Genomic DNA, 167,885 nt, shown 5'->3' on the forward strand with positions numbered 1-167,885 from the left:
AGCATGTCCAGGGCGGCTGGCAGCGGCACTACAACGCCGACCGGCTGCAGGTCACCGCATCCACCTTCAAGATTCCGGTGCTGCTGGCCTACGCCACCGCCGCGGTCGCGAATCCGGCGTTGCCGGCCACGGTGGTCACCCGCGACGATTGGGCGCGCTACTCGGTGCTGCGCGATGGCGGCGCGCTCGCGGCCGCCTATACCCGGCTCGGGTCCCCGGCAACGGTGACCCTGGACCAGATGGTGCGGGCGATGATCCGCGAGAGCGACAACGCGACGCCGGACTGGTTGCTGCAGAACCTCGGCCGCCCGGCGATGCAGGCAGCGGTCGACAGCTACATCCGCGGCCTGCACGATGTGCCCGACAGCATCAACACGATCTTCGTGACGATGGACGGCAACCCGGAGGATCCGAATACCGGAGCGCGGGTGCTCGCGCAGTACCCGTCGGGATATGCCGATCCGGCCTATCGCAATGAAGTACGCGAGCTTTTCGAGACCCGCATGCAGGATCCGGTCTTCGTCCAGATGGTCCGCGACTTCACCTGCCTGGCCTTGCCGTGGGCAACCGCGCCGGCGCCATGCACGCCGGGCTGGACCAACACCACCGCGATGTGGCGGCAGTTGCTCGGGCGCCATTTCACTCGCTCCAATACGCGCACCTACCTGCGACTGATGGGTGACATCCTCGCCGGCAGCCTGCCTCCGGCGGTGGAGGCGATCGCGCGTCCGCACCTGGAGTGGCGCCTGGCGGAGCCGGGATTCACGGCCTTCTCGCGCTATGGCGGCAAAGGCGGCAGCTTCGCGCCGCAGGACCTGTGCACCTGGACCAGCTATATCCAGGACGCCAGCACCGGCGACCAGGTAATCGTGGCCACGATGATCCGCGACAGCCTGCATCCCTGCGGCTTCGGCATCGAGCCGGCGAGGTTCGCCGAGGCGATCACCCTCGATGCGACCTTCCGCGCCCGCGTTCGCGACGAGCCGGCGCTGGATGATCTTCGCCGCGAGGGCTTCGAGGGCCTTTGAGCCGGGGTCTTCCGCGCGGTGGACGTCCACGCCGACTGGCTGACCTTGCAGCGCAGCCTACACGAGGTCGCGGCGGGATCGATGCGCGCCTGCGCAAGGACGGATGCTGCGCTCTCCCGGCGCGCCCTCTGATCGACAGCGCCGCACCATTGGCGGAAACTCTTGCCACCCCGCCGGAGGCCGATCGCATGGCGTGTCGCACCGTGGTCGCAGGCCTGGTCTTCCTCACCTGCCTTGTGGCATGGCCAGCGGTCGCCGAGGATCCTGAAGAGAGCATCCGCGCCACGGTGCGCAATTTCTACGCGGCCTACAGCGGGCGCGACCACGCGCGCCTGCGCACCCTGGTCACAGACGACTACCGCCTGCTCGAGAGCGGCGAACTGCTCGACATCGAGGGCGACATCGCCGGCATGCCGGCCGAGGCACTGCACCCGACGCGCACGGACAGTTTCGATTTCCGCCAGGTGCAGGTGGACGGCGGCAGCGCGCATGCCGTGTATTTCCTGGCGTCGGAGCTGTACGACGACCAGCGCGGCGCGCGCAGCCGGCGCTGGCTGGAGAGCGTGGTGCTGCGCCAGGTCGATGGCCACTGGCGGGTCGCCCTGCTGCACTCGACGCCGATTCCGCCTGCTGCGGCCAGCATCGCTGCGGCGGTCGAAACGCCGTCAGCGACGGACTGGCCGATGTGGGCCTACGGCATCACGACGCTGCCGCAGCCGGGCGACACCGCGGTGCCGCAGCGCGCGCCCGGGCCCTGGGTCAACCCTGACTTGCCGATCGAGGAGCAGACCCGGCTGCGCCAGGTGAAAGGCAGCACGCAGTGGTACTCGCTGGCCCAGTTGTATGACCAGCAGCACGCGCCCGACTGGTTCCCGGAGCAGCACGGACCGGTGCCCGCCGCGATCTCGCGCGGGCCGGCGAGCCTGGGCGACCAGACCCGCGCCTGCGGCGGCTGCCACCGGATCAACGGCGGCGGGCGTCCCGAGAACGCGCCGGTCTACGGCCTGCCGGTGACCTATTTCCTGCGGCAGATGGACGACTTCCGCGCCGGCCGGCGCCACTCCGCCGACCCGCGCAAGCCGAACCTGCCGACCATGATCGCGATGGCCAGGGCGCTCAGCGAGGACGAGGCGCGGGCGGTCGCCGAGTTCTGGTCGCGCCAGGACGGCGGCCCGCCGATCCAGGTCATCGAGACCGATCGCGTGCCGCCGACCCGGTTGCGCAGCAACAACCTGTACGTGCGCACCGCGCTGGAACCGCTTGAGCCGCTGGGCGAGCGCATCCTCGAGGTGCCCGAGCACCTCGACGGCGAACTGTTCCTCGACGATCCGCGTGCCGGTCACATCGCCTACGTGCCGCCCGGCAGCCTCGCGCGCGGCCGCGCGCTGGCCGAGACCGGCCGCGATGCCGACGGCGCAACCCCGGTGACGCTGCCGTGCACCAGTTGCCACGGCGCCGACCTGCTCGGCGCCGGCGAGGCGCCGCCGATCGCGGGGCGGTCGCCGAGCTACGCCGTCCGCCAGTTGCACGGCTTCAAGACCGGCGCCCGTGACGGCAGCATGGCCTTGCTGATGCAGCCGGTGGTCGCCCGGCTCGATGCCGGCCAGATGCTGGCGATCTCCGCCTACCTGGCCTCGCTCCCGCGCGGGCCGCGCCAGGATCCGGACTGACGCTGGCGCACCGGCGTCATCGCGCGCGGGCCGGACCCTACGATCACGAACTCATTGGCAATCGCTGTAGCCGGCCGTGGCCCAGCGCAGCCGCTCGATCTCGCGGCTCTGCGAGATGCCGTCCAGGGTGTAGCGGAACACGCCGCGCTCGCCGTCGAGAAACTCGATGCGCGCCTCGCCGACGGTGGGCACCGGGAAGCTGGTGGCTGGCCCCGCGATGCCGGAGAACGCGGTGCCGGAGACCGGGCGGGTCAGCGGCCCGGCGAAGCTGCCATCGGCCGGGCGCGTCAGGGCGCCGAGCACCCACATCGGCGCGCCGTCGGCGGCGTAGGTGTACCAGCTGAGCACCAGCGTGGCGTCCTGTTCGGTGAGTTGCACGCCCCAGCCGGGCTGGCGCGGGTTCCACCAGATGTCGCTGCGGTTGGCGCCGTCCGCGCGGCTGCCGTCGCGCGCGCGGCAGGCGGGCAGGCGGCCGAAGCGGGTGCGTTCGATGCGGCGGCTCTGCACCACGCCGCCGAGGGTGGTCGACAGGTCGAGGCCGCCATCGCTGCGCGCACGCACGGCGATGCGCCCGACCTCGCTAGTCCCGAGCCCGGCCTCGCCGAGGATCGCGTCGAAGCGCACGCCGCGGCTGGCATACAGCGGCCCGCTGTAGCTGCCGTCGGTCTGCGGCTCCAGCAGCCCGCCGACATACCAGGCCGGCCGGCCCTGCGCATCGTAGGTGTACCAGACCGGGAACAGGCGCCCGTCCTGCTGCGCCAGCGAGATACCCCAGCCGGGTTCGTCCGGCTTCCACCAGAGGCCGGTCAGGTTCGGCGCCAGCTGCGCCTCGAAGAAGTGCACGATGCGATGGGCGTGATCGCTGTAGTACTCGTGGGCTGCATGCGCGATCTCCAGCTCGGCCACCAGGTAGCCCTGCACGCTGCGCAGGCTGGCCGGGACCAGCGCGTCGATCGCATCGCCGCGCGGGTCGCGGATCACGTAGCCGGCGGCATCCAGGAACCCCGTGCTGCGCAGCGACTCGGTGAGCGCGCGCGACTGGTCGACGGACACGCCGTCGACCCGCGCGAAGCGCTCCGGGTACACCGGCGAGGGCTCGACGATGTTCAGCTCCTGCGGCACGCCGCGCGCGGCGAAGCCGGCGGCACTGGCGGCGGCGCGGTCGAGGTAGCCCGGCGCCAGCGTGGGGTCGTTGCGGCCGAGCGTCCAGATGGTCGGCACGCTGGCCTGCGCCAGCACCGCCTCGTTGCCGTCCGCGATCATCAGCGACTGTCCGCGCATCCCGAGCAGCGCGCTCGCGCGGCTGCAGAAGCCGCCGCCGTTCGAGGTGCCCTCGCAGTACACCGGGGTGTCGGCGGCGATCGCGCCAGCCGCGCGCAGCTGCGCGAGGAGCGCCTGGACATTGACGATGTCTGGATTGGACAGCGAGAACTGCGGGTTCCACTGGCGCGCCACGCGATCGCTGCTGTCCAGCCCGACCACGCCGAAGCCGCGCTGGTACAGCAGGCGCGTCGCCACCTGCGCCTCCGGTTTGGAGAAGGGCAGGTCGCCGCTGCCGCCGCTGCCGTGGAAGGACAGCACCAGGCCGCGCGGCGCTGGCGGCAGCAGCGCGCGCCAGCGGGCGCCGTTCGCGGTCCCCTCCACCAGCGCGGGCAGCGCCGGCACGGGCGTGAATTCGGCGGCCAGGCTGGCGCCGCGCGCGGGCATCGTCAACGGCGCGTGCCAGGCGCGCGGATCGCGCAGCAGGGCCGTGTCGCCATGCCAGCGGACGAACATGCGCGCACTGCCGGGCGCCTCGGCGAAGGCATCGCGCGCGCTGCCGGGCGCGAGCAGGCCGCCACCGTAGCCGCCGGCGACCAGCAGCCTGGGCGGATCGACCGGGGCCGCCGCGTACAGCCGCCCGAGTTCGCCGAGGATGCCCTGCAGCGGGAAATAGACGTCCTCGAACTGGTCGAAGGTCAGGAACACCGCGGCGTACTGCGCACTGCGGTCGACCGCCGGATAGAAGCCGAAGGCGCCGGGGCTGGACAGGAAGCTCGCGCGGCCGGCGGCGTCGACGCGCTCGCGCCACTGGCCGATGCCGTAGCCGCGCGCGCTCGGCAGCGGCGTGCTGATCACCGGCGCGCCGCGGGTCTGGTCCTCCGCCATCTGGTCGATCATTCCGGCCGACAGCCACACCCTGCCATCGACCACACCGCGCTCCAGCACCGCCTGGACGAAGCGCCCATAGTCGGCGAGCGTCGAGCGCGCGCCGCCGGCGATCCGCGGATTGCAGGTCTCCACGTAGCCGGGCTGGGTGCTGGAAAAGGCGTAGTCGGTGGCGACCATCCCGAGCGGCGTGGCCACCTCCTCGCGGAACAGATCGTCCCAGCGGCGGCCGCTGGCGATCTCGGCCAGGCGTCCGGCGACTTGCATCGAGTTGCCGCCATAGGCGAAGCCGGTGCCAGGCGGGTACCGCAGGGGCTGCGCCAGGATCTCGTCGACGCAGGCCTGCAGCGCCGCCTGCGCATCGACCAGGCAGCTCGCCTCGAAGGCGGGAAGCCCGCTGGTGTGCGAGAACAACTGGCGCAGGGTGATCGCCCGCTTGTCCGCCGGCGCGCTGGGCAGCCAGCGTGCGATCGGATCGTCCCAGTGCATCACCCCGCGTTCGACCAGCCGCGCGAGCACCGCGCCGGAGAGCCATTTGCTGGCCGACGCGATCGGCACCCGGCGCTCCAGCGTGTAGCCGCCAAAGGCCTGCTGGTACTCGACCCGCCCGTGGCGGATCACCAGCAGCGAGGCGCCCGGGAGTGCCTGTTCGGTCACCACTGCCTGCATCCGCCGGGTCACTTCGGTGTAGTCGACAGCCTGCGCGGGGCAGGCACCCGCGGCAAGCAGCAATGCCACCCAGCAGCCAAACATCCAGCGCATGCATTTTTCTCGAGGCCGAATCCCTGCTGCAACGCGGCCACGCCGGAGCGGTTGACGGTCGCGCCGAGGGTCAGGGTCAAGCGGGTTGGCGCGACACTGCGAGGGTGGTTGTAAAATCTAGAAAATCAGTCACTTGCAACGTGTCACCCAGTTGCGAGCCTCTTCGTGCCCTCGTGCCCTCGTTGCGGCGCAGCGCCTAGCGCGTCTCGCGCAACTGCTGGTTGCGTCCGAACGCGCAGACCGGCGTGCCATCAGCCTGCTGGACACGGGTAATCGTGCATTTCGGCGGCGAGTTCGTGCGCGGATGGCGCGAGGTCCAGCTCGACGGCAGCGCAGGGCGTCGCCGCGGGTGCCGGTGGGCGGGATTCGAGGTACGTTCGCAACCACTCGAGCAACATGACGGACTCCAGGGCAAGGGCCAGCGCCGCGGGTTGCGGCGGGCAACTCACAGTTCCAGCAGCAGGCGCTCGCCGCTGGCAGGTACCGCGCAGCAGATCAGCGCGCTGGATGGGTCGGTGTCGGCGACCGGCGGGGCGGCATACGCCACCTTGCCTTCCAGCAGCGGCGTGCGGCAGCTGCCGCAACTGCCGACGCGGCAACCGAAGGCGGGGGTCAGGCCGCGCGCCTCGGCCAGATCCAGCAGGCTGCCGTCGCCCGGCGACCAGCGCGCTTCCTTCGCGGAGCGCGCGAAGATCACCTGCACCGTCGCGGTCGCGGCGGGCGTCGGCGAGGCTGCCGGCGCGCCGGCATCCGGCCGGCGCTGCAGCGTCGACGGCCCGAAAGCCTCGGCGTGGATGCGGGCATCGGCGACATTCAGCGCGCGCAGCCCGTCGTACAGCGACTGCATGAACGCCGCCGGGCCGCACAAATGGAAATCGTAGTCGTCGAAGCCGAGCAGATTCTTCAGCAGCGTGACATCGACATGGCCGCGATGGTCGTAGTCGACGCCGAGTGCCGCATGCGCCTCGGGCTGGCTCAGCACGCGCACGAGCGCCAGCGTGCGGCCGGCGACCGCCGCGAGTTCGGCCAGTTCGAGGTCGAAGGGCCGCTCCGCCAGTGAGCGCGCGCCGTGGACGAACACGGTAGGGCGCATGCCGCGGGTGCGCCGCCCCTCGAAGATCAGGTGCCTCAGCATCGCGAGCATGGGCGTTACGCCGACACCGGCCGACAACAGCACCGCCGGGCGGCGGAGGCTGGCGTCGATGGTGAAGCGACCGGCCGGCGCGCGCGCCTCGATCCGATCGCCGACCTTGACCTCATCGTGCAGCCAGCGCGACGCCGCGCCCGCGCGTTTCACGCTGATGCGCAACCCGGCATCCGACGGCGCCGACGAGATCGTGTAGGTGCGCAGCAGCGTCGCCTTGCCGGTGTGCAGGCGGATCGGCAGATGCTGGCCGGCCTGGAACGAAGGCACGCCGACGCCGTCAGCCGGCTCCAGGTGGAAGCTCTTGACGGTTCGGCTCTCGCTGACGATGCGGCTGACGCGAAATGGCCGCCAGCTCTGGCGCAAGGCCTCGGCGCGCTGGCGCGCGTGGGCATCGTCCCAGGAACCGGTCATCAGCGAATTGGGCGAAAACTCGCCGAAACGCCAGCGCAGGGCCAACGCGTTCGGCCGTCGCACCAGGTGCTCGACATGCACGCGCCAGAGCCGTTCAGCACCCTGGAATGCCGCCACCTCCGGGCCGTCGAACACCAGCTCCGTGCGGCCGCTCAAGTGCAGCAAATCGCCGCTGGCGAAGTCGATGAACAGCAGGCCGGCGCGCGGATTGCTCAGCAGGTTGCCGAGTGTGTTGAAGTGCAGATTGCCAGCGAAATCCGGGATGGTCAGCGTGTTGCCGTCGATACGCACGAAGCCAACTTTGCCGCCGCGATGGGAAACGTCGATCTGGCGCTGCGCCGGATCGCCGCCGACGTCGACATAACTGGCGACAAAGAAGGTATCGGCCGCCGCGATCGCTGCCACCGCCTCGGCGTCCAGCCCGCTCAGGCGCTCGGCCGTCGCGGCATGCGGCATCCCGGGTGGACGCGCGAACTCGAATCCGCGCGTCTGGATGTACTGCGGGCAGTTGCCGAAAGCGTGGCCGACGCGCACGGCGAAGCCGTCGTCGGCCAGCGTGGCCACCGTACCGTTCAGGCGGTTGCGGCGGCGCGTGTGCAACTCGATGCCGAGCAGGCCGATCGCGGCGCCGGCGCGCAAGCCCGCCAGCGCCGGGTCATTGGCATCTCGCCTGGCGCCAATCGACAGCGTCTGCGGATCGGGCGAGTGCATGAAGCCGGGCGTGCCGATGACCGTCGCCCACGGCCGGCCGGCGTCATCGACGGCGCCGGCCAGCAGGAACGGCAACTGCGGGTAGAAGGCGCGATGCTGATCCGGCATGAAACTGCGGATCACCTTGCGCCCGAACACCTCCATGCGCTCGGCGACACCGACCCGCTGCTGGATGGCGCGCTCGCCGTCGTGCCAGGGAGATTCGCTGCGCATGATCACGTCCAGGGGCCGCGCTCAGGCGGCGAGGCCAACCGGGGTGGGCACCATCGGCACGAAGCCCGGCAGCGCCTCGATCCGCGCCAGCCAGGCGCGTACTTGCGGGTAGCCGGAGAGGTCGACATTGCCTTCCGGCGCGTGGGCGATGTAGCTGTAGGCGGCGACATCGGCGATCGTCGGCTGCGCGTCGGTCAGGAAGGCGCTGCGCGCGAGACCGGCGTCCATCAGCTTGAGCAAGGCATGCGCGCGTCCGATCACCTCGTCGGCGTTGTACTTGGCGCCGAACACCGTGATCAATCGCGCCGCGGCCGGACCGAAGGCGATCTGGCCGGCGGCCACGCTCAGCCAACGCTGCACCGCGGCGGCGCCGGCGGCATCGCGCGGCAGCCAGGAGGCATCGGCATAGCGCGTCGCCAGGTACACCAGGATGGCGTTGGAGTCGGCCACCAGCGTGCCGCCGTCGTCGATCACCGGCACCTGGCCGAAACCGTTGAGCTTGAGGAACTCGGGCTGCTTGTGCGCGCCCTTCATCAGGTCGACGTCGATCAGCTCGGTGGGCAGTCCGAGCAAGGACAGCAGCAGCTGCACCCGGTGCGAATGCCCGGACACGGGTGGCGATAGAGCTTGATCGATCGGGCAGGTTGCTGGTTCATCGGTGTCTCCGGTGTGCGTTGGGGTGGAGACAGTGTGCGAGCCGACACCGGCGTCGAGAATCCTCGATGGAGGCAATCCATTCTTGCGCAAGAAGAAACGATCGGGATGGCAAAGGCACCTGGGCGCGTCGCCGGCAACGCCTGGGCTACCCGAGTGGGCTGAGCAGCGCCGGCTCGCCGCGCAGGCGGGTCACCGCAAAATCGATGAAGCTGCGCACCCGGGCCGAGGCCTTGCGGCCCTCGCGATAGACCAGGTGCACGGGCAGCGCTGCCGGCTGGAACTCATCCAGCACGCTGACCAGGGAGCCGTCCGCCAGCTGCGCGGCAACCTGGTAGGACATCGCCCGGGTCAGGCCCCAACCGCCGCGCACCGCCTCGATCGCGGCTTCATTGCTCGACACCGTCAGGCGCGACTGCAGGCGGACGGCCAGCGCCGCGGCGCCGTCCACGAAGCGCCATTCCGGCGTGGGCGAGTCGGCGCTCGACAGCACGATGCGATGCGCCGCGAGCTGGTCCGGGTGGCGTGGCGTGCCGCGTTCGGCGAGGTAGCCGGGCGTCGCGCAGACCACCCGGCGGATGCTTCCTATCGGCACCGCCACCAGCGCGCTGTCGCTGGGTTCGCCCATCAGGACGGCGATGTCGATCGCCTCCTCGTGCAAATTCGGCGTGCGGTCCGCGAACAGCGCGCGCACCGTCACCAGCGGGTTCAGTTCAAGGTAGTCGAGGACGACCGGGTTGAGCACGCACTGGCCGAACAGCACCGGACTGGCCAGCGTGAGCAGTCCGCGCGGACGCATCTGCGCACCGGACGCCATCTCGTCGGCGCCGTCGAGATCGGCCAGGATGCGCCGGCAGTCCTCCAGGAACTGGCCGCCGGCATCGGTCAGGCGCACGCTGCGCGTGGTGCGCACCAGCAGGCGCGCGCCGATGCGCGCCTCCAGCGCCGCGACCGCGCGTGTCGCCGCGGCTGCCGAGATGCCCAATCGCCGCGCCGCCGCGGCGAATGCCTGGGTCTCGGCGACCGCCACGAACACACACATCTGCTGGTGTCGATCCATGCAGGCGGATTCAGTTGATGGCAGGGTCTGCGCGCAGCTGCGCGATGCAGAAGTCGACGAAGGAGCGCACCTTGGCCGAGGCCTTGCGGCCCTGCTGGTAGAGCACGTGGATCGGCAACGGCGGCGGCTCGAACCCCGGCAACACGATCTGCAGCGTGCCGGCGGCCAGCTGCGGCGCGATCTGGTAGGACAGGACGCGGGTCAGGCCGAAGCCGCGCTCGGCCGCGACGATGGCGGCACGGTTGGAATTCACCGACAGGGTCGGCGCGATGCGCACGGCGAGGGTGTCGCCGCCGGTGGCAAAGCGCCATTCGTTCGTCTGCGTGACGTTGGCGGCCTGCACGATGCGAAAGCGCTCCAGCTCCGCCGGGTGCTGCGGGATGCCCTCGCGCGCCAGCAGCGCCGGCGCCGCGCAGACCACTCGCCGCACGTGGCCGGCACTGAGGGCGATCAGCGCGGAATCCGGCAACTCGCCGATGCGGATGGCGACGTCGATACCTTCGTCGGCCATGCCGACCACACGGTCGACGAACAAGGCGCGCAGGCGCACCTCCGGGTAGCGGTCGAGATAGCGTGTTGCCAGCGGCGTGACGAACATCTGGCCGAACAGGGCCGGCGCGGTGATCGACAGCAGCCCGCGCGGGGTGGCGTGCGCACCGGCCGCCGCTTCCTCGGCCTCGGCGAGTTCGGCCAGGATGCGCCGGCAGTCGGCGAGGTAGCGCTGGCCGGACTCGGTCAGGCGCACGCTGCGCGTGGTGCGCAGCAACAGCGGGGTGCCGACACGCTGCTCCAGCGACGCCACTGCGCGCGTGACCTTGGGTGGCGACAGCGAGAGGCGCCGCGCCGCGGCCGCAAAGCCGGATTCCTCGGCGACAGCCACGAAGACGGCCATTTCCTCGAAGCGGTCGATGGCAAGGCTCCTCTCACCGATCCTGATTCACACCCATGAAATACAAGGCGTTTGTCCGCGAAGGACGCAAAGGACGCAAAGGACGCAAAGTGGAGCCAAATCCACTGCCGGATATGCGGGGCATGGGGATGCTGCGCAACCCACGACGCTCTTCTTTGCGTCCTTTGCGTCCTTTGCGGACAAAAATGCACGCAAGGGTACGCGACGGTTCGATGCACGAACGAGCGTACCGCCAATGGCGACCAGGACTCTCACAGCCCAAGCGCGCTCAGCGACGGGTGATCGTCGGGACGGCGACCCTGCGGCCAGTGGAACTTGCGCTCGCTGTCGCTGATCGGCAGGTCGTTGATGCTGGCCATGCGCAGGCGCATCAATCCGTGCTCGTCGAACTCCCAGTTTTCGTTGCCGTAACTGCGCTGCCACCGGCCCGCCGCATCGTGCGATTCATAGGCGAAGCGCACGGCGATACGGTTGCCGCCGAAGGTCCACAGCTCCTTGATCAGACGGTATTCGCGCTCCTGCTGCCATTTGCGCGCCAGGAAGGCCTCGATCTCGGCGCGACCCTGCAGGAACTCGCTGCGGTTCCGCCAACGGCTGTCCTCGGTGTAGGCCAGCGCCACCCGCGCCGGGTCGCGGGAGTTCCACGCATCCTCGGCCAGGCGTACTTTCTGCGTCGCCGTTTCCAGTGTGAACGGCGGCAATGGGGGACGGCTCATCGCATGCACTCCAGGTCATCGAAGGTGCGGCGTCGGCGCGGCAGCGGGCCGCGCCGACATTCCATCATGCGCCGCGATCAGGCCGCCAGGCGCGCCTGCACCACCGGGAAATCGATCTCGGTCCGGGCCACCTCGTTGATGTAGTTGGTCCAGGTGTTCAGCGCAACGTGCTGCACGATCTCGACGATCTGTTCCTCGCTGTAGCCGGCCGACTTCACCGCGAGCACATCCTCGGCGCTGACCTTGCCGCGCTGCTGGGTGACCTTGGCGGCAAAGCGGACGGCGGCGTCGGCTTTCGGGTCATTGGAGGTGCCGGCGCGGTTGGCGGCGATCTCGGCATCGTCCAGCCGGGCCAGGTTCTTGCCCAGGTAGGTGTGCGCCGACAGGCAGTAGTTGCAGCCGTTGATCTCGGCCACCGCCAGCGCGATCCGCTCGCGCGTCGGCGCCGGCAGCGCGCCCTTGGCCAGCGCACCCGACATTCCGAGGTAGCCCTCCAGCGCCGCCGGGCTGTTGGCGACCAGGCGGAACAGGTTGGGAACGACACCAATCTGCTTCTTCACCGCTTCGAGCAGCGGCTGCGATGCGGTCGGGGCGGACTCGATACCGGCGGGGATGGCGATACGCGACATGATCTTTCTCCTGATGGACTTCGTGGGTGGGCATTGCCCGGTGGAGAAAGGCTATCTCTGGTACTCAGTGAGCACTATCCGCTGAATCTGATAATCACTCTTGCGGCAGATGAAACAATTGACCGGCGGTTGCTCAGACACGAGGCGGCTGCCGCGTCGAATCCAGGGCGTAGTTCGACGGTCACTTCCGATCGCGGGCGGGTCGACCGGATCGATCCGGCGGCGGGGCATAGCTCGCTGGTTCGGCGAGATAGCGCCTGGCAAACGCCCGCGCCGCGGTCGACGAGATGTGGTCGTCGTCCCAGTAGAGCGCATACCCGTCGCGCATGACCGGGCAGCGCTCGTCGTCGCAGAAAAAGCTGGTGGAGTCGACGGCGATCGCACGCAGGCCATCAATCTCGGGTCGATAGTGCATTGGCAGCCAGCACACTCCCTACAGTCTTTTTGATCCGGGACCTGCGAACCTTGCGGCGCAGGATGAGCCCCCTACCCCGCCACCGACGCCAGCCACGCCCGCAGCGCCGCTGGCTTCACCGGCTTGTGCAGCACCGGCAGTTGCGCCGCGGCGGCGGCCTTGAGGAACTCCTCGCGACGATCCGCGCTGACCATGCACAGGGCCGCCGGCGCGATGCCGCGCGCGCGCCAGTCGGCGATCAGCGCCAGCCCGCTCTCGCCGGCGTCGAGTTGGTGATCCACCAGCGCGACGTCGAATCTCTGCGCCTGCAGCAGTGCCAGCGCCGCGGCGCCGTCGCCCGCGATCTCGACCGCATGGCCCCAGCGCTGCAGCAAGCCGCTGGTGGCGGCGAGCACTTCGGGCTCGTTGTCGACCACCAGCACGCGCAGGCCGACGCTGGCGCCGGGCGTCGCGCCCTCCGCGCTCGGCTCGCCGCTGGCGCGGACGGCCGATGCGCGCGCGGCGGTGACGTAGAACAAGGTGCCGCGGTCCGGCTGCGAGCGCAGGTCCAGGGTGGCGCCCATCAGCTTGGCCAGGCGCAGGCAACCGGCCAGCCCCAGGCCCAGGCCGCGCTCGCCCCAGGGCGAGGCCCCCGGGCCGCGCTCGAAGTCGCGGAAGATCCGCGAGCGCACCTCGGCAGCGATGCCGGGTCCGCTGTCCCAGACCTCGATGCGCACCTCGGTGCCGCGCCGCCGCGCGCCGACCAGCACACCGCCACTGCGGGTGTAGCGCAGTGCATTCGAGACCAGGTTCTGCACGATCCGGCGCAGCAGCTTGCGGTCGCTCTGCACCCACAAACGGGTCGGCACCACCGCGAACTTGAGCCCACGCCCGCGCGCGATCGGCGCGAATTGCTGCTCGACCGACGCGAACAGCTCGCCCAAGCCCATCGGCTGCATCTCGGCCTTGAGCACGCCGGCGTCCAGGCGCGCCAAATCGATCAGGCCATCGAGCATCTCCTCGGCCGCCGACAGCGAGGAATCGACGCGTTCGACCAGGGTGCCGGCGGGTGCCGGCATCTGCGGCTCCTGGCGCAGGCTGGACAGGAACAGGCGCGCTGCGGACAGCGGCTGCAGCAAGTCGTGGCTGGCGCTCGCGATGAAGCGGGTGCGCGTTTCCTGCGCTGCCTGCGCCAGCGCGCGCGCTTCCTCCTGCGCCTTGAGCGACTGCTTGAGCTCGAAGGTGCGCTGGTCGACGCGGTCTTCCAGGGTCTCGTTCGCCTCGCGCAGGGCTTCCTCGGCGCGCTTGAACTCGGTGATGTCGTTGAAGCTCATGACGAAACCACCGCCAGGCAGGGGCTCGCCGCGCATTTCGATGACGTGCCCGTCGGCGCGTTCGCGCACATAGCGGTGCGAGCTGCCGGCGCGCATGTAGCCGATGCGCCGCGCCACCTGCTGATCGACATCGCCGGGCCCGAGCTGGCCGCGCTCGGCATTGTGGCGGATCAGGTCCGCCACCGGTCGCCCGACGTAGAGCATCCCGTCCGGATACTCGAACAGCTCGGCGTAGCGCCGGTTCCAGGCCACCAGGCGCATCTCGCCATCGACCACGCTGATGCCCTGGCTCATGTGCTCGAAGGTGGTCTGCAGCAGCTCGCGGTTGAAGCGCAGCGCCTGGCTGGTCTCGTCCAGCACCGACACCACCTCGCCCAGCTCCAGCCCGCTGCCGCGCAGCGCGCTGGTCAGCATCAGGCGCGCGGAGCCCGGCCCCACGGCGCCGCCGAGCAGGCGCTCGGTGAACTGCAGCAGGCGCCGGTCGGCCTGCGCCTCGGGCGCCGGCGCGCGCTGCTGCCGCGCGAAGAACTCGGCGTAAGCAGCATTCGCCGGCTCGCGTCCGAGGATGCGCTGCGCCAGCTCGATCAGCTCGCGCTGCTGCACATGCGGCACCAGCTCCGCCGCGGCGCTGGCGTGCAGCGCGTAGGGATCGAGGTAGGCCGCCGCCTGCAGGCGCTCGCCCAGATGCGGCCGGTGGCGCCAGGACATGCCGACCAGCAGCACGCAGTTGACCAGCAGCGACCACAGCGTGCCATGCGTCAGCGGGTCGGGACCGGCGGCGCCGAGCAGCGCATGCGGTGCCAACGCGGCAATGCCAAAGGGCCCTGCGCTGACAAACTCGCCGGCGAACCAGCCGGCCGCCGCCAGTTGCGGCAGCAGCAGGGTGTACAGCCAGACGCCGAAGCCGCCGGCCAGGCCCCAGGCGACGCCCGGCAGGCTGGCGTTGCGCCAGTACAGCGAGGCCAGCAGCGCGGGCGCGAACTGCGCCACGGCGCTGAAGGCGAGCAGGCCGTAGCTGGCCAGGGTCTCGCTGCCGCCGCCGGCGCGGTAGAAGGTGAAGGCGAGCAGCGCCAGCAGGCCGATCGCGAAACGGCGACAGCCGAGCACCCAGGACGACAGATCGTCGCGCTCCGGCAGCCCGAGCCGGCGGATGCGCATCAGCAGCGGCATCAGCAGGTCATTGCTGATCATGGTCGACAGCGCGACGCTGACCACGATGACCATCGCCGTGCCCGCCGACAGGCCACCCACGAAGGCCAGCAGGGCGATCGCCGGGTGCCCGTTCTCCAGCGGCAGGCGCAGCAGCAGATGGTCGGGATTGCCGCCGGCGACCAGGGTGTCGGCGAGCCAGGCCACCGGCAGCACGCAGGCCGAGATCAGCACCATGTAGCCGATGAACACCCGGCGTGCGAGCTTGAGGTCGGCCGGATCGGTGCATTCGACCACCGCCACCTGGAACTGGCGCGGCAGGCAGACGATGGCGCAGGCGGCCAGCAGCGTCTGGGTCAGGAAGCCGAGGGTGCCGAACTGCTGCGGCGACCAGCGCGGATCGGCGGCGGCGCGGCCCACCGCGGCGTGCCAGGCGTCATCGCCGAGCACCAGCGCCAGCGCCGCGACCGCCAGCAGCGCCGCCAGCTTGACCACCGATTCCAGCGCGACGGCCACCAGCAGGCCGCGTCGTTGTGCCGTTGCGCTGGCTTCGCGGGTGCCGAACAGCATCGCGAACAACGCCATCATCACCGCCACGTACAGCGCGGTGTCCTCGACCAGCCGCGGGCCGTGGTTGCCCACTGGCGGGGAGAGCACGTCGATGCTGGCACTGATCGCCTTGAACTGCAGCGCGATGTAGGGCACCGCGGCGAACAGCGCGATCACCGTCACCAGCGCCGCCAGCGGCCGCGAACGGCCGAAGCGCGCCGCGATCAGGTGCGAGAGCGAACCCACGTTCTGCTGCCGCGCCACCAGCACCAGCCGCTCCAGCAGTCCCGGCAGGAACAGGAAGACCAGGATCGGCCCGAGGTAGATCGGCAGGAAACCCCAGCCGCTGGCCTTGGCCGTGCCGACCGCGCCGAACACCGTCCAGGTGGTGCAATAAACCCCAAGCGCCAGGCTGTAGACCCAGGCCCGCAGCGGCGGCTGGCCCACCAGGCCCACCCGCCGGTCGCCCCAGGCCGCCACCGAGAACAACGCGGCGAGGTAGCCGATGGCAACCAGGAACAGCAACCAGGCGGGGATCATGGGTACGAGGGCACGAGGGCACGAGGGCACGAGGGCACGTGCAATACCCGCCAGTGCAAACCCTTCTCGGGCTGGGATGTCGTACGTTCGGCGGTTCGTCTTCGAGCGAGCGCGGTGCCGGCTTTGGCGTGCCCTCGTGCCCTCGTGCCCTCGCGCCCTCCCGAGCCGCCGACGCGAGGATTCAAGGGTGACATCACCTCAGCCGCCGATACGCTTCACCGCGGCGCATCCGGCTGGTTCTCCGGCAGCGCATCGCCGAACTCGCGCATGGTCAGACAGCGTGCGTTGATGCGGTCGATCGTCGGATAGCGCGAGATGTCCAGGCCGAAGCGGCGGGCGTTGTAGACCTGGGGCACCAGGCAGCAGTCGGCCATGGTCGGTTCGTCGCCTTCGCAGAACTCGCCGGTAGACGGGTTGCCGCCCAGCAGTTCCTCGAGCGCGTCGAACCCGATCCCGATCCAGTGGCGCACCCAGTCTTCCTTCTGCGCCTGGCTGGCGGCGAACTTTTCGCCGAGGTAGCCGAGCACGCGAGTGTTGTTGAGCGGGTGGATGTCGCAGGCGACGGCCTGCGCGATCGAGCGCACCCGCGCACGCTCGCGCGCGGTCGGCGGCAGCAGCGCGACCCCGGCGCCGTGGTAGACCTCGGCGAGGTACTCGATGATGCTCATCGACTGGCGGACCACGCGCTCGCCGTCCACCAGCACCGGCACCAGCTCCTGCGGATTGAGCTTGTGGAAGTCGCTGGCATGCTGCTGGCCGCCGCCCTCCACCAGATTGACTGCAAGGTAGTCGTAGCGCAGGCCTTTCAGGTTCAACGCGATGCGCACCCGGAAAGCCGCGCTCGAACGCCAGTAGCTGTAGAGCCTGATCAGGTCACTCACGACGTGCTCCCCCGACGGGTCAGTGGAGGCAAGCATAATCCAGCGCGCGCCGGAGGGCTGATGTTGGTTGTGGGTTGTGGGTTCTGGGTTGTGGGCAGCGAAGAGCGCGGACCGCTGCGTCGTGGGAGTGTGCCGTCCTGCGGACTGCTTGCGGGCCTGTTAGCTGGCGGCGCTCTGCACCCTGCCGGCAGCCGGCCTGCTGCCCACAACCCAGAACCCACAACTCGCAACCAGCCCGAGGAACCCATCCACTACAACCGCCCCCGCAACCACCCCGGACCCCGCCCATGCTCGCCCTGATCTCCGTCGCCGCCGCGCGCCCGCTGGATGAAGACCTGCCACCCCTGACCGCGGCGCTCAGCGCGCGCGGGATCGAACACGAGATCGTCGACTGGGACGACCCGGCGGTCGACTGGCGGCGTTTCGACACGGCGATCCTGCGCTCGACGTGGGACTACATCGACCGCTACGCCGAATTCAGCGCCTGGATCGAGCGCATTGCGCCACTGACGCGGCTGCTGAACCCGCCCGAGGTGGTGCGCTGGAACACGCACAAGGGCTACCTCGTTGAACTGGCAGCACGCGGAATCCCGATTGTGCCGACCACCCTGGTGCGCCCCGGCGATGCCTTGCCGGACATCGGACCTGGCGAATGGGTGGTCAAGCCGGCGATCGGAGCCGGCTCGCGCGATGCGCGACGCTTCCGCGACCAGCCGCAGGCGGCGCGCGAGCACCTCGTTCAGATGCTGGCGCGCGGTCGCGATGTGCTGCTGCAACCATACCTGGCGCGCGTGGACCAGGCGGGCGAGACCGCGCTGTTGTACTTCGGCGGGCGCTACTCGCACGCCATCCGCAAGGGTCCGTTGCTGGCCGCCAATGCCAGCGCCACCGACAAGCTGTTCGCCCCGGAGAAGATCGTCGCCCGCGAACCCGGCGCCGACGAGCGCGCGCTGGCGGACCGGATCCTCGCCGCGGTGCCCTTCAGCGGCCCGCTGCTGTACGCCCGCGTCGACCTGCTTCGCGCCGAGGACGGCAGCCCGGTGCTGCTGGAGCTCGAACTGACTGAGCCCTCGCTGTTCTTCGATCACGCGGAGGGCAGTGCCGGGCGGTTCGTGGATGCGTTGGTGGGGTGAAAAGCGGGGCACGGGGCACGGCTTCAGCCCCGCGGCTTCGGCAGCCAGATGCTCACCGCGAGCCCGCCGTCCGGACGATTGGCCAGGCGGATGCGTCCGCCGTGCGCCTCGGCGATCTCGCGCGCGAGGGCCAGGCCCAGGCCGGTGCCGGCGCGCTTGGTCGAGTAGAAGGGCAGCAGCGCCTGTTCCAGCACGGTCTCGCTCATGCCGCTGCCGCGGTCGCGCACCTGCAGCAAGAACATCGGCCCGGCGTCCTGCACCGCAATCTCCACCTGCTCCGGGGCCGAGCCGGCCTCGACCGCGTTCTTCACCAGGTTGATCAGCACCTGCTCGATCTGGGCGCGGTCCACGTGCACCATCTGCTCGGGCAACGGGCGCGCGATGCGCACCGGCTGCGCCTGGGCGACGCTGTCCAGCAAGGCCTCCCAGGGCACCGGCATCAGGCGCGGGTTCGGCAGCTTGGCGAAGCGCGCGTAGCCGCCAATGAAGCCTTCAAGGTGCCGCGCCCGCTCGTCGATGGTGGCGAAGATCTTCAGCAGCTTGTCCTTGTCGCCGCGCTCGGCATAGACCTTGCCGGTGTGCGCCATCGAGGCGATCGGACCCAGCGCGTTGTTGAGCTCGTGGCTGATCACGCGGATGACCTTCTTCCAGGTCGCCACTTCCTGGCGCGCCAGCTCGCGGGTCAGCCGCCGCAGCATGGTCAGGTGGTGGCGTCGGCCATGCAGTTCGAAGGTCCGGCGGGTCAGGTGGAACACATCTTCGTCGCCCTCGACGGCGAGCGTCACCAATCCGTCCTGGCCGGTTCGCAGCGGCTCGGCCAGCGCTTCGGGCAGGCGCGCGGCCAGTTCGTCGAAGGCATAACCCTCCAGCTTGCCCGGGACTCCGAACAACTCGCGTGCGGCGAGGTTGCCGTAGACCACCCGCTCGCGCGGATCGGTCAGCACCAGCGCGGTGGGTGTGTTCTGCACCACGGTGTCGAGCAGCAACTCGCGCTGCACCAGGCGCTGGCGCTCATTGCGCAACTGCCCGCCCAGCGCGTTCAGCGCGCGCGTCAGCTCCAGCAGGTCGGGATCGCCTGGCTCGCGGATCGAGGTGGCGAAGTCGGAGTCGGACCAGGCCGACACCAGCATCGACATGGCGCGCAGGTGCTGTGCCGTTGGCGCCCGTTCGCGGCGGATCGCCACCAACGCCGCACCCAGGCCAAGGGCCAGCGCCAGCGCCAGCACCTGCGGCCACTCCAGCGAACGCGTCGCCCAGGCCACCAGCAGCGCGAACAGCGTCGCCCATGCCGCCCAGCCGGGGAAGCGGCGCAATCGGGCAAGGGGACGGGTGGCTTCGGTCATGTGGGAATCGTAGCGGGTGCGGGGAACGGTTGTGGGTTCTGGGTTGTGGGTTGTGGGCAGCGAAGCCCGCACACCGAGGGCCTGTGGGAGCCGACTCCGTCGGCGATCTTCTCCACCGGCCGCGGGTAAATCATCGCGGCTGAAGCCGCCCCACCGGCCTTCGGCGCGCGGGGGCCCTTGCTGCCACAACCCACAACCCAGAACCCACAACCGGCCGCAAAGACCCTACTCCCGCCGCACATCCACGCCGTACTTCTCCATCCGCCGGTACAGCGCCTGGCGCGACAGGCCGAGGCTGTGGGCGGCTTCGGCGACGACGCCGCCGGCGCGGGCCAGGGCGGCTTCGATCTCGTCGCGGCTGGGTTCGCGCAAGGTGGCGTCGGCAGCGGTCGTGCCGGCCGGGGCGGGCGGCAGGCCGAGGTCGTCGACCTGGACCACGCCATCGCGGCACAGCAGGCTGGCGCGGGTGATCGCGTTCTTCAGTTCGCGCACATTGCCCGGCCAGGCATGCGCCTCCAGTGCGCGCCGGGCCGCATCGGAGAGCCGCGCCTGCCCGGCGAGGAAGTGCTCCGCCAGCGGCACGATGTCCTCGCGGCGTTCGGCCAGCGGCGGCAGGCGCACTTCGATGACGTTGAGTCGGTAGTACAGGTCCTCGCGAAAATCGCCGCGGCGAATCATCGCGGCGAGGTCCGCATTCGTGGCGGAGAGCACGCGCACCTTGACCTCGCGCGTGCGATTGCTGCCTAGTCGCTCGAAACGCCCGGTCTCGAGCACGCGCAGCAGCTTCATCTGCCCGGCGGGCGAGAGGTTGCCGATCTCGTCGAGGAACAGGGTGCCGCCGTCGGCGGCTTCGAAGCGGCCCTCGCGCGCCTTGCCGGCGCCGGTGTAGGCGCCCGCCTCGGCGCCGAACAGTTCGGCCTCCAGCAGGTCGGCCGGCAGCGCGCCGCAGTTGACCGCGACGAAGGGGCCGTCCTTGACCCGCGAATTGGCGTGGATGATCTCGGCGATGCGCTCCTTGCCGGCGCCGTTCGGACCGGTGATCAGTACCGGCACATCCGCCCTGGCCACCTGGCAGGCGAGGCGCAGCACGCGTTCCATCGCCGGCGCGGCGTAGACGATTCCGCGCAGATCGTACTCGCGCGCCAGCGAGCGCCGGCCTTCGGACTCGCGCACCACCAGCTTGCGCGCCTGGCGGTTGCTCTCGGCCAACTCCAGCAGGTTGCGCACGGTGGTCAGCAGGCGCTGGTCGTCCCAAGGTTTGGACAGGTAGTCCGCGGCACCCGCCTTGACCAGGTCCACCGCCTGCTCCAAATGGGTCCACGCGGTCAGCAGGATCACCGGCAGATCAGGATGGCGCTCGCGGATCTGCCGGAACAGCGCCACGCCCTCCTCGCCGCTGGTGGTGTCGGCGGAGAAGTTCATGTCCTGGATGACCAGGTCGATCGCCTCATGCGCCAGCAGGTCCAGCCCCGCACGCGGACTCTGCGCCGTGCTGACCGTGTGCCCGTCCAGGCCCAGCAGCAGCTCCAGCGCGGTGCCGATGGCGGGGTTGTCGTCGATGATCAGGATTGCCGACATGGTTCTTCGCTTGCTTGGGGAGTAGTGGTGGGCAATCAGGTGATGGCAACCGGCAACTAGCGATTAGGGCGCTCGGTTGCAGTCCCGTCGCCGGCATCCAGTTTCCGGTCGAGCGTCTTTCTCAAAGCTTGCAGCATTCGTCCCAACTGATCGGCAGCTGCCAGTGTGGATTCGACCTCCGTTTTGGTCAGACGCAGGCGAGCCGTGAGCAACAGCTGGGTCTCGAGCTCCGCCAATGAACCCAACGCCATCGCGATGAATCGCGCGAACTCCCGCGTTGACAGCCTTGCCCGTCCTTCAGCGATGCATGATGGAATCGAAACCGCAGAGCGTCGCATCTGTTGCGCCAATCCGAAGCGTTCCGACTCCGGTAGCTGGCGGGCGATGTCGTAAACCGCCTCTGCCAAATCCATCCCTCTCTTCCAAACCTCGAGATCGCGGTAGCTCATCGAAGCGGCAACTGGCAGCTGACGGGTGGCGAGTAAGTATCCCCCGCGGTTTCTCCTCATCGTGTGCTTGGCGGCTCACGACGGGAGTCTCCGCGATGGACTCCAGCAAACGTCAAACTTCTACTGCCACCCCGGCAGAGCCGGGGGAACTCCCCTGCTGCTTAGCGCGCACTTCGGCTTCCGTCGGCAAGTTCCGATCCGGGCAGACGTGCACCCTTCCTCGATAGCTTGTACATGCGCCCTAATCGCCAGTTACCAATCTCTATTTGCCCGCGCGCAGCTACGCTGAGCGCGTAGCTATCGCCGGCGCGATGCGCGACGCGCGCAGCGCGGGGCCGAGCACGGCGAGCTGGCCGAGGATCAGTACCAGCGCGCCACCGATCGGCAGCCAGGACAGCGGCAGCTGGTCGAAGCCGAGGTTCTTTACCAGCCAGCCGTTGACGCCGATGGCGAGCGCCGAGCCGATCGCGATGCCGATCAGCGCGATCAGCGCGTTCTCGGTCTGGAAGTAGCGCAGGATGTCCTTGCGCCGGGCGCCGAGCGCGCGGCGGGTGCCGATCTGCTTGGTCCGTTGGGTGACCCAGAAGCTGGCCTGGCCAACGATGCCGAAGGCGGTCACAGCCAGCAACGAGATGCCGATCACCGCCAGCAGCACGGCCATCGCCAGATCGCTCTGGAAGGCGCTGCTGCGGATCTCCTCGAAGGCGCGGATGTTGCTGACGATGCGGTTGGGATTGACCTTGAACAGGGTTTCCTCGACCACCTTCATCACGCGGTCGCGCTCGCCGGGCTCGGTACGCACGATGAAGCCACCGAGGCCGACGGAGGCATGCGGCACGAACACCACGCGGTCCGGGTTGCGTGAGCGCGGCCACGGCGTGGCGATGTGCTCGGTGACGCCGATCACGCGCTGCGACAGCTCGCCCTGGTTGCCGGTGATGTTGATCATCTTGCCGATCGCGCTTTCGCCGGGGAACAGGCGCTCGGCAAGGCCCTTGTTGATCAGCACCACCGGCGGGTTGGGCTGGTCGCCCTGCTTGAACGGGGTGATCTCGCCGGGCGTGAAGTAGCGACCCTCGATGACCTTGGCGCCCAGCGAATCCAGCAGGCGCTCGTCGGCGAAATACAACGCCGCGGCGCGTTCCGGGCCTTCGATGCGTTCGCCCGGCGTGAGCGTCACCGCGGTCTGCCAGCCGTTGCGCACCAGCGGGAAGCTGAAGCCGGGGCTTGCGGCCAACACGCCCGGGATCGCGAGGATGGCCTTGATGTCCTCCTCGTTGGCGATCACCGGATCACGCGTGTTGCCGATGTTCTGGTTGCCGAGCACGAAGACGTTGGGCTCGTCGACACCACTGGCGATGGCCATCATGCGGATGCGCTCGGTGACGATGAAGAGCACATTGGCAAGGATCGCCAGGGTCAGCGCGATCTGCGCGGCGATCAACACCGCGGCCACCGGATTGCGTTTCATCGAGGAGAGGATGGGGCGGATTTCCATTTTGGGACTCCGGGGAAGCGAGAGCGGGGCAAGGGGCAGGGGTCGGGCATCAGGGCAGGGACGGACGTCGAGGTGGCTCGGGAGGGATGCAACCGCGCCATCTCCAGCCCGCGACAGCATTCGTCCGAGCCGCAGGGCAGGTCCCCTGCCCCTTGACCCTTGCCCCGCTTTGATGGACATCGCACATGGCTCACTGGGTCTTGAGCTGCGACGCCGGCTCAATCCGGCAGGCGCGCCAGGCGGGATAGGCGCCGGCGGCGACTGCGCCGGCCACCGCGGTGACGAGGAGCATCCCGAACAGGCCGACGTCGAGTCGCGCGACGTCGTCGAAATTGGGCATCAGGCTGCGCACCAGGGCCAGGCCGCCGAGCGTCAGGAGCAGGCCGCAGACCGCGCCGAGCGCTCCAATCAGGCCGGATTCGGTGAGGTGCTGGGCGAAGATCGCGCCGCGCCTGGCGCCGAGCGCACGGCGCAGGCCGATCTCGCCGCTCTTGCGCAGGAACTTGCTGAGCAGCAGGCCGGCAGCATTCAGCAGGCACACGATCAGGAAAGCCACGCCGACACCGACGAAGATGCGGGTATCGTCCGGAACTACGTTGTTGACCGCCAGCCAGCCCATCACCGGCGTGATCCGGTGGTTGTCCGGGCGGCCGAAACGACCGGCCTTGCGCTGCTCGGCGACATAGGCGTCAAGGTAGGCCTGGTAGGCGGACACAGCGGCGGCATCCGGCAGTTCCACCCAGTACTGGGTCATGATGCACTCGGAGTCCATCAGGCCCCGGTAGCCGGGCGCCGACGGCGGCTGCCAGCAATTGATGTTGCCGTTGATGTCCATTTCCCTGGCGGTGGCCACGGTGAATGGCAGGAACACGTCTTCCGGATCGTCGAGCGTGTTGTTGGTGGTGTCGTAGAAGCGCGGGCGCAGCTCCCAGGTGTCGAGCACGCCGGTGATGGTGAAGTCCTCGTCGTCGAAGCGGATGCGCTGGCCGACCACATCGGTCTTCTTGAACACGCGCTCGGCGAGTTCGCGGGTGATCACCGCGACGCGCGCCTCGCGCTGTTCGTCTTCCTTCGACCAGCCGCCGCCGTGCAGGAAGGGCGCGTCGAACATCGCGAACAGGTCGCCGCCGGTGACGCGCACCGAGGCGTTGCGCGGGCGCACCTGCGGATCTGCCGGCACCACGACCACGGAGGACTGGTACATCCCGGCCTGGCGCAGGCCCTTGGCATCGGCCATCAGCCGGCGCGTGTCGCCGTGCGTCAGCTGGTCCGGCGGCAGCCCGCGTTCGCGGTCGTAAGGCGACTGCGGATCCCAGTTGTCCAGTTGCACCGCGTAGAGCACATCGCTCTTGTGCGGAATCGGGTTGTTCGACAGCCGGTAGAGCACGGTGAACGAGGTCATCGCCGTGGCCAGGCCGAGCGCGATCGCCAGCACCATCAGCGTCGACAGCACCGGCGTGCGCTTGAGCGCCAGCAGGGCGAGTTTGAGGTAGTAGGTGAACATGGTGAGTCCTTGGAGATCCGGATCGGTTGAAGCGGGTCAAGGGGAAGGGGGCAGGGGAATCGACACCGGGGCACCTGCAATCGGTTCGGCATCGACCGGATTGCGTTGGGCTGAGGACATCCGAAGATCTCGGTCCCTCGCCCCCTGCCCCGCTCTTCACGCCACTGCGCGCACCCGTTCCACCCCGCGCACCGGCGCGAAATCGTGCTCGGCGAGGTCGACCACCTGGCCGTCGACGATGTGCACGTGGCGGCGTGCGCGGCGGGCGAGTTCGAGGTCGTGGGTGACCATCACGATGGTGGTGCCCTGGCCGTTGATCTCCTCCAGCAGCTCCAGCACGCCGCGCGCCATCACGGTGTCGAGGTTGCCGGTGGGCTCGTCGGCCAGCAGCAGCTTGGGCTCGCCGGCGAGCGCGCGGGCGATCGCGACGCGCTGCTGCTGGCCGCCGGACAGCTCGTTCGGGTAGTGGTGCAGGCGCGAGCCCAGGCCCACGCGCGTCAGCGCCTGCTCGATGCGCCGTTTGCGCTCTGCCTTGGGGAAGCCGCGGTAGCGCAGCGGCACGTCGACGTTGTCGTACAGGTCGAGGTCTGCGATCAGGTTGAAGCTCTGGAAGATGAAGCCGATCTTCTCGTTGCGCAGCTTCGAGCGCGCATCGTCGTCCAGCTTCTTGACGTCGATGCCGTCGAGTTCATAGACGCCGTCGGTGTGCTCTTCGAGCAACCCGGCGATGTTGAGGAAAGTGGTCTTGCCCGAGCCCGACGGTCCGGTCACGGCGACGAACTCGCCGGCCTTGACGTCCAGCGTCAGGTCGCGCAGCGCATGGGTTTCCACCAGCGCGGTGCGGAAGACTTTGCGGAGATTCTGCATGTGCAGCATGGTCGGGCTTCCTTCGGGGGTTCTGGGCTTCGTCTACTTTGTGAGTGGTCCGCGCGGCTGCGCCGCGCTCAGTGGTGAGTGGTGAGTCGCAGACGCCGCAACCTGGACGCTCGCTGCTTCTGCCACTCACTACTCACCATTCACCACTCACTGCTCTTCACCGCGTCAACAACACCTCCTCCACGCCGCGCAGATCGTCGATGCCGGCCACGATGACCTGCTGGCCGGGCGCGAGGCCGTCGACGACTTCGAAGGCGGAGACCGAACTGGCGCCGAGGCGGATCGGGTGGCGGCGGGCGACATCGCCGTCGATCACCCAGGCGGAGCTGGCATCGCGCTCGAAGGCGGGACCACGCTCGACCAGCATCACGTCGGGCTTTTCTTCCAGCAGCACGCGCACCTGTACGCGCTGGTTCTGGCGCAGCGCGGCGACGTTCGCATCGGTCAGGCGGATGCGCGTCAGCACCTGGGCGTTCTGCACCTCGGGCGAAACCAGGCGCACCTCCCCGCGCAGCTTCTCGCTGCCGACGGTGACTTCGGCGCTCTGGCCCGGCAGCAACGATTCGGCATAGACCTCGGCCACCGCGGCCTCGACCTCCAGCTCGGTCAGGTCGACCACCATCATCAGCGCCTGGTTGGCGGCGACATTGGCACGGTCGGTGACCAGCCAGTTGCCGACCACGCCGTCGAAGGGCGCGCGCACTTCCAGCGCGGCGACCTGGCGCTGCAATTCGGTCACCAGCACCTGCTGGCTGGCCAGCTGCTCGTCGAAGCTCTTCAATTCCAGCGCCAGCGCGTCGCGTTCCAGCGCCAGGTCGGCCTCGGCAGTGGCCAACGTGATGCGCGCGCTCTCGACCGAGTCCTGGGCGCGCTTGAAGTCGACCTCCGGCAGCGCGCCCAGCTTGAACGCGCGTTCGGTGCGCTCCAGTTCGCGCCGCGCGGCCATCTCGGCAATGCGCGCGGTGTCGATCGCGCGGCGCTTCTCCAGCAGCGTGCGGCGGTTGGTGATCTCCTGGCGCGAACGCTCGGCTGCGACACGCGCCAGCGCGGACTGCTCGCGTTTCAGCTCGCTCTCCAGTTCGGGGCTGTCGACGGTTGCCAGCAGTTCGTCCTTCTGCACCATCGCGCCCGGCTCGATCGCGAACTTCACGATGCCGGCCGCGGAGGTGTACAGCGAGGGCGAGCGCGCCGCGACCACCCGGCCCTGCGACGACACATCGCGCACCAGCGTGCCGCGCTTGACCTCGGTGATGCGCACCCGCTCACGCGGCAGCGTGCGCTCGGCGGTGATCGACGGGCCGACCAGCCACACCGCGCCCACCAGCAGCGCCAGCACCGCCCCGCCGACCAGCCAGGTCTTGCGCGACACGACGGCACGGGCTTCCAGCGGACGGTCGGTGGCAGAGGTATCGCGGATCATGGGGCTCGCACGCGGCGGTGGGTTGCTGATCCGGATGCATGTCGCGTGCCAGATTGCAAGCTATTGTTTTAAATGGATTTAGTGCACGGACAGTCCGGCGCGGACGGCGGGCGGACGGCGTCCGGACGCTTGAGAGCAGTGTTGGTGTGGGTTCTGTCCGGGTAGGGATCGACTCTTGCGGCGCTTCGGCTGCAACCAACACCAGCAACCAACACCAACACCCATCGCCGTTGCCGATGAGTCCGCGCTGCCGTAGCGTCTGATGCACCGTCGACACTGCGGAGCCCAAGCCATGCACTGCCCGAAATGCCAGGCCGAGATGGAGAAGGTCGCCACCGCGCACGGGGTGGTCGACCGCTGCACCCAGTGCCTGGGCCTGTGGTTCGACCTGCTCGAAGACCAGGACCTCAAGGCGGATGCCGAGATCATCGACATCGGAAGCGCGGCCAAGGGCGCACAGCAGAACAGCATCGACCGCATCCGCTGCCCGGTGTGCCCCAACACCACCCTGATCCGCATGGTCGATCCGCAGCAGCCGCACATCTGGTTCGAGAGCTGCCCGGTCTGCTACGGCCGCTATTTCGACGCCGGCGAGTTCCGCGACCTCGCGCATGACGGGTTGCTCGATCTGTTCCGGCGCTGGCGGGCGGTGGAGCGACGGTAGCTGCGCCGCCATGGCCCAGGCCGGTTGTGGGTTCTGGGTTGTGGGTTGTGGGCGGCAAGAGCCGGTGTGCCGATAGCCCAGTGCGAGCGGCTTCAGCCGCGCTCATTCCCTGGCGGCCGCCCGAGAGATCGCCGACAGGGTCGGCTCCCACGCTCCCCCGGCATGCCAGCTTCGCTGCCCACAACGCACAACCCACAACCCGCCCACAACCTCGCCTCACCCGGCCCCGCGCACCCCCAGGTAACTCGCATCGTGGAAGGTTGCCACCCAGCGCGGGCGGTAGGCGACGAACATGGTCAGCAGGGCGCCGGTGGCGAAGCCTTCGGGGAACATCAGGGCGGGCACGGTGAGCAGGAAGTTCTCGCCCAGGGTGTCCAGCGCATAGGTGCCGAGCATCAGCAGGGTCGCGAGCTTGGCCAGCTGGACCAGGGCGATCGCCAGCGCGCCGGCGAAGAAGCCGTTGAACAGCAGGTAGACAAACAGGTGCAGCGGCATCCGCTTCTGCGCGAAGTCGAGCAGCGCGGTGGTCAGCAGTACCGGGATGACCCCGGTGTAGACGAAATCCAGCACCGGGTGGAGCCAGAAGTGACCCCAGCCCAGCGCCACCGTTGCTACCGCAGCCGCCTGCTGCAGCAGCGCGAAGCGCCAACCAAACATCAGCGCCGCCGCGCTGGCGCCGAACAGGTGCAGGTCCAGCCCGGGTTGCAGTTCGATCCGTGCCAGCCGCGCCGCCACGGCCACCGCGAGCATCACCGCGTAGACCGATTGCGCTTCGAAGTCCCGCAGCCGCGACCATTGGATGCCGCGCAGGGCTGCGGCCAGCGCCAGCAACGCCAGGGCGCCCGCTGACAGCACCAACGGCGACGGCACTTCGATTGGCGTCAGCGTCACACTCACCCCTGCGTTCCAGCCGCAATCCGGCGGGTGGGCAGTCTGCGCGATGCGCCCCGGGGAATCGCTGACGGAGCGCAAACCTCGGCTGCGCTTCGACCAATGGTGAATGGCGGGTGAAAGTCGCGCGGCCGCACCATGCCTGCGCCGCACAAGCGGGCGGTGTGCGTCGCACTTGACTGGCGTCATGGGCGGCGCCGCCGGCGAGGCGAATGCTCGTCGGCAACACCCGCACATTCCAATCCGGGAGGGGATTCACCATGACCACGCAACAAGCGAAGCGGCGCCCGCTGGCCCGCATCATCGCGCTGACCCTGGCGCTGTCTGCGCCACTGATGGCCAGCGCGCAGACGCCCAAGGAAACCGAGCTCGAAGGCCGCATCGCCCAGCTCGAGGCGCAACTCGCGGAGCTGAAGGCGCTGGTCGTCGCGCAGCATGCGCAGCACACCGCGGCCGCGCCTGCACCGGCGCCTGCCGCGACACCTGCCCCGCCGGGCGCTCCGCCGCCACCGCCGCCGATCCAGCAGACCACGATCACGCCGGGCGCGGTGGCCGGCACCAAGTTCACCGTTGGCGGCTTCGTCCGCACCGACATGCTGTACAGCAACACCGACAGCGGCGAGATCGCCGATGGCGCCACCGGACGCGACCTTTACCTGCCCGGCCAGATCCCGGTCGGCGGCAGCGACGAAGGCACGGACTTCGACAGCCACATCAAGTTCTCGCGCCTGTGGTTCGGCATCGACAATGTGTCGGACGCCGGCGACAAGGTCACCGCGCGCGTGGAGATCGATTTCTTCGGCGGCGCGCTGGGCAACGAGGTATCCACCAACACCTACGGCACCACCATCCGCCACGCCTTCGTCGGCTGGAACCAGTGGCTGGCCGGCCAGACCTGGTCCAATTTCATGGATCCGGCCGCGTTGACCGAAGCGGTCGACTTCATCGGCCCGCTCGATGGAACGGTGTTCGTGCGCCAGCCGCAGATCCGCTACACCAGCGGCCCGTGGTCCTTCTCGCTGGAAAATCCCGAGACCACGATCACGCCCTTCCGCGGCGGCACGCGTATCACCACGGATGACAACAACCTCCCGGATGTCACCGCACGCTACACCCACAAGGCTGCCTGGGGTCATTTGTCCGGCGCCCTGATGGTGCGCCAGCTGGCGTACGAGACCACCGGTGCCAACGCCATTGACGACTCCAGTTTCGCCCTCGCGGGAACGTTCTCGGGACGCTACAACTTCGATGCCAACAACGACCTCCGCTTTGCGATCAACGCCGGCAGTGGCATCGGCCGCTACGTGGCGCTGGGTGTTGCGAGCGACGCGGTCCTGGATGCCGACGGCGATATCGACGGACTCGACGGCGTGGCCGGCTTCGTTGGCTTCCACCACAACTTCAGCCCGAAGCTGCGCGGCAACCTGTACTACGCCGCGGCCAACTACGACAACGACACCGCGCTGACCGGCACCGGCGTGACCAAGGGCCACTACTCGGTGGCCGCCAACCTGTTCTACTCGCCGCTGCCCAAGCTCGATCTCGGCGCCGAGTTGCGCTATGCAGAGCGCGAAATGGAGAGTGGCGTCGACGGGTCGCTGACGCGGCTGCACTTCCTCGCAAAGTACTCGTTCTGAACGAATCTGGCGGGCTGTTGCGACGGGCTGGCCTCCGGGCCAGCCCGTTTCCGTTTCTTGGGCGGGGATCGTCCGCGTGCGCTGATCGCCGGCGGGTCCGCGCGGATGACGTCGCGTTCGCCCAACCTTGAGGTAAATTGCACGCTCGGGGAGGGGACGTGGATATGCTGCATGCAAAGCTCACCGCCATCCGTGCGGTGACCGCCGGGATCCTGGCGCTGCTGTGCGTCGGCACGGCGCGCGCGGCCGACGGCCGCTGGAGCAGCGCCGGGCCCTACGGTGGGCGCGTCGACAGCGCGGTGCTCGGAACCGGCGAGCCGGGCGTGGTGTACGCCAGCGCGCATCGCAGCGTGTACCGCTCGGTCGACGCCGGCGTCAGCTGGCGGGTGGCATCGGCCGGTCTGTCGACCATTACCCCCGGTGAGACGGTGCTCGCCGCGCACCCATCGCGCACCGGAACGCTGGTCCTGGCCGGCGCCCGCGGCGTCTTCCTGACCGAGGATGGCGCACGCACCTGGATCCGCCGGGACACCGGACTTCCGGTCAACGGCGGCGGCTTCCGCACCGTCGATGTCGCCTTCGCGCCGGGAGACCCCGACCGCATCTATCTCGCGAGCGAGGACGACGGCCTGTTCCGCTCCACCAACGGCGGCGCGAGTTGGGCCGCGGTGGCGACCAGCAGCCTGCCAACCGATCTCGACCGGATTGCGGTCGACCCGGCCAACCCCTTGCGGGTGCTGGCCTGGGCCCTCAACCGCAACGAGGGCGATTTCCCCGCCAGCCTCTACCTCAGTGTCGATGGGGGCAGCAGCTTCACCGGCGTCAACGGACCGTGGAACGGCGGCGGGCCGATCCGCGAGCCGCTCAGCCTGCTTGCCTTCGCCGGCAACACCCCGGGCACGGTCTTTCTGTCCGGACCCTTCGGCAACTTCCGCTCGGTCAACGGCGGTGCCAGCTTTGGCGCGTTGCCCAGCCTGCCGCTCGGCGCCAGCCAGCGCCTGCAGAGCCTGGCGATCGACCCCGCCGTGGCCGGGCGCGTGCTGTTCGGCACCTCCGATGGCGTGCTCCTCTCGGTCGACAACGGCGCGAACTTCGTCCCACGCAATACGGGCCTCACCGTCGCCAATGGGGATCCGGCGTCGATCGGGCCGATCCTCATCGATCCGGCCAACGCCAACCGCTGGCTGGCTTTCTCTCTGGCCGGCGAGGTGTTCGTCAGCTTGAATGCCGGGCTCGGCTGGAATGCCGCCAGCGCCGGGTTGCGCGGTACTGCGATCCAGACCGTCGCGGTCCATCCCGCGCGCCCGCAGCGGGTGTTCGCGGGGCTGCGCAATCTGCGCAGCGAGGCGACCTCGCCCGCCTTGTACCAGTCGGACGACACCGCCCAGAGCTGGCTGCGTTTCAACTCCGCGCTGGTGCTGGACACGGTCAATGCGATCGCTTTCGATCCCGGCACCGTGAGCGTGCCGGGAACCACCCGGATCTACGCCGGCGGCGCTGATTTCGCGCCCACCGGGCAGCTGCCGACCGCTTACCGCGGCGGGGTGCACCGCAGCCTGGATGGTGGCCTCACCTGGCAGGCTGCCGACAACCTGGTACCGCTGCCTACCGGTGGCCCCGCCGCCACCGGCGAGGTCAGCGCGCTGCTGGTGGACCCCACCAGCGTCTCGCTCGGCAATGCGCAGGTGCTGTACTTCGCCGCGCGCGGCCTGGTGCGCTGCATCGGCGGCGTGCCGAATGTGGAGGTCGCGCGGATCTGGCGCAGCAATGACGCCTCCGCTACATGGGTGCCGCGCGACGGTTTGCCCAACGGCGTGTGCACGCCGCGCACCCAGTGGGGCGCTCCCACCTCGCTCGCCTTCGATCCGGCCAGTGCAAGCACGCTGTACCTGGGCCTGCGGGTGCAGGGCTATTGCCCCGACTGCGGCGATCCGGTGCCCACCGTCGCCAGTGGCGTCTACCGCAGCAACAACAGCGGCCTGAGCTGGACCGCGGTGACCAACGGCCTGCCTCGGATGAGTGGCAGTGGCAGCGTGCTCGACGTGGTCGCGCTGGTGTCGGTGCCGGGCCAGCCCGGTACCCTTTACGCCGCACTCAACGATCCGACAGTGGAAGACGATGCCGGGCGGGTCTACAAGACCAGCGACGGCGGCGCCAACTGGAGCCCGTCGGACGACGGCATCGTCGGGTTGGACGTGCGCACGCTGCGGGTGGACCCAACCGCACCCAACCGGGTCTACGCCGGAGTGGCTGGTTTCGAACTCACGCCCGGCGGCGTATTCCTCAGCGAGGACGGCGGCGCGAGCTGGGATTCGATCAGCATCGACTTGCCGGTGGACTCGGCGCAGAGCCTGGCGCTGTCGCTGCCCGGTTCCGGCCCGCCCACCCTGCACGCCGGCACCGACGAAGGCGTGTGGAGCATCACGCGGGTGCCCGACGGCGATGTCGACGGCCCACCGGATGCAATCGAGAACCTGGCCCCGAATGCCGGCGACGGCAACTTCGATGGCCAGCCGGACCGGCTGCAGGCCGGGGTCGCGAGCTTCGAGATTCCGGCGGAGCTGTTGCCTCTGGCGGAGCGCGGCGGCAGTCGCGAGGGAACCGTCAGCAATACCGATTTGCGCGCGCCGGCCGGCGGCTGCTCCCAGGTCTACGACACGGCCGCCATCGACCCGCTGGCGCTGCCGGACGATCCAGGCTTTGCGGCCGAGGCGGGCGTCGTGCGCTTCGAGTTCATCGGCTGCACCTCGATCAGTGTGCAACTCCGCTTCCATGACGAGATGTTCGGGGCCGATTGGCGCTTGCGCCGCTACGGTCCGCTGAATGCCGGCAATGTGCTGACGCTGGCGTGGATGAACCAGGCCGCCACGCGCAATGGCAACATTTGGAGCTTCACGCTCACGGACAACAGCCCGGGCGATCTGCGCCGGGAGCCCGGACGGATCCTGTTCGTCGGCGCGCCGGTGCGCGCGCTGCCGCTGTTCGTCAACGGCTTCGAATGAGCCGCGACGAGGAACCGGCGACCAGCCAATTCGGTGCCACCATCGTCGCGCCGAACTCGCTGCCCTCGCGCGTGGGTTCGTCGCGCCCGGCGCCGGATCCGCTGGCCGCGGGGCCGGCAGCCTGGATCGGGCGCGAAATCGACGACTACCGCATCTTGCGCGTGCTCGGCGCTGGCGGCATGGGCGTGGTCTTCCTCGCGCAGCAACGCCACCCCAAGCGGCTGGTGGCGATCAAGACCCTGCATGCCGGGTTGCACCAGGCCGAGCTGCTGGCGCGCTTCCAGCAGGAAGCCGAGATCCTCGGGCGCCTCAAGCATCCGGGTATCGCACAGATCCATGCCAGCGGGCGCACCGATGCCTCGCTCGGCGGCGTGCCCTACATCGTCATGGAGTTCGTCGAGGGCGTGCCGCTGCTGGAGCACAGCGGCACCCTGCCGATGCGCCAGTGCCTGGAATTGCTGATGCGCATCTGCGAGGCGGTGGAACACGCGCACATCCGCGGCGTGATCCACCGCGACCTCAAGCCGGGCAACATCCTGGTGCAGCCGGACGGCCAGCCCAAGGTGCTCGATTTCGGCGTCGCGCGGCTGACCGGCGAGGACCGGGGGCCATCCGAGCTGACCAGCGCCGGCATGGTGATCGGCACCATCGCCTTCATGAGCCCGGAGCAGGCGCAGGGCGAGCCGGGCGCGGTGGACATCCGCTCGGATGTCTATGCGCTCGGCATGATCGGCTACCGCATGCTCACCGGCGACATGCCCTACGAGGTCACCGGGCACAACCTGGCGCGCGCCCTGCAGCAGATCTGCGACACCGCGCCCACGCCCCTGTCACAGCATGACCGGCGCTATCGCGGTGACTTGGAGACCATCTTCCAGAAGGTGCTGGCGAAGGACAAGGAGGCGCGTTACCAGAACGCCGCCGAGTTCGCCGAGGACCTGCGCCGCTACCTCGCGGACGAGGCGATCCTCGCCCGCCGCCCCAGTGTGTTCAGCGACATCCGCCGCTTCGCCCGGCGCAACAAGATCCTGGTCGGGGCGGCGCTGGCGGTGCTGGCCTCGCTGGTCGTGGCGGTCGCGGTCAGCACGCGCTTTGCCATCGAGGAGCAGGCGCAGCGTATCGAGGCCGATGCGATGGTCGACTACATGCGGCGCATGTTCTCCGGCGCCAACCCGGTGTTCGCGCGGGGCGAGGATGTCAGCGTGCGCGCGCTGATCGAGCAGGCGGAACCGCAGTTGCAGCGCGACCTCGCGAACGCACCCGCAGCGCGCGGACGGATCCGTGCGACGCTGGCGGAGACTTTCAAGGCATTGGGCGAACTGGACCGGGCGCTGGTCTACTACAACGCGGCACGCGCCGATTTCGCAGCCGCCGGATCCGAGGGGCTTGAGCCGGAACTGGTCGCCGTCGGTGCCGCCCGTGTGCTGCTGGAGACCGGGCGCGTTCGCGAAGCGAGGCAGCAGCTGGAACCGTTGCTCGCAGCGACGGGTGACGATGCATCTCCGGGGCGACTGATGGCGCGGCTGCATCTCGCCGTGGCGCTGGCCACAATGGGCGAGAACGAAGCCGCAAGCATCGAGTTTGCGCGTGGTTTCGAACTGCTCGGGCGCGTCGGTGCGATGTCGTGCAAGCCATGCCTGCCTCAATGGGCTGCGCGCGAGGAGGTATGGGCGAGGGCGCGGCAATCGGTCCTGCAGGTTGACGTCGGCGAGCCCGACGCAGCGCTCGCCAGCACAGAGCGCGCGGTGGCGATTGCCAAGGAGGCACTTGGCGAGAGCGATCCGTACACCATGGTCGCGGTGGTTCACGCGTCGATGGCGCTGCAAGCCAGTGGACGTCACAAGGAGGCAATCGCCCTGCTGCAGGAGGCGCTCTCGATCCGCCAGAAGCTGCTGGGCGATCGCCACTGGCAGACCATCCTGACCGCCGGCAACCTGGCCCAGGCCCTGGCCAACGACGGGCAGTCCGTCGAGGCCGAGCAAACGTATCGACACTGGCTGGGCATCGCCGAGAGCGCGCTCGACGCCCAGAATCCGGAGCTGGCGACGATCAAGGCCAACCTCGGCAACCTGCTGTTCAACGTGGGACGTGTCGACGAAGCGGTCTCGCTGCTCGCGGATGCTTACGCTCGCCGCGTCAGCCGCCTCGGCCTCGCGCATCCATTTACCCTGACCACTGCACGCAACCTCGCGGTGATGTACGCCGCCCAGGCCAAGACCGATCCGGCGAAAGTCGACGATGCGGAACGCCTGATGCGTGCGGCGCTGGACGGCACCATCGCGCGCTTCGGTGACGATCACCGGCAGACCATCGACGTGCGCTCGGAGTACGCCTCGGTGCTGCGCGACCGTGCGCGCTATGTCGAGGCGGACCGCGAGTTCGCGCAGGCCTGGGCGCTGGCCGAGCGCCTGCTCCCGCCGGGCGACAGCGACCGCTTGCGCGTGCTGTTCCAGTACTCCGGATCGCTGCAGCGACAGCAGCGGTACGCCGATGCCGAGGTGCTGAGCACGCGGCTGATGGCGGAAGTCGGCCAGGCCAGTGATCCCAACGCCCAGCACGCGCGGATGGCGCCGCTGCGCCACGCGCGCTCACTGATCGGCCTGAAGCGCTTCGATGAGGCCGAGCGCCTGCTCCTCGAGTTCGACGCCGGCCTGGGCGATGCCGCGGACGAGACCCTGCGGCGGCAGACGCGCTCCACGCTGGCGGAGCTCTACACCGCTGCCGGGCGCGAGGTGGAGGCGGCGAAATACCGGTAGCTTGGGCGGAGCAGGAGCGGGCACGCGGCACGGGCAGACCACGGGCCAGCGCGCTGACCGCGGCGTTTGTTGACACAAGTTGTTGACTGGGCGCTTGGGCGCGTGAGCTCCTCGTGCCCCTGGGCCTCGTGCCCTCGTGCCCTCGTGCCCTCGGGGCCCGTGCCCGCGCACCCCGCCGCTGCCTATACTGGCCGCTCGCCTGGTCACGGGGAGACCGGGTTCACACCCTGACAGTGCATCCGCATGAAAAAGACCCAGCTCTACCTCCTGGCACTGATCGTGTCCGCCATCGGCCTGTCCTGGGCCTGGTACAAGTGGCAGGTGCTGCAGTTCCCGCTGAGCCCGCGCGAGGAGGTCGAGGTCTGGTCGATCGAGGCGCGCCTGGAGTTCCAGGGCAATGGCGGGCCGAACAAGGTGCGCCTGCAGCTGCCTTCGCGCGGTCCGGGCGCGGTGCCGGGCTTCGCGGTGATCGAGGAACGCCTGATCTCGCGCGGCTACAGCGAGCAGGTGACCAAGAGCAAGGAAGGCCGCCAGGTGGAGTGGGTGGTGCGCCGCGCCTCCGGCCGTCAGGTGCTGTACTACCGCGCCAACATCGTGCGCGACACCGCGCCGCCGGTGGAAACCGGCGAGCCCAAGGTGCTCACGCCGCCGGAACTGAGCGAAGCGCAGACCGCGGCGATCGAGACCATCTTCGAGGACGTCAAGGAACGCTCGGCCGATATCGTCACCTTCACCCGCGAGTTCATCCGCGAGTTCATCGCCGACGAGCCGCGCGACGAGGCCCGCGTACTGCTGGATGGCCTGGACACCGCAGAGGACCGCGCACAGTTCATCGCCCGTGCGCTGGCCATCCGCAGCATCCCGGCGCGCGTGCTGCACGGCATGTCGCTGGGTGAACCCAAGTCCTTCCAGCAGCTCTCGCCCTTCCTGCAGGTGCACAACGGCCAGGGCTGGGTGGTGATGGACCTGGCGACCGCGGAGGAAGGCCTGCCGGAGAATTTCTTCCTGTGGACGCGCAGCCCGCGCGATCTGCTGGTGGTGGAGAGCGACAAGCGCCCGAAGGTGGAGTTCGCGGTGCAGCGCAACCTCGCCGACGCGGTGGCCATCGCCACCCGCCGCACCGAGGTGCGCAGCGAGAACCTGGTCAAGTACTCGCTGCTCGGCCTGCCGGTGGAGATGCAGGGCGTCTACAAGATCCTGCTGACGGTGCCGATCGGCGCCTTCGTCATGCTGCTGCTGCGCAATGTGATCGGCTTCAAGACCTTCGGCACCTTCATGCCGGTGCTGATCGCGCTGGCCTTCCGCGAGACCAAGATCTTGTCCGGCGTGATCCTGTTCTCGCTGGTGGTGAGCCTCGGCCTGCTCGCGCGCTTCTACCTCGAACGCTTGCGACTGTTGCTGGTGCCACGCCTGACCAGCGTGCTGATCCTGGTGATCCTGCTGATGAGCATGGTCAGCGTGCTCGCGCACCAGCTCGACATTCCGGTCGGCCTGTCGATTGCGCTGTTCCCGATGGTGATCATGACCATGACCATCGAGCGCATGTCGATCGCCTGGGACGAGCGCGGGCCCGGCACCGCGATCAAGGAAGGCGTCGGCACCCTGATCGTCGCCTCGCTGGCCTATCTGGTGATGACCTGGGCGCCGCTGGAGCACCTGGTGTTCGTGTTCCCGGAGCTGCTGCTGGTGCTGCTCGGCTGCACCCTGCTGCTTGGCCGTTACTCCGGTTACCGCCTGCTCGAACTGTTCCGCTTCCGCGCGCTGGCGCGTGAACGCCAGGCGGCCATCGACCAGGGCAAGGTGGTGCCGCCGGGCGGCACCGGTGGGACGCCAGCGCCATGATCAATCCCTTCACCATCGCGAAAAGGCTGCGCGAGATCGGCCTGGCCGGGATCAACCAGCGCAACGCCGATTACGTGCTGCGCTGGAACCCGCGCAAGTTCTACCCGCGGGTGGACGACAAGGTGCTGACCAAGCAGCTGGCGATTGCCGCCGGGCTGCCGGTGCCGGAACTGTACGCGGTGGTCCGCGAGGAGCACGAGATCGAGGAGCTCCACGCCAAGATCAAGGACCGCGAGGCCTTCGTCGCCAAGCCGGCGCACGGCTCCGGCGGCGACGGCATCCTGGTCATCACCGGCCGCCGCGGCGCGAAGTACCGCCGCAGCAACGGCCAGCTGATGGACCAGGAGGACTTCGAGCACCATTTGTCGAACACCCTGTCCGGCCTGTTCAGCCTGGGTGGCCAGCCGGACGCGGTGCTGATCGAGTACTGCGTGCAGTTCGACCCGATCTTCGACCACGTCAGTTACAAGGGCGTGCCGGACGTGCGCGTGATCGTGTTCCGCGGCTACCCGGTGATGGCGATGATCCGCCTGCCGACGCGATTGTCGGACGGCAAGGCCAATCTGCACCAGGGCGCCATCGGCGTCGGCATCGACATCCCCACCGGCCTGACCCGCCGCGGCGTCTGGGGCAACGAGCCGGTTAAGGAGCACCCGGACACCGAGCACTCGATCATCGGCCTGCAGATCCCGCGCTGGGAGGAATTGCTGCACATCGCCGCGCGCGCCTCCGAGATGAGCGGCCTGGGCTATGTCGGTGTCGACCTGGTGCTCGACAAGAACCTCGGCCCGCTGATCCTGGAACCCAACGCCCGCCCCGGTCTTGCCATCCAGATCGCCAATGGCAACGGGTTGGTGCATCGCCTGAAGAAGATCGAGGCGATCGAATCCCCGGACCCGGACCCGGCCGCGCGCGTGGCCTGGTCGCGGCGCGAGTTCCCGACGCTGTAGAGACGCGCGCAGACGACGGGCCGCAGTCGGCCGAGAGCCCCGTCGTCAGGCGGCGAGTGGCGTGCGCTGCTGCGCTCGGCCGCGGCGACGGGCCTGGCGCCGGCTTGCGCTGCGGCGGGGGACGCGACGATGCGCGGCGAGTTCGCGCAGCAGTCCGGGTACAAACGGCGCCAGGGCGATCAATGGCAGCAGCCCGCACCAGAATCCCGGGTGCGCCAGGAGCCCAAGCGCCTCACTCCCGGAGGCCGGCAGCGCGGCCGCCAGGGGCGACAGTCCGAGCCAGATCCAAAGGGCACGGCGCAGGCGAGTGGGCAGAGCTTCGAAGCTTGCGTGCAGGTTCATGGTGGATCCTCGCGTCGGGTAGGTGGCGAGAGATTCAGGGGCCTCCGTCTCAGGGATTGAGACAGCCGGCGGATGCAGCCGGCTGGCGCGGTTGCTGGTCCCGGTCGCGGGCAAACAAGGGGTGTCCCATCGCGGTGACCCGGACACCCAGGCTCATCGATGTCCGCTGCCAGCGCGTCGCTCACTCGGCTGCCCTGCCCACATGGATCCCGGCGCAATCCATTGCGATCCTGGGCGTGTCCTTTCCAATTCGACGTGCTAGCGTCCCCGACGTCCTTGGGGAGTAGCCGACCTGCGCTGCAGGGGCATGCGTCAACACACTTGGCCAACCGGCCGTGGCGCATGCGATCCCGATCTGGCAAGACCATCGACCATGCCGCTCCGGTTGGGCCGGGGCGTGGCGTGGTCAGGTGTCCGCCGGCCCCGGAGTGATTCATGGAAGCTTTCCTCGTCTCGACCGGCGTTGTCGCCCTAGCGGAGATCGGCGACAAGACTCAGTTGCTGGCCTTCGTGCTCGCCGCGCGCTTCCGCAAGCCGTGGCCGATCGTGCTCGGCATCCTTGTTGCCACGCTGGCCAATCACGCGGGCGCCGGCGCCCTCGGCAGCTTCATCACCACGGTCATGAGCCCGATGGCGCTGCGCTGGATCCTCGGCCTGTCCTTCATCGGGATGGCGCTTTGGATCCTGATACCCGACAAGCTGGACGCGGACGACGCTCCGAAGACCCGTGGCGGCGTATTCCTGACGACGCTGACCGCCTTCTTCCTGGCCGAAATGGGCGACAAGACGCAGATCGCCACCATTGCCCTCGCCGCCCAGTACCAAGCGCTCACGGCGGTGGTGCTGGGCACTACGCTGGGCATGATGATCGCCAATGTCCCGGCGGTGCTGTTCGGCGAGCGCGCTGCGCGCACGCTGCCGGCGAAACTGGTGCACGGAATTGCGGCTGCGCTGTTCGCGGTAATCGGAATGGCGACCCTGCTCGGGGCCGCCGGAGCACTTGGCTTGTGAGGCGATGCCGTGCATTCAACGGGCGATCACATCCGGCTGCGCGGGGCGGCGGTTAGACTCGCGCACCCCTACACGCGCAGGCTGCCCCGTTGTCGCGATCATCCGCCCCCACGCTGTACGCCCGAATGCGCGAACGCCATCTGCTACCCGTCCTGACCGGCTGGTTCGGCCTGTGCTGGGCGCTGGTGGAGTTCGCCGGGTTCCTTGCCGGGCGTTATGGAGCACCCGAGCGGCTGATCGACCTGCTGTTCGTCGCGATGTGGGCCTTCCTGCCGCTGGTGGCCCTGCTGACCTGGTGGATCGGCGCGCCGGGGGCCACGCACTGGACTCGCCGCCGGATCGGCCTGGCCGTGCTGTTGTTCGCGATCGCCGGCCTGGTCGTGTTGAAGACAGATCTGCGCGTGCCGGCCACGCCACCGCAGGCGGCCGCCGCGCCGGCGCCCGCGCCGGCACCGAAAGCCGCGGCGCAGCCGGCAACGCCGTGGGTGATCGTGTTTCCGTTCAGTGCCGGCGCGGCGTTGGCCGAATCGGACCACTGGCTGCCGGCCGCGCTGCCGGCACTCGCGGAATATGACCTGGCCTACGACCCGCGCCTGCGCGCCGTGTCCGCTCTCGGCTCACTGGGGCGGCAGTTGCAGAGCCAGCTGACCCTGCGCGGTGCGCGCGACATCGAGTCTGCGCCGCTGGCCGCGCGCCTGCAGGCGGCGCGCGCGCTCGGCTTCCAGGGGATCGTGGTCGGCAGCGTCGACGGCGCGCCGGGCAGCTACCGGGTGGTCGCCGAGGTCCACCGCCTCGGATCGCTGGACCCGCCCGGTCGCGTGGAGAAGCAGGCGGCCGATCCCTGGGAGGCGGTCGACCAGGTGGCGGCCGGTGTCCGTACCCTGCTTGCGGTGGCGGGCGACAGCCGTGCCGCGCCGGACCCGCCGCTCAAGAGCGTCACCACCGAGTCCGCCGACGCGCTGCGCGACTACGCTGCCGCCACGCGCGCACTGGGCATGGACGGCGATGCGGCGCGCGCACTCGGCCTGCTCGAAGGTGTGCTGGCGCTCGATCCGGGATTCGTGCTCGCCGACAGCCTGCTTCAGTCGGCGCGCTCGATGCTCGGCGAGGCCACTGCCGCGCGCGCCGGGATGGAGGCGCTGGAGCCGCGCCTCGGTGTGCTGCCGGACCGGATGCGCTACGCCACCCAGGTCTGGCTGGCGCGCGCGCGCGGGCAGGCGAGCCAGGTCCGCCAGGTGTATGAAATCTGGGCGCGCCAATGGCCGGCCGATCGGGACCCACGGCTGGCGTTGGCGCGGCTCGACCTGCAGGACGATCCGGGCAACGAAGCGGCCTGGCGCGCGCTGCGCGAAGCCACCGTCGACGGGGGATCGGCCGCCGAACTCGCAGCACTGGCGCGCTCCTGGTTGCAGATGGACGAGCTGGACGAGGCGGCAGAACTGGTCGCGCTGGCGCGCGAGCGCGACCCGGGTGACGCGACTGCATTGCTGATCGCGGCAGACATCGAGAACGCCTATGGCAGGCTGGACGCAGCCCTGGCGCTGATCGACGAAGTCGCCCTGCGCCGGCCGGACCTGCAATCGGGGCCGGCCTACCGCGCGCAGCACGCGCTGCGCCTGGGCGATTGGCGCGGGAGCCTGCAACAGTTCGCAGCATTGCGGCGTGCGGCGGGCCAGGACCCGATGCGCCTGACGGGGATCCTCCGCCTGGAAATGCTGGTGCTGGAGCGATTGGGTCGCCTCAAGGCCGTGCGTGCCGTCGCCGACGAACTGGTTGCGATCGAGCGGGCGCGGCAGTCGCCGACCATGTTCTTCCAGAACGTGGTGGCGGCGCAGGTCGGACTGCGCGCGCTCTCCGATGGCGCCTCCGCGGCGCGCGCCTGGGCGCTCGCGGAGCTGAAGACCAACCATCCGCAGGAGGCCGACTACGCAGCCGCGCGCATCGACCTGGGGATTGCGCTCGCGCTGGGCGATTTCGACGGCCTGGCCGCCGCGATCGAGCGCTCCGAGCAGGTCTGGCGCGCCAGCGGAGCCCTGATGCCGACCAATGCCTTCGAACTGATGCGCGCTGTCGCGGTCGCCGGGCAACGCGGCGACGCCGAATCGCTGGCCGCCCTGGAAGCGGCGTTCCGCAACGAGCGCAAGCGGGTGGCGGCGGCCGGCAGCGGCCAGAGCCTGCTCGACCTGCAACTGCAGGTGATCGACCAGGCGCTGGCGAACCGCGACGCGGCGACCGCGCAGCGCTGGCTGGAGCCGCTGCTGCGCTCGCGCCCGGGCAGCCCGGAAGTACGCTGGCGCAACGCGCGCCTGGCCGATCTGCGCGGAGACCAGGACACCCTTCAGCGCGAACTGCCGCCACTGCTGGAGGCCTGGGCGGAGGCCGACCCGGGCTTCGAAGCGGCGAGCCAGGCGCGCGAACTGGCGGCGCGCCATGCTATCGGCGAGGGCTGAGCCGCATTCCATCGCCGGAGTCCGTCGCGGATAGCCCAGAGGTCGGATTTACGGCGGCCGCCGCAAATGCTGACATCGGCGTCCCGGGGCCAGCGTGGCCTCGATCGGAGCCGATGGCGGATCCATGCCGATACAAGCGGACCTGCGGCAGGCGATCTATGCGCTGTCCGACTCGCTCGACCTGGTCGGCGTGGACGACGTGGCCCACGGCAAGCGTGTCGGCGTCATGGCGGCCGAGTGCGCACGCGGGATCGGCTGGCCGGATGCCGAGGTGCAATTCGCCTTCGACCTCGGGCTGCTGCACGACATCGGGGTGTCGTCCACGGCGATGCACCAGCACCTGGTCCGCGAGTTCGACTGGGCGGGTTCGCAGGGCCATGCAGAAGCCGGGCATGCCTTGCTGTGCGATTTCGCCCCGCTCGCGCGGATGGCGCTGCCGATCCGGTATCACCACGTGCGCTGGGATGCGATGCAAGCGCACGCGGTGCCGCCGGAGATTGCAACCCTGGCCAATCTGGTGTTCCTGGCCGACCGCGTCGACGCCGTCGCCGGGCAGTACCACGGCGCAGGCCGCGCTTTGCGCCATCGCGCGCTCATCCAGCAGGAGATCGCTGCGCGCGCCGGCAGCTATTTCGACCCGCGCTGGGTCGAAGTGTTCCTTTCCGTCTCCGCGCATGAAGCTTTCTGGCTGCAGCTCGAATCGCGCGGGCTGCACGGCTACCTCCGGGCGATGCAGTCGATCGCCGAGCCCTACCAGGCGAGCAACGGCGAGTTCCGCGCGCTGGCCGAGATCTTCGCCCGCATCGTCGATGCCAAGAGCCCGTTTACGGTGACACATTCGCGCGGTGTCGCCCGGGTAGCGCGGCGGCTGGCCGAGCATCTCGGGCTGCCGGCCGGGCGCTGCGATGAGCTCGAGATCGCCGGCCTGCTGCATGACCTCGGCAAGCTGCGCGTGCCGGACGGGATCCTCGACAAGGCCGGGCGACTGGACGACGAGGAGCGTACGGTGATGCGCAGCCACAGCTTCGAAAGCTGGCAGATCCTGCGCCAGATCCGTGGCTTCGAGGACATTGCCGCCTGGGCCGCGCATCACCACGAGGCGCCGGGGGGCGCCGGCTATCCCTTCGGCGTGGACGCCGCCACGCTGCCGCTGGAAGCACGCATCCTGCGTGTGGCCGACATCTTCCAGGCGATGGTGCAGGACCGGCCCTATCGCCCGGGTCTGAGTCCGCAGGCGGTCGCCGAGTTCATGGCCAGGCAGCGCGACGATGGGCAAGTCGACGCCTCGGTGGTGGCGCAATTGTTGCTGCGGCTGCCGGAGCTATACCCTATCGCGCGGCTTGAGGATTGATTCCAGGCAAGCCCGGTCATCGATGCGTCCGCACACCGGCGGTCTCGCGCACGGGATTCCTCGACCCGCGCGCGGCGACCAGGCGAGCGAGCGACCGAGCTTCGAGCGCGAGATCAGCGCGAAGTGCTGCAGATAGCCGCCGGATCTGCCGCGGCGGCGTCCGCCTGCGCCTGCGCGGCATCCAGCGCGCCCGCGGCCAGCGCCGCGCGCCGCTCGGCGAGCGCGGCATTCGCCGGCTGCAGCGCGATCACCGCGTCGAGGTAGGCGAGCCGCCCCGCATCGTCCGCCGGCAGCGGCACGCGCCCGCCGCGGTAGCCGGCGCTGAGCTGGTTGCCCTGGATCTCGAGCCAGCCCGCAGCGCCGCCATAGGCCCGGCTCATGCCGGTGTCGATCTGGATCACGCGCGCATCCAGCCGCGGCCAGACCACGCTCTCGCTGACCGTGTGGCCGATCACGATGTGGCGCGCGCCGTGGCGCTCGAGGATCGCGTCGACCGTGGCGCGCGGCGCCGCTGGCGCCACCCCGGCCAGGCCGCGATACCACAGCGGCCCGGCGCTGTCGGTCAGGATCCCGAGCTCGCCATCGTCGCCCTCGCGCAGCTGCGCGTGCGCCATCGCCGTCAGCGATTCCAGGCTGTTGCCGCAATAGGCGTGGCTGATGCCGCCATGCACGAAGATTGCGTCATTGAGCTGGATCGAGACCTCGGCGTCCATGACCCAGCGGAACATCGGGCCGCGAGAATCGAAGCGCGGATCCCAGGCCATCCGGTGCTCGATCCAGCCGAGCGGATGGGCGGCATCCCACTGCGTGCGGAAATCCGCCGGCAGCGCCGCGAAGCGCTGCGGATCACGTTGCTTCAGATCGTCCATCGCAGCGGCGTAGTGGCGCTCGCGGCGCTCGGCCGAACGCTGGTCGGCCCAGGCGCTGAACTCGCCCGCCACCGCGTAGCGCAAATCGCCGTAGACATTCATCGCCTCATGGTTGCCCATCAGGTTGTGCACCCGCCCGCCGCGCTTTTGCGCCTGCTTCGCCAGCGCGGCCATGTGCTCGATGATCCGCCGCGTGTCCGGCCCGCGGTCCGGGATGTCGCCGGTCTGCACCAGGTGCGTCGTCCCCGCCTGCCAGCGCCCGCGCGCGTCGACGAGGCCGGCGGCCTGCAGCACGCCGATGTAGGCGTCGTAGTCGCCATGGATGTCGCCGATGGCCACGATGCGCTCGACGTCCTCCCAGCGATACGCATCGACCTGGCGCGGCGCGGCGGGGAGCGTACCGGGGAACAGCAGCAGGAGCACGAGCAGGCGCATGACGGATCCGGGCTGGACTGGCGGCAGTGTGGGCGAGGCGGGTGGCTGGCGCAATTGCGTCAGCCGGCGCCAGTCAGCGCGGCCCGGTACCTCTCCTGGAACCAATGGATCCCCTGCTCGCGCAGCGGATGCACGCGGCCGACGGTGTATGAGCCGCTGGCGAAGGCGCGCTGCACGCGCTCGCAGATGTCGATGTCTTCCTGCTGGGTGATTTCGGCGAGGTCCTGGTCCTGGGCGATGCGGCCGGCCTGCGCGTCCGCCAGGCCCGGGGCATAGAAGTAGTCGAAGTCGATGCGACAGCGGTCCGGCCCAAGCGGCACCACGCGGTTGGTCTGCAGCCGGCCAGGCAGGATGTTGAGCATGGTGTTCGGCCACAGCAGGTAGTACAGGCCCTCGCCGCTGCCGTAGAAGCTGGCGGCGTCGTCCAGCGGGCTGGCTTGCAGGGTGTGCCAGGGCATGCATTCGGTGGTGTAGGCGCGGTAGTCGAGCAGCGCGTTCAGCGCCGGATGCACGTGCGGGACGTGGTAGCCCTCCGCGTAGTTGTCGACATAGCCCTTCCAGTTGCACTGGGCGATGTACTCGACGTGCCGCTGGTGCGCGTAGTCGCCCATGCCGCGGCCGGCGAGGCGCGCGTCGATGCCGGCGACCAGCCCGGCGAAGTCCGGGGTGGCCGGGTCGAGCGCGATGAACACCAGGCCCTGCCATTCGGCCACGCGCGCTGCCGGCAGGCGGACGTTGGCGCGGTCCAGCCCTGCGATCGCATCCAGCTCCGGCCCTGCGCGCAGGCAGCCAGCCTGGTCGTAGGTCCAGCCGTGATAGCGGCAGCGCAGCTGTTTCATGCCGTTGCCGCTGGCGATGGCGAGCGGGCCGCCGCGATGGCGGCAGACGTTGTGCAGCGCGCGCAGCACGCCATCATCGCCGCGCAGCAGCAGCAAGGGCGTGTCGGCCACTGCGCAGACCACATGGTCGCCGGGTTGCGCGAGTTGCGCGCGGTGCGCGACCAGTTGCCAGCTGCGGGCGAAGATCGCGCTGCGTTCGCGCTGCAGCAGCGCCGGATCGGTGTAGGCGCAGGCGGGCAGGCCGTGGGCTTGATCGATCGGCTGCGAGGCGAGCCAGTCGGCGGGGGCGGTGGTCATGGGACGGGTCTCCGGGTCTGCGCCGCAGTATCGCCTTGCGGGTGTGCTTGTTCGCGCATCGAACAGTGGCCGTCGCAAGAATGCGGTCTGTATTTCCGGACGCAAAGGACGCAAAGGGACGCCAAGTACGCAAAGGAGGTCAAACGCGACGGCCTGCCGAGATATCTCTGGCAGCTGCCGTCTTTGCGTCATTTGCGCCCCTTTGCGTCCTCGATCACAGGGCCGGAAATCCGCACGGTCGGGAAGCAATGATCGCAGGCGGAGCCCGCGCCCACAGGCGGCGCCGCGTATGCTCGGCGGACTCTGACAGGTCGAGGGAAGCCGATGTCCGCCGAAACGAACCGCGCGCTGGTCACCCGCTTCTATGAGGCTTTCGCCCGGCGCGATGGCGCGGCGATGGCGGCCTGCTACCACCCCGAGGCACGCTTCTCGGATCCGGCCTTCCCGGATTTGCGCGGCGCGCAGATCGGCGCGATGTGGACCATGCTGTGCCAGCGCGCGCAGGATTTCTCGCTGACCTTCCGCGACGTGCAGGCGGACGCAGAGCGCGGATCCGCGCACTGGGAGGCGAAATACCTCTTCAGCAAGACCGGGCGCCAGGTGCACAACATCATCGACGCCGAGTTCGCTTTCCGGGACGGCCTGATCGTGAGCCACGACGATCGCTTCGACTTCTGGCGTTGGAGCCGCCAGGCGCTCGGACCGGCCGGTCTGCTGCTCGGCTGGAGCGGCTTCCTGCGCGCCAAGGTGCAGGCGGAAGCAGCCAAGGGCCTGGCGATCTTCCAGAAGAAGGGTGGCTGAATCATGACGATGGCGGTGCTGTCGCTGCTGGCCGGCGTCGTGCTGGCTGGCCTGGGTGGCGAGTTGTTCCTGCGCGGCGTGCTCGGCTTCGCCCGCGTCCTGCGTATCCCGGCCGCGATTGCCGCAGCGACCCTCGGTGCCTTCGCCACGTCCAGCCCGGAAGTGTTCGTCTCGACCATCGCCGCGGCGCGGGGTGAACCCGCCATCGGCCTTGGCGATGCCACCGGCAGCAACGTCGTCAACATCGCGCTGATCCTGGCGGTGGCGCTGTTGATCAGGCCACTGGCGACGAAGCGCGCGACGATCGGACTCGACTACGCGGTCGCCATCGGCGGCAGCGGACTGATCGCATTGATGGCGCTGGACGGCGTGCTCTCGCGCCTGGACGGGACCGTGCTGATCGCCGCCTTCTGCGCATGGATGGGCCTGCACATCCGCTCCGCCGCGCGCCAGCGCAGCGAGCCCGAGCCGCTGGCTGCCGGCGAACGGACCTCGCTGATCGCGCTGCAGAGTGTCGTCGGCATGGGGTTGCTGATCGCGGCCGGCACGCTGGTCGTCGGCGGTGCAAAGACCATTGCGGAGGCTTTCGGGGTGCCGGCCTTCCTGATCGGCGCGACGCTGGTCGCGCTCGGCACCTCGATGCCGGAGTTTGCCACCGTGCTGGTGGCCGTTCTGCGCGGCCACGACGAGGTCGGCGTCGGCACCCTGCTCGGCAGCAATGTGTTCAACGCGCTGTTCATCGTCGGGCTCGCCGCGGTGATCACGCCGATCCCGGTTTCCGGCGCCGCGCTGTGGATCGCCCTTGGCGCCGGCGCACTCGCAGCGGCCTGCACCTGGCCGGGCCGCACGGAACTGCTGGGCCGCCTGCGCGGCGCGCTGCTGATCGCACTCTACGGTGTGGCAATGTCGCTGCTGGCGGTGTTTGCCGGTTGAAGCCGTGAGCGGGATCCGCGCCAGTCATCCGCCGCGGGGCCCGGGGCTGCGGCGGTGGATCGAAGCTCTCAGCGCCGCACCTTGAGCAGGTTGCACAACAACGTCCCCTGCGCCTTGGCGTCGTCCAGGGCCACGTGCGTGTGTGGCAGGGGATCGAACCATTCGGGGGGCATGGTGCGTTTGCTGATGTGGCGGTAGGGCTGCTGCAGCAGGGCCATGGCGTAGCTCTTGATGTCGAGCGCGGAGTGGCTGAAGGGCGTGCGGCCGCAGAAGCGCCAGAGGTACCAGGTGATGAACATGAAATCGTAGGCGACCGGGTAGCCGGCGAACACCGGCTTGCCGGGCAGCGATTCGACCCATGCAAGGTAACGCGCCATCGCCTGCGCGGGCGGTTCGGGGTCGACGCGGCAGGCGGCCCAGGCCTCAGCTTGGGTGGCCCACCAGGCCATGGTGTCGGGGTGGCCGCTGGCGCCTTCGAGGGTTTGCAGGTTGGCGCTGAAGGTGCCGATGAGCTGCTTGTCCGCGGTGTAGGCGGCGCTGGCGAAGCTCAGCATCGAATGCGGGCCGGGAATCGGGCCGTCGGCTTCGATGTCGGTGGAGAGGTAGATCTCGGGTTTGGGCATGGGCCGACAGGATGGGCGCGTCCGGATGGCGCGCGGCTGGAAGGTGAAACGTCACCTGATTCGTACCAATCCTCATCGCCGATGGACCGGCGATGCGAAAAGCGTTCGGACAAGGTCCGAACCCACAGATGCCGCGAGCTTGCTGTGCGTGGGTTTGGACCTTGTCCAAACGCTGTTGCTCTTGGGGCGCTCCCGCGATGAGGATTGGTACGAATCAGGAAACGTCAAAGGGGAAAGTCAAACGTGAAACGTAAAACGTCAACCGAAGCGCGCTCCGATTGACGTTTTGCGTTTCACGTTTGACTCCTCCCGCCGTCCCGGGCCGGTTCCGCCGCACGCCGCACCATTGACGTTTTACGTTTCACTTTTCACTCCTCCCGCCGTCCCGGTTCGGTTCCGCCCCGCGCCGCCCCATTGACGTTTCCCGTTTCACCTTTGACTCGGCTAGCCGCGTTCACCCAGCAGTGACTCAAGCTCCCGCAAGTCCGCCGGCACCGCCGCCTCCACCCGCTGCGCCGGCTGCTCCAGCACGCGCGGGAGCTCGATCGCGGCGGCGTGCAGGGCCAGGCGCTGCAGCGGGAGGCCGTCGTAGGGTGGCTTGAAGGTGGCCAGGCCGTAGTAGCCGTCGCGCAGGATCGGGCAGCCGATCGCGCGCAGGTGGACGCGGATCTGGTGCTGGCGGCCGGTGCGCGGGTGGCAGCGCACGCGGGCGATGGCTGCGCTGGCGTGCGGCCAGGTGTGCTCTACGGCGTAATCGGTGCGCGCGGAGATCGCGCCGGGCTCGCCGGGTTGGGCTGGGCGCATCTTGCCCTTGCGCGCGGCGTGCATCGGCACGCCGATCTGGCCGCTGGCCGGGTCCGGCACACCGGCGGTCCAGGCGAGGTAGGTCTTGGCCACCTGGCCGCGCTGGAAGGCCAGGTTGAGCGCGCGATGAGCCTCGGCGTCGCGCGCATAGATCATCACGCCGCTGGTCTCGCGGTCGATCCGGTGGACCACCCATAGCGGCACGCCGAGTTGCTGCTGCAGCCGGTGGCGCAGCGATTCCTCGGGCGCCTCGTCGCGCGCCGGGATCGCGGCGATGCCGGGCGGCTTGTCGACCGCGATCCAGCGCGGGTTGTCGGCCAGCAGCGTCAGCGGCTCACTCGACATCGGCGAACTCCGCCAGCCAGTCGCGTGGGCGGAGGTAGTCGTACAGGCGCGCCTCGGCGCTGCCGGGCTCGGGGGCGTAGCCATATTCGAAGCGCACCTCGGGCGGCAGCGACATCAGGATCGACTCGGTGCGCCCGCCGCTCTGCAGCCCGAACAGGGTGCCGCGGTCCCACACCAGGTTGACCTCGACGTAGCGGCCGCGGCGGTAGCGCTGGAAATCGCGCTCGCGATCCCCGTACGGCGTGTCCATGCGGCGGCGCACGATCGGCAGGTAGGCATCGAGGAAGCCCTGGCCGACCGCCTGCATCACCTCGAAGCTGCGCTCGAAGCCGAGCGCGCTGAAGTCGTCGTAGAACAGCCCGCCGACGCCGCGCGTCTCGCCGCGATGCTTGAGGTAGAAGTACTCGTCGCACCACTGCTTCCAGCGCGGGTACAGCTCCGCGCCGAAGGGCTCGCAGACGCCTTTGGCCACGCGGTGCCAGTGGGCGATGTCGGCGTCGAAGGGATAGTAGGGCGTGAGGTCGAAGCCACCACCGAACCACCACGCCGGGTTCTCGCCGGTGGTGGTGAACAGGCGCACGTTGAGGTGGGTGGTGGGCACGTAGGGGTTGCGCGGGTGGAAAACCAGCGACACGCCCATCGCGCGGAAGCCCTGGCCGGCCAGTTCCGGGCGGTGCGCGGTGGCGCTGGCCGGCATCCGGGCGCCGACCACGTCGGAAAAGCCGATGCCGGCCTGTTCGAACACCTCACCGCGTTTCAGTACACGGGTGCGCCCGCCGCCGCCCTCGGCGCGCTGCCAGGCGTCTTCGGCGAAGCGCGCCTGCGGCTCGAAGGCCTCGATCTCGCGGCAGATGCGGTCCTGCAGGCCAAGCAGGAAGGAGCGGACGGTGTCGACGTTCATCAGGTCTGGAATGGTTGCGCAGGGGCCGACCGGAGCGGGCGGCGGGCTGCGTATGATAGGCGGCTCGCAGCGCACGGCTGTGCGCGCCTCAAACCCGATTCCGACGTATCGCATGAGCGACACCCGACACCCCGACGCGCGCTGGCTGGTCGACCTGGCCGAAGAACCCGCAGACGACGCCTTCGCCGCCTGGAGCCTGGGCCTGCGCGGCGCCGGCAGCGCCAGTTTCGAGCTGCCGATGCCCGCGCTGCATGTGCTGAGCGAAACCTGGCGCAGCCACGGGCGCTTGCGTGGCGGGCAGCTCGGTGCGGCGCGTTTTGCCGGCGACGACGATCTGATGATCGGCGAGCTGGTGCTGTCCGAGCGCGATTTCGGCGGCATCGGCACCACCACGCACGAGGCCTACCGCCGACTGCTCGATTACGTGCCGGGTTCGGGTTACCCGTATGTGCTGCGCATCTGGAGCTACTTCTCGCGGATCAACGAAGGCGAGGGCGACAACGAGCGCTACCGCCAGTTCTGCGTGGGGCGCCAGCTGGCGCTGGAGCGCGCCTGGTTCGAGGCCGACCCCGCCGCCACCGTGATCGGCCTGCCGGACCGCTCGACCAAGCTGCGCGTGCTCTGGCTGGCCTCGAAGACGCCGGGGCGCATGCTCGACAATCCGCGCCAGATGACGCCGCGCAACTACCCGCCCGAATACGGCCCTGAGCCGCCGCGCTTCTCGCGCGCCGCGCTGTGGCAGGGCGCGCGCGGCGGCGTGATGCTGATCTCCGGCACCGCCAGCGTGGTCGGGCACAGTTCGCGCCATCCAGGGCGGCTGGACAACCAGCTGGCGGAGACCAAGCGCAACCTGGAGAGCCTGCTCAAGGTCGCCAACGAGGCCACCGGACGCGAGAGCCAGTACGGCCGCGGCACCGTGCTGCGCGCCTATGTGCGCTCGGAAGAGCATTTCCTGCCCACCGAACAGTTCCTGCGCGAGCAGTTCCCCGGCGCCGCCTTCGCGGTGCTGCAGGGCGATGTCTGCCGCCAGGAACTCTTGTGCGAGATCGAAGGTGTCCATCATTTCTGAGCGCGATCCGGGCTACCCGGACGACACCCGCATGCGCGCGGTGTTCAACACCATCGAGGCGCTGATCGAGCGCCGTTACGGCATTCCGGTGCGCATCCGCGACGTCCCCGATCCCTTCACCGGGGACCTGGACGGCGCCGAGATCCACATCGACCACGATCTGGACGCCGAAGAGGCGCTGTTCATCCTGGTCCATCTGTTCGGCCACACGGTGCAGTGGAACCTGTCCGAACGCGGACGCACGCTCGGCGTGCAGCAGCCGGACCCGAACCTGTCCGCCGAGCGCATGGCCGAGCTGTACCACTACGAGCGCGAGGCGGCCGAACTCAGCCTGACCCTGTTCCACGACGCCGGCGTGCACGACCTCGACCAGTGGCTGGCCGACTTCTTCCACTGCGACTGGGAATACCTGGTGCACTTCTACAAGACCGCCGAGAAGCGCCCGTTCAAGGGCTTCTGGCGCGTCGGCACCGAGTTGCTGCGACCGCGACCGATCCCCGAGTTCACGCCCAGCGCATGGCGGGCGCGGTGGGATGGGGTGGTGGTCTAGCGGCGAGCCTTGGTGACGGCCGGTTGTGAGTTCTGGGTTGTGGGTTGTGGGCAGCAAGAGCCGCCAGATTGCGGGCTTTTGGCTTTTGCCGCCCACAACCCAGAACCCAGAACCCGTGTATCAGCCCTCAGCGCCTTCCACGCCCGAGGACGTCGACGCCCAATCCAGCGCGGCCATGAACACCGCGATGCCCACTGAAATCATCAAGCGCATGTCCCGTCTCCTTCGTCGCTGCCGCGGGGCCCCGGTCTGCTGCCGGGTCAATCGTATGACAACGGAGTGTGCGGGCAGTTCGCTGACTGCCGGATGACGAAAATTTAACAGATTCGGGAAAATTTCGGGCGGGGGTTGGTGACATATCGTTGGTGGGAGTTCTCGTCGCTCCGGGTCGGCGCGCTCACTTGCGCATCGAACCGGGGGCGCGTAGCCCGGGGTACGCGCGCAGCGCGTTCCCCGGGTGCTTGCGACAAGTACCCGCTGAGCCGCTGCGCGGCACAACGGGCTACGCACGTCACGCCGACAGAGTCGGCTCCCACAGGCTCCGGTGTGCGCGCCTTGCCGCCCACAACCCACAACCCACAACCCACACCCACACCCACAACCCACAACCCACAACCCTCTCTACTGTGCCGCGGCCTGCCCGAGCAGCTGCCGCACCAGGGTGGCGATCTCCTCCTTGCTGCCGGTGATCATCAGCTGCTGGTCGCGGTTGAGGCCGGTGCCGATGGCGACGGCGTAGTCGGTGCCGACGTTGTGGCCTTCGTCATCGAGGCGGGCGAAGGACTCGATCTTGCCGATGTAAATCACGTGCGAAGCATCGAGGAAGCCGCCACCGGGCAGTCGTATCCAGCGTTGCATCGGCGTCCCCCTCGTTCGCTCGCGGTACGCCGAGTCTACGCGCTCAGGCGCGGCGCAGCAGCGAGGCGGCAAGCGCCTCCAGCGCTTCGGGCTTGAGCAGTTCCACTTCGCGCCTTTCGATGGCGATCAGGCCGTCGTCGGTCATCCGGCGGATCACCCGACTGACGGTTTCCGGCGCCAGCGAGAGGTAGTTGGCGATGTCGGTGCGCTGCATCGGCAGGATGAAGCGGCGCGCGGAGTAGCCGCGGCTGGACAGGCGCTCCGACCAGTTGATCAGGAACGCCGCCAGTCGCTCTTCGGCGCTGTAGTCGCCCTTGCCCAGGGTCGCCGTGCCGATGTCCTTGGAGATCAGGCGGAACAGGGTTTCCTGGATCGACGGAATGCGCGTGGCCAGCGTGGCCATCGCCGGGAACGAGAAGCGGCACAGCATCACGGTGTCTACCGCCACCGCGTGGCAGGGATAGCGCGAGGGGTATATCGCGTTCAGGCCGACCAGTTCGCCCGGCGTGTAGAAGCCGAGTACCTGCTCGCGGCCCTTGTCGTCGAGCACATAGGTCTTCACCAGCCCGGCGCGCACCGAGAAGATCGCGCTGAAGGCGTCGCCGGTGCGGAAGATCTCGTCGCCTGCGTGATACGGGCCCACGTGTTCGATCAGGCAATGCAGGTCCGCGAGCGCGCGCTTGTCGTAGCCATCCGGCAGGCACAGCTTGCCGAACACGCAGGTGGTGCAGAAGTGCGCGGCGTCGCCGTCGTCGATCGGGGCCTGCGGCCACAGGTTCTGCGCCGTTTCCAACACCATGCCGCTCCGGGCGGGAAGTGGCGCTAGTCTGCCCGCGCTTGCCGGTTCGGGCTAGGGGGCAGGCGCTGCATTCACCCGCGCGCTGGCAGAATCGGGCCCTTCTGCTCTGGTTCGCCGCCCATGCTTCGACTGTTTGTCGCCACCCTGATGCTGCTGGCCACTGCAACCCTGCCGGCCGCCGCCTACGACCTCGAATGGCGTCTGGCTTTCGATGCGAAGACCAAGTCCGCGCAGGGCTCGCTGACCCTGGGCAAGGGCGCCGGCGAAGTGAAGTCGATCGACTTCAGCTTCCCCGCGGCCTATTCGGACATCAGCGCCGACGGCCAGTTGCAGCGCAAGGGCGCACGCGCCGTGTGGACGCCGCATGCCAAGGGCGGCACGATCCGGTGGCGCGTGCGCATCGATGAGCAGCGCGCCAACGGCGCCTACCGCAGCTATTTCCCCGGCGACTGGGCGATCTTCCGCGGCGACCGCGTGTTCCCGTCGGCCAAGGTGCGCGCCGCCAAGGGCGCACAGTCGCGGGCACGGCTGGTGCTGGACGTGCCCAAGTCCTGGCACCAGGACACGCCGTACTTCGTCGAAGCGGATGGCAGCTACCGGGTGGATGATCCCGACCGCCGTTTCGACCGCCCGGTCGGCTGGATGCTGGTGGGCGACATCGGCACCCGGCGCGAGGTCATTGCCGGCACCGAGGTGGCCCTGGGCGCGCCGAAGGACGAGGGCATGCGCCGGATGGACATGCTCGCCTTCCTCAACTACACCCTGCCGGCGATGAAGGATGCCTTCGGCACCCTGCCGCCGAAGATCTTCATCGTCTCCGCGCCCGATCCGATGTGGCGCGGCGGGCTCTCGGCACCGCGCTCGCTGTACCTGCACCTCGATCGCCCGATGGTCTCGGAAAACGCGACCAGCACGCTGCTGCACGAACTGACCCATGTGACCACGCGCATCCGCGGCCAGGGCGATGACGACGACTGGCTGGCCGAGGGCCTGGCCGAGTTCTACGCGGTGGAACTGCTCTACCGCAGCGGCGGCATGACCGATGCGCGCCACGACAAGACCCTGGCGTGGTTGGCGGACTGGGGCAAGCGGGTGAAATCGCTGCGCAAGGACCGCTCCAGCGCCGAAACCACCGCGCGCGCGGCGCTGCTGTTGCTGGAAGTGGACCGCGAGATCCGCAAGGCCACTGGCGGGCGCCAGAGCCTGGACGACGTGACCCGTCGGCTGATGCGCGAGCGCAAGGTCAGCACCGACGAGTTCATCGCCGCCGCGGAGAAGGTCGCCGGGCGCAAGCTCAAGTCGCTCGACACCCCGCTGCTGCGATGAGCCATTCGGACGCGCGCATCGCACTCGCCTGCCTCGACCTCGATGCCTGCAGCGAGGACGACACTCCGGCTACCGCCGCCACCCTGGCGCGCCGTGCGCACACGCCGCACGGCACGCCGGCGGCCATCGTGGTCCATCCCGAATTGCTGCTGGCCACGCGCATGAGCCTGATGCGCGAGGGCATCGCGCAGGTGCGCACGGCGGCGCTGGTCAATGTCCCTGAAGGCGAGGATCCGGCGCGCGCGGAATCGGAGGCGCGGCGGGCGCTTGCGGTCGGCGCGGACGAGATCGAACTCAGCTTCCCGCACCGCGCCTTCGCGCGGGGCGGCGATGCGGCGCGCGAGTTGCTGGCCGCGGTGAAGGCGCGCTGCGGCACACGCACGCTGAAAGTGATGCTGCGCGGTGACGCGCTGGCGGACGACGCCACGCTGCGCGCCGCAGCCGACGCGGCCATCGCCGCGGGCGCCGACTACCTGCACGCCGCCGGGATGCCGACCAGCGCGCGGCTGCGCGTGCTGGTCGAAGCGATCGCGGCAGCCGGGCGGCCGCTGGGGCTCAAGGTCTCCGGGGTGCAGACCCCGGCCCAGGCGAGCGCGGTGATCGCCCTGGCCAGCGGACTCTACGGCCGCGAACGCGTGGTGCCGGCGCGGCTGCGCATTGGCGGTGACCGCCTGCTCGACGCGCTGCTGCCGCTGCTCGCGGCGGAACCGCCGGATGCGGACTGAACGCGCGACCGCCTGCCTGCTCGGCGGCGCGCTGGGCGATTCGCTCGGCCTGCCCTTCGAGGGCGTGTCGCCGCGGCGCATTGCGCGCTGGCTGCGGCGCCGGCCCTTTGGGCAGAGCTTCGTCGCCGGTCGCGGCATGCTCAGCGACGACACCGACCACGCGGTGTTCACCGCGCAGGCGCTGCTGCGCGCGCAGGGCGACGTGGCGCGCTTCCGCCGCGTGCTGGCCTGGCGCATGCGCCTGTGGCTGCTGACCCTGCCCGCTGGCATTGGCCTGGCGACCCTGCGCAGCCTGGTCCTGCTGTGGTGCGGCGTGCCGCCCACGCGCAGCGGCGTGTGGTCGGCCGGCAACGGCCCGCTGATGCGCGCACCGCTGATCGGATGCATGTATGCCAGCGATGCCGGGCGTCGGCGCGCTTTCGTCGATGCCTCCACGCGCATGACCCACCGCGACCCGCAGGTGCTGACCGCCGCGCGCGCGCTGGCGGACGTGGCTGCAGCAATCACCCGCGGCGAGTTCGCGCGGGCGCCGGGCTGGCCGGCCTTGCAGGCGCTGCTGCGCGCCGCCGGCGACGAGCCCGAGTGGAAGGCGATGCTGCTGCGCCTGGGCGACTGCTTCACCTCGCGCGATCCGTGCACGGCAGCGCGCGTGGCCTTCGGCGGCCCGGGCGGCATCAGCGGCTATGCGCTGCACACCCTGCCGTTCGCGCTGGCCGCCTGGCATACCCACTGCGGCGACAGCGTCGCCACGCTGGAGGCGGTCGTCCGCGCCGGTGGCGACACCGACACCGTGGGCGCGGTGGCCGGCTCGCTGGCGGCATTGTCCGCGACCGACCTGGGCGCGAGCGTTGGCCTGGTCGATGGCATCGCCGACTGGCCGCACAGCCCCGCCTACCTGCGCCAGCTCGGCGCTGCGCTGGACGGCGCGCCGGTGCGCGTGTCCACCGGCTTCCGCGCCGGCCTGTGGCTGCGCAGCCCGCTGTTCATGGCCCTGGTGCTGGCGCAGGGGCTGAGGCGGCTGGCGCCGCCGTATTGAAGTGTTGAAGCGGGGCCGGGGCCTGCTGCATAGAAGCGGGGCAGGGGGAGAGGGGCTATTGAAGCGGGGAAAGGGGCAGGGGGCAAGGGACCGGGTTCGCCGCGCTGCCGGGGCCTGAGGCGTCGGCTGGACAGGGGCACCCGGATGCGATGAGACCCGTCAATGCGGAAAGATGGGCCCCCTGCCCCCTTCCCCCTGCCCCGCTTCTCGTCCTTGGCCCACCCTGTCCAGCCGGCGCCTCAGGCCCCGGCAGCGCGGCAAGGCTGGTCCCCTGCCCCTTTACCCTTTCCCCGCTTCTTGCTTCCGCTCCCCCTGCCGATGGTCACACCCACGCGGGTGACGATCGTCACTAATGCCGGTCAGCGGAAACACGCAGTCTGCACTGGCGATGCACGGCCGGGTGACCACGGCTGTGCGAGCATCCGCAGCAACCGACACGCCCGAACACGAGCCATGAGCCAGCCCGACCTCCTTGGACAACTGCGCATCGACCGCGACGCGCGCCCGCAGGCGCCGCCGCCGCGCGGGGGCGTGCCCTGGTGGCTGTTCGTCGGCGCGCTGCTGCTGGTCGGCGGCGGCGTCTGGTGGCTGAGCGGGCGCGGGCCGGCATCGCTCAAGGTGCAGACTGCGGTGGCGCAAGCCGCGGCCAGCGTGCCGACGTCTGCCTCGGTGCTGGACGCTTCCGGCTACGTGGTCGCGCGGCGCCAGGCCACGGTGTCGGCCAAGGTCACCGGCAAGGTGCGCGAGGTGCTGATCGAGGAGGGCATGCGCGTCGAGGAAGGCCAGGTGCTGGCCACGCTCGACGACACCCAGCAGGCGGCGCAGCTGGCGCTGTCGCAGGCGCAGCTGGCCAGCGCGCGTTCGGCCCTGGCCGAGACCGAGGCCACCCTGCGCCAGGCGCAGGCGGACCTGAAGCGCCAGCAGGAGATCGTTGCGCGCAAGCTCGGCACCGCGGCGCAGCTGGACGCCGCGCGCGCCGCGGCCGAATCGCTCGCCGCGCGCCTGGCCAGCCAGCGGCGCCAGGTCACGGTGGCCGAGGAAGCGCTGCAACTGTCGCAAGTGGATCTGGACGACACCACCATCCGCGCGCCTTTCGCCGGCGTGATCATCGCCAAGGCGGCGCAGCCGGGCGAGATGATCTCGCCGATCAGCGCCGGCGGCGGCTTCACCCGCACCGGCATCGGCACCATCGTCGACATGGATTCGCTGGAGGTGGAGGTCGACGTCAACGAATCCTTCATCGGCCGCGTGCAGAGCCAGATGCCGGTCGAGGCGATGCTGAACGCCTATCCCGACTGGAAGATCCCCGGCGAGGTGATCGCCGTGATTCCGGCGGCCGATCGGGCCAAGGCCACCGTGCGCGTGCGCGTGGCGCTGGCCCTGAAGGACCCGCGCATTGTCCCCGAGATGGGCGTGCGCGTACGTTTCCTCGAAGCGCGCAGCACCGAGCCCGCGCCGAAGAAGGCGGATCTCGCCGGCGTGCTGGTGCCGAAGACGGCGGTCGTCGAGCGCGACGGCAAGGCTTACGTCTTCGTGGTCGAGGAAGGCCGCGCCAGCCGCCGCGAAGTCACCGCCGGGGTTACTATCGCCGAATCCCGCAACCTGACCGGCGGCGTCGCGGCCGGCCAGACCGTGGTCGTATCGCCGCCGCCGGAATTGGCGGATGGGGCAGAAGTGAGTGGTGAGTAGGAAGTAGTGAGTGGCCAAAGCCGCACGCCGCCACCCACCCCTCCTGCTACTCACTATTCACCGTACTTGTGAGTAGGAAGTAGGAAGTAGTGAGTGGCCAAAGCCGGCACGCTGCCACCCACCGCTCCTGCTACTCACTACTCACCACTCACTACTCACAAGATTCACCAGGACCACCCCATGACCCAAGCCCTCGTCCAGATCAACAACGTCGTCAAGCACTACACCCGCGGCAAGCAGGTGGTCGAGGTGCTGCACGGGATCACGCTCGACATCCCGAAGGGGGATTTCGTCGCGCTGATGGGGCCGTCCGGTTCCGGCAAGACCACCCTGCTGAACCTGATCGGTGGCCTCGACCAGCCGACACGCGGGGAGATCATCGTCGACGGCCAGCGGATCGACCGCATGTCCTCCACCGAGCTGTCGCGCTGGCGCGCGCGGCATGTGGGCTTCGTGTTCCAGTTCTACAACCTGCTGCCGGTGCTGACCGCCGAGCGCAACGTGGAGCTGCCGCTGCTGCTGACCAGCATGGGCGGCGCCGAGCGGCTCAAGCGCGCCAACCTGGCGCTGGAGATCGTGGGCCTCAAGGACCGCGCGCGGCACAAGCCCAAGGAGCTCTCGGGCGGCCAGGAGCAGCGCGTGGCGATCGCCCGCGCGCTGGTGTCCGATCCCACCCTGCTGGTCTGCGACGAGCCGACCGGCGACCTCGACCGCAAGACCGCCGACGAGATCCTGACCCTGCTGCAGCGGCTCAACCGCGAGCACGGCAAGACCATCGTCATGGTCACCCACGATCCCAAGGCCGCCGAGTACGCCGCGCGCACCGTGCACCTCGACAAGGGCACGCTGCTCGCCGACACGCTGGCAGCGGCCTGAGGAGGCCCGTCATGGGATATTTCCGTTTCGTCTGGGCAAGCCTGTGGCGCAAGAAGACGCGCGCGCTGCTGACGCTCCTGTCGCTGGTCTGCGCCTTCCTGCTGTTCGGGCTGCTGCAGTCGCTCAGCGTGTTCTTCACCGCCGGCGCGGATTTCGTCGGCGCCTCGCGGCTGATCGTGCAATCGCGCGTGTCCTTCACCGATTCCCTGCCGATCCGCCTGCTGCCCGAGATCGAGGCAGTACCCGGAGTGAAGATCGTCAGCCATGACCAGTGGTTCGGCGGCTACGTGGGTGAGAACGACCAGGTCTTCACCTTTGCCTCCGACCCCGCCCGGCTGCGCGCGGCGTATCCGGAGTGGGTGATGCCGGACGAACAATGGCGCGCCTTCGAGCAGACCCGCACCGGCGCGATCGTCGGTCGCGTGGTCGTCGACCAGCGCGGCTGGAAGGTGGGCGACAAGCTGCCGCTGAAGTCGAACATCTTCCCGCAGCAGGACGGGTCGATGGACTGGCAGTTCGACATCGTCGGCATCTACGACGGCAAGGACGCTTCCTGGCAGTCGCAGACGATGGGCATCTACATCAATCACGCCTATTTCGCCGAGGCCAACCAGTTCGGCCGGCTCGCTGGCGTCTATGCCGTGGTGCTGGACGATCCGGACAAGGCGAATGAGGTGGCGCAGGCGATCGACGCGCGTTTCGCCAATTCGCCCAACGAGACCAAGACCCAGTCGGAGAAGGACTTCAACAAGGGCTTCTTCAAGCAGATCGGCGACATCGGCCTGATCGTCAGCCTGATCCTGCTGGCGGTGTTCTTCACCATCCTGATCCTGACCGGCAACACCATGGCCCAGGCCGTGCGCGAGCGCATCCCGGAACTGGCGGTGCTCAAGACCCTGGGCTTCAGCGACGGCAAGGTCACCGCGCTGGTGCTTGCCGAGGCCCTGCTGCTGTGCGCCATCGGCGGCTTCGGCGGGATGCTGCTGGCCGAGTTCGCCATGGGCGGCCTGGCCAAGGCGGCGCCGATGTTCTTCGGTGCGATGCGCGCCGACCCGCGCGTGTGGGTCCAGGCTGTCATCGCCATGCTGGTGCTGGCGCTCGCCGTCGGCCTGCCGCCGGCGCTGCACGCCGGCCGTCTGCGCATCGTCGACGCGCTGGCGGGAAGGTAATGAACTGGGAGAGGCGCAAGCCCCAACACCCGGAGTCCCGGACGAAGAGTGCTGATCCCCTGCCCCGTGCCCGCTGCCCCGTGCCCCGCTTCTGAGATTCCGCCATGTTCAAGCAGATCCTCGAAATCGTCCTGATGAACCTGCGCACCATCCCGCAGCGCCTCGGTGCCTCGCTGGTGATCGTGATCGGCATCGCCGGCGTGGTCGGCGTGTTCACCGCCCTGTTCGCGATGGCTGGTGGCATCGATTCCACCCTCAAGTCCAGCGGCGATCCGCGCAATGCCCTGGTGTTGCGCGGCGGCTCGCAGGCGGAGCTGAACAGTTCGATGGACCGCGACACCATCGACATCGTCCGCCAGGGCCCGGGCATCCGCAAAGACGCCGAAGGCAAGCCGCTGGTGTCCGGCGAGCTGATCGTGATCGCGGAGCTGCCGAAGAAGGGCGAGACGCTCGGCGCCAACATCACCCTGCGCGGCATCGAGCCGGCCGGGTTCGCGTTGCGGCCCAACCTGAAGATCGTCGAAGGCCGGCAGTTCACGCCGGGCCTGCAGGAAGTGGTCGTGGGCAAGGGCGCCGCTGCGCAGTTCGAGGGCCTGGCGGTGGGCGGCAAGATCCGCCTGCGCGGCGCCGACTGGGATGTCGTCGGCATGTTCGCCAGCGGCGATTCCTTCGACAGCGAGATCTTCACCGACAGCGCCACGGCGCAGACGGCCTGGGGTCGCCCCAACTACTACTCGGTGGCGCTGGTCGGCCTCGACAGCGCGGACGGGGTCAAGCCGCTGCATGAAGCGCTGGATGCGGACCCGCGCGTGAACCTGGAGGCCAAGAGCCAGGTGGCCTACTTCACCGAGCAGACCGCCTCGACCACCCAGGGTGTGCGCGTGCTTGGCAGCGCGGTGGCCGTGATCATGTGCCTGGGCGCGATCTTTGCGGCGCTCAACACGATGTATGCCTCGGTCTCGACGCGCACCCGCGAGATCGCCACCCTGCGCGCGATCGGCTTTGGTCCGCTGCCGGTGGTCGCATCGGTGCTGGTCGAATCCATGCTGCTGGCGCTGGCCGGCGGCGTGATCGGCGCATTCCTCGCCTATGTGCTGTTCAACGGCATGACCGTCTCGACCCTCGGCGGGAGCACCTTTACCCAGCTCGTGTTCGATTTCAAGGTCAGCCCGGCGCTGGTCGCCACCGGATTGCAACTGGCGCTCGCCATCGGCTTCATCGGCGGCCTGCTCCCCGCGCTGCGCGCCGCGCGCATGCCGGTGACGGTGGCGCTGCGCGAAGCATGAAAGCTGGTGTTGGTATTGGTTGTTGGTGTTGGAAGGAGCGGTGCGACGCGACGTGCGGGCTATTCGCTCTGACCAACACCAACGAATAACACCGGTGTTGGTATTGGTTGTAGGTGTTGGAAGGAGCGAAAAGCGGCGACGTGCGGGCCTTTCGCTTTGACCAACACCAACACCAACAACCAACACCCGCTCTATCGAGGTACGAACTTCAGCGACACCCCGTTCATGCAGTAGCGCAACCCGGTCGGCTTGGGGCCGTCGGGGAAGACGTGGCCCAGGTGGCCGCCGCAGCGGCGGCAATGGACCTCGGTGCGCACCATGAACCAGCCGCGGTCCTCGCGCGTGCCCACCGCGTTCGGCAGCGGCGCGTAAAAGCTCGGCCAGCCGGTGCCGGACTCGTACTTGGTCTGCATGTCGAACAGCGGCAGGTCGCAGCCGGCGCAATGGAACACGCCGGGGCGCTTCTCATCGTTCAGCGGGCTGGAGCCCGCGCGCTCGGTGGCTTCCTCGCGCAGCACCGCATAGGCCTGCGGCGACAGCCGCGCGCGCCACTCGGCCTCGGTCAGTTCGAACTCGAATTTCTCGCCTGTCTCGGCAGGCGCCCCGCGGCTCCACAAGGCCATCCCGATTCCTCCCGCGCCGAGCCCCAGGGCCGACGCCAGCAACGTCCTGCGTTTCATCGATCGTCCATCCCGTTCATCCCGCGCTCCCATTGAAGCGCGTTGTGTGTCACGGAGATGTGGACCGGTAAACCGGCGCGCGGCTTTCAGCCGGCGTGGCGGGCGTTCATTCGAGAATCCGGGTGGTTACCGCTCGCGCGCCAGGAGCATCCCTGGCGCGGGTCGGGCAGCCTCAGGCGCGCTTGAGTGCCGGTGCCTTGGCCTTGCGCGTGGTGGTCTTCGCCGCGCTCGATTTCTTCGCCGCCGGCTTCTTCGCGCTGGCCTTCTTGGCCGAGGCCTTCTTCTTCGGCGCGGGTTTGTCGCCCGCGGCGGGCTCGGCCTTGGCCTTCACCGTGCGCGTCTTCTTCGGTGCCTCGGGCTTGCCGCCCTTGCGCCCGAAGCGGCCCTTGCCGGCGGCCTTGGCCGGTGCGGCGGCGAGGATCGCCACGCAATCGGCCTCGCTCAGGTCCTCGGGGGCGACATCCTTCGGAATCTTGCCGTTCTTGCTGCCGTCGGTGATGTACGGGCCGAACTTGCCGCGCAGGATCTGGATCGCGCCATCCTGGAAGCTGGCGATGACCCGGTTGGCCAGCGCCTCGCGCTTGGCGCGCACCAACTCCACCGCGGCGTCGAGGTCGATCTCGTAGGGATCGGTGCCGGCCGGGATCGAGGCATAGGTGCTGCCCGCCTTGACGAAGGGGCCAAAACGGCCGATGCCGACGCTGATCTCTTCGCCTTCGGCGTTCTTGCCGAGCTGGCGCGGCAATTCGAACAGCTTCAGCGCCTCGGGCAAGGTGATGCTGTCCATCTTCTGCCCGGCGCGCAGCGAGGCGAAGCGCGGCTTGTCCTCGTCGTCCTTGGTGCCGATCTGCACGAAGGGCCCGAAGCGCCCCAGGCGCACCGAGATCTCCTTGCCGGTTTTCGGATCCAGGCCGAGCACGCGGCCCTGGGTCACCTCGGCGCGCGTGACCGAGCTGTCCTTTTCCTCGACCTGGGCCTTGAACGGCACCCAGAACTCGCGCAGCACCGGCACCCAGTCCTTCTCGCCGCGCGCGACCGCGTCCAGCTCGTCTTCCAGGCGCGCGGTGAACTCGTAATCCACATACTGGTTGAAGTGCCCGGCGAGGAACTTGGCGACCACCCGGCCGACATCGGTCGGCTGGAAGCGGCGCTGCTCAAGGGTCACGTACTCGCGCGCGAGCAGCACCTGGATGATGCTGGCGTAGGTGGACGGACGGCCGATGCCGTACTCCTCCAGCGCCTTGACCAGGCTGGCTTCGGAGAAGCGCGGCGGCGGCTCGGTGAAATGCTGCTCGGCGCGCAGTTCGTTGAGATCGACGAGCTGCCCGACTTCCATCGGCGGCAGCTTGGCGCCGGCCTCATCGTCCTCGTTCTTCTGGTCGCGGCCTTCCTCGTAGACCGCGAGGAAGCCCGGATCGACCACCGTGGTGCCGCTGGCGCGCAGGATGTCGCCCTTGCCGGCTTCCAGGTCCACGCTCACGGTGTTCAGCAGCGCCGGCTTCATCTGGCAGGCCAGGGTGCGTTTCCAGATCAGCTCGTACAGCTTGAGCTGGTCCGGCGTCAGGTACTTGGCGATCGAGGCCGGCGTGCGCAGCGCGCTGGTCGGGCGGATCGCCTCGTGCGCTTCCTGCGCGTTCTTGCTCTTGGTCTTGTAGAACTGCGGGCCGGGCGGCAGCTTGTCGGCGCCGAATTCGCGCTCGATCGCGTGGCGCAGCTCGGCCAGCGCGTCGTTCGACAGGTGCACGGAATCCGTACGCATGTAGGTGATCAGGCCGATCTGGCCGCCTTCGCCCACGTCCACGCCTTCGTACAGGCCCTGCGCGATGCGCATGGTGCGCTGGGTGCCGAAGCCGAGCTTGCGCGCGGCCTCCTGCTGCAGCGTGGAGGTGATGAACGGTGGCGCCGCGCGGCGCTGGCGGTCCTTGCGCTGGATGTCGGCGACCTTGAGTGCGCCCTTCGGCTTGTGCGCCTTCGCACCGGCCAGCACCCGCTCGCGCGCGGCGGTGGCTTTGGCTTCGTCGTTGAGGTCGAACTGGTCGACCTTCTTGCCGCCGAGCTGCGAGAGCTTGGCGGTGAACGCTTGGCCGGCAAAGCAGTCGGCCTCGATGGTCCAGTACTCGCGCGGGATGAAGCGTTCGATCTCTTCCTCGCGCTCGACGATCATGCGCAGCGCAGGGCTCTGCACGCGGCCCGCGGACAGCCCGCGCTGGACCTTCTTCCACAGCAGCGGCGAGAGGTTGAAGCCAACCAGGTAATCCAGCGCGCGGCGCGCCTGCTGTGCGTTGATCAGGTCCAGCGACAGCTCACGCGGATGCGCGATCGCTTCCTTGATCGCTTTCGGTGTGATCTCGGCGAAGGTGACGCGGTGGATGTCCTTGTTCGCGAGCAGTTTCTTCTCGCGCAGGATCTCGTAGACGTGCCAGCTGATCGCCTCGCCCTCGCGGTCCAAGTCGGTCGCCAGGTAGATGGAATCGGCTGCGCGCGCCGCCTTGGCGATCGCGTCGACATGCTTCTCGTTGCGGTCGATGACCTCATAGGCCATGTGGAAATCGTGCTCGGTGTCGACCGAGCCATCCTTGCTCGGCAGATCGCGCACGTGGCCATAGGAGGCCATCACCTGGAAGTCCTTGCCGAGGACCTTGTTGATGGTCTTGACCTTCGCCGGCGACTCGACGATGAGGAGATTCTTGGCCATGAACGCGGGATAGGGCCCGGAAAAAGGGCCGGGATGTTAACCGTATTCAGGTGAGGATGTCGCTCGTGCGATGTGCGCGGACGGTTGTCTTCGCGCCAGCGTGCCGACGGTTGTGGGTTGTGGGTTGTGAGTTGTGGGCAGCAAAGCCGGGCTTCCGCGGGCGGTCAGCGGTCTCGCGCCGCCGCTGCCCACAACCCAGAACCCACAACCCACAACCCGAGCCATTACCCGGGCTTCTTCCCCGCCGCCCGCTCCCTCAGGATCTTCTGCTTCAGCGCTTCGAGTTCCTCGCGGCTCATGCTCTTGCGGATCTCGGGGTCGCCGGTGGGGCTGACGCCGCTGGGGCATTCGACCGGCTGGTTGTTGCTCGGGGTGCCGAACTTCCACAGCTTCATGCCGGATTCCAGGCGGAAGGTGGTGGTGCCGCAGTAGCACTTCGGGCCGTAGTTGTGGCAGACCTTGCCGTCCTGGAACAGGGTGCCGCTCTCGACCTTGAAATTCGCGTCGTGGGTGGTGGTGGTGCCGTCGCTCCACTTGACGTCCACGCTGCCGGATTCGTTGCTGGTGGTGCTGCCCTGGCGCACCGCGCTGGTGGCTTCGACGCCCCAGATACGCAGATCCGGACTGGCCAGGCTGATGTTCTCGACGGTCAATGCCGGTCCGGCGGACGATTCGCCACCGCAACCGGCCAGCGCCAGAAGCGCCATCAGCGAAACTGTGAGCTGTTTCATGGTTTCCCCCCAAGGAATGTGCTGTTTGCACGATTCCTTCACGGAGAGGCTGGCGCTCCGGGGACATCGTTTGCTCTCACCGGTGCGGCCGGCTGGCGCCAGGTCCACAGCAGCCAGGCGGCGCTCGCCGCCGCGACTGCCGCCAGCACCGCCGCGGCCCAGGCGGGCAGCGCCAGCTCGCCAAACCACTGCCCGGCGAACGCGAGCGCCGTCGTCAGCGTCAGCCGCGCCAGTTCCAGCCAGAGCCCGAAGCGCCGGTACGCCGGGCGCCCATCGATCAGCAGGCCGAGCGCCACCGACGCTGCCGACAGGTACAGCGCATAGCCCAGCTCCGGCCAGAAGGGCACGCGGTAGGCGACGAAAATCAGATGGATCAGCGGCGGCACCAGCAGCGCGCTCTGCACCAGTGCATAGGCCGACAGGCCGGCGGGTGTGTCGCTGGCGTAATGCGTGTGGCGGGCGAGGTCGAAGGCCGGCTTGGGGTCGATCGCCGCCAGCCCGGCCGGGCGCCAGCCGGGCGGGCGCAGCCAGATCGTCAGTTTGTCCGCCCAGCGCGGCGCGCGCCAGGCGTCGCGCAGCAACTGCCACGACGTGTCCAGGTTGACCCACAGCGGATTCCAGCTGCGCACCGGCGCGCGCGTGCCGTAGCGCACCGGGTCGTCTGCGCGCTCGTCCTCGAAGGTGCCGAACATCCGGTCCCAGCACATCAGGATGCCGCCGTAGTTCTTGTCGAGGTAGCGGTCGTTGACCCCGTGGTGCACGCGGTGGTTGGAGGGTGAGCCGAACCAGCGGTCGAACCAGCCGAGCGAGCCGATGCGCTCGGTGTGGATCCAGAACTGGTACAGCAGGTTCAGCAATGCAGCCACCGCGAACACCGCCGGGGGAATGCCGATCACTGCCAGCGGCAGCGAGAACATCCAGGTCCACAGGTGCATCGACGCCGACGGCACGCGCAGCGCGGTGGCCAGGTTGAAGCGGTCGCTGGAGTGGTGCACCACGTGCGAGGCCCACAAGAGGTTCCACTCGTGGCCCATGCGGTGCTGCCAGTAATAGGTGAAGTCGTACAGCAGCAGGCCGATGATCCAGGTCCAGGGACTGGCCAGCGACCATTCGGCCAGCGCGAGATGGCTGTAGGCGAGGGTGTAGATGCCGGTGCGCAACACGATCATGACGGTGCCGAGCGCACTCATCATGATCGACACGCCGAGGCTGGTCACGGTGTCGTTGCGCTCGTAGTCCTGGCGGCCCTGCGCGCGCGAAATGGCGTAGTCGAGGTAGACCGCGAGATAGAACAGCGGCAGCACGCCGGCTGCGATCAGGGCATTCGGGGGAATCGAGCGCATGCCGCCGATGATGCGCCTGCGCCGCGCGGGCGGCCGCCAGGCCATCGCCGCGATGCAAACTTTGCCGATCCTCGCGCCTTCCCGGCTTCGACAATGTACACGCGTGTGACGTGCTAATGTGCGCGGTTGCCCCTGACCGACCAATGCCCGCATGTCGATCCTGCCCCGCCTGACCTGCTTGCTCGCCCCGTTGTGGGGGGCGGTGCATGCGCATGCGGAAAGGGTCGACTTCCAGGCCAGCCCGAATGCCAGCACACCCTCGCTGGCGGTGGATCCGGCACGCGGACTGATCATCACCTGGCAATCGCGCCAGGGCAGCGAGTCCAGCCTGCACTATGCCCTGCTGTCTGCGGAAGGGCGCGAGCTGCGCCGCGGCGTGATCGCCAGCGGCAGCGACTGGTTCGTCAATTGGGCGGACTTTCCCAGCCTGACCGTGCTGGACAACAACGACTGGGTCACCTACTGGCTGCAGAAGTCCGCGCCGGACGCCTACGCTTACGATTTGCGCGTGCTGCGCTCCAGCAACGGCGGCGGCCGTTGGGGCGAGGCGCTCACCCCGCACGATGACGGCACGCCCACCGAGCACGGCTTCGCTTCGATGCTGCCGCTGGGCGATTCGCGCGTGCAGTTGCTGTGGCTGGATGGCCGCCACAGCGGCGGCGCCGCGGAAGGGCACGCCGAAGGCCACGCGGACGAAGGCCCGATGACCCTGCGCGGCGCCACCCTCGACTGGCGCGGCCGCATCCTCGATCCCGTCGAAATCGACGCGCGCACCTGCAGCTGCTGCCAGACCGATGTCGCGCGCATCGGCGATCGCGCGCTGCTGGTCTATCGCGACCGCAGCGAGGACGAGATCCGCGACATCTACCTGGTCGAGCGCGCCGGCGATGGCAGCTGGTCCTCCCCGGAACCGGTGCATGCGGACAACTGGAAGATCGCTGCCTGCCCGGTCAACGGGCCGGCAATTGCCGCCAATGGGGATCGCGCGCTCGTCGTGTGGCCCACCCAGGTCGACGACGCCCTGGCCCTGCGCTACCGCGTGCGCATTGGCGACGGCTGGTCGCCGATGCAGACCCTGGAGCAGGCGCCGCAGACCCTCGGGCGGGTGGACGTCGCGCCCGACGTCGATGGCGGCTTCGCGATCAGTTGGATCGGCGCCGGCAGCAAGCGCGTCGCCGCCCTCAAGCTCGCCCGCCTGGATGCCGACGGCAAGCTGCTCACCACCCGGGATGTCGCCGTCCTGGAACCCGGCCGCAGCACCGGCAATCCGCGCCTGGCCTGGTACCGCGATGCCCACTACCTCACTTGGACCGAGTCCGCCGGATCCGGCAACACCCGCATCGCGCTGGAGCGCATCGCGCGCTGAGGCGTGGCCTGCAAGCGCCGAGCGCTCCGCGCGGTGCGTTGTGGTCGGGCGCAGCGGCTCGCGGGTGCTGCCGCAATGCCGGGGAACGCGCTGCGCGCGTGCCACCGCGCTACGCGCTGCTTGCCCGTTGCCTCCATCTGAACGCTTCCGCCCACGCGGCGACGGAACCGTGTGAGTGCGCCCGTTGAAGGGGTCGAGGCAAGCGGGCCTCGCACTTCGAAAGGAACGGACATGAGCAACAGGACGCGTTGGATGGCGGGCGCCGCGGTGCTGGCGCTGGCGATGGGTGTGGCGCACGCAGGCAGCGGGCACGGTGGCCATGGCGGTCACTGGGGCGGACAGCAGGGCGGGATGCAGATGCTCAAGCAGGCCGATGCCAATGGCGATGGCCAGACCACGCTGGCGGAAGCGCAGGCCAAGGTGCTCGAGCGCGCGACGGCGATCGATGTCAACAAGGACGGCGCGATCACGCCGGCCGAGTTGCAGGCGCATCGCGAGCAGATGCGCGCCGAGCGCCGCGCGGCCCGGCTGGCGGCGATGGATGCCGACAAGAATGGCGCGGTGTCGGTGGAGGAGTTCGCCGCGGTGCATTCGGAGCGCCTGGCGCGCTTCGATCGCAACGGCGATGGCATTCTCGATGCCGATGACCATCCGCGTGGCTACCGTCACGGCGACGAGCGCCAGCGGAACTGAGTCGAACGCCCATGGACGGGCATCCAGCGCCCCTGCGGTCCCTGGCGCCCGCTGGGGCGCACCTACAGAAGCCTGCCGTGACCGACGCCGACCCCGACCTGCCCCTGATCGAGCGCATCGCCCGTGGCGATACGCGCGGCTGCGGCCTGCTGCTGGACCGGCACCTCACGCGGCTGCATGCCCTGGCGACGCGCATGCTCGGCAACCCAGCGGATGCCGACGAGGTCTGCCAGGACACCTTCGTGCGCGCCTGGCAGCAGGCGCCGCGAATCGCTGCCGCTGGACGCGGTGGCGGAAGCGGTCGATGAGGACACGCCCGAACGCATGCGCGGGCGCGCCGATCGCGCCGCGCAGGTGCATGCGGCGTTGCAGGCGCTGCCAGAGCGCCAGCGCGAGGCGGTCTTGCTGTGCCATTACCAGGGCATGGGCAATATAGAGGCGGCGCAGGTGATGGGATTGTCGGTCGAGGCGCTGGAATCGCTGCTGGGACGCGGACGCCGCGCGCTGCGACTCGCGCTCGGCCAGGGGGAATCCACCGGAGTGGGAACATGCAGGAACTGAGCCTGGAACGGCTGGAAACGCTGCTCGACTGCCATGGGGGCGATCTGCGCCGCTGGCCGGCGGACGAGCGCATCGCGGCGGAGCGTCTGCTGGCCCAATCGGCCGCCGCGCGCGCGCTCAAATCGCAGGCCGAGGCGCTGGACGCCGCGCTCGACGACTACGCTGTCGCGCCGCCGGATCCGCAGCTGCGCGTACGGCTGCTCGCGGCCCATGCGCAGCGTGCCGAGCGCAGCGCTTGGCTGCGCCAGTTGTGGCGCGACCTCGGCGGCTGGCGCCTGGCCGGGCCCGCGTTCGCGGCCAGCCTGGCGCTCGGCGCCATCGTGCCGGCGCTGCTGGACCAGGGCGGCAGCGATCTGCCGGACGAGGACCTGATCGCCGCGATGCAACTGATCGATGAACTACCGGAGCTCGGCCCATGAGCGCACTGCCCCGCGCCTATCGTTACCTGCTGTTGCTGTCGCTGGCGCTGAACCTGGGGCTCGGCGCCGCGCTGGTGGCCAGTCATTGGCACCACCACCCGGACCAGCCGTCGACGGCCGAGCGCCGTTGGGCGCGCATCCCCGACCCGCGGATGTTCGCGCGCACGCTGGACGAGGCCGACCGCAAGGTGCTGATGGAGGTCCTGGAAGCCCACCGGCCCGCGCTCGGCGCGCACTTCCGCCCGCTCGGCCTGGCGCGCCGGCAGCTCGCCGAAGCCCTGCGCGCCGAGCCCTTCGACCCCGCCGCCATGCAGCATGCCTTCGAAGGCATGCGCGGCGCCGAAGCCGGCACCGCCCAGGCGATGCACGCTTTCATGCTCGACCTGGCCACCAAGGTCAGCCCCGCAGGCCGCCAGCGCATCGCCGACCACCTCGAACGCCGCGGCCACCGCCGGCACGAGGACCATCGCGAGGACTGACAGTCGGTTCAACGCAGAGACTCGGAGGACGCAAAGGGACGCGGAGAAAGCTTCTCCTCTGCGATTCTCCGCGTCTTTGCGTCTCAATGGGAATCGGAATCCTTGACGTGGATTCGTCAAGCCACTCAAGCATCAAAGACGCAGAGGAACGCAGAGAAGAGCTTTCTCCTGCTTTTCTCCGCGCTCTCCGCGTTTAACGGGGCCAGTCACTCAGCGATCGCGGTACTTGCCCTCGTACTTGTCGCGCAAACGGGTGTGCTTGCTCGACAGGTCCACGGGCTTGCCATCCAGCCAGGCGGCGACGATTTCGCTGCGCACGTCGAGCGGGTCGCCGTCGCTGACCAGGAAGCTGGCGGTCTTGCCGGCTTCCAGCGAGCCAAGCCGGTCGGCGACGCCGAGCATCTCGGCCGGGGTCAGGGTGATTGCGCGCAGGCCCTGGTCCCAGGGCAGGCCATAGGCCACCGCCGCGGCCGCGGCGTAGGGCAGGTTGCGCTCCAGGGTTGCGGCGAAGCCGCTCGCGTCGGAGGCGATCGCCAACGGGATGCCGGCCGTTGCGAGCTTGCCGGCATTCGCGTAGGCCGCGTCGACGCTCTCGTGGCGCCGCAGCGGCAACTCGAACGGGGTGTGCAGAATCACCGGCACAGCGCGCGCCTTGAGTTGGTCGGCGACGCGCCAGGCATCCTGGCCACCGACCAGGGTGAACTTGAGGCCGCGGCGCTGGGTGAAATCGAGCGCCTCGCGGATCTGCTGCAGGTCGATGGCGTGGATGAACAGCGGGGTCTCGCCGGCCAGCACCGGGCGCATCGCTTCCCAGCGCGCGTCGGTGCCGCCGGTGGTGCCCGCGGCGGCGGCCTTGGCGTAGGCCGCGGCGTCATCGAAGGCCTGCTCGATCAGTTCGCGCGAACGGGCGGCGCCCTTGATCGCCTCCTCGCGCATCGGCGCCGGCAGGAAGGGCGGCAGTCGCGTCGACGGCCACATCAGGTGCACGCCCACCGGCGCGGCGACGGTCATCTCCTCCCAGGTCCAGCCATGCATGCGGATCAGCGCCGACTGGCCCGAGATCACGCCGCCCTGGCCGGCTTGCGGCACCACGTGGGCATAGAGCACACCGTTGGCACGCGCCACCGGCAGCAAGTCGCTGTCCGGGTTCACCGCCACCTGGGCGCGCGCGTTCGGGTTGATCGCGCCGGTCTCGGCCACGTCCACCGACCCGCGCACGGTCTCGATCTCGGTCAGGCCCATCACCGTGTTCGCGGCGATGAACGCGGGCACCACCCAGCGCCCCGACAGATCCACCCGCTCCGCACCGGCCGCCTGCGCCGACAGGTCCGCACCCACCGCGACGATGCGCTCGCCGTCAATCAGCAACTGCCCGTTGTCGATCGGCGCCGACGACACCGGGTGGATCTTCGCGCCGGTGAACAGGGTTGCGGCGGGAGCGGTGGTGGCGAGGGCGAGGAGCGCCGAGGTTGCCAGGAGCCCTGGGAGGGCACGAGGGCACGAGGGCACGAGGGCACGTAAAAGCGAAAAGGCAGGAGCAGTGAGGGAGGTGACAGATAGCCTTCGGGACACGTTCTTGCGAGGACCCGCCTCCACGTGCCCTCGTGCCCTCGTGCCCTCGTGCCCTCCAGCCCCACCACCCGCCAGCCAGCGATTGCTCACGCTCATGACTCAGTGCTCCCCCTGGCAGTAATGCACGGCTTCGCCGTTGTGGTACGCACCGCGCAGCGCCGCGAGGCGCGAGTCGAGCACGTGGTAACGGGTGGGATCGATCAGCATCCGCGGCTTGCGTCCGGGGCCGCCGGGCCCGCCGGGACCGCCTCCTTTGGGTGCCTCGGCCAGCGCAGCCTGGATCAGTTCGCTTCGCGCCTGCGCGACGCGCTGCTGTTCGGCCTGGTCGGTGGCCTGGTCGAAGTACTCGCGGCCGTCGATCCACACTTTCTGCGCTCGCGCATAGGAGGACAGCGGGTGGTGGCTCCACAGCACCAGGTCGGCGTCCTTGCCTGCCTCGATGCTGCCGACGCGGCTGTCGATGCGCAGTTGGCGCGCCGGGTTCAGGGTTACCATCGCCAGCGCCTCGGTGTCGCTGAGCTTGCCGTAGCGGCCCGCCTTGCCGGCCTCGGTGTTGAGGCGGCGGCCGAGATCGTTGCTGTCGGAGTTCAGCGACGTCACCACGCCCTGGCGATGCATGATCGCCGCGTTGTACGGAATCGCGTCGACCGTTTCCATCTTGAAACCCCACCAGTCGGCGAAGGTGGAGGCACCGGCGCCGACCTCGGCCAGCGCGTCCGCCACCTTGTAACCTTCCAGCACATGCTGGAAGGCCGCGACCTGGAAGCCGAGCGCCGCGGACAGCCGCGCGAACATCAGGATCTCGTCCTGGCGGTAGGAATGGATGTGCACGAAGCGCTGCTTTGCCAGGATCTCGGCCAGCGCCTCCAGGCGCAGGTCGCGCCGCTGCGGCGCACCGGACTTGGACTCCCGCGCCTGCGCGTAGGCGCGCGCCTGCACGAAGGCGTCGTTCAGCAACTGCTCGACGCCCATGCGCGTCTGCGGGTAGCGCGGCACCGCCACCGGGCCCCAGTTGGACTGCTTGACGTTCTCGCCGAGCGCGAATTTGATCGTCGGCGTGGCGCCCTCGAACTTCAGCGCCTCGGCCCCGGCGCCCCAGCGATGCTTGATCAAGGCCGACTGGCCGCCGATCGGGTTGGCCGATCCGTGCAGCAAATGCGAGGTCGTCGTGCCGCCAGCCAGTTCGCGATAGATGTTGATGTCGGTGGGATCGATCACGTCGCCGATGCGCACCTCGGAGGTGATCGCGTGGCTGGGCTCGTTGACGTTGCCGCTGATCGCGATGTGCGAATGCGCGTCGATCAGGCCGGGCGTCAGGTGCTTGCCGCGCCCGTCCACCTCGACCGCGCCGGACGGTGCCCTGAGGTCGGTACCGACCGCGCGGATCCTGCCGCCCTCGATCAGCACATCGGCATCGGTCAGCGGCTCGGCCCCGCCGGTCATCCACACCGTCGCGTCGCGCACCACCACGGTCGTGGCCGGTGGCAGGCCGCTGCGACCGAACTCGCCCGCCGGGTAGCGCGCGGTCAGGGCAGGCGGCGCGGACGCGCTCGCGGCTTCGGCCGGCTTGTCGCCGTCCTTGGCCGGTTCGGCGGGCACGTCGCCCGCGCGCGTGGCGCTCCAGTTGCGCACCTGGCCGTTGTCGCCCAGCCAGCGACCGCTGAGCGCCGTGCCGACCAGCGCCGCTTCCAGGGTGGCCTTGGATTTTTCCTTGCCGCCGAGCATCTCGCCCGGCAGCGTCAGCAGCAGCCGGCCGTCGACCAGCTTGCCGCTGCCCTCGTGCTTGTCCGCCTTGACCTTGAGCGCGTCGGCCTTGCCCTCGATGGTCCACTCGGCCGGGCCGCCCGCGCCCATCCAGGCGAGGGTCCAGCGGCCGGCGATCTCGGGCGCGTCCAGGGCGACGATCTCATCGCGCGCGCCGTCGACCCAGACCTCATAGATACGCGCATCGTCGGCGCTGAGCAGGCCGCCGTCGGCGATCAGCAGGTTGGCCAGGTGGCCGCGTTCCAGCGTGCCCAGGCGCGTGTCGCCGAGCATCCCGGCCGGCGCGGTGGTCAGCGCCGCCAGTGCATCCGCCTCGCTGAGGCCGTTCTTCACCGCCTTGCGCAATGCCGGCCAGAAGGCGCTCTCCGGCTGCTCCAGGCCGCTCAGGGTGAACGCGAACTCGCGCCCACTGGCGGCCACGCGCGCCGGGTTCTGCGGCGCAAAGCGCCAGTGCTCGAGTTCCGCCAGGCTGAGTTCCAGCGCGGCTTCTGGATCCTCCACCGTCGGCGTCTTCGGGAAGTTCAGCGGCAGGATCAGGTCGACGCCCTGCGGGATCTGGTCGAGCACGCGGTACTCGGTGCCGGTGCCGAGCACCGCCGCGCGGGTCAGCTCAAACTCGCTGGCGATGCGCGCGGCGCGCACCACGTCCAGTTCGTCGTCCGCATCGAACACCAGCATCTGCTGGCCGGCCAGCACCGGCTCCAGCGCATCCAGCGCGGCATTCGCCTCGGCGCGCTCGCCGCCGTGCCGGTCCTGCCAGGCAGCCAGATCGCGGTGCCAGCGCGCGTCGTACAGCGCCTGGCGGATCAGTGCGATCGCACCCATCTTCGAGCCGGGATAGACCCCGCCGAAACTGAAGTCCGCCTCGAAGGCGGCGTGCTGCGCCACCCGCGGCGCCAGCAGGTTCTGCTGCGGCGTGGGACCGTCGCGCAGGCTGAGCAGCGCGCTCTGCCCGCGCAGTACGCCGGTGCCGGGCGCTGCAGTGCTGGCCGCAAAACCGATCCGGCGCAGGGTCTTCGCCTTCTCCGCATCCAGCGCCAGCGCAGTGCTGACATCGCGTTCGGGGCAGATGCGGTCGTTCCAGTGCTGCGCTGACGGCGCGCTCGGTGCGCTCTCCGGGCCGCCGCGCATGCCGGCGAACGGTCCGCGCCTTGGGCCGGCGTTGCCCGGCGCCGGCGGCGTGCGACAGCGCGCGCTGGCGTCATAGCCGTAGCTGCCGTGCACGTCGATGAAGGCGGGGAACACGGTCTTGCCCTGGGCATCGATGACCACCGCGCCGGGCGCCTCATGGCGGCCGCTGCGCACATCGGCGACCAGGCCGTCGCGGATCTCGATGCTGCCGTTGTCGATCACCTTGCCCGGTGCGACGACGATGCGCGCGCCGACGATGCTGGCGTGGCGCGGCGTGTGCTCGGCCAGGCCCTGCTGCGGCGTGGTCGAGATCTGCGCATGGGCGTTGCCGGCTAGCGCGGCGACGATCGCCCAGGCGAGCGCGTGGGTGGCTTTCATGTGGACTCCCCGGTCAGGCATGCGCCGCGCTGGCCAGGCTGGCGCGCGCGGTCGGCCGATGCTTATCGTTGACCCGCGAAGGCGGCGTCAACCCATCGAAAGTAACGCTTGCCACTCGGCCGGCGTGTTGGCGCCGCGCAACCGCGCGCGCACGCTGGCGTCGGCCTTGAGCGAGTGCACCCGCAGCCGGTCCTGCAAGCCTTTAGTGCGCGGTGCCCGGCGTCCCCGCTGACCGCGTGACGCATCCAGTGGCGCGTGTCGTCGCTGACGCTGAGCGCCATCGGCAGCGGCTCCTCGCCGTAGCGGCAGATCCCGCGCGCGATCTCCATGCCCGTCTCCAGGCCTACCAGCAGTGCCCGCAGCATGGATGCATCGAGCAGCGGCTGGTCGATCGCCACCACCAGCCAGCGCGCCTCGCCCGCGTGGGCGACCACACTCGCCAGACCACCCAAGGGCCCACGGTCCGGGAACTGGTCCGGCACGCAGGCGTAGCCCGGATAGTCGCCGCTGACCAGCACCCGCGAGCAGCCCGCATCGCGGAGCATCGCCGTAGCGTGCTCCAGCAGCGTCCGGCCGCGCCAGAGCAGCCGCGCCTTGTCCACACCCATGCGCTGCGAGCGACCGCCCGCCAGCACCACACCCAGGCAACTGCCGTTGGCGTCCATGGGGCATTGTGGGCGCGTTGGGGTGCGCGGCGCCAGCGGTCCGTGAAGCAGTCAGGTGTGAAACGTGAAACGTCAACTTTCCCCGCGGCGCGTTGACGTTTCACGTTTTACGTTTGACGCGCCAGGCGTCAGGGCAGAATCACCGCACCCACCACCCATGGCACCCCATGATCTCCCTGATCCAACGCGTCGCCCATGCCCATGTCGAAGTCGATGGACAAACCGTCGGCGCCATCGGGCGCGGGATTCTGGCACTGGTGGCGGTGGAGAAGGGCGATGGCGCAGCACAGGCGGACCGCCTGCTGGAGCGGATCCTCGGCTACCGCATCTTCGAGGACGCCGAGGGCAGGATGAACCGTTCGCTCGCCGACATCGACGGCGATCTGCTGCTGGTCTCGCAGTTCACGCTCGCCGCCGATACCCAGAAGGGCACCCGCGCCAGCTTCACCCCGGCCGCGTCGCCGGAGGAAGGGCGGCGCTGGTTCGACTACCTGGTCGACCAGGCCCGCGCCCGACGGGCGGTGGTTGCAACCGGTCAGTTCGGCGCCCACATGCAGGTACATCTGGTGAACGACGGGCCGGTCACGTTCTGGTTGCAGGTCAGGCCGGAGAAGCTGTGAGTGGTGAGTTGCTGTGGCGAGGAAGCTCTCTCGCGTCCTGCTTCCGCCTCCCGGTTGCGACACAGCCATCCATGCCCTCAATACATGGGCTGATTGCCTTCCGGCGGCGCAGGACACTCACCGCTTCTCCGCCCAAGCAAGCCCCGTTCCACCACGCGTGCTGAACGCTTGCAAGGCACGCGGAAACTTGCTAGGCGCTCCGGCGGTCTTCCGTTATACTGCCGGGTTCCTCTTCCAACCCTGTCCGGGCTCAGCGCATGGAAAATCCCGATCAGCTCACTCCGCCGCAGGACCAGCAGTCTGAACTCAAGCTGCTGATCGTCAAAGGCAAGGAGCAGGGCTTCCTGACCTACGCCGAGGTCAATGACATCCTGCCCGATGACATCGTCGATCCCGAACAGATCGAAGACATCATCAACATGATCAACGACATGGGTATCGAGGTGCACGAAGTTGCGCCGGATACCGAGAGCGTGATCGTGCCCGAGACGCCGGCCCCGGCGCCGGAAGAGGACACCACCGAGGAAGCGGTCGCCGCACTCTCCGCGCTGGATGGCGATGTCGGCCGCACCACCGATCCGGTGCGCATGTACATGCGCGAGATGGGCACCGTCGAGCTGCTGACCCGCGAAGGCGAGATCGCCATCGCCAAGCGCATCGAGGAAGGCCTGGTGCAGGTGCAGCAGGCGCTCGCCAGCTTCCCGTGGTCGGTGCAGATCCTGCTCGATGATTACGACGTGCACCTGGAGGGCGGCAAGCGCCTGGCCGAAATCGTCATCGGCTTCGCCGACATCGAGCAGGCCAACCTCGACGAGATCGCCGAGGAAGTGCTCGACGAGGACGCCGAGGTCGAGGAAGACGAAGTCGCCACCACTGGCGAGGTCGCCGAGGACGAGGAGGCGACCACGCCCGACACCGGCCCGGATCCGGAGGAAGTGGCGCGGCGCATGAACCTGCTGCGCGAGCTGTACGCCCGTTTCGCCCAGGCGCACGTCAAGTACGGCCCGCATCACCAGGCCACCCTCGCGGTGCGCGAGGAGATGAGTGCCGAGTTCCTCAAGCTCAAGCTGCCGCCGGCGATCATCGAAAGCTTCACCCGCAAGCTGCGCGAAGTGGTCGCCAGCATCCGCCAGCACGAGCGCGCCATCCGCGACCTCTGCGTGCACCGCGCGAAGATGCCGCAGGCGCAGTTCGTGCGCAGCTTCATCGGCAACGAGACCAACCTCGGCTGGATCGACGACCAGCTGCAGCAGAAGCAGAAGTGGACCAACGGCCTGAAGACCGTGCGCGACCAGGTGATCGCCGAGCAGGAGCGCCGCGTGGCGCTGGAAAGCTCGCTGAACCTGTCCTCGGGCGAGATCAAGGAAATCAACCGCGCGGTCGCCATCGGCGAGGCCAAGGCGCGCAAGGCGAAGAAGGAAATGGTCGAGGCCAACCTGCGCCTCGTGATCTCGATCGCCAAGAAGTACACCAACCGCGGCCTGCAGTTCCTCGACCTGATCCAGGAAGGCAACATCGGCCTGATGAAGGCGGTCGACAAGTTCGAGTACCGCCGCGGCTACAAGTTCTCGACCTACGCCACCTGGTGGATCCGCCAGGCGATCACGCGTTCGATCGCCGACCAGGCGCGCACCATCCGCATCCCGGTGCACATGATCGAGACCATCAACAAGCTCAACCGCATCAGCCGCCAGATGCTGCAGGAAATGGGTCGCGAGCCGACGCCGGAAGAGCTGGCGGTCAAGATGGACATGCCGGAGGACAAGATCCGCAAGGTCCTGAAGATCGCCAAGGAACCGATCTCGATGGAAACGCCGATCGGCGACGACGAGGATTCCCACCTCGGCGACTTCATCGAGGACATCAGCATCGTCTCGCCGGTGGAGGAAGCGACCAACCTCGGTCTGTCGGAGACGGTCAAGGACGTGCTGTCCGGCCTGACCCCGCGCGAGGCCAAGGTGCTGCGCATGCGCTTCGGCATCGACCTCAACACCGACCACACGCTGGAAGAGGTCGGCAAGCAGTTCGACGTCACCCGCGAGCGCATCCGCCAGATCGAAGCCAAGGCGCTGCGCAAGCTGCGTCACCCGAGCCGCTCCGAGAAGCTGCGCAGCTTCCTCGATCTGGACTAGGCAGCCCCAGGCTCCCCGGGCGGGGAGCCCGGGCAATCGTCGCGCTTCCACCCGCTTGCGCGGGTCGCGCCTGCGCGACACGCCGCTGGTGGGCAATCCGTTGGACTGGACCTGGCTGCCAGCCGGCGTGCATCCGTCGATGAAGCTCGCGGTGGCCGCACTGCTGAGCGCGGCGCCGATGCCGATGCGGTACACCGCGATGTTTCGACCGTGCAGCGGATGCACCAACGGAAAGCGCCGCCAGGGTGGCCGAGCAGGACTGCAGATCGACCGCTGATCCGCAAGCGGGCCGGGACGTTGCCGCCGAGCATGGACATGGTCCGATGCCAGCCGCGCGTTCGCGTGGCTGACTTTCCGTATCCCGCGCACCGACCAGCCGCTCGACGCGGCCAGCGTAGACTCTGCCGATGAGCAAACCCACGTACTCCCCCTGGCGCCTGTGCGTGGCGCCGATGATGGAGTGGACCGACCGCCACTGCCGCTATTTCCACCGGCTGCTGGCGCCGGATGCGCGGCTGTACACCGAGATGGTGGTAGCGCAGGCGGCGATCCATGGCGACCGCCCGCGGCTGCTGGGCTTCGATCCGGCGGAACATCCGGTGGCGCTGCAGCTTGGCGGCTCGGACCCGGCCCTGCTGGCGCAGGCGGCGCGGATCGGGGTGGACTGCGGCTACGACGAGATCAACTTGAATTGCGGCTGCCCCTCGGACCGAGTGCAGTCCGGGCGCTTCGGTGCCTGCCTGATGCTGGAGCCCGCGCTGGTGGGCGACTGCGTGGCGGCGATGCGCACGGTGGTGCCAGCGAGCGTGCCGGTGACGGTGAAGTGCCGGCTCGGGGTTGACGAGCACGAGAGCGAGGCCTTCTTTCGGCGCTTCGTCGACACCGTGGCGCAGGCCGGCTGCACGGTGTTCATCGTGCACGCGCGCAAGGCCTGGCTCAGCGGGCTGTCGCCGCGCGAGAACCGCGAGATCCCGCCACTCGACTACGCCCGCGTGCGGCGGCTCAAGGCCGATCGCCCGGAGCTGACGGTGGTGCTGAACGGCGGCCTGCGCGAACACCAGGAGATCGAGTCCGCGGTGGCCACGCTGGACGGCGTGATGCTCGGCCGCGCGGCCTACCACGAGCCTTATCTGCTGGCCTTCTGGCAGCGCTTGCTGTTCGGCGGCCCGGATCCGCTGCCCTCGCGTGCGCAGGTGCTGGAGCGCATGCGCGGCTACATCGGCGCGCACCTGGCGGCTGGCGGGGAGCTGCGCCACATCGCGCGGCACTTGCTGGGCCTGTACCAGGGGGCTCCGGGCGCGCGGGCGTTCCGGCGCACGCTGTCGGAGGCACGTCCGGGGGCGACGCTGGCGGTGCTCGATGCGGCGCTCGCGTGCGTGGAGCGGCGCGCGGCCTGAGGGCTTTCCTTCATGCGCGACAACGGGCAAGCTGGCCGGATGGCTGCCGACGAATCCGAATCGCAACCGCAGGTAACGCTGGCCGAGTTCCTGCGCGAGGCCTGCCGCGAGGAACTCGCGCGCGCGCTGTTGTTGCTGACCGACCCCGAAGGCGACCGCGACAAGGCGGTGCACGAGTCGCGCAAGTCGGTGCGCCGGGTGCGCGCCTGGTTGCGCCTGGGCGACCGCCACCGGCGCAAGGCGCTGCAACCGGTGGACGCGCAGTTGCGCGCGCTGCGGCGCACCATCGGCCCGCTGCGCGATGGCTATTCGCGCATCGAGGCGCTGGACCGGTTGCGCAAGCGCAAGGATGTGGCGCCGCTGCGCACGCCGCTGGCGGCCGCGCGGCAGAAGCTGGCCGACGCGCTGGAGCGACGCTGGGAGCTGCGGCCGCGCCATGGGCGCGCCTGGAAGGGCCTGCTGTCGGGACTGGCGAAACTGCTCGACGGCATAGGTGAATGGCCGCTGCAAGGACTGACCGAGGCCGAGGCACGCCGCGCGCTGCGGCGCGCGCACCGGCGCGCCTGCGCGGGACGGCGGGCATGTACCGGCACCAGCGGCGCGGTGCGCCGGCATGCCTGGCGTGGCCGCGTGCGCATCCTGCTGCTGCAGACCCAGTTGCTGCAGCAGCGCGCGCTGGTGCCGGAGAACCCGCCTCTGAAGCGCCTGGCGCAGAGCCTGGGCAATGAGAACGACCTGGCGCTGGTCTCGCGCGTGCTGGGTGGCCTGGGCTTGCCCGCGCGCGTCTGCATGGGCCTGCGCGCGATGGTGCAGCAGCAGCGGCGCGAACTGGCCAAGCGCAACGATGCGCGCGCGGCGCTGCTGCTGAAGGCGAAGCTGGCGCCGAGGCTGCGTTGAGCGAGCTGGCGTAGCCCGGATTGCCGCGCAGCGGTTCTCCGGGTGCTTGCGTCTTGTACCCGGAGTACGCGCGATGCGCGTACTCCGGGCTGCGCGGTGCACGCCGCAACGACAGGCGAGCGCCGGGCCCGCGCCCGTGACGACTCGCCTTCAGACGATCATCCTCGCGCTTTGCGTCTTTGCGTCTTTGCGGACAAGATTGGTTTCGCCCAGTCAGCCCGAAGCGGCCGCGTCGCGCGGCATACTTGCCCACCCCGTGCTGCGCCTGCGTCCACCATGCGTGCCCTGATTGCCTCCCTGGTCTTTGCCGTGTCCCCCGCCCACGCCGCCGCCGATCCGCATTCCTACGCCAACGCCGATGCAGTGCGGGTGCGCCACGCGCACATCGACCTCGACGTCTCCTTCGCGCGCCGCGAGCTGGCTGGTTTCGTCGAACTGACCCTGGAGCGGCGCAAACCCGAGGTGCGCGAGCTGGTGCTCGATACGCGCGACCTGGCGATCGAATCGGTGCTTGCGGTGGACGCCGCGCAGCACTGGGCCAGGGCGCGTTTCCACTTCGGAGCGCCCGACCCGCTGCTCGGCCGCGCGCTGCACATCGCGCTGCCGGACGGCGCGACGCGCGTGCGGGTGCAGTACCGCACCTCGCCCGAGGCCAGCGGACTGCAGTGGCTGGCGCCGGAACTCACCGCCGGCAAGCGCCATCCCTTCCTGTTCAGCCAGTCGCAGGCGATCCACGCACGCTCCTGGGTGCCGATCCAGGACACGCCGATGGTGCGCTTCGCCTACAGCGCGCGGATCACCACCCCCAAGGGCCTGCTGGCGCGGATGAGCGCCGACAACAATCCGCTGGACGCCGCCGACGGCGATTACCGCTTCGTCATGCAGCAGCCGATTTCCAGCTACCTGCTCGCGATCGCGGTCGGCGAGCTGAAATTCGCGCCGCTCGGCGAGCGCAGCGGCGTCTACGCCGAACCGTCGATGCTGGACGCGGCGGCCAGCGAGTTCGCCGACACTGAGCGCATGATCGAGATCACCGAGTCGCTCTACGGCCCCTACCGCTGGGGTCGCTACGATTTGCTGGTGCTGCCGCCGTCCTTCCCCTACGGCGGCATGGAGAACCCGCGCCTGACCTTCCTCACGCCGACCGTGATCGCCGGCGACCGCAGCCTGGTCTCGCTGATCGCGCACGAACTGGCGCATTCCTGGTCCGGCAACCTGGTCACCAACAGCACCTGGAATCACTTCTGGCTCAACGAGGGATTCACCACCTACGTCGAGAACCGCATCGTCGAGGCAGTGTTCGGCGCCGAACGCGCGGCGATGGAGCGCCAACTCGCCGAGCGCGACATGGACGAGGAGATGAAGGCGCTGCCGCCCGAATTGCAGCGGCTGCGGCTCAACCTGGCCGGCCTCGACCCGGACGAGGGCACCACCGAAATCGCCTACACCAAGGGCATGGGCTTCCTGCGCTTCCTCGAGGCGCGCTTTGGCCGCGAGGTGTTCGATCCCTTCGTGCGCAAATGGTTCGATGAGCACGCCTTCGGCAGCGTCGACACCGACACCTTCCTGGTGTTCCTCCGGCGCGAGCTGCTGGAGCGCCACCCGGGCAAGGTCAGCGGCGAGGAGATCGCCGAGTTCATCGAGCAGCCAGGCTATCCGGCCTTCGGTCCGCGCACGGCGTCAGAGAGCGCCTGGCTGCGGTCGATGCGCTGCGCGGCGAATGGCAGGCAGGCAAGCGCGCGCTGGCCGACATCGATGGTCAGGCCTGGAGCACCCAGGAACGGATCCGCTGGATCGAGGGCCTGCCGGCGGATCTGTCGCAAGCGCAGATGGCCGAACTGGACCAGCGCTTCAAGTTCAGCGGCAGCGGCAACAGCGAAGTCGCCTTCGCCTGGTACATGCAGGCCATCGCGCATGACTACCAGCCCGCGTTCGCGCCGATGCGCGGTTTCCTCGAACGCATCGGCCGGCGCAAGTTCGTGGTCCCGCTTTACACCGAGCTGATGCAGCGCCACGCGGCCTTCGCGCGCGAGGCCTATGCCGCCGCGCGCCCCGGCTACCACCCGATCACCCGCGTCAGCGTCGATGCCGTGGTGCAATGAACATGATCCCCCATCACCCCGAGATCCCGCATCACGACCGCCTGACCCTCGCCCTGGACGTAGCCAGCGTGGCCGAGGCGCGCGAGTGGATCGAGCGCCTGGGCAGCGCGGTCTCGCACTACAAGATCGGCCTGGAGCTGCTCGCCAGCGGCGGTTACTTCGAGTTGCTGGCAGAGCTCAAGGCTGCCGACAAGCGGGTGTTCGCCGACCTGAAGCTGCACGACATCCCGGCCACGGTCTCGGCCGCGGTCGCAGGCATGTCACGCCACCGCCCGGACCTGCTGACCGTGCACGCCTACCCGGCGGCCATCGCCGCCGCCGCATCGCGCGCCGGCCATGTGAAGCTGCTGGCCGTGACCGTCCTCACCAGCATCAGCGCTGACGAGCTGGAGGCCAGCGGCGTGGGCCTGTCGCTGGAACGCACCGTGCTGACGCGGGCGCAGGCTTCGGTGGCCGCGGGCGCCGCGGGGCTGGTGTGCTCAGGCCTCGAAGCCGCGCGCCTGCGCGCCGAATTGGGACCCGGACCGCTGATCGTCTGTCCCGGCATCCGCGCCAGCGCAGGTGGCGACGACCAGCAGCGCACGGTCGATGTGGCCACCGCCTTCGCCAATGGCGCCGACTACATCGTGGTCGGCCGGCCGATCCGCCAGGCGGCGGATCCGCGCGCCGCGGCGCTGGCCATCCAGCAGACCATCGTGAGCTGTTTCCGGCGCTGAGGTGAGTCAGTTACGCGACAATGTTCAACTGTTGACTTAGGAATGTCGGCTAACTTACTATTCCTACACGGAATTGCGGTGACGATTACCAGCCAGCGCAGGAAGCGCTCAAAACTAAAAGGCCGGAGAGGCCATTGTGCCAAGGCGGAGCGTACCCCCTCCGCCTTTTTCTTTGCCTGAAATCCGCACCCCGCGAACCCGCATGGCTCGGGCTTGATCAGTTCACAGGTGGGCCGCAAACCAGGCTGGCTGCGCGAATTCCGCCTTCTCCAGCCCCGCCAGCACGCGCCGCAGCGCGGCGAGATCGAGCCCGGGCGCAAGGCCGCGCAACAGTTCGAGGGTGTAGTCGCGCGGCACGCGGTTGGCGGGCAGCAGGGCGTAAGTGGTGCAGGCGGCGATGCGCTCGTCGAGCGGGATCGCGCGTACGCTGTCGGGCAGCTTGCGGGTGGCGAGGTCGGCGACGATGCCGACGCCGATGCCCTGCTCGACATAAGTGCGGATCAGCTCCGCATCGCTCGCGGTCACCGCGTACTCGGGCTTGAGACCGAGTTCGTCGAAGGCCGCTGCCAGCGATGAGCCCGGGCGCACGGTGGACGGGTAGACCAGCAGCGGGTGCGCAGCCAGATCCGCCAGCCTGAGCAGCTTGCGTTCGGCGAGCGCATGGCCCTTCGGCACCAGCGCGACCCGCTTCCAGCGGAACAAGGGCACCGCGAGGCCGGCCTCGGGCGGCAGTCCGGCGCTGGAGGACAGGGCGACATCCACGTCGCCGCCGCCCAGGGCCTCGACGATCCGCCCCGGATCGGTGGTTTCGATCGCCAGGTGCACCCGCGGATAGCGCTGGCGCAGCGCACCGAGCGCATCCGGCAGCACGAAGCGCGCCAACGTGTGGGTGCACACCAGCCGCAACTCGCCCTCGGTCTCCGCGCGGGTGTTCGCGGCGAAGGCGCGGATGCTCTTGGCCTGGTCCACGATCAGCCGCGCGCGCTGCGCCACCTCGCTACCGAGCTCGGTCAGCCCGGTGAGCCGCTTGCCATTGCGCAGGAAGACCGGGAAGCCCAGCTCATCCTCGAGCGCCTTCAACTGCTTCGACAGCCCCGGCTGCGTCGCATGCACCCGCTCCGCCGCTACGGTCAGGTTGAGACCGCTGTCGACGATGGCGATCAGGTGGCGCAGCTGGATCAGGGTCATGGGAGCGGGTTCTGGGTTGTGGGTTGTGGGTTCTGGGAAAGGCCGCCCGCCGCCCGCGCAGATACAGACGTCTAGACGTCCGAAGTATGCGGGTAACCCGCAGAGCGGGCAAGCCGACCTGTGGGAGCTTTGGTCGCCCCTGGTGGCGAGCTTGCTCGCGCTTCGAACCATGGGAGTTGCAAGATTCTTGACTGTACCTGGGGACGCAAAGGACACAAAGGAGATCAACAGCCATGACTTGCGTTCAGGTCTCTGGCAACGGCTGTTCTTGCTTCCTTTGCGTCCCGAATCACAGGGTCGTCCTTCCGCACAGGCGGCAAGGCAAACAGGCTCCCGGCGTTCGAGCTCCTGCTGCCCACAACCCAGAACCCAGAACCCAGAACCGGCCAGGAGCCCAGCGTGGCAGACAGCCGCGAAACCCACGCCAACATGCCCCCCAGGCATAACCACACGCCGCGCGCTCATTTCAACGGACGTCCATACGGCCATACGCTGGACTCGTCGCATTCCCGCAAGAGCCATCGATGGACCTGTACCCGCTGTTTGCCGACCTCAAGGGCCGCGCCGTGCTGGTGATCGGCGGCGGCGCGGTGGCCGAGCGCAAGATCGCGATGCTGCTGCGCGCCGGGGCGCGCATCGAGGTGGTGGCGACGCGCCTGTCGGAGGGCCTGCAGGCACTCAAGCGGCAGGGACAGCTGGCGCATCGCGCGCTGGTGTTCACCCCGGCGCAACTGGACCACGCCTGGCTGGCAGTGGCGGCCACCGACGACCGCGCGCTCAATCAGCGCGTGGCGGCGGCAGCCGCGGCACGCCGGGTGTGGGTGAATGTGGTCGACGACGTGGCGCTGTCCTCATTCCAGGTGCCGGCGATCGTCGACCGCTCGCCGCTGGTGATCGCGGTGTCCTCGGGTGGCTCGGCGCCGATGCTGGCGCGACGGGTGCGCGAGCGCATCGAGCGCCTGCTGGCGCCGTCGCTGGGGACGCTCGCCGGGCTGCTCGACCGCTGGCGCGCGCGCATCCGCGCGGCGCGCCCGCAGGTGGATGCGCGGCGCGACTGGTACGACGCGCTGCTGGAGGGCCGGGTGCCTGCATTGGTAGGTGCCGGCCAGATCGAGGAAGCGGAGCGCGAGATTGGCAGCGCGTTGGCAGCAGAGGCGACGGCGCGCACCGGACGCGTGATCCTGGTCGGCGCCGGGCCCGGCGCCGCGGGCCTGCTGACGCTCGACGCGCTGCGCGCGCTGCAGCAGGCGGACCTGATCCTGTACGACGCCCTGGTCAGCGACGAGGTGCTGGAACTGGCGCGCCGCGACGCCGAGAAGATCAGCGTCGGCAAGCGCCGCGTCGGCCCGAGCACCGCACAGGCGGAGATCCATCGCCTGCTGATCGAGCACGCGCGCGCCGGCAAGGTGGTGGTGCGGCTGAAGGGCGGCGATCCCTTCGTGTTCGGCCGTGGCGGCGAGGAGTTGGAGGCGCTGCGCGAAGCCGGGATCGAGTACAGCGTGGTGCCCGGCGTGACCGCGGCGCTGGCCTGCGCGGCCTACGCCGGCATTCCGCTGACCCATCGCGAGCATGCGCAATCGCTGCGCCTGGTCACGGCGCACTGCGCAGACTCGATCGACACCCTCGACTGGCGCGCGCTGGCGGCCGAGCGGCAGACGCTGGCGGTGTACATGGGCAGCCATCGCCTGGACCTGCTGCGCGAGCGCCTGATCGCGCACGGACGCGCCGCGGATACGCCGGTGGCGATCATCGAGAACGGCTCGCGCCCGCAGCAGCGCGTGCTGGTCGGCACCCTCGACGAATTGCCCGCGCTGGCCAGCGCGCACGGCGTGCAATCGCCGGCACTGCTGGTGATCGGCGAAGTCGCGGCCCTCGCCACGCGACTGCACTGGTTCGGCGCCGCGCCGCTGACGGCCGGGCCGGTCGAACTGGCGCGGGCGGCGTGAGGCACGGCCCGGGGTCGCCGATTGCCCCGTGTGACAAAGAAGCGGGGAAGGGGGCGGGGGGCAGGGGATCCGCCCCACGTCAATCTCTGAAATTTCGGCGTATGTCGTCACCTGAGTAAAGGCCAAGGCGCTCGACATCGCGTCACCGCACGCCCGTGCGACGTACTCGGTCCCTTGACCCCCGCCCCTTGCCCCGCCCTTATCGCCACTGAATCTCGCGGCACGCACTCCGCTGACCACGATCAACCACCCCGCCACGCCCAGCGCATAGACTGCGCCGCATGGATACCCGTTTCGATGCTGACCTGATCCGCCGCTACGACCGCCCGGGGCCGCGCTATACCTCGTACCCGACGGCGCCGCAGTTCCACGCCGGCTTCGGCGCGGACGACTACGCCGGCGAGGCGCGCCGCAGCAATGCTTCTCGGCGGCCGCTGTCGCTGTACCTGCACGTGCCCTACTGCCGCTCGTCCTGCTACTACTGCGGCTGCAACCGGATCATCACGCGCAACCGCGAGCGTGGACGCGCCTATCTCGACCGGCTGCTGGTCGAGATCCGGCTGCAGGCGGAGCTGTTCGACGCCGCGCGCCCGGTCAACCAGCTGCACTTCGGCGGCGGCACGCCGACTTACTACACGCCGGACGAACTCGGCGAGATCTTCGCCGCGCTCCACGCGGGCTTCGGCATGCACCGCGGCGACGGCCGCGACTACGGCATCGAGATCGACCCGCGCACCGCCGACCCGGCCGCGCTGCGCGCACTGGTGGACCTCGGCATCAACCGCATCAGCCTGGGCGTGCAGGACTTCGACGAGAAAGTGCAGCAGGCGGTCAACCGCATCCAGTCAGTCGAGGAGACCGAGCGGCTGGTGGTCGAGGCGCGCGAGGTGGGCATCCGTTCGGTCAATTTCGACCTGATCTACGGCCTGCCGCACCAGAACGTCGACAGCTTCGCGCGCACTCTGGACACCGTCGTCGCGCTGCGGCCGGACCGCATCGCCGCCTATTCCTATGCCCACCTGCCGGAGCTGTTCAAGTCGCAGGCGGTGATGGACCCGGCCACGCTGCCGAGCGCCGACACCAAGATGGCGCTGCTGGAGCTGACCATCGCGCGGCTGACCGCGGCCGGCTATGTGCACATCGGCATGGACCATTTCGCCTTGCCGGACGATGAACTCGCGCGGGCGCAGGTGGACGGCAGCCTGCAGCGCAATTTCCAGGGCTACACCACCCACGGCGGCTGCGACCTGGTCGGCTTCGGCATGAGCGCCATCGGCCAGGTGGGCGACTGCTATGTGCAGAACGAGAAGCACGAGATTCCGTGGATCGGCGCCATCGACGCTGGCCGCCTGCCGGTTCAGCGCGGACTGATGACCGATGCCGACGACCGCCTGCGGCGCGAGGTGATCGGCCAGATCATGTGCTTCGGAAAGATCGACTACGGCCAGTTCTGCGCGCGCCACGGGATCGATTTCCGCGACTACTTCGCCGCCTCGCTGGCGCGCCTGGCCCAGCCGGCGCAGGACGGCCTGGTCGAACTGCGCGGCGACGGCCTGAAGATCACTGCAGCGGGTGCGATGCTGCTGCGCATCGTCGCGATGGCCTTCGACGCCTACGTCAGCGGCGACAAGCAGGCGCAGGCGGCCAAGGCGCGCTTTTCCCGGGTGGTGTGATGCACGGCCGAGCGCCGTGGGAGCCGACTCCGTCGGCGATCTTTCAGGCACGGCGGCCTTTTGGCGCCAGGCGGGTGCCGGCGCGCATGGGAGATCGCGGACAGAGTCCGCTCCCTGAGCGGAGCGGGTCGCCAACCGCCCCTGACCGACAACCGGGCGCCCGCTGAAACCCGCGCTCCAGCGTGCTAACGTGCGCGCAAACCTTGCCGGAGCCCGCGAATGAAACTCGCTTCCACCTTACTGCTCGCCGCGCTGCTTTCCACCAGTGCCTGCACCTGGGTCAAGCTCGAGCAGGGCGCCGGCGCGGTGCGGGTTGCCGCAGCCGACGAATCGATGGCGCGCTGCACCTTCAAGGGCGATATCACCACCACCGTGACCAACCGCCTTGCGGGGGTAGAACGCAACTCGATCAAGGTCGCCGACGAGCTGGAAACCCTGGCGCGCAACGAGGCGGTGGGTCTCGGCGCCAACACGATCCAGGCCAAGGGCCCGCCGGTCGCCGGCGAGCAGAGTTTCAGCGCGCATTCCTGCCCGTGAGTTGAGCCGCCATGAGCCATGTCGCGCGCACGCCAGCCTGGATCGGGCTGGCGTGGTGTGCGGCGCTCGCCTGGAGCGGGCTGCTGCCTGCGGCCACCGAGTACACGGTGGCGGACGGCCTCAGCCAGAACTCGGCACTGGCGCTGGCGCGCGATGACGACGGCTATCTGTGGATCGGGACCGAAGACGGACTGAACCGCTTCGACGGCTACGAGTTCCGCGTCTATCGTCCGTCCGATCGCGACCCGGGTGCCACCGCCTCCGCCTACATCCGCGACATCGCCGTCGGCGGCCGCTACCTGTACCTGGCCACGAATGGCGGCGGACTGTCGATCTTCGACCGCGTCAGTGCGCGCTTCCGTGCGGTTGGCGTGGCGGACGGCCTTCCGGCGGAGCACTACAATGCGGTCGACCTGCCGCAGCCGGGCACGCTGTACCTGGCTTCGCGCAGCGGATTGCACCGGGTTGACTGGCAGGGCGACCCGCTGACCGCGAGCTTCACGGTCAGGCCGATCGCGGTCGGCGCCGACCCACCGCGCCGCGACATCTGGGAGCTGCGCCGCGGCCCCAGCGGGCTGTGGGTGGGCAGTGGCGACGGCGCGTTCCGTGTCGACGCGGATGACCGCGTGCAGGCGCTCGACATCTCCGGCGCCGAGCGCCCGTTCAACATCGATTCGCTGCTCGAGGTGCCAGCCGGAACGCTGTGGATCGGCACCTGGAACCACGGCCTGTATCGCGTCGAACTTGCGAGCGGAAGAACGCGCCGCTTCCTGCCCGGCAACCCCGATTCGCCCGGGCTGCGCACGCGGCGCATCCTGAAGCTCGCTGCCGGCCCGGGTGGCAGTGTCTACATTGGCAGCGACCGTGGCCTGGCCTGGTTCGATCCGGTCTGCGACTGCGTCAAGGCGCTCGACCACCGGCGCTCGGCGCGGGTTGCCGGGCGCGGTTTCCTGGTGGAGGCGCTGGATGTGGACGAGCGTGGCGGCGTTTTCGCCGGACACTGGGGCGAGGGCCTGGTGCGCTTCACCCCATCCGACCTGGTGTTCCACGTCGAACGCCACCGCGACGAGGGCGCCGCAGGACTGGCGCAGGGCCGCGTGCGTGCCCTGCTGGAGGACAGCCGTGGGGACCTGTGGGTCGGCAGCTACGGCGGCGGCGTGCAGCGCGTGGCGGCAGCCGACCGGCGCGACGGGATTGCGTGGCCCTTCCAGGCGCTACCCATCGACGGCGCCCCGGAGGGCGCGCGCCTGGTGTGGAGCCTGCTGCAGGATCGTGCCGGGCGCGTGTGGGCAGCCACCGAAGAAGGCCTGTACTGGACCGACCCTGAGCGTCCGCAATGGCGCCGAGAACCGGCGTTGCCAGCCTCCCTGCGCGCCGGCAGCACGCGCGTGATGCTCGAAGACGTCGACGGACGCCTGTGGGTGGGATCGTCGTCCGGGCTGTGGCGCTTCGACGCCTTCGGTGAACCGCGGCGGCCGGTACCGCTGGCGCGCGCGGGCGCCGAGGAGCCCTGGTTCGCACAGCAGGACCGCAGCATCTATGCCTTGCACCGCGACAGCGAGCAGCGCATCTGGGTGGGCACGTCGGGTGGCCTGCACATCCTCGACGCCGACGGGACACCGCTGGCGCGCTACCGCGTCGCCGATGGACTGCCTGGCGCCATCGTCTGGGATATCCACCGGCACGCCGACGGCACGCTGTACATCGGCAGCAATGGCGGCCTCGCCCGGATCGTCCAGGCGAGCGATGTAGCCGCACTGCGCTTCGAGCCGATCGGCCGCCTGGCCAGCCTGCCCAGTGGGATGATCTATGCGATTGCCAGCGATCGTCAGGGCCAACTCTGGCTCACCAGCAACCGTGGCCTGATCCGCTTCGACCCTGCCAGCCTGCGCCACCGCGTCTGGCGCCGCCGCGACGGCATCGCCTCCGACGAGTTCGCCAGCGGCGCGGTGGCTGCCGGGAGCCAGGGCTGGCTGTATTTCGGTGGCATCGACGGCCTGACCGCGGTGCAGCCCGAGCGCCTGCGCGATCTGCCCGAACCGCCGCGTCCCAGCCTGGCGCGGGCGACCATCGGGGATGCCGAGCTGCCTCCGGCCGCCGGGCCTACACAGCTGCCGCAGCTGGATCTGCAGCATGGGCACGCCCCGTTGATCGTCGATTTCACCGGTCTGGTCTACGACTCTCCTGGTGCTGTTCGCTTCCGCTACCGCCTCGACCCGACTGCTACTTTCCATGAGCTCGGCACGCGCCGCTCGCTGATCCTGGACCGCCTGCCGTACGGGGAGCACGGTCTGGAGTTACGCGTGGACAACGAAGACCGGAGTGCCACGCGCGAGTTGCTGCAAATCCGCGTTGCACCGCCGTACTGGGGCACCTGGACCTTCCGGTTGGCGGCCGGCACGGCCCTGGTGCTGCTGCTGACCGCCGCCTACCTGCTGCGCACCCGTCAATTGCTCCGCCAGCAACGCAAGCTGGAGGCTGAAGTCGGCGCACGCACGCGCGAACTGCGCAACCAGAAGGAGGCACTGCAAGCCACCGCCGAGGCGCTCGCCACGGCGAATGCGAAGCTGCGGACGCTGTCCACCATCGACCCGCTGACCGGATTGCCGAACCGGCGCGAGCTGATCGAGCGCATCGCCCGTTGGCTGGCAGAGCCGCAACCGCTGGCGCTCTCGGTGATCGACCTGGACCAGTTCAAGCGCATCAATGACGAGCATGGGCACCTTGCGGGAGATGCCGTGCTGCGCGATTTCGGCGCGCTCGCGACGAGTCTGGCGCAACGCCGCGAGGTCATCGGACGCTGGGGCGGCGAAGAATTCCTTGCACTGCTGCCGGGCGCCGATGGCAGCAGCGCGCAGGCCTGGGCCGACGAGCTGCTCGCGCGCGTGCGCAGCCGCCGCGTCGCCACCGGCACTGGTAGCATTGGCTACCGCATCAGCCTGGGCGTGGCCCTGGCAACGGCAGGCGATGACATGGACGCCCTGGTGGCGCGGGCCGATCGCGCGCTTTACCAGGCCAAGGAGGCAGGCAGGGATCGCGCGGTGGTGGGATGAGGTCCGTTGCTGACACCTCCCTGCCCTCCCCGGCCTCGCGGACGGCGCCATCGCAAGCCCCGCGCCCCTTGCCCGCATGGCCTTCACGGCCTGCCGTCAGGCCTGCAGCACATCCAGCGGCAAGGGGCTCTTGCCGTGCTTGCCGACGAACTGCCGGTAGTAGTCGTACAGCCGCGCCAAATCCGCTTCCTTGTCGCCGCCCGGATGGAACAGCGGACCGACCACGAAGCGCTTGCCGGGGAAGTCGATCGACACCAGCAGAATCGGCACCCCGGCCTCGCTGGCGATATGCCAGAAGCCGGTGCGCCATTTGCGCACTTTCTTGCGCGTGCCCTCGGGCGCCAGGAACAGCCACAGCGGCTCCCGTGTGGTCTTCAGCATCTCGGCCATCTGGCCGACCGCGCCGCGCGGATTGCTGCGGTCGGTGGGAATGCCGCCAAGGCCGCGCATCAAGCCAGCCAGGCCGTGCTTGAACAGCGAATCCTTGCCCATCCAGGTGGCGCGCACGCCCATCGCGTAGGCGGCGGAAATGCCGATGATCCCGTCCCAGTTGGAGCTGTGCGGCGCGGCGATCGCCACCAGCCGCGGCACATCCGGAAACTCGCCGACCACGCGCCAGCGGCTGCAGCGAATCACCAGGCTGCCGATCCAGCGCACCAGCCGCTGGCCGCGGATGCGCGGGGTCTGGGGCGGGATCGTGAGCAGCTTCTCCTGCAGGCCGAAGCTCATTCGTCGAAGCCCCGCTTGCTGCGCAACTGCTTGACTCCGGCGCGCGCCTTCTTGGCGTCCACCCGGCGGTGCTGCGAGGCGCGCGTGGGCTTGGTCGCGATGCGCTTCTTCTGCTCGATGGTGTGGCTGCGCAGCAGGTGCGCCAGGCGCTCGCGCGCATCCGCGCGGTTGCGCTCGAGGGTGCGGAAGCGCTGCGCCTGCAGCACCAGCACGCCCTCGTTGGTCAGCCGGCGGTCGCGCGCGGCGAGCACCTTGGCCTTCAGCCAGTCGGGCAGCGTGGGCGAGTTCTGCACGTCGAAGCGCAGCTCCACGGCGGTGGAGACCTTGTTGACGTTCTGCCCGCCGGGGCCGGAGGAGCGCACGAAGCGTTCGACCAATTCGGTCTCGGGCAGCGGCAAGCCGGGCAGGATCTCGAGGTTGGCGGTCTCGGCGTTCAATCGCGGAAATTCTCGAACTGCAGCGGGATGTCGAGCTCGGACGCGCGTAACAGCGCGATCGCGGTCTGCAAATCGTCGCGCTTCTTGCCGGTCACGCGCAGCTTCTCGCCGTTGATCTGCGCCTCCACCTTCAGCTTGGCGTCCTTGATCCGCTTGATGATGTCCTTGGCGATCTTCTGCTCGATGCCCTGCTTCAGCGTGACTTTCTGCCGCGCCGCCGCGAGGTTGACCTCGGGGTCGGCAATGTCCATGCAGCGGATGTCGATGCCGCGCGCCACCAGCCGGGGCTTGAGGATCTCCAGCATCTGCTTGAGCTGGAAATCGCCCTGCGCCTTCAGGGTGACCACGAACTCATCCAGTTCGAAGGTGCAGCCGGTGCCGCGGAAATCGAAGCGGTTGGAGAGCTCGCGATTGGCCTGGTCGATGGCATTGCGGACTTCGTGCTTGTCCAGTTCGGAAACGATGTCGAAGGAAGGCATGGGCGGGCCGGGTGTTGGATCGCCGGGATTCTAAGCGCTCGATCGGTAAAGGAATGGAATTCAGGCCGCGGCCTGGACTCGCTGCGGCGCCGTCAGGATCCCGATACCCACCAGCACCACCGCGGTGCCGGCCACCTGCAGCGCGCTGATGCGTTCATCCAGCAGCCAGTGGCCGAGGAACAGCAGCGACACCGGCCCGAGCATCGACAGCTGCGAGGCGCGGCCGGCGCCGATGCGGACTATCGCGAACATGGTCAGGAACACCGGCGCCACGGTGCACATCAGCGCATTCGCCAGCGACAGCCAGAGCACCGGCGCCGGCTGCAGCAGGGTGCGTGGCGGGTGCACCAGCAGGTAGTGAATCAAGGTGCAGGCAGTCGACACCAGCATCACATAGGACACCAGGCGCAGGCTGCCGATGCGTGCGACGATCTCGCCCGACTTGACGAGGTAGATCGCATAGGCCAGCGTCGCGCCGAACACCAGCGCGCTGCCGAGGAGCACGTTGCCGCCGTCGAAATGCAGGTGCTCGACGAACACCAGCACGATGCCGGCATAGCTGATGCCGAGCGCCCAGCGCTGCCGCCGCGGCACCGGCCGGCGGTACAGCAGCACGCCGAGCAGCAGCACCAGGGTTGGCGTCAGGAACAGGATCAGCCGCTCCAGCGCCGCGGCGATGTGCATGAGACCCCAGAAATCGAGGTAGCTCGACACGTAGTAGCCAACCAGGCCCAAGAGCCCGATCTGGCGCCAGTCGGCCGCCGTCAGCGCGTCCCCGCGCGCCCGTGCGCGGCGGGTCTCGATCGCCGCGACCAGCGCGAACACCGGCAGCGCCAGGCCCATGCGCAGCGTCATCAGGGTGATCGGGTCGATGTCGTAGCGGTACAGGAACTTGGCCAGGATTGCCTTGGCTGAGAACAGGATCGTCGCCGACATGGCGAGCGCGTATCCGGTCAGCTCGGTGCGACGGGTGGGGTTCAAGGCCGGTTCCTGGTCGTTCCGGGCCCGCGAGCATGGCGTCGCGGTGGTGGTGGAGTTGCTCGGCAGGAGCGCAGCCTGCTCTTGGGTCCGCAAAGGACGCAAAGGAAGGCAGATTCAGGGTCACCTCTGACCGCGCGCCACGGCTCTTCTTGGCGTCCTTTGCGTCCTTTGCGGACAAAAATGAGACCCGCCCCTAGACTCGCGCCCCCGACTCACCGCCGCCTCGCCCCCGATGCTCAACCCGCAACAACAGGAAGCCGTGCGTTACCTGGATGGGCCGCTGCTGGTGCTGGCCGGCGCGGGCTCGGGCAAGACCAGCGTGATCACGCAGAAGATCGCGCACCTGATCAAGTCGGGCCTCTACGCCACGCACGAGATCGCCGCGATCACCTTCACCAACAAGGCCGCGCGCGAGATGCGCGAGCGCGTCGCCAAACTGCTCGGCGAGGGTGGGGCGGAAGGGCTGACGGTATCGACCTTTCACGCGATGGGCATGCGTTTTCTTGAGATCGAGCACGCCAAGGTCGGGCTGCGGCGCGGGTTCTCGATCCTCGGCGAGGACGATTCGCGCGCGCTGATCAAGGACCTGGCGCCGAAGGGCGCCGGCAACGAACTGCTCGACCGCTGGCGCAGCCTGATCGGTCGCGCCAAGAACCAGGGGCTCAATCCCGAACAGGCGCTGGCACGCTCGCAGACCCCGCGCGAGCGCGAAGCGGCCGAGCTCTACGCCAGTTACGCGCAGCGGCTGACCGCGTTCAATGCAGTGGATTTCGATGACCTGATCGCGCTGCCGGTGCGCGTGCTTGAGAGCTTCGACGAAGTGCGCGAGAAGTGGCAGCGCAAGCTGCGCTACCTGCTGGTGGACGAATACCAGGACACCAACGATGCGCAGTACCGGCTGCTGCGGCTGCTGTCCGGCGAGCGCGGGCTGTTCACCGCGGTGGGCGACGACGACCAGTCGATCTACGCCTGGCGCGGCGCCAACCCGGACAACCTGATCGAGCTCGGGCGCGACTACCCGAAACTCAAGGTGGTCAAGCTCGAGCAGAACTACCGCTGCGCCCAGCGCATCCTGCGCGCCGCCAATGCGGTGATCGGGCAGAACCCGCACCTGCATCCCAAGCAACTGTGGAGCGCGCTGCCGGAGGGCGACCCGATCCGCATCGTCGCGCGCGGATCGGATACCGACGAGGCCGAGTTCGTGGCGATGGAGATCGTGCACAAGCGGCTGGTCGACAAGCTCAACCCGCGCGATTTCGCGGTGCTGTTCCGCGGCAACCACCAGGCGCGCGCGCTGGAACTGGCGCTGCGCGCGCTGAAGGTGCCGTATCACCTGTCCGGCGCCACGTCCTTTTTCGACCGGCAGGAAATCAAGGACGTGATGGCCTACCTGCGCCTGCTGGCCAATCCCGAGGACGATGCTGCCTTCGTGCGCGCGGTCGGCACGCCGCGGCGCGATGTGGGTGCCGCCACCCTGGAGAAGCTCGCCGAGGCCGCGCGCAGCCGCGGACTTCCGCTGGCGAAGGCGGCCGCCTCGCACGCGCTGCTGGCCACCTTGAGCCCGCGCGCGGCGCGCGCGCTGTCGGCCTTTTCCGAGCAGCTCGACGGCTGGCGCCGCGCCGGCAACAGCCTGAAACCGCGTGCGCTGATCGAGCAGCTGATCCGCGAATCCGGCCTGGTGCAGCACTGGCGCGAGGACAACAAGAACCCGCAGGTGGCCGAGCGCCGGCAGCAGATGGTGCAGGCCTTCCTCGACTGGATCGGCGAGCGCCGCGAGACCTCGGTCAGCCAGCTGCTGACCCAGTTGATGCTCGAAAGCCAGGACGACGAACCCGGCGACCGCGTGCGCCTGATGACCCTGCACAGCGCCAAGGGCCTGGAGTTCCGCCACGTCTACCTGGTCGGCGTGGAAGACGGCATCCTGCCGCACGTGTCCTCGCTGGACGAAGGCCGCGAGGACGAGGAGCGCCGGCTGTTCTACGTCGGCATGACCCGCGCCAAGGAAACCCTGACGCTCTCCTACTGCCGCGTGCGCAGCCGCTACGGCCGCGAGGAAACCCCCGAGCCCAGCCGCTTCCTCAAGGAAATGCCCGCCAGCGAAGTGCGCTGGGTCGGCAAGGACGAGAAGACCGTGAAGACCGCGGAGGAGAAGGCGGCAGCGGCCAGGCCGCACCTGGATGCGTTGAAGGCACTGCTGGGTGCGTGAGAAGAGGGTTGTGGGTTCTGGGTTGTGGGTTGTGGGCGGCAACGGCTCGTGCGCCGAGGCTTTGCGCTTTTGATCCTGCTGCCCACAACCCACAACCCACAACCCACAACCCGCCCCTTACATCCCCTTCCTCGGCGGCACCACGCTGTTCCCCAGCAGCAACCCGGCCACCAGCGCGGCGACCAGGGTGACCACGCTGAAGGCGGTGTCGAGGCCGAGGAAGACGTCCTTCTCGAACACGAAGGTCAGGCTCTTGAAGCCCACCGAGCCCGGCACCAGCAGGATCAGGCCGGGCAGGCGGAAGGTGGCGCCGGGGCGGTTGGCCCAGCGGGCGTAGATGTTGCTGAGCACGGTGACGACGAAGGCGGCGGTGAACAGGCCGAGTTCCGCACCCATTGCGGCGATCGCGGTTTGCGACGAGAGGTAGCTGACGATCGCTGCCAGGTAGACCACCCACCAGTCGCGGATGCGCGCTCGGAACAGCAGGGCGAAGGCCGCGGCGGCGACCAGCAGCGAGGCCGGTTGCAGCCAGGCCGGGAGCGGCTGGCTGAGGTGCGGCAGCGGATCCCAGCCCAGCGCACCCGCCAGCCGGCTGCCGACCAGCGCGCCGAAGGCGAGCTTGAGCAGCACCGCCACCGCGCCGGCGAAGCGCGCGGTGCCGGAGACCAGGTGGTTGGTCGCGACTTCAGCCGCCGCGGTGGTCAGGGTCAGCCCGGGCAGCAGCACGATCAGCCCGGCGGTCAGCACCAGCGGCGAGATCGGCGTCAGCGCATGCGCGATCCAGGCCGTCAGCAGCGCCACGAGGAAGGCCGCGAGGGCGTCGAAAGTGGCCGCCAGCCGCGGGTGCGGTGCGGTGAGCATCGCCAGCACGCCCAGCATCAGGCCCATCGCGCTGGCGCTGGCGATATCGGCCCAGCCACCCTTCAGCAGGCCGGCCACGCCGGCGGAGGCGAGCACGAAGCCGAGCACGATCTCCAGCCACTGGCGGACCGGCGCGTCCGGGCGTCCCGCATGCTCCAGCAGCTGCATGCCCTGCGCGGCGCTGAACTCACCCCGGATCACGCGGCTGGCAATGTCGTCGAAGCGCCATAGCCGCCGCAGGTGGATGTCCCCGGGTTCCAGGCGCACCACGCGGGTGATGGTCTGCTGGTCGTTGCGGGCACCCAGCGGGCGAATCGTCGCGATGATCGCCGTCGGGCTCGACCAGATGTGAGTATCCAGGTCGAGCTTGCGGCTGACGGCGTTGATCACGTCTTCCAGGCGCGGCGCGGTCGAGCCGCCCTGGTGCAGGCGGCGCGCCAGTTCGATGACGAAATCGCATTGGGCGCAGTAGTCGGCCATGCGCGGATGATGCGTGAGGGCGGCGCGACGCGCGCGCCCTCGCCCGGTGGCACTCTCAGACAGGATTCAGTGTGCAAGCAGGACTCGGCGAGCTGTTTTCGATCGGTGCGGCGGCCAGTTGGGGCGCTGGCGTGGTCCTGTACAAGCAACTCGGCGCGCGCATGCCGCCGGTGGCGCTGAATCTGTACAAGAACATCATCGTCACCGCCGCGATGATCCCCACGGTGCTGCTGGTCCACGGCCCGGCGCTGCCGCAGCTCACGAGCTGGCAGGTGGTGCTGACGCTGCTCTCGGGTGTGCTCGGCATCAGCCTGGCCGACACCCTGTACTTCAAGGCGCTGAACACCCTGGGCGCCGGGCGCACCGGGGTGCTCGGCAATTTGTTCAGCCCGACCGTGATCCTGCTGTCCTTCCTGTTCCTCGGCGAGAGCCTGAGCCTGCTCCAGTTCAGCGGCTTCGGGCTGGTCATGATCGGCGTGTTGCTGGTCAACCAGCGACGCAGCGACGAGCCACTCGCGCCGGCGCAACTGCGGCGCGGCGTGGCGACCGGCATCCTCGCGGTGGTGCTCAACGCCAGCTGCATCGTGATGATCAAACCGGTGCTGGAGGTGGCGCCCTTCTTCTGGGTGGCGCTGCTGCGGATCGGCGCCGCACTGCTGCCGATCATCGGCAGTGGTGGCGGCGCCTGCGCATCACCGCGCCCCGCCCCTGCGCAGCCTGCCATGGACCCTGCTGATCGTCGCCGCGCTGCTCGGGCAGTACGTGTCGATGCTGCTGTGGCTGGCCGGCTACAAGTACACCAGCGCCTCGATCGCCTCGATCCTCAACGAGACCGCGTCGATCTTCATCCTGCTGTTCGCCTGGATCTGGCTCAAGGAGCCGCTGTCGCGGCGCAAGCTCGCCGGCGTGGCGTGCACCTTTGGCGGCGTGGGGGTGATGCTGCTTTGAAGCGGGGGAGAAGGGGGTACGAGAGGGGTTTTAGGGGGGGCCGAAAGGGAGGCGGGCGGCAGGCCGCAGGCCTCGTCGCCAGCCTGTGGGCGCGGGCTCTCGCCGACAAGTGCCAATGGCAGGAACCGCGTGCGGCCCGCTTTCCCTCCTTCACCCACCCTTCACGCTTCTCAACCACTCACTGCTTCTCCACCAGCAACATCTGCTCCTGCACGCCGGTCACGCGCACCGTGGTGCCGACCGCCATGTCTTCGCCGACGGCGGTCCACAGGGCGTCGCCGACCTTGACCTTGCCGCGGCCGTTGACGATGGCCTGGTCGAGAGTGAAGCTGCGGCCGACGAGTTGTTGCGCGCGCTTGTTGAGCAGCGGTTCGTCGCGGCTCGCCGCCGGATGCCGCCGGCGCCAGGCGCGGAAGCCGAGCAGGGCGCCAAGCGAGAGCACGGCGAAGGCGACGATCTGCACCTGCCATGGCAGCACCGGCACGATCCACACGGCGGCGCCGACCACCAGCGCGGCGATGCCGAACCACAGCAGGAAAGCGCCCGGCGCGAACACTTCCAGCAGCAGCAGGATCAGGCCGGCGATGATCCACTCGGTCGGCGAAATCGTCTGGTACCAGGGCAACATCAGGATTGACCTCCCTGCTGCTTGACCGCGACCGCCTTGGCGATCTCGGCGATGCCGGCGATCGAGCCGATCACGCTGGAGGCTTCCAACGGCATCAGCAGGGTTTTCTGGTTCGGGCTGGTGGCGAGCGCCTGCAGCGCCTTGATGTACTTGTCGGCGATGAAGTAGTTGATCGCCTGCACGTCGCCCTTGGCGATCGCTTGGGACACCATCATCGTCGCCTTGGCTTCGGCCTCGGCCAGGCGCTCGCGCGCCTCGGCGTCGCGGAAGGCGGCTTCGCGGCGGCCCTCGGCTTCCAGCACCGCACCCTGCTTTTCGCCCTCGGCGCGCAGGATCTCGCTGGCGCGGCTGCCCTCGGCTTCCAGGATCGACGCGCGCTTCTCGCGCTCGGCCTTCATCTGGCGCGCCATCGCGTCGACCAGGTCACGCGGCGGCTGGATGTCCTTGAGCTCGATGCGGTTGACCTTGACGCCCCAGGGGTGGGTGGCCTCGTCGACCACCCGCAGCAGCTTGGCGTTGATCTCGTCGCGCTTGGACAGCGATTCGTCGAGGTCCATCGAGCCGATCGCGGTGCGGATGTTGGTCATCACCAGCGCGATGGTCGCCTGCTCCAGGTTGGACACCTCGTAGGCGCTCTTGGCCGCGTCCAGCACCTGGTAGAACACCACGCCGTCGACCTTGACCACGGCGTTGTCCTTGGTGATCACGTCCTGCGAGGGCACGTCGAGCACCTGTTCCATCATGTTGACCTTGCGGCCGACCGAGTCGATCAGCGGCACCAGCAGGCCAATGCCCGGCTCCATCGTGTGGGTGTACTTGCCAAAGCGCTCCACCGTCCATGCGAAGCCCTGCGGCACGAAGCGGATCGAGCGGAAGATGACCACGGCGACAAAGCCGAGGAACACCAGGATCAGGATGTTTTCCATCGCGCGGCTCCGTTTGCGGTAGCCGGCAGTCTAGCGCGGGGCGGCGGAAAAGCGGGCACGGGGCGCGGGGCGCGGAAAGACCTTGGGCCAGATTCTTGTTTGTGCGCTGACTGCGGAGTTCGTTTGAACGCGTTGGTGACGCGGGAGCCCCGCCATGCGGGCTGTGCCCTTTACCACGTCCGCTTCACCGCCACACTCTAGCCAAACTGCTCAGTTTGGCTTCACAATCGGAACGCCCCGATTCATCACAGACACAGGAGATCCACCATGCGCAATCGCGTGTTGACGGCAGCCCTGCTGGCGGCCCTATCGGCCCCGGCCTTCGCACAGGATGCAGAGGAAGAGGAATCGGGCCCGTTCTCGTTCAACATCGGCGTGGTCAGCGACTACGCTTTCCGCGGCGTGTCGCAGACCAATGAGGGTCCGGCCTTCCAGGGCGGCATCGATTACGCGCACGACAGCGGCTTCTATGCCGGCGTGTGGGCGTCCAACGTCGATTTCGTCGATGGCGACGGCGCCAATGCCGAGATCGATTTCATTGTCGGCTGGTCGACGGAATTCACCGACACGATCGCCTTCGACGTATCCCTGCTGCGCTACGCCTATCACGACCAGAGCGCCTACGAATACAACGAGCTGATCTTCAACCTCGGCGTCGGCGACTACCTCGGCTTCCAGCTGGCGTATTCGAACGATGTGTTCAATTCCGACGAGACCGGCATTTACTACCAGGTCAACGGCTCCTACCCGCTGCCATGGTGGGAACTCACGCTGGGCGGCTCGCTCGGACACTACGACCTCGACGACGCGCTGGGCGATTCCTACCAGGATTACAGCATCGGCCTGTCCAAGCCCTTCGGCCCGATGACGGTGGGGCTGCAGTGGGTGCATGCCACCGACGACATCGACTGGGGCGACAACGGCGGCTCGCGCACGCTGCTGACGGCGGTGTGGGAGTTCTGATCCGCGCCTGAGCACCGGTACCGACGACGGGGGCTGCGGCCCCCGTTTTCGTTGCTGCCCGCGGGTTTCCGGATGCTGCGCTGAGGCTAATTTCACCGCCGTCGAGCGATACTGCGCGAATGGATACAGACCACCGGGTATCGCGGGCGCAGGTGCAACTGGCCGGCAGCGGCAAGTCCTTTGCTGTCGAGCCAGGCGAGACCGTACTCGCGGCCGCGCGCCGCGCCGGACTCGGCTTGCCCTACAGCTGCCTGTCCGGCAGTTGCGGCAGTTGCAAGGGTCAGGTCCTGAGCGGTGGCGTCGAGTATCCTTACAATCCGCCGAACGCGCTCAGCGAGCGTGAGCGTGATGCTGGCCAGGCGCTGCTGTGCCAGGCCGTGCCGACCAGCGACCTGACCGTCGCCATCCGCGAGGTGGAGGCGGTGGCCGGCATACCGATCCGCCAGCTGGCGGTCAAGGTGGCGGCCAAACACCGATTGTGCGACGACGTGATGGAGCTGAAGTTGCTGCCGCCGCGTCGCGAGCCGCTGAACTATTTGCCGGGCCAGTACCTCGACATTCTGCTGCCCGAAGGCAAGCGCCGCGCGTTCTCTATCGCCAACGCGCCCCAGCATGGCGAGACCCTGGACCTGCACGTACGCCGCGTGGCCGGCGGCGGCTTCACCCAGTACGTGTTCGACGAACTGCGCCTCGGTCAGGTGCTGCGCATCGAGGCGCCGCTTGGCACATTCGTCCCGCGCGAAGGCGGCGACCGCCCGATCGTGCTGATGGCCGGTGGCACCGGTTTCGCGCCGATCAAGGCGATCGTCGAACACCTGCTGGACCGCCATACTCACCGTGCGCTGCACGTCTACTGGGGCGCGCGGCACGTCAGCGACCTGTACCTGGACAACCTGTGCCGCCAGTGGCAGGCGCAGCACGCCAACCTGCGCTACACCCCGGTGCTGAGCGAGGCCAGCGAACTGGAGCGGAACTTGTACCGCTCGGGCCCGGTCCACGAGGCGGTATTGAAGGATTTCACGGATCTGTCCCGATTCGACGTCTACATGAGCGGGCCGCCGCCGATGATCGAAGCCGGCCGGCGCGCTTTCGTTGCAGCGGGCTTGCCGGAGGACCGGTTGTACTACGATTCCTTCGACTACGCCCCCGACGTGCTCGCCGCGCTGATCCGCGCGCGCAGCATGGCGCCGGGGTGAGACGGTGTTCGCGGGCGCGCCGGCGAGAACCCGGTTGTCGGTTGCTGGTTGTTGGTTGTTGGCAGCAAGAGCCGGTGTGCCGCGAGACAGTCGAAGCGGCTTCAGCCGCGATCTCTTCCGCAGCCGCCGGAGAGATCGCCGACGGAGTCGATTCCTGCAGGACTGCGGTGTGCGCTTCGCTGCCAACAACCGACCACCAACAACCGACAACCAACGACCAACCAACCTAGACCACTCCCAAGACCGGAGCCCGCATGCGCCTCATCCCCATCGCCCTGATCCTCCTCGCCTTCACGGCACCCGCGCATGCGCTGCGTTGCGGTAACCAACTGGTGATGGAGGGCATGACGCGCCATGAGGTACGCGAGCGTTGCGGCAATCCGGACGATACCTCCCGGCGCTTCGAGACGGTCTATCGCCAGACGGAGCAGCACGAGGCGGTGGCGATCGAAATCGAGATCGAGGAGTGGTTTTATGACTTCGGCTCGAACCGCCTGGACCGGCGGGTGATCTTCGTCAACGGCCGCGTGCACGAGATCGAGGTCGCCCAGTAGGAAGCGCTTCCATGCGCGCGGTTCCCTGTGTGAATCGCTGGGCGCGTGCCGGGACAAGGCCTGGCAACCGCGCTGATATTCGCAGAAGCGAAGGGCATCCGCACACTGGCCTTTGGTCGGAGGACGTGATGGCGCTGCAACGGTTAAATGGCACTTCGAAGGACCTGGGGGGATTCGAGGTTGCGCGCCTGCTGCCGCAACTGCGCCAGCGCGCCGTCGGCAGTTTCATATTCCTCGACCACATGGGGCCGGCGGATTTTGCGCCCGGCGCCGGCATCGACGTGCGCCCGCATCCGCACATCGGGCTGGCGACGGTGACTTTCCTGTTCGCGGGCGCGCTGCTGCATCGCGACAGCCTGGGCTCGGTGCAGGAGATCCGCCCGGGCGACGTCAACTGGATGACCGCCGGGCGCGGCATCGTCCATTCCGAACGCACCCCGCCCGCACTGCGCGAAAGCGGTTCGCCCTTGCATGGCCTGCAGGCCTGGGTGGCCCTGCCGCGCGGACACGAGGAAACCGCGCCCGATTTCACGCATTACCCGGCGGCGCGGATGCCGCGCATCGAGCGCGCCGGCGTCCACCTGCAACTGATTGCCGGTGAGGCCTTCGGCGAGCGCTCACCAGTGCGCACGCTGAGCGATCTGCATTACCTCGCCGGCAAGTTCGCACCCGACGGCCGCCTGGACCTGCCGGCCAGCCGCCAGCAGCGCGCGGTCCATGTGGTCGACGGCGAGATCGAAATCGGCAACGCCGTAGCGCCGGGCGGCACGCTTGTGGTGCTGGACGAGAGCCCCGTCACTCTCCGCGGGCGCCAGGACGCGCGCATCGCGATCCTCGGCGGCGCGCCGCTCGATGGCGAGCGTCACCTCTGGTGGAACTTCGTCTCCAGCCGCGCCGAGCGCATCGAGCAGGCCAAGGCGGACTGGCGCGAGGGGCGGTTTGCCGCGGTGCCCGGGGAAAGTGAGTTCATTCCACTGCCGGGTTGAGCGTCACCTTGCTCGCCAGGGCCCGGGCAATCGACGACGTGGCCAGCGAAGACGAAGCGGAAGCCCCGCGCCTGCCGCTCAGGCGGATCAATTCGCCTGCCGCGCCGGCGGGACCAGTGGCGGAAACACCGCGCCGGCAGGCACTTCCGGGTCCAGCGGCACGCCGGCGAGTTCGACCCAGGCGTGCGCCATGAACGGCGCCTCGCGACGAATGACCCCGATCTTGAGCTGAGCGTCCAGGCCGCGGCGGCGCAGCAGCAGCCAGAGCACCAGTGCCTGGCGCAGGCAAGTGGTGCGCCAGGGGCTGCGCGCGCCGACCGCGCGGGCGATGTGCGCCGCGCGCTGGGCGAATTCGAAATCGCCCGGATCGGCGACATTCGGCGCAGATGCAGGCACGAAGCGCGCCAGCCAGCCCCAGGTGCGCTGGAATCCGAGCAGGCGCAGCGAAAGATCGATCAGCGGCAGCAGCAGCGCGAGGCGCCCGGCAAGCGCGCGCTCGCCGGGCGGCAGTCCGGACCAGCCACGGTACAGCGACTTGCGGCTGGCCAGGGTCACGCGCTCAGCCGTTCAGCGCCGCCAGCACTTCGTCGGCGTGTCCTTCCGGCTTGACCTTCGGCCACACGCGCTCGATTTTCCCGTCAGCACCGACAATGAAGGTGGCGCGCAGCACGCCCATGTAGGTGCGGCCGTACATGCTCTTCTCCGCCCATACGCCATAGGCCTGCAGCAGCTGCTTCTCCGGATCGACCAGCAGCGGGAAGTTGAGGTCGTACTTCTTGACGAACTTCGCGTGCGCCTTGGCATCGTCCGGGCTGACCCCGAACACCGGCACGCCGAGCTTGCTGAAGTCCGGCAGCCGGTCGCGGAAGGAGCAGGCCTCCTTGGTGCAGCCGGAGGTATCGTCCTTCGGGTAGAAGTAGATCACGTAGCGCTGGCCGGCCAGCGCGGCACTGCTGATGCTGCCGGCGCTGTCGGATTCGAGGGTGAAGGCGGGGGCGGTGTCGCCGACCTTGAGCATGGCGCGGTCCTCGTGGCTGGAGATGCGCGAAGCCTACCCGCGTTGGCGCGGGTGTTGGTATGGGTTGTTGCTGTTGGAAGCTACCAGCTACCCGCCGCACCCCGGGTTCCACCAACACCCACACCATCAACCAACACTCGCTCCTACCCTTCCACCACCGCCTTCATGCGCTCCAGCGCCTCACCCCAGGCGCGGCGGTAGCCGTCGGCTTCGGCGCGGGTCTGCAGGCGGTCGATGGTCACCATCACGGTGGTCTTGGCGCCGGCCGGGGCGAACTTGATCTCGACCGGGGTGGCCAGGGTCAGGTCGGGGTCTTCCCAGGTCAGGCGGATGGTCTTCCCCGGGTTGGCCTTCTTCACCGTGGCGCGGTTGCCGTCGGCGCAGGTCCACTTCCCGCCGTCGGCGAGATCCAGCGCATTGCCGGGCCCGAACCAGCGGTCCAGCGCCGCGGCGCTGGCAAAGGCCGCGTAACAGGCATTCGCATCGGCCTTGACCGTCTTGGTGGCGCAGATGGTGTAGCCGCGCGGCTTGCCATCCTTCTCCAGCTGGTTGCGCGCGATCTCGTACTCGCAGTTGATCGTCGCCGACCACCAGGGATCGACCTTCATCTCGGCGAACAGCCACTGGCCGATCTCGCGCCGGCCCAGGGCCACACCGCCCTTGGCATCGATCGCCGCGAACCATTCAGACAGCGACTTGCCGGTGGCTGCCTTGCAACTGTCTTCGCCGACCGCGTGGTCGGATTTGCGCTCGACTTTCATGGTTTGGGTCCTCGAGAAGCGGGGGGTTGGAAAGGCGGGGGTGGAGGAGCGGGGAAGGGGGCAGGGGGACGGGACTGGGGCGGGGAGGGAGCGTGTCGCTTTCTCGCCCCGCGGCTCGATCTTCGCTGGATGTCGCGGCCCTCGCCCCCTGCCCCCTGCCCCGCTTCTCCTGGCTCAAGGCCAGAGCGCGAGGATCAGCCCGATCAGGGTGAACTGCAGCGTGTGATAGCCACCGTTGATCAGGAACAGCTTCAGGCTCTTGCGTTCGAACAGGTAGTTGATGCCGAAGCTGGATGCCACCCAGCACAAGCCCGCGGACGAACCGGCACCGAGCCCGAGCGCCAGCGGCGGACGCGGGCCGAGGAACAGCGCGAAGACGAAAGCGGCGACCAGGCACAGCACCAGCGCCAGGCCGAAGATCAGGCCCATGTTGGCGTTCTTCAACTGCTCGTCGGTGACCCCCGATTCGCGCTGCCACGCCTTGGCGAAGAGCAATGGTGAGTACCACAGGCCACCGAGGACGAAGCTGGCGACGGCGGCGGCGATCACGGCAAGGAAGTTCACTTCAGGCATGGCGAGTCTCCGGTGCTGGGGTGGGTGCAGTGTCGTTCAGATGGGCGGGTGGCGTCTTGGAAAAAAGTAACTTCCCGGGCCGGGCACGAGGGCACGGGGGCACGAAGGCACGCGAAAAGCGCTCCCTCGCGCCGAACCGACTCTTGGTGCCCTCGTGCCCGGCGTGCGAGCTTCGCCAACAACCAACAACCAACAACCCCCAAACCCGCTTCAAAGCACCACCACGCTGCCCGTGTCAGGCCGGCCGCGGCGCAGGAACTCACCCGGCGCGTAGCCGCTGAAGGCGCGGAAATCGCGCACCAGGTGGGACTGGTCGTAGTAGCCACAGTGTGCGGCCAGCTCCGTCCACGGCACCTCGTCGGCGGCGCCGAGCAGCGTCAGCGCGGACTTGAAGCGATGCACTCGCGCGAGTGCCTTCGGGCCGAACCCGACCTGGCGCTGGAACAGGCTGGAGAGGTGCTTGCGGGTATAGCCGGTCTGGCGCGCGAGTTCGTCCACACCCACCTGGCCGCCGCTGCGCGCGATGCGCTCGACTGCCCAGCGCACCGCTGGATGCACCGCGCCGCGGGGGCGCAGGCGCGCGCGCAGCCAGTCCTCCACCAGGCCGAAGCGCCCGGCGATGTCCGTCTGGTCGAGCAGCCGCTGGCGCAGCGCGAGTGCGCCGTCGCCCAGGGCATCGGCCAGGCCGATGATGCGGTCGGCCAGTCCGGACAGGTCCTCGCCCAGCCAGGGGTAGCTGCCGCAGGCGCCAAAGGCCACGCCGAGCAGGGCGTTGCCGTGCGGCGCCTCGGTGTCGATCGGACCCTGGTGCAGCCCGGAATACCAGATGTCGCGGAAGGGCACCCGGCGTTCCGGCGGGCCGGGCTCGATGCGGTACTGCGGCGGACCCAGGTTGATCAGCAACTGGCTCTGGCCCGACGGCAGGATACGGTCGCGCGCGTAGGCAACGCTGCCCTCGCCGAACCACATCGATTCGACGATCCCGGCCAGGTCCGGCGCCGGCCGGCACAGCGCCACCGTCCAGCGCCCGAGCGGCGAATCGTGCCGATGCACCTGCACGCGTGCTGCGATCGCCATCCGCGGCCTCCCCGGGTTGCGGGCGTCAAGTCTGACGCGGGGTGCGTGGCGGGGCAAATGGAGGAGAAGCGGGGGAGGTGAAGCGGGGCAGGGGGCAAGGGGCCAGCGGGGCGGCGACAGCGAACTGTTCGGCATCTTGTGGGCGACGGAAGAGCGGGGGCAGCTTGCCGTGGCGTCGTAGATCGACAGGATGCGGGACGGCGCGAGTTCGCCGCGAGGCAGGTCCCCTGCCCCTGCCCCGCTTCACCTCACCGACCCCCGCTTCACCTACCCCCGCTTCTCCGTCCCCGCTTCTCCGCCCCCAAGCCCCTATGCTCCGCGCTATCCGCAGCGCCCGGCCCGCACCATGACCACGCTCTACCTGATCGACGGTTCCAGTTTCCTGTTCCGTGCCTATCACGCGCTGCCGCCGTTGACGAATGCCGCCGGCGAGCCTACCGGCGCGCTGTTCGGGGTGGTCAACATGCTGCGCAAGGTGCTGAAGGAGGACAAACCGGAGCACCTCGCCTTCGTCTTCGATGCCTCGGGCCCGACCTTCCGCGAGGAGCTGTACCCGGACTACAAGGCCAACCGCCCGGCGATGCCCGAGGACCTGCGGCTGCAGATCGAGCCGCTGCTGAAGATCGTCGAAGCGATCGGTGTGCCGATCCTGCGCGAACCCGGCATCGAGGCCGATGACGTGATCGGCACGCTCGCCACCCAGGGGCACGCGGCGGGCATGCGCGTGGTCATCTCGACCAGCGACAAGGACCTGACCCAGCTGGTGCGCCCGGGCATCGAATGGCTCAACACGATGACCGGCGAGCGGCTCGATGCGGCGGGCGTGGAGATCAAGTTCGGGGTGCGCCCGGAGCGCATCATCGATTACCTCGCGCTGATGGGCGATGCGGTCGACAACGTGCCCGGGGTCGACAAATGCGGGCCGAAGACCGCGGCCAAGTGGCTGGCGCAGTACGGCACGCTGGAGAATGTGATCGCGCACGCCGGCGAGATCGGCGGCAAGATCGGCGAGAACCTGCGCGCGGCGCTGCCGCGGCTGCCGCTGAATCGCGAGCTGGTGACGGTCAAGACCGATTGCGAGTTGCCGGTCGGTCCGGCCCAGCTGGCGCTCGAAGCCCCGGACACCGATGCACTGCGCGGGCTGTATGCCCGCTACGGCTTCAAGCAGGCGCTGGCCGAGATCGGCGGCGGCGCGGCCGACATCGCCGCGGCGATGCCGGCGCCGGCCGAGCCCGTCGAACTGCCCGCGCCGCCGGCCGAAAAGCACTATGAGCTGGTGACGACGCGCGAGCGCCTGGCGCACTGGATGGGCGTGCTGGAGGCCGCGGCGGCCTTCGCCTTCGACACCGAGACCACCAGCCTGGACGCCCAGCGCGCCGAGCTGGTCGGCCTGTCCTTCGCAGTCGAGCCCGGCCAGGCCGCCTATGTGCCGGTGGGTCACGATTACCCCGGCACGCCTGCACAACTGCCGCTGGCCGAAGTGCTCGCGGCGCTCAAGCCGCTGCTCGAGGACCCGCTGCGCGCGAAGATCGCCCAGCACGGCAAGTACGACCTCAACGTGCTCGCGCGTTATGGCATCGCGATGGCCGGCCTGCGCTGGGACACGATGCTCGAATCGTATGTCTACAACTCCAACGCCAGCCTGCACAACATGGACGCGCTGGCGAAGAAGTACCTCGGCGTCGCCACCGTCCACTACGAGGATGTCGCCGGCAAGGGCGCGCGGCAGATCAGCTTCTCGCAGGTGGCGCTGGACGATGCCTGCAACTACGCCGCCGAGGACGCCGACATCACCCTGCGCCTGCACCGGACGCTGTGGCCGCGCCTTTCCGCGCAGCCCGGGGCCGCGCAGCGTGTTCGAGGACATCGAGATGCCGCTGGTGCCGGTGCTGGCGCGCATCGAGCGCACCGGCGTGCTGATCGACGGTGCGCGCCTGCGCGCGCAGAGCGGCGAGCTGGGCCACGCCATGCTGCGGCTGCAGCAGGAGGTGCACGCGCTCGCCGGGCATCCTTTCAGCCTGGATTCGCCCAAGCAGCTCGCCCAGGTGCTGTTCGAGGAGCGCGGCCTGCCGGTCAAGCAGCGCACGCCGGGCGGCCAGCCGTCCACCAACGAGGACGCGCTGGAGGAACTGGCCGAGGCCGACGAGCTGCCGCGCAAGATCCTCGAGTACCGCTCGCTGGCCAAGCTCAAGGGCACGTACACCGACAAGCTGCCGGAGCTGATCAACCCGCGCACCGGGCGCGTGCACACCAGCTTCCACCAGGCGGTGGCCGCCACCGGACGGCTGTCGTCCTCCGATCCGAACCTGCAGAACATCCCGATCCGCACCCCCGAGGGCCGGCGCATCCGCACCGCCTTCGTCGCGCCGCCGGGCTGGATGATCCTGGCCGCCGACTACTCGCAGATCGAGCTGCGCATCATGGCCCATCTGTCCGAGGACCAGGGCCTGATGCGCGCCTTCCGCCAGGGCGCGGACATCCACCGCGCGACCGCTGCCGAGGTCTTCGGCAAGGCCCCGGACGAGGTCACCAGCAACGAGCGGCGCGCCGCCAAGGCGATCAACTTCGGCCTGATCTACGGCATGAGCGCCTTTGGCCTGGGCAAGCAGCTCGGCATCGGCCGCGGCCAGGCGCAGGACTATGTGGACCTGTACTTCTCGCGCTATCCCGGCGTGCGCCAGTACATGGAATCCACCCGCCACCAGGCGCGCGAGCAGGGCTATGTCGAGACCGTGTTCGGCCGCCGCCTGTACCTGCCGGAGATCCGCAGCAAGAGCTTCGCCGCGCGCTCCGGCGCCGAGCGCGCCGCGATCAACGCGCCGATGCAGGGCACCGCCGCGGACGTCATCAAGCGCGCGATGATCGAACTGGACCGCTGGCTCGCCCCGCACACCGACGAGATCCGCATGCTGCTCCAGGTGCACGACGAACTGGTGTTCGAGATCCGCGAAGACCGCATCGCCCACTACCGCGACGGTATCGCCCAGCGCATGTCCGCCGCCGCCGAACTCGCCGTGCCGCTGGTGGTGGACGTGGGGATCGGGGCGAACTGGGATGAGGCGCATTGAAGCGGTGGCTGTCAGCGAGGCATTTCGCCGACAGCCGCGGAGTGAAAGCAGTGAAGCGGAAACGTCCTGGGCGGCTCTGATTGACGTTTCACGCTCACCCTTCACTCTCAGGCGCTCATCCAGGCCTGCCGCTAGACTCGCCTTCCCCAGCTCACCAGCGGATGCCCGCCATGCAAAGACGCGACTTCCTCAAGGCCGGCAGCGTGGCCACCGCTGCGGGTGCATTGGCTGCCTGCGGTGCGCCGGCGCCGACGACGGCGACGGGCGAGGCCGCGCCTGCGGTCAAGCTGCAATGGAAGATGGTGACCGCGTGGCCGGCGAACTTCCCGGGCCTGGGCGCCGGCGCGGCCAAGGTGGCCGAGATGATCGGGCGCATGAGCGGCGGGCGGTTGACCGTCAAGGTCTTCGGTGGTGGCGAGCTGGTGCCGCCCTTCGAGGTGTTCGATGCGGTCTCCGCCGGCACCGCGGAAATGGGTCATTCGGGACCGTACTACTGGAAAGGCAAGTCGGAGGCGGTGCAGTTCTTCTGCGCGGTGCCCTTTGGCCTGAACGCACAGGAACAGAACGGCTGGCTTTACCACGGCGGCGGGCTGGAGTTGTGGCGCGAGCTGTACGCGAAGTTCAACCTGGTGCCGTTCCCGGCGGGCAACACCGGGGTGCAGCTGGCCGGCTGGTTCCGCAAGGAGATCAACAGCGTCGAGGACCTCAAGGGCCTGAAGATGCGCATCCCTGGGCTCGGCGGCGAAGTGCTCGCGCGCCTCGGCGGTGCGCCGGTCAACATCCCGGGCGCGGAGCTGTACACCGCGATGCAGACCGGGGCGATCGACGCCACCGAATGGGTCGGGCCGTACAACGACCTCGCCTTCGGCCTCAACAAGGTCGCCCAGTTCGCTTACTACCCCGGCTGGCAGGAACCCGGTCCTACCCTCGAATGCATGGTCAACAAGCAGGCTTTCGACGCGCTGCCGGATGATCTGAAAGCGATCGTCGAAGGCGCCTGCCGCGCGGTCAACGACGACATGCTGGCCGACTACACCGCGCAGAACCAGCGCGCGCTGGATACCCTGGTCAAGGAACACGGCGTGCAGTTCCGCCGCCTGCCGGACGATGTGCTCAAAGCCCTGCGCGAGACCAGCGAACAGGTGCTGAAGGAACTCGCCGCCAAGGACGAGTTCACCGGCCGCGTGTACGCGTCGTTCCAGGCCTTCCGCGAAAGCGCCGCGCGCTGGCACGAGGTGTCCGAGGTGGCGTTCTACGCGGCGCGGCGTTGATGCGGGACGGGTGGTCTGCAGCGGGTAGTTGGTAGTCGATTCTTGGTAGTCGGTTGTTGGTTGTTGGTTGTTGGTTGTTGGTTGTTGGCGAAGCTCGCGCAGCGCGACACCCGTGGGAGCCGACTCTGTCGGCGATCCTTTTCCAGCGGCTGCCGAAAATGATCGCGGCTGAAGCCGCTCCCACTGGACTTCGGCTTGCCGGAGCTCTTGCTGCCGACAACCGACAACCAGGCTCACGGCCGCGTCCTCGCCCTTGAATCCTCCCCGCCGCGCGCCCATCTCCCGCGCATGCACATCATCTGCCCGAGTTGCCTGAGCAAGAACCGCGTCCCGGTGGAGAAGCTGGACGCGCACCCCAGTTGCGGGCGCTGCAAGGCGCCGCTGTTCCAGGGTCATCCGCTGGAGGTCGACAGCGCCGGTTTCCGCCGGCTCGTCGAGGAATCAGAACAGCCCGTGCTGGTCGACTTCTGGGCGCCCTGGTGCGGGCCCTGCCTGCAGATGGCACCGCATCTGGCCGCGGCGACGCAGCGGCTGGAACCGAATGTGCGTGTAGCCAAGGTGGACGTCCAGGCCCACCAGGATGTCGGCGCCGCGCTGCGGGTGCAGAGCATCCCCACGCTGGCCCTGTTCCACGGCGGCCGCGAGATCGCCCGCACCCAGGGCGCGATGGGTGCGATGGACATCGTGCGCTTTGCGGCGGAGGTGTTGCGCTGACGCCGGGTGGCCGCTGGCCGGAGTCTGGTTGTTAGTTGTTGGTTGTTGGTTGTTGGTTGTTGGTTGTTGGTTGTTGGTTGTTGGTTGTTGGTTGTTGGCAGCAAAGGCCACGGTGAGCCGAGGGCCGACGGGAGCGGCTTGGGCTGCGATCTTTCTGGGCCGCTACTGCAAGATGGCCGACAGAGCTGGCTTCCTCAGGTGGAGCGGTGTGCGCTTCACTGCCAACAGCCAACAACCGGACTCAAGTCCTCTGGTGCCCGATCGCCCTTCACCGCACCCCACAACCCAACCGCCGCTACATCGCGCAGGCACTCGCCAGCGGCACCGAACGCGCCGATTCCAGCGCCTCGGGACTCGTTTCCACGCGCCGCGCGCTCAAGGGGAAGTCGATCCGCGCGACGTAGTTGTCGCCCTCCGGATCGCGCACATTGGTCAGGCCTTCGAAGCGCATCAGCACCCGGTCGTCCGCCGCATAGGCGACATCGATGCCGGACACGATCAGGCCGAGCAGGCCGCCCAGCGCCAGGCGGAACACCTCGACCGGGGTCTCCCCGATCTGCTCGCGGCCGAGGTGGCGCACCTTGAAGCCGAGGTAATCGAGCCGGCTCGGCACCAGGAAGTGGAAGTGCACGGTCTCGCCGGACAGCAGTTTTTGCCAGTTGTCCTGCACGAAGCGGTCGAAACCGGCGTCTCCGACCAGGTCCTGCGGCACCTCGTCCAGCGCCTCGCGCTCGGTCTCGGCCTCGCCCGGTTCGCGCACGAAGACCTGCACCGCATCGCCGGACGCGCTGGCGCCCTCGACGTAACCGAGGCGCGCATCGGTCAGCTCGAACTCCGGCAACCAGGGCAGGCGCGGGCTGTCGGCCACCCGCTTGCGTGCGAACGGCGTACCGTCGGCGCAGCGGTACAGCACCAGCCGTTCGAGCACCCGCGAGCCCTGCATCGCCACGTAATGCGATTCGCGATAGAGCACGCTGCCGTCCTCCGGCTCCACCGCGGTGCCGTCGTAGCTCAGGTAGCTGGGCAAGGCGGCTGCCTCCTCGGCCGCCAGGCTTGGCGGAACCAGCAACAGGGCCAGCACGCACGCGATGCTTCCGGGCTTCATCGGACTCACTCCCTCGGGCCTGTGCCTGGAGAAACGGGAAATGCACCCGCAGGTGCCAGGGGGGAGCGTACACCGGACGCAGGTGAAGCCGAACAGAAGACTCTCAGGGCCCGGTGTAGACCACTGGCGTTGCGCTGAAGTTGAAATGGAACCACCAGCCGCTCTCGCCCTGGTACTGGTCCTTGTCGTTGCGCGATGAGCAACTGCCGCTGCCGCCCGGCAGCAGGCTGGCCAGCGTCACCGAGCCACCCGGCAGGTTGGGATCGCTGATCACGATCTGGTTGGCGTCCGCTTCGCGCAGGAAGCCGCGCAGCAGCCCCTGGTTCAGCGCGGTCGCCGGATTGCCGCTGAAGCTGGCCGCGATCTGGGCATCGACCAGGGTGATCGCGGTACCGTTGTTGTCGAACACGAAGGTCTTTGGCGCGGTGGTGAAGCAGGGTGCCGCAGGCGTGCCGATGGCCGGCGAGTAGGCCGGCACGCCGATGGTTCCCGGGATCGGGGCCAGGCAGTTGCCGCTGGCCGCCGCGGCGTAGGTGTAGGCGGTGGGCTCGGCGCCAGTACGCGGCGCGCAGCCGCTGGTCGGCGCCGGCGCCAGGCAGTCCGCCGGGCCGTTGTCCACCCGCCCCACCCGCCCGTCCTGCGCCAGTGGCCGGAACCACAGCAGGCTGCTCGCGTCGAGGAAACCGTCGGCGGGGTTGCTGTCGCTGGTGTAGCTGGTCTGGATGCTGCCGTTGAAGGACACCGTGGTGGTCGGGATCGCGCTGTCGGTGAAGTCGAAGCAGATCGTCGGCAGCGGCGCGATCGTGATCGGCAGGAACACATGCGGATCGCGCAGGTCGAGGTCAGTGAAGCGGAAACTGGCCGGCGGGCTGGCAAACGCGAAACCATCGAGCCCGAGCCAGTCGGGCGCGCCTTGCGCCGGGGCGCCACCGGAGAGGATCAGCAGCAATCCGCTGACGAGGATGGTGCGCATGCGACAGGCCGGTTTGGAGCGTGGCGGCATTCTGGGCGATGCCCGCGGGCGCCGCAAACACAGCGCGCCGGGGGGGGGGCGGCGGGGGGGGGGGGGGGGGGGGGGGGGGGGGGGGGGGGGGGGGGGGGGGGGGGGGGGGGGGGGGGGGCGCGGGGGGGGGGGGGGGGGGGGGGGGGGGGGGGGGGGGGGGGGGGGGGGGGGGGGGGGGGGGGGGGGGGGGGGGGGGGGGGGGGGGTGGGCGGGGGGGGGGGGGGGGGGGGGGGGGGGGGCGCCACCCCTTGCCCGAGCCGTTACGGCCCGATCGCCCGCAGCCCCGCGTGCTTGAGGCCGCGGCCCTCCAGCAGCGCCATCGCGTTCTCGGCGAGGATCGGGCGCGAGTACCAGTAACCCTGGATCTCGTCGATGCCGAGATTGGCCAGGAAGCGCGCCTGGGCGTCGTTCTCCACACCTTCGGCGACCGCCTTGAGCTTGAGCGTGCGCGCCATGCCGAGCACGGTTTCGATGATCACGCTGGAGTCAGCATCACCGGGTACATCGGCGACAAACGCCTTGTCGACCTTGAGGATGTCGATCGGCAGCTTGCGCAGGTAGGCCAGCGAGGAATAACCGGTGCCGAAGTCGTCGATCGCCACCCGCAAGCCGAGCCGGTGCAGCTCTTCCAGGATGGCGATCGCCTCGTCCGGGTCGTCCATCAGCTGGCTCTCGGTGATCTCGAGTTCCAGCGCGTCACCCTTTAGCCCCAGTTCGTTCAGCAGGATCGCGATGAACTGGTGCAGCGAGCCCTCGCGGATCTGGCGCTGCGAGATGTTGACCGACACCGAGATGTCCGCATGCCCATGCAGCCGCCATTCGCGCACTTGCGCCAGCGCCTCGCTGAGCACCCAGCGGCCGACCGGCACCACCAGGCCGGTTTCTTCCAGCACGCCGACAAATTCCTCGGGGCTGACCAGCCCGCGCTCCGGATGGCGCCAGCGCAACAGCGCCTCGAAACCGGTGACGCGGCCGGCGGCCACCGAGTAGCGTGGCTGGTACATCAGCAGGAACTCGCTGCGCTCGACGGCCAGGCGAATGCGGCGCTCCAGGTCCATGCGTTCGCGGATGGCCTGCATGCGCGCCTGTGAGTGGAAACGGAAGGTATTGCGTCCGGCGGCCTTGGCCTCATACATCGCCGAGTCGGCGGCATTGATCAGGTGGCGCGCATCGCCGCCGTGATCGGGCCAGACGCTGATGCCGATGCTCGGTGTCAGCGCCACCGGACGGCCGCGCAGGTGAAAGGGCTCGCCGAAGGCGGAGATCAGGAATTGCGCGTACCAGACCAGTGCTTCCGGCGTCCGCGCGGACTGCGGGGCGATCGCGAACTCGTCGCTGCCCAGACGCGCCAGCAAATCGCCCTGCGAGAGGCAGGCCTCCAACCTCAGGGCCACCGCCTGGAGCAATTCGTCGCCGGCTTCGTGACCGAGCATCTCGTTGACGTGCTTGAGCCTGTCGAGGTCGATCTCGAGGACGCCGAACAGTCCGTCCGCAGGGTCGGCCGCCTGCAACATGGCGTCGAGCGCGCTGGTGAAGGCATTGCGGTTGGCCACCCCGGTCAACGGGTCATGGCTGGCAAGCCGCTGCAACCGGTGCTCGTTGCGACGGCGCTCGGTGATGTCCGACAGCACGCTGACGTACAGCCGCTCGCCGTCCGGCGCCACGATGCGTGAGATGCGCAGCGCCAGCAGGCGCTCCTCGCCGCTCTTGCAGCGCTGCCAGAGCTCGCCCTCCCATTGTCCACTCGCTTCCAGCGTGCTGCGCAGGCGGCGGTAGTAATCGTAATCGTGGCGTTCCGAATTCAGCAGCGAGTTCGACTGGGCAACGAGTTCATCCGCGCGGTAGCCCGTCATCCGCTCGAATGCCGGGTTGACCGTGACGAACTCGTGGGCGGCATTGGTGACCGCGACAGCTTCCTGCATCGACTCGATCACTTCCTCGGCGATCCTGCTGGCACGCTGTGCCTTGCGCACTTCGCTGACATCCCGAAACGTGCCGGCGATGCGCAGCGGGCGCCCATCCTTTGCGCGTTCCACGATGGCGCCGCGCATCAGCAGCCAGCGAGTGCGCTCACCGCCCTGCAGGCGGAACTCCGCTTCGACCTCGCGCGTCTGGCCGGAAAGATGCCGCGCCATCGCGGCTTCGATCTTGCCGATATCGTCCCGATGCAGACGCTGGCGCAATTCGTCCGGCGTGTATTCGCGGTCCACTACCGCATCGATGTCGAGGTCGGCAGCAGAGCTGTAGATGACGTCGCGGACCAGATCGTAGTGCCAGTAACCGTCGCTTGACGCCGCCAATGCCAGCTTGACGCGTTCGTCGCGCTCCTTGACCGCCGCCTGCGCCGCGGCGAGTTCGCGCACCCGGGCGCGGTAGCGCAGCCCCACCAGGGCCGCTACGACCGCCAGCAACGCATAGACCGACCAGTGCTGCCCGGTCGGGAGATGGTCGGCGGCGGCCGCGGGCACGGTCCACGCGAGAGCCAGCGCCGGCGCCCATCGGTGCCGTAGACGGGATCGAGGGTGCGATCTCCGTGGTGTCATCCCGGCAGAGCGAGCGGGCGCATGGACATGTCACCAAAGATAACACGCGTGAAGACGCGGTGGCCGAGCCCGCAGGCCCTTGGGCACGCGAGTCACGCGAGCGGTAATCCCTGGTCCGGCTTCACCGTGCCGAGCACGAAACTGGTGTTCACGTCGCGCACGCCGCCGTGCTTGAGCAGCTCGCCCATGATGAAGCGGTTGAAGTGGTCGAGGTCGGCCACCGCGACGTGCAGCAGGTAGTCCATGTCGCCGGTCAAGGTGTAGCAGGCCACCACGGCGTCCCAGCCGGCCACCAGCGCTGCGAAGCGCTCGACATGCTCCGCATCGTGGCGTTCCAGCTGCACGCGGACGAAGGCGGTGAGGCCACGCCCGACCGCCGCCGGATCGAGGACTGCGCGATAGCCGCGGATGATGCCGGCACGCTCCAGGCGCTGCAGCCGGCGCAGGCAGGCCGAGGGCGACAGCGCTACCTGTTCGGCCAGCTCCGCGTTGGTGTGGCGCGCATCCCGCTGCAACAGCGCGAGCAGGCTGCGATCGATGCGATCCAGTTCGGTCACGCAAGATTACTCCGGGAAACTCGCTCGGGACGCACGGACATTGCGCAAGACTCGCCGACCGGCGCAACGCGTGCAACCCGCATGCGCCGGATGCGCGCTACTGTACGCGCTCCAGTCGCGCCGGGAGAGGGACGCCATGGATCAGCCACGCCGGGTCGAACACCAGTACACCGACAAGGGCTATGTGCCGGTCTACACCACCGCAGTGGTCGACCAGCCCTGGGACGAATACACCGCTACCGAGCACCAGACGTGGTCCAGCCTGTTCGAGCGCCAGATGGAACTGCTGCCGGGGCGAGCTTGCGACGAGTTCTTCGACGGCCTCAAGCGCCTCGGGATCGACGGGCGCGGCATCCCGAAATTCTCCGAGCTGAACCCGGTGCTCAAGGCCGCCACCGGCTGGACCCTGATCGCGGTCGAGGGCCTGCTGCCGGAACTGGCGTTCTTCGAGCACCTCGCCAACCGCCGCTTCCCGGTGACTTGGTGGATCCGCAAGCCGGAACAGATCGACTACATCAGCGAGCCGGACCTGTTCCACGACCTGTTCGGGCACGTACCGCTGCTGTCGCTGCCGGTGTTCGCCGATTACATGCAGGCCTACGGCGAGGGCGGGCTGAAGGCCGCGCGTTACGGCAGTGAGCCGCTGACCGAACTGACCCGGCTTTACTGGTACACGGTGGAATTCGGCCTGATGGACACGCCGAAGGGACTGCGCATCTACGGCTCGGGCATCGTCTCCAGCAAGGGCGAGAGCATCTACAGCCTGGACAGTGCGGCGCCCAACCGGATCGGCTTCGACGTGCGCCGGGTGATGCGCACGCGCTACCGCATCGACACCTTCCAGAAAACCTATTTCGTCATCGACAGCTTCGAGCAGCTGTTCCGTGCCACCGTCGATCCGGACTTCGGTCCGATCTACTACGAACTGAAGGGTGCGAGCGCCTACCCGGCGGGCGCGGTGCTGGACGATGACCGGGTTTACCAGCGCGGCAGCGGCGAGGGCTGGCCGGCCGACGGCGACGTCTGAAAACGGGCTGATCAGCGATGGCGACGCGTGCTTGGCGCGACCGGCACCTCGTCATCGTCGTCGGACCACTCGGCCGACCGCTGCTGTGCCGGTGCATTGGGATTGGTCCGGTACACCCGCCGCGCGACCAGCGCTGCCGACTGGCGCAGCCACCACCAGCGCCAGGCCCACCAACCCATCCGCAGCAACACCACGGCGGCGACCATCAGATAGCCGCTGAGCGTGCCGAGCAGCAGCAGCGGCGAGAGCAGCAAGGCCAGGGCGTAGGTGTCCAGCGCGTCATCGGAATCCAGGAACAACTCGCGCGAGCCCACCGTCGCCGAGCGCGCCTGGGTGATCGCATACCAGGCAGCCAGCGCCCGTCCGCCAGCGGCGAACAGCATGAACAGCGGCATCAGCGTGTTGGCGAAGACCTGGTTCCAGCCGACCCAGCCGAAGCTGGCCAGCGTGAACCACAGGATTGGCAGACCGATCAGGGTGCACGCGCCAGCAAGCGCAAGTGTCAGGATCACCTGCGGCCGTGGCCGGGTCACGGGTCGGTGACTGTCGCCGCGCTCGAGCGCGGCGCCGGTGATCACGATCTCCTCGGCACGGTAATCGCGGTTGTGGGTATGCACCACCCACTTGGACGCCAGGGTGAAGCGCATGCCGTCGAGCAAGACCGAGAACGCGGCGCTGAACACCACCCAGGCCAACAGACCGGCCGGCGACCAGGCGAACATATAGACGCCGAAGGCCAGCATCGCGAGCGTGCGCGCATGGAATTCGACGCGCCGACGTGCGCGGCGGGCGCCGCGTGACAACGCATAGTTCAAGGCCCGCGCGCCGTCGCAATCGAAGGCGTCGACCTCCTCTGGCCGGATCGGCCTTGGCGCTCGGCGCAGCAGCAATGACAGGGCACCCAGGATCATGGTGTTCGCAGTTCGGTGGGTCGTGCGAGTGATCTCGCCGTTACACTCGAAGACTATCCTGCGCGACCCTGAGCTGACCAGCGAGCGGGTTGACGCGGGTCAGCCGCGGGCGCCGGGCGCGCCCGCGTTGACCGCCGCAGGCATGCACGCGATGATCCCGGCCGCCGGCAGCCTGTAAACATGGGAGAACGCGTGCATCCGGATGCATTCAAGACCCGGCGGCTGGTGATGTTCCTTTCGGCCGACGTGGTCGGCTCCACCGCTTTCAAGGCCGGCACGGTCAGCGACGCCGGCGAGGCGCTGTGGCTGGAAGCCTTCGAAACGCTCTTCCGCGAGCTGCCACTGATCTTCATCGGCAAGCTTGCCGAGTACTTCGCGCTTGAAGACGACCTTCCGCACAGTGGCGTGTGGAAGGTGATGGGCGACGAGGTGGTGTTCGCGGCGATGCCGCAGGACATCAACCAGGCGCAATTGATCGTCGCGGCGTTCAGCGATGCGGTGGTGCGCTATGACCAGCGCATCTCGGCAAGCTGGCCCCTGCGCATCCGCGGATGCTGCTGGGGCGCCGAAATCGGCGAGCGCAATCGTGCCATCGAGATCCCGGAGATGCTTGGCGCCAGCGAGGACAGGCCCTACCTGGATTTCCTCGGTCCCGATGTCGATACCGGGTTTCGGCTGTCGGGCCATTCGCGTCCGGGTGAGCTGATCCTGTCACCCAACCTGGCCGAGGCATTTGCGCGCCAGCCCGATCAGCGCGGGCTGCGCTTCCACTTCGTCGGCGAGGCACCCCTCAAGGGCGTCTGCGGCGGCCAGCCGTTTCCGCTCGTGCTGGCCTCGGTCGAGGGTGTAGGGGCGCCGAGTTTTGCCAGCATCGATGCCGCGGAGCTCGCCGCCAGGCTCGCCGAGATTCGCGCGCGGATGCAACGCGAGCCGGGCGTGCGCCCGGCACCACCGGCGTTTTCCGCGCCGGGTTGAGCCCGCGCTGCAGCCGGGCGCCGTGCGTTCCGGGACGTTTGCCGGCGCCCCCATTTGTGTCAAAGTGGCGCCCGGAAGGACCGGCGTGGTCCGGTGGGGACACCAAGCATGCAGATCGACCTCGTGCAGGAGGGCAATGTCACCGTGTTGTGCCCACGCGGGCGCATCGATTCGTCGACCTCTCCCGCCGTGGAGCGCGCCTGCGATGACCAGATCGCGCGCGGCAGCACGCGCCTGCTGTTCGACCTCGCGCATGTCGATTACGTCAGCTCGGCCGGGCTGCGGGTGTTCCTGGTGGCCGGCAAGAAGGCGCAGCGGGCGGGCGGCCGTATCGCGTTGTGCAACCTGCAGTCCACCGTGCGCGAGATCCTGGCCATCGCCGGCTTCGACCGCATCCTCACCACGGCGGCCAGTCGCGGGGAGGGGCTGGCCAAGCTCATCTAAGCCCCCGCCGCGGGACGCCGCGAGCTGGTCGCGGCGACCGGACCGCGCGCAGGCCATGGCGGGCATGCGCTGGCCCTTGGCGAGTACGGCGGCCGTGTCGGATGCGAATCGGCATCATTGGCGATGCTGGCGGCGATTTCCTATCCTGCGCGGACCTCGCCAGCCGTGCGTGGTGCCGGCAGCCGTCCACTTCACCCAGAGGCAGGTCACCAAGCGCATGCCAGACCCAGCAGATTCCGGCACGACCGGGCCCGGCTTGACCGGCGCCGAGTGGTGGGAGCGTGCAGATCGCCATTACGATTCCCAGGGTGAGCTGTGGTTCGGCGGCCGGCGCGCGCTGGACCTGGTGCGCGAGACCGGAACCCCGGCCTACGCCTACTGCGCGGCGCGTGTGAGTCAGAACGTGGCTCGCCTGCGCTCGGCGCTGGCTGGGATCGGGGCGCCCGTGCGCCTGCTGTACGCGATGAAGTCGAACCGGTTTGGCCCCTTGCTGGCGCACCTGGGCACCCTCGGGGTGGGGCTCGATGTATGTTCTCCGGGCGAGGTGCGGCACGCGCTCGCTTGCGGTTTCCAGCTGTCGCAACTTTCATTCACGGCGGGCTGCCTGAGCCAGGCCGACCATGCAGCCATCGCCGGATGGCCCGAACTGTGGGTCAACGCGGATTCGCTGAGCGCCCTGCGCCGGCTGGCGCAGGTGTCCCCCGGACGGCGCCTTGGGCTGCGCATCAACCCGGCGACGGCATTGGGCTACAACGATTTGGTCAGCTACGCCGGTGCGCGCCCCAGCAAGTTCGGGGTTTACCGCGATCGTTACCTGGAAGCGCGCGCGCTCGCCACGGACCTCGGCCTGGACCTCGTCGGGCTGCATTGCCATGCCGGCTGCGGCATGCTCACGCCGCATCTGGGTGCGCTCGAGCGCGTCTACGCCAGCATCGCCGGATTCCTCGACATGGCGCCCGGCATCCAGCAGCTGAACCTGGGCGGCGGGCTGGGCATCCCGCTGGTGCAGGGCGAGGAGGAACTGGACCTGGCGGCATGGGCCGCGTTGACCCGCCGCTATTTCGGTGAGCGCGGTCTGCGCCTCAGCTTCGAACCGGGCGATTACCTGGTCAAGGACGCCGGCATCCTGCTGACCGAGGTCACCCAGGTCGAGGAAAAGGGCGGTCGCATTTTCGTCGGCGTGAATGCCGGCTTCAACGTGCATCCGGAACCCGCCTACTACAAGCTTCCGCTGGTGCCGGCGCCGGCCCGGCGGTTGCCCGGTCCCGCACAAACCGTCACCATCGCCGGCAACATCAACGAGGCACTCGACCTGTGGGCAGAGGACGTCGGGCTGCCACCGGTGGCGGAAGGCGACGTGCTTTGTTTCCTCAATGCCGGTGGCTACGGCGCGTCGATGGCCAGCCAGCACTGTCTGCGGACCGAAATGAGCGAACACCTGATCCCACGTAGCCGGCAGCTGGACCTCGATGTCGATGCCCTGTCGGAATCCAACAAGCTGGCATGGGACCGGCTCTACGCCACCACCGGCCAACCGGTCTGGGGTGAACAACCGCTACCGTTCCTGGCCGAATTCGCGCCGGCCTTTCGCGCGGCGCTGCGTGCGCCGTCAAGGCTGCTCGATGCCGGGGTCGGCGAAGGCCGCAACCTGCCCTTCCTGCTGGCGTGCGGGGCCGACGAGGTCCACGCGATCGACGCCTCCAGCCACGCGCTGGACAAGGTTCCGGCGGGGCTGCGCGAATCCGTGCGGCTGCGTCAGGGCGACCTTGGCGCCACCGCCTATGCCGGCGGCAGTTTCGACGGAATCATCCTGCTCGATGTGTTCGAGACCCTGCCCAACGCGGAGGCTGTGCTCGCGGAGCTTTATCACATCCTGAAGCCGGGAGGGCTCCTGCTGTGCAATATTCCAGGGTTGGACGACGGTGTCGCGGGACATGACATGCACCAGCTCGGCGACGATACCTTCCTCTACCAGAGCGCCTACTTCTACCGTTTTGTCGCTCCCGCCGCGGCCGAGGCGCTGATGGCGGGTGCCGGCTTCGAGCTGGTGCAATCGGTGCACCGTGAATGGACCGAGGACGCTCATCCGGGTTATCGCCAGGATGAGCACCGTCACGCCAGCCATGTATTGCTGGTGCGGCGCCCACCAGCGCGCACGGGCTGACCGCACAGCATGTTGACTGCCTTCCGCCGCTTGTTCCAGGTCCTGCCCGACGAGGGCGGCAAGGTGCTGACCTTTGCCCTGCTCGCCGGCTTGCTCCAGGCGGGCGTGGCGATCGGCATGGTCGCGGCGGATTCGCTGTTCCTTGCCGGCCTCGGCATCGAGATGCTGCCGCTGGTATTCATCTTCATGCCGGTGGTGATGCTGGTCTACGCGCCGCTGTATTCGCTGCTGGTGGCGGGTCTCGGTGTGCGCGCGCTGTTCCGGCTGACCCTGACGCTGCTGGTCATTGGTGGTCTCGCCTTCGGCTTTGGCGGTGATCGGTTCGGCGACGAGACCTGGTTCCTGTTTGCCGCAAAGTTTTACGCCGGCCTGTGGTTCATCGCGCTCTACACCCTGTTCTGGAACTTCGCCGACGACTATTTCAGCATCCTGGACGGCAAGCGCCTGTACGGCCTGATCGCAGCCGGCAGTGCTGCCGGCTCGATGATCGGTGGCGGCCTGGTCAGCGGGCTCACCGGAATGGTGCCGGCATCCAAGTTGTTCCTGGTCTGGTCGATCGTCGCGATCCTCACCTTCCCGGTGTTCCTGATCGCGCTGCGCCGTTACCGCGCGATCGCTGCCGACGATGCCCAGAGCGACGAAACGCTCTCCTTGCCCAGCCTGCTGCGTTTCATCGGCGCCACTTTCCAGCGCTCGCCCTTCGCCCTGGCACTGGCACTGATCTGCTTCGCGATGGTCGGCCTCACCAGTGGCCTGGAATACCTCTCGCTCGGAGTGTTCGCGGAAAACCGCAGCGCCGATCAGCTCGCCGCGCTGCTCGGTGGCCTGCATGCGCTCGCCGGCGCGCTGACGCTGATCATCAACCTGTTCTTCTTCAACCGCATTGTCGGCCGCCTGGGCGTCGGCAGCACCGCGCTGGTGGTGCCGCTCGCCTACCTCGGCGCCTTCGTCTTCTTCTACCTGAACGCCGGTTTCGGAGCGGCACTGTTCGCGTTCTACGCCTACCAGGCGCTGTTCGTTGCAGTCGAGTACAACAACATCAACCTGCTGTACAACGCCATGCCCGCCGGGGTGAAGCGGCAGCTACGCACCTTCATCGAGGCGATGGCCGAGCCCGCAGCGAGCGCCACCGCCGGCCTGTTCCTGTACTACTCCGCGAACTACATCGACCCCGACAACCTGGCCCTGACCGGCCTGCTTGCTGCCTGTGGCGCGCTGGCGATCGCCGCTTTCATCCGCCAGAACTATGTGCGCGCGCTCGCGGTCAACCTGCGCAGCGACTGGCTGGACTTCGCCAACCCGGAGAGCGCCTGGCGCGCACAACTGACCGCGGCCGACTTCACCCTGATGCGCAACACGGCGTTCTCCGGCTCGCGGCCGCAGCAACTGCTCGCGGTGGAGCTGCTGTGGCGGCTGCAGGATTCGGCGGCGCGCGCCGCGCTGCTGAATTTCCTTTCGACGGCCACGGCCGAGGAAGCAGACCGGCTGCGTCCGGCGATTTCCGGACTGATCCAGCAGGGCGACACCGAAGCACTGGCCGAGACCCTGCTGTGGCTGGAGAGCGACCACGGTCCGCACGAGCCGGAAGTGCTCGACGAGTTCACCTCCAGCGGCGCCTTCCCGATGCGCCGGCTGCAGACCTGGCGCCATTCGGACCATCCGGCACACCAGGCTGCGATCGCGGTGGCGCGCTGGAATGGCAGCCGCATCGAGGAAGTGGCGCAGGCCCTGGACGAAATCCGCGAGCTGCTCGATGGCGACCGCGAATCGCGCCGGTACGCGATCCGCGCCATCGGCGATTCGCGCCATCCGCGGCATGCCAGCGAGTTGTTGCCCTTCCTGCGCGATGCGGATGTCGAGCTGCGCCTGGAGGCGCTGCGTTCGCTACGCAAGCTGGCCTCGCCGGATTCGTCGGCCATGCTGCCGCACGTGCTGCCACTCGTCCGCGAGGGTTCCAGCGAGGAGCGCCTGCTGATCCTGGCGATTGCCGAGCGCATCGGCGATACCGCGGCCGTGCAGCCGCTGCTGTGGGCGGCCGAGCACTTCTCATCGGCGGAGAGCCGGCAGCTGGAGGCGATCATCGCCGGCATGGGCCTGAAGGCCATCCCCGGCGTGATCCACTTGCTGCGCAACGTCGCTGCGCCGTTCCACTCGCGTTCGGTCGCGGTGCGCGCGCTCGCGCGCCTGGCGATGCCGCAGCTGCTGCTGATCACCGAGGAACTGATCGACGACGAACTCAAGCGCGCGCGCGATGCCGTGATGGCGCATCGCGCCCTGGCTGCGGACCGCGACGACGGGGTCGGGCAGACGGTGCTGACCCGCTTCTATCGCGATGCCGCCGCCGAGGGTCTGGAATTCGTGCTCGAGATCCTGAGCCTGACCGGACGCCTGCCGGACTTCGACCTGATCCGCGCTTCGCTTGCCTTCGCCAATGCGCGTGACCGCGCCAACGCGATCGAGACCATCCAGCAGAGCTGCTCGCGCACGATCTTCCACCGCATCTGCGAGCTGATCGAAGCCACCGTGCCGGCCAGCGGCCTGCAGTCCGCGCAAGTGGAAACCCTGTCGGTCGAGAGCGTGCTGCGACGCGCTGCCACCAGCAACATCGCGCTGGAGGCATCTGCCGGCCTGATCGCCTTCCGCGAGCGCGGCATTGCCGGCGGTTTCGAATTGCTGCGTTCGCGCCTGGATCATTCGGAGCCCGGGCGCATCAACGAGTGGCTGATCGCGCTGCTGCCGCGCTTCGTCGACACCGATATCGACTTTGCGCTGGCTGCGCACCCGGTCGATCGCGTGGCCTCCCTGGTGCGCGCCGAGTTTTTCTCCGATGCGCGCATCCTCGCCCTGGACTACCTGGCTGCGCACGCCACCGAGCGCGCCTGGACCGCGGGTGAGCTGGTGTACGACGAGGCCGCGCCGACCGAGGAATTGTTCATCCTCACCGAGGGCAGCGTCGAGGTCAAGCATGCCCGCGGCGGCTGGACCGCCAGCGCCGGTGCCACCTTCGGCCAGCGGGTGCTGATGGGCGACACCCGGCGCAAGGAGCGCGCGGTCTCCAATGGCTGCCGTGCGTTGGTACTGCAGGGCAGCGTGGTGATGCGCGCCATCGAGATCTTCCCGGCGATGGGCGTCAGCCTGTACCAGTTCAAGACCATCGCGGCGATCGAATAGACCGCCATGAAACTGACCTTCAACTTCCAGACGCTGATCCTGCTGACGCTCACGGTGGTGCTCACCGTGGCGACGGCGGTCTGGGGTGCGCTGGTTTACCGGTCGATCTACGACATCATCCTGGGCGGCTTCGACCGCAAGCTGATCGCGCTCAGCAACGGCGCCGCGGAGTTCACCGACGGCGACGCACATGCGGCCTACCAGCGCCCCCGCGAAATCGGCGCGCTGACGGCAGGGCCGGAAGGGCGGCTGCTCGGCTACGATCGCAGCCGCAGCCAGGTGGTCGAGATCGATCCGGCCGACGGCGGTGCGTTGCCAGCCGCGTCGATCGAGCTTCCTCCGTTGCGCTCGCTGGCTTTCGATCCGCAGAGTGGGCGCCTGGCGGCACTCGCGGCGGACGGGCTGAGCCTGAGTCCGGCGGTGGAACACGCGGCTGGTTTCGCGCCGGTGGACAGCCTCGACGGTGCGGTCGATCAACTGCTGTTCATCGATGGCCGCCTGTACCTGCGCCGCGGCACCCGGCTGCATCCCGCCGAGGGTGAGGGCGAGCAGTTCGAGCTGACCGAGGCCGTGTCCTCGCTGGCGCCGGCCTCCGGCCCGGCCCAACTGGTCGGCATCGCCGCCAGTGATGGCGCGCTGCTGTTGTTCGAGGCCGACGGCAGCGTGCGCCGGCGCGTCCCGCTGGACCCGGCCGCGCAGGAGATCGCCGGCCTGGCATGGGTGGATGGCACGCTGTACGCCAGCGGCCACTCGTTGCTGCGCATCGACCCGACTGACGGCAAGGTCGCGGCGGACTTCTATCCGGGCTGGTACAGCGAGCGGGATCCATTCTTCGACCGCCATGTGCATGCCTACCGGCGCACGCGCGAGATCGCCGGACTGACCTTCCTCTACACCCTGGTCTATCTCGGGGAGGACCAGATCCGCTACATCCTTGACGGCTCGCTGGGCGACGACCACTCGCCCCCCGGCTACCCCGACGATGTGCCCGACGAGGCCACGATCAACGACTATGCGCAAGCGCAGTCGCGCGGACTGGGCTTCGTCTCGGGCATCCGCGAATGGGAGGAATGGGGCCTGATCAAGGCGGCCAGCGATCCGATCTACGCCAGCAACGGTCGCATCGTCGCGCTCTCCGGGGCGGATGTGGACATCGGCGTGATCCGCGACAAGACGCGCTACGCGCTGTTTGCGGTGATCTTCGTCGGCGCCGGCCTGTTGCTGCTGGCGGGATCGGTGTCGTATCGCGTGTCGCAGAGCCTGATGCGCCCATTACGCGATATCAAGGATTCCGCCTTGCGCATCGCGGCCGGCTACCACGGCTCACGGGTCGACTACGCTTCCGACGACGAGATCGGGCAGCTGGCGCAGAGCTTGAACGCACTCTCGTCGCGCCTGGCAGCGCAGGCGCGCCAGTCCGAGGCCTACCGCGCCGCTCTCGCGTCCGGTCGCGAGCAGATCGCGCTGGAACATGCGCTCAACGAGCAACTCGCCGCAGGTGTGCGCGCGCTGCCGCCGCGCATGCAGTGCGAGGGCGCGGCAGCAGAATTCGGCGCCTGTGCGCACGGGGAGCTGGGATTGGTGTGGACCCTGGTTCCGGGCACCATCGACGCCCTGCACATCTGCGTGCAGCAGGCCCGGGTGCAGGCGCTTGCCCGCGCCCTGCTGCAGCGGTTGGCGCCGCTCGCGGCGCAGGACGCGCTGTTCCTGACCATGCCCGCGCTTGCCGCGGTCGGATGCTGGGACTCGTCAACCTCCCAGCTGACCATCCGCAGCCGCGAGGAGCTGACCCTGCTGTTGATCGAAGCCGATGGCAGCGCGCGCTCGCTGCGCTGCCAGGACGGCGCGCGGATCGCACTGGCCGCGGATCAGCACCTCGCCTGGGCCGATGGGCTGACGCTGCAGGGCTCCAACATCGACACCGCAGGTGCCCGCTCATGACCCTCGCCGAGAAGCTGCTGGCGCTGCACGCGGTCTACCCGTTCTCGTTGCTGCGCTCGGAGGAACTGCTCACCATCGCCACGGCCATGCGGGTGCACCGCTTTGAACCCGGCGCCATCCTGTGCGAGCAGGGCGGCGTGATCTCGCGCCTGTACGTGCGCGTGGAGGGCGAGGCGGTGGACACGCGCGGAACGCCGATGCAGGCGGTGCTCGGCACCACGATCCTGCTGACCGGCAAGCCGGCGCCATTTGCGATCAAGGCCGGACCGAGCGGATATGTCGCATTATCCCTGCCGCGCGGCAAGTTTTTCACCGTGGTCAACGAGTGCCCGGCCCTGCTCGCGGGCTTTTTCCGCATGCCGCTGCTCGGCGTGGACTACCTGGCGCAGCCATCGTCATGAGCCTGCGCCTGCGCTACTACCTGGCGATCCTGCCGCTGTTCCTCGGCCTCGGGCTGATCAACAGCGTGCTGGTCTACTTCACGGAGCGCAACGAATTGCACTGGGGCTTGCGCGAGCGAGCCCAGGGCGCGGCCGCCGCGGTTGCCGGTTTCTGGGACGTCATCGCCCCTGACCCGGCCACCTCGCCCGCGGCGCGACTGCGGGGCTACAGCCAGCGATTGGGGGCGCTCAGCATCTCACGCTTCGAGCGGGACGCCGGCCGCTGGGTGCAGCGCACCCTGTACGAGTCCACCGATGTGCCACAACCACCGCCCCCGGATGCCAGCGTGGACGCCGCACTCGCGGCCAGCCCGTTGGCCTGGAAGCTGCAGGAGACCGACCAGGAGGCCGGCGACCTCAGCTTTGGCTACGCAGTGATCGCGGGCGCCGAACCGGCGGCGATGATCGGCGTGGCCGAGCGAGACCTCAGCCTGCGCAATGCGCTCGACAATCTGCGCGTGCGCCTCGCCGGCCTGCTGCTGGCCCTGCTGCTCGCGGGCGTGGTGGTTGCAGAGATGATCACACGCATCGCCAGCCGCGAACTGGGCGCGTTGACGCGCGCGGCGCGGGATGCTGCGCAGGGGCGCTATCTCTCGCATTGGCCGGATGGCCGCATCCGCGAATTGAACGACCTCGGTGGTACGCTGTTGACCATGACCAGCCTGCTCGCCGACGACAGCCATCAGACGCGCCGACGCTTCTTCCAGCACGAGCCGCTGCCGGGTGAAGCCGAGCTCGCCGGCGCTTACCGCGCGCAGTTCGACCCTGCATTGCCGGTCGTGATCGGCCATGCAGAGTGCGCCAACCGGCGTATCGGCGCTCCCATCCCCGAGGACTTCTGCGGTTGGTGCAGCGCGCCGGGCGGTTGGTACCTAACCGTAGGGCGCTGCCGCCTGCCGGAAGAGGATCCCGGCCTGATGGCGCGGATGGTGCGTGCCGAGGCGGCGCGCGACTTTTTCCTTGGGGTCGCCACCAGCCGGCCGCACGGACCGGCGTGGCCGGAGGCCTTGAAGGTATGTCCCTGCACTGCCCTGCAGATGGTGTTCATTCCGGCCTCCGGCCAGGCTGCGACGGGCTGGAGCCTGGACCCGATCCGTGGCCTTCCGCAGCCCTGGTCCAGCGACGATTCCCGGGTAGTGATCGGCACGCTGTCGCTGGATGCGCGGCAGATCGGACAGGCCTATGCGCGCCAGTTCCCGGACCGCCCGATCGATCAGATCGCCGATGAGCTGTCGAGCCTGCTGGGCTCCCGCCACCAGGGGCTGCTGGTGATCTGCGACTTCCAATCTGCGAGCGCCTGACAGTCATGACTGCTCCAATTGCCTCCACAGCCAGGGCGCCGGCCGCACGCAGGATCCGCTTCGGCCTGCGCTTCAAGATCATCCTTGGCCTGACCATCTTCAATATTCTCGGCACTGCGCTGTTCGCCGCCAATCATTACGTCGTCGAACGGGCCGCCATCATCGAGGGCGTGCAGCAGAAGCTGGCGACCGCTGGCCGGGCGTTGTCGGAAATGCTGCCGCCGGGGTACATGGACCGCGCGGTCACGCCAGACGCGGTGTCGCCCGAGGAATACCGCGAGATCGTGCAAAAGCTCTCGCGCTACTGCGCCGACACCGGACTCAAGTACCTTTACTCCTACTACTACAAGGACGGTGTTTTCTACACCACCTCCACCAGTGCCACGCCGGAGGAACTCGCGGACGGCAGCTTCGCGCAGTACTGGAGCGACTACTCCCAGCCCAAGCTGCAGGAGGCCTGGGACACCTGGGAGCCGCGCTACGACGAAACCAACGACGAGTGGGGGCACGTCTATTTCCGCTTCAACCCGCGGGTCACGACAGCGGGTACCCGCTACATCGTCGGCAGCGACATCCCCATCGACACCCTGATGGCCAAGCTGAACACCTCGCTGCGCAAGTCGATCCTGATCGGCTTCGTCAGCTTCTTCGTGGTGTTCCTGTTCTCGTTCTGGATCGGCTCGCGCGTCTCGCAGAAGATCTCGAAGCTCTCCGACTACACGGTGGAACTCGCCGCGACCGATTTCCAGCCGGTCGAAGACCTCCCGCTGCGCCGCGAGATCGCTGCGATGGAGACCCAGGGTCGCGACGAGATCACCCAATTGGCCAGTTCGTTCATGGCGATGGAGGCGCGCCTCAATGCCTATTTGCGCGAGCTGACCGAGACCACCGCGACCAAGGAGCGCCTGCGCAACGAGTTGCGCATCGCCGGCGACATCCAGCTGAGCATGCTGCCACGCGGTTTCACCGCGCTGCACAAGGACGACGGTCGCTTCGGCATCGATTTGCACGGCGACGTCAAGCCGGCCAAGGAAGCGGGCGGCGACCTCTACGACTACTACTATCTGGACGACGACCACCTGTGCATCGTGGTCGGCGACGTGTCCGACAAGGGCATGCCCGCGGCCTTGTTCATGACCGTGGTGATCTCGATCCTGCGCGCGCGCGCGACCGCCGACTTCATTGAACAGCCGCAGGAGATCCTGCGCCAGACCAACGAGTTGCTTATCCCGCAAAACGGGATGTGCCAGTTCGTGACGCTGTTCCTCGGGGTACTCAATGTGCGGACCGGGCGCTTGGTCTATTCCGACGGTGGCCACAACCATCCCTTCCTGCGGCACGCCGGCAAGCCGCCGGTGATGCTCGATTTCAAGGGCGGCGTCGCACTCGGCATCCTGCCCGGCGCCGAATATCCGCGCTATGAACTGACGTTGGCACCGGGCGACACCTTGCTGGCCTACACCGATGGCGTGACCGATGCAATCGCGGTCGACGAGTCGTTCTACGGCGAAGCGAGGCTGCAAAGCGAGCTGTCCGGCGTCGCGCTCGATGCCACGGCGACGGATTGGGTGGAGGTGACCATGCACAGCGTGTTCCGCTTCGCCGAGGGACATTCCCAAGCCGACGACATCACGGTGCTGGCGTTGCGCATCCTGCCGCCGGGCGCATGAGCGAGCGGGCGGAGGCACTGCTGCGCCACGCAGCCGCCGGCGACGAGGCGAAGCTCGGTGCATTGCGCGCCCGGGTGGCGGCCGGCGAACCACCGGCTTACGTCGCCGGCTTCCTCGAGTTCGACGGGCGCCGCTTCCGGAGTGATCCGCGCGCCTTCATCACCGATCCGGAAACGCTCTGGCTGACGCGCGCGGCGCTCGAACACGGACGATGGTTGCAGCGCCAGCTGAACCGCGCGCCGCGTGTACTGGAATTCGGCGTCGGTGCCGGCACCCTTGCAATCACGATCAAGCTCGCCGAGCCCGACTGGTCGGTGGCCGGCATCGACGTTGATCCGCCAGCGCTCGAACTCGCGGCCGAGAATGCCAGCGAGCATGGCGTCGCGATCGACCTGTTGCCCTCCGACTACCTCTCGGGCTGGCCGGCCCATCGCAGCCCCCCGGACCTGATTTTCGGCGATCCGCCCTGGGGCGATTCCGCCGACCTGTACGAGCCCGAGCGCGATGCGCACTACTATGAGCAGATGCCGCCCGCATCGGCCTTTCCGCGCGCGGGCGGGCGCAGCGGCATCCACGACGAGCTGATCCGCCAGCTGGCCGCGAGCGGCTGGCCGAGCTGGTTGCTGCTCAACTACGGCACCCTGCCGTCCGACGTGATCGCACGCTCGGCTGCCCCGCTGCGCGAGTGGCGGATCCTGAGCCCCGCGCCCGGCATCAGCCTGATGCTCGGACGCGCCTGAGCGTCGCCCGAGCAAGCTCATCCTTGCCTGGCATCCGCACGAGGCGGGTGCCGCAAGCCAGGCGCGCATCGCGGCAGGAAAGCCCGTCACCGGGCACCCCCGCACAGATCCCGACGGGCGCAATCAAGGCGCCGGGCTCCGCGCTGGCGGCGGCACCCGGGCGACGGAGTGCTGCGATCACTCCACAGTGAACGCGCCGAGCACCTCGTCGCGCAGTGCTTCCGGCGCGCCGCTGACGACCAGTTCCTCGTAGCCGTAGTCCTCGCCGGCTACCAGCGCGACCAGGTCGTGGCTGCCGTGCGCGTGGTCGTAGCGCACGTGCGCGCGGTCGGCGCTGCTGGCCACATGCGTCAGCGGGCGCTCGCTGCCGCGGCAGAACTCGAACTCGCCGGCGCGCGCTTCCTCGGCGTAGCGCGGGAAGTAGGCCGCCCCGGCGCTCAGCGCGCAGCCTACGCAGGCGCCGGTGCCGCTGGCGCGCAGGCGCCCGGGCATGCCCTGGAGGTCGATCACCCAGCTGCCGTCGACGCCGACCGCGGCGGCGACCACGCGCCAGCCCTTCGGCACCAGCAGCCAGCCGCTGGCCTCCGACCACAGCCAGGTGGTCGCCTGGCCATGCGCCCGCGCGGGCGGCGCGCCATCGGGGACGCCCGACAGGCGCTCGCCCTGTTCCGCCATCGGGTCGGCCATGGCCACGCCGAGCACGCCGCCGGCGAGCGGCTTGACCTCAAAATCGGTCACCACCGCGGGCTCCACCGGCGCCAGGTCGGGCAGCTCGCAGGGCGGCAGGGTGGTGGTGGCGAGGAACAGGGCGAGGGCAGGCAGCATGGGCGCAGGCGGTTTCCGGGTGTGCTGCAGTATCGCCGAGTGCGGTGCGCGGATTCGTCACGTGGCGAGGGAGTTCGCTTGACGTAGAGTCAGTGTTCCCGATCACGCCGGAGGCTGCGCATGCGTCTGACCGCTCTCGTCCTGCTGCTCGGCGGCGTCAGCGCCGCGGCCGCACCGATCGATCCCGACCTGCTCGCCGGCCTGAAGGCAAGATCGATCGGCCCCGCCGCGATGAGCGGCCGGGTGGCCGCGGTGGTCGCCGACCCGGCCGATCCGCGCACGGTCTACGTGGGCGCGGCGAGCGGCGGTGTGTGGAAGAGCCGCAATGCCGGGCTCACCTGGACCCCGGTGTTCGACCGCGAGGAGGTGCACGCGATCGGCGCGATCGCGCTCGACCCGCGCAATCCCGAAGTGGTCTGGGTCGGCACTGGCGAGGGCAATGTGCGCAACAGCGCTTCGATCGGGCGCGGCGTGTGGAAGTCGACCGATGGCGGCGCCACCTGGGCCCACCTCGGCCTCAAGCAGTCCGAGCGCATCCACCGAATCGTGGTCCACCCGCAGGACGGCGACACCGCCTGGGTGGCGGCGATGGGCCCGTTGTGGAGCGCCGGCGGCGAGCGCGGCGTGTACAAGACCAGCGACGGCGGCAAGAGCTGGCGCCGGGTGCTCCCCGGCGATGCGCGCACCGGCGCCAGCGAGCTGGTCATCGACCCGCAGAATCCGAACCGCCTGTACGCGTCGATGTGGACCTTCCAGCGCACGCCGTACTCCTTCAAGTCCGGCGGCGAGGGCTCCGGGCTGTACCGCTCGGTCGACGGCGGCGAGACCTGGCGCCGCCTGGGTGTGGCCGAGGGCCTGCCCGCGGGCGAGCTCGGCCGCATCGCGCTGGCGCTGGCGCCCTCCGAGCCGCGCATCGTCTACGCGCTGGTCGAGTCGCAGAAGAACTCGCTGATGCGCTCGGACGACGGCGGCGACCACTTCGTCGCGGTCAACAGCGACGTCAATGTGCACAACCGCCCGTTCTACTTTTCCGACCTGAGCGTCGACCCGCAGCAGCCCAACCGGGTCTACAAGCTCTCGGTGGTCGGCGAGCTGTCCACCGATGGCGGCAAGAGCTTCGAACCCTTCATCGGCTGGGACGATCTGCACCCGGACCACCACGCGCTGTGGGTGCATCCGGGCAACGGCCAGGTCCTGATCAACGGCAACGACGGCGGCGTCGGCTTCTCCTACGACCGCGGCGCCACCTGGCGCTACGTCGCCAACCTGCCGCTGAGCCAGTTCTACCATGTGCGCCTCGACAACCAGACGCCGTACCACGTCTACGGCGGCCTGCAGGACAATGGCTCCTGGCGCGGACCGTCGGAGGTGTGGACCGCCGGCGGCATCCGCAACCACGACTGGCAGGAGGTCAATTTCGGCGATGGCTTCGACACCCTGCCGGACCCCGAGCACCCGCGCCGCGGCTACGCGATGAGCCAGGAAGGCTATGTGGTGCGCTACGACCTCGAAGCCGGCACGCGGCGCATGATCCGCCCGGCGGCCGACGACCCCAAGGTGCCGCTGCGCTTCAACTGGAACGCGGCGATCGCGCAGGATCCCTTCGACCCGGCCACGATCTACTTCGGCAGCCAGTTCGTGCATCGCAGCGCCGACCGCGGCGAGACCTGGACCACGATCTCACCGGACCTGACGCGCAACGACCGGACGCGCCAGGACCAGGCGAAGAACGGTGGCCTGACGCCGGACGTCACCGGCGCCGAGAACAACACCACGCTGATCGCGATCGAATCCTCGCCGCTCGAGAAGGGCCTGCTGTGGGCCGGCAGCGACGACGGCCGGGTGCATCTCACGCGCGACGGCGGCGCCAGCTGGCAGAGCATCGAGGGCCGGCTCAAAGGCGCGCCGGGCGACGGCTACGTGGCTCACATCCACGCCTCGCAACACGCCGCCGGGCGTGCCTTCGTGGTGATCGACAACCACCGCAACGGCGACATGCGCGCCTACGCCTGGCGCGTCGACGACTTCGGCGCCAAGGCCAGCGCGCTGACGCTGCAGGGCGTCGACGGCTATGCGCTCAAGCTCGTCGAGGATCCGGTGGAACCGCGCCTGCTCTACCTCGGTACCGAACTCGGGCTATACCTCTCCTTCGACGCCGGCACCAGCTGGATCCGCCACACCGCCGGACTGCCGAAGGCGGTGTCGGTGATGGACATGGCGCTGCACCCGCGCGAGCACGACCTGGTGCTGGCCACCCACGGCCGCGGCATGTACGTGATCGACGACGTGGACACCCTGCGGCGCCTGGCGCGCGAGGGCGCGCCGACGGCGGCGCTGGCCGCGCTCGACAGCACGCCCGGCATCCTCTACCAGTCGCAGCAGCCGGTCGGCGCGCGCTTCCCCGGCAACGCCGAGTTCAGCGGCGAGAACCCGCCCTACGGCGCTACCCTGAGCTTCTGGGTCAACGATGCCGGCGTGCCGCACCCGGACGCCGAGCGCGAGCGCGCGCGACTGGCCGCGCTCAAGCCGCCGGCCGGCAAGGACGCCAAGGACAGCGACAAGCCCAAGCCGCTGCGCGTGGAGATCCGCGACGGCGCCGGCAAGCTGGTGCGCCATGCCGAGGTCGAGGTGAAGCAGGGCCTGAACCGCTGGACCTGGGACCTGGCCCACACCGCGCCGCGTTCGCCCGCGCCGCCGGGACCTTTCGACGCCGCCGGACCATCCGCGCTGCCGGGGAGCTACAGCGCCACCCTTCGCCGCGGCGACGCCAGCGTCACGCTGCCGGTCGAAGTGCTGGCCGATCCGCGCGAGCCGGCGGATGCTGCCGCACTCGCGGCGCAGCAGGCCGCCGCCCTGCGCGCAGCGGAGCTGCAGGACCGCATCGTCGATGCGCTCGAACGCATCGCCAACGCCCAGGCGGCGCTGGCGCAGAGAAAGACCCTGCTGGAGCAGCAAGTCGCCGCACGCAAGCGCGCCGATCCCTCCACCGAGATCGCCGACGAGGACACCATGCAGAAGTCGCTCAAGGCGATCGGCGAGGCCAGCGAACAGCTCGACAAAGCCGCCCTCGGCCTGTGGCAAGACCCGAAGAAGGTCAAGGGCTACACCGCCCCCACCGCCGCCTGGGACAAGCTCTCCGAGGCCCAATGGATGCTCGGCGGCAGCGGCCCGCCGACCCCCGCGGCGCTGACCTACCTCGCGCGCGCCGCCGCGGTGGTAGAGGAGAAGATCGCGGCGGCGGATGCCGCGGTCGCGGCCAGCGCACGCTGAGCCACCCATCCGGCGGGCGCGCTGCGCTTGTCGGGTTGGATCCGTCGCCCAAAGCGCGCCGCAACTTGACACCTACCGGCGGCGCGCTGATCTTCTCCGGATGAGCGAACCGACTTTCAGTTTGAACCAGCGGCAGGTGCCGCTGGCCGGGAGCGATCCCACCGAATCCCTGCTGCGCTGGCTCAAGCGCCAGCGCCTGACCGGTACCAAGGAAGGCTGCGGCGACGGCGATTGCGGCGCGTGCACGGTGGCACTGGTGGAGCGGGATGCGGACGGCCGCGCGCATTTCCGCGCGGTGAACGCCTGCCTGTTGCCGCTGGGCCAGCTGGCCGGGCGCGAGGTGGTCACGGTGGAGGCGCTGGCAGACGGCGCGCGGCTGCATCCGGTACAGCAGGCGCTGGTCGATTGCGCCGGCAGCCAGTGCGGCTACTGCACGCCCGGATTCGTCATGAGCCTGTTTGCCGGCTACTACGATGGCGAGTTCGACGATCACGTGATCGAAGGCAACCTGTGCCGCTGCACCGGCTATGGGCCGATCCGGCGTGCCGCGCAGCAACTGGCGTCGGTGCCGCGCGCGGACGACCGCTTCTCGGCGATGCTCGCTTGCGCCAACACCAACACCTGCGTCGGGAACTTCCACAACCCGGCAACCCTCGAAGACGCGCTGGCGCTGAAGGCTGCGCATCCCGAAGCGGCGTGGATCGCCGGCGGCACCGATCTCGGTGTGGCGCTGAGCCGCGGCCAGGCGGTCGCGCCGGTACTGATCGCGGTGGACCGGGTGGCCGAACTGCACGCGCTGGAGATCCACGCGGACCACGTCCGCATCGGCGCTGCGGTGCCGCTGTCGCGGTTGGAGCGCGAGATCCCCGGCGTGTTCCCGGCGCTCGATGCGATGCTGCCGTGGTTCGCCGCGCGCCAGGTCAAGAACCGCGCGACCATCGGCGGCAACCTGGGTAGCGCCTCGCCGATCGGCGATCTGCTGCCCTGGTTGCTGGCGCACGATGCGGTGATCGAACTCGCTGGTCCGAGCGGCACGCGCGAGGTCGCCATCGACGGCTACTTCGAGGCCTATCGCAAGACGCAACGACAGCCCGACGAGTTGATCGTGGCGGTGCGCGTGCCGCGCCTGCCTGGCCCGCAGGCCGCCTACAAGGTGGCCAAGCGCCAGACCGACGACATCAGCATCGTCGCCGCGGTGTATGCCATCGAACTCGATGCCAACCGCTGCGTGACCCGCGCGCAATTGGCCTATGGCGGCGTCGCAGCAGTCCCGCTGCGCGCCCGCCGCGCCGAGGCCGCTCTGCTCGGGCGCTCGCTCGATGGCGACACCGCCGCCGAGATCGGCGCGATCCTGCAAAGCGAGTTCACCCCGCTCGACGACCACCGCGCCAGCGCCGGCTACCGGCGCGCGCTGTGCGGGACGCTGTTTGCGAAGTTCGTGGAGGGCACACCGTGATGGGTGGGGCCGGTAGCAGAAGCGGGGCAGGGGGCAAGGGGCAGGGGACCTGTTCCGCGGCGCTGCCGGTCCTTGTCGCGGATGAGTGGACGGCGAACTTCGACAGTCTTCCATTCGGAGCTTCAGTCCAGTCCCCCTGCCCCCTGACCCCTGCCCCGCTTCTTGCCTCCGGATCCCCCACCCCATGACCCACGAAAGCGCCACCGCCCATGTCACCGGCCGTGCGGTCTACACCGACGAGTTGCGCATGCCGGTGGGCCTGTTGCGGCTGCATCCGGTACAGGCGCCGCATGCGCATGCGCGCATCCTCGGCATCGACGCGCGCGCAGCGCTGGCGATGCCCGGCGTGCATGCGGTGCTGACCGCGGCGGACATTCCAGGCGACAACAACACCGGCACCATCCTGCACGACGAGCCGCTGATCCCGGCGGACGAGGTGAGCTACTACGGCCAGGCGGTGGCCTGGGTGGTGGCCGACGATGCGCTGATCGCTCAGGCCGCGGCGCGCGTGGTGCATGTCGAGTACGAAGCGTTGCCGGCCTGCCTCGGGATCGACCAGGCGATCGCCGAGCAGCGCTTCCACCTGCCGCCGGCCAAGGTCGAGCGCGGCGGGGTGGCGCAGGCGCTGGCCAGCGCGCCGCACCGGCTGCAGGGCGAGGTGCGCTGCGGCGGGCAGGACCATTTCTACCTCGAGACCCACGCGAGCTGGGTCGAGATCGACGGCGATGGCCTGGTTCAGGTGACCTCGTCCACCCAGCACCCGTCCGAGACCCAGGCGATGGTGGCGCATGTGCTCGGGCTGCACGCGCACCAGGTGGTCTGCCGCAGCCTGCGCATGGGCGGAGGCTTCGGCGGCAAGGAGACCCAGGCCAATCCATTCGCCGCGCTCGCCGCATTGGCCGCATGGCGCAGCGGGCGCGCGGTGGCGATCCAGCTGGTGCGCAGCCTGGACATGCAGCTCACCGGCAAGCGCCACCCCTTCCTCGGGCGCTTCGACATCGGCTTCGATGGCGACGGGATGCTGCAGGCGATGGATGTGGACCTGGTGGCCGACGGCGGCTGGAGCTGCGATCTGTCGCCGCCGGTGCTGATGCGCGCGATGGTGCATGTCGACAACGCCTACTACTGCCCGCATGTGCGCGTGATCGGCCGCATCGCGAAGACCCACGCCACCTCGCACACCGCCTTCCGCGGCTTCGGCGGACCGCAGGGCGTGCTGGTGGCCGAGGAGATCGTCGACCGCATCGCGCGTCACCTCGGCCTGCCGCCGGAGCAGGTGCGCGAGCGCAATTTCTATCGCGAAGGCGAGCAGCTGCCGCGCGACACCACGCACTACGGTCAGCCGGTCGCCGACAACCACATGCCGGATCTCTGGGCGCAGCTGATGCAGCGCAGCGAGTTCGCCAGTCGCCGGCGCGAGGTCGAAGCCTTCAATGCCGCGCACACCACGCGCAAGCGCGGCCTGGCGATCACGCCGATCAAGTTCGGCATCAGCTTCAACAAGACCGAGTACAACCAGGCCGGCGCGCTGGTGCTGATCTACCAGGACGGGTCGATCCAGCTGAACCACGGCGGCACCGAGATGGGCCAGGGCCTGCACACCAAGATGATCGCGGTGGCCGCGCGCACCCTCGGCGTGGCCCCGAGGCGCATCCGCATCATGGCCACCGCCACCGACAAGGTGCCGAACACCTCCGCCACCGCGGCCAGCACCGGCTCCGACCTCAACGGCCAGGCGATCAAGGCCGCCTGCGAGACCCTGCTGGCGCGACTGCGGCCGGTGGCGGCGCGGCTGCTGGGCTGCGAATCCGAAGCCGTGCAGTTCATTGACGACCGAGTCAGTGCAAGCGCAAGCACCAACACCAGCTCGATTTCCTTTGCGGAGCTGGCGCAGGCGGCCTACAACGCACGCATCAGCCTGTCCGCCACCGGCTACTACCGCACGCCGGTGATCCACTGGGATCCGGCGGCCGGCAAGGGCCACCCCTTCTACTACTTCGCCTTCGGCGCCGCGGTGGCCGAGGTCGAGGTCTGCACCCACACCGGCGTGCACCAGTTGCGCCGGGTGGACATCCTGCACGACGTCGGCGAGTCGCTGAACGAGGTGATCGACCGCGGCCAGGTCGAGGGCGGCTTCGTCCAGGGCATGGGCTGGCTCACCTGCGAAGAACTGGTCTGGGGCAGCAATGGCCGCCTGCTCACCGACGCGCCGAGCACCTACAAGATTCCGACCGCGGGTGATGTGCCGGTCGATTTCCGCCTCGACCTGTACCGGCGCACCGCGCCACCCGGGACCGATGTGATCTACGGCAGCAAGGCGGTCGGCGAGCCACCGCTGATGCTCGCCTTCTGCGTGCGCGAGGCGCTGCGCGATGCGGTCGCGGCCTGCGGCAACGGCGGCATCGTGGAACTGGCCGCGCCGGCCACGCCGGAGGCGATCTTTCGCGCGATCCGCGCGCAGCAGGCAGCGGCGCGCGCTTGAACGAGCGCCTGTTCGCCGACCTGGTCGGCTGGCTGGAGAACGGCCCGGTGGTGCTCGCCAGCGTCATCGCGACCCGCGGCGCGACCCCACGCAAGACGGGCGCGCGCATGCTCATCGACGCGCAGCGCACCGCGCACAGCATCGGCGGCGGCATGGCCGAGGCGCGGGTGATCGCCGCGGCGCGGGCGTTGCTGTCCTCGCAGGGCACCGTCCATGAGGTTCAGATCGATCTCAGCGGCGCCGCCGATGCCGCCGGCGTGTGCGGCGGCCGGATGCACCTGGCGCTGCGCCGCTGGGCGGGCGCGGCCGACCGCGCGCGCGCGCAGGCGCTGGCGCGCACGCTCGCCGCGGGCGAGCCGGTGGCTCTGGACGCAGGGGATGTCGGCGCGGCCGATGGCGCTTGCTTGGTTGCGCCCGATCCGCGCCTGGTAATCATCGGCGGCGGCCACTGCGGGCGCGCGCTGTACGAGCTGGCGCGATTCCTCGACTACGAGATCTGGATCTTCGATCCGCGCGCGGAGTACGCGGACCCCGCCAGCTACCCCGACGCGCGCGTGCTGAGTGGCGGGTTCGAGCAGTTGCGCGCGGCGCTCGCCACCCGTCGCGCGCTCGATGTGGTGCTGCTGAACCGCGACTACGCCAGTGACGTGGCCACGCTGCGGGTGCTCGCCGGCAGCGAGTTCGCCTTCCTCGGCATGATGGGCAGCCGCCGTCGCATCGCCCAGGTGCTCGGCGCATTGCCGCCGGATCAGGCGGCGCACCTGTCCGCGCTGCGCGCGCCGGTCGGCATCGAGATCGGCGCACAGACCCCGCACGAGATCGCGGTCAGCGTGCTGGCGCACCTGATCCAGGTGCGCGCCGCCAAGTAGCGCCGCACGGGCCGCATCAAGGCTGCTGGTGGGAGTGGTTTCAGCCGCGATCTCTTGCTGGCGGCCGCCGGAAAGATCGCCGACAGAGTCGGCTCCCACAGGTCCGCGGTTTGCGAGCTTCGCTGCCGACAACCGATCAGCGCCTCGCGTCAGGCAAGAAACCCACGGATGGCATCGGCCACCAGCGTGGGCTGGCTCAGGAAAGGCGCGTGTCCGGCGCGGTCAATCCGCTGGAAGCGGCTGCCGGGCGTCAGCGCCGCGGCGGCCTGCATGCCCGGCCACGGTACCAGCCGGTCGCGTTGGCCGGCCAGCCACAGGCTTGGGACTTGCAGCCCTGGCAGCTCAGAGCGCAGATCGGTATCGGCCAGGATGCGCAGGCCGTCGTCGAGGATGCGCGGGTCCGAGGGCGGGCATTCGGCCAGGCGTTCCCGCAGCCAGCGGATCTCCTCGCGCGGGTGCGCGTCGCCATGCACCTCCAGGGCGATGAAACGTTCGATGGTCGCGCGGTAATCGCGCGCCAGGTCGGCCGCGAACTCCTCGAACACCGTATGCGTGACGGCGTGTGGCCAGTCCGGGCCGACCACGAAACGCGGCGAGGCGGCGATCGCGATCACGCCTTTCACCCGCTCCGGCGCGCGCACCGCCGCCTCCAGCGCGAACAGCCCGCCGAGCGACCAACCCAGCCACGGCGCCGGCGGCAGCCATTGCAGCAGGCGCTCGACGGTGGGTTCCAGGGCCAGCCCGTCGCGCTCCTCGCTCAACCCGTGCCCCGGCAGATCGACCAGATGGCACTCGAAACTCGCCGCCAACTCCCGCACAAGCGGCGCGAACACCCCGCCATGCATGGCCCAGCCATGCAGCAGGATCAGCGGAGGGCCGTGGCCGGTGGTGTGGAGGTGCATGAGTGATGGAGCGTGAAAAGTGAAAGGTGAAAAGTGAAGAGTCGGGGCAAAGCGCGAATGGGGCGGCGTTGCCGACCTTTCGCTTTTCACCTTTCACCTTTCACTGCTTGTCAGTGCCAAGCCACCTTGTGCCTGCGCCGGGCTTCCTCCGAATGCGGCAGGCATTGCTCGCGCAGGGCTTCGGCGTTGACCAGGAACCAGCGGCGGCGGTTGGCCTCGCCGACGACGGTGGCGCGTTCGATCAGGAAGCAGGTCTCCAGCGACAGCTTCTGCGCCAGCACCCAGCGGTTGGCGGGTTTCTCGCGCAGCCATGCGACGGCGGCAAGTTCCTGGTCGGCGCGTGGGGCGAGGAAGCCGAACACGGTGGCGGGGCGGTCGGCCATCAGCAGGTTCTGTTCCTTCCAGCTGAGCAGCGCGAGCTCCGCGTCCGGGCCGATCAGCGCGCCGGCCTTCTCCATCACGCCGCGCGCTGAGCGCGAGTCGTTGATCACCGGGTAAGCCCACAGGCCGTAGATCAGCGAGATGCCGGTCAGGGTGCCGGCCAGGGCCAGCGCGCCGCGGCGCGGGCGGAACACAGCACTCGCAACCAGCCCGACAATGCCCATCGCCAGCGTGATGTGCCAGGGATCCAGGCCGCGCAGGCTGCGCAGGCGTTCGGCGAAGGCAGGCTCCCCAACGATCGCGTACAGCGAGCCGGCGCTCAGCAGCAGAGCGAGCACCAGCGCCAACGCGAACAAGGTGCGCTGGACCGCGACGCGCTTGAGCAGCGCCGGCAGCAGCGGCGCCAACGCGAGCACCAGCATCGGCAGCGCCGGCAGGACGTACACATCGCGCTTGCCGCCCGACAGCGAGAAGAAGAACACGATCAGCACCACGAACGACAGCGGCAGCCACACCCGCGCCGGGCGCTGGCCGCGGCGCCAGCCGCGCCACCAGTGCGGTACCGCCCACAGCAGCGCGAAGGACGCCGGCAGCCACAGCGAGGCGATCACCCCGAGGTAGTACCACGCGGGTTTCAGGTGGTGCGTGGGTTCGAGGTAGCGCGAGGCGGTCTGCCCGAACAGGATGTCCTTGGCGTAGGCGTTGTAATCCGGGTTGTCCAGGCGCCACACGGTCAGCAGCATCGGCAGCAGCCACAGCGAGACCGCGCCGAGGAAGGCGAGTACCGCAACTGCGCTGCGCTTGCCGTCGAAGGGCCGTGGCGGTGGCAGGCCCTGCCAGCCCAGGCGTCGCCCGAGCAGGGCCAGCGGCAGCAGCAGCAGCGCGAGGAAGGCCACGCCCTTGGTGATGGTGCCGATGCCGGCGGCGAAGCAACCGATCCACAGCCAGCGCCAGTCCGGACCCAGCAGCAGATGGCGCAGCAAGCCGTATCCCGCCAGGGTGAAGATGCCAAGCAGCGTCCCGTCGATCTGCGCGGTGCGCGCCTGGAAGGTGAAGTGCAGCGTGAACAGCAGCGTCGCCGCCGCGATCCAGGCCACGCGGCGGCCGTGCAGGCGCCGGGACAGGTCGAACACCAGTGCCAGCGTCAGCAGGCCGGACAGCAGTGAGGGCAGCAGGAAGCCGATTCGCCACGAGCCGGTCAGCATCGAGGCGGCGGCCTGCATCCACATGAACATCGGCGGCTTGTCCGAGTACAGCTCGTTGCCGCGATGCGGGAACAGCCACTCGCCGCTGTCGACCATCTGCTTGGCCACCAGCGCGAAACGCGGCTCGTCGGCCGGCCACGGATCGCGCAGGCCGATGCCGGCGCCGATCAGCAGCAGGGCGAGCGCCAGCAGCCACCAGAACTGCGGCTGCAGGCGCCCGCGCGCGGTCACTGCGCCTTCTCCAGCAGCACACCGGTTCTGCCGAACACCTTGTCGTCCCACTTCATTGCGGTCAGCGAGTTTCCATTCGAATACAGCACCAGCGCGGGATGCACACCCTCGCCCGCGCCCGCGAGCTGCCCGATAACCTGCGAGCCGCGTTGCTGCCAGTTGCCGGCGAACTCGCGCTTGCCGCGAATGATGAGCTTCAGGCTTCCACCACTGTCCAGGTTCAGCGACAGCATGTCTCCGCTTGCGAGCTTGCCGGCGAATTGACCACTGATGTCGTGGCGCCGGAGCTGCTCTTCGTACTGCGCGAAGTAGGGCACCAGCGTGCCGATAGCGTCCTCTATCGCGCCGCGCAGGTCGGCGTAGCGGCCTGGGCCCTTGGCCTCTTCTGGACGGATCACGACCATGCCCATGTCCTGGGTGGTGAACGCGATGCTGCCCGGGCTGTTGGCGTGGTTTTCGCCCCACTCCTTGAGGTTCACGCGATAAAAGGTGAGCAATCGCTGCGGTTCGTCCTTGACGGCCAGCTCGACGACCATCGCTGACTCCGCCAGCGGCGAGATCTTCTTCGCCTCCTCGAGGGGTAGTTCACGCCAGCTGACATCGTCGGCGCGCCAGCTCTGCGGCAGGGTGAAAGCGAGCCCGATTCCGGGCGCCTCGACACGGCCCGCAACCGGTTCCTTCTCGCCGGCAACCGGGCCGGGCGCCCATGCGGGCAATTCCATTGTCGGCGCGGTCTGCGCTGCAGCGGAGTTCTCCGGCGCGGCCTTTGGTTCCTCGGCCTGCGCACCGCCGATGGCCAGCGCAAGAATGCCTGCCAGCCAATAAGCACGTGTGTCCATGGGTGTGTTCCTGCGTTCAAACCGGCGAAGGAGCATAGCGGAGGCCGCTTGAAGGCGCGTGGAACGCGAGCAGTCGCGCGCAAGGCATGAGCCAAGCCCGGTGGCGGCTTGCGTCCGCGCTGTTACCGCAGGATGCTGCAGCGATGAATGCTGAATTCCCACCCCTGGATCTGCTGTTCGGCTTCGGCGTCGCGCTGGGGCTGGGCCTGCTGATCGGCATCGAGCGCGAACGGCGCAAGGCAGGTAGCGCTGATCGCAGCGCAGCAGGGGTGCGCAGCTTCACCCTGGTGGCATTGATGGGCGCGTTGTCTACTCACCTGGGTCTGCCGGCGATGCTGCTGGCCGGAGCTTTCGTCGGCCTCGCCGCGCTGCTGTCCTATGTGCGTTCGAGCACCGAAGACCCCGGACTGACCACCGAAATCGCGCTGCTGCTGACCTTCCTCCTCGGCGTGCTTGCAACGACCGAGCCCGCGCTGGCGGCGGCGCTCGGCGTCGCGGTGGCGATCCTGCTGGCCGGCAAGTCCAGATTGCACCACTTCGCGCAGACCGTGCTGACACCGCAGGAGACCCATGACGGCCTGCTGCTGCTCGCCTCGGTGCTGATCGTGCTGCCCTTGCTGCCGGGCGGCAGTGTCGATCCCTGGGGCGTTCTGGAGATCCGCAAGCTGTGGGCGATCGTCATCCTGATCATGGCGATCGGCGCCGCCGGGCATGTCGCGCTGCGCGTGTTCGGGCCGCGCATCGGCTTGCCGCTGGCGGGCTTCGTCGGCGGCTTCGTGTCCAGCGCGGCGACCATCGCGGCGATGGGGCAGCGCGCCACGCGCGACCCAGCGCGCGCCCAGGAGGCCGCCGCCGCGGGCATGGCCAGCAGCGTGGCGACCACGGTGCTGATGACCATCCTGCTGGGCAGCACCTCACCGGGACTGCTGCGCGCGGTCTGGCCGATGCTGATGGCGGGCACCCTGGTGGCGCTGGCGTTTGCGTTGTGGCTGGCGCGGCGGGCGCGCACCAGCAGCGTCGATCCGGCAGCCTCGGGCGGGCGCCCGTTCAGCCCGATCGAGGCCATCCGCTTTGCCGGCCTGCTGGCGGCGGTGCTGCTGCTGTCGGCGGCGCTGAAGGACTGGCTCGGCAGTTCCGGCGTCTGGGTGGCTGCGGCCACGGCCGGACTGGCGGATGTGCACGCGGTGACCCTGTCGATGGGTCAGTTGGCCGCAAGCGGCGCCATCGACGTGGAAGCTGCGCGCTGGGCGCTGGTGCTCGGCTTCGCGACCAACCTGCTGACCAAGGTGTTTCTCGCCTGGCGCGCCGGGAGCGACTACTTCCGTCGTTTGTGGCCCGGCCACGCAGCCATGTTGCTTGCGGTGGCCGGAACCGCCGCGGTACCGGTGCCCTTCTGACCCGGCGCCCGCTCGGGCTCAGTTCGCCTCGAAACTGCCGCCGAACAGCTCGGGCGCCTCGAAGGACATTTCGCCGATCCGGTCGCCGGGCGCGGAGGGCATCTGCGCCATCTGCTGCGATTCCAGATTGCCGGGCGCGGGCATGCGAGGCATCGCCATCACCGCCGCGAGGATCGCCAGGCTCGCCGCGACCCCGGCCAGCGGACGCCACCACGGCTGGGCAGCGGCCTGCACCGCCGGCTTCTGCGCCAACGCCACCCAGTCGCGCGCCGTCTCGGCACCACCGCCCGCAAGCCGCATCGCGAGCTTCATGTCGCGAGCCAATGCCGGGTCCGTCAACGCACGCCGGGCCAGCGCCAGGCGCTCTTCGGGCGCCAGGCGCCCCTGGGCCAGCTGGGTCAGCATCTCGATGTCATGCGCCGCGTTCATCGTCGTCCGTTCCTGCTTCCTGGGCCCCGGCGCGCACGGCGTCGAGGCTGCGATACACGGTGTTGCGCGCCTTGGACTCGGTCCAGCCCAGCAGATCGCCGATCTCCTGGGTGGTGAAACCCTGCAGATACAGACCAACCGCCTGCGCCTTCTCCGGATCGACCCGCTGCAACTGCTCAAGCACCGCCAGCAATTGTGCGCGCTGCTCCATCCGGGAGCCGGTATCGGACACATCGCCGGTAGACCAGGGTTCGAGGTGTTCCAGGCCCACATGCTCGGAATCCCCGCCCCGCACCTGCCGGCGGCGCGCCGCGTCGATCGCCACGCTCAACACCACACTGCGAATGAAGGACGCAGGCTTGTCCCAATTCCTCTCACGGCTGAGGGTCTGCCACAGGCGCAGGCGGATGTCCTGCTCGATTTCTTCCAGGTCCGCCTCGCTGCGCCGGTTGTCGATCTGCAGCAGCGTCGCCCGCACATAGCCGCTCCAGCGCTCGATGAGACGCTGGAACTCGGCTTCGTGCGGGACCTTGCGGCGGAAGAACATGGGTGCGGTGGACCAGGGGGCGGCCGAAGCTAGCGGAGGCGCGGGGAAACGTAAAACGTCACCTGATTCGTACCAATCCTCATCGCGGGAGCGCCCCAAGAGCAACAGCGTTTGGACAAGGTCCAAACCCACGCACAGCAAGCTCGCGGCATCTGTGGGTTCGGACCTTGTCCGAACGCTTTTCGCATCGCCGGGGTGGAGTCCATCGGCGTGAGGTTGATGCTGAACGGTCAACGCAGGGGTGAATCGGTCTCCAGCGGCGTCGCAATCAGATCGGCGCTGCCAGTTGACGTTTAACGTTTCACATTTCACTCCTGCCGTACACCGGCAGTCCCGCCCGGGCGCAATAATCCGCGCTCCCTCCAAGGCCCCACCCCATGCCCCAACCGATCAACCTCCGTCTGCACCAGACCTCGCGCGTGCTCGAGATCGAATTCGACAGCGGCGAGGTGTTCCGCCTGCCCTGCGAGTTGCTGCGCGTGTGGAGCCCGTCGGCCGAGGTGATGGGCCACGGGCCCGACCAGCGCGTGCTGCAAATCGGCAAGGAGAATGTGAACATCAGGGCGATCCACCCGGTCGGCCATTACGCGGTGGTGCTGGAGTTCGATGACGGCCACAGCACCGGCATCTATTCCTGGACCTTCCTGCACGAGCTGGGGAGCAACCAGGGCGATTACTGGCAGCGCTACCTGGCCGAGCTGGCGGCCGCGGGCATCGAGCGCAAGGAGCCTTCCGCATGAAACCCGAGACGATCGCCGTGCACGCGGGCGCCGAGATCGACCGCGAGACCGGCGCGGTGTCGCCGCCGATCCATTTGTCGACCACCTTTGAGCACCCACCCGATGTGGGCGAGCTGAAGGGCTATCTCTACGGCCGCTACGCCAACCCCACCCAGGACCGGCTGGAAACCGCGCTGGCCGCGATCGAGGGCGGCGCCCTCGCGCGCGCCTTCGCCTCCGGCATGGCCGCGGCGTCCGCGCTGCTGCAGAACCTGCCGGCCGGCGGCCATGTGCTGATGGCGGACGACACCTATTTCGCCATCCGCAAGCTGGCGCAGACCTGGTTCCCGCGCTGGGGCCTGAGCCTGGAACTGGTCGACATGACCGATGCCGCGGCGGTGCGCGCGGCGCTCAAGCCGAACACCTGCTGCCTGTGGGCGGAGACGCCGTCGAACCCGCTGATCAAGCTCTCGGCGATCGCGCCGCTTGCGGCCATCGCGCGTGCGGCCGGCGCGGTGCTGGTGGTCGATGCGACCTTCGCCACGCCGTTGCTGCTGCAACCGCTGGCGCTCGGCGCCGATGTGGTGATGCACTCGACCACCAAGTACCTCGCCGGCCACAGCGATGTCACCGGCGGCGCGCTGGTGTTCGCGCGCGACGGCGCGCTGGCGCAGGCGGTGGACGAGACCCGCAAGCTGCAGGGCGCCATCGCCAATCCCTTCGCCTCCTGGCTGGTGCTGCGCGGTTTGCGCACGCTGGCGCCGCGCATCGACTGGCACCAGCGCAACGCCAGCGCCGTCGCCGCTTTCCTGGCGGCACACCCACGCGTGGCCAAGGTGCATTACCCGGGCCTGGCCAGCCACCCGCAGCACGCGCTGGTCGGTGCCGAAATGCGCGGGCCGGGCGGCATGCTGAGCTTCGAGGTCGCCGGCACGCGCGCCGACACGCTCGCTGTCGCCGAGCGCCTCAAGCTCTTCGTCAACGCCACCAGCCTCGGCGGCTTCGAGAGCCTGGTCGAGCACCGGCGCTCCTCGGAAGGTCCGAGCAGCACCACGCCCGAGACCCTGCTGCGCCTGTCGGTGGGCCTTGAGCATGCTGACGACCTGATTGCCGACCTGCACCAGGCGCTGGCGTGAAGCTGTTCGTCAGCGGCACCGACACCGGCATCGGCAAGACCTACGTCACCGCGGGCCTGGTGCGCGCGCTGCGCGCGGCCGGGCGCGATGCGAGCGCGGCCAAGCCGGTCGCCAGCGGCTATGAACTCGTCGATGGCCTCTACCGCAACGCCGATCTCGACACCCTGGCCGCGGCCAGCGGGCACTGCCCGGGTGAGCTTTGCGTCTACGGCTTCACGCCGGCCATCGCACCGCATCGCGCAGCCGAACTGTCCGGCGTGGAGATCCGGCTGCAACCCATCGTCGATGCCGTCGAGCGCCTCGCCGCGCGGCATGCGGATCTGCTGGTCGAAGGCGTCGGCGGCTTCGCCGTGCCGCTCTCGCCCGCGCTGATGCTGGCCGATCTGGTGCGCGCGCTCGGATTGCCGGTGCTGCTGGTGGTCGGGGTGCGCCTGGGCTGCATCAACCACGCGCTGCTCAGCGCCGACGCGATCCGCGCCGCCGGCCTGCCGCTGGCAGGCTGGATCGCCAACCGCATCGATCCGGCGATGGACGAGGCCCAGGCCAGCATCGATGCGATCGCCGCGCGCATCGGCGCGCCGCTGCTGGGCGAGGTCGCGCGCGATGCCGGCCCGGCGCAGTTCGCGCCGATCGCCGAGCGGCTGCTGCGGGAACCCGCGGCGCCCGGTGGCGTCCATTCCCGACGACCCGCCTGAGCCCACGCCCGATGACCGCCGTCGAGATCATTTCGCTGACCCTGCACCCCGATCCGCCGCATGGCGACCAGCCGCTGGTGGTCGAAGTGCGCTGCACCGTCCGCGCGCGCATCGTGTTCGAGGTCGACCTCGCGCTCGAGTTCTTCGATGCGGCCGGCCATCGCCACTGGCTGCGCTGCGCGCACCAGGACGGCGCCAACGCGGCCTGGCTGCCGGCCGGGCAGTACCGCTGGCGACTGACCGCGCCGGAGGGCAGCCTGCCGCTGGCGAGCGGCGCGCTGCACGCGACCATGCTGTACAAGGACGGCCCGACGGCGGCGCGCTCGGACACTGCGATCCGCGCGGTGCACGGCGCCAGCGTCGGCAACGGACTGGACCACGGCCGGCTGGTGCTCGACGGCAATCCCGACCCGGCGCGCCTGTCATGGCGTCGCGGCCACGAGGACTGGTTCTTCCGTCACTTCGACCACGCCGCGCCGACCGTCGGCAGCTATCTGCTGAAGGATTCGCCGCTGCTGCGCGGGCGCATCCTCGACGTCGGCTGCGGCGACGGCATCACCGACCTCGGCATGTTCCTGCGCTACCAACCCGAGCGCCTGGTCGGGGTCGATCCCTTCCGCGGCTATGAGCGCCTGGCTGAAGTCGCTGCCGCGCAGCACCTGCCGCTGGATCCCTGGCCGGCGGGGCTCGAGTTCCTCGACGCCGACGCCAATCATCTGCCGTTCCCCGACGACAGTTTCGACGTGGTGGTGTCCTGGGGCTCGGTGGAGCACATCGCCGGCGGCTACCTGCAGGCGCTGCGCGAGATGAAGCGCGTGCTGCGCCCGGATGGCCTGCTGTTCATCCACCCCGGGCTGTTTTACTCGCACGCCGGCTCGCACCTCGGTGAGTTCTCCGACGAGCCGCTGTTCCACCTGAAGAAGTCGCGCGAGGAACTGCGCGAGTTCATCCTGAATACCCCGCCCAAGCGCATGGACCGCGCCGGCCACGTCGCCAGCAATGCCGAATACTGGCAGTGGTTCACCGAGCTGAACCCGATCACCGTGGCCGGCTTCGAGCAGGAACTGCGCGCCCTCGAATTCGAACCCTGGCGCGTGGCGCTGCGCACCGAGCCGATCATCGAGTACACCCCCGAGCTCCTGGAATACCCGATGCAGGACCTCGCCACCGCCGAGCTGTACCTCAGCTGCTGGAATCGCAAGAGGCCGCGGGCGGGGTGAGGCGGGTGTTGGTGTGGGTTGTTGGTGTTGGTAAAAGCGGGCGAGGCGGTCTTGCGCTGAGCGGCTTGAATCCAACACCAACACCAGCAACCAACACGGCTCGAATCGCCAACCACGTCTCAGCTTCTACGAAAGGGGTAGGCGAACCCGGGCTTTTTCGTCGATTGCGTCGCACCAGCCCGGCCCGCCGCGCAGGCAGTCTGCGTTCCATTGAGTACCGATCGTCACGATCATCCAACGGAACAGGAGCAACGCCATGTACCCCCGCACCCTCGCCCTCGTCGCTTTCGCGTTCGCCGCTGCGTCCGCCAATGCCGCCGAGTTTGTCCCGGGCTCCGAGGTCACCGTGCAGGGCACTGTCAGCGGCTTTCACTCGCAGCGCGCCTTCTGGATGGACGTCGATGGCGATCGCGTCCTGGTCTACGGCACCCAGGCGCAGCGGGCCAGCCTCCATCGCGGCCTGCAGTTGCGCGTGGAGGGATCGGTCAGCGATGACTTCATGAAGTTCGCCGAGGTGGAACTGACCGCGCGCCGCATCGAGAGGGTGCGGGCCGGCGGCACCACCACCGCGGCCATGCCGAATCCGTGACCGTTCCAGGTGGAATCCGGATCCGCGGGCTTGCGCTGCGCGTGGATCCGGACTTCCTGATCCGCGATGTCACCCAAAGCGCCGCGCGAATGCGCGCAGAATACGCACCCCTTCACTGATCCCGAGTGGTGCTCATGCGCAGCAAGGCCGATATCGTCAGCAACTGGTTGCCGCGCTATACCGGCGCGTCGGTCGAGGCCATCGGCGAGTACGTGCTGCTGACCAATTTCCAGCACTACGTCGATGTGTTCGCGCAGGCGGGCGGCGTTGAGGTGCGTGGGCGCGACCGGCCGATGCCGAATGCCACGGTCGATGGCATCACCATGATCAATTTCGGCATGGGCAGTGCCAATGCAGCGACCATGATGGACCTGCTCAGCGCCGCCAAGCCACGCGCCGTGCTGTTCCTCGGCAAGTGCGGCGGCCTGAAGAAGAAGAACCAGTTGGGCGACCTGATCCTGCCGATCGCCGCCATCCGCGGCGAAGGCACCTCGAACGACTATCTGCTGCCCGAGGTGCCGGCGCTACCCGCTTTCCGCCTGCAGCGCGCGGTGTCGACCATGATCCGCGACCTCAACCACGACTACTGGACCGGCACGGTCTACACCACCAACCGGCGTGTGTGGGAGCACGACGGCGAGTTCAAGGAATACCTGCGCAAGACCCGCTGCATGGCCATCGACATGGAGACCGCGACCGTGTTCGCGGCCGGATTCGCCAACGGCATCCCGGCGGGGGCGCTGCTGCTGGTGTCGGATCAGCCGATGATCCCGGAGGGCGTCAAGACCGAGGCCTCGGATCGCAAGATCACCGAGAACTTCGTCCAGATCCACATCGAGATCGGCGTCGAGGCGCTCAAACTGATCCGGCGCGACGGCAAGAGCGTCAAGCACCTGCGCTTCGATGAGTGAGCGCCGGGTTTACTCGGTCAGCCCGGATCCCTGCACGGTGAACTGAAATCCAATGACGCGCGCGGGCGAATCGCCCGCCGCGGGCGCGACGGTGCAGTCCATGGTCTGCATCGACTCGCCACTGGTCCCTGGCTTGAGAATGACCTTGCCCTTGAACGTGACGTTTCCATCCGCCGCGTCGGCCTTGCTTGCCTTCAGTTCCGCCTCGTCCAGGCGGTAGACCTGACCTTGCAGACGTTTGGCGGCTTCGGCGATGCACAGGTCCGCCAAAGGGTCCTTGCCGCCGCCGCATCCTTGCAGCGCCAGCACCGAGACTGCAGCCCACATCCATTGCGCACGCATCGTCGAACCTCCCGTTCTATCGATGACTTAGCCCAGACACTTCGTGTGACTTCGAAGTAAAGCCTGAACTCGATTCTAGGTCTTTGCAACAACTCGGCGTGTGAAATTGCACAACGGCGAGTTCAATCTTCGAAACACGGCGCAAAATGCCACTGAGTGCCGCATGGCGTGAGCCACCCATGGAGTCATCATGGAATCCGCAACACCGGCGGGCCTGTGTTTCGTCACTTTTGTCGATAACGACCTGATTCACCTGGAGGGCGCGAATGGGTCCTGGCGCCGCTGGTTGCGCGATGCCGGCCTCGAGGTGTCCTGGTGGCGCGGCGGCGTGCCTTTCGCGCAGCGGGATGCCGCTGACCTCGGCGATTTCCTGCCGAAAATGGCGACGCTCGCACGCCTTGGCGTCTGCTTCGCCGAAGACTACAAGCAGGGCATGGCGCCGGCCGACATCATGCGCGACCTGCAGGAACGAGGCCTGCTGCGCCAACCCTTCGTGGCCGTGAGCTGGGGTGGACCGAAGGGACGCCTTCGCATTCGCCACGACCCGCCCGCGGGTTGAACCGCCTCAATGTGCGCCCGGCGCGAGCGGCAGCTTGATGGTCAGCCCGCTGCCGCGCACATCATCTACCCAGTCGACCCGCATGCCGCGCGCCTTCTGCGCCGTCGCCAGGTCCATCAGCAGGGTGATGCCGCCGCTCTCGGCGCGGATCTCGTGGCCTTGGGCGGGCTTGAGCATGAACTGCGCCTGCCAGCGGCCGTCGATGGCCAGGTGCAGCGCCATGCCGGGCTCGTCGGCCATGCCATTGCGGATGGCCTCGGCGGCGGCGGGCGTGATCTCGATCTGCGGCGGGGTGCGGTCTGGCTTGGCGACACCGAGCAATTCGTGCAGCTCGCCCGAGTTGTACATGCCGCCGATGATGTCGGAGCCACCGATCAGCTCCTTGTCGACATACAACTGAGGAATGGTCGGCCAGTTGCCGAACTCCTTGATGCCCTCGCGGATCTCGTTGTCGGCGAGCACGTCGACGCTGGCGTAGTTGTCCAGCAGGCCATTCAGGATGCCCGCAGCGGTCGCGGAAAAACCGCAACGCGGCGCATGCCGCGTGCCTTTCATGAACAGCACTACTCGGTTCTGGTCGAGCAGGGCCTCGATGCGCTGGCGGGTGTCGGTGGTCAAGGGCATGGCGCGGGGTCCGGCATGGGGGGATGGCGGCTAGTCTAGCGGCCGGAGTCTGAAGCCGGTGTTGGTGTTGGTTATTGGTGTTGGTTATTGGTGTTGGTGTTGGTTGTTGGTGTTGGTTGTTGGTGTTGGTCAGAGCAGGAGCCGCCAGTCCGCCGTGTGCGGCTCTCTCCAACACCAACAACCCGCACCAACACCCGCCTCATCACCACGCATACCGCACCGTCGCCCCGAACTGCCGCCCCGGCTGGGTGTAGAGGTCCACCTCGCGTGCCCCTTGCGGCAGGCCGCGCACGCCGCTCCACAGCCAGTAACGGCGGTCGGTCAGGTTGAAGGCGCCGAGGTCCAGTTGCAGGCGGTCGGCGACCTGGATGCGCCAGTAAGCGTCCAGCGTCGCGTAGCCCGGCGTGCGGAACACCGCGCCTGCGCTGTCGTCCACCCGGTCCTTGGCCTGCACCGCGTTGGCGACCAGCTCGATGCGGTGGCGGCCGGACAGGCTGTCGTAGGACACGCCGAGGGTCAGCTTGCCGGGCTCGACGCTGTTCAGCGGCAAGTCGCGCGCCTCGTCGTTGCCGCGGGTCCAGGCCAGCGCGCCGTTGAGCGCGAAGCCTTCCCATGGCAGGCTGGCTTCACCGCGCAGCTCGACACCATAGATGTGCGCGCGATCGCGGTTGATCGACTGGAACACCAGCGCACCAGCGTCATTGCGCCCGAGGTTGACGCGCGACTCGATCAGGTCGCGGTAGTGATTGTCGAAACCGACCACTTCGAAGGACACGAACTCGCCGGCGTAGCGCGCACCGAATTCAAGTCCGCGCGAGCGCTCGGGTTTCAGGTCCGGGTTCGGGATCGCCACGTAGTTGAAGGCCGGGATGGTGAAGCCGACATTGACGTCGGACACCGGCGGCGCGCGGAAGCCGAGCGCGTACTGCGCGAATAACTGGGTTGTGTGGTTCAGGTCAAAGCGCAGGCCGAGCTTGGGCGTCAATTGCGACTCGTCCAGGTCCACCGGGGTCAGCCCCGGATTGTCGGCGGCGAAGATCGCGTCGGTGCTGGCCTTCACCCGGTAATGCTCGTAGCGCAGGCCAGGGATCAGCGCCAATGCGCCGTCGCCGGGACGGATCTCGTCTTGCCAGAACGCGCCGAACTCGGTCGCCGTGGACGGCGGGAAATCGCGCACCGGGAAGCGCTCGCCGATGATCACATTGGTCACCGCGCCGGTGCTGAGGTTGGTCTCCAGCGCGTCGCGCAGCTCGTTCAGCTCGGTACGCGAAAACTCGATGCCGTACACCTGCCAGTGGCGCGCGCCGAGCGCGTCGAAACGGCCTTCCGCCTGCACGTCCAGGCCCAGCGAGTCGGTCTTGTAGAGGAAGCTGCGGTCGCGCAGCGTCGCCGGCGTGCGCGGCGCCACCGCGATGCGGGTCTGCAGCGTGCGCTGCTCGCTGCGGCTGCGCTGGCGGTACAACGTGGCGCTGAGCGCATCCAGGCCCGGCCGGTCGAAGGTCCACGCGCCGCCCAGGCTCAGGCGCTCGCGGTTGAAGTCGTCGTCGCCGAGCATCTCGCTGGTGGTCGCGTACTGGCCGGGACCGAACTCCAGCGAATCGACCTGCGTATCGGCCTGTTCGCGCGTGCGGTCCAGCATCAGGCTGAAGGCGCCGGAGCTGCCGCCGTCGAAACCCAGCTTGAGCAACTCGCTGTGCTCGTCGCGCTCGGCCGGATTGCTCGCCAGGCCGCCGTCGCGCGGCAGGTTCTCGCGTTCCTCGCCGCTGCGCCTGACCATGCCGGCGAGCACTTCGAAGCGACCGCCGCGCCAGGCCGACAGCCCGCTGACGGCCACGCTGCCGTCGCGCGTCAGTGCATTGGTTTCCGCGCGCATGCCGATGTCGCCCTGGGCGTTGGCGAGCAGTTCCCCTGGGCTCAGTGTGCGCATGCTGACCACCCCGGCCAGCGCATCGGATCCGTACAGCGTGGACGCCGGCCCGCGCAGGATCTCCATGCGCGACAGGAAGGCGGTCTCGATCGCGCCGCGCGAGGCATTCGAGAAGCTGCCGATGGCGAAGCCGTCGGCCACCGGCACGCCATCGATCTCCATGCCGACGCGATTGCCCGACAGGCCGCGGATGGCGAAACCCTGGATGCCGAAGCGCGAGGCGTCTTCCGGCGCGGAGACGCCTGGCTCGTAACGCACGGCGTCGGCCAGATCCTGCACCAGGGTCTGGTCCAGCCGCTCGCGCTCGATCAGCGACACCGTCCCCGCCACCTCGCGCGCCGGCTGCGCGCTGCGGCTGGCGACACTCACCACCGCGTCGAAGCGCTTCTCCAGTGGTTCCTCGGTCGCCGCGGCGAGCGCCAGCGGCAGCAGCAGCATCGTCAACATGGCCTACTCCCGAAATCCTTGCGACCAGACTGCGCGCGGACCCGGTGAGAAATCGATGACGTGGGTCAATTGAGAATGGTTGTCGCTTCCCGATACCGCCGGGCCCGGCTCAGACGGCAACGCCCCAGGTCTCGCGGTAGGCGCGCAGCCGCGGCAGTTGCGCGGCCAGTTCCGGCCGGGCCGCCGCATAGCCCAGCAATTCGGCCAGGCTGGCGATGGCGAGCACCGGAATGCCGAACTCCTGGCGCACCTCATCCGCCGCGGACAGCGCGCCCTGACCGCGCTCCTGGCGGTCGAGTGCGATCAGCACGCCGGCGGGCGTGGCGCCGGCGGCGCGGATCAGCGCGACCGATTCGCGCACGCTGGTGCCGGCACTGATGACGTCGTCGACGATCACCACGCGCCCGGCCAGCGGCGCGCCGATCAGCATGCCGCCCTCGCCGTGGTCCTTGGCTTCCTTGCGGTTGAAGGCGAACGGCAGGTCGCGCGCGTGCTCGTCGGCCAGCGCGATGGCGGTGGCGCTGGCCAGCGCGATGCCCTTGTAGGCCGGGCCGAACAGCATGTCGCAACCGATGCCCGATTCCACGAGGGTGCGCGCGTAGGCGCGCCCGAGTGCACTCAGCGCCGCGCCGGTGTTGATCAGGCCGGCGTTGAAGAAGTACGGGCTCTGGCGCCCGCTCTTCAGGGTGAAGTCGCCGAAACGCAGCACGTTCAGGCGCAGCGCGAGGTCGAGGAAATCGTGGCGGAAGGACATGTGCGCTGGCCAGAAGGGACTGGCGTGGATGATCGCACCCTCAGCCGCGGATCATCTCGACGTGCCCCGGCTGCGCGCGCACCCGCGCCAGCCAGTCGCGCAGTGCGGGGTACGGCGCCAGGTCGAACTCGCCCTCGTGCGCGACATGGGTGTACGCGTACAGCGCGATGTCGGCGACGGTGTAGTCAGCCCCGCACAGGAACGGCGTTGCGGCCAGTTGGCGCTCCATCACCGCCAGCGCGCGATGGCCCGGCGCCATCTTCGCCGCCAGGTCCGCCGCGCGCTCGGCCGGTCGCCCGAGGTAGGCCACGATGAAGCGCGCCACCGCGATGTACGGCTCGTGGCTGTACTGCTCGAAGAACAGCCATTGCAGAACCTGCGCCCGCGCGAAGCGCTCGGCCGGCCACAGCGGCGTGCCGTCCGCCAGGTAGCACAGGATCGCGTTCGACTCCGGCAGGCAGCGGCCGTCCTCCAGTTGCAGCAGCGGGATCTTGCCGTTGGGATTCAGCGCCAGGAACTCCGGCGTGCGTGACTGCCCGCGCAGCACATCGACATCCACGAAGCGGTAGCTGCGGCCCAGTTGCGCCAGCAGCAGTTCGACCTTGTAGCAGTTGCCGGAGCGGTGGTCGCCGTAGAGGGTGAGCATGGTGGGTTTGCCCTTCAGCCGGTTTGGGTGTGGGTTGTTGGGGTCTGGTGGCGATGGCCGGTTGTCGGTTGCTGGTTCTCGGTTGTTGGTAGCAGAAGCTCGCACACCGGTGCCGAGTGGGAACAGCGATCTCACCGACGGCCGCCAGGAAGAGATCGCGGCTGAAGCCGCTCGCAGGCTTTCGGATCGCCGGCTCCGGCTGCCAACAACCCAGAACGAACAACGAACAACCGGCTGCCGTCAAGCCCAATTCGGGTGTCAATCCGCGCACCCGGCACGGGTCAAGCTGATCCTCAGCTTGATACACCCGTTTCGGAGTTGCGGATGAAGACCCTGTTGTTGGCCCTTGCAATCGCGCTGGTCACGGCCCCGCTGCGGGCCCAGGATGCCGTTTTCGCCGACGGCTACGAGAGCGTGTTGCCCGACTGCCTGTCGGGTACGCTGGGCGGCGACACCCTGCCCTTGCCGCCGCTCGCTCAGGCCGAATTGCTGGGCTGCTTCGAGATTGGCAACGATGCCGCCGCTCGCCTGGATGAACTGGCCTTCGGCAGCGTGCCGATGGCGCGATCGGCGGCATTGAACGACGTCGACTTCGAGCGCCTGATCGTCATCGGACCGGAGGGGCAGCGGCGACCGGCCGAGTTCAGCACGCTATCCCGCTGGGGCCAGCCGCTGGCAAGCACGTCCGCCCCGGTGCGCTGGCTGCAAGTCGCGCTGGCAGTCGATCTCGCCGCAAGCTCGACGGCCAGGCTGGCGCTGATGCGACTGCCCAGCGCCCCGGCGCCCGTGCCCGATCCTGGCGCCCTTCAGCTGCAATTGCTCGGTCCTGATCACTACCTCGTCGACACCGGGACAGCAGAGTTCGACATCGACGGAACGCGGTCGCAACCGATCAGGCGCATCCGCTTGCGCCAGGCGCCTGGCGGGCCCTGGACCGAGATCTACTCGGCGCAAACCGGCAGTGCTGACGAAGGCTTGGCGGTGCGAGTGCGCGAACCGGGGGGCGCGCCGATTCTGGAGGCGTCGGAAGCCCTCCCGGGCTCGCTGGTCGTCGATCGGGTGCGCTGGGAAGCGATCACCGGGCCGGTGCATGCGGCGCTGCACGTGGATGGCCACCTGGCGGTCGCCGGCAATGGCGATCTTTGCCAGGGCGACCCGAACTGGCTGCGCTTCCCCTACAGCCTGAGTCTGCGTTTCAACCGCGGCAGCGCGGCGATCGACATGGATTTTCAGCTGGGCAACGCCTGCGGCAGCCCGCAGTCCAATCCCGCCGATGGCCTGGTCGAGTTCGAACATGCGCAATACCGGTTGCCGCTGGCACGGGGTGTGGAGGCCCAGACCCAGCCGGTGGCAGCCGCCGTCGCCAACGCTCAGGTGTTTGCCGCAGGAACGGCGAATGCCTATCGCGTCGCCCAGCGCCGTGGGGGTGGTTCCCCCTGGCAGCGCAATGCGCAGCTCACCGAGAACGGCAATGTGCTCAGCAGTAACAGCTTTTTCGCTCAGCCCGCGGCGGGGCTGATCCGTCCCTTCGGGGGCAGTGCCCGGGTGCTGGCCATGGCGAGCATGCCGTGGATGCGCTATCGCGAACCCCAGGCACTGGGCGTGCAGGATGGACGGCTCACCCTGGAGCTGATCGCCGAACCGATCCTGGTGGGAAAGGCCAAGAGCCTGTGGTTTTCCGGGCGCGTCGCCATGGCGGTGGCAGCCGACCAGGTTCAGGCGTTGAACCTGCTCGACGGGCTGCGGGTGCGCAACGGGTTTGCCGCCGAGCGCGCGCTGACCCTGCAAGCCCTGCCGGAGGATCTGGATGCGGCTGAGGTGCAGCCGCCGCTCGCGGGTACGCTTGCGCAGGCGCCCGGACAGGCCTATCTGCAATATCTGCAGCAGAAGCATCTGGCGACCGTCGGCGACGAACCCTGCATCGACGCCGCAAACGGCAACGGCAGTCAGTGGACTTGCGCACGGACCTTCGGCCTGCAGCTGTGGCCGGACATTCAGTTCAACGAGCAATTCGGCTTCACCGAGAATCCGGAACCGGCGAGCAACGAGGGCAAGCTCAACTACTGGGATCCGGCGTTGATCGAACTGACCGAGTTTCAGCGCAACGGCCAGCCGCGCTGGTTGTGGGAGTTTGCCCTGCCGCAGGCACGCTTGATGGCGCACACCGCCTACTACAACTTCGGCCCTTTCCCGAATGGGGCCGGGACCAACAGCAACATTGCCGGCCACAGCTTCGGCTCAGGCGGCACGGGCGACGGCCTGTGGCACCGGTCCAATTCCGGTTCGGCGGACTACACCTACAATCGACATCAGGCCCTGAGCTACCTGTTGCGCCCCAACATCGCCCAACGCGATCGCTTTGCCGCTGCCGGCAACGCCGCAGCGCTGCGCTTCATCGACGATCCCAACGATGACACCACCTGGTCGGCGATCGGCCGCCTCAATCTGCAGTACATCGAGAGTCTGGCCAATTGCGCGCAGTTCGTGCCAGGCCCGGAGGGAACGACCTGCGACACTCGGCTGCGCCAGGTGCTGACGCGCCTGATCCAGAATTCGCTCAGCGCCGGATTGATGTGCCAGCTCAAGTTCGAGCCAGGCCCGGATTGCTTCGTGGGCCAGAACTTCATGCTCTACGCGTGGTTCTATCCGATTCTCGAACGGCTGTATCTGAACTACGCACACACTTTTCCGGCGGCATCGGCGCAGGACTGGCGTCGTGCGCTGTCGGTCACTCCGGACCGCCTTCTGGCCAGTTTGCCGACCACTGCCGGTGGCGATGTCGATGTCAATGCCAACTGGCCGAACGGAATCCTCTGTCAGCTCGGCGGCCCCGGCTTCACCCAGATCCAAAGCTGCAGCCCGGTGCCTGATCCGGACAACCTCACCCAGAACAAGTTGGCCATGCTGAGCGTGTTGGTACGGGGAGATCACTACGACTCCACGCTGGGCCTGTGTGCCGCGGTGCGCCAGGCCGGCACGGATCTGTTTCAGGGCACCGGACCCCTGGGCGTGCTGCAAGCCGTCGCCGGTGGTGGCTGGTGGAAGGGTGCCGTCGAATCTGGCCAGGAGTTGTCGACCGCCGTACTGGGTTTCGAACGCTGCCCCCCGCTTGGAGCGGCCCGATGAACCGCCTCTGGGCCGGGCTGCTCGGCGCGGCGCTCGTCATGTCCGCGGGTCCGACCATGGCCACAGTCACTCATGTCTGTGATTGCGCCAACGGCGCGGACGCTGATTGCGTGCCCGGCAACGACGCCGCCAGCGGCAGTATCGACCAACCCTGGCGCAGCGCCGCGGCGGCGCGCACGCGATTCCTGGGCATGAATGCAGGCGACGAAGTGCGCCTGTGTCGCGGCGGCGCCTTTGAGAGCAACGGACTCGGAAACTGGTTCAACACCAACTGCCGCGCCGATCAGCGCTGCGTACTGGGTGACTACGGCGCACTCTGGTCCAGCGGCGATGAGGGAGCGCCGATCCTGCGCATGCTGGTGGATGACTCGGCCATCAGCCTGGCCAACGGTGGCAACGCGCTGCAGGACGGAGGCTACCTGATCGAGGGGTTGCACTTGATTGGAGCGGGCCCCAACGGCAGCGGGATCTTTCTGTTCAACGATGTCGACGATGTCGAAATGCGTGATCTTGAGATTCATGGCTTCGGCATCGGCGTGCATCAAGCCGGATCCAACCCCTGCCGCCCCGATCCCGACTGCGATGGTCGCAATCAGCGCATCGTCCTGCGCCAAGCGTTCATCCACCACAACTCCACGCACGGCTGGCTGGGCGGAGACAGTGGCACCGAGATTCTGGACAGTCAGTTTGAATCCAACGGCACTCGCGCCATCCTCGATCACAATATCTACCTCAGTGCAGGACTTGGACTCGGTGTGCGCGTGTTGCGCAACCGGCTCTACCGCTCGGCGCTGGACGCCCAGGGCGTTTGCCAGGCCACCTCGCTGGTGGTGCACGGCAATTTCAAAGATCTGCGCATCGAGCAGAATCTGGTCCATGAGGATCCGGGGGCAGCTGCCCAGGGCTGCTGGGGCATTACCGTCAATGCCGGCTACAGCACGGCGGAACGCTTTGAAGACGTCGTCATCGCCGGAAACCGCGTGCACGATCTGGGCAATGTGCTGATCGGGCTGAGTTCATGCATCAATTGCGTGGTCGAGAACAATGTGCTGAGCTCAACCCAGCCCTTTTCAGTGCGCGCGATTGCGGCGCCCGTCTGCTGCGGCGCCAGCGGCGATGCTCTGATGGACGCGCTGAACGTGCGCAACAACAGCATCTATCTGGCATCGGGTGGCGGCAGCGGCGTGGCGATCGGCAATGAGGGTGCGCTGCATCGCATCAGCCACAACGCAATCCAACTCGGCAACAACCCCGGCCTGGCCTGTTTTTCGGTCACCACCACGCCAGCGGCGTTCACGCTGTTCGACTACCAGCGCTGCGCCAGCGGCACAGCGGGGCTGTCCTGGGTAGCAGAGACGGGTACGCTGGAGAGTTGGCGCGCGCAAACGGGGTTCGATCAGAGCTCGCAGGCGCAGATGCCGGGATTCTTCGACGTGGCAGCTCACAACCTGAGCGCAGCCTCAGCGCAGGCAGCGATGGTTGACGCCGGGAATTCCGCATTCGCTGCCAGTGTTGATCTGGACGGGTTGCCGCGGGCCGGGACGCCCGATATCGGCGCGCATGAATGGCGCGGAGTGCTGCTGATGAGCGACGGCTTCGAGGACTGATCCGATGTCTGCCGCTTGCGAGAACAGCGATCCGCGAGCTTCCTGACGGCGGTTTGTCCCCTGGATCTTCTTCCCTCGCAACGCGCGCTGGATGCGCACGATCACGGGCGTGGGTTACTCGACCTGCTGGAGCCCGGGCCCAGCGTTGCGGCAATCAGCTTGAGCCTGCCCTGTCAAGCCTGCGGTCTGAGGTGTGTGCGCATCGGCCACTGCTCCTAGTCTGAACGTGCCTCAGGAATGCAGGGCAACCAACCATGTTCCGCAAAGCTGTACTTCGCGATGGCGTCCTGACCGCGCTGCTCTTGCTCGGCATCAGCGAGCACGCCCGCTCCCAGGGCAACATCCTGGTGCAGAGCGATTCGAATCTGCTGCCGGCGGTTCCGACGCTCAAGCTGCTGGCGAGGGATCTCACGCTGGACGATCGCGCGGACGTTGTTGCCATCCGCCTTGACACCAGCGGCGTCACTCAGCATCGAATCGTGATCCAGTGGCAACGGCCCCAGCCGCCGAGTACCTCGGTCGTACTTGAAAGCGCTCAGACTTTGCCCACCGGCGTGCCGGTCGATATCGAACTCGCCGACCTCGACGCCGACGGCGATCCTGATTTGCTGGTTGCCCAGGAATCCATCAACGACACGCTTGCCGTGTGGATGAATCAGGGTGGCGCACAGCAGGGATCTGCGGGAATCTTCCGCCGTCATTCATCGCAGTTTTCGGCTGATCTGGTCTTCGCCGTCGCATCCCTCAGCCTGACACAGGGCGCGCCCACGGCACGGGATTTCATCCTGGTTCGCGGCGTCGGTCGCCCCAGCCAGATCTACGCCACGGTGCAACCGGAAAATCTTCCGCTGAGCTTCGAGCTGGTGCAGACATTGCCCCACGCCGGCGCGGTAGGCGCGACTGTGGGCGATCTGGATGGCGACGGCCTGGACGATCTGGTGCTGTTTGGTAACCAGACGCGGCTTTGGCTGCATCAAGGCACCGGTCCCGATCCGATGGTCGAAAGCAACCCGCCGGCATTCGCTGGCATAGGCACGGTGTTTGCCGCGGCCCTGCGCGATCTCGATGGCGACAATGACCTCGACCTGATTCTGGGAGCGGCCACCGGCGATCTGGTCTTCCGTCACGATGGCCTGGACCAGAACGGTGTCCCTTCCTATGCCCTGAGTCAAAGCCTGGGCGCCGGCACGCTGGGCATATCCCGGGCCTACGCCTGGATCGACGCCGACGGCGATGGCAGCGATGATCTGGTCGCCGCACGAAGTGAGGGCAGCACACCGGCGTCGATCGGCGGCACACAGGTGTACGCGCGCAGCGGAATCAACTTTGCCCCCGCGCCCATGCAGCACCTTCCGCCTGCCCACACCATTGCGGCGCTGCCACCGAGCATCGGCTCCAGCACCTATCTGTGGCTGGGATCCCTGGATGCGTCCAGCAACGAGCTCTGGCGCTCCGCCTCAAGCCCGCCACAGCTGCCGATCGCCTCCCTGCGCCAGCCGCTCCCCGGTCAAGGTGCCAGCGGGTATTTTGTCGGTAACCGGGTGGGCGCCTATCTGCAGGTGTCGCCGGCGATCCAGCAAACGGCCACGCTGAGGATGCAGGTCTCCGGAAGTTCCGGGCTGATCGGTCCCTTCGGCGCCAGCATTCTGCCGGGCACCAATCACATACTCGCAACCGTGAGCGTGCCGGCGAACCCGGAGCAGATCGAGTTCTGGACCATCGACCTGCTGGAGGCAGTCCCGGGCACCGCAGCCGCCATCGGCAGCGCCAATCAAGCCACCGTGCTGACCATGCCCAGCCCCATTGGGAACCTGCGGCCGAGCTGCTATGTCGCCTGCCTGCTGATCGGCGTATGCAGTTTTACCACCGAAGCCGGCACCCCGGAATCCGGCAGCCCGACATCTTCGCTGCTGATGGGCACTCAGGCTGAAGTGACGCTGCTGCAACGGCTGCGGGATGAACGCATGGCCATGAGCCCTGGTGGCGCGCACTACATCGCGTTGTATGAGTCCCTGCAACTCGATCTGTATCAGGCCACCTTTGTCGACCCGAGCTTCTACCTGGAGCTGTGGCAGCTCAAGGATGCGTGGATGCCCGCGGTTGCCAGCCTGGTGGATGGCGATGGTTCCATGGTGGTGAGCACCGACATGCGCGACCGGCTGCGATCGGCACTGCTGCGCTTCGAAAGTCTGGGCAGTGCGGCGCTGGCCGAGGCCATGGCTCGTGAGCGGGCTGCACTGGATCTGGACGGCCTGGCAGGCCTGCCCATCTCCAGCCTGCAACGGCGCTGGCAGGCCTCTCCCGTCTTCGCTTCCGGCTTCGAGTGAGCGAAGATGGCCATGGCGTCCATGAGGAACCGCTTACCGGCCAACGTCTTGATGTGAACAAGATTCGAGTTGCCATCGTCGAAGATGAGCCGGCCACGCGCGCGGCACTGGTCCAGCGCCTTTCCGCCACGCTGAAGTTCGAACTGCTGTTCGAGGCGGACAGCCTGCGCAGCGCGCGTGCCAGCTTGCGGGCATTGACACCGGACGTGCTGATTGTCGATCTGGGGCTTCCCGACGGTTCCGGACTGGACCTGATTGCCGAACTGTCCGAGCGTTGCCCCGCGCTTGCCACCCTGGTGCTGACCGTCTTCGGTGACGAGCAGAAACTGATCCGTGCCTTCGAACGCGGCGCACGCGGCTATCTGCTGAAGGATGAGACCAGCATTGGCCTGGTCGATGCCATCGAGCAGATCCTGGCGGGCGGCGCGCCGATCAGCCCGGCCATTGCGCGCTTTCTGGTCAGCAGACTGGTGCGGGATCAGCCCGACAGCCCACCGCCAGCCGAGAGCCAGCTGACGGCGCGCGAAGTGGAAGTCCTGCGCCTGGCTGCCAAGGGCTACAACCACGCCGAGGTCGCCAAGCTGCTGGGCCTCAGCGCCAATACGGTGGCTTCCTATACCCGCAGGATTTACGAGAAGCTTGAGGTTCATTCCCGCGCCGAAGCCCTGTACGAGGCCGGACGCATGGGTCTGATCGATGGCAGTCATGACTGACCAGGCGCCCGCCCGTGCTCTGCTCAGGGCCTGGGCTTGCCTGGTTCTGGGTCTGGCTGCGGGCCTGCTGTTGATTCTGGTGCTCGACCGAAGCACGCATACGGACTTGCCACAGCCGCTGTTGCGCCTGCAGCAGGCCGAACGCAGCCTGGCGCCATTCGCAACGGAGCCCCTGCAGACCGATGACTGGCTGCCGGTCGCCCTTCCCGACGACGCCCCGGTCGATGAACACTCAAGCCTGCAGCATGCCTGGTATCGGTTTCGCTTCGAGCTGCCAAGTCCGGCACCGGCCCTGTGGGGGCTGATGCTGCAGCGTCCTTTTGCCGCGCCCAGAATCTGGGTCAATGGCGCCCTGCTGGCCGATTCGGGTGTGCTGCGCGATCCACCCCCGGAGTACCGCCACGATCTCCGCTACAACCTCAGCCCCGACCTGCTCATGCCCGGCGAGAACAGCGTCCTGGTGCTGGTACGCTCGCGCATCAACAGCGCCGGCATGGCCGAACTGTGGCTGGGCGACGCCAGTGCCATGGCCAGCTACAAGGCTGCCCGCAACCGCATCGAAAAAGACTGGCCGCGCCTTGCAGTTCAGGTCATCGGCTTCCTGGCGTTGGTGTTGGCCGGGTTCTTTCTGGTGCGCCCCGAGGACACCGCCTTTGGCTGGTTTGCGGCCGCGCTGGCCTGCTGGGCTGCCCATACCACGCTCGACCTGCGCAGCCCTGGTGGCAGCGTCCCGGCGTGGCTGGTGCGCCCGGCGGTGCTGATCGCACTGATCTGGTTCGTCATCTTCGGCCTGTTCTTCGTGCTGCGCCTGCAGCGTGCGCGCGCGCGCAAACTTGAGCGCATCGTGCTCGGCTTTGGAATCGCGGCGAGCGTCCTTGCGGTGGGCGCCAGTGCCATCGACCTGCGCACGGGTTATCGGGTGGCGGCGCTCTACTTCATCGTGCCGGGCGTACTCGCGGTAGGCGCGGTGATTTCGACGCGATTGTGGTCTGCGGTAAGACGCCAACACCTCAGCGGCGGCGAGGCTGGCGCCCTGCTGGCCCTGGCCAGTGTCCTGCTGGTCATCGGCGTGCGCGATTGGCTGGTCGACACTCGCCTGGTTGGAAACTGGCAATCGATCCGCTACCTGCCTTTCGCTGCGCCCATGGTGCTTCTGGTCTTCGGCGCGATGCTGCTGCGCCGCTACGCGCAAGCCTTGGCCGGCGCCGAGTTGGTCAATCGGCAACTCGAGATCAAGGTGGCGGAAAAGACCGCCCACATCGAGAACAACTGGCGGCGTATCGCCGAGATC

General features: G+C 68.8%; 137 protein-coding genes and 3 pseudogenes (1 of these 140 cut by a window edge). 78 read left to right on the forward strand and 62 right to left on the reverse strand.

Annotated elements, in window-relative coordinates; all coding sequences use genetic code 11:
* Positions 1–1,028, forward strand: partial view of a serine hydrolase gene (locus tag IPK27_11565; protein MBK8068229.1) — the 3' portion only. Its footprint begins 607 nt before the window's first position; only the last 1,028 of its 1,635 coding nucleotides appear in the window; its start codon lies beyond the left edge, outside the window; it ends in the stop codon at positions 1,026–1,028.
* Between the two features lie 188 nt (positions 1,029–1,216).
* Positions 1,217–2,698, forward strand: a complete 1,482-nt coding sequence (locus IPK27_11570) for a c-type cytochrome (protein ID MBK8068230.1) — start codon at positions 1,217–1,219, stop codon at positions 2,696–2,698.
* A 51-nt stretch (positions 2,699–2,749) separates the two neighbouring features.
* Here the strand turns inward: IPK27_11570 and IPK27_11575 are convergent, their stop codons facing one another.
* The 10 genes from IPK27_11575 to maiA all read right to left on the reverse strand — a co-directional run bounded on the left by IPK27_11575 (position 2,750) and on the right by maiA (position 16,906).
* Positions 2,750–5,608, reverse strand: a complete 2,859-nt coding sequence (locus IPK27_11575) for a beta-lactamase family protein (GenBank protein ID MBK8068231.1) — start codon at positions 5,606–5,608, stop codon at positions 2,750–2,752.
* 445 nt (positions 5,609–6,053) lie between these two features.
* Positions 6,054–8,090 (reverse strand): pyridoxamine 5'-phosphate oxidase family protein, encoded by a 2,037-nt coding sequence (locus IPK27_11580; protein MBK8068232.1) that lies wholly within the window; start codon positions 8,088–8,090, stop codon positions 6,054–6,056.
* A 21-nt stretch (positions 8,091–8,111) separates the two neighbouring features.
* The gene (locus IPK27_11585; protein MBK8068233.1) at positions 8,112–8,726 is read right to left on the reverse strand and encodes a glutathione S-transferase; all 615 of its coding nucleotides are present in this window, start codon (positions 8,724–8,726) and stop codon (positions 8,112–8,114) included.
* 166 nt (positions 8,727–8,892) lie between these two features.
* On the reverse strand, positions 8,893–9,804 hold the full coding sequence (locus tag IPK27_11590; GenBank protein MBK8068234.1) for a LysR family transcriptional regulator: 912 nt from the start codon (positions 9,802–9,804) through the stop codon (positions 8,893–8,895).
* A gap of 10 nt (positions 9,805–9,814) precedes the next feature.
* Entirely contained in the window at positions 9,815–10,714 is a 900-nt protein-coding gene (locus IPK27_11595) for a LysR family transcriptional regulator (GenBank protein MBK8068235.1), read from the reverse strand.
* Positions 10,715–10,965: 251 nt separating this feature from the next.
* A complete protein-coding gene (locus tag IPK27_11600) occupies positions 10,966–11,430 on the reverse strand; it encodes a nuclear transport factor 2 family protein (protein ID MBK8068236.1) in 465 nt (154 codons plus the stop codon).
* 77 nt (positions 11,431–11,507) lie between these two features.
* The gene (locus IPK27_11605; GenBank protein ID MBK8068237.1) at positions 11,508–12,059 is read right to left on the reverse strand and encodes a carboxymuconolactone decarboxylase family protein; all 552 of its coding nucleotides are present in this window, start codon (positions 12,057–12,059) and stop codon (positions 11,508–11,510) included.
* Positions 12,060–12,240: 181 nt separating this feature from the next.
* Complete coding sequence (locus tag IPK27_11610; protein MBK8068238.1) at positions 12,241–12,474, reverse strand: hypothetical protein; 234 nt, start codon at positions 12,472–12,474, stop codon at positions 12,241–12,243.
* 71 nt (positions 12,475–12,545) lie between these two features.
* Positions 12,546–16,025 (reverse strand): PAS-domain containing protein, encoded by a 3,480-nt coding sequence (locus IPK27_11615; protein MBK8068239.1) that lies wholly within the window; start codon positions 16,023–16,025, stop codon positions 12,546–12,548.
* Between the two features lie 215 nt (positions 16,026–16,240).
* On the reverse strand, positions 16,241–16,906 hold the full coding sequence (gene maiA / locus IPK27_11620) for a maleylacetoacetate isomerase (protein MBK8068240.1): 666 nt from the start codon (positions 16,904–16,906) through the stop codon (positions 16,241–16,243).
* Between the two features lie 287 nt (positions 16,907–17,193).
* Here maiA and IPK27_11625 point away from each other — a divergent pair, with 287 nt between their 5' ends.
* Positions 17,194–18,039: a hypothetical protein gene (locus tag IPK27_11625; GenBank protein ID MBK8068241.1), complete on the forward strand. Its 846-nt coding sequence runs from the start codon at positions 17,194–17,196 to the stop codon at positions 18,037–18,039.
* A 23-nt stretch (positions 18,040–18,062) separates the two neighbouring features.
* Here the strand turns inward: IPK27_11625 and IPK27_11630 are convergent, their stop codons facing one another.
* From IPK27_11630 to IPK27_11660, 7 genes are all read right to left on the reverse strand, one after another.
* Entirely contained in the window at positions 18,063–19,382 is a 1,320-nt protein-coding gene (locus tag IPK27_11630; protein ID MBK8068242.1) for a PAS domain-containing protein, read from the reverse strand.
* Between the two features lie 225 nt (positions 19,383–19,607).
* Positions 19,608–20,960: a sigma-54-dependent Fis family transcriptional regulator gene (locus IPK27_11635; GenBank protein MBK8068243.1), complete on the reverse strand. Its 1,353-nt coding sequence runs from the start codon at positions 20,958–20,960 to the stop codon at positions 19,608–19,610.
* Between the two features lie 56 nt (positions 20,961–21,016).
* Positions 21,017–21,409, reverse strand: coding sequence for a four helix bundle protein (locus IPK27_11640; protein MBK8068244.1), 393 nt, complete (start codon positions 21,407–21,409; stop codon positions 21,017–21,019).
* A 280-nt stretch (positions 21,410–21,689) separates the two neighbouring features.
* Positions 21,690–22,907 (reverse strand): ABC transporter permease, encoded by a 1,218-nt coding sequence (locus IPK27_11645; protein MBK8068245.1) that lies wholly within the window; start codon positions 22,905–22,907, stop codon positions 21,690–21,692.
* A gap of 190 nt (positions 22,908–23,097) precedes the next feature.
* A complete protein-coding gene (locus IPK27_11650) occupies positions 23,098–24,411 on the reverse strand; it encodes an ABC transporter permease (protein MBK8068246.1) in 1,314 nt (437 codons plus the stop codon).
* A gap of 156 nt (positions 24,412–24,567) precedes the next feature.
* On the reverse strand, positions 24,568–25,287 hold the full coding sequence (locus IPK27_11655; GenBank protein ID MBK8068247.1) for an ABC transporter ATP-binding protein: 720 nt from the start codon (positions 25,285–25,287) through the stop codon (positions 24,568–24,570).
* A gap of 157 nt (positions 25,288–25,444) precedes the next feature.
* Positions 25,445–26,707: an efflux RND transporter periplasmic adaptor subunit gene (locus tag IPK27_11660; protein MBK8068248.1), complete on the reverse strand. Its 1,263-nt coding sequence runs from the start codon at positions 26,705–26,707 to the stop codon at positions 25,445–25,447.
* A 292-nt stretch (positions 26,708–26,999) separates the two neighbouring features.
* On the opposite strand from IPK27_11660, the gene IPK27_11665 reads away from it, so the two are divergent.
* Positions 27,000–27,371 (forward strand): zf-TFIIB domain-containing protein, encoded by a 372-nt coding sequence (locus IPK27_11665; GenBank protein ID MBK8068249.1) that lies wholly within the window; start codon positions 27,000–27,002, stop codon positions 27,369–27,371.
* 216 nt (positions 27,372–27,587) lie between these two features.
* Here the strand turns inward: IPK27_11665 and IPK27_11670 are convergent, their stop codons facing one another.
* On the reverse strand, positions 27,588–28,268 hold the full coding sequence (locus IPK27_11670) for an energy-coupling factor ABC transporter permease (protein MBK8068250.1): 681 nt from the start codon (positions 28,266–28,268) through the stop codon (positions 27,588–27,590).
* 254 nt (positions 28,269–28,522) lie between these two features.
* Between IPK27_11670 and IPK27_11675 the strand changes: the two genes are divergently transcribed.
* From IPK27_11675 to IPK27_11695, 5 genes are all read left to right on the forward strand, one after another.
* On the forward strand, positions 28,523–29,899 hold the full coding sequence (locus IPK27_11675) for a hypothetical protein (GenBank protein MBK8068251.1): 1,377 nt from the start codon (positions 28,523–28,525) through the stop codon (positions 29,897–29,899).
* A 158-nt stretch (positions 29,900–30,057) separates the two neighbouring features.
* Positions 30,058–32,901 carry a hypothetical protein gene (locus tag IPK27_11680; protein MBK8068252.1) on the forward strand — a complete coding sequence of 948 codons (2,844 nt, stop codon included), beginning with the start codon at positions 30,058–30,060 and terminating at the stop codon, positions 32,899–32,901.
* Positions 32,898–35,657 carry a protein kinase gene (locus IPK27_11685; GenBank protein MBK8068253.1) on the forward strand — a complete coding sequence of 920 codons (2,760 nt, stop codon included), beginning with the start codon at positions 32,898–32,900 and terminating at the stop codon, positions 35,655–35,657. The genes IPK27_11680 and IPK27_11685 overlap by 4 nt, the downstream gene beginning before the upstream one ends.
* A 243-nt stretch (positions 35,658–35,900) precedes the next feature.
* Positions 35,901–37,499 carry a UUP1 family membrane protein gene (locus IPK27_11690; GenBank protein ID MBK8068254.1) on the forward strand — a complete coding sequence of 533 codons (1,599 nt, stop codon included), beginning with the start codon at positions 35,901–35,903 and terminating at the stop codon, positions 37,497–37,499.
* On the forward strand, positions 37,496–38,449 hold the full coding sequence (locus tag IPK27_11695; protein ID MBK8068255.1) for an alpha-L-glutamate ligase-like protein: 954 nt from the start codon (positions 37,496–37,498) through the stop codon (positions 38,447–38,449). The genes IPK27_11690 and IPK27_11695 overlap by 4 nt, the downstream gene beginning before the upstream one ends.
* 45 nt (positions 38,450–38,494) lie before the next feature.
* On the opposite strand, the gene IPK27_11700 is transcribed toward IPK27_11695, so the two are convergent.
* On the reverse strand, positions 38,495–38,791 hold the full coding sequence (locus tag IPK27_11700) for a hypothetical protein (protein MBK8068256.1): 297 nt from the start codon (positions 38,789–38,791) through the stop codon (positions 38,495–38,497).
* A gap of 435 nt (positions 38,792–39,226) precedes the next feature.
* Here IPK27_11700 and IPK27_11705 point away from each other — a divergent pair, with 435 nt between their 5' ends.
* The 3 genes from IPK27_11705 to IPK27_11715 all read left to right on the forward strand — a co-directional run bounded on the left by IPK27_11705 (position 39,227) and on the right by IPK27_11715 (position 43,603).
* Positions 39,227–39,802: a TMEM165/GDT1 family protein gene (locus IPK27_11705; GenBank protein MBK8068257.1), complete on the forward strand. Its 576-nt coding sequence runs from the start codon at positions 39,227–39,229 to the stop codon at positions 39,800–39,802.
* Positions 39,803–39,927: 125 nt separating this feature from the next.
* Complete coding sequence (locus IPK27_11710) at positions 39,928–42,252, forward strand: hypothetical protein (protein ID MBK8068258.1); 2,325 nt, start codon at positions 39,928–39,930, stop codon at positions 42,250–42,252.
* 124 nt (positions 42,253–42,376) lie between these two features.
* Positions 42,377–43,603 carry an HD domain-containing protein gene (locus IPK27_11715; protein MBK8068259.1) on the forward strand — a complete coding sequence of 409 codons (1,227 nt, stop codon included), beginning with the start codon at positions 42,377–42,379 and terminating at the stop codon, positions 43,601–43,603.
* Between the two features lie 113 nt (positions 43,604–43,716).
* Here the strand turns inward: IPK27_11715 and IPK27_11720 are convergent, their stop codons facing one another.
* Together IPK27_11720 and IPK27_11725 are read right to left on the reverse strand one after the other, a co-directional pair.
* Positions 43,717–44,907 (reverse strand): metallophosphoesterase, encoded by a 1,191-nt coding sequence (locus IPK27_11720; GenBank protein MBK8068260.1) that lies wholly within the window; start codon positions 44,905–44,907, stop codon positions 43,717–43,719.
* Positions 44,908–44,966: 59 nt separating this feature from the next.
* A complete protein-coding gene (locus IPK27_11725) occupies positions 44,967–46,043 on the reverse strand; it encodes an aromatic ring-hydroxylating dioxygenase subunit alpha (protein ID MBK8068261.1) in 1,077 nt (358 codons plus the stop codon).
* A gap of 324 nt (positions 46,044–46,367) precedes the next feature.
* Between IPK27_11725 and IPK27_11730 the strand changes: the two genes are divergently transcribed.
* Positions 46,368–46,844 carry a nuclear transport factor 2 family protein gene (locus IPK27_11730; GenBank protein MBK8068262.1) on the forward strand — a complete coding sequence of 159 codons (477 nt, stop codon included), beginning with the start codon at positions 46,368–46,370 and terminating at the stop codon, positions 46,842–46,844.
* A 9-nt stretch (positions 46,845–46,853) separates the two neighbouring features.
* The gene (locus IPK27_11735) at positions 46,854–47,777 is read left to right on the forward strand and encodes a sodium:calcium antiporter (protein MBK8068263.1); all 924 of its coding nucleotides are present in this window, start codon (positions 46,854–46,856) and stop codon (positions 47,775–47,777) included.
* A 68-nt stretch (positions 47,778–47,845) separates the two neighbouring features.
* On the opposite strand, the gene IPK27_11740 is transcribed toward IPK27_11735, so the two are convergent.
* The 3 genes from IPK27_11740 to hemF form a co-directional block, all read right to left on the reverse strand.
* A complete protein-coding gene (locus IPK27_11740; GenBank protein MBK8068264.1) occupies positions 47,846–48,400 on the reverse strand; it encodes an exonuclease in 555 nt (184 codons plus the stop codon).
* 444 nt (positions 48,401–48,844) lie between these two features.
* Entirely contained in the window at positions 48,845–49,549 is a 705-nt protein-coding gene (locus tag IPK27_11745) for an RNA pseudouridine synthase (protein MBK8068265.1), read from the reverse strand.
* Complete coding sequence (gene hemF, locus IPK27_11750; protein MBK8068266.1) at positions 49,539–50,453, reverse strand: oxygen-dependent coproporphyrinogen oxidase; 915 nt, start codon at positions 50,451–50,453, stop codon at positions 49,539–49,541. Before hemF ends, IPK27_11745 begins: the two co-directional genes overlap by 11 nt.
* A 109-nt stretch (positions 50,454–50,562) precedes the next feature.
* On the opposite strand from hemF, the gene IPK27_11755 reads away from it, so the two are divergent.
* Together IPK27_11755 and IPK27_11760 are read left to right on the forward strand one after the other, a co-directional pair.
* On the forward strand, positions 50,563–51,519 hold the full coding sequence (locus IPK27_11755) for a pteridine-dependent deoxygenase (protein ID MBK8068267.1): 957 nt from the start codon (positions 50,563–50,565) through the stop codon (positions 51,517–51,519).
* On the forward strand, positions 51,503–52,069 hold the full coding sequence (locus IPK27_11760; GenBank protein MBK8068268.1) for a hypothetical protein: 567 nt from the start codon (positions 51,503–51,505) through the stop codon (positions 52,067–52,069). The genes IPK27_11755 and IPK27_11760 overlap by 17 nt, the downstream gene beginning before the upstream one ends.
* Before the next feature lie 621 nt (positions 52,070–52,690).
* Here the strand turns inward: IPK27_11760 and IPK27_11765 are convergent.
* Positions 52,691–52,927 (reverse strand): hypothetical protein, encoded by a 237-nt coding sequence (locus tag IPK27_11765; protein ID MBK8068269.1) that lies wholly within the window; start codon positions 52,925–52,927, stop codon positions 52,691–52,693.
* Positions 52,928–52,970: 43 nt separating this feature from the next.
* On the reverse strand, positions 52,971–53,726 hold the full coding sequence (locus IPK27_11770; protein MBK8068270.1) for a helix-turn-helix domain-containing protein: 756 nt from the start codon (positions 53,724–53,726) through the stop codon (positions 52,971–52,973).
* 120 nt (positions 53,727–53,846) lie between these two features.
* Here IPK27_11770 and IPK27_11775 point away from each other — a divergent pair, with 120 nt between their 5' ends.
* The 7 genes from IPK27_11775 (at position 53,847) to IPK27_11805 (ending at position 61,833) form a co-directional block, all read left to right on the forward strand.
* Complete coding sequence (locus IPK27_11775) at positions 53,847–55,052, forward strand: hypothetical protein (GenBank protein ID MBK8068271.1); 1,206 nt, start codon at positions 53,847–53,849, stop codon at positions 55,050–55,052.
* Positions 55,049–55,777: a hypothetical protein gene (locus tag IPK27_11780; protein MBK8068272.1), complete on the forward strand. Its 729-nt coding sequence runs from the start codon at positions 55,049–55,051 to the stop codon at positions 55,775–55,777. The genes IPK27_11775 and IPK27_11780 overlap by 4 nt, the downstream gene beginning before the upstream one ends.
* Positions 55,767–56,813: an ADP-ribosylglycohydrolase family protein gene (locus IPK27_11785; GenBank protein MBK8068273.1), complete on the forward strand. Its 1,047-nt coding sequence runs from the start codon at positions 55,767–55,769 to the stop codon at positions 56,811–56,813. Before IPK27_11780 ends, IPK27_11785 begins: the two co-directional genes overlap by 11 nt.
* A 453-nt stretch (positions 56,814–57,266) precedes the next feature.
* Positions 57,267–58,502: an efflux RND transporter periplasmic adaptor subunit gene (locus IPK27_11790; protein ID MBK8068274.1), complete on the forward strand. Its 1,236-nt coding sequence runs from the start codon at positions 57,267–57,269 to the stop codon at positions 58,500–58,502.
* Between the two features lie 180 nt (positions 58,503–58,682).
* Positions 58,683–59,378, forward strand: a complete 696-nt coding sequence (locus tag IPK27_11795) for an ABC transporter ATP-binding protein (protein MBK8068275.1) — start codon at positions 58,683–58,685, stop codon at positions 59,376–59,378.
* An 11-nt stretch (positions 59,379–59,389) separates the two neighbouring features.
* The gene (locus tag IPK27_11800; GenBank protein ID MBK8068276.1) at positions 59,390–60,547 is read left to right on the forward strand and encodes an FtsX-like permease family protein; all 1,158 of its coding nucleotides are present in this window, start codon (positions 59,390–59,392) and stop codon (positions 60,545–60,547) included.
* Between the two features lie 104 nt (positions 60,548–60,651).
* Positions 60,652–61,833, forward strand: coding sequence for an ABC transporter permease (locus tag IPK27_11805; GenBank protein ID MBK8068277.1), 1,182 nt, complete (start codon positions 60,652–60,654; stop codon positions 61,831–61,833).
* A gap of 191 nt (positions 61,834–62,024) precedes the next feature.
* On the opposite strand, the gene msrB is transcribed toward IPK27_11805, so the two are convergent.
* The 4 genes from msrB to IPK27_11825 all read right to left on the reverse strand — a co-directional run bounded on the left by msrB (position 62,025) and on the right by IPK27_11825 (position 67,282).
* Positions 62,025–62,513 carry a peptide-methionine (R)-S-oxide reductase MsrB gene (gene msrB / locus IPK27_11810; protein ID MBK8068278.1) on the reverse strand — a complete coding sequence of 163 codons (489 nt, stop codon included), beginning with the start codon at positions 62,511–62,513 and terminating at the stop codon, positions 62,025–62,027.
* Between the two features lie 172 nt (positions 62,514–62,685).
* Positions 62,686–65,208, reverse strand: coding sequence for a DNA topoisomerase I (locus tag IPK27_11815; protein MBK8068279.1), 2,523 nt, complete (start codon positions 65,206–65,208; stop codon positions 62,686–62,688).
* Positions 65,209–65,432: 224 nt separating this feature from the next.
* Positions 65,433–65,939 carry a hypothetical protein gene (locus IPK27_11820; protein ID MBK8068280.1) on the reverse strand — a complete coding sequence of 169 codons (507 nt, stop codon included), beginning with the start codon at positions 65,937–65,939 and terminating at the stop codon, positions 65,433–65,435.
* A gap of 38 nt (positions 65,940–65,977) precedes the next feature.
* Positions 65,978–67,282: a sterol desaturase family protein gene (locus IPK27_11825; GenBank protein MBK8068281.1), complete on the reverse strand. Its 1,305-nt coding sequence runs from the start codon at positions 67,280–67,282 to the stop codon at positions 65,978–65,980.
* A gap of 151 nt (positions 67,283–67,433) precedes the next feature.
* On the opposite strand from IPK27_11825, the gene IPK27_11830 reads away from it, so the two are divergent.
* From IPK27_11830 to IPK27_11850, 5 genes and pseudogenes are all read left to right on the forward strand, one after another.
* Positions 67,434–68,648 (forward strand): hypothetical protein, encoded by a 1,215-nt coding sequence (locus IPK27_11830; protein ID MBK8068282.1) that lies wholly within the window; start codon positions 67,434–67,436, stop codon positions 68,646–68,648.
* Between the two features lie 231 nt (positions 68,649–68,879).
* Positions 68,880–69,341 carry an EF-hand domain-containing protein gene (locus IPK27_11835; protein MBK8068283.1) on the forward strand — a complete coding sequence of 154 codons (462 nt, stop codon included), beginning with the start codon at positions 68,880–68,882 and terminating at the stop codon, positions 69,339–69,341.
* Between the two features lie 11 nt (positions 69,342–69,352).
* Positions 69,353–69,902, forward strand: a pseudogene (locus IPK27_11840) (RNA polymerase sigma-70 factor).
* Entirely contained in the window at positions 69,890–70,321 is a 432-nt protein-coding gene (locus IPK27_11845; protein MBK8068284.1) for a hypothetical protein, read from the forward strand. The pseudogene IPK27_11840 and the gene IPK27_11845 overlap by 13 nt, the downstream one beginning before the upstream one ends.
* Positions 70,318–70,800, forward strand: a complete 483-nt coding sequence (locus tag IPK27_11850) for a periplasmic heavy metal sensor (GenBank protein ID MBK8068285.1) — start codon at positions 70,318–70,320, stop codon at positions 70,798–70,800. Before IPK27_11845 ends, IPK27_11850 begins: the two co-directional genes overlap by 4 nt.
* Before the next feature lie 210 nt (positions 70,801–71,010).
* Here the strand turns inward: IPK27_11850 and IPK27_11855 are convergent, their stop codons facing one another.
* From IPK27_11855 to IPK27_11865, 3 genes are all read right to left on the reverse strand, one after another.
* Entirely contained in the window at positions 71,011–72,198 is a 1,188-nt protein-coding gene (locus tag IPK27_11855) for an amidohydrolase family protein (GenBank protein ID MBK8068286.1), read from the reverse strand.
* 273 nt (positions 72,199–72,471) lie between these two features.
* Positions 72,472–75,645, reverse strand: coding sequence for an amidohydrolase family protein (locus IPK27_11860; protein MBK8068287.1), 3,174 nt, complete (start codon positions 75,643–75,645; stop codon positions 72,472–72,474).
* Between the two features lie 62 nt (positions 75,646–75,707).
* Positions 75,708–76,310: a molybdenum cofactor guanylyltransferase gene (locus IPK27_11865; GenBank protein MBK8068288.1), complete on the reverse strand. Its 603-nt coding sequence runs from the start codon at positions 76,308–76,310 to the stop codon at positions 75,708–75,710.
* A gap of 167 nt (positions 76,311–76,477) precedes the next feature.
* Here IPK27_11865 and IPK27_11870 point away from each other — a divergent pair, with 167 nt between their 5' ends.
* The 8 genes from IPK27_11870 (at position 76,478) to pyrF (ending at position 84,174) form a co-directional block, all read left to right on the forward strand.
* Positions 76,478–76,930 (forward strand): D-tyrosyl-tRNA(Tyr) deacylase, encoded by a 453-nt coding sequence (locus tag IPK27_11870; protein MBK8068289.1) that lies wholly within the window; start codon positions 76,478–76,480, stop codon positions 76,928–76,930.
* A gap of 257 nt (positions 76,931–77,187) precedes the next feature.
* Positions 77,188–79,062, forward strand: a complete 1,875-nt coding sequence (gene rpoD / locus IPK27_11875) for an RNA polymerase sigma factor RpoD (GenBank protein ID MBK8068290.1) — start codon at positions 77,188–77,190, stop codon at positions 79,060–79,062.
* A gap of 55 nt (positions 79,063–79,117) precedes the next feature.
* On the forward strand, positions 79,118–79,339 hold the full coding sequence (locus IPK27_11880) for a hypothetical protein (protein MBK8068291.1): 222 nt from the start codon (positions 79,118–79,120) through the stop codon (positions 79,337–79,339).
* A gap of 130 nt (positions 79,340–79,469) precedes the next feature.
* Positions 79,470–80,459 carry a tRNA dihydrouridine(20/20a) synthase DusA gene (gene dusA, locus IPK27_11885; protein MBK8068292.1) on the forward strand — a complete coding sequence of 330 codons (990 nt, stop codon included), beginning with the start codon at positions 79,470–79,472 and terminating at the stop codon, positions 80,457–80,459.
* A gap of 39 nt (positions 80,460–80,498) precedes the next feature.
* The gene (locus IPK27_11890) at positions 80,499–81,356 is read left to right on the forward strand and encodes a CHAD domain-containing protein (GenBank protein MBK8068293.1); all 858 of its coding nucleotides are present in this window, start codon (positions 80,499–80,501) and stop codon (positions 81,354–81,356) included.
* A gap of 276 nt (positions 81,357–81,632) precedes the next feature.
* Complete coding sequence (locus IPK27_11895) at positions 81,633–83,360, forward strand: aminopeptidase (protein ID MBK8068294.1); 1,728 nt, start codon at positions 81,633–81,635, stop codon at positions 83,358–83,360.
* Positions 83,336–83,458 carry a leukotriene A4 hydrolase C-terminal domain-containing protein gene (locus IPK27_11900; GenBank protein ID MBK8068295.1) on the forward strand — a complete coding sequence of 41 codons (123 nt, stop codon included), beginning with the start codon at positions 83,336–83,338 and terminating at the stop codon, positions 83,456–83,458. Before IPK27_11895 ends, IPK27_11900 begins: the two co-directional genes overlap by 25 nt.
* 2 nt (positions 83,459–83,460) lie before the next feature.
* Entirely contained in the window at positions 83,461–84,174 is a 714-nt protein-coding gene (gene pyrF / locus IPK27_11905) for an orotidine-5'-phosphate decarboxylase (GenBank protein MBK8068296.1), read from the forward strand.
* Positions 84,175–84,396: 222 nt separating this feature from the next.
* Here pyrF and IPK27_11910 read toward each other — a convergent pair whose 3' ends face one another.
* A complete protein-coding gene (locus IPK27_11910) occupies positions 84,397–85,362 on the reverse strand; it encodes a LysR family transcriptional regulator (protein MBK8068297.1) in 966 nt (321 codons plus the stop codon).
* A 524-nt stretch (positions 85,363–85,886) separates the two neighbouring features.
* Here IPK27_11910 and cobA point away from each other — a divergent pair.
* The 4 genes from cobA (at position 85,887) to IPK27_11930 (ending at position 92,571) form a co-directional block, all read left to right on the forward strand.
* A complete protein-coding gene (gene cobA, locus IPK27_11915) occupies positions 85,887–87,308 on the forward strand; it encodes a uroporphyrinogen-III C-methyltransferase (protein ID MBK8068298.1) in 1,422 nt (473 codons plus the stop codon).
* A 281-nt stretch (positions 87,309–87,589) separates the two neighbouring features.
* Positions 87,590–88,981, forward strand: coding sequence for an oxygen-independent coproporphyrinogen III oxidase (gene hemN / locus IPK27_11920; protein ID MBK8068299.1), 1,392 nt, complete (start codon positions 87,590–87,592; stop codon positions 88,979–88,981).
* Positions 88,982–89,200: 219 nt separating this feature from the next.
* Positions 89,201–89,518 (forward strand): DUF4156 domain-containing protein, encoded by a 318-nt coding sequence (locus IPK27_11925; GenBank protein MBK8068300.1) that lies wholly within the window; start codon positions 89,201–89,203, stop codon positions 89,516–89,518.
* Between the two features lie 11 nt (positions 89,519–89,529).
* The gene (locus IPK27_11930) at positions 89,530–92,571 is read left to right on the forward strand and encodes a diguanylate cyclase (GenBank protein MBK8068301.1); all 3,042 of its coding nucleotides are present in this window, start codon (positions 89,530–89,532) and stop codon (positions 92,569–92,571) included.
* Between the two features lie 96 nt (positions 92,572–92,667).
* Here the strand turns inward: IPK27_11930 and IPK27_11935 are convergent, their stop codons facing one another.
* From IPK27_11935 to IPK27_11950, 4 genes are read right to left on the reverse strand one after another with little or no spacing between them, the layout of a single operon-like run.
* Positions 92,668–93,300, reverse strand: a complete 633-nt coding sequence (locus tag IPK27_11935) for a 1-acyl-sn-glycerol-3-phosphate acyltransferase (GenBank protein ID MBK8068302.1) — start codon at positions 93,298–93,300, stop codon at positions 92,668–92,670.
* Positions 93,297–93,737, reverse strand: coding sequence for an aminoacyl-tRNA hydrolase (arfB, locus tag IPK27_11940; GenBank protein MBK8068303.1), 441 nt, complete (start codon positions 93,735–93,737; stop codon positions 93,297–93,299). The genes IPK27_11935 and arfB overlap by 4 nt, the downstream gene beginning before the upstream one ends.
* Positions 93,734–94,216, reverse strand: coding sequence for a YajQ family cyclic di-GMP-binding protein (locus tag IPK27_11945; GenBank protein ID MBK8068304.1), 483 nt, complete (start codon positions 94,214–94,216; stop codon positions 93,734–93,736). Before IPK27_11945 ends, arfB begins: the two co-directional genes overlap by 4 nt.
* 60 nt (positions 94,217–94,276) lie before the next feature.
* On the reverse strand, positions 94,277–95,152 hold the full coding sequence (locus tag IPK27_11950; protein ID MBK8068305.1) for a DMT family transporter: 876 nt from the start codon (positions 95,150–95,152) through the stop codon (positions 94,277–94,279).
* Between the two features lie 277 nt (positions 95,153–95,429).
* Between IPK27_11950 and IPK27_11955 the strand changes: the two genes are divergently transcribed.
* Positions 95,430–97,403, forward strand: a complete 1,974-nt coding sequence (locus IPK27_11955) for a UvrD-helicase domain-containing protein (protein ID MBK8068306.1) — start codon at positions 95,430–95,432, stop codon at positions 97,401–97,403.
* A 117-nt stretch (positions 97,404–97,520) separates the two neighbouring features.
* On the opposite strand, the gene IPK27_11960 is transcribed toward IPK27_11955, so the two are convergent.
* Positions 97,521–98,744 (reverse strand): threonine/serine exporter family protein, encoded by a 1,224-nt coding sequence (locus IPK27_11960; GenBank protein MBK8068307.1) that lies wholly within the window; start codon positions 98,742–98,744, stop codon positions 97,521–97,523.
* 71 nt (positions 98,745–98,815) lie between these two features.
* Here IPK27_11960 and IPK27_11965 point away from each other — a divergent pair.
* Both IPK27_11965 and IPK27_11970 read left to right on the forward strand, forming a co-directional pair.
* A pseudogene (locus IPK27_11965) lies at positions 98,816–99,235 on the forward strand (DMT family transporter).
* A 181-nt stretch (positions 99,236–99,416) separates the two neighbouring features.
* Entirely contained in the window at positions 99,417–99,692 is a 276-nt protein-coding gene (locus tag IPK27_11970) for a DMT family transporter (GenBank protein MBK8068308.1), read from the forward strand.
* Positions 99,693–99,870: 178 nt separating this feature from the next.
* Here the strand turns inward: IPK27_11970 and IPK27_11975 are convergent, their stop codons facing one another.
* A complete protein-coding gene (locus tag IPK27_11975) occupies positions 99,871–100,320 on the reverse strand; it encodes an NfeD family protein (GenBank protein ID MBK8068309.1) in 450 nt (149 codons plus the stop codon).
* A complete protein-coding gene (locus tag IPK27_11980) occupies positions 100,320–101,246 on the reverse strand; it encodes an SPFH/Band 7/PHB domain protein (protein ID MBK8068310.1) in 927 nt (308 codons plus the stop codon). The genes IPK27_11975 and IPK27_11980 overlap by 1 nt, the downstream gene beginning before the upstream one ends.
* Positions 101,247–101,513: 267 nt before the next feature.
* Here IPK27_11980 and IPK27_11985 point away from each other — a divergent pair, with 267 nt between their 5' ends.
* From IPK27_11985 to IPK27_12000, 4 genes are all read left to right on the forward strand, one after another.
* Complete coding sequence (locus IPK27_11985) at positions 101,514–102,209, forward strand: hypothetical protein (GenBank protein ID MBK8068311.1); 696 nt, start codon at positions 101,514–101,516, stop codon at positions 102,207–102,209.
* Between the two features lie 119 nt (positions 102,210–102,328).
* Positions 102,329–103,405, forward strand: a complete 1,077-nt coding sequence (locus IPK27_11990) for a CDP-6-deoxy-delta-3,4-glucoseen reductase (protein MBK8068312.1) — start codon at positions 102,329–102,331, stop codon at positions 103,403–103,405.
* A 254-nt stretch (positions 103,406–103,659) separates the two neighbouring features.
* Positions 103,660–103,959, forward strand: coding sequence for a DUF2845 domain-containing protein (locus IPK27_11995; protein MBK8068313.1), 300 nt, complete (start codon positions 103,660–103,662; stop codon positions 103,957–103,959).
* A 128-nt stretch (positions 103,960–104,087) separates the two neighbouring features.
* On the forward strand, positions 104,088–104,945 hold the full coding sequence (locus IPK27_12000) for a pirin family protein (GenBank protein ID MBK8068314.1): 858 nt from the start codon (positions 104,088–104,090) through the stop codon (positions 104,943–104,945).
* 87 nt (positions 104,946–105,032) lie between these two features.
* On the opposite strand, the gene IPK27_12005 is transcribed toward IPK27_12000, so the two are convergent.
* From IPK27_12005 to IPK27_12025, 5 genes are all read right to left on the reverse strand, one after another.
* Positions 105,033–105,500, reverse strand: a complete 468-nt coding sequence (locus IPK27_12005; protein MBK8068315.1) for a lasso peptide biosynthesis B2 protein — start codon at positions 105,498–105,500, stop codon at positions 105,033–105,035.
* A gap of 4 nt (positions 105,501–105,504) precedes the next feature.
* Positions 105,505–105,963: a thioredoxin-dependent thiol peroxidase gene (bcp, locus tag IPK27_12010; protein ID MBK8068316.1), complete on the reverse strand. Its 459-nt coding sequence runs from the start codon at positions 105,961–105,963 to the stop codon at positions 105,505–105,507.
* A 143-nt stretch (positions 105,964–106,106) separates the two neighbouring features.
* On the reverse strand, positions 106,107–106,724 hold the full coding sequence (locus IPK27_12015; GenBank protein MBK8068317.1) for an SRPBCC domain-containing protein: 618 nt from the start codon (positions 106,722–106,724) through the stop codon (positions 106,107–106,109).
* A gap of 174 nt (positions 106,725–106,898) precedes the next feature.
* Positions 106,899–107,297 carry a DUF1761 domain-containing protein gene (locus IPK27_12020; GenBank protein MBK8068318.1) on the reverse strand — a complete coding sequence of 133 codons (399 nt, stop codon included), beginning with the start codon at positions 107,295–107,297 and terminating at the stop codon, positions 106,899–106,901.
* Between the two features lie 210 nt (positions 107,298–107,507).
* Positions 107,508–108,374: an AraC family transcriptional regulator gene (locus IPK27_12025; protein ID MBK8068319.1), complete on the reverse strand. Its 867-nt coding sequence runs from the start codon at positions 108,372–108,374 to the stop codon at positions 107,508–107,510.
* 346 nt (positions 108,375–108,720) lie between these two features.
* On the opposite strand from IPK27_12025, the pseudogene polA reads away from it, so the two are divergent.
* From polA to IPK27_12040, 3 genes and pseudogenes are all read left to right on the forward strand, one after another.
* Positions 108,721–111,442, forward strand: a pseudogene (gene polA / locus IPK27_12030) (DNA polymerase I).
* A 170-nt stretch (positions 111,443–111,612) separates the two neighbouring features.
* A complete protein-coding gene (gene dctP / locus IPK27_12035) occupies positions 111,613–112,713 on the forward strand; it encodes a TRAP transporter substrate-binding protein DctP (GenBank protein ID MBK8068320.1) in 1,101 nt (366 codons plus the stop codon).
* 288 nt (positions 112,714–113,001) lie between these two features.
* On the forward strand, positions 113,002–113,427 hold the full coding sequence (locus IPK27_12040) for a thioredoxin fold domain-containing protein (GenBank protein ID MBK8068321.1): 426 nt from the start codon (positions 113,002–113,004) through the stop codon (positions 113,425–113,427).
* A 295-nt stretch (positions 113,428–113,722) separates the two neighbouring features.
* On the opposite strand, the gene IPK27_12045 is transcribed toward IPK27_12040, so the two are convergent.
* The 4 genes from IPK27_12045 to IPK27_12060 all read right to left on the reverse strand — a co-directional run bounded on the left by IPK27_12045 (position 113,723) and on the right by IPK27_12060 (position 118,635).
* Complete coding sequence (locus IPK27_12045) at positions 113,723–114,532, reverse strand: hypothetical protein (protein ID MBK8068322.1); 810 nt, start codon at positions 114,530–114,532, stop codon at positions 113,723–113,725.
* Positions 114,533–114,635: 103 nt separating this feature from the next.
* Positions 114,636–115,505, reverse strand: coding sequence for a hypothetical protein (locus IPK27_12050; protein MBK8068323.1), 870 nt, complete (start codon positions 115,503–115,505; stop codon positions 114,636–114,638).
* A gap of 290 nt (positions 115,506–115,795) precedes the next feature.
* The gene (locus IPK27_12055) at positions 115,796–118,003 is read right to left on the reverse strand and encodes an EAL domain-containing protein (GenBank protein ID MBK8068324.1); all 2,208 of its coding nucleotides are present in this window, start codon (positions 118,001–118,003) and stop codon (positions 115,796–115,798) included.
* Between the two features lie 167 nt (positions 118,004–118,170).
* On the reverse strand, positions 118,171–118,635 hold the full coding sequence (locus IPK27_12060) for an Lrp/AsnC family transcriptional regulator (GenBank protein ID MBK8068325.1): 465 nt from the start codon (positions 118,633–118,635) through the stop codon (positions 118,171–118,173).
* Positions 118,636–118,771: 136 nt separating this feature from the next.
* On the opposite strand from IPK27_12060, the gene IPK27_12065 reads away from it, so the two are divergent.
* Entirely contained in the window at positions 118,772–119,662 is an 891-nt protein-coding gene (locus IPK27_12065) for a phenylalanine 4-monooxygenase (GenBank protein ID MBK8068326.1), read from the forward strand.
* A gap of 11 nt (positions 119,663–119,673) precedes the next feature.
* Here the strand turns inward: IPK27_12065 and IPK27_12070 are convergent, their stop codons facing one another.
* Positions 119,674–120,573, reverse strand: a complete 900-nt coding sequence (locus IPK27_12070) for a hypothetical protein (GenBank protein MBK8068327.1) — start codon at positions 120,571–120,573, stop codon at positions 119,674–119,676.
* A 28-nt stretch (positions 120,574–120,601) separates the two neighbouring features.
* On the opposite strand from IPK27_12070, the gene IPK27_12075 reads away from it, so the two are divergent.
* The 10 genes from IPK27_12075 to IPK27_12120 all read left to right on the forward strand — a co-directional run bounded on the left by IPK27_12075 (position 120,602) and on the right by IPK27_12120 (position 133,419).
* Positions 120,602–120,751 carry a hypothetical protein gene (locus IPK27_12075; protein MBK8068328.1) on the forward strand — a complete coding sequence of 50 codons (150 nt, stop codon included), beginning with the start codon at positions 120,602–120,604 and terminating at the stop codon, positions 120,749–120,751.
* 2 nt (positions 120,752–120,753) lie between these two features.
* On the forward strand, positions 120,754–121,548 hold the full coding sequence (locus IPK27_12080) for a hypothetical protein (GenBank protein ID MBK8068329.1): 795 nt from the start codon (positions 120,754–120,756) through the stop codon (positions 121,546–121,548).
* Between the two features lie 108 nt (positions 121,549–121,656).
* On the forward strand, positions 121,657–121,992 hold the full coding sequence (locus tag IPK27_12085; GenBank protein MBK8068330.1) for an STAS domain-containing protein: 336 nt from the start codon (positions 121,657–121,659) through the stop codon (positions 121,990–121,992).
* Positions 121,993–122,209: 217 nt separating this feature from the next.
* Positions 122,210–124,156, forward strand: coding sequence for a methyltransferase domain-containing protein (locus tag IPK27_12090; protein ID MBK8068331.1), 1,947 nt, complete (start codon positions 122,210–122,212; stop codon positions 124,154–124,156).
* Positions 124,157–124,165: 9 nt separating this feature from the next.
* Positions 124,166–127,327: a HEAT repeat domain-containing protein gene (locus IPK27_12095; GenBank protein MBK8068332.1), complete on the forward strand. Its 3,162-nt coding sequence runs from the start codon at positions 124,166–124,168 to the stop codon at positions 127,325–127,327.
* Between the two features lie 6 nt (positions 127,328–127,333).
* Positions 127,334–129,268, forward strand: a complete 1,935-nt coding sequence (locus IPK27_12100; GenBank protein ID MBK8068333.1) for a HAMP domain-containing protein — start codon at positions 127,334–127,336, stop codon at positions 129,266–129,268.
* Positions 129,265–129,669, forward strand: coding sequence for a cyclic nucleotide-binding domain-containing protein (locus IPK27_12105; GenBank protein ID MBK8068334.1), 405 nt, complete (start codon positions 129,265–129,267; stop codon positions 129,667–129,669). Before IPK27_12100 ends, IPK27_12105 begins: the two co-directional genes overlap by 4 nt.
* Entirely contained in the window at positions 129,666–131,009 is a 1,344-nt protein-coding gene (locus IPK27_12110) for a hypothetical protein (GenBank protein MBK8068335.1), read from the forward strand. Before IPK27_12105 ends, IPK27_12110 begins: the two co-directional genes overlap by 4 nt.
* Positions 131,010–131,014: 5 nt before the next feature.
* Positions 131,015–132,679 (forward strand): serine/threonine-protein phosphatase, encoded by a 1,665-nt coding sequence (locus IPK27_12115; GenBank protein MBK8068336.1) that lies wholly within the window; start codon positions 131,015–131,017, stop codon positions 132,677–132,679.
* Positions 132,676–133,419, forward strand: coding sequence for a methyltransferase (locus IPK27_12120; protein MBK8068337.1), 744 nt, complete (start codon positions 132,676–132,678; stop codon positions 133,417–133,419). Before IPK27_12115 ends, IPK27_12120 begins: the two co-directional genes overlap by 4 nt.
* A gap of 177 nt (positions 133,420–133,596) precedes the next feature.
* On the opposite strand, the gene IPK27_12125 is transcribed toward IPK27_12120, so the two are convergent.
* Positions 133,597–134,244: a DUF4850 domain-containing protein gene (locus IPK27_12125; protein ID MBK8068338.1), complete on the reverse strand. Its 648-nt coding sequence runs from the start codon at positions 134,242–134,244 to the stop codon at positions 133,597–133,599.
* Between the two features lie 120 nt (positions 134,245–134,364).
* Here IPK27_12125 and IPK27_12130 point away from each other — a divergent pair, with 120 nt between their 5' ends.
* From IPK27_12130 to IPK27_12145, 4 genes are all read left to right on the forward strand, one after another.
* The gene (locus IPK27_12130; protein ID MBK8068339.1) at positions 134,365–137,514 is read left to right on the forward strand and encodes a hypothetical protein; all 3,150 of its coding nucleotides are present in this window, start codon (positions 134,365–134,367) and stop codon (positions 137,512–137,514) included.
* A gap of 100 nt (positions 137,515–137,614) precedes the next feature.
* Positions 137,615–138,970, forward strand: coding sequence for an FAD binding domain-containing protein (locus IPK27_12135; protein MBK8068340.1), 1,356 nt, complete (start codon positions 137,615–137,617; stop codon positions 138,968–138,970).
* A gap of 184 nt (positions 138,971–139,154) precedes the next feature.
* On the forward strand, positions 139,155–141,452 hold the full coding sequence (xdhB, locus tag IPK27_12140) for a xanthine dehydrogenase molybdopterin binding subunit (GenBank protein MBK8068341.1): 2,298 nt from the start codon (positions 139,155–139,157) through the stop codon (positions 141,450–141,452).
* Complete coding sequence (locus IPK27_12145) at positions 141,449–142,321, forward strand: XdhC family protein (GenBank protein MBK8068342.1); 873 nt, start codon at positions 141,449–141,451, stop codon at positions 142,319–142,321. The genes xdhB and IPK27_12145 overlap by 4 nt, the downstream gene beginning before the upstream one ends.
* A gap of 149 nt (positions 142,322–142,470) precedes the next feature.
* Here IPK27_12145 and bioH read toward each other — a convergent pair whose 3' ends face one another.
* The 3 genes from bioH to IPK27_12160 all read right to left on the reverse strand — a co-directional run bounded on the left by bioH (position 142,471) and on the right by IPK27_12160 (position 145,915).
* Positions 142,471–143,223, reverse strand: coding sequence for a pimeloyl-ACP methyl ester esterase BioH (gene bioH / locus IPK27_12150; GenBank protein MBK8068343.1), 753 nt, complete (start codon positions 143,221–143,223; stop codon positions 142,471–142,473).
* Between the two features lie 110 nt (positions 143,224–143,333).
* Positions 143,334–145,022 (reverse strand): glycosyltransferase family 39 protein, encoded by a 1,689-nt coding sequence (locus IPK27_12155; GenBank protein MBK8068344.1) that lies wholly within the window; start codon positions 145,020–145,022, stop codon positions 143,334–143,336.
* A gap of 14 nt (positions 145,023–145,036) precedes the next feature.
* On the reverse strand, positions 145,037–145,915 hold the full coding sequence (locus IPK27_12160) for a hypothetical protein (protein MBK8068345.1): 879 nt from the start codon (positions 145,913–145,915) through the stop codon (positions 145,037–145,039).
* Positions 145,916–146,022: 107 nt separating this feature from the next.
* On the opposite strand from IPK27_12160, the gene IPK27_12165 reads away from it, so the two are divergent.
* Positions 146,023–147,276 (forward strand): MgtC/SapB family protein, encoded by a 1,254-nt coding sequence (locus IPK27_12165; protein MBK8068346.1) that lies wholly within the window; start codon positions 146,023–146,025, stop codon positions 147,274–147,276.
* Positions 147,277–147,294: 18 nt separating this feature from the next.
* Here the strand turns inward: IPK27_12165 and IPK27_12170 are convergent, their stop codons facing one another.
* Together IPK27_12170 and IPK27_12175 are read right to left on the reverse strand one after the other, a co-directional pair.
* Positions 147,295–147,705, reverse strand: coding sequence for a hypothetical protein (locus tag IPK27_12170; protein ID MBK8068347.1), 411 nt, complete (start codon positions 147,703–147,705; stop codon positions 147,295–147,297).
* Positions 147,689–148,252, reverse strand: a complete 564-nt coding sequence (locus IPK27_12175) for an RNA polymerase sigma factor (GenBank protein ID MBK8068348.1) — start codon at positions 148,250–148,252, stop codon at positions 147,689–147,691. Before IPK27_12175 ends, IPK27_12170 begins: the two co-directional genes overlap by 17 nt.
* Before the next feature lie 377 nt (positions 148,253–148,629).
* On the opposite strand from IPK27_12175, the gene IPK27_12180 reads away from it, so the two are divergent.
* The 6 genes from IPK27_12180 to IPK27_12205 all read left to right on the forward strand — a co-directional run bounded on the left by IPK27_12180 (position 148,630) and on the right by IPK27_12205 (position 153,522).
* On the forward strand, positions 148,630–148,992 hold the full coding sequence (locus IPK27_12180) for a DUF971 domain-containing protein (GenBank protein ID MBK8068349.1): 363 nt from the start codon (positions 148,630–148,632) through the stop codon (positions 148,990–148,992).
* Entirely contained in the window at positions 148,989–150,107 is a 1,119-nt protein-coding gene (locus IPK27_12185) for a PLP-dependent transferase (protein ID MBK8068350.1), read from the forward strand. The genes IPK27_12180 and IPK27_12185 overlap by 4 nt, the downstream gene beginning before the upstream one ends.
* The gene (bioD, locus tag IPK27_12190) at positions 150,104–150,802 is read left to right on the forward strand and encodes a dethiobiotin synthase (protein MBK8068351.1); all 699 of its coding nucleotides are present in this window, start codon (positions 150,104–150,106) and stop codon (positions 150,800–150,802) included. Before IPK27_12185 ends, bioD begins: the two co-directional genes overlap by 4 nt.
* 11 nt (positions 150,803–150,813) lie before the next feature.
* Complete coding sequence (locus tag IPK27_12195; GenBank protein MBK8068352.1) at positions 150,814–152,022, forward strand: class I SAM-dependent methyltransferase; 1,209 nt, start codon at positions 150,814–150,816, stop codon at positions 152,020–152,022.
* Between the two features lie 256 nt (positions 152,023–152,278).
* A complete protein-coding gene (locus tag IPK27_12200) occupies positions 152,279–152,611 on the forward strand; it encodes a hypothetical protein (protein MBK8068353.1) in 333 nt (110 codons plus the stop codon).
* A gap of 134 nt (positions 152,612–152,745) precedes the next feature.
* A complete protein-coding gene (locus tag IPK27_12205) occupies positions 152,746–153,522 on the forward strand; it encodes an AMP nucleosidase (protein MBK8068354.1) in 777 nt (258 codons plus the stop codon).
* A 9-nt stretch (positions 153,523–153,531) separates the two neighbouring features.
* Here IPK27_12205 and IPK27_12210 read toward each other — a convergent pair whose 3' ends face one another.
* Positions 153,532–153,864, reverse strand: a complete 333-nt coding sequence (locus tag IPK27_12210; protein ID MBK8068355.1) for a hypothetical protein — start codon at positions 153,862–153,864, stop codon at positions 153,532–153,534.
* Between the two features lie 190 nt (positions 153,865–154,054).
* Between IPK27_12210 and IPK27_12215 the strand changes: the two genes are divergently transcribed.
* Positions 154,055–154,423: a hypothetical protein gene (locus tag IPK27_12215; protein MBK8068356.1), complete on the forward strand. Its 369-nt coding sequence runs from the start codon at positions 154,055–154,057 to the stop codon at positions 154,421–154,423.
* Between the two features lie 6 nt (positions 154,424–154,429).
* Here the strand turns inward: IPK27_12215 and grxD are convergent, their stop codons facing one another.
* The 4 genes from grxD to IPK27_12235 all read right to left on the reverse strand — a co-directional run bounded on the left by grxD (position 154,430) and on the right by IPK27_12235 (position 158,821).
* Positions 154,430–155,047: a Grx4 family monothiol glutaredoxin gene (grxD, locus tag IPK27_12220; GenBank protein ID MBK8068357.1), complete on the reverse strand. Its 618-nt coding sequence runs from the start codon at positions 155,045–155,047 to the stop codon at positions 154,430–154,432.
* A 202-nt stretch (positions 155,048–155,249) separates the two neighbouring features.
* Positions 155,250–157,421, reverse strand: a complete 2,172-nt coding sequence (locus IPK27_12225) for a TonB-dependent hemoglobin/transferrin/lactoferrin family receptor (protein MBK8068358.1) — start codon at positions 157,419–157,421, stop codon at positions 155,250–155,252.
* Between the two features lie 109 nt (positions 157,422–157,530).
* A complete protein-coding gene (gene pyrE / locus IPK27_12230) occupies positions 157,531–158,175 on the reverse strand; it encodes an orotate phosphoribosyltransferase (GenBank protein ID MBK8068359.1) in 645 nt (214 codons plus the stop codon).
* A 40-nt stretch (positions 158,176–158,215) separates the two neighbouring features.
* On the reverse strand, positions 158,216–158,821 hold the full coding sequence (locus tag IPK27_12235; GenBank protein ID MBK8068360.1) for a glutathione S-transferase family protein: 606 nt from the start codon (positions 158,819–158,821) through the stop codon (positions 158,216–158,218).
* A 324-nt stretch (positions 158,822–159,145) separates the two neighbouring features.
* On the opposite strand from IPK27_12235, the gene IPK27_12240 reads away from it, so the two are divergent.
* The 5 genes from IPK27_12240 to IPK27_12260 all read left to right on the forward strand — a co-directional run.
* The gene (locus tag IPK27_12240) at positions 159,146–161,947 is read left to right on the forward strand and encodes a hypothetical protein (GenBank protein MBK8068361.1); all 2,802 of its coding nucleotides are present in this window, start codon (positions 159,146–159,148) and stop codon (positions 161,945–161,947) included.
* A 191-nt stretch (positions 161,948–162,138) separates the two neighbouring features.
* Entirely contained in the window at positions 162,139–163,554 is a 1,416-nt protein-coding gene (locus IPK27_12245) for a hypothetical protein (GenBank protein ID MBK8068362.1), read from the forward strand.
* A gap of 254 nt (positions 163,555–163,808) precedes the next feature.
* A complete protein-coding gene (locus IPK27_12250; GenBank protein MBK8068363.1) occupies positions 163,809–165,881 on the forward strand; it encodes a VCBS repeat-containing protein in 2,073 nt (690 codons plus the stop codon).
* A gap of 53 nt (positions 165,882–165,934) precedes the next feature.
* Positions 165,935–166,594, forward strand: a complete 660-nt coding sequence (locus tag IPK27_12255) for a response regulator transcription factor (GenBank protein ID MBK8068364.1) — start codon at positions 165,935–165,937, stop codon at positions 166,592–166,594.
* Positions 166,578–167,885 (forward strand): hypothetical protein (locus tag IPK27_12260; protein MBK8068365.1); only part of this gene is annotated, 1,308 nt, incomplete at its 3' end. The genes IPK27_12255 and IPK27_12260, both read left to right, overlap by 17 nt.

It is taken from the genome of Rhodanobacteraceae bacterium (assembly GCA_016713135.1).
In the GTDB taxonomy this organism is placed as follows: domain Bacteria; phylum Pseudomonadota; class Gammaproteobacteria; order Xanthomonadales; family SZUA-5; genus JADKFD01.

What these genes read in the sequence shown, in the direction of transcription:
- IPK27_11570 (MBK8068230.1), top strand. Translation starts at nt 1,217, where the DNA reads ATGGCGTGTCGCACCGTGGTCGCAGGCCTGGTCTTCCTCACCTGCCTT.
- IPK27_11575 (MBK8068231.1), bottom strand. Translation starts at nt 5,608, where the DNA reads ATGCGCTGGATGTTTGGCTGCTGGGTGGCATTGCTGCTTGCCGCGGGT.
- IPK27_11580 (MBK8068232.1), bottom strand. Translation starts at nt 8,090, where the DNA reads ATGCGCAGCGAATCTCCCTGGCACGACGGCGAGCGCGCCATCCAGCAG.
- IPK27_11590 (MBK8068234.1), bottom strand. Translation starts at nt 9,804, where the DNA reads ATGGATCGACACCAGCAGATGTGTGTGTTCGTGGCGGTCGCCGAGACC.
- IPK27_11600 (MBK8068236.1), bottom strand. Translation starts at nt 11,430, where the DNA reads ATGAGCCGTCCCCCATTGCCGCCGTTCACACTGGAAACGGCGACGCAG.
- IPK27_11605 (MBK8068237.1), bottom strand. Translation starts at nt 12,059, where the DNA reads ATGTCGCGTATCGCCATCCCCGCCGGTATCGAGTCCGCCCCGACCGCA.
- IPK27_11610 (MBK8068238.1), bottom strand. Translation starts at nt 12,474, where the DNA reads ATGCACTATCGACCCGAGATTGATGGCCTGCGTGCGATCGCCGTCGAC.
- IPK27_11615 (MBK8068239.1), bottom strand. Translation starts at nt 16,025, where the DNA reads ATGATCCCCGCCTGGTTGCTGTTCCTGGTTGCCATCGGCTACCTCGCC.
- IPK27_11625 (MBK8068241.1), top strand. Translation starts at nt 17,194, where the DNA reads ATGCTCGCCCTGATCTCCGTCGCCGCCGCGCGCCCGCTGGATGAAGAC.
- IPK27_11630 (MBK8068242.1), bottom strand. Translation starts at nt 19,382, where the DNA reads ATGACCGAAGCCACCCGTCCCCTTGCCCGATTGCGCCGCTTCCCCGGC.
- IPK27_11635 (MBK8068243.1), bottom strand. Translation starts at nt 20,960, where the DNA reads ATGTCGGCAATCCTGATCATCGACGACAACCCCGCCATCGGCACCGCG.
- IPK27_11640 (MBK8068244.1), bottom strand. Translation starts at nt 21,409, where the DNA reads ATGAGCTACCGCGATCTCGAGGTTTGGAAGAGAGGGATGGATTTGGCA.
- IPK27_11645 (MBK8068245.1), bottom strand. Translation starts at nt 22,907, where the DNA reads ATGGAAATCCGCCCCATCCTCTCCTCGATGAAACGCAATCCGGTGGCC.
- IPK27_11650 (MBK8068246.1), bottom strand. Translation starts at nt 24,411, where the DNA reads ATGTTCACCTACTACCTCAAACTCGCCCTGCTGGCGCTCAAGCGCACG.
- IPK27_11655 (MBK8068247.1), bottom strand. Translation starts at nt 25,287, where the DNA reads ATGCTGCACATGCAGAATCTCCGCAAAGTCTTCCGCACCGCGCTGGTG.
- IPK27_11660 (MBK8068248.1), bottom strand. Translation starts at nt 26,707, where the DNA reads ATGATCCGCGATACCTCTGCCACCGACCGTCCGCTGGAAGCCCGTGCC.
- IPK27_11665 (MBK8068249.1), top strand. Translation starts at nt 27,000, where the DNA reads ATGCACTGCCCGAAATGCCAGGCCGAGATGGAGAAGGTCGCCACCGCG.
- IPK27_11675 (MBK8068251.1), top strand. Translation starts at nt 28,523, where the DNA reads ATGACCACGCAACAAGCGAAGCGGCGCCCGCTGGCCCGCATCATCGCG.
- IPK27_11685 (MBK8068253.1), top strand. Translation starts at nt 32,898, where the DNA reads ATGAGCCGCGACGAGGAACCGGCGACCAGCCAATTCGGTGCCACCATC.
- IPK27_11690 (MBK8068254.1), top strand. Translation starts at nt 35,901, where the DNA reads ATGAAAAAGACCCAGCTCTACCTCCTGGCACTGATCGTGTCCGCCATC.
- IPK27_11695 (MBK8068255.1), top strand. Translation starts at nt 37,496, where the DNA reads ATGATCAATCCCTTCACCATCGCGAAAAGGCTGCGCGAGATCGGCCTG.
- IPK27_11700 (MBK8068256.1), bottom strand. Translation starts at nt 38,791, where the DNA reads ATGAACCTGCACGCAAGCTTCGAAGCTCTGCCCACTCGCCTGCGCCGT.
- IPK27_11705 (MBK8068257.1), top strand. Translation starts at nt 39,227, where the DNA reads ATGGAAGCTTTCCTCGTCTCGACCGGCGTTGTCGCCCTAGCGGAGATC.
- IPK27_11710 (MBK8068258.1), top strand. Translation starts at nt 39,928, where the DNA reads ATGCGCGAACGCCATCTGCTACCCGTCCTGACCGGCTGGTTCGGCCTG.
- IPK27_11715 (MBK8068259.1), top strand. Translation starts at nt 42,377, where the DNA reads ATGCCGATACAAGCGGACCTGCGGCAGGCGATCTATGCGCTGTCCGAC.
- IPK27_11720 (MBK8068260.1), bottom strand. Translation starts at nt 44,907, where the DNA reads ATGCGCCTGCTCGTGCTCCTGCTGCTGTTCCCCGGTACGCTCCCCGCC.
- IPK27_11725 (MBK8068261.1), bottom strand. Translation starts at nt 46,043, where the DNA reads ATGACCACCGCCCCCGCCGACTGGCTCGCCTCGCAGCCGATCGATCAA.
- IPK27_11730 (MBK8068262.1), top strand. Translation starts at nt 46,368, where the DNA reads ATGTCCGCCGAAACGAACCGCGCGCTGGTCACCCGCTTCTATGAGGCT.
- IPK27_11735 (MBK8068263.1), top strand. Translation starts at nt 46,854, where the DNA reads ATGGCGGTGCTGTCGCTGCTGGCCGGCGTCGTGCTGGCTGGCCTGGGT.
- IPK27_11740 (MBK8068264.1), bottom strand. Translation starts at nt 48,400, where the DNA reads ATGCCCAAACCCGAGATCTACCTCTCCACCGACATCGAAGCCGACGGC.
- IPK27_11745 (MBK8068265.1), bottom strand. Translation starts at nt 49,549, where the DNA reads ATGTCGAGTGAGCCGCTGACGCTGCTGGCCGACAACCCGCGCTGGATC.
- IPK27_11755 (MBK8068267.1), top strand. Translation starts at nt 50,563, where the DNA reads ATGAGCGACACCCGACACCCCGACGCGCGCTGGCTGGTCGACCTGGCC.
- IPK27_11765 (MBK8068269.1), bottom strand. Translation starts at nt 52,927, where the DNA reads ATGCAACGCTGGATACGACTGCCCGGTGGCGGCTTCCTCGATGCTTCG.
- IPK27_11770 (MBK8068270.1), bottom strand. Translation starts at nt 53,726, where the DNA reads ATGGTGTTGGAAACGGCGCAGAACCTGTGGCCGCAGGCCCCGATCGAC.
- IPK27_11775 (MBK8068271.1), top strand. Translation starts at nt 53,847, where the DNA reads ATGCTTCGACTGTTTGTCGCCACCCTGATGCTGCTGGCCACTGCAACC.
- IPK27_11780 (MBK8068272.1), top strand. Translation starts at nt 55,049, where the DNA reads ATGAGCCATTCGGACGCGCGCATCGCACTCGCCTGCCTCGACCTCGAT.
- IPK27_11785 (MBK8068273.1), top strand. Translation starts at nt 55,767, where the DNA reads ATGCGGACTGAACGCGCGACCGCCTGCCTGCTCGGCGGCGCGCTGGGC.
- IPK27_11790 (MBK8068274.1), top strand. Translation starts at nt 57,267, where the DNA reads ATGAGCCAGCCCGACCTCCTTGGACAACTGCGCATCGACCGCGACGCG.
- IPK27_11795 (MBK8068275.1), top strand. Translation starts at nt 58,683, where the DNA reads ATGACCCAAGCCCTCGTCCAGATCAACAACGTCGTCAAGCACTACACC.
- IPK27_11800 (MBK8068276.1), top strand. Translation starts at nt 59,390, where the DNA reads ATGGGATATTTCCGTTTCGTCTGGGCAAGCCTGTGGCGCAAGAAGACG.
- IPK27_11805 (MBK8068277.1), top strand. Translation starts at nt 60,652, where the DNA reads ATGTTCAAGCAGATCCTCGAAATCGTCCTGATGAACCTGCGCACCATC.
- msrB (MBK8068278.1), bottom strand. Translation starts at nt 62,513, where the DNA reads ATGAAACGCAGGACGTTGCTGGCGTCGGCCCTGGGGCTCGGCGCGGGA.
- IPK27_11815 (MBK8068279.1), bottom strand. Translation starts at nt 65,208, where the DNA reads ATGGCCAAGAATCTCCTCATCGTCGAGTCGCCGGCGAAGGTCAAGACC.
- IPK27_11820 (MBK8068280.1), bottom strand. Translation starts at nt 65,939, where the DNA reads ATGAAACAGCTCACAGTTTCGCTGATGGCGCTTCTGGCGCTGGCCGGT.
- IPK27_11825 (MBK8068281.1), bottom strand. Translation starts at nt 67,282, where the DNA reads ATGCGCTCGATTCCCCCGAATGCCCTGATCGCAGCCGGCGTGCTGCCG.
- IPK27_11830 (MBK8068282.1), top strand. Translation starts at nt 67,434, where the DNA reads ATGTCGATCCTGCCCCGCCTGACCTGCTTGCTCGCCCCGTTGTGGGGG.
- IPK27_11835 (MBK8068283.1), top strand. Translation starts at nt 68,880, where the DNA reads ATGAGCAACAGGACGCGTTGGATGGCGGGCGCCGCGGTGCTGGCGCTG.
- IPK27_11845 (MBK8068284.1), top strand. Translation starts at nt 69,890, where the DNA reads ATGCAGGAACTGAGCCTGGAACGGCTGGAAACGCTGCTCGACTGCCAT.
- IPK27_11850 (MBK8068285.1), top strand. Translation starts at nt 70,318, where the DNA reads ATGAGCGCACTGCCCCGCGCCTATCGTTACCTGCTGTTGCTGTCGCTG.
- IPK27_11860 (MBK8068287.1), bottom strand. Translation starts at nt 75,645, where the DNA reads ATGAAAGCCACCCACGCGCTCGCCTGGGCGATCGTCGCCGCGCTAGCC.
- IPK27_11865 (MBK8068288.1), bottom strand. Translation starts at nt 76,310, where the DNA reads ATGGACGCCAACGGCAGTTGCCTGGGTGTGGTGCTGGCGGGCGGTCGC.
- IPK27_11870 (MBK8068289.1), top strand. Translation starts at nt 76,478, where the DNA reads ATGATCTCCCTGATCCAACGCGTCGCCCATGCCCATGTCGAAGTCGAT.
- rpoD (MBK8068290.1), top strand. Translation starts at nt 77,188, where the DNA reads ATGGAAAATCCCGATCAGCTCACTCCGCCGCAGGACCAGCAGTCTGAA.
- dusA (MBK8068292.1), top strand. Translation starts at nt 79,470, where the DNA reads ATGAGCAAACCCACGTACTCCCCCTGGCGCCTGTGCGTGGCGCCGATG.
- IPK27_11890 (MBK8068293.1), top strand. Translation starts at nt 80,499, where the DNA reads ATGGCTGCCGACGAATCCGAATCGCAACCGCAGGTAACGCTGGCCGAG.
- IPK27_11895 (MBK8068294.1), top strand. Translation starts at nt 81,633, where the DNA reads ATGCGTGCCCTGATTGCCTCCCTGGTCTTTGCCGTGTCCCCCGCCCAC.
- pyrF (MBK8068296.1), top strand. Translation starts at nt 83,461, where the DNA reads ATGATCCCCCATCACCCCGAGATCCCGCATCACGACCGCCTGACCCTC.
- IPK27_11910 (MBK8068297.1), bottom strand. Translation starts at nt 85,362, where the DNA reads ATGACCCTGATCCAGCTGCGCCACCTGATCGCCATCGTCGACAGCGGT.
- cobA (MBK8068298.1), top strand. Translation starts at nt 85,887, where the DNA reads ATGGACCTGTACCCGCTGTTTGCCGACCTCAAGGGCCGCGCCGTGCTG.
- hemN (MBK8068299.1), top strand. Translation starts at nt 87,590, where the DNA reads ATGGATACCCGTTTCGATGCTGACCTGATCCGCCGCTACGACCGCCCG.
- IPK27_11925 (MBK8068300.1), top strand. Translation starts at nt 89,201, where the DNA reads ATGAAACTCGCTTCCACCTTACTGCTCGCCGCGCTGCTTTCCACCAGT.
- IPK27_11930 (MBK8068301.1), top strand. Translation starts at nt 89,530, where the DNA reads ATGAGCCATGTCGCGCGCACGCCAGCCTGGATCGGGCTGGCGTGGTGT.
- IPK27_11935 (MBK8068302.1), bottom strand. Translation starts at nt 93,300, where the DNA reads ATGAGCTTCGGCCTGCAGGAGAAGCTGCTCACGATCCCGCCCCAGACC.
- IPK27_11945 (MBK8068304.1), bottom strand. Translation starts at nt 94,216, where the DNA reads ATGCCTTCCTTCGACATCGTTTCCGAACTGGACAAGCACGAAGTCCGC.
- IPK27_11950 (MBK8068305.1), bottom strand. Translation starts at nt 95,152, where the DNA reads ATGTCGGCGACGATCCTGTTCTCAGCCAAGGCAATCCTGGCCAAGTTC.
- IPK27_11955 (MBK8068306.1), top strand. Translation starts at nt 95,430, where the DNA reads ATGCTCAACCCGCAACAACAGGAAGCCGTGCGTTACCTGGATGGGCCG.
- IPK27_11960 (MBK8068307.1), bottom strand. Translation starts at nt 98,744, where the DNA reads ATGGCCGACTACTGCGCCCAATGCGATTTCGTCATCGAACTGGCGCGC.
- IPK27_11975 (MBK8068309.1), bottom strand. Translation starts at nt 100,320, where the DNA reads ATGTTGCCCTGGTACCAGACGATTTCGCCGACCGAGTGGATCATCGCC.
- IPK27_11980 (MBK8068310.1), bottom strand. Translation starts at nt 101,246, where the DNA reads ATGGAAAACATCCTGATCCTGGTGTTCCTCGGCTTTGTCGCCGTGGTC.
- IPK27_11985 (MBK8068311.1), top strand. Translation starts at nt 101,514, where the DNA reads ATGCGCAATCGCGTGTTGACGGCAGCCCTGCTGGCGGCCCTATCGGCC.
- IPK27_11990 (MBK8068312.1), top strand. Translation starts at nt 102,329, where the DNA reads ATGGATACAGACCACCGGGTATCGCGGGCGCAGGTGCAACTGGCCGGC.
- IPK27_11995 (MBK8068313.1), top strand. Translation starts at nt 103,660, where the DNA reads ATGCGCCTCATCCCCATCGCCCTGATCCTCCTCGCCTTCACGGCACCC.
- IPK27_12000 (MBK8068314.1), top strand. Translation starts at nt 104,088, where the DNA reads ATGGCGCTGCAACGGTTAAATGGCACTTCGAAGGACCTGGGGGGATTC.
- bcp (MBK8068316.1), bottom strand. Translation starts at nt 105,963, where the DNA reads ATGCTCAAGGTCGGCGACACCGCCCCCGCCTTCACCCTCGAATCCGAC.
- IPK27_12015 (MBK8068317.1), bottom strand. Translation starts at nt 106,724, where the DNA reads ATGAAAGTCGAGCGCAAATCCGACCACGCGGTCGGCGAAGACAGTTGC.
- IPK27_12020 (MBK8068318.1), bottom strand. Translation starts at nt 107,297, where the DNA reads ATGCCTGAAGTGAACTTCCTTGCCGTGATCGCCGCCGCCGTCGCCAGC.
- IPK27_12025 (MBK8068319.1), bottom strand. Translation starts at nt 108,374, where the DNA reads ATGGCGATCGCAGCACGCGTGCAGGTGCATCGGCACGATTCGCCGCTC.
- dctP (MBK8068320.1), top strand. Translation starts at nt 111,613, where the DNA reads ATGCAAAGACGCGACTTCCTCAAGGCCGGCAGCGTGGCCACCGCTGCG.
- IPK27_12040 (MBK8068321.1), top strand. Translation starts at nt 113,002, where the DNA reads ATGCACATCATCTGCCCGAGTTGCCTGAGCAAGAACCGCGTCCCGGTG.
- IPK27_12045 (MBK8068322.1), bottom strand. Translation starts at nt 114,532, where the DNA reads ATGAAGCCCGGAAGCATCGCGTGCGTGCTGGCCCTGTTGCTGGTTCCG.
- IPK27_12050 (MBK8068323.1), bottom strand. Translation starts at nt 115,505, where the DNA reads ATGCGCACCATCCTCGTCAGCGGATTGCTGCTGATCCTCTCCGGTGGC.
- IPK27_12065 (MBK8068326.1), top strand. Translation starts at nt 118,772, where the DNA reads ATGGATCAGCCACGCCGGGTCGAACACCAGTACACCGACAAGGGCTAT.
- IPK27_12070 (MBK8068327.1), bottom strand. Translation starts at nt 120,573, where the DNA reads ATGATCCTGGGTGCCCTGTCATTGCTGCTGCGCCGAGCGCCAAGGCCG.
- IPK27_12080 (MBK8068329.1), top strand. Translation starts at nt 120,754, where the DNA reads ATGGGAGAACGCGTGCATCCGGATGCATTCAAGACCCGGCGGCTGGTG.
- IPK27_12085 (MBK8068330.1), top strand. Translation starts at nt 121,657, where the DNA reads ATGCAGATCGACCTCGTGCAGGAGGGCAATGTCACCGTGTTGTGCCCA.
- IPK27_12090 (MBK8068331.1), top strand. Translation starts at nt 122,210, where the DNA reads ATGCCAGACCCAGCAGATTCCGGCACGACCGGGCCCGGCTTGACCGGC.
- IPK27_12095 (MBK8068332.1), top strand. Translation starts at nt 124,166, where the DNA reads ATGTTGACTGCCTTCCGCCGCTTGTTCCAGGTCCTGCCCGACGAGGGC.
- IPK27_12100 (MBK8068333.1), top strand. Translation starts at nt 127,334, where the DNA reads ATGAAACTGACCTTCAACTTCCAGACGCTGATCCTGCTGACGCTCACG.
- IPK27_12105 (MBK8068334.1), top strand. Translation starts at nt 129,265, where the DNA reads ATGACCCTCGCCGAGAAGCTGCTGGCGCTGCACGCGGTCTACCCGTTC.
- IPK27_12110 (MBK8068335.1), top strand. Translation starts at nt 129,666, where the DNA reads ATGAGCCTGCGCCTGCGCTACTACCTGGCGATCCTGCCGCTGTTCCTC.
- IPK27_12115 (MBK8068336.1), top strand. Translation starts at nt 131,015, where the DNA reads ATGACTGCTCCAATTGCCTCCACAGCCAGGGCGCCGGCCGCACGCAGG.
- IPK27_12120 (MBK8068337.1), top strand. Translation starts at nt 132,676, where the DNA reads ATGAGCGAGCGGGCGGAGGCACTGCTGCGCCACGCAGCCGCCGGCGAC.
- IPK27_12125 (MBK8068338.1), bottom strand. Translation starts at nt 134,244, where the DNA reads ATGCTGCCTGCCCTCGCCCTGTTCCTCGCCACCACCACCCTGCCGCCC.
- IPK27_12130 (MBK8068339.1), top strand. Translation starts at nt 134,365, where the DNA reads ATGCGTCTGACCGCTCTCGTCCTGCTGCTCGGCGGCGTCAGCGCCGCG.
- IPK27_12135 (MBK8068340.1), top strand. Translation starts at nt 137,615, where the DNA reads ATGAGCGAACCGACTTTCAGTTTGAACCAGCGGCAGGTGCCGCTGGCC.
- xdhB (MBK8068341.1), top strand. Translation starts at nt 139,155, where the DNA reads ATGACCCACGAAAGCGCCACCGCCCATGTCACCGGCCGTGCGGTCTAC.
- bioH (MBK8068343.1), bottom strand. Translation starts at nt 143,223, where the DNA reads ATGCACCTCCACACCACCGGCCACGGCCCTCCGCTGATCCTGCTGCAT.
- IPK27_12160 (MBK8068345.1), bottom strand. Translation starts at nt 145,915, where the DNA reads ATGCTCCTTCGCCGGTTTGAACGCAGGAACACACCCATGGACACACGT.
- IPK27_12165 (MBK8068346.1), top strand. Translation starts at nt 146,023, where the DNA reads ATGAATGCTGAATTCCCACCCCTGGATCTGCTGTTCGGCTTCGGCGTC.
- IPK27_12170 (MBK8068347.1), bottom strand. Translation starts at nt 147,705, where the DNA reads ATGAACGCGGCGCATGACATCGAGATGCTGACCCAGCTGGCCCAGGGG.
- IPK27_12175 (MBK8068348.1), bottom strand. Translation starts at nt 148,252, where the DNA reads ATGTTCTTCCGCCGCAAGGTCCCGCACGAAGCCGAGTTCCAGCGTCTC.
- IPK27_12180 (MBK8068349.1), top strand. Translation starts at nt 148,630, where the DNA reads ATGCCCCAACCGATCAACCTCCGTCTGCACCAGACCTCGCGCGTGCTC.
- IPK27_12185 (MBK8068350.1), top strand. Translation starts at nt 148,989, where the DNA reads ATGAAACCCGAGACGATCGCCGTGCACGCGGGCGCCGAGATCGACCGC.
- IPK27_12195 (MBK8068352.1), top strand. Translation starts at nt 150,814, where the DNA reads ATGACCGCCGTCGAGATCATTTCGCTGACCCTGCACCCCGATCCGCCG.
- IPK27_12200 (MBK8068353.1), top strand. Translation starts at nt 152,279, where the DNA reads ATGTACCCCCGCACCCTCGCCCTCGTCGCTTTCGCGTTCGCCGCTGCG.
- IPK27_12205 (MBK8068354.1), top strand. Translation starts at nt 152,746, where the DNA reads ATGCGCAGCAAGGCCGATATCGTCAGCAACTGGTTGCCGCGCTATACC.
- IPK27_12210 (MBK8068355.1), bottom strand. Translation starts at nt 153,864, where the DNA reads ATGCGTGCGCAATGGATGTGGGCTGCAGTCTCGGTGCTGGCGCTGCAA.
- IPK27_12215 (MBK8068356.1), top strand. Translation starts at nt 154,055, where the DNA reads ATGGAATCCGCAACACCGGCGGGCCTGTGTTTCGTCACTTTTGTCGAT.
- grxD (MBK8068357.1), bottom strand. Translation starts at nt 155,047, where the DNA reads ATGCCCTTGACCACCGACACCCGCCAGCGCATCGAGGCCCTGCTCGAC.
- IPK27_12225 (MBK8068358.1), bottom strand. Translation starts at nt 157,421, where the DNA reads ATGTTGACGATGCTGCTGCTGCCGCTGGCGCTCGCCGCGGCGACCGAG.
- pyrE (MBK8068359.1), bottom strand. Translation starts at nt 158,175, where the DNA reads ATGTCCTTCCGCCACGATTTCCTCGACCTCGCGCTGCGCCTGAACGTG.
- IPK27_12235 (MBK8068360.1), bottom strand. Translation starts at nt 158,821, where the DNA reads ATGCTCACCCTCTACGGCGACCACCGCTCCGGCAACTGCTACAAGGTC.
- IPK27_12240 (MBK8068361.1), top strand. Translation starts at nt 159,146, where the DNA reads ATGAAGACCCTGTTGTTGGCCCTTGCAATCGCGCTGGTCACGGCCCCG.
- IPK27_12245 (MBK8068362.1), top strand. Translation starts at nt 162,139, where the DNA reads ATGAATGCAGGCGACGAAGTGCGCCTGTGTCGCGGCGGCGCCTTTGAG.
- IPK27_12250 (MBK8068363.1), top strand. Translation starts at nt 163,809, where the DNA reads ATGTTCCGCAAAGCTGTACTTCGCGATGGCGTCCTGACCGCGCTGCTC.